The following is a 230,686-nucleotide window of genomic DNA, read 5'->3' as shown; positions in this document are numbered from 1 at the left end:
AACATTAATAAATGATTGAGGAATGTATAGTTGAATATTTTTATATTCATAATAAGGTCTAATATAAGATGATTCAATACCATTAAAATCTTTATTATAGATAAAATCATCAAACATGTAAGAGTCTGTTTTCAGTTTTTGATCTAAAACTTTTCCAACATTATCTTTTAAATCATTATCATATTGAATTTTAAAAGTAATCTTATTGTTATCTAAATTATAAGGATCTAATCATCTAGGGTCATCATCAGAAGTAATTCCTTCTCTTCCAATTCTATGGTTTAGAATTCATCATCCATGATCTTTTTCTAAATTATTTTTATAATAATCAGAATTTATAAAGTTACTATCATCATAAATTCATGCATATTTTGGAATTGGAATATATCCTTGTTCTTTATTAGTTTTTATAAAGAAATGTTGATTTGATGTAGAGATATTTTCGATAGTTTTTTTCTTAGATAATCCATAAAAAGCAGCAGCTTGTTTGTTTGGAATAATTGGAATATTTAAAGTATTAGTTTGTTTATCATAATATTTAAATTTAGTTTTTTGATCAATTACACGAACTATATCTTTATCTTGAGTTCCTAAAAATACTTTTTGAATTTCTAGTAAAGTTGGATAATCAACAAATAGTTTTTCATTAGCACGCTTTTTAAATTCAAATGCAGTTTGATTATCAGCAATTCCAGTGAAAGAAATGTCTATATTTTTATTATTAAATGTAGCATTAGCATCAACTACAGTTGAAGGTGTTTCTTTTTTAGGAATAATTTTGTCAATGTTATATCCAATTGCAAATTGTTCTTTTCTTGAAGGACTTTTTTGTAAGAATGAATTTACATAAGGAGGTAATCCTAATTTAATAGCATCTAAAAGTCTATCTTTTCAATCTCCATTACTTGAAGCACCTTGTCGTCCTAATAAAGCTGTAATAACTTGAGAAGCCATAATAGTTATATTGCTTGTAGTATTTTTAAATGTAATAGATTTATTTAAATCATCTCAATTTTTAGAAGTTTTTTGATTTGCAAATAAGTTATATTTAGAGTTTAAAATTATTCCTAATATTTGATCGATAACTCCAACTGAAAATTGTGAGCCTACAGCGTTGTATAAATTGTTACCAAAAAATTCAGTAAAGATTAAATCAAGTCCTGATGAGATTTGTTTTTCTTGATCATCGTCTTTATTTTCAGTATTTGTTGTTGAATAATTTGTTGTTAATTTATTTGTTGTTAATTTATTTGTTGTTAATTTATTTGTTGTAATTGTTGACTTATCATTTTTAAATTTTTCAATATCAGTTCTAAGCAGTTTTAATAAAGTTCAGTTAAGTTTATTATCACCTGAATAAATATATTTAGAAAATGGTGTAACATCATATGAACTAGATGCATAAAATGATGGATCTGAATAATAATCTAAAACATCTTGACCAATTTTAATACTTTTTATATCTTTATCTAAATGATCTTGACCATGTCAGTAAGCGATAGATTTTTTAGTTAAAGGTGAGTTAGTAACGTCATCTAAAAACTTATACTCATTAGCATATTTAATACTCTTGTAATATGCTTTTTTAGTAGTAAATGCAATCGAAGGAATAGCAAGTCCTGTTGAAATAACAAAAGTTGAAACTCCAACAACTGTAGATAATAAAATAATATTTTTCTTACCTGAACTTGCTAAAGTTAAACTAAATTTAGTTGGGAAGTTAGCTTGTTTAAATCATGAGTTTTTTAATTTGTTAATCAATTTAGATGAAGATCATTTTTGAGTTACTTTTAAAATATCTATAACACTTTGTTTTGTAATTAAATAAGAAGTTAAAAGAGAAACTGCTCCACCAATTAATCCAAAAATAAGTAATGAAATTGTTAATGAAATTGGTTCAATAGTAAATTGGTACAACGGAAGACTGAAGTAATTAATAAATAGGTGAATAAATCCAGATTGAGTAACTAATCCTAAAATTCATCCTAAAGGAACAACTGTTGAAACAATAATTAATGAATAAGATAAATAAGTTACAGATATCATTAATGGTTCTGTTCCTAATGCTTTTAAAATACCAATTTGTTTTGCATTAAAATGAATAGTTTTTCTAATACAGATTATTAAAGCAATCACAGCAATTACTGAAACTATAATCGCTGAAACTAAAGTAATTATTTGATAAGTATGAATAACTTTAGGTTCAATTGTTCAGTTTAATCTTAAATTTGAACCATTAAAATCAGTTAAACTTAATCAAGTATTAAATTCAGTTTCTCCTTTATTTTTTTGAGCAATTACTGAATCATAAATTCTAGTTGAATCATTCATTTGAAGTGCATTAAATAAGTTTTTTGAAGTTTTAATATTAAAATCTTTATTTCTTCTTAAAAAACTCATCTCATAAGCTTTCGAAGTTTCGTTAGATTTTGTTTCAGAAGTACCACTTAATATGTTATGAATTGTGCTTGATCCTGCATAAATCACTGCTCCTAATTTAGATTGAGGAATAGGAAAATCTGGATCAGTTGATGGGAAAAATGAATAAGTATCAGTTGCATATCCAGTAATTGTTACATTAGCTGAATCAACTTTAATTTGATCACCAATTTTATAATTATGTTCTAATGCATATTGTTCTGAGATTAATATTTCTCCATAACGTGGCATTCTAGCACCAGCATTTTTATTTAAAATAGTTAGATTTGTTGTATTTGACTCAGTTCTATTGTTATCTAAAAATACCATTCTAAATCTAGTATTTGAAATATAATCATAAGTAAAAATTTCTCTTCTAAAACTAATATCATAACCACTAGCTAAAGCAGTAAATCTTAAATGAGCTAATCAACAATCATGAATAAAATCAGCATTGTCATAAATTACATTATTGGTTTTAACTGAATCAATTAAATCACCATTAAAAATAGGATTGGTTTTGTGAAAAATTTCAACTTTTGAGTTAATGATTTAGTTTGACCTTTTCTTTAGATAATTTAAATAATGAATAATCATTAATTTTAGATTCTATATTTGTTACAACTGTTTGTTTTTTTGAATCATCTTTTAAAGTATCAGCAATAACTAGATCAGTCATTCCTCTCATACCTAATGTTTTGATTTGTTCATCAATATTAGAATCTTTTGTGATAATTTTGTATTCATTTTCTTTTATAACTGTTTTATCTATTTCAAAATTATTTAAATAATAATCTTTATTTTTATCATTAATAATTCAATTTAAACCTTCAGATGTACCATTAAAATCTTTATCAGTTTCAAATTTATCATCAATATCACTACTAATATTTTTTCCAACTAAGAAATTATAAAAATCATTACCTTTATGTTTTAAATTTTTATTAGATTCAACAACTATAGGGTTAAAAATTTCTAAATATATTTTTTTAGTTATATATTCAATAAGAGTGCGGGTTGCAGCATAAACATAAGAAAATAATTCTTTTTGATCAGGTGAAAAAGTATCGAAAAGATCTTTAACTTTTTTTTGACCTTCAGGTGAAACTAATCAGTTTTTATCAAAAGCATTAACTCCTATTTGTTTAATTTTGCTAACATCTTCATTAAGTGTTTTTTTATCTACTGCATTTAAAATATATTTACCAATAACTGTATCTTTTAAATAATTAACATCTTGATTATTATTTTTTAACTCATTATATTTATCGAAAGCAAATTGAGTAGCATAAAAAGTTAATTGTAAACTTCAAGCTGAGGCATTTGCTTTATTATTATCAAAAACAGTTATATCTTTAAAAAAACTAGCAAATGTCTTATCAGAAAACATTTCAGTCAATAAAGTTTTATTATTCATATTCATACTGTCTTGTAAAGCTTTTTCATTTAAAACAAAATTTAAAAATGAAGTATTTTTATCATTAGTTTTTTTATTGTAATATGAATTATCTGATACTAAATCTAGTAAAGGAAAAACAGATCTATCAGTTGCATCAGTTGCATCATGAGAATTAATATTTATTTGATTAGAGCTTATGTGATCAAATTTTTTAACATTATTAACTATATTATTATATGTATGATTTATACGTGAACTTAAAGTGATTGAAGTTGACAAAATAAAAGACGCTAAAAAAGAAAGCAGTAAAATGATAGTAAATTGTATTCTAAATTTGAATACACCTTTAATTCCCTGCTTTAAAAGTAAGAAAAAATTGGTAATGTTTTTATTCATCTTTTCTCAACCCTTTTTTTAGAAGTTATACCTTACAATAATAACATTTTAAAAGCAAAATATATACAATATAGTTTCAATTAAATTTTGTTAATGTTTAAATTTTTATTATTCTTGTTGTTAGTTAATTATTTATTACTAAACTAGTTTTAGATACATAATATTACAAGTATTGAACTGGTATTTGTGTGTTATAATATGATTTAGATTGAAAATAATTTTACTAATATTTGAGGTGAGAAGCAATGAAAAAACTGATATCAGTTTTAACTACAACAAGTCTTTTAATATCATCAATAAGTACAATATCATGTACATATACAAAAAACTTTGCATACAATGTAACAAATCAAATGAAAATGTATATGAACATTTCATCAATCGCTGCTCAATCTGCAATTTTATCTAGTTCTGATGATCAAGATCAAAGTTTTGGAAATATTAGTACTGATTATTCACTTCAAACATTTGCTCAAACTCAAATTAAAGATCTATTCAAAGGTGAATCATTAAATTTAATGAATAAGTTTGTAATAGATAAAAATCAAAGAAAAGACGATAAATTAACATATGAAAATCAATTTAAATCTATGTTTGGTGATTTATCTAATAAAAAATGAACTGAAACATTACAAAATGTAATGCCACAAAGATCTACTCCAAAAACTCCTAAATTTAACTGAAATAATAATAAAACAAAAACTACAAGTAATAGTTTAATTTCTACATTAACATTAATTTCTGGAGGTTTAGCTATTGCTTCTGATGATATACTTCCTAATCAACAAGGTGTAATAATAGGTAATATTTTAGCAGATAAAAATGGTTTATTAGAATCAACAGCTTTTACTAAAAAAGATGGAAAAACAGTTTTTTCAGATTTAATTAATACATTAAATAAATTTACAGATGAAAGTAAAGAAAATAATAAATTTAATACTTTATATATTGTTTATGAATTGTTAAAACATGCAACAGATAATCCTAGTTGATTAGATAATATAAAAAACGAAACTAAAATATCTGATATTTTAAAAATATCATCTGAAGCTTTTTGAAGTTCAATTTTTATTAAAAAAGAAGAAGGTAAAGATCAATCTGTAGATTGAATAAATGTTGCCAAAAAAGGTATTGATTTATTAAAAGCAGTAGGTGTATATCAAAGAGCAATTGAATTAAAAGAAGAAAAAATAACTGATAAAAATTATGATAAATTTTCTAAAACACAAATTTTTAGCACAACAAAAAATAATATAGAATTTTTAAATGAAATATTAAGTTTAAAAATAGAAGATGTATATAGTGAATTTAATAAAGATATCACTAAAATAAAACAAAACATTAATTCTATTAACATAAAATCAATCTTAAACTTTATAAGAAGTAGATTAACAACAGATGAAAATGGTTATAATCTTCAAAGAATTATTGTTATGTTGTTTGGTTCACCTAATGATGATATAAAACAAGCGCCAATTCTATCAGAATTCTATAAGAAAATTGAAGACATTAAATTGTTCGGTAAATCTAAGTTACCAGAAATTTTAAAACCATTTGTAGATTTTGTCCTACAACAAGAAATCGAAGGAATTATTCCTGCAATTCAAAAAGACTTAGTAGAACAAGGAGAAAACAAAGAATTTAAAAAGGAATACAATAGAATAAATGATTTTGTAAGATTGATTCTTATCTTCTTAGGAATATCAAATACCATACCAAATACTGAAAAAATATTAGCTTTTTTATCTAGCGAAGGATGAAGTGAATTTTTAGAAAATCCTTATATAGCATTATATAAAGGGAAATATTTCTTTAGAGATGTATTTTTCTTAATAAACGAAATAAAAGGTGCGGATTTCATACCTGATGACATATCAGAAAATTTATTAAATATAAAAGCTGCACTAAATCTTAAACTAGATAAAATTATCGATTTTGTATCTAAAAAAATAAATAAAGATAAAGGTATTGATGGACTTCAATACTTATATGGATTAAAAGACAAAACAATTCGCGAAATAATAGATGACATATGTAAACAATTTAAAGTAGATGATAATGATACAAAATATATTCTTAATTTATTAAATATCAATGCTTTAGTTGATAGAATATTTAATTCAAATATAACCTTAACTTTTAAAAATAAAGAACAAAATGGTCAATCATTTAAAACTAATAATTCAGTTTCTACAATTGTTGCATTGCTGGGTTTAACTGAAAATAATTTTGATGAGGTTGAACTAAAAATTGACAATAATGCACTAGCAAATCAAGACGTAAAACAAATTCAAGAAGCAATGAAAAATAAAAAATATGCTTTAGCTGGAACTATAATATTAGGTTTTAATCCTAACCAACCAAATAAATTTGTTGAAAAAACAGTTTTAGAAGCTTTATCTTGATTATTTGGACATCGTGACCAAAAACAAGACTTAGTTACTATAAATACAACTAGAGCTTTAATTAAAGCATACCTTGATTTAGTTAACTGATTTACAAATAAATCAATTGCTGATTATGAAAAAGACAATTTATCAGGTTGGCTTGATCAAAATAAATGAAAAACTAAATTTTTAGATGTTGAAGGAGATATAAATAATTCTTCAGAGATAGTTAAAATAAAATATGAATTATCTTATGGTGATAAAACATATAATATAGAAGTTTCAAATAGTACTAATATCAATGAATCTTGAAAATTTAACAAGATTGAGTTAAAAGGATAAAAGAAAAACTTTCTCATTTGAGAAAGTTTTTTATTTCTTATGTTTCATCTTGTTATATAGTTCATAAACTTTAGCTTCATAAACAGAATTTTTAGGTTCATAAAATCTAATGTCTTTTATTTCATCAGGTAAATATTGTTGTTCAACTCATGAATTGTTGTAATCGTGAGGATATTTATAACCTATTCCATTTCCTAGTTTTTTAGCAGATTTATAATGAGTATCTTTTAAGTGTTTTGGAATATCATGAATTTCACCATTTAAAACCATTTGATGAGCTTTTTTTGTAGCTAAATAAGCTGAATTAGATTTTGGACTTAATGCCATTTCAACAATAGATAATCCTAATATAATAATCCCTTCAGGCATTCCTATTTGTCTAAAAGCAATTGTAGATTGAACAACTCTGCTTGGAATTGTTGGATTTGCCATACCAATATCTTCATAAGCCATAATTACCATTCTTCTCATTAATGTTTCATAATCACCTAATTCAATCAATCTAGAAAAATAATATAAAGAAGCATCAACATCACTTCCTCTAATTGATTTTTGTAAAGCAGATTTTAGATCATGAAATTCATCACCATATGCTGAATCGGAATTTTTAGACATCGTTAATATCATTTTAATTTGTTTGATATCGATAAATTCATCTTGATAAAGAGTTTGAATTAATTCTAAAGAGTTTAAAAAACTTCGAACATCACCAACACAAATTTCACTTAAATAATTTAGTGCTTCATCATTTATATTAACTGATATTTTATTTTCACTAATTAATTGTTTTGCATATTCAAACATTTCTTGAGGTGAAATTGATTTTAATTGTATTAATAAACTTCTACTTCTTAAAGCTGGATTAATTACAAAAAATGGATTTTCTGTTGTTGTAGAAAACACATAAATATTTCCCTTTTCCATGTATTCTAATAAAATATCTTGCTTATCTTTATTCAAACGGTGTATCTCATCAATAATTACAATGAATCTATCTTTTAATAAAGCTTTATCAATAATTTTTACTAATTTTTCTTTTTTATCATAACTAGCATTAAAAAGTTCATATTCAATATTTAAATCATTTGCTAAACTAATTGCAAAACTAGTTTTACCAACTCCACTTGGACCAAAAAAGATTAATGAAGTACAATAATTATTTTTAATCATTTTATTAATTAGTCCGTTTTCTTTTAAAATATGAGATTGGCCTATAATTTCTTTAACACTTTTTGGTCGTAATAAAAATGATAACGGTTTATTCATATTAAATCTCCTAAGTATAATTTAATTTTAAAGTAATAAAAAGGTTGGATAAACCAACCTAATTAATTATTTTTAAAAACAACATCAAATACTTCTTCGTATTTTGAAACTGGAGTTATCTTTAATACGTCTTGTACTTCTTTAGGAACATCATCAAGATCTTTTTGATTTTTAAAAGGAATTATAATGTGTTTTAATCCACTTCTTGATGCTGAAATAGATTTTTCACGTAATCCACCAATTGGCAGAACATTTCCTCTTAATGTAATTTCTCCTGTCATTCCTATTTCTTTTGAAACTGGTTTTTTAGTTAATGCTGAGATTAGAGCAGTAGTTAGTGTAATACCAGCACTTGGTCCATCTTTTGGAACAGCTCCTTCAGGAACGTGGATATGAATATCAACGTCTTTAAATGCATCTTTGTCAATTTCAAATTTTTCATAATTTGATTTAACATAGGTTAATGCAATTGTTGCTGATTCTTTCATAACTTCACCAAGTTTACCAGTTAATGTTAAGTTTCCTTTTCCTGGATAGATACTTACTTCTATTGGTAAAATATCTCCACCAAATTGAGTATATGCTAATCCAGTAACTACTCCAACTTGAGAATCATCTTGTTTTGAAGTGTGTTCAAAAATATGTTTACCTAAATATTCATTAACAACTTTTCTATCAACAACAAGATTTTTAATTTCACCATTTAATAACTTAACGATAAATTTTCTAGCTATTGTTGAAATTCATCTTTCTAATTGTCTTACACCAGCTTCTCTAGTGTAATACTTGATCATTTCATCATAAGCTTCATCAGTGAATTTTAATTCTTCTTCTGTTAATTGATCTTCTTCTAAGATTTTTGGTGTTAGATAGTCTTTTGCAATGTGCATTTTTTCTAATTCAGTATAACTAGATAAATTGATGATTTCCATTCTGTCATATAATGCTTCAGGAATATTTTCTGGATAGTTCGCTGTAGCAATAAACATAACAGTGCTTAAGTCATAAGGTTCTTCAATGTAGTGATCTGAGAATTCTTTATTTTGTTCTGGATCTAAAACCTCTAACATAGCTGAAGCAGGATCTCCTCTTTGATCACTTGCCATTTTATCAATTTCGTCTAATAAGAATAATGGATTTTTCACTTTTGCACGTTTCATTGCTTGAATAACACGACCAGGCATTGAACCTACATAAGTTTTTCTATGTCCTCTAATTTCTGATTCGTCTTTAACTCCACCAAGTGAAACTTTAACAAATTTTTTACCTAAAGCTTCAGCGATTGATTTAGCTAAACTAGTTTTACCAACTCCGGGAGGACCTACTAATGTAATAATAGGACCTTTTAGACTTTTAGTTTTTTGTTTAACAGCTAGATATTCAATAATTCTTTCTTTTACTTTTTTTAATCCGAAATGATGTTTATTTAAAACTTCTTGTGCGTATTTTAAATCATCAATGTCTTCAGATTGTTCTCATCATGGAATTGACATCATTCAGTCAACATAATTTCTTTCAACGTTTACTTCAGCACTACCAGGTTGCATTGTTTCAATTCTTCTAATTGAAGATAAAACTTTTTCTTTAACATTTTCTGGGAATGGTTCAGTTTCTAAACGTTTTTTATATTTATCTAATTGACTTTTATCTGAGTCTTCATCATCTAATTCTTCTTTAATGATTCTCATTTTTTCTCTTAGATAATATTCTTTTTGTTGTTTGTCCATTTTGTCTTTTAATTTTTTATTAATTTCAGTTTCAACTGATAAAGCATCTCCAGTTTGAGATTGAGCTTTACTTCTATCTTTTAATAAGTCTTTTAATAAATTAATTTTTTCTTCTAATGAAATTGATTCTAATAGTTTCATTTTCATTGGTAATGGTATAAATGATGTTTTATCAGCTAAACCATATATTAGATCATTAACACTATTTCAATCATCTTTTTTAATAGCTTCTTCAATTTCACTTACGTTTTTCGAAGTAACTCTAGCTAGTTGTAAAATTAATTCTTTGATTTTATTTTTCTCTTGATCAGTTGTTGGTATTTGATCTTCTAAAACTGTTGCTTCTGCATATAAAATTCCATCTTCTTCAATAAAACTATCAATTTTAACTTTTGAAATAAATTCTAATTCTGTTGATAAAGTACCATCTTTTCATACTTTTTTAACATTAGATTTAGCTAGAGAACCTATTTCAAATAATTTATCTGTAGAAGGATTTTCTTCTAAAGGAACTTTTTGAGAAATAACAATAATTTTATTATCAAAATCTTGTTCAGCTTTTTTGATACTTTCTTTGCTTTTTTCTCTACCAAACTCTACAACTTTTAAGTTTGTAGGAAACAATACGATACCTCTAGTTACAACAACAGGTATTTTGTTCATTTTCATACCCTCACTCCTTTATTAATTTCTCTTTATATATCATATCATAATTCTAGCACTTTATATGCTCAAGTGCTAATTAAAGAAAAAACATCCATTTGGATGCTTCAATATAGTTTTAGGAAATTTTTTGATTATTTTCCATTTTTTTCATATAAAAAGTCATAAACCATTTCATCTTCTACTTGATTTTTGATTGAATCTAATGAAATTGAACCTTTAATTAAGTCTAATTCAACACCATAGTATTTAGCAATTTCTTCAAGTTTGTTGTTAACAATTTCATCAGTTGCTTTGATGTTTTCTTTGTTTTTAACTTCAGAAATGATTAAGTAAGTTTGTAAACGGTTTTTTGCGTCTTTTAATAATTCTTCTTCGATATCTTTATCTGTTAATTTAGTTAATTCTTTGTATTGTTTTAAATTAATTCCTTGTTGAGCGATTTGTTGTTCAAATTCTTTTTTCAATTCTTTTGCTTGTCTTTCGATTGCAGTTTTTGGTAAATCAATTTCTGAGTTTTTGATAATTTCTTCTATAATTTTATCTACAAAAATAGATTTAGCGTTCGCTGTTTTTTGTTTTAAAACATCTGATTTAACTTTTTCTTGTAGTTCTGCAAATGTTTTAATTTCTGGCATGTTTAAGTCTTTAGCTAATTCGTCATCTTTAGCAGGAATTACTTTTTCATTAATTGATTTAATATTTAAAACAAATTTTGCATCTTTATCAGCTAATGCTGGAATGTATTCTTTAGGGAATTTTACATTAATTTCTTGGTTTTCACCAACTGATAATCCGATCATTGAATCTTCAAATCCTGGTACGAATTGATTTGATCCTATTTCTAATTTAAAGTCTTTTGCTTCTCCACCTTCAAATGGTTTGTCATCAACATATCCTTTAAAGTCGAATACTACAACATCACCTTTATCAATTTGTGCATCAGCTGCTTTTGGTTTTTCCATAGCAAATTGTTGACAGTAGCTATCAATTACTTGATCAACTTCTTGATCAGTTACTTCAATACTGTCTTTTTCAACTGTTTCAATTCCAGTGTATGATCCTAATTTGATATCAGGACGTAAGTCGAATACAAAATTAATTACTAATTCTTTTTCACTAACTTTTGCAGGAACTGGTGCAGGAGAATTCATTGGTTCTAATTCTTTTTTTTGTTCTCTAGCAAAATCAAATGCTGATGATAATGATAATTTAAAAGCTTCATTGTAAACTTTTGTAGGAGTTAAGTATGCATTAACTTTTGATTCTGGAGCTTTTCCTTTTCTAAATCCTGGAATTTCTAAATTACTTTTGATTCTGTTGCGAGCTTTTTTTAATAACTCTTCTCATTCTTGACCATCAATTGTAACAACTCATTTACCTTGACCTTGATCAACTAATTTTTCTTCATTAAATTTCATTATTTACTTCCTCTCTTTTTACTTTGCATATGAAATATTAATATTTTTAGGTTTTATTGATATAGCTTGAGAAATTGTTTTATCAATAATTTTAAAAAGTTTGTCTTTATTAATTTTTAAAGTATCTAATGTTTTTTGTACTTTTATAGTTATTAAAATGTATAGTTCATTATCTTGAAAAACGTTTGTCAAAACATTTATATTTTCTGCTTCAACATCAAAATTTAACAAAATAGTGTTTTTTATTAATTTATCCACTACTTTTTGTTCAATTTCTAAGTTTCCTCTTCTATTTTTATCAATAGTTATATACATTTAAATCACCTCTTGATTTGTTAGATTAAGCTCTACCAACATATTTTCCATCATTTGTTGAAATAATAACTTTAGTTTGTTCATTAACAAATAAAGGAACCATAATTTCTAAACCTGTTTCTAGTACAGCTTTTTTTTGAGCTCCACTTGTAGTGTCTCCTTTAACAGCAGCTTCAGCTTCAACAACTGTTAATTCAACTTTATCAGGTAAGTTAATACCTAAAACTTCACCTTCAAATTCAGTCATTTTGATCATTAAACCTTCAACTAAGAAGTTTTTTTCTCATTCTAATCTTGTCATTGGAATTTGAACTTGATCATAAGTTTCAGTGTTCATTAAATATGCATCAACTCCATCGTTGTATAAGTATTGCATATCTTTTCTTTCAATCATTGCTTTGTCAACTTTTTCTCCACCAGTAAAAGTTATGTCAACACGTGATCCTGTTCTTAAGTTTTTAGCTTTAACAGAAACCTTTCCTTGTTGACGTCCTGTTTTAGAAAATGATTGTTCTAAAACTAAATAAATATTACCATCATATAAGAAGGTAGTTCCTGGACGTAAATCATTAACTGACATTTGTACTCTCCTTTTTAATAATAAATTTCTTGCTTAAAAGCAAAATTCTATAATATTATACCACTTAAATCGTAGATATTGACTAGCGTATAATCAATGGTTTTATTCAAAAATATCATTAATTTTTAAATCAGATAAATTATTTAAAAAATATATTGATGCAGGTTGTAATTTCTTACCTTGACGTTGAATTTCTAAAATAGTAATTGCTTTATCTTTAGTTTTAACAACTATTCCTTGTTTATTAATATCAATAATAGTTCCAGGTTTAACACCAATAAATTTATCATCTATTTCAGTTATTTTTGAACTTTTAATTTTATATCTTTGTTCATTAATAGTTGTATAACTAATTGGAGTTGGAGATAGTGATCTAATTAAATTAAAAATGTTAAATGATGTATCATCTCAATTAATTTTTTCTTCTTCTGGAGCAATGTTTCGACAAAATGTAACTTTAGATTCATCTTGTTTGATTGGTTCGTATTTATTATTGTAAATATCAACTAAATATTTTTTAGCCATCTCAGCACCTAAATCAGCCATTTTATCAAATAAACTACCTGAATCATCACTATCTAAAATATCAATAGATTCTTGAACATAATAATCTCCAGCATCCATTTCTCTAACCATTTTCATAATACTCATTCCAGTAGTTTTTTTACCTAATTTAATTGCATATTGAATAGGAGCTCCACCTCTTAGTTCAGGTAATAAACTTCCGTGAAAATTAATAGAATCAAATTTAGCTAATTTTAAAACTTTAGTAGGAATAAATTGACCATAAGCACAAGTAATAAAATAATCGAAATCTAATTCAGCTAATTGTTCATAAGCTTCACCTATTTTTACAGGTTGAATCACTTTGATATTATTATCTAATGCTATTTGTTTAACAGGAGTTGGAACTAATTCTTTTTTTCTTCCTTGAGGTTTATCTGGTTGACTTATAGCTAGAATCACTTCAATTTCTTTGATTTCAGTTAATGCTTTTAAAATAGTGGCTCCAATTTTAGGTGTTCCACAAAATACAGCTTTAATTTTTTTATTTTCCATGCTTTTTCTCTCACTTTCTAGTTATTTCAAAAACTCTTTTTAAAATTACAACCATTGCTAAAGTATCGCGGTTACAATAATTAATCATATCTTGTTTAAATGTTTGATCTCAAAGTTGATCATCAAGTCTATCTTCTAAAAATCTTCTAAACATCTCACTTGCTTTTCCACCATTATTAATAGTTAACATTTTATAAGTAAAATGAGGATCTAAAGCAGGTTGGGTTTTTTTAATTGAAGTTAGTCCATGAAAATTTTTATTAGCTATTAAAAATGAAGGTCTTTGTCCTTTTTTACCTTTAAAAAAGTCAATTAAATCAATTGTATTATTTACAATATACATTAAAGGTAATTCTAATTCAGGAAATAAACAAGCTAAACATTTTAAAACTCTTTGTTCAAAAGATTTATTATAAGCAACATAAACTCCAGGATCATTTTCAAAAATATCTTTTAAAAACTGAATTACAAACATTTTTCTAGGATCTTGTTTTGTATCTGATAAAAATTGATAATGTTTCATTGTTTGTTCATCATTATAATCATAATTATCATCATTAATTATATGAATTGAATATTGAAATGGTGTTTGATGATATGGATTTGTTCTATAAAATCTAGGAACAGCGAACTTAACTGTTTCAAAATCATACATAAAAATAGGATATTTTTCATATTTTTTAATTCTTGTTTTAAAAATCATAATTTTCATCTTTAATCATTAATGATTCATCATTTAAAATTTCTTGTTCATATTTAGCTACTTCAAATATTCTTTCTTGATCTTTATTAAAGAAAGTTTTTGAATCAACTAAGTTATCTATTACAACATCATTTAATGTATTGTAATCTTTAAAATAAGGTGAAGGTAACTCTTTGATTAAAAATGCTCTTTTATCTTTATTTTTACCAGTTAATTGTCATCACCCTTCAATAGTTTGGTCAAAATATTTTAAAACATGTTTACATGATGATTTGTCAGGTATTTGTCAATTAGTTCACACAGCATTTCTTGATCTAGTTTTAGCAACTTGTAAATAACATGATTCGTTGTTAAAAATATTTAAAATATCATTTTCATTTAAACTTAAATACTCTGATATCTTATAAAATAATTCATCTAAATCTATAAAGTTTTTTAAGTTTTGATAGTCTTGAAATAAAGTAGGTCTGTTTTGAGATTCACCAAATGTTAATTCATCTAAACTAACAAGTTTTTCAATATCAAGATCTTCAGTATCATCTAAGTCTTTAAAGTTTAAATTTAAATTATCTATATTTTTAACAATTTGTTTAGCTTGATCAAATGAAATTTCATCACCTGAATATTTATCATCAAGATCAGCTAATTCTTTTTTAAAATCAAAATAATAATTTAAATCTTCAGAGTGTAAATAATCTCTATTTAACTTACAAATTTTTATATTTTCAACAATATAACCGTTTTTTTCTAAAACATAAGCTTGATAAACTAAATCTCAAAAATGTTCTTTTTTAACACTACTTGTTGCTTTAGCTTCTATAATTTCAACACGATTATCACCTAAAAGTTTTAAGATATCACATCTAACTTTTAAATTAAAATTATCATATTCAAATGCAGGTTCATATAAATAAATATATTTATCTTGATACTTTTCTATTAACTCTTTTGTTTCTTTAACTGCTTGTTGGATTTTTGTTATTTCATTAAAACTTTTAGTAAGTTTGTTTGGATGATTTTTTCTTTTTTCTATTTCAAAAAATTCAATAGCTTTTTGACCAAATTCTTTACCATCTTCAATAGCATCACCTTGAAATTCTTCTAAACTAAAACCATCATCACTTAAAATACTTTCTTCTAATTTTTGTTTAATTAATTCTTTTTCTTTATCAGTTTTTAAATCAGAATAAACATAATCTTCAAATAAATTTATATTAGTTGCATTAGAGTTGTAATCATCTTCAGATTCTAAATCGTTATCTAAATTAAAAAAATATTTTTTATTTTTACAAAGTTCTACTGTTGTTTTAAAATTTTGTAAACTATGAAAAACTCAAGCTTGTTTAATACATTGAGTATTAGCTGTTTTAAATGTTTCTTTAGATATATTTGTTTTAAAAATATTTGACATTTTACTACCTATTTTCTACATTCTTTAAATAAAATTATACTTCATTACTAAGCAAATAAAAATTACAATCTTAGATTGTAATTTTAAATTTATTAATTATCTTTAACTCTAGTTGGAACAAATTTATGTTTTGAACGATGCATTCTTCTTTCGTGATTAATATCTAAGTTTTTCTTTTGTTCTTTAGATTTTAGTTTAGCTTCTTTTAATCTTATTTTTTCTTCTTGTTGAAGTTGTTTTGCAGTAGCTTTTTCAGCTAAACGTAATTGTTTTTTTTCTTCTTTTGTAAGTTTAATTTCTTTTTCACCAATTGCAATTCTTCTTTTAGTTTCTTCTAAATCTAATTGAGTATTAACAATTCAGTCTGTTTTATAATCATTTTTATTAATTTTAGTAGTTAAACCTTCAACTTCATAAGCTCTAACTTCAATGATTTCTTGAGTTTTAGGTGAAACTAAATGAACAATAACATCAAAAACATCACGATATTTGTATTCAGCACCTCTTCTAGAATAAACTTTTTCAAATTCTATTCTTAAGTTTTTTCTAGATTCATTAATTGCTATATATTCTTTAATTCTGTCTCTAACTTGTTGATAACGTTTTTCTTTTTCTTTTTTATTAGCTTTTCTTGAAGTTAAAGTACTTCAAACAACAAATCCAATAATAAATACAAATAACGCAACCATCATTATTGTATTTCCTGATCCCATAAGTATTATTCCCTCTTTCAACTAATATATATTATAAATTATTTTTTAATTATTGACTAACTTTATCAATAACTCCTCCACCTAAACAAATGTCATTTAAATAAAACACTGCTTCTTGACCTGGAGTTACTGCTTTTAAAGGAGTTTTAAATGTTATGTGATAATCATTATCTTTAATATGTTTTAATTCAACTTCACTATCAGGCTGACGATATCTAAACTTAGCTGTACATTTAAAATTATTAATATCATCAACATATTTACTTATATCTAGTGTTCAATTTATTTCAGTTACTGTACAACTATTAGATAATAAATAGCTTTCATCACTAAAAGGACAAACATAAATAATTTTTTTATCAATATCTTTTTTAGCTACATAATAAGGTTCTTTCATTCCACCTAAATTTAAACCTTTTCTTTGACCTATTGTATAATACATCACACCAATATGTTTTCCAACAACTTTATTAGTTTTAATATCAACAATATCACCAGGTTGATTAGCTATATAGTTTTGTAAAAAGTTAGTAAATTCTCTTTCACCAATAAAACAAATTCCAGTTGAATCTTTTTTATTAGCTGTAATTAAGTTTTGCTCTGAAGCTATTTTTCTAATTTCAGGTTTTGTTAAGTTATATAAAGGAAATAGCGTTTTTGATAGTTGGTTTTGAGTTAATTGACATAAAAAGTATGTTTGATCTTTATTATCATCAATTGCTTTTATCATTTCATATTGATTAGTTTTTTGATTAAATCTGATTCCTGCATAATGACCCATAGCTATATAATCTGCTTTTAATTCGTTAATTGCGTAATTTAAAAACTTATCAAATTTAATATATTTATTACATAAAATATCTGGATTAGGAGTTCTTCCTTTTTGATACTCACTAATAAAATATTCAAAAACATGTTCTCAATATTCTTGAACAAAATCGATTCTATGTAATTTAATATTTAATTTATTTGCAACTTCTAATGCATCTAAATAATCTTGTTCTTGAGGACAAACACTATCATTAATATTAGTATTTCCTAAAACATCATTATTAGCAGCTGAATCTCAGTTTCTCATAAATAAACCTTCAACTTCATATCCTTGTTGAATTAATAAATATGCAGCAACAGATGAATCAACTCCACCACTTAAACCAACTATAACTTTTTTCATATATCTCCTTTTTTCCTAACTAATATTTTAACTTTTTAAAATAAAAAATAAAACTATTAATTAATAATAGCTTTATTCTTTTAAATTTATTATAGTTCTATTTTCCTGAAACTTTTTTATTTCACATAGGAACTAAACATAAACAAGCAATAATACCTAACACGATCATTAATATGAACATTGTTTGGAATTGAGCCATAGATCCTTTTACATTTTCTCCTGCTTTACCACCTAAAATACCTATACCGATAACAAGTTTTGAAATTATACCATCAGCAACTACATAACTTGTAATTCCCAGTATTCCTGAAGATGTAGAAACTACTCTGTGGTGTGAGAATTCCCCAGATAACATTCCAAAGAATGTTTGAGGGATAAATATAAATCCACCTAAGAACATAGAAAATGCTAATAATGAAATTTTGTCACCTGATTGTCATACTCCAATAATAGCAAAGATTGTAATTGCAATAGATAAAATTACAATAGGTACAAATCTCTTAAATCATTTATTAACTGATAAACCTACAGCAAGAGTTAAAACAACTGCTCCTCAATCCATCATTGAATAAATTAACCCAGCTTCCTTTTTAATATCAAAATTATAAACGTCTTTTAGATATCTTAAAGTAAAATCACTTAGTCCTGCTCTCATTGTATATGTACAAATATTTGCTATAACAAGTAATCAAATTCATTTATTTTTTAATACATATTTAACAAAGAAATAAATAAATGGTTTGTTATCTTCTTCAGTAGGTGTTTTTTCAGTTTTACCTATTAATTTTAAATTATAGTATTTTTCAAGAGATGGTAATCCAACTTGTTCTGGTCTATCTTTTGCGAATATAACAACAAGAACACCAGTAAGAACACTTAATAAACTTGGTAATACGAAATAACCAACCATTCCTAATTTTTCACCAAAAATTGTAAATGATAAAGGAATTATATAAACAGCTAGTGCTCCTCCGACATTATGAGAAATATTTCAAAATATCATTCTATTTCTTCTGCTGTTGTGATTGAATCATTTATATAACAAACGAACTGATGGAGTTGCTCCTAGACTGTGAAGATAACCTCCTAAAACCATTAATATACATGATCCTACAACTGAAGCAGTAATATTAGCTTTAGAACTAAAACAGAATCCTATTAAAAGATTAACAATTCCAGCACCAATTAATCCTAATCCTAATAATCAACGATTTGATTTTGTATCAGAAAGTGGTGAAGTTATAAATTTACATAACCCGTATGCAATAGCAAACACTAATCCTACTAAAGCAAATTGGTCACTAGTTATCATTTTCTCAGTTACAGCAATACTTCCTCAAAAAGTTCATTGTTTTCTTGTAAAATAGAAAACCATATAACCTAAAAAGGTCATAAAAAATGTCATATTTTGATTATATGAAAAATCTCTTCTAATTATGAAATCATAAAGATTTTCTTGAGTGATAGGTTCAGAATGCTTTTCATTTAATCAATTGAACGAATTTTTAAATTTGTTGTTGAACATATTTTTAAACTTGTTCACTATTTATCCTCCTTTTCTAAAATAGCATCTAAATCTTGAACAACTTGATCAGCAATATCAAAACTACTAATTTTAATTCCAGCAGCAGTTTTGTGTCCACCACCACCGTGTTTTTCAGCAACTTGATTAATTTGAATGTTTTGTGAACGTAGTTCAACTCTTATTAATCCGTTTTCATATTCACAGAAGAACGCTCAAATAGGTCTATCTTTAATATTACTTAATAAGTTAACATACTCATAAGCAACATAATCAGTGTCTAAACCAAGTTCTTTTAATTGTGAATAATTTAGATATAAATAACTAACTCCGTTTTTAGTTGATTTATAGTTTGAATAGATATAACTAGTTAATTTTAAATCAGTTTCAGTTTTTTGATACATAGTTTGATATAGTTCACTTAAATCAAAGCCTTGTTCTAATAAGAAACCTGCTAATCTAAATGTTCTTGGTTTTGGATAACGTAACATAAATCTATTAGAATCAGTTACTATTCCGTGATAAATTATTCTCGCAGTCTCAGCATCAATTTTTAATTCTGGATTTTGATAAATAATATCAGCTAACATTTCTGAAGTTGCACAATAATTAGGATCAACTCACATTACATCACCATAAACGTCTCTATTTGGATGATGATCAATTTTAACAATTGTTTTTCCTAAGTGTCAACGTGGTTCATCAATTCTTGGTCTATTGGCAGTATCACCAATAATAACTAAACTATTTTTGAACTCTTCATCGCTAATTTCGTCAAAATCACTACCAATATAGTCTAAGTATTTAGTAGGATTTCCAGCAATTTTTACTGTTTTTTCTGGTCAGTTTAACTTAATAAGATTTCTTAAACCAAATTGAAATCCATAAGCATCTCCATCAGGAGTAACGTGTCTTAAAAGTATAATTGAATCATTTTCTTTAATTAGATCCAATATTTTTTTTACAGCTATTTTATCCATAGATTTTCTCCTTATATTCAATCTTTTTAATGTCAATTAATATTTTTTAGATTCTACATATTAGCTATCCTTTGTTATTATATTTTAAAAAGAAAAACATGTAAACAAAAATTTTGCCTACATGCTTAAAAAAAATAATTACTCAACTATGTTTTTAGGTTCAAAAGTTGAATTTTCAGATAATTCTTGAATTAATTCTTTTTCTTTATTAGATATATTTCTAGGAACAGCGATATTTATTTCAATAAATAAATCTCCTCTTTTATCTCTATTAACTTGTTTATATAAACCTTTATTTGAAATCTTAATTGTTTCTTTTGAACTAATTCCTTTTGGTAATTTAACTTTAACATCACCATCTAAAGTTTGAATAGTAATTTCATTTCCTAAAATAGCATCAATATAAGATACATTTCAAATCATTTTCAGATCATAATCATTTATAATTTCATAAACTTTAGATTCTTTTAATAATAGATCGATATAAACATCTCCATTAGGTCCACCATTTAATGAAGCGTGAGCTTTGTTAGCCATTTTAATTTGTTGACCAGGCATCACACCTTTAGGAATATTAACTTCAATTTTTTGTTTAGCAAAATAATGACCTTTACCGCGACAATCTTTACATTTATTTTTAATGATTTGACCAACACCATCACAATCAGGACAAACTGCACTTTGTTGGAATTGAATCATTCCTAAATTTCTTTGGATATTAACATGACCTGTTCCAAAACATTTACTACATTTAGTGATATCATCTTTTGATTTAGCTCCGGTTGCATCACATGTTTTACAACTAGTTAATAATTGAGCTTCAATAATTTTTTCTGCACCAAATAATAATTCTTTGAAAGTTAAAAAGATATTAATTTTTATACTTTCACCTTTTGTTACTCTTTGAGAATCGGAACGAGAATTTGATCCGAAAAAGTCACCAAATATATCTCCAAAAAATGATGAACCTCCACCTGATGAACGCATTTGACTAAAGATATCTTCAAATCCACCAAAACCACCAAATCCACCAAATCCAGAATTTTGATCAAAAGCAGCATGACCAAATTGATCATATCTAGCACGTTTATCTTTATCAGTTAAAACTTCAGCTGCTTCGTTGATTTCTTTGAATTTTTCTTCAGCATCTGGTGATTTATTTAGATCAGGGTGATATTTTTTGGCAAGCTTACGGTAAGCTTTTTTAATTTCATCTTCACTTGCAGTTTTTGAAACACCTAAAACTTCATAGTAATCTCTTTTTGCCATATTTTCTCTCTTTCTGATTTATGTAATAAAACAAACTAACACTCGTTAGTTTGTCATATTTAAAATTTATAATTATTGATTTTGGTTTGGATCTTGGTTTGGATCTTGACCTTGTTGTTTTGCAAATTCAGCAGCAGCAGCCATTGCTTGTTCTAGTTCAGTCATTTTTTGTTCTAAAGCAGCGTAATCTTCATTTTTCACTAATTCTTTAATTTCAGCAACCATTTTTTCTGATTGTTCTTTTTGTTCAGGTGAAACTTTATCTCCAGCTTCTTTAATTGAACTTTCAATTACATTAATGTAACTTTCTGCTTTGTGTTTTAATTCAATATTTTTCTTTTTAATTTTATCAGTTGTTGCATTTTCTTCAGCTTCTTTTACCATTCTGTTGATTTCTTCATCACTTAAGTTTCCTGAGTTTGAAATTGTAATAGATTTTTCTTCATTTGTTTGTTTATCTTTTGCTGATACACTTACAATACCATTAGCATCTATTTTGAATGTAACTTCAATTTGAGGCACACCTTTTGGAGCTGGTTGAATTCCTGTTAATTGGAATTGTCCTAATGATTTGTTGTCTGCAGCCATTGGTCTTTCACCTTGTAAAATGTTGATATCAACAGCTGGTTGATTATCTACTGCAGTTGAGAAAATTTGTGATTTTTCAGTTGGAATTGTAGTGTTTCGGTCAATTAATTTAGTCATAATTCCACCCATTGTTTCAATACCTAATGATAATGGAGTAACGTCTAATAATAACACATCAGTAACATCACCAGCTAACACAGCTCCTTGAATAGCAGCACCCATTGCAACAACTTCATCTGGATTGATTGTTCTATTTGGTTCTTTGTTTAATAAACTTTTTACTAAATCTTGAACAGCTGGAATTCTTGTTGATCCACCAACTAATAATACTTCATCAATATCTTTAGCAGTTAATTTAGCTTCACGTAAAGCATCTTGAACTGGTTGAGAAGTCATATCAACTAAATGTTTAGTAATTTTGTTAAATTCATTTCTTGTTAAACTTGTTGCAAAAGAAATTGGTCCATTTTCATTCATTGCGATAAATGGTAAGTTAATTTCAACTTCTAATTGACTTGATAAGTTGATTTTTGCTTTTTCAGATTCATCTTTTAATCTTTGACGAGCCATTTTATCATTTGATAAATCAACTGAGTGTTCAGCTTTAATTTTTTCTAATAATCAATTAATAATAGCTTCATCAAAATTATCTCCACCTAGTTTGTTATTTCCACTAGTTGATAAAACTTCAAAAGTACCATCAGCAATTTCTAGAATAGAAACGTCAAATGTTCCTCCTCCTAAGTCATAAACTAAAACTTTTTCTTCTTTATCAGATTTATCTAAACCATAAGCTAAAGCAGCAGCAGTTGGTTCGTTAATAATTCTTTCAACTTCTAATCCTGCAATTTTACCAGCATCTTTAGTAGCTTTACGTTGAGCATCATTAAAGTATGCTGGAACAGTAATAACTGCTTTTGTTACTTTTTGTCCTAGTTTAGATTCAGCATAATTTTTCATATATCTTAAAATTTCAGCTGAAATTTGTTCTGGAGTATAATCTTTATTTTCTAAGTTAATTTTTGAGTTTGTTCCCATTTTTGATTTAACAGATTGAACAACGTTTGGGTTAGTAATAGCTTGACGTTTAGCTGCTCCACCAACAATAATATCTGAGTTTTTAAATGCAACTACACTAGCAGTAGTTCTTTGTCCTTCAGGGTTTTCTAAAATAATAGGTTGTCCACCTTCTAAAACTGAAACAACAGAGTTAGTTGTTCCTAAATCAATACCAATAATTTTTTCTTTTGCCATAATTTTCTTATCTCCTTAATTTATCGAATTTTTAAATTTATTAAATTGTTAAGTTTATTGATTTTTTTAGATTTTTTAATTTATTATTTAGCTACTTTAACAAGTGCGTAACTTAATACTCTATCGTGAATCATATATCCTTCACTTAAAACAGCAACAATTCTATTTGATTCAAATTCAGTATTTTCTACTACTTCAGTTGCTTCTTGTTTTGTTGAATCAAACATTTCACCAACTTGAGTGTTCATTGGTTTAATATAATTTGATTCAAGTGACTGAACTAATTGATTTGAAATCATTTCAAATCCCATAACATATGGTTTAACAGCATCATTATTAATTGGTGAATTAATAACTTTTTTTAATAATTCAATTGGTTGAATCATATCTTTAGCTAATTTTGATGCACCATATTTTTTAATTTCTAATTCTTTTTGGTTATATTTTTTAGTTAGATTTGCAATATCAGCAACATTTAGTTGTTTTGTATAATCTATTTCTTCTTTTAGTTTTTTATTTTCTTCAACTAACTCATCATTTTTAGATTTAATACTTTTGATGTACTCATTAACTTTATCAGCTTGTTCTTTATCTAAAGAATCTAATATTTTTAATATTTCATCTTTTTTAGATTTATGTTTTGCCATAATCCAAATCCTTTCCTTCTAAAATCTCAATGATTAAATTCATCAACCTATTAACTTGAGAATAATCAATTCTTTTTGGTCCTATCAAAGTTAGTACAGTAGAATTTTCTCCTACTTTTAACTCAGTTCCTACCATAGCAATATCATCAATATTTTCATTAATTTCATTACCTATTTTTGTTGAAATTTTATTTAAACTTTTATTTGATTCATATGCTATATCGAATCATTGAAATGGAGTAATCTCTTCCATTAATTTTACAGCTTTTTTTAGTTTTTCAGTATCACTAAATTCAGGATTTTCTAACATATATCTCATTCCGTGAATTTCTTTTTGATCTGTTTTAGAATCTAAAATTGTACTTATAAATGTATTTAAAACATAATCATATTGTTTAATACTTAATGCAAGTTGTTCTTTTAATTTATCAATATGTTCATTTAATTGATCTAAACTAACTTCTAATAAAGAATCTGAAAATAATTTAATAGCAATTTGAAGATCTTCTAAACTAATATCATTTAAATTAAATACTTTATTTTGAACTGATCCATCAGAGAATATAAACACAACATTAGCAATTTGATCTGAAATAATAACTAAATCTATTTTTTTAAGATTGATATCATTAAAGTTAGTTTTTTTAACAACAACAGCAGTCATTTTAGTAATTTCACTAATTATTTCACTAGCATAATTTATAGTTTTATCTACATTATAATTACGAAGTTCAAATATTTGTTGAAGATATTTTTTTAAATCTTTATCTTCATTGTTATTAAATTTCATAATATTATCTACATAAAATCTATAACCTTTAGTAGATGGTGTTCTTCCACTTGAAGTGTGTTGTTTTTCTAAATATCCTAATTCTTCTAAAACAACTGATTCACTTCTAATTGTTGCTGATGAAACTTTAATATCTAATAATTCTAAGATTCTTTTTGATCCAACAGGTTGATTAGTTTTAATGAATTCTTTGACAATCGCTTCTAATATTTTTATTTGTCTTTCTTTTAACATAACTGATCCTAACTAATTTATTTGTTGTTTTTCTAAAACAAATTCATTTTCTTTAACATCAATTGTATATCTTAGATTTTCTTGGATTGTCTGACTGATGATTGCATGAGCTAATAAAGTTTCAACATTTTTTTCTATATATCTTTTAATAGGACGTGCACCAAATTGTCTGTCATAACCTTCTCTTATAATCTTATCTTTAGCAGCTTCAGAGAAATTAATGTAATAGCTTTGATCTTTTATTAATCTTTCTGATAATTCATTTAAAACTTTGTCTACAATTTCACCGATTGTATTTTCTGATAATGCATTGAAAAATATTATATTATCAATTCTATTTAAAAATTCAGGTTTAAAGTTTTTGTTTAATTCATCTTGAATTGTTGTAAATGTTGCAGGTTCTAAATTTGTTGCAGCTAGTATTTGTTCACTACCGATATTTGAAGTCATTACAATAATTGTATTTTTAAAATCAATAGTTTTTCCTAGTGAATCAGTTAATCTTCCATCATCTAAAATTTGAAGTAATATGTTAAATACATCACTATGTGCTTTTTCGATTTCATCAAATAGAATTATTGAATAAGGGTTTCTTCTAACTTGTTCAGTTAATCTTCCACCTTCTTCATAACCAACATAGCCAGGAGGAGCACCGATTAATTTAGCAACTGAATGTTTTTCCATATATTCACTCATATCAAGTCTAATCATTTTCTTAGGTGAGTTGAATAGAATTTCAGCAAGACTTCTCGCAACTTCAGTTTTACCTACTCCAGTTGGTCCTAAAAATAGAAAACTTCCAATTGGTTTTTCAGGATCTTTGATTCCACTTCTACTTCTTATAATCGCATTAGTTACAGCTTTAATAGCTTCATCTTGACCTTTAACTCTGATTTTTAATAATTTATCTAAGTTTAATAGTTTTTCTTTTTCTGATGAAATTAATCTATCAACTGGAATACCTGTTGATTTTGCAACAACTTGAGCAATATCTTTTTCACTTACTTCTTCAGATATTATTCTGTCAGTTGAATCATTTTCATAACTTGATAATTGTTTTTCAAGTGATGGTAGTAGTGAGTATTGAATTTCTCCTGCACGTTGATAATTTCCATCACTTTGAACTCTTTCTAGTTCTTGTTTTAAACTTTCAATAGTTGATTTTAAAGAATTAATTTTATTTAAATATTCTTTTTCTTTTAATCATTTTTCATTTAAAGAGGTTTGTTGTTTTTTAAGAGATTCAAGTTCTTTAATCGCTTCAGCTAATCTTTCTTTTGATTTATCATCTTTTTCTTTTTCTAAAGCAGATTTTTCAATTTCAAGTTGCATAACTTTTCTATTAACTTGATCTAGTTCGGTTGGAACGCTTGCTAGTTCAGTTTTGATTGATGCAGAAGCTTCATCTACTAAATCAATTGCTTTATCTGGTAAGAATCTATCAGTTACATATCTACTTGATAATTTAGCAGCAACAACTAATGCATTATCGTGAATTCTAACTCCATGATATGTTTCAAATCTTTCTTTTAATCCACGTAATATAGAAATTGTTTCATCCACTGTAGGTTCATTTACTAATACTCTTTGAAATCTTCTTTCTAAAGCGGCATCTTTTTCAATATATTCTCTATATTCATTTAAAGTGGTTGCTCCAATTGCTCTTAATTCACCTCTAGCTAGTGCTGGTTTTAATAAGTTAGAAACATCCATTCCACCACCAGATCCAGTTCTTCCAGCTCCAACGATTAAATGCAATTCATCTATAAATAAAATAATTTCACCATTAGATTTTTCAATTTCTTTAACAATAGCTTTAACACGTGATTCATAATCACCCATATACATTGCTCCAGCCATTAAACTTCCCATATCTAATTCTAAGATTCTTTTATTTTTTAATAGATCAGGTACATCTTGTTTTACAATACGTTGAGCTAATCCTTCAACAACAGCAGTTTTACCAACTCCTGGTTCACCGATTAAAACTGGATTGTTTTTTGTTTTACGAGAAAGAATTTGAATAAGTCTTGATATTTCTTCTTCTCGTCCAATAACAGGATCTAATTTTCCGTCCTTAGCATTTTTAGTTAAATCTCTAGTATATTTTTTTAAAGCATCAGTTACAGTTCCTTTTTCTTGAAATTCCATAAAACTACACCCCTTTTTTTAAATACAAATTATTCAACTACAATTATTGTATCACTATTTTTAGCAATTCAACAATGAGAGTGCTAATTTTTAAAAAACTTACGTTTTTGTTTAGAGAAATAAAAAAGTTGAACTTTTAAGTTCAACCTAATTAAGCAAAGAAATCTTGTCTTGCTTGTTGTTTAATTTCACTTGTTGTAGCGAAAGGAATTTTTGTTGTATATCCCAATTTAGCAGCAACCATTTGTTTTGCAGGTCATTCATTAATCGCTCTATTTCATTGATTAATTGAATCGTTATATATATCACGAGTTGCAGTAATTTCTTTTTGTAGATATATATTTTGTTGCATAGCTTCTCTAACTGATTTGTGAGATTGTAATTCAGGATAATTTTCAAATTGAAGCTGTAATCCTCTAATATTATGCTCAACTTCTTGTAAAACTTCAGTTCTTGATTGTTTAGATAAATCAATTCCACTTCTATAAGCAGCAACTGATTTCATAATATCTTTATCTACATCAATTGATTTAGATAATAAACTTGCTAAGTTTTTCATAACCTGAACTCTTTGTTCTAAATAGTTGTCAACTTGTGAAGCATTTGCTTGGATTTTTTGTTCTAATTGTGCTAAATAATTTCTAGCTTTAACTTTTCTATATTGGAAAATTAAACCAGGAATAATTAATATTCATAGTACAATTTCAAATATTTTTGATCCAACCCCAACTGTAATAGGAAGTTGTTTATTGATAACATTAATTTCACGTCCATCTTCAAAAACAGGACCATTAATTTCATCTAATTGATTTGCCATTTGTTTGTCTCCTTTTTAAATATTATACTTTAATCTACAAACTCAACAATTGCTAGATCTGTTGTAATTTGATTTTTGTTTAATTTTGAACCAACATTTTCATATCAATCATCATCGATACTAAATTCTTTGAATGGAGTTATTTTTACTTTACCAAAAGCAGTACATTCAATATATTCTTGTCAAGGAACTGGAACATTATGTAAACTTCCATCTCTTCCTCATACTGGAACAAAATCAACTCTTTCAACTATATCATATCCTTTAGACTCGACACGAGCTATTTGAGTGTCTGGATCAAATGATTTAACGTATAATAATGAATCTGTTTTAGCTTCTTTATGTTTAAATAAAGAGTTGTCTAACATTGATAATTGAGCTTCAATTTCAGGTTTACTTAACACTACTTTTGATGATTCTTTTTTATCTTGACTATCAACATCAATATTATTTAAAGTTGGTATAGCAAAATATGGAGCAAAAATTGAATACATATTTAAGAAATATCATTTATTTGTTTCAAAGAAGTATTTTTTAATTTCATCATAACTATATGATTCAATCATTGGATAAGTATCATTTATTTTAAATTCTATTAATTCATTTGAAGTTATTGAAAGACTCTTGTTTTGTTTGATCATATCGAAATTATCTCCAAAACTAGCTTTATTATCTTCAATTAAACGAACAAGATTTTCTTGAGCAAGTGGGGTGAATAATAAACGGAATTCTCTGTCATCATTTCTATCGAATGCTCCAAAATAAGCTTCAAATTTTGTATTTGTTAATGGAGAAAAGTTAAGGTTTTTCTCAGCATATTTATATAAACTTTTCTCAATTTTTTTAACGTATTTTTCTTTTTCTCTTTGACTTAATTCATTTAACCCAGCAGCCGTTCTTGTAAAGTTTAAGTTAGGTGCAAGATCAACACCAAATGTTAAATATGAAAAATCATATTTAACAGGAAAAGGTTTAACCACACTAGCAACTAAAGTTTGAGTTTTAGTAACTATTTTATCTCCTTGAGTTTCTTGTCAAGAAATAACTAAACTTCCAACGTATTCTTTAGACTCTATTTCAATTTTAGAACTGCTAGATAAAATAAATGGATTGTTATAAACTGATCCTGATTTTAAAGCTGTGCATGATAATTCCTTGTCATAATAATAATTAATAGGTTTGTATTTCTTTTTAAAATTATCTAGACCTTGTTGAGTTAAAAATCTTTTAAATTTAATTAAAGGCATAGTTTCAGAAAAGATTTTTTCTTTAGTACCATGATCAATTAAACTTATAAGATCAAATGTCTGATCATAACCTTTTTTTAATTCTTTTTTAAATGCTTTGTTAGCTTTATCAACAATACTATCAATTTCTTTTCTCTTTTTTCTTGTTCATAAAACTTGTATTAATAGAAATGCTGTTGCAACAATAACAGATACAGTTATACAAATTATTGCAGTTGTTTTTTCAGAGCCTTTCATTTCTTTTGATTGAGTAATAGCATAGATGAAAAATGCAAACGCTAAACTAGAAACTACTATAACTATTATGTTAATTATTGATCATATTTTTACTCTTTTTAAAATTGTATTTGATCTATCTAATTTGTGTTTAGATTCGTTAATTTTTTTAACTTGGCTACGATTTTTGTCAATATTAATTTCTGATTGTTCTGTAAATTCTTGAAAATATTTTTCAATAATTTGTTCATTTTTATGTAAATAACTTTCAAATTCTTGAACCGGATCTAAAATAACATCATTATTCATTTTTGATTTCCTTTCTTAGTTATTTAATATCTTTTCAAGTTCTTTTCCTACTCCATTGTTTTCAACTGTATCACAAACTTGATAAGCTACTTGTTTTAATTTATCAACACCATTAGCTGTTGCATAACCTTTATCAACTCCACTAACCATTTCAATATCATTATGATTATCACCAAAAGTAATTACTTTTTTATAATCTGTGTTAATTAGTTCTGATCATTTTTGTAAACCAGTTAGTTTATTAACACCTTTTTTCATAATGTTAAACATTGTTGGAAGTGATTGAACTAAATCAAATTTATCTAAATATTTGTCAAACAATTTAAGTTTATCTTGAACTTGATCTTCTTTAATTCCAGACATATTAATTATTAATTCAACAACTTTAAATTCTTCTGATCTAATTTTTTCTGATAATTCTAATAATGTATCGAATTTTATAATTGTTCAACGATATTTTTTTCTAATGTTTGACATATATTTTTCTCAAACTTTAATTCTTTTAGATTGATCAGTTCCTAACATCATATTTGGAGCATAACAAGCAACATCAATTTGATTTTCATGACACATTTTAATAATATCTGCTGTTAAACTGCTATCTAAATACTCAGCAAATAAAACTTTGTTAGTGTTTAAATCAGTAATTAAAGCACCATTACAAGCGATAATTGGTAGTTTTACTTTTAATTGTTTTGCTATTTTTTTATTACAAGCATCTAATCGACCAGTACAAAAACTAAATTTATGATTCGTTTTCTTTTGATATTTTTTAATTGATTTAATTGTAGCTTTAGAAATATTTAAATCTTTATCAGCAATAGTTCCATCTAAATCACTTAAAACATAAAAATGATCGTTTTTCATTAATCTTCAATTCCTTTTCATGCATCAGACATAATATAGTCTTTTCCTTTTTGAACTTCATGCTTAACTAAATCTAAGTAATCTCATTGTCTTAAAACTTCATAACTTGCAATACCAACAGTATTTGCTATATTAATACTTCTAGCTTCAGCGATCATCGGAATTCTAAAAGTAGTATCAAAATTATCTTTAATAATTTGTTTTGAAATTCCAGTTGATTCACGACCAAACATTAAAAATACATCATCATTAACTTTTGTAAAATCAAAATCAGAAATTGGTTTTTGACCATATCTTGATAAACAATATAATTTAATATCAGGATTTTTAGTTTTAAAATCTTGTCAGTCATCATATCTGGTGCAATCAACAAATTTAAACTCATTTGCACTTGGACGTGATAAATGTCTTTCATCAAAAATAAATCCTAAAGGTTCGATTATATGTAATTTAGCATTAATAGCAACACAAGTTCTCATAATTGCACCAACATTTTGAGCAATTTCTGGTTCGTATAAAACAATGTTTAATTTTCTTTTATCAGTCATAATTTCTCCTTAATACTTATTTATAAAATCACTAAATTGATTAATAGCTTGTCTTCTTGCTGAGTTTTGATTTTTTTCTTCACTTGTCATTTGTGAATAAGTTTTATTACTATTTTTAGGAATAAATATATAATCATATCCGAACCCGAATTCTGTAATTCTTACATCATTTGAAATATAACCTTCTACAAATCCTTTAAAAACAGCTTGTTTATCATTAACTGCATCATAAAAACCGATTGTAGTTATCATTTTTGCTTTTCTTTGTTCTTGAGTTTTATAATCTTTTAATTTATCTAATAACATATGACAAATTTGACTATATTCAGTTACTGGATAAGCTCATCTTTTTGAATAAATTCCAGGAAAATTATCTAGTATATCAACACATATTCCAGAATCATCACCAATTGCAATTCCATTAATATATTTAGCTAAATCTTTTGCTTTTATTAATGCATTTTGTTCAAATGTAGTTCCATTTTCTTCAATGTCATTATATTCTGGTAAATCTAATAAAGTTTTAACAGTTCAATCTTTTAAAATTGCTTGATATTCTCTTTTTTTATTTTTATTATTTGTTGCAACTCATATTATTTTTTTATCCATAATTCTCCTTGTTTGTAAATTTATACAAATATATTTTAAACAAAAATCACACTTAACTATATAGCTTTTTTAATAACCCACGAAAATTTTTTTACAATTTTTAAGAAAAAAACTTTACAATATTTAAGGAAATTTTTTTACAATATTTCGAAATAATTGACAAAAGTTTAGAAATCATAAAATTTTTAGCTATTGAATAAAAAAGCAAGATGAAATTACTTTTCATTCTTGCTATTTTTTAATTATAAATATTATTTTCTTCTACGTCTTCTTAACGTCGCAAATATTGATCCTGCAGTTCCTGCTCCCCCAACTGTTGCTCCAACAGTTGATCCTGCAACAACTTCTGTTTTTCTAGATTTAATTCCATAAGTAATTGTAAATTTCCCTTGGAATCTACTACTGTCAATAACTTCAACAACTACTGCAGTATCAGATGAGTTTACAACTCTTAAGTTTAGTCGGTTTATTCCAGGTAATTTAGTAGCATTGATAGCGATGAATCTATTAAGTGCTTCATCTTCACTAGAAGAATCTAGTGTTCCAACGTGTGTGTCCATATCAACTTGACTAATATTAGTTTTGATTTGGAATTGAACTTCAATTTTTCCTTGGAATTTATCACTATTTATAACTTCAAGAGTGACTGAATTGTTTGTTGTTTGTACAATACTAAAGTTTTTTGAATCATGTCCAAATAATATATGGTGGTTTAATCTAATAAATTCACTAACAATTTTAGTAGTATCTTTAGAATCGAATGTTCCAGCATCTGTATAACTAGCCATAGTTGAAATTTGTTGTCTAATTGTATAGTTAATTGTGATTTCTCCTTGGAATTCATCACTATTTACGACTCCAATTCTTATTCAATTATTTTGTGTTGACGCTTCAATAATTCTAAAGTTATTTCTATCTAATCCTTTTATTTTTTCTTTGTTCATTTTAATAAATGCTTGAATAATATCTTCTACATTAACTGAATCAAATGCTCCTGCTTTTGTTGGATCAGTAATAACATCTGATATTAATGTTCTAACTGTAAAGTGAATTCTAATTTCACCTTGGAATTTATCACTATTTATAACTTTAACTAGCACTGAGTTGTTAGTTGCATTACCAATAACTTTGAAATCTCCTACTTTTAATCCAGATAGTATTTCTTTGTTATTGTTGATAAATGCTTGAATAATTGCATTTTCTTCATTTGAATTGAATACTCCTGCATTAACTTCAATGTTTTGTACTTCACCAATTTGAGTTCTAATTCTAAAGTTAATTGTAACTTCTCCTTGGTATTTTTGATTTTGACGTCTTACTCTAAGTGTAATTGAGTTATTTGTTGCATCTCCAACAACATCAAAATCATTTATACTTAATGAAGAGTCTTTATCTTTGTTTTTATCTATAAATGCTCGAATAATTTGTTCTACATTAATGGTATTAAATGATCCAGCATCTGTATTTGTTGTGATTTTATCAATTTGAGCTTTGATAGTGAAGTTAATTGTAATTTCACCTTTGTATTTGTCATTATCTTTAACTCTAATTGTCATTGATCTATCTTTTGACTCTGAAACTTCAAATTGGTTTCTATTAAATCCTGCTAATGCAGGGTTTTTTGCAATAAATGCATTAATAATTGCATCATGATCTTTAGAATTGAATATTCCAGCATTTGGATTTTTAACAACGTTTGCGATAAATTGTTTAATTCTAAATTGAATTTCAATTTGACCTTGGAATTTATCGCTATCTTTAACTTCAACAAGTAGTGAATTAGCATTCTCATGTACAAGTTTAAAGTTGTTGAATGTCATTCCAGGTAATCTGTTTCTATTGTTTCTGATGAATGTATTAATAATATCGTCTTTGTCTACGTCATTAAATACTCCAGCATTAACATTAATGCTTTCTACTTGGCCAATTTGTGCTCTAACTATGAAGTGAATTGTAACTTTTCCTTGGAATTTTTCATTGTCATTAGCAACTTTAATTGTGATTGAATTATCTGATTCAGAATCAACTGAAAGATCATTTCTTGTTAATCCATTTAATTGTGGGTTATTTCTAATAAATGCATTGATGATGTCATCATTATTTTTATTATTAAATGATCCAGCATCTTTATTAGTGTTGTTTGAAATATTAATTTTAATTGTGAAGTTAATTTCAATTTGACCTTGGAAATCATCGCTATTTTTAACTCTAATTGTCATTGAATTATTATTTACATTTCCAATAATTTCAAAATTACTTCTTGTTAATCCAGGTAATTTATCTTGGTTATTTTTGATAAATGCATCAATAATTTCATTTGTATTAGCTGAATTAAATGCTCCAGTGTTTGTGTTAGCTTGAATTGTGTTAATTTGAGTTCTAATTGAGTAATTGATTACTGCTTGTCCTTGATAATCTGAATTATTTTCTCTAACTTTAACTGTGATTGAGTTATTGCTTGATTGTTCAACAATTAAATCATCTCTTGTTAATCCAGGGAATTTATCTTGGTTATTTCTAATAAATGCATTGATGATCTCATCAACATTTTTCGCATTAAATGGTCCAGCATTTACATTTACACCATCATTAGAAATAAATTCTTTAACTTTAAAGTTAATTGTAATTTGACCTTGGAATTCATCGCTATCTTTAACTTTAATAGTTAATGAATTATTTGTTGCATCTCCAACAAGATCAAAATTATTTCTAGTTAATCCTGACAATACAGGGTTTTTTGCAATAAATGATTCAATGATTTTATCTAGATCAACAGTATTAAATGATCCAGCGAATCTATTAGCTTGAATTGTGTTAATTTGAGTTCTAACTGAGAAAATAAGTGTAATTATTCCTTGAAATTATCACTATTTATAATTCTAACAACTATTGAATTATTAGTTACATTTCCAATAATTTCAAAATTACTTCTTGTTAATCCAGGTAATTTATCTTGGTTATTTTTGATAAATGCATCAATAATTTCATTTGTATTAGCTGAATTAAATGCTCCAGTGTTTGTGTCAGCATCAACTGAATTAATTTGAGTTCTAATTATAAAGCTAATTCTAATTTCACCTTGGTAGTTATCACTATTTATAACTCTAATAACTAGTGAGTTATCTACTACATCTCCAACAATTTCAAAATTGTTTTTGTTTACTTCATGTAATAGAGAAGAGTTATTATTAACAAATGCTTCAATAATTTTATCTTTATCTAATATATCGAATGATCCAGCATGTGTATTAACATCAACTGAATTAATTTGAGTTCTAACAATAAAGTTAACTCTAACTTCTGATTGGAAGTTGTCATTATTAGTACTGATTAAGAAATAATTGTCTTTTAATTCAATATTTAATTGATCTTTTGCAATTTTATTGTCAACAAAAATTTGTTGGTTTCTTTCTCAGAAAATATCTAAAATTTCTTGTTCGTTTTTGTTATTTACAACAACTTGGTTTAAGTTAAGACCTATATTATTAATATTAGCTCTTGAACCGAAATGAACAACAATTTTTTCACCTAAGTATTTGTCTTGAATTTCTGTATTTACTGATAGAGTTAAGAAATCTTCACCGCTATCTACCATTCTTAAATGATTTCTTTGTAATTCAGGTAATTTATCTTTATTACGTTTTAAGAATTCACTAATAATAGCTTCTATATCTTTAACATTAAAGTTTCCAACGTGAGTTATTAAACCTTGTAATTCGTTAAGATTTAGTTTTGCTCTATATGAAACTTTTATAGAACCAATATATTCACCGTTATTAATACTTATTTCATATGCGTTATTTACTTTTTTGAATGATAATAAGTTTTTGTTTAAATCATTTCTATTTAAAATTTCTTGGTTTTTTTTGATAAATTCTTGTTCGAATAGTGATTGATCATCTCTATCAATAACAATTTCATTAGTGTCAAAAGTTCCTAAAGTATCGATATTTTTTGATAGTGAATAATTAACGTATGTGTAATATGGATATAAACGACCATTAACAAAGTTTTTATTTTCATCTAAAACTCTTACTCAAATTCTACCTTTACTATCAGGTATGGTTGCAATTCCTGTTGTATCAATATTAAATCTTTCTCTAAGTGCTTTTAAGACAGTTGTTTGATCATTATTTTCTAAATATCCAATGTGAGTATTTTCTTTAATAACATTTCTTATACTATCTCTTGATTCAATTTTGAATTCTCCTCAGAATCCTTTATCAGTATATCATCCATCAGATTTAGGGAAAATAGAAACTCTTCTTTCTTTAGCAAATAATTGAATATTTAATGATTCAGGGTTAAGGTTGTAAACTGAACGTAATTTTTCACATATGTCTCTTTCAGTTTCTCAATTAAATTTTGTGTTTTTGATACCAAATATTATTCTTGGTTCTTCATATCAATTGTTGAATGAAACACCATTTGTATCTATTTTCTTAGCGCTACTTGGTTTTATTGCTGGTCTATTAATAATTTCTCAAGCTGGTGTGTTTTTGTCAAATCCTTGATTATTAGATATATAACTATAATATACTGGTCAGTTATGTGCGTTTGATAGATCTTGATTGAATGAGATAGCACCATTAAACATGTTGTTAAAGTTTGTTACTCTTCTTCAAGCTTGTCATCCACCAATAGGTTGGTTAAATGCTTTAGCATCTCTAAACATTTCTCCCATGTTTTCAACTTCTTTAACATTTCAACCTGTAATATCAGCATTAAAGCTTTCTGTGTCTTGGAACATTGCTCCCATGTTTTTTACATTTGAAGTATCTCATCTTAATGCTTTTCCACCGTTGTTAAATTTTTTAGCTCCTTGGAACATTCTTGTCATTAATTTAACATTTTTTGTATTTCAGCTAGATATATCTTGATTGAAGTGTTCACAATGCATAAACATACTTTCTAAGCTAGTAATTTCAATAGGTAAGTAATCTGGAACTACTTCAACATTTTTAGGCATTCTATAAGCTACACATTGTTTTTTGTCATAATCTCAGTAGAATCCTATTCTTTTAATAACTTTAACATCATCATATTCTGCACCATTCATATTTCAAGCAGCTCTTTTTTCATTACCGTCTTTATCAATATAAATAGTTTCTACATTATCTGTAACTTTTGGTTTTCCTCTTCCACCATCTCTACCTGCATAACCATGAAGTTGTTTATCTCAACCATCATTATCAAGAAGATAACCATAGGCTGTTCCTGTAGGTTCTATGTATGTATTCATACTTCTAACAACATCATCTAAAACTAGAGTTCATCGGATTTTGTGATGATAAATTTTTGGAGTATATTGATTAACTTTTAATTCAATTAAATCTCAAATATTACGGAAAGTTCTACTTGTTGATATTGTTTCATCAATTCATAGATTTGGGAAACCATAAAGTTCATAGCACATTATAATTTCTGCAAATATATATTTATTAAGTTTGTAATTTACAACATGAATTTCATTTGTTTTTACATTTCTAATAATTGCTGAAGCTAAGTTAGCATGTTCAATTTTATAATCAGTTTCTTCACTTGATACTAAGTTTTTATTAGTTGAAATAAATTGTTTAATAACCCCTTTATTTATTGCGTTGAACATTTGAGATTTATAAGCATGGAATCTATCGATAAATTTAATTTCTCCTAAATTATTTTTGATTTCACTAATATTTTGTTTTATAACAGTTCCTAAGTCTAATTTAACTATAAATCTGTTGTTTACTTTAATTATGATTTGTTGTTTATTGTTGTTTAGTTCAACCATTTTAACATTATCTTTTTGATTGATAAATTCAAATGTTGAACCTTTAAGTTCGCTATTTTCTTGAGCTTTTAATTTAAGTAATGCTAAAACAGTTTCGTATGTACTATCTTGTAATTGTTTGTTTTTTAAATTGTTGTTTCAGAAATTAATTAAATCTTTTTTTATTTGATTTGAAGCAATACTGTCAACTGATAATGGTAAATTTTCGTTTACTATATTATCAACGTTTTTAAATATAGTTTCTCTTACATTTCTTTGTTCAACTTCTAGATATGATATATCTTGATTAAATTTTTTAGCAAAAGTAAACATGTTTTTTGCATTAACACGGTTGTTTGATAATAATCGTAATCCAACATTTTGATTAAATTCTCTTGCTCCTTCAAACATAGATTCCATATTTGTTACGTTTATTGCAGAGAATTTATCTCCTAGATATGAGTCAAAATTTTCTGCATTGTAGAACATAAAACTCATATCAGTAACTTTTGAAGTATCTCAGTTTAATGCTGTGTTAAAGTTTTGAGCATTATAGAATACTCCACGCATGCTAGTTACATTTGATGTATCTCATTTTTCAATTCCTTCAATATCTACATTTGCGTTGTCTTTGAAAGCATAAGATAAATCAGTAATGTGACTTGGTAAAGTTGATGGAACTTTTTTAATGTGTGATGGAACTTTTTTTAATTTATATCCACCATTAGCACTTTTTTCTCAACCCAATTTAACAATTTGATTACCAAAAATTACGTGACTTTGGTGATCATTAACATTTGCCGCTCTTAATAAACTGCTATCGTTTACATGTTTTAAACTTGCTGACATACCCAAGTTTAAGTGATCGTTATTTAAAGAACCAATGCCTTGATTTGCTGCTGAAACCGCAAGCACTGACTTTAAAATCATTAGTAAATTTGTCATTTTATACTCCCCCTATTTCTCAAAAAATACTAAAACGTACAAGGGAAATAATATCATAATCAAACTACCAATAAAAGGGCGATTTTATCAAAAATAAAAAAAATAAGTAATTTTTCATATATTTTTTTAAAATTTAATTTTCAATAGATTATATATTGAATTTTCTGCCTATTTAAATGACTTATTTACAATAATTTTTGGTGTATAAATTAGAAGATAAACCTCAATTTTAAACTTACTTTTAAATAATTTTAAATCATCTTTATAACTATTAAAAGTTAATTATTCAAAGGTTGATAGTAGTTGTTTTTTACTTTTTTATAATCTTTTAATAAATTATCTCTGATGATTATTGTGGTTCATCACTACCGTGGGTTTTTGAGAAGGAGTGCATATACTCTTGTAGAAAATAAAAAGCAAGATGAAATAATTTTCATTCTTGCTATTTTATTAATTTAATTATTATTTTTTCTACGTCTTCTTAATGTCGCAAATATTGATCCTGCAGTTCCTGCTCCCCCAACTGTTGCTCCAACAGTTGATCCTGCAACAACTTCTGTTTTTCTAGATTTAATTCCATAAGTAATTGTAAATCTTCCTTGGAATCTACTACTGTCAATAACATCAACAACTACTGCAGTATCAGATGAATTTACAACTTTTAAGTTTAGTCGGTTTATTCCAGGTAATTTAGCAGCATTAATAGCAATGAATCTATTAAGTGCTTCATCTTCACTAGAAGAATCTAGTGTTCCAACGTGTGTGTCCATATCAACTTCACTAATATTAGTTTTCATTTGGAATTCAATTACAATTTGTCCTTGGAATTTATCACTTTTTATAACTTCAACAGTAACCGAATTGTTTGTTGTTTGTACAATTCTGAAGTTATTTAGATCATGTCCAAATAATTGATGGTGGTTCAATCTAATAAATTCACTAATAATTTTAGTAGTATCTTTAGAATCAAATGTTCCAACATTTGTAATATTAACTACATCTATAATTTGAGTTCTAATTCTAAAGTTAATTGTGATTTCTCCTTGGAATTCATCACTATTTACAACTCCAATTCTTATTCAAGTATTTTGTGTTTGTGGTGACGCTTCAATAATTCTAAAGTTATTTCTATCTAATCCTTTTATTTTTTGTTTGTTAATTTTAATAAATGCTTGAATAATTTCTTCTACGTTAAATGAATTAAATGCTCCTGCTTCTGTTGGATCAATAATAACATCTGATATTAATGTTCTAACTCTAAAGTGAATTCTAATTTCACCTTGGTATTTATCACTATTTATAACTTTAACTAGCACTGAGTTGTTAGTTGCATTACCGATAACTTTGAAATCTTGTACTTTTAATTCAGATAGTATTTCTTTGTTGTTGTTAATAAATGCTTGAATAATTGCATTTTGTTCATTTGAATTAAATACTCCAGCATTAACCTCAATGTTTTGTACTTCACTAATTTGAGTTCTAATTCTAAAGTTAATTGTAATTTCACCTTGGTATTTTTGGTGATTATGTCTAACTCTTAAAGTTAATGAGTTGTTTGAAGCACTACGTACTATTTCAAAATCATTTCTAGTTAATGAAGGGTCTTTATCTTTGTTTTTATCTATAAATGCTCAAATAATTTGTTCTTGATTAATGGTATTAAATGATCCAGCATCTGTATTTGTTGTGATTTTATCAATTTGAGCTTTGATAGTGAAGTTAATTGTAATTTCACCTTTGTATTTGTCATTATCTTTAACTCTAATTGTCATTGATCTATCTTTTGACTCTGAAACTTCAAATTGGTTTCTATTAAATCCTGCTAATGCAGGGTTTTTGCAATAAATGCATTAATAATTGCATCATGATCTTTAGAATTGAATATTCCAGCATTTGGATTTTTAACAACGTCTGCGATAAATTGTTTAATTCTAAATTGAATTAGAATTTGACCTTGGAATTTATCACTATCTTTAACTTCAACAAATAGTGAATTAACATTCTCATGTACAACTTTAAAGTTGTTCAATGTCATTCCAGGTAATCTGTTTCTATTGTTTCTGATGAATGCATTAATAATATCGTTTTTGTCTACGTCATTAAATACTCCAGCATTAACATTAATGTTTTCTACTTGGCTAATTTGTGCTCTAACTATGAAGTGAATTGTAACTTTTCCTTGGAATTTTTCATTGTCTTTAGCAACTTGAATTGTGATTGAATTATCTGATTGACCAACAACTGAAAGATCATTTCTTGTTAATCCGTTTAATTGTGGGTTTAATCTAATAAATTCGTTGATGATTTCATCATTGTTTTTAATATTAAATGATCCTACATCTTTATTAGTGTTAATTGAAACATTAATTTTAACTGTAAAGTTAATTCTAATTTCACCTTGAATTTATCACTATTTATAACTCTAATTGTCATTGAGTTATTTGATACGTTTCCAACGATTACAAAATTACTTATTGTTAATCCATCTAATTTTTCTTTATTATCTTTGATAAATGCTTCAATAATTACTTCTGTATTAGATGAGTTAAATGCTCCCATGTTTGTATTAACACCAATTGAGTTAATATCTGTTCTAATTGAGTAATTAATTGTTACTTGTCCTTGATAAATTAAATTCTCTTTTCTAACTTCGATTGTGATTGAATTATCTGATTGACCAACAATTCTTAGATCACTTCTTGTTAATCCAGGTAATTTATCTTTGTTGTTTGAAATAAATCTACTAATGATGTCTTCAACGTCTTTTCTATTAAATGCTCCAGCATTTACATTTACACCATCATTAGAAATAAACTCTTTAACATTAAAGTTAATTGTAATTTGTCCTTGGAATTTATCATTATCTTTAACTTCAACAATGATTGAATTGTTTGTTGGATCTCCAATAACTTCAAAATTATCTCTTGTTAATCCAGGTAATTTATCTTTGTTTTTGTCAATAAATGCATTAATAATCGCATCTACATCAACAGTGTTAAATGATCCAGCGAATCTATTAGCTTGAATTGTGTTAATTTGAGTTCTAACTGAGAAGTTAAGTGAAATTGTTCCTTGGAAGTTTGAGCTATTTATAACTTTAACAACTATTGAATTATTTGATATATTTCCAACAACTTCAAAATTATCTCTTGTTAATCCAGGTAATTTATCTTGGTTGTTTCTGATGAATGCATCAATAATTTCGTTTGTATTAGCTGAATTGAATGCTCCAGTTTCTGTATTAGCACCAATTCTGTTAATTTGAGTTCTAATTATAAAGTTAATTGTAATTTCACCTTGGAACTTATCACTTCTTTCAACTCTAATACGTAATGAGTTACCTACTACATCTCCAACAATTACTAAATTATCTTTGTTTATTCCAGGTAATTTAGAAGAGTTAATGTTAACAAATGCTTCAATAATTTTATCTTTATCTAATTCGTCAAATGATCCTGCGTGTGTATTAACACCAAGTCGCATCAATTTGAGTTCTAACACTAAAGTTAGCTCTAACTTCTCCATAGAAGTTATCGTTATTAGTAGTGATTACAAAATGATTGTCTTTTAATTCAATTTTTAATTCATCTTTTTGAATGTTATTGTTTGCAAAAATTTCTTGGTTTCTTTCTCAGAAAATGTCAAATATTTCTTGTTCACTTCTATTATTTACAATAACTTGGTTTAGGTTAAGACCTATATTATTAATATTAGCTCTTGAACCGAAATGAACAACAATTTTTTCACCTAAGTATTTGTCTTGAATTTCTGTATTTACTGATAGAGTTAAGAAATCTTCACCGCTATCTACTAATCTTAAATGATTTCTTTGTAATTCAGGTAATTTATCTTTATTACGTTTTAAGAACTCACTAATAATAGCGTCTATATCTTTAACATTAAAGTTTCCAACATGAGTTACTAAACTTTGTAATTCGTTAAGATTTACTTTTACTCTATATGGAACTTTTATAGAACCAATATATTCACCGTTGTTAATACTTATTTCATATCAATTGTTTAATTGTTTAAATGATAATAAGTTTTTGTTTAAATGATTTCTATTTAAAAGTTCTTGGTTTCTATTGATAAATTCTTGTTCAAATAGTGATTGATCATTTCTATCAATAACAATTTCACTAGTATCAAATTTCCCTAAAGTAGTGATGTGTTTTGTTAATGTAAAATTAATAGTTGTGTGATATCACTGTTCACGACCATTTGCAAAGTTTTCATTTCCAAATAGAACTTCTAATTTAACACGTCCACTATTAAGATCGTCATTATTATATGCAACATGCATTCCTGCTGTATCGATATTAAAACGCTCTGCAACCGCTCTTAAGAAAGGTACTCTCTCTGTGGTATTTATATATCCGATGTGAGTGTTTTCTTTAATAACGTTTCTTATGTTATCTTTTGATTCAATTGTAAAGTCTCCTCATCTTCCTTTTTGACTATATCATCCATTAGATTTAGGAAGAATATTAACTCTAGAAACTTTTCCATTTTCTTTAAATACTTCGATTTCTAATGATTCAGGGTTAAGGTTATAAACTGAACGTAATTTTTCTTTTATTTCTCGTTTTGCTTCTCATTCATGTTTACTTTTAATACCATATATTACTTTTGGTTCGTCGTCTGCATTTGTGAAAGCAACACCGTTTGTATCTATTTGCTTAGCACTACTTGGTTTTACTGGTGGTCTATTTACGATTTCTCAAGATGGTGTGTTTGTGTCAAATCCTTCACTAGCGTGTACTCATTCAGCATAAACAGGTCATTTAATATAATCTGTTAAATTTTGGTTGAATGAGATAGCACCATTTAACATGTTGTTATAGTTTACTACAGTGTTTCGAGGGTTTCATGCACCAATAGCTTGGTTAAATGATTTAGCATCTCTAAACATTTCTCCTAAGTTTGTTACTTTTCCAACATTTCAACTAGTAATATCAGCATTAAAGCTTTCAGCACCTTGGAACATTGCTCCCATGTTTGTTACTTTTGAAGTGTTTCAGTTTAATGCATGTCCACCGTTGTTGAATTTTCTAGCTCATTGGAACATTCTTGTCATTAATTTAACATTTTGTGTATTTCAACTAGATAGATCTTGGTTGAAGTTTACACATCCCATGAACATATTTTCTAAGCTAGTAATTTCAATAGGTAAGTAATCAGGAACTACTTCAACATTTTTAGGCATTCTATAAGCCACACATTGTTCTTTTTCATAATCTCAGTAGAATCCTATTCTTTTAATAACTTTAACATCATCATATTCTGAACCATTCATATCTCCGGCAACTCTTTGTTCATTACCATTTTTATCAATATAAATAGTTTCTAATACTGAAGGGTTAGCTTTGTTTTCATCTATTCTAGTGAATACAGGAATTACTCTAAATATGAATTCTGGAGCATTGCTATGATCAATTTTTAAGTTATAGAATGATCTTCCAGTTCTTAAGTATGATTCATGTTTTACACCATTAGCTCTTACCACATCAACTTTAATGTTGTGATAAATTTTTGGAGTATATTGTTGAATTTTAAGATTCATTAAATCAGCAACATTTTGGAAAGTTCTGTTTGTTGTTATTGATTCATCTACTGCTAATTCTGGGAATCCATAAAAATCATAGAAATGAATAAAACGAGTAAAGAAGAATCTTTCAAGTTTATAATTTACAACATGTATATCGTTTGTTTTTACATTTCTAATAATTGCTGAAGCTAAATCAGAATGTTCAACTTTATAATCAGCAACTTCGTGTGATACTAAGTTTTCATTAGTTGAAATAAATTTATTGATAATATGTTTGTTTAGTGATTCAATTTCTACTTGTTTTGTACCAATTTCATCACCTTTTCCTAGACCTATTTCACCTATGTTATTTTTAACTTCACTAATGTTTTCTTTTATACCTGTTCCTAGATCTAATCTAACTAAGAATCTATCGTTTACTTTAACATCTATTCCTGGATTGTTTTTTAGTTCAACTGTTTTAACATTGTCTTTTTGATTAATTAACTCAATTTTTATACCATTAAGTTTGCTGTATTCTTGAATTTTTAATTTAAGTAATTGTAAAACAGTTTCATAAGTGTTGTTTTGTGTTTGTTTGTTTTTAAAGTTGTTGTTTCAGAAACTAATTAATTCTTTTTTTATTTGATTTGAAACAATACTGTCAACTGATAGTGGTAAGTTTGAGTTTTTTATACTATCAGCATTTTTAAATACAGTTTCTCTTACATTTTTTTGTTCAACTTCTAAGAATGAAATATCTTGGTTAAAGTTCTTAGCAAATTTAAACATATCTTGTGCATTAACACGGTTGTTTGAAAGCAATTTGAATCCAAGTTTTTGGTTAAATTCTCTTGCTCCTTCAAACATAGATTGCATATTAGTTACATTTATTGCAGAGAATTTGTCTCCTAAATGTGAGTTGAAGTTTTCTGCATTGTAAAACATGTAACTCATATCAGTTACTTTTGAAGTATCTCAGTTTAATGCTGAATTAAATTTTTGTGCATTATAAAATACCCCACTCATATTAGTAACTTGTGAAGTGTCTCAATCTCTAATTCCTTCAATATCAGTATTGATATTACCTTTAAAAGCAAAAGATAAATCAGTAATGTGACTTGGTAAAGTTGATGGAACTTTTTTAATGTGTGATGGAATTTGTTTTAATCTGTATCCACCATTAGCACTTTTTTCTCAACCTAATTTAAGTATTTGATTACCAAAAATTATGTGACTTGAATGAGCACTAACACTTGATGCCTGTAATAAATTACTATAATTTGTCTGTTTTAGACTTGTAGGCAACGCTAAGTTTGATTGATCGTTATTTAAAGCAGCAGCACCTTGATTTGCAGCTGAAACTGCAAGCACTGACTTTAAAATCATTAGTAAATTTGTCATTTTTTCCTCCTTTATTTCTATAAACATACTAAAACGTTCAAGAACAATAATAACATAATAGAAAAGTGAAAAAATAACTAACTTCACCAAAAAAAAAAAACTATGCATTTGTACTTTTACAATTAAATAGTGATATAATTTCTCACTTTTTAAAATTTGATATTGACTTTATAGATAAATTCAAGTAAATTTATTAGTTAATACTTACTTTTTTATTGATTAAATTATATATAAAATAAAAAATGCCACTGGCATTTTTTCTATCTATATCTATGATTAATTGGTCTCATTCTTCATTCAATAGCTGCAAATAATGACATTGAAATTGTATATCTTAAACAGTTTCATCCAAATACAGCTAGTGAAGTATATAAGTTTAATTTATCGTAATCTAATTTGTTTTCATCATCATGATCATGACCAGCATGACCTAAGATAAATTGAGTTGTTGAGCTTAAAATTTGACTGTGTTTATGATCGTGAGCATGATCATGAGCAGGAAGTCATCCTGAGTGTGGATTGATTGCTGAAACTTTAGCTTGAATGTATAATGCTAAAACAAATCCTAAAGTAACTATTGTTGCAAAAATAACAATCATAATTGGAATAGGAGTTCAACGTTTAAAGTTTGCTAATTTAATATTTTCATCACGGTGAATTGGTGAATTTCGGAAAATTAAATTAAAAATTATAAATACTAATCAAACTATAATTACATATTCAACTGATTGAATTGGTGGTTGAATTCAACCGTGTTCTCCTCCGTGAATTGCATTATGCATAATTGGAGCAATAAAACCTATTACTGAAGAAAACAACGGTCCTAAAACTGCAATTGAAATCATTACAACTGTAATATCTAAAAATCTTGTTTCAATTCAAACTTGATCTCCATTAACTGGTATATGAATAGATTCAGCTAAAATATCTAATCCACTAACTGCTGCAGTTAAAGCTAAAAATACTCCTGTTAATACTATTTTAAAAATTAAATTCTTTCTAGTAAGTCTAAATACATTTTTTAGTTCAAAATCAGCTGAAGTTACATCATCATGATTTCCATACTCATCAAAGTGATGAATTCCATGATAGTGATCTTTATCTTGATTTTCGTGTTGTTCGTGATAGAAATGATCATCTAATACAGCTTCAGCTTTATTAACTAACTCATCTATTTGTTGATTTTCTGATTTTTTCTGAGCCATAATATCCCTTTCTTTATATCTATATTCTATTTATAAAAATTATAAAATAATTATACACGTTTTTTATAAAAATTATAAATATTTCAAATAAATAAAAATAGATAATGTTTAATTTGTGCATATGACTTATTGTCTAAAATAGTAAACATTCTAACCTCCTTTACCAATTATATGTTTTGGATCCAAAACATATAATTGGTAAGGTATCATTTTGTTTAATATTCCAGAAATAAATAAAAATAGATAATGTTTAAGATATAAATTAATATAAAATTATAAATAGAACTAAACAAGGAGAATATTATATGTCAAAAAATAACGTTATTGATATGGTTGTTGAAATTCCTAAAGGTTCATCAAATAAATATGAAGTTGATGAAAAAACTGGAAGAATTAAATTAGACAGAGTATTATATGGAGCAAACTTCTATCCAGGTGAATATGGAATGATTGAAAACACTTTAGATTGAGATGGAGATCCATTAGATGTTATTAGTTTATGTACTTATCCAACATTACCAGGTGTTGAAGTAAGTGTTAGAATTTTAGGATCAATTAAAATGATTGATGCTGGAGAAATTGATACTAAATTATTTGGTGTATTTAATGATGATCCAAGATTTAAAGAATATCAAACTTTAAATGATGTTCCTAAACATTATCGTGATGAAATTGAAAACTTCTTCTTACAATACAAAGCTTTACAAAATAAAACTGTAAAAATCAATGGATGAGGTAGTTTAGAAGAAGCTTTAGAAGAAGTAAAAGAATGTCAAGAAAGATATGAAGAATACAAAGATCGTTTAGCTAAAGGACAAAAAGATGAAATTTTAGCTGAATGAAAAGAAAAAGGTCTAGGACAAGCTTAATAAAGAATGAGTTTAGTATTATCTAGACTCATTTTTAATTAGTAATGCTAAAAATGATAAATAAAATTATTTATAATAATATATAGTAAGTAGAATTTGGTGAGTAAGATGACTAACTTAAGATGGGATTTATACATCGTTAATCCAATAATTATCATTATAGGTTTAGTTTTAGCACAATTAATATCTCATAAAAATAAAACATCTAGAAAAAAGAGATTGTTTTTTATTGAAATGGGTTTATTTTGAATTGCTATTACTTTTTTAATAAAAATAAATTCAGATGTTTTTAATGCATTAAATGATTCAACTTTATCTTTACCTACTTCAGTTTTAGTATCATTTGCTTTTATTGGAAGTTATATTTTATTTTCAGCATTACTTAATCCAATTGCAGTTAAGTGAACTTTTTGATTAAGACAAAGAAGAATTTGAATATGAATATCTAATGCTGCTTGTTTTTTTGCTACTTTAACAGGTTTTTTAATCTCAACTCCAGATCCTTTAAATGTGATTATTCTTTCTATTTTAGTAGGAGTTGCAATATCATCTAAAACAATTTATTTTTTATTTTGTAACGAACAATATCATGAAAGATTATTTCCAATAATTACTTCAATGAAATGTGGTATGGTAATTACTTTTGCTTCATTTATTGGAACTGAAATTTATTCATTAATCATTGCTAAAACAAACAGTTTTAATGCTTATGGAACAACTTCATTATTTGTAATTGGTTTAATTTGTATAATTTTATCTTTTGCGATTTCATTATTAATAAAAGAAAGAAGACAAAACGTTCATAAACATGATGATGAAATTTTAGAATCAGTTCAAAAAGTAAATAAAAAAGTTATCATTTGGTTAATGGTTATTGGATTTTTAATTGGTATTATTAATGCTTTAATTAAAACTCCTTTATTTGAAATGTATGTTGTAGCAGTCACTAAATTAGAATATCAAGATAATGCAAATGCTTTAATATTTTTAAAAACTTATAATTTATTCTTCCTTTTAGGTCAAATTGTACTAGCTTATATTTTCTACAAATTTATAATTATAAAAATAGGTATTATTAAATCGATTTCACTATTAACTACATTTTTAATGATAGGAGTAGTTTTAATTACTTTTGTTCATAATATTTATTTAATTTTATCTTTAACTTTCTTATTTGGATTAATGTTATTTGTAACTTTTTATATTTGATTTGGAATTGCATTGATGTGAAATTATCGTGTAAGAACATCTCCTATTATAGGAATTTATACAAGTTTAGAAGCAATAGGATTTTTAATTCCTTATATTGTTGTTAATATTTTAAAAACTTATAACATAGGATTATTTGAACTTTTTAAAGATTATGAAAGTATTTTTAAAGCAGATATATCTCAAGGAAAAATACTAAATGAACTTAGAACATTTTTAACACTTATAAATAATGCTTATTATGTTAACTGTTCATTATTATTTGTTTTTATGGGAATCTATTTAGTAATTGTAATTTGAATAGGTCCTAAAATAATTGCTGAATATAATGATTTAGATGGATTTAAAGTTAAACTATTAGCTATTACAAGAAAAAATACTGAATATAAAATGAATACTAGATTGGTAAGAGAATAATATGAAATTATTAAAACATCAAAATTTATTAGATATAGAAACTGAAAATATTAATTTTAAAATAGCTAAAGATTTTATTAATTATTGAAATAATAATCACAAGTTAAATTTAACAAATGATCAAATTGATTTTTTAATTCAAATTATTAAAGCAACAGCTAGTTTAAATAATAGAATCAGTGTTGATCAATCAGATTTATTTAGTATTTTACATACAGATATAAATGATCAATTAAAAACTAGTTTTTATGAATCGATGGATTTTACAATGTTTAGAGAACTTAATTATTATTTAGAAGAAACTAGAACATATAAAGAAAATGTCGAACAATTATACTCAAAAATGCTATTACAAATAATGAAATTGATGATTGTAATAAATTAATAAAATGAATAGATAAAAAGTTGTAGAATTACAAAATTCAATTAATATAGTTTTAAATAATCAAAAATTAAAAGAATCAATTAATTATGATTTATTAACTGAGTTTTATCAAACTCAAATTGATGTAAAAATCAGAAGATTTAGATGATATCAAAACACTTTTATGATTGTTGTTGATTGTTAATGGAGAGTAAATATGACTAATCAAGATTTAGATTTAAACATTATTAAATTAAATAAATTAATTCAAATAGCAAAACAAGTAGTTATAAGTGATCATCAATTAGAAGATATAACAAATTACACTTTTAATCTAATTGATAAATTTTTATTAGAAAATGATCAAATAACTTATTATTTAAATAAAGATTTAAAAAATCAACACCATCAATTAGATATCACTTTTTCTGAAGATCAAAATCAATTAGATGTTAATAAAATTTATCAATTCATTTATTTATTAAAAGTTTATTATCACTTTTATTAGCTAAAGATGCTTTTTGTAATTTAAATATTTTTACTCAAATTAAAGCTAATTTATTATTTTATATAAAACAAAGTTTAGAAAATAATTTGTATGATGCTAAAAGTGATTATTTTGATATTTGAGATAAAGAATATCACCAACAAATAACTATGTTTAATCATTTATATTCAAACTTTAATAAAATGATATTTAACATTTTACATTTAAACTTAAAATATAATTTAAAACCAATTAATAAATTTCAAACTGATTATAATTTTAGTAAAGATTTTGTAAATTTAAGTTATGTCTTTTATAAAACACGTGGAAGTATGAATAGAAGTAATGAGTTTCTTGATCTATTAGATAAATCACAAATTTTTATGCTTTTAGATAAACTTAAAAACAACTTAGATAAATTTTATTCAACTAAACAACAAAGTTTAAACATTAGTATTCAAATACAATCTTTATTTATTATTATATGTAGAGTTATGTTACAAATTGAATTTGATTTTAAAGATAATGATGAAATTAATAGATTAATAGAATTAAATACCAATACTTAATAGGAGGTTTATATGAAACGCTGAGATCAAGTTACTATAGATCAATTTTCAGGACCAATTGAGTTATTATGAACAATGATTAAAGATAAAAAAATCAGTATTGTTAAACTAAGTTTATTAGAAATAGTAGATCAATATTTAGATTATATTAAACAACAAAAAGAATTAGATATTGAAATAGCTAGTGAATATTTAACAATTGCAGCTCAATTAATTGAAATGAAATCACGTAAATTAATACCTATTGTTGATGATGAACAAATTGATCAAGATCATGATTTTGATGATTTAGTTGAACGTATTGAACAATATAATCAAATTAAAATAGCTACTGATTTTTTTATTCAAAGTCAAAATCTATATTTTGAAACATTATCTAAAAAAAGATCAAAACAAAACTTTGCAAAAGAAATTGAATTTCAATCAGATGAACTTTTATTAGATCCATTAGATATTGATTTAGATATGTTTACTGAAATATTTAAATCAGTTATTAGTAAATCAAAATTCAATGAATATAATGAAGATTTTGATTTTGAAAACGAAATTTATCAAACACTAACTACTCAAACAATATCACCTCAACAAATCACAACAACTATTATTAATAAAATGAAAGTTAATAAAATTAAAGAATGAACTTTATTTGAATTGTTAGACGGTATTGGATTAAATACTAAAAATATAGTTGCTTGTTTTTTAGCAGTTTTAGATTTAACAAGATATCAAATAATGAATATAAATCAACGTGATAATAATATTTTTGTAGAGTTTAAAAGAGAAGTTATTGAAGATGAAAGCATTATAAATAGACAATTAGAACAATGAGAAAGTGAGAAGAATAATGAATACTAATATTAAAGCTATTATTGAAGGATTATTATTTATATATGGTGATGATGGAATTTCTTTACTTGAGATTCAAAATGTATTAGACACAATAAAACCAAATGATATTAAACAAGCTATTATTGAATTAAATAAAAAATATCAAGATGATGAGACTTGTGCTTTATCAATTCAAGCATTTGGAAATAATAAATACCGTATGCAAACAAAACCAGAATTACACCAATATTTTGCTAAATTAGAAAAACAAGAAAACAATAGAAAATTATCTCAATCAACAATTGAAGTTTTATCTATTATTGCTTATAAAGGACCGATTTCTAAATCTCAAATTGATTTTTTAAGAAGTAGTGATTCAGCTTATCAAATGTATAAATTAAGAGAAAAGAAATTAATTAGAGTTGCTAAAAAAGACGAAAACACTCGTGCTAATTTATATACTATTACTGATAATTTCTTTAAAATCTTTAATCTACAAGGTGGAATGGAAAGTTTACCAACTATTAGTGATGAAGAAATTGATAAATTAATTGAACAACAAGAAGCTGAACAAAAACAAGAAAATCAACACTTGTTTGATCAAGTCGAAGATTTTGATATTGAAGAGTAAATGATTATAAAATATAATAAATAAATTAATTACTGACAATTCAATGAGCTGAATTATTGGTTTAATAATGGAGGAAATATGAAAGAAAGATTACAAAAAGTAATTGCTTCTAGAGGTTATGCATCAAGACGAGCAGCTGAAAAACTAATAACTCAAGGAAGAGTTAAAGTTGATGGAATTGTTGTAACTGAATTAGGAACTAAAGTTGAACCTAACGCAAAAATAGAAATTAATAATAAAGAAGTTATTTCAGATTCAAATAATCAAAAATACTATTATTTATTTTATAAACCAAGACTTGTTTTAACTACAATGTATGATCCTAAAAAAAGAAAAACAGTTGCTGATTATTTTAAAGACTTAAATCATAGAGTTTATCCAATTGGAAGATTAGATTATGATGTTAGTGGATTGTTAATCATGACTAATGATGGAGAGATGTCTAATTTCATAATGCATCCAAGATATGAATTTTTTAAAACTTATCAAGGAATGTGTTCAGGTCAAGTTTCAAAAAAACAAGTTGCTCAACTAGTTAAAGGAGTAACTATTGATGAAAATTATTTCACTAAAGCAATTGATGCTAAATTATTAAAATACGATAAAGAAAAAAATATTTCTATTGTTGAATTAACAATTGCTGAAGGTAGAAAACATCACGTTAAAAAAATGTTTGAAGCTGGTGAAATGAATTTAGTTAAACTTATGAGAACTAAAATTGAGTTTTTAGAGATCGGTGATCTAAAACCAGGTGAGTATAGAGAGTTGAAACCTAATGAAGTTAAAAAACTTTATGGAGTTTATAAGTCAATTAAACAAAAAGATCGCTAATTAATCTATTACAATATAATTAATAACAACTTAGGAGGAAGACAATGAGAATAGCTATTTTTGGTACAGTTGGTGCTGGTAAATCAACAGTTTCAGCTGAGATTAGTAAAAGATTAGGATATGAAATCTTTCCAGAACCAATTGAAGAAAATCCTTATTTTGATGACTATTATAAAGATCTAAAAGCTACAGTTTTTAAAATGCAAATTTATATGTTAACTGCTAGATCTAAACAACTAAAACAAGCTCATCAATTAAAAGATATAATTTTTGATAGAACTATTTTAGAAGATCCTATCTTTATGAAAGTTAATTATGATTTAGGTAATGTTAATGAAACTGATTATAAAACTTATATCGACTTTTATGACAATGTTGTTTTAGAAAATTTAAAACTTCCAGATGAAAGAGTAAAATTTGATATAGTAATTTATTTAAGAGTTTCAACTGAAACAGCAATCAGAAGAATTGCTCAAAGAGGAAGACCACAAGAGCTTTTAATTGATAATTCTTATTGAGAATTACTAAATAGAGATTATGAAGAATTCTATAATAAAAATATTTATGATTTTCCTTTCTTTGTAGTTGATGCTGATGAAGAAGACATTGATAAAAAAATGGAAATAATCATGGCTAAATTAGAAGAAGTGGAAAAAGAATTAAAAAGTAAAGGAAAATAATAATAATGGGAAGAGCACACGAAGTTAGAGCGGCCTCTATGGCAAAAACAGCTGCTAAAAAATCTGCAGCAAATGGACGTGCAGCAAAAGAAATTTACATGGCTGCAAAACAAGGTGGAACTGATCCTAATTCAAACTTAACATTACGTTCAGTTATTGATAAAGCTAAAGCAAATCAAATTCCAAGAGATGTAATTGAAAGAGCTATTAAAAGAGCAGCTGGTGGAGATGCAGAAAACTATGTTGCAAACAGATATGAAGGAATGGGTCCTGGTAATGTTGCGATTATTGTTGATGCATTAACAAGTAACGTTAACCGTGCTGCAGCTTCAATTAGAGAAGTATTTAATAAAAATAATGGAAATCCTGAAGGAAAAGTAAGTTTTCTATTTGAAGATGCTTCAATCTTTGTATTTAAAAACAGAACTGTTGAAGAAGTATTAGAAGGATTAATGTTAGCTGAAGTTGATGTTAATGATGTTGTAAGCGAAGATGGTGATATTGTTGTTTACGCTCCATTTAAATCATTTGCAAGCGTTAAAAAAGCTTTAGATGAACTAGGTGTTGAAGAATATATTGTTGCTGAAACTAGAATGATTCCAACTGATGAAAGAATTGTTATTAGTGATGAAGAAACTAAAAAACAATTACAAGCACTTTTAGATAAATTAGATGATCTAGAAGACGTTCAAAACGTTTATCATAATGCAGAATTATAATTTCAACCGAGATTAAAACTCGGTTTTTTATTATTTTTAATAGAAATGTTTCTACTTAAACAAATATTATTTTTTAACAGTATAAATGGTTTAAAATTATAAATATAACAGCAGTTTAAAATACAAATATATTTATTAGTAAAGGAGTATGGGTATGCAATATAATTTATTAAATTTAGTATTACTAATAATAAATATATTTTTATTAGGTTCTATATTAATGTTGTATTTATTCTATACAAAAACTTATATAAATCATCAAGTACCTTATATTAATAGTTCTAATAATAACATTACTTCAACTGAAATAAATAACATAATTTTAAATTTTAAAATTATGTTTAATTTAAAAGATTATGAAGTTATTTACGCTGATACTGAAAAGATGATAAAAATTTTTAGAAATGTAAACAAATCTAAAAAACAAATTATTATTAGTAAACGTATTTTTGAATCTACAGGTTATGAAATAGATTATTTAATTTCAAGATTATGAATTTCAGCAAAACAAATCCAAAAAGATAACAAACTTAGTTTTTATAAAACATTAATTTATATAATACCTTACACACTTTTATCATTAATTGCTATTAGTTTTGCATTCTCATTATTTTTATATCTTTACAATCAAATTACAAACGAATTTAATCAAATTCACTCATCAAGTGCAGTTGTATCTAATTCTCAATATACGTTAACTTGATTTTGAATTAATCCTGTATCTGGATATTTATGTTTTGCTTTTATTTTATGTTTATTTATAAATTACTACATATCAATGAAATATAAAAATAGATTAGAAATATATTACAATGAAGAAGTAACTAAATTAGTTAAATCAGCTATAAATGAATATGAATTTGATTTTAAAGCAGCAAGAACTTATGCTCAGTCAATTAAATTAACTTATATTCCAGTTATGAAAATATTTAACTTTTGAAATAATCATTATAAATGAACTGGTCCATTTACTATTGTTTAAAAAAACCTGGTAGTCCAGGTTTTTATTATTCATTTAATAAATCTTTTATTTTTGTAGTTACAATATCAATTGCTACTTCATTTCCTTCTTTATAAGGAATAATTAGATCAGCGTGATCAATTGTAGGTTCAATAAAAATATCGTGCATTGGTTTTACTTCTGTTAAGTATTGGTGAATAACACTTTCAATACTTCTTGCACGTTCTTTTGTATCACGTTCTAATCTTCTAATAAAACGTAAATCATCAGCAGTTTTAATAAATAATTTTATATCACCTAGTTCACGTAATTTTTCAAAGTATAAAGCAAATATACCATCTAAAATAATTACATCACTTGCTTTAATTACTTTTGTTTGATCTGTTCTTGTTGATTTTACAAAATCATAGATTGGAACAGTGATATTTTGTCTTTCTTTTAATTTCATTAAATCTTGCACTAATAAATCAATATCAATTGAGTTGGGGTGATCGAAGTTAATTTGTTTTCTTTTATCAATTGATAGTTCGCTAAAATCTTTATAATAATCATCCATTGAAATGTGAGAAACTGACTTATCTTTTAAAATCTTATTAGCTATTCTATCAGCTACTGTGCTTTTACCACTAGCACTTCCACCTGCAACTAAAATAATACTTACTTTTTTATTTTTGCTCATAAACACTCCTAATTTAAATATTATTGTTATTTTAGCATTGCTCTTTTTTATAATAAAGACTTTATTAAATTAAATTTTAAAAAAAATAGAGCTTAAGTAGCAAAACAAAAAAATGTTTCTACTTATTAACTCTATTTTTTATCTTTTTCGTCTTTTTTATCTTCTTTTTCTTCGTCTTTTTTATCGTGTGAACAATCTTTTGAACAATCTTTATTTTCTAGAATAATTTTAAAGTGAGTAGGTATTGCATATGATATACCAACTAAATATAAAATTATAATTCCTAATCCAGGAGTAAGAGCTTTAAATCCTAGTACTGCAATAAAGAAAGGCACTGCGATGATTAAAAACATTGTAGCTAAAATTAATATTGACATATTTATTATGATTAATAATTTTTCATGTTTTTTAATTTTTTTAGATTTTATAAAAGCTAATAAAAACGGTATTACTAAAGCAAGTCCTGCAAATACAAAACCTGTAACAGCTAATGCATAAGGAGTTGTTTCTTTTCCTAATACATGTAAATGTTGATTATTTCCATAACCAAAAGATTCATTAGCGATTATAACAAGTATAAACATAAAAAATGTTGATAAAAAGTTTAATAGATGTTTCTTTTTCATTTTTTTATCTCCTTTAATATTTATTTTACATTAATAGTTAACTTGTATAAATAGTCAGCAAGTTAGATATCAATTCTAAACGCTTATATTGTATTTTTAACATATAAAAACCTCATTTCTATGTTTTTTACACAGAATTGTGAGGTTAATTTAAACTCTATTTAAAGTGTTTGTTAATTAATAAATGTAATACACCTAACATACCTGCATTGTTTTTATTCATTGCATATTTAATTTGTACTGGATTAATATTATAGAAATTGTAATTTTGTTTAAATCTTTCATTTAACATTCTTAAAATGTTAGGATCACAATTACTAAATCCTCCACCAAGATAAATCACTTCAAGACTCATTGTATAACTTAAAATAGTTAATAGATTAGCTAATTTATCTAAGTATTTGTCTAATTTTTCTTTTATAAAATCATTAGTTTGATATAACTGTCAAATATCAGGATTACTAATTTGTAAAGTTTCTTTTACATTTATATAAAATTTTGATCAAGATAATTCGTTATCAATAGTTTCTTTAGAATTAAATAATCTAATTGCTCCTACTTCTCCAGCAGTTCCATTATTACCTAATAATAGTTGTCCGTTTAATATAATACCAGCACCAACTCCAGTACCTAAAGTTAAAGTAAGAGAGTTTTTATAACTTGTATCAAATACATATTCAGCATAAGCAGCACTGTTTGCATCATTAATAACTTTAACTGGAAGATCAAGATTATTTTCTTTTAAAACTTGTTGAACAAATTTTTCAAATTCAAATCCTGTGTAATTTTTTATAGTTGAATTAGCATATTTAATTGTTCCAAATTCATCAACAACTCCAGCGGTTGCAATAGCAACACCATCAACAAATAAATGATCTTTAATAATGTCTTCTACTTGTTTTGATAATTCTTCTCTTGAAAGTTTTGTTGGAATACTAAATAATTCAACAGGTTCTAAATCAGAATGAAAAACACCATACTTAATAGCTGTACCACCAATATCAATAGCTAAAAACTTTTTATTATTAATATATTTTAAATACCACCTTTGTTATATTATCTTTTGTAAAATTAGGTTATTAATAAATAACACCTTAATATAAATTGTATCTAATTTTATAGACTTTTCAAAAGTAAAAATTTTAAATACTAAACTAAATTTTAAAACTATTTATCTAATCATAAATAAAAAAATCTTTATAAATATATAAAGATTTTTTGTAGTATTAATTCTATTTAAAATGTTTATCAATCAATAAATGTAATACACCTAACATACCTGCATTGTTTTTATTCATTGCATATTTAATTTGTACTGGATTAATATTATAAAAACTATAAGATTGTTTGAATTTCTCGTTTAAGATTTTTAGAATATTGACATTACAATAACTAAATCCTCCACCAATATAAATTACTTCCACACTAAGTGTATAACTTATAATACTTAATAGATTAGCTAATTTATCTAAGTATTTATTTAATTTATATTTTGCAAAATTGTTAGTTTGATAAAGATCTCATATATCCATACTATCAGTTTGTAAAGATATTCTTAGTTTTCTAACAAATTTTGATCAAGATAATTCAGTATCAACTTTTCTTTTAGAATTAAATAATCTAATTGCATTTAATTCTCCAGCAGTTCCATTAACTCCAGTTAAAAGTTGTCCGTTTAATATAATACCAGCACCAACTCCAGTACCTAAAGTTAATGTAACAGAGTTTTTATAATTAGGATCTAAAACATATTCAGCATAAGCAGCACTATTTGCATCATTAATAACTTTAACTGGAATATCAAGATTATATTTGTTTAGAATTTCTTTTACAAAGTTTTTTAATTCAAATGATGAATAATTTCTAATATTTGAATTAGCATATTTAATTGTTCCAAATTCATCAACAACTCCAGCAGTTGCAATAGCAATACCATCAACAAATAAATGTTTTTTAACAATATGTTCTACTTGTTTTACTAATGCATCTTTTCAAGGTCTTGTACGAACAGTAAATAGTTCAATAGGTTCTAAATCACTATTAAAAACACCGTACTTAATAGATGTACCACCTATATCAATAGCTAGAAATTTCTTATTAATCATATAAGATTTTAAATACTACTTTTGTAATTTCTTTTTCGTTTGCTTTTATTTTTGGAGCATGAGCATCTCACGGGAAGAATATAGCAAAACTTTTTGTGTTTTGATAAATAGTTTTTGAAGGTTTAGTTGCATATAAGTAACAATCATCTTTTTGATTATATTCAACTTCTTCATTTAAATCTTCAACAAATCTGTGACCAATATATTCATCACCAACTGCAAGAATATGAAGATCTAAATATTTATCATGAGATTCAAAAACTGCATTTTCTACATCTAAAGCTGTAACATCAAATTTGTTATAAAACAGTGTTTCATCAATTTGATTAATACCGTGTTTTAAATCTTTAATATCGTTGTTTAAAATAAAGTTAATTGCTTTATCAATGTTTTTGTGAATATTTAAATATTTTTTAATATTTGTTACTTTATCATAAATCATATTAACACCTATTTATTTGAACGTTTTGATTTAATTTTATTCAATAGTTCTTTTTTGAATTGTTTTTCGCTTTCTTTAATTTCTTGTCATTCTTTTTCTCCTTCTTCAACCATTTGGTTAAAGTCTTGTTTAGAGAAAGTATGAATTGTTAATCCATCTAATTCATCAATTTTTTTGTTTTTGAATATGAAACTTGATAGATATCCAACTGATAATGAAACTATGAATGCAAGAATAATAAAGTAGAATTGATCAACATTAGTAGCTATTTTTGCTTGACTTAATACAAATGGTACTGCAATAATTATTAATCCACAAATACCACCAATTATTGCTCCAATATTTGAAGTTCTTTTTGTAAATACTCCAAGAATATAAATACAAGTAACAGATACTCCAAATAATCCAATAATACCAGCAAATAGGTTTAAAATATCATCTGCTTTAACAACCATCAATAGAACAGCAACAAGTGTTCCTAAAATACCTATTCCTAAAATGATTCCTTTTGCTCAGTTCATTTTTGTTTTGTCTGACATATCAGGTTTAATTCTAACGATAATATCTTGAACTAAACAAGTTGCAGCTGAGTGAAGTGATGAAGAAACAGTACTCATTGATGCTGAATAAATACCAGCAATAATTAATCCACTAATACCAATTGGTAAAACAGTAACAATAAAGTAAGGGAAAATTTGACCTTCTTGAATACCTAAGTTTTTTGCAATTTCTTTTGGACCAACTAGACCAAGTGTTTGGTTGTAGTATGCATATAACAATGATCCCATTCCATAGAATAAGAAAATAGTTATTAATGATAAAATCGCATTTGTTCAAAGACCTTTTTTAACTTCTTTGAAACTCTTGTTTGATTTATATCTTTGAACAACATCTTGACTTCCGATGTATTGATAGAAAGTGTTAATTAATTGTCCGAAGAATAAAGTTAAAATAAATGGTTTAGCAAAACTTTGTGGAATAATAGCTTCTTTTGGTAATAATTTACCGTTGTTAACAATTATGCTATTTACATCTCCTAAGTTTGGCATTTTAGCTAAAGCAAAGATAATAGCTAAAACAATACCTCCAATTAAAACAACAGCTTGAATAAAGTCAGATCAAATAACTCCACTCAATCCACCTAATACAGTAGATACCACACAAATAATTCCTATGAAAATAGCAATTAGATATGGGTTAAGATTTGTAACAGCTGTTAAAGCAATAGTTGGTAGGTAAATAATTAATCCAACACGCACAATGTGGAATAAAATAAACATCACACTGGCAAATACTCTTAAAAAGTAACTAAAACGTTTTTCTAAGAATCCATATCCTGAAACGTCATTTAATTTTTGGAAGAACGGGATCATGAATCTGATTAATAATGGAGTTGCAATAAAAATTGTTAAATTTCCGAATGCAAATAATCAGTCAGTTGAAAACGCTCTAGCTGGCGTAGCCATATAAGTAATAGCTGATAGTGTTGTAGCATAAATTGAAAAACCAGCTACTCATCCTGGTGTTTTTCCACCAGATTTAAAGTACTCTTCTGTACCTTCTGCTTTTTGTAGTTTAGATTTAAATTTAAAATATAAACCTATACCTAAAGTAAATAGTAAATATATTCCTAATACTAGATAGTCGACTCAATGAAAACTACCCTTATTAGTTGCATTCGCAAGAACAGTCATTTGCTAAAAATCTTTCTTTAATTTCTTTTGCTTTATCAGCATATTTTGAAATTGATTGAGTCATAGGTAATCTACAAAATACTTCATCTAAGTTGTAATGTTGTCTGATGATTTCTTTTAATATAGCGTATAATCCATTTGCTAATACTATATCAATAAAATCATTTACGTCTTTTTGTAAAGCTAATGCTTCTTTGTTTTTATTTTGTTTTACAAGTTCAAAAATTTGTTTAGCTTTTTTAGCGTTAACGTTAAATGTTGAACCAATAAATCCATCAATGTTGTAAATTGATGCAGATAATTGTTGTTCATCAAATCCATAATAAACTAATTTATTAGGGAATTTTGCTTTAATTCTTTCTAAAGTGTATAAGTCAGTTGCAGTGAACTTAACTCCTTCAACACCTTCAATAGCAAATAATTTTTCAAACGCTTCCATTGAGAAATTAACTCCAGATAGAATTGGAATGTAATAAGCAATTAATGGAAGTTTTGTTGCTTTTTTAATTTCTCTATAATAATCAAGAATTTGATCTAAGCTAAATTTGTAGTAGAATGGAGTAACTGCACTAACTGCATCAAATCCTAATTCTTCAGCTAATTTAGCTTGTTCGATTGCTTCATAAACATTTAAAGAACCAACTTGAGCAATTAATGGAACTCTTTTATTTACATGTTTAGCAACGATTTCTAAAATTTCTTTTCTTTCGTTATTTGATAATAAGAATGCTTCTCCTGTTGATCCATTAACATATAATCCATCAACACCAGAAACTTCGATGTTATAATCAATAAACTTTTTTAAGCTCTCTTTATCAATTGAACCATCTTTTTTATATGGTATTAATAAAGCGGCAAAAACACCTTTTAATTTATCCATAGGTATTTTATCCTTTCACATAAATTTTTAAGTGTTTTATTTATAATCATTTGAGATTAATTAATAACACTGAGGGCACATAATTTTATTTTCTTGATGTACCCCTTAATATAAATATTATCAATTTTATTAACTTTTTCAAAATAAGCATATAGAGTTTGAAAAAACATAGAAAAAAACAACAGTTGAAAGTTATTGAAACCGGGACAAAATTATTAGACTAAATAGTTATGTTTATTATACACACCTCATAGTTCTTGAGGTGTTTTTCATTTGAATTTTTTAATATTCTTTCATTGTTATATCACTCAATGAAATTTTTAATACATTCTTTTAGTTCACTAAAAGTCATTTCTTTACTTTCTTTTCAAAGTTATAAAACATTTCTGATTTTAAAATTGAAAAGAAATATTCAGCTTCTCTATTGTCTAGAGAGTTACCTATTCTTGACATTGACACCACTCCACCTCGTTGCTTTATATACTCAAGATATTCATTCGATGAATATGTTACACCATGGTCTGTGTGAATAATAAAGTTTTTAGGAAATTTTGTTTTTCTAATGTGAGTCATAATTAAATTAGTGTCATTATATATGGATAAATTATAACTAACAATTTTCTTTGTTTTGTGATGAATTACGATAGATAAATAAACATGTCTTCCTTCTACATCTATTGGAGCAGGAATGTAACTAACATCACTTGCATAAATATCGTTTTGTAGTCCATTATAATCTCTATTAGCAATATTTGGATAATACACGTTAGTATTTTTTGATTCACGCTTTTTCTTGCACGTTGTTCTTACGTGACAGAAAAGACCTAATTTATTCATTGCTCTTCCTAGTGTTCTAGGGTTAATAATAATGCCATATGTCTTGAAAATATATGCTGATAGCCTTTCTCTACCATATCTTCCGTTTTGTTTTGCAAAAGCTTCTCTAATTATTTCTGCGTGTTCTATAACAGCTTCTTTCTTATCTTTTGATTGTTTCTTGATTTTGTAGTAAAAGTTGATTTAGGTATTCCAAGAATTTTCATTATTTCCTTGTTAGAAATATTTTCTCCAAATTTTTTCTTAATTTTTTCTATCAGTTCATCTAGATTGTCAACCTTATTTTTCTTTAAAATATCTTCTTTAAAAGGTCTGTTATTAACCATTCTAAAACTTCATGATCAATCTCTTTAATCACTTCGTTTCTTTGTTTATCATATTCTTCTTTGTTCTTTCTAGGTCTACCTGATCCTTTACCTTTTTAGGTGCTTTTCCTGTTTGTGATTCTTTTAGTTCCATACCTAAATTATAATCTTTATATTTTCTAGATAAATATCAGAAGGCTTCTTCTGAAAGTAAATAATTTTCAGAATTTCTAATTTTGCTATAAATATAACAAAATTCTTTTTAGTAATATTTTGAGATAAATATTCTTTGTAGTGCTTAAATACTTCTAACCACTCACTTACACTTAGTTGCTTTCCTCTTTTCATAAATACTCCTTTTTTGAAAAAAATAGACCCCCTAGGGGGTCTATCCCTTAGGGAGTCTAATAACTTTGTCCTACTCTCATTTTTCAAAGACTATTTTTCCTTCAACTATTGTTTTTAAAACATTTAAATCTTTATCTAAAACAACTAAATCAGCAAACTTATTAATTTCAATACTTCCTGTATAACTATAAATATTTAATTGCTTAGCAATATTTATTGATGTTGTTTTTATCAACTCATTTAGTGATATATTAGTTATATTTTTAAAGTTTTTAACTACACTATCATATGTTGCAACTGAACCTGCTAATGCATTATTTGATACTAGTCTTGCTTGATTGTTAGCTTTATTAATTTTTAAATTACCTAATTGATAAATTCCATCATCTAAACCTTTAGCATTTATTGAATCAGTTATTAAACAAATGCCATCAGCCAGTTTATGATCATAAACTAGTTTTATAATTTCAGGTTTTAAATGAATTTTATCAGCAATTATTTCACATAAAATATCTTTATGATTCAGAGCGCTTACAGCTAGTCCTGGGTTGTGATGATCAACTGCACTCATCGCATTAAATAAATGAGTTATATGTTTTACTCCTAATTTGTAGTATGGTTCAAATTCATCAGCTTTTATATTAGAGTGACCAGCACTTGGTATTATATTATTTTCTAGTAAATATTTTGTAAACTCACTGTTATCTAGTTCAGGAGCATAAGTAATTATTTTGACATTATTATTTGATATTTCATTTCATTTTTTAACTAGTTCGATATCTGGATTTTTTAATAAATCTTCTTGATGAGCACCTTTTTTAAATTTACTTATAAATGGTCCTTCTAAATGAACTCCAATACATTTAGCTTTTCCATTATTAAGTTTCATAAATTTGCTAAATTCTTTTAAGATAGTTTCAGTTTTTTGATCATCATTAGTAACTGTTGACTGAACATATCTTGTGATTCCTTCTTTAACAATATTATCAGCAAATGTTTTAAATCTGTTTTGATCACCTTGTTCAAAATCAACTCCATAACCTCCATGAGTATGACAATCAATAAAACCGGGTAGTAAAAAATTATTTTCTAAATCAATCGTATCATCTAATTTATAATCTGATCCAATTTCAACTATTTTTTTATCTTTAATAATTACATATCCATTATTAATAATTTCATTTTCTAATACAATTTGAGCGTTTTTTAATATCATAAAATCCTCCGTTATTTTAATTTTATAATAATTAGTTTTAAAACTTAAATTGTTAGTTTTTTAGTTGTTAATTTTAATAAATAATAAAACCTCAATTTAAATTGAGGTTTTTAACTTTTACGATATTAATTACTATTTATTTAATTTGTGATTTACAATGATGTTTTGTGGGTAATTATCTGGGTTGTAATCTTGAATTTTACGTTTTTCAAATAAGTTACCATCTTTAACTTCTTGACCACTTGTTATATGTTTACCATAATCAATATAAACTTGTAATAAATCTCCACCTTCATATGCATGTTTTACAGATTCTGGGTGTTTTGCATAATCTAGCATTGTATATCCATCTCCACCAATTAATAAGAAATCATTAGTTACAATTACATATTCTTGTTCTCTATTAATAGGTTTATTGTTAATTTTTAAGCTAGATTCATCAAGTTCATAAGCTCTATTATTACCATCAGCTTTAGTAATGTTGATGTTTGCTTTAACGTTAGATGAATATTGAGCATATCCTCCAGAAAATACTTTTGATGCACCGTGTTTCATAGCTTCGATTAATGTTGAACCTTTAACTTTAACTGCAGCAATTCTATTTCCAAATGGTGAAACTCCAAGTAAGTGAAGTTTTTTAACATCACCAGCAGCTATATCTTGACGTAATCCTCCACCATTAACTAAACCAATAACATTATCTTCAGAATAATTAACACCATCTTCTTTGTTATTTTTAATAAATTCTCAAGCAATACCATCAGAAGCAAATGCACCTAAGTTTGTTTGACTTACTCTTCCTCTTCAAGCAGTAACATCTCCTGAACTAGTTTGTGTTACTACATTATCTGCATGTTTAAATGCAACAGGAGAATTAAATACAACTACATCATTTTCTTTATTGAATTTCACTTCTAAATCACCAATTAATTCTTGAATTTCAGTAATTGTATTATTTTTACCACCTAAAAGTTCAGTATATTCAATAGTTCTTAGTTCTTGTTTTATATCAACTATTTTTTGCTCTTTAGCATCAACAACAATATCTAATTCACTTAAGTATTTAGTATAAGCTTCAGCTTGTGTTAGATAACTTTTTTTAGCAATTTTACCGTATTCTTCATGAGGAACTAAAGTATGAGAGTGACCATCTAAAATAAGATCAACTTCTTTTGTTTTTGTAGCAAATTCTCTTGCATCTCAGCTAGTATCAGGTCTGTTAACTCCTAAGTGAGTAATTGCAACAATAAAGTTAACACCTTGTTCTTTTAATTCACTAAATGCTTTATTTCCAGCTGTTACAGGATCTTCAAATTTAACATGAACTGAGTTTTTTGGATTTGAAGTATAAGCAGTATCTGGAGTTGTAATTCCTACAATTCCTGCTTTAATTTTTGGAGATATTTCTTTAACAATATATGGAGTAAAGACTTTTTCTCCTTCTTTAGCTAACGCTCCAGTTTTTGTTGTAACTTGTTCTTCAACTGCTCTTTTATTTCAAAATACACTAGCTGATAAAAATGGCATACCTTCTGTTGCTTTTTCAATATCAAACATATGTGGTAATCCTCAATCGAATTCATGATTTCCGATTGCAACTGCATCATATTTCATTTTATGAGCAACTTTAGAAATTGTCATTCCTTTATCTGAATCAGATAGTGGTAATCCTTGAATTAAATCTCCGGCTGATAATAATAAATCTCGATCAAAGTTTTTGTTTAAAATTTCAGCTAATCCTTGCATACCTGAATAATTATTGTGTTTAGATTCATCATATTTTAAACGTCCGTGTTCGTCATTAGTATGAACAATTTTTAATAATTGTTGATTAGAATTTGACTGGCTTTGCTTCAGTTTATTATATTCATCATTAACTTTTTTTCTTAATTCTTGTAAAACTGGAGTTTTTGATTTAACTCAAGCTTCTCTTTCGGTTTTTAGGTTTTGTAATTTAGTTGGATCTTTTTCATTTTCTATTGCTTGTTTTTTAGCTTTTAGAATTTGAATATTTTTTTCAATTTCACTATTGAAGTTATTGTAAACATTTTGATAACGACTTCTAGATACTTGTTCTGGAGTTATCCTACAAGCAATAACAGTTGAAATTGGTAAAGTTGTTACCAATAAACTTGTCATTCCTAATAAAACTTTGTGTGTACTTTTCATCAATTACACTCCTTTCTTAATGCTTCAATATGATTTTATAATTTTAAAAGCTTAATTTTTTGTATCTGAAGAGTATTTATGTATCTAAAAGTATTTAATTAATATAAAAATACATCCATATATCACTAAATATGTAAAACGCTTGAACGAAAAAAAATAGAATAAAAGTAAGTACCACTATGCACTAATGCTTTAGTTGTACTTATTTAAATTCGAAATATATTTTAAATTTATGAAAGGTACAAACAAATGAAAAAATTATTAACAATTTTAGGATCAGTTGCAATGGTTGCTACAACTGGTGCAGTTGCAGTTACATGTAAAACTGAAGCTAAAAAACCAGCTGACAAAATGGATAAAGATGACAAAAAAGACGACACAGCTAGAGATGATAAATCAGATAAAGAAGAGAAAAAAGAAGATGAATCAGAAGGAACTCCTGCACCAAATCCATCAGATAGAAGTGAAACTCCAGCACCCGTTCCACCAAAACCAGAAGGTGAAACTCCAGTGCCACCTGTAGCTCCAGCTCCATCAGCACCCGCAGGTACTCCAGAAGAAACTCCTGCAGGATAATAATCTAGTTTATTAGCTAAAAATAATTAAACAAGTCTTATGACTTGTTTTTTGTTTATGAAACTTAAAAATAAAAAATCTCTTATGATTGAGATTTTTTATTATGTCTATTTAAAACTTACAATAACTTGACCGACAAATTTTGTATTTCTATTTGCAGTTATTTTAGCTGAATGAGCTGTTATTTCTGAAATAGTAACATCACTATCTTGTAGATTAATATTTGGATTTTTCAAATTAATAGCATCTAGTATGCTTTTTATATCGTTTTGTTCAATTTTACCTAAATCAGTATTTTTGATAACTGTTTTTAAATCTAATAAAAATGTACATTTAAATTTAAGTGTTACTTCACCGGCAAATTTATTATTTCTTGGTGTAATAATACATGATCCATCTTGTGGTGATATGGCTCAAAAATTAATATCATTTTTATTTAAATTTTGTGTAGTATTTGGATTTGCTTTTTTAATAGCATCAAAAATAGTATCAACACTAACATCTGATAATTCACCAAGCTCAGTATTAGCAATTATATCTTTTAAATTTTGTTGGAATGTATATGTAATAGTAATTGAACCTCCTTTATACAATAATGAATTTGGTTTAGGACTAATTATTACTGATGAATATGTTTTAGTAAAAAAATCAACATCATCTAAAGTAAGGTAAATATCTGGATTTGCATTATTAATTGCATCAATAATTGTTTGATTATCAGTGTTATATATAATACCTATATCTTTATTTTTGATTACATCACTCAAATCTTGTCTTTCTAGTTTTGTTGAAAACATTAATGCAGATAAACTTTGGATTTGAGATAATGATTGTAAATAAGGGAATTGTTCCTTATATTTTTGTGATAATTTTCATCAATCAGTAAAATCTGTTCTATCAACATAATAGTTGTTAAATAAATCTGTTTGTTCAACAAATCCAGTGACATTTGAATATGTGATTATAGCAAAATCTCTATTATCTTTTGTAAAGTCATATTCATTAGTAACACCAAAACTTATATTGGATCCAAGAAACCATCCATGGTGAGCGCTTCTAACTACATTAGATCAGTTTTTTGGATATGTTGTTGTATATTTATCATCGCGATATCATCAATAAAGAGTAGACATTGCTTTATCAGGACCATCTATATATATTGGTTCACTATTATAAATATTAAAATTGTAAAAAGAAAAGTATTTATATTGTATTTCTTTTCAAGCGTGCATGTCTTTATTTTTCACAACATTTATGAGTTGTCTTTTTAAATTTTCATCACTTAAAAATGTTTTTAATCTATAAACATTATCATAACCATCTTTAGTAAATTTAGAAATATTTTCTATTTTTAATCTACTACCATTAGTATTAAATACATATTTAAGAATATTAAATCATTTATTAACAACTTCTGAGGCAAGTAGATCATCATCAACTACATATTTAATAAAATGAGTTAAACAATCTTGCATAACTTTAGCAGATAGATAAACTATTAATTGATCTTTAACTATTTGTCTATAATAAGCAACTACATCATCATATGCACCTTTATATGAATTTGGATAATCTTGATAACATATATAGTTATTAGTTGAACGTATGAAATCTGTAACGTATTCTATTGATAAAAATGCTATTTTTGATTTATTCTGTTCTAAAAAATCACTAAGTTGGTATCACAAAGTTAATCCACTTCAATCTGAAGTACTTCTTTGTAAATTGTTATAATAGTTTTCTACAGATCTAAGATCTTTTTCAAGTTCGGTTTTTTCTTTTAAATTTTGTTTCAACTTATTATTTGTTTGTTTTAAATTATTTTTATGAACTTGTTGAGTTATTGTTGTTAAATTACTTATTGGTTGACCAGATAAACCTAATGCAGATAACAATAAAAATGTTTTTAACATAATAATCGCCCCTAAAATATGAAAATGTGTTGTTTTATTATTGTTTTAATAGACTTATTTAAATGAATCGTGCTTATTATAATTTGAACAGTTAGTTAAAAAACTGAAAGTAGCAATAAGCCTTTCATATCCTACTAACATAATAAAATCCCCTTTGAAAATTAAAATTATTTTTAACTTATACTTTTATTATAAATCTAGATATGTTGTTGTTTGTTCGTTTAGTGAAACATTTTTCATTTGAGTTTTTGAATATAGTAAAAGACACAAAAAGTGTCTTTTCTATATTAACATTAAACAAAGTGTTACAAATAATTTTGTATTGTTAATTAAATTTTTTTAGATCTTTTAAAACTTTAAATCTAACAGTTGCAGCATCACTAAATTTTTTGCTTTTTGATGTAATAAGAGTTGGAGTATTTTCTGGTGAGATACTTAAAAAATTAATATCATCTAAAGTTAAATTTTGTATCTACATTTGCTTTTTTAATTGTTATTTATCTTGAATTCATAATGTTAATAAACTTTGTCTTGTTCATATAGAATCTACATCCGACCCAAAAGACTTAAGATAGTAACGTGTAAGATCTCCTCGTGAAGTATAATTAATTCTATCTATATAATAGTTATTTCATCCATCTGTATTTTGAACAAATGCAGTTAAGTTATAACTTCCATATAATTTAATAGTTGTTCCATCATCACAAACATAACTTTCTTTTTCATTATCTACAAAACTTAAATTGTAAGTTAAACTATCACCATCATGACCTTCAACAATATTAGTTCAATTACTTGGAAAAGGTAGTGGATCATCTACTCCCGAATAATATCATCAATATACATTATATAAACTTTTGTTAGGGCCAGTAATATTTATTGGTCGACCTTTATAAATATTAAAATTATAAAATGAAAAGTATTTATTATAAATTTGTTTTCATGAATCTAAATCTTGATTTGTTATAACATCAATAATTTTTTGTTTTAATTGGTTATCTTCTAATGCAGATTTTAATTTTCAAACATTACTAAAACCTTCATCTGGAACTTGTCATTTAATATAATCTAAATCAATTGTTCGTTCTCTAGTAAATATAGAATAATTCATTTTAAATCATGTATCAATAATTTCAGATTTTAGTTCAGTATTAATATTTGCATATTGTAATAAATAAGTTAAGCAATCCCCCATTACTTTTCCAGCAACATAAACTTCTAATTGTTCTCTAATTATTTGTTGATAATATGAAATTATACGGTTAAGTGCATCACCTGAACCTCTTTCACTTCAAAAACATAATATATGGTTTAAATGATTGATATTATGCGAATCATAAGAGATGTCTAAAAATTTAATTTTACTTCGATTTTTATTTAAAAAGTCCTTAACTCTATCTAATAAACCAGATGGGGTTCAAGTTGAAACATCTTGAAAAGCATTGTAATAATCTGAGACACTTAAAACATCACGTTCATAATCACTAGTAGTATCTTTTAGCTGTGCATTTTGTTTTAATTGCTTTTTTAAAACTGGTGTTGTTACTGTTGTTAAATTAGTTATTGGTTGACTAGATAATCCTAATGTTGACAATAATAAAAATGTTTTTATCATAATAAGCCCCCTTAATATTAATATGAAAATTTATTAATTGATTTTTTAATTGTTATTTATCTTGAATTCATAATGTTATTAAACTTTGTTTTGATCATATAGCATTTAATTCTGAACCAAAATCAGCTAAATAATAAGGTGAAAGATCTTTTTGTGAAGTGTAATTGATTCTATCTACATAATAGTTATTTCATCCATCTGTATCTTGAACAAAAGCAGTTAAATTATAACTTCCAGATAATTCAATAGATGTTCCATCATCACTAACATAACTTTCTTTTTCATTATCTACAAAAGTTACATTATAAGTTGGACCATCACCATTATGACCTTGAATAACATGAGTTCAGTTGCTTGGGAAAGGTAATGGATTATCTCTAAATGAATAATATCATCAATATGCATCATATAAACTTCTGTTAGGACCGGTAATATTTATTGGATGACTTTTATAAATATTAAAATTATAGAATGAAAAGTATTTATTATAAATTTGTTTTCATGAATCTAAATCTTGATTTGTTATAACATCAATAATTTTTTGTTTTAATAAAGGGTCTTGTAATGGAGTTTTTAATTTTCAAACATTACTTAAATTACTATCTGGTGTTAGTGATTGAATATAATCTAAATCGATTGATTGTTTTTTAGTAAATACAAAATAAGTCATTTCAAATCATTTATCAACAATTTCAGCTTTTAATTTATTATCAACATCTGCATATTGTATTAAATAAGCTAAACAATCTCCCATTACTTTTGCAGCAACATAAACTTCTAATTGTTCTCTAATTATTCGTTGATAATATGAAATTAGTTCGTTAACTGCGTTGTTTGAACCATATTCATTTCGACAACATAATATATGGTTTGAATGATTGATACTATGTGAATCATAAGAAATGTTTAAAAAATTAATTTTACTTTGATATTTATTTAAAAAGCCATAAACTCTATCTAATAAACCTTGTCCAGTTCAAGTTGAAACATCTTGTAAAGCATTATAATAATCTCCGACACTTAAAACATCACTATAATATTCACTATTATTATCTTTTAGTTGTGTAGTTTGTTTTAATTTATTTTTTAAAACTGGTGTTGTTACTGTTGATAAATTAGTTATCGGTTGACTAGATAATCCTAATGCTGATAACAATAAAAATGATTTAAGCATAATAATCGCCCCCAAAATATGAAAATGTGTTTATTTTATTTTGTTTTAATAGACTTATTTAAACGGTCCGTACTCATTGTAGTTTGAGCGGGTAGTTAAAAAACTGAAAGTAGCAATAAACCTTTCATAACGTACTAACATAATAAAATCCCCTTTGAAAATTAAAATTACTTTTAACTTATACTTTTATTATAAAACTAGATATGTTGTTGTTTGTTCATTTAATGAAATATTTTTCAATTAAAGATTTTAACTATGAAAAATTTTTCTCTTACATATTAATTCTAGAATTTTCAAATAAAATAAAAGACACCATAAGTGTCTTTAAATATTAAACCGCTTGATTTGTGTGAGAGATCATTAATTCTTTGATTGATACATCTTGAGGAAGTTGATAAACATATAAAATAGTTTGAGCTATTTGATCTGCTGATAGTCCACCATTAAGTTTATTTTTCTTTTTCATATAGTTTTCTAAAACTTCTTTATTAGTTGTTGTTGATAATAAGTTAGTGTCAACTATTGCTGGTTCAATTAAACAAAATCTAATGTTAGTGTCAGACAATTCTCTTCTTGCTTGTTCAGTAATAGCATTAACTGCAAATTTAGACCCATTATAAACTGCATGATCAACTGAAGTATATCTACCTGACACACTAGAAATATTAATTATAGTTCCGTGATTTTGTTTTCTCATAGTTGATAAAACTGCATCCATTCCATTAATTACACCTTTAATATTAATATCTAAAGTATCATATTTTTCTTGTAAATCTTGATCTGCATATTTATCCATTGGCATAATTCCAGCATTGTTAATCATTAAATCAACTGGACCAAATTTTTCTTCAGCTAATTTAATTGCATTTTTAATTTGATCAATATCTCTAACATCAACACGTGCTGTAATACAATTTTTTAAATTTAAATTATCTAAAATTTCTTTTCTTCTAGCCATAATTAAAACAGGATAACCTTGCTCAGAAAATAATTTAGCACAAGCTAATCCAATACCACTACTTGCTCCAGTAATTGCTACTAATTTTTTCATAATCTAACTCCTTTTAATCAAAATCTATTCCTAATAATTCTTTAGCTTCTTTGATTTTATTTTCTTTTATTAGTTTTTTAATATTTGATGAAGAAATATCATTATCTCTTTTTTCAACAATAACATTATCGATTCCAAATTCAGCAATTAAATAATTAATATCACCTTTAGCTTGTCAACCAAATCTAAAATCTTCACCTTCAACAATTTTGATAACATTTAATTTAGTTTTTAAATCATTTATAAATTGTTCTCTAGTTGTTAAAGTTAATTTTTTATTAACTTTAATATCATAAAAATAATCTAATTCTTTTAAGTTTTTATTTATATAGTTTAGTTTTTGTTCTTTTGTTGCTATTTTTTGATAACTTTTAGATTCAACAAAGTTTTTGATTTTTTTATCAAAACTAATAACGATACTATTTAAATTCTCTTTTTTAGCTATATCGATAACTTGATTAATTATTTTTTGATGATAGATGTGAAAACCATCAAAATTACCAATAGTTATAATTGATTTTTTATTATTTTTAATTGGTTCTATTTTACTAAACGCTTGATTGAAGTATTGCATTAATTATCCAATCCTCCTCTTTTAGTTTTAAAAATATCATCATTTAATCTTTCATAACAACTAATTAAATTATTATCTTTATCACTTATAAAAACTAGATCTGAATTAATATCTAATTTTATTTTTTTACCTTGTTTAACACTTAAAACATCATCATAATTAACTATTTTATAATCAGATAATTTAATAGCATCATACATAGTTGTTAGATTATCTCAATTAATTTGATCGATAGTTTTTGAGCAAGTTATATCAAAAGATCCTGATTTAGTTCTTCTTAATTCTTTTACATAACTAATAGTGTTTAGATCTTTAGCAATATCAACTGCTAAACTTCTTATATAAGTTCCTTTAGAACAATAAACATCTAAAGTTATTTCATGATTTTTACTATCATAATTTAATAGTTTAGTTTCATATATTGTGATTGTTCTTGATTTGATTTCAACTGTTTTGTTTTCTAAAGCATATTCATATAATTTTTTACCATCAACTTTAATAGCTGAATAAATAGGAGGAGTTTGATCATAAGTGTAATTATTGTATTTATTTATAACATTATTTAAAGTAGTTGGATCAATTTCAAAACTAGGTTCGGTTTTAATAATTTCAGTTTCAGCATCATAACTACTAGTTTGAGCAAATAATTTTAAAGTAACAATATATCTTTTATCATTATTTAATAAATAATCACTTATTTTAGTTGCATTATTAACTAAACAAATTACAACTCCAGTTGCTAGTGGATCTAAAGTTCCGCAATGTCCTACTTTTTTAATATTTAGCTTCTTTTTAACTTGTTGAATAAGATTATTAGTGCTTATGCTTTTAGGTTTATCTAATATTAAAATTCCTGATTTTTGATTCATATTTTATTCTTTCTAACTTAAAAAAACCAAGTTTAAACTTGGTAATTTTATTTTTATTTTGAATTTTGTTCAGCTAAAATTTCATTAATGTGATTTGCACGATCTAAACTTTCATCATATTCAAAATTTAAGTTTGGAACACTTCTTCAATCTAGTTTAGAAGCTAAAATCATTCTAATTTCTTTTAATCCTTCTTCAATTTCTTTACCAACATTTTCTTTTGAAATCTCTTCATTAATTGGTAAGAATGAGTAGAAAATTTTAGCATGAGATCCATCAGCTGAAAGTCTTACTTCAGCTACTGAAACTGTATTTAAAACTGGGTTTTGTAATTCTCTTTGTAATATTAAATTTAGCTCTCTTAACATTTGTGATTCTTTTTTCTTTTGAGCTTTTAAGTTTGACATAAATAAACCCTCCAATTTTTGTATATGTTTATTATATCATTATTATTAACTTATAAATTTAATATACTGTGTTGTTTACTAACTAGTTTTAGTTTGTTATACCAAAAATAATGAAGTAATAATTTTAGTTATATTTTCAATTATTTCATAATTTCATTTTTAACAATCAACAATAGCAAGTAAACATTTTTTCATCATATCTGATTTCTTTATGCAAGTGTGCTGGGTACCCCGAAATCCGGACTTTTTTAAGCGGTAACCTGTCTTGTATATTGAACAGGTGTTAGTCCGCTTAGTTTTAAGCTTATTCTTTTATTATTATATCAATAAATATATCAATTTAATTTCTCAATAACTTGATCAATATTTTTGTATTTTCTATTATAAAACATTTCTCTTTTTAATATACTAAAGAAATTTTCTGCAGGTGAATTGTCTAGACAGTTTCCTTTTCTAGACATACTTTGAATAGCACCTGCCTTTTCTAATTTTTCTACAAATGATTTATGTTGGTAATGAATTCCTTGATCGGTATGTATTATAGTTTTACCAGGAATTATCTTGTCTATAAAACTGTCAAGTGCTCTATTTGTCATCTCAACAGTTGGTCTAGTTCCATAACTGTAACCAACAATTTGATTGTTGAATGCATCTTTATATATTTGTAAATATAGCTTATTTTCACCAACCTTTAATTCAGTTAAATCACCAAATATTTTTAGGAATGGTATATCTGCTTTAAAATCCCTTTTTATTACGTTATTAGCAACAGTTCCAACCGTTCCTTTGTAAGAGCTGTATTTTCGTCGTCTAGAAGCGTTATAAATAGAAACTAAGCCATTTTCTTTCATTATTTGTAAAACTTTCTTTTTACTGATTTTGTAACCTAGTAGTTTCAATTGAAGGTGTATACGTTTATGGCCAAAATCACGGTCATTATCGTAGAAAATCTCTTCAATTTTTAAAGTAATTTCCCTGTATTTATCGTTCTTATCGATATTTTGTTCTAGTTTTTGTTTTCATTCATAAAATGTAGATTTTTTAATGTTAGCAATTTCTAATCAATCAGATGTTTTTAAGTTCGGATAGTTCTGCTCTAATTCTAAAATTGATTTTACTTTTTCTTTGTTTTTGAATGAATTAGAGCTCTCAACTTTTTTAAATACATATTCTCAGCTCGAGCCAATTCTAGTTCATGCTGTAATCGCTTATTTTCTTCTAAAAGTTTATCAGTCTGTGTTTCTGATAGTTTCTTTTTGTCTGATGGCATGTTATCAATATATCCTGCATTTCCAATTAATTTAGAAATACCAGCAACACCATGTCTATAATATTTGCTTTCTCACAAAGATATTGTCGATGCGTTCTTTATATTAAAATGTTTTGCTGTTTCTAAAAAACTTAAATTATTTTCATTTTTATATTTTATAACAGCAATTTTAAACTCAGAAGTGTATATAGATTTATTCTTACTCTTCCTAATACCTCTAATACCAAAAGATTCATATTGACATTTCCAATTAACTATCGTGTTAATGTTTATTCCATACTCTCTAGACACTTGAGTAATAGTCTTACCACTTAATAATTCTTTTATGACTCTCTTTTTGATCTCATATAAATACTTCGCCATAAATATAGTACCCCCCTGTCCGGACAGGGGGGTACTATGCAGTGTACTCTCTTACATTCTATTTTTTTTTTTTTTTGCAAGACTTGAATTTATTTGTTGTGTGTGCTATTTACAAAATCATTAAAGATAAATTTAAATTTAAAAGGTTATATTTTTCAATTTCTTTCTAATACATTATTGGTGAGAGAATGGATAAGTTAAAACTATTTAGTATAGATTTTTATCGATATTTAGTCAATAAACATTTCTTTTTAATGTTTTTATTATTATCGTGCTGTTTTTGTTGTAATTTAATTAGTAGTTTTGATTTGAAATATTTAATTTTAACTATTTTATTTTTAAGTATTTCAATTAGTTTAAATTATAAAAATTTTCATTTAATATTAATAATTTTTATAGTGATCTGTTTAGTTTTTTTAGGTTATAAATTATGGTTTAAACATGATGATTTAAGTTTTTTAAATAATAAAGAATTACAAGCTAAAGTTGTAAGTAAACATAATAATTATGCAATTTTAAAATATAAAAATATTAAGTTTTATGTAGCTGATTTTGATAATAAATTTCTTTTAGATCAAAAAATAAATATTATTGGAACATTTAAAAAATTAGAATCAAATACTAATTATTATCAATTTGATTTTTTTGATTATTTAAATAAACAATTTGTAAACCATCAATTAGATAAATATAAAATTAATGATATTTCTAATGGAATTAGATCAAGTGAGTGATTAAGTAAAAATATTTATTCAAATAATTTAGTTAGTATGTTTTTATTAGATAAAAATAATAAATCTTCAGAATTAAATAAAGTTTTATCTGATTTAAACTTAGAATTTTTACTTGTTTTAAGTAGTTTTAATATTCATTTATTTACTAGGTTTTTTACAAATTAAACTATAAGTATAAATGAACTATTAGTTTAAAATATCTTTTTATGTAATTGTATTTTTAATATCTTATTTAACAAATTTTAGTTATGCTTCACTTCGTATTGTTGTTTATTTTTTAGTAAGTGAGTATTTTATTTTTTCAAATAAAAAGTACCATTAATTTTTAAAAGATTTATATGTTTAATAATTTGTTTTTTACTAACACCAAGTTTTTTAACTTCTAGTTCAGTGTTGTTTGTGATTTTAGCTTTTTTATTTGTTTATGAAAATATGTTTAGAAATAAATTTTTAAACTATATAACTAGATCAAGTTTATTTACTTTTTATTTTATTCCACTGCAAATTTATACATTCTACAGTTTTAGTATTGTTACTCAAATTAGTTTAATCTTTTTAAGACCATTATTTGCTTTAATTTATTTTACAATTCCAATTTGGTTATTAATAAATACTAGTTTATTGACTAATAGTTTATATAAAATATTAACTTGAATAAAAGCGATTAATTTTAATATTAATTTAGGTTATTTTAATGTTATGTTTTTATTAGTTGTTTATTTAATTGTTTTAATTGTTATGATGTATGAATTTAGAAATTTTAAAACTTGAATATTATTGTTTTTTGTTTTACTAGTTTGTTATTTAATTAATTGATTGTTAAAACCTGGTGTATTTTTATCAATGTTAAATGTTGGAAATGCAAATACTTTTATTTTTCACGATAAATATAAAAATATTACTATTATTAATGATTGTGGAACTGGTGCTGGATTTTCAAAACAAATACCATATGAATTTTTAAAATATTATGGAATTAATAAAGTTGATTTAATTATCATTTCTCATTATCATGCTGATCATTTTAATGGATTAGAGACTATTCAAAAACATATTAGAGTAGATCAAGTAATTGACTATAATAATTTTGAACACATTAAATCTTTTAAAGGAGTTAATCTTTACTTTTTTTGAAATAATTTAAAATCAGAAAATAATAGATCTTTGGTTCATATTTTAGAATACAGAGACATTAGAATTTTATTTACAGGTGATATTGAAAAAGAAGCCGAACTTAATTTAGTTAATAGTGCATATTTTAGATATGTATTAAGTTTAAAACCCATTGATATATTGCAAGTTGCTCATCACGGATCAAAATCAAGTTCAACAGAAGAATTTATCAAATTAATAAACCCTAAATATGGACTAATTTCAGCTAACTCAAGAACTTATAATTTTCCAAATATAGAAACTTTAACTACATTATTTAAATACAATATTACTTATTTTGAAACTGAAAAAATCGGAAATTGCTTTTTTGATTATAGTTCTTATAGATTTTGATTTAAAAAATAAAAAAGACCACCGAAAGGTGGTCAAATTATTTATCTAATGGATTGAAAAATATTAAGCGCTCATTAAGCGTGATTTTTCTCTAGCAGCCTTGTTATCTTTAAAGATTCCTTTTTTAAGACCTTTATCAACTAGACTAACAGCAGCTTTAACTAATTCTTCTTTATTAGCATCGTTAGCTTTTTTAGCAGCTAAAGCTTTTTTAATAGCAGTTTTGATTTCTGATTTAAAAGCTCTGTTAGCTAATCTTGATTTTTCGTTAGTTAAAACACGTTTTTTCTGAGATTTAATGTTTGCCATTTCTTTTTCAACTCCTTTTATAAAATATATAGATTTTTGAAATACATATACAAGTATAACAAATTTTAAAATAAAGTTAAATATAAAAATAATATATTTTAATCACTTAATTAATTTATTAGATAAATAAATATTAATTATTTGATTATTATAGCAATTAAAATTGTAAAATATATAAATGAATAGAGTGGTTGATATGTATTTTGTTTATTCTGAAGACTTCTTTTTAATGAATCAAAAAATTGATGAAATTATAAAAAAGAATCAAAATAAAGATAATTGTGAAATAAAGACTTTTTCTTTAACTGAAGATGATTTTAATGATATTTATGATAATGTAACTAATTTTAGTTTTTTTAGTGATCAAACAATTATAGTAATTACTGAAGCATATTTTGTAAATGAAAGTAAGACTAGTTTTAATAAAAACTTTTCACTAACTAAACTAACTGAAATGATTAAAAATAAAAATCCAAATAATATAGTTATTTTTGCAATGAATTCTAATAAGTTTTCTAAAAAATTAAAAATAGCTAAATTTATTGAACAACATTGTAATGTGATTTATTTAAAACCTTATGATCAAAATCAAACTATTGAATATATTATTAAATATCTAAATTCTAAAAATAAAAAAATTGATAATAAATTAGCAAATGAAATTTATAATTATTTACCAAATGATCTACAAACTATTACTAATGAATTAAATAAATTAGCTAGTTTAACTTGTCAAATTAATTTAGATATTATAAAAAATGTTTTTGCTAAATATCATCAAGATGATGTGTTTATGTTAGTTGATGCTTTTATAAGCAATGATATTTCTAAATTTATAAAACTTTATAAAGATTATGTTTCGATTAATGATGATATTATTGCTTTAATTAGCCTATTAGAAACTAATTTAACTTTTTATAGAGATGTATTAATTTTAAAACAACAATTTTTATCTCAACAAGAAATATCATCAATGTTAAATTCTCATCCTTATCGTGTGAAACTAGCAATGAATAATAAATATAATATTAAACAACTAAATGATAAAATTAAAATAGTCTATAAAATATTTAAAGGTATTATTTCTTCTGAAATGGATAAAAACATTATTGTAGAATACGAACTTATAAAAAATATGGGAGGATAAAATGCAAGAATTATATTTACAAACTATATATTTAGCTAGAAATATATTAAAAACTGAAAAGTTAAAATATTTTATTTATAAAAATAATGAATTTAAAAATAAATTTTTAACATTAATAAATAATATTTTCACTCTAGAAGCTAATCATGATCAAAATATTGATGGAGAAACTTTTGCAAAACAATTTGCTAAAGCATTTATTTTAATAACAAATCAAAAAGAAAAACAAAGATTTGAAGCATTTGATAATAAGACTGAACAAGATATGTTTTCTGATATTGATGCAATTATTAAATTAATAGTTAAAGAGTTTAAAGTAGCTAAAACTAAATTAGTTGATCAAACTGACAAAATAACTTCTAGTGAAATTCAAAGTTTATCTGTTTTAAATGATGAAACTATTAGTAAATGAGATGAAAGACTTCAACAAGAAGATAAACCAAAACAACAAGAAAATATTAAAAGTGGAACTGAATCTCAATCTGAAAAACAAAATGTTGAAGTTGAACAAAACAATCAAACAGCTCAACAATCAGATATTAATGACATTTTTAAACAATTTAATCCAAATATGTTTGAAAATTTAAAAAATAAAGAACTTCCAGTTCTTCCTATACAAGATCCTAGGTTTTATCCATACAATTCAAAACCTAAGTTTATGCCGATATTTAAAATAATTTTATCTGTTCTTTCTATTATTTCTACTTTATTATTAATTTCAACTTTACTATTTTTATCATTAAGTTTTTTAGATATAAGTTCAAATGAATATGCAGTAAGATTAAAAGCAAATGATTGAACAAATTTTATAGATAGTAGTCAAATTAAACTTTTAAAAAAAATTCCTTTATATGGGTTTAAAAATAGAGGTGTGCCAGGTTCATTAACAATGACACTTCTAAATGTTCTTCCTGCTGTACTAATATATATTCTTCCTGCTGTGTTAATTTGTTCTTACACATTCAAGTCAAATCAAAATAATAGAGAAAAATATAGAATGAGATTAATGCCTGTAATTCTATTTGTAGTTATGTTTGGAGTAGTGACTGGAACATTATATGTATTTATTTCATCAAAAAATATTGAAGCCAGTTGAGGAAAAGACTTACTTGATCAATTAATTACAAATAATAAAGATCAATTTAAAGCTAATTTTAATGACTTCTGAGAACTAGTTACAAAAAATTATGGTTCAAAAATTAATATAGCAACAATTTTATCTCCAATATGTCTTTCTATAACAATATTTACTTTACTTGTTGCTGTTGTGTTATTAATTGTTAATCCAAAAATAGATAAAGAAAGAATTATAAAAGCTAATATAGAACACCAAAAAGCAGTTATGGCAATTATGAACGGTGAATCATATGAAATAGATCTTTCATTATATGATAATGAAGAATTAGAAATTAAACAGCCGAATAAATTTCAGTTATTTATAATGAAAATTAAAAATAAAAAATCAAATAAAAGTAAAAAAGATGAATAAATTTCATCTTTTTTTGTCTAAAAGAGCAATTTTTCAATTTTTTTCCTAATACATTAATGAATAGAAATAAGGAGAAAATTATATGAAAACAATAGATCACTTCCTGAAAAAAGATTTCAAGTATCTAACAGAAACTGAAAAAATTGAGCTCTTTCAAATACTAGAGCCCCCGATAAATTTTGCTATTAAAAAAGCATTGTCAAAGTTTTATAAGGTTCCTCTAGAGTTTCAAGATATGCAAAGTTATGCTTGAATGGCATTTGATGATTTATTAAAAAAGTATCAATCAAAAAACATTAAGAAAAAATTCGTTTCATCAGTAATTGATGCTGTAACGTGAAAATGTACTGATGCTTGTGTTAAGTATATAAATAACAAGCACAAAGTTCTGAATAACAGTCTTTATAAAAATGAAAACACTGATTTAAAAGATGATAACGTTAAAGAAATGAGTTATTCTGAATCTACAATGGGCTGAGAAGATCTTGTAGAAAAATATTTTCAAACAACAGAAGAACCTCTGGCAAGAGACATTTTTTATATGTACGCAAACGAAGTTAGCAAAACACAAATTTGTGAAACATTAGATATATCAAGAAATAAATTTACAAGAATACTTAGAAAAACTATATCAGACTTACAAGAATTAGCAACACCGTTATTATAATTCTACATATTATTAATTATAATAGTATGTAGAGGGTGGATTTTATGAGTTACTATTATAGACACAATTTTTCTTTTAGTTATCATGGATTACAAAGAGCAAAAGAACGTTTAAAACTTAAAGATAAAAAAGATTATGAAGTAAAAGAAATATGTTTAGATCATATTAGAAATTCTACAAAAAGTTTTCATGACAGTAGGTATAATTACATATCAGCTTCAAATACAAATATATATTTTGTAGTTGAAAAAAATAGTAATTTAATAGTTACAGTAACTGAGATTTCTGCTGAAAAACAATGAAAAATGTATGGAGGTAGTTCATGATAATAGGTATATTTGGAAAAATAGGTTCAGGAAAAACTACGATTTCTAATAAATTTATTAACTTTCACCCAGACTTTAAAATAATTAATGCTGATCTTGTAGCTAAAAAATGTTTAGAACAAGAAGAAGTTAAAAATCAATTAAAAAAGATAGATGAAAACATTTTAGATAATGACAATAATATAAATAGAAGGTATCTAAGAGAAAAAATATTTTCAAACAAAGAATTTGGACAAAAAATAGATGATTTATTATGACCAATAATTAGCGATGAAATAAATAAAGAAATTTCTTTTGATCCTGATGCAAATTACATTATTGAAGTAGCATTATTAAATAAATTAAACATTCCTAATATTGATTTTAAAGTTAAAGTAAAATCTAATTTATTTAAAACTGCATATAGAGTCAAAAAAAGAGATGGTGTAAGTCTTTTTAACATTTTTAAAATTTGGTCAAAACAAACTAAATTATTAAAAAAAGCTAAAAGTGATATTACTATCAAATATTTTTATGAACTAGAACTTTATATACAAAAGAATAAAATTATTGTTGATTAAAATTATGAAAGATAAAGTATTTTACAAAAAATCCCTCACTTAATAGTTGTGTGGGATTTTGTTTTATTGGTTAAATTCTTCTAATTCACCATCATTTAATACTTTTGTTATTTTTCCTTTGTACTCAGTTAATTTTTCTTTAGCTATTTTGATTTTTTGAATACTTTCTTCAAAAATTTTCATCGCTTCTTCTAAAGAAATATCATTACTACTTATTTTCTTTGTATCTTCTTGAATTTCTTGCATTAATTCGTCATATGATTTTTGTTCGTTATTCATTTGCAATCACCTCTTCTAAATTTGCTACTAATTTACCATCTATTAAGAAAACTTTTATTTTCTCATTTGTTTTAACGTCCTTATATGAAGTTATTTTGATTCCATTTTCATTTGTAACTATACCATATCCGTTTTCTAAAGGTTTTTTCGGATTTAGTAAGTTTAACTTATTAGCCATTGATTCAAATCTCAATTCTTCAATTTTCATTTTTTGTAAAATTAATGATTTAAAGTTTGAAGTCATGAAATTAAAGTTATTTTTATATTGCTCTAATTTATAAACACTTTTATTTTTCAATACATTAGTAGAATCTATTATTTTAATATTTTGATTATTAAAAGCTATTTGTATATTTTGTATTAATAGTTCTTTTAATTTTAAAATATCTTTATAAGAGTTATTTATTTTGGTTTTTATGCTTTCTGGAATACTATATTCTAATTGTTCTATTAAAATCTCTTTACTTGAAATGGCAAATTCTACTGCTTTATTTTGTTGAGATTTTAAATGTAATAAATCTTTTGATTCTAATTCATATCTGTTTTCAATTTGTAAACGTAGTTTATCTAAATGATATTTCAATTGTTTTTTTAATTCTTGAATATCTCTACTTACCAATTCACCAGCAGCAGTTGGAGTTGCAGCACGTACATCAGCTACATAATCAGCTAGTGTTACATCCGGTTCATGACCTACAGCACTAACAATTGGAATATCACTATCTTTAATTGCTTGAAGTAATTCCATTTCATTAAATGATCAAAGATCTTCATAACTTCCACCACCACGTCCAACAATTAACACATCAAGTTTTGTTGCAAAACTATTTGCTTGTTTTATCTTTTCAGCAACATCATGAGCTGATTGATTTCCTTGAACTTGAGCAGGGAATAAAAATATATTTGTTGAAGGCATTCTTCTATGAATTGTTGTTACTAAATCATGAATTGCAGCACCCGTATCAGCTGTAATTATTCCAACATTTTGAACAATATTTGGAAGTCTTTTTTTAATACTTTGATCAAATCAACCAGCTTGTTTTAGTTTTAAAAATCTTTCTTCATATATTTTTTGAAGTTCACCGATTCCTTCAATTTGAACATCTTTAACTTCAAAATTTACTTTTCCACCAACTACATAATATGTAATTCTTCCTGCACAAGTGATTTGCATACCTTCTTTAGGATTTAATTGAATAAGTTTGTGTGCGTTATTTTTTCATATCATACAACTTATAGTTGCATTTTCATCTTTTATTGAAAAATATACATGACCTGATTTATTTAAGGTTAAATTGCTAATCTCACCTTTAACATATATTAATTTAAAATAATCAATGTTTTCTAAATAGTTTTTTAAATTTTGATTTAACTCTTGGACTGTTAAAACTTTTTGCATATTAATTTTCTTCTATTTTGTCTAAAATGGCATTAACAAATTTAAAGTCAAAATCAGGTACATAAGATTTTGTATATTCAACCATTTCATTAATTGTTACAGCTTTTGGAGTATCAGTGTATTTTATTTCATGAACTCCAACAATTAATATAGATCTAATAACTGATGGGATTCTTTCTCATTTTCATTTTGTAGATAAATGAGGTTTAATTGATTCAATAATATCATCAGTATTAGTTGCTATTTTTTCTATTTCATTATAAACTTCTTGGTCTTTGATATCTTGAGCATCATCTAAAATATCTTGTTTAATATAGTTTAAATTAGCATCTAATAATTGATACTTATAAAATGCTTGAATTAATATTTTTCTTTTTGCAGTAGCACTAATTTTTGATGTCATATTTAATTTTCCTATCCATTATTTTTTTGATCTTTAGTTTTTATTGTAGTTAATGTTTTATCATTTTCAGATTGATCAGATTTTTCATCAAAAACAAAACCATTTAAAATTTCAATATAGTCAATTTGATCTTTTTCTTTAAATAACATTTGTTTTAAGATTTCAAAAACTTTATCTTTTTGTTTTTCTTGTAAGAATTTTAAAATGTGATCTCTTCTTGGTGTGTATGAAAATTCTTTTTTCTCATTATCAAATTTAATTATTCCTGATTCAGAATTTACTAATTTAACTACATCAGATAAGTATGAAGAAATTGATTTTAATAAGCTGTTAAATCTTGATGATTCTTTAATTTCTGTTTCTAATTCTTTAGTAATATCTTCAGATTTTTTTATACCTTTATTTGATAAAAAACCAGTTATTGAAGGTTTATATCTATCAAATATACTAACAATACTTTCACCAAGTCATTTTCGTAATAACGGATCTGTTTCTACATTGTGAAGTTTTAAATTAGAACCTTCTTTAACTTCACCTGTAAATTTTGGTAAAGTTCTTAGATCTAATTTTGCGCTTACTTGTTTTTTATCTTCATCTTTTGTTTTTTCAAATTCAAATTTTATAAATCTAAGATCTGCATCTGAATTTTCTTTAAAATCTTCTTCTGTAATTTTTGAATATCCTAATGGATTAACAATTGAAACTGGAACTTGTTTGTAAAAATTTAATTTAGCATCTTGAAGATCATTTCAACATTCAAACTTATTTTGCATAAAATTATTTGTTGCTAAAGCTTTTAATCTTGATATTGCATATTCTTTATCTTTATTATCTTGATCAACATTTTCATCACCTGAAGAAACAATAGCTTTTAATTCTTCTAAACTTAGAAAAGGTTCAGAAGAACGTCAAATTCTTTCATTTTTAATTGAAGTTAAACCTTCATATTTACTAATAATTACTTGGCTTGTTGGATTACAACTTACAGTTACAATACTAGTAGTTGTTAATAAACCAATAGCACTTAACATACCTAACATTTTTTTCATATCTACACCTCATTTTTTTATTAACTATATAAATTTTAATTTAATTATATTTTATAGTCTATCTGTAAATTTTTTATTAACTAAATCTTCAATTTCAATTTTATATGGAGCGAACTTGTCATCTACATATGGAGTTTCTAAAATTTTTGGAACATTTTTAAAATCTTCATCTCAAACAACATTACATAAAGCGTCAAATCCAATATAACCATATCCAATATTTTCATGTCTATCTTTATGTGATGATAAAGCATTTTTTGAATCATTTAAATGTATACATAAAACTTTTTCTAAACTCATATGTCTAGTTAATTCTTTTTTAACTTGATCTCATTTTTTAATATCATACCCAGCATCATTCATATGACATGTATCAAGACATATTCCGATTTTGTCTGGATTTTTAACGTTTTCAAATATGTATTTAAAATCATCAAATTTATAACAAACTTCAGTACCTTTACCTGACATTGTTTCTAATGCGATTTTAACATTCATTTGATGATCACTTACCATATCTAAAGCTCTTACAATTTGTCTTAAAGAGTTTTGATAACTTCCTGTTGTATAAGATCCTGGATGTAAAACTAAAATATCAATTCCAATTTGTTCACAACGTTGAACTTCTTTGATAAGCATTTCAACACCAAAGTTTCATGTTTTATCATTAACACTATTTGCAATATTAATAATATAAGCCCCATGAACAACTAAATGTTTAGAATTAATATTATTTTTTTTCAATAAATTGTGCATTTGATCAATATTTAATAAATTAGTATCAACTCTATTGCTGTTTTGTGGTGGTCCAGTAAAAATCATAAAAGTATTAGCATTATATGATAGAGCTTCTTCAACACTTCCGATTAGATATTTACCAGCCTTTGTCATTTTAACGTGACTTCCTAAAAGTGGTTTATTCATAATTATCCTCCAATAGCTTTAAGCAAGTAGATCTATCATTTTTTAATAATTCTACAAGTTCATCTAAGCTATTAATCTTTTTGTTTTCTCTAATATATTTTAATATTTCAAAAGTTATTTTTTTAGAATAAATGTCTTTATCAAAATCAAAAATATTAGCTTCGAACACCATTAAATTATTTCTATTAATTCAATTATCTCCCATTCCGTATTTAACAATATGATCATCTATTATACATTTAACTAAATAAACTCCACTTTTTATTTTAAGAGTTGGATTAGTTAAAATATTTGCTGTTGGAAAATTGATCGTTCTTCCTAGTTGATTACATAATGTAACAATTCCTGAAAAAGTATAATTAAATCCTGTAAGTTTTTTAAATTCTTCACTATTAGCTTCAATTAAGAATTTTTTTGATTTAGCTATTAAATCAAGATCATCTTCTATTATAGTATTAGCAAAAACTTCAACTAATTTATCTAATTTTGAAAAACTTTTTAAAGAATAAATTTCAGTTACATTAAATTGATCAACTAGTGATTTAAAATCTTTTTTATCATCTATTTCAACAATCTGATAACCATCATTTTTAAATAAGTTTAATTGGTGATTTGAACAAATATAATCAAAATTATCATTATTTTGAGTATATGTAAAAATAATTAATTCATTTTTATTAAACTTATCTAAGAAATGTTTAGTTAGATATTTAGAATCAGCAAATAAACAAACTTTATTCATATTCTCACCTCATGATATTTTGATTAATAAAAATAAAAAGACTTTTTTTATAAGTCTTTTGTTGTCCTATAAAAATGGTGCCTGATGTGGGAGTTGAACCCACAACCCACTGATTAAGAGTCAGTTGCTCTACCAATTGCGCTAATCAGACATATTTTTATTTTACAACTTTAAAACTGCATATTTTATTTTTTACAATTTTGTTTTAATTATTTAATTTATTGTTAATTATTTTGTCTAAATACATTATTTGTAATTCAATATTTGCTATTTCTACTTTAATTTTAACTAATTGATCAGAATATTTTTCTTGACTAAGTCTATTATGATAAAAACTAAAATAAATAAACATTCCAATAATAGGAACAAATCATCATAATCATAATTTACCTTTAATTTGTTTATTAACTTGTTTTTGTTTTTGATTAAGTTGAACAAGTTGATCATTTAATTGTTCTTTTTCTAAATTTAGTTGCTCTAAATTCATTTGTTTATAATCTTTTTTCATATTTTTTTACCTACATTTTTTTAAATAAATCTTCTTGCAAAAGTATCCATAGTACTTCTTATTGCTTGAAAAGCAGTACTTAACATTAGTCATTCATCAAGAAAATCTAATATATTAATACCCATATTATTAAACTTTTCTATTTCTTGATCTGATAAGTCACCTGCATAATCTATTAATTCTGCTATTTTATCTAAAAAATCTATTTTTTCACTTAAAAAAAATTCATCTAAAAAACCATTCATAGCTCTTACGATCTTATTATTAAAACCTCTTTTTACAAATGAAAACTTAAATTCTTTTAGTATTTTTTTACATTCCAAAACAATATCTTCTAATTTAATAAGTAAAAATGAAACAAACTCTTGAGATATAAGTTCAGTTAAATTTTTATCTGTTTTTATTTCTCCAAATTCTTCACTAAATTTAGCTAAATCTTTTTTTAATCCTAATAAAATTCCAAATTTTAGAGCTGTAGCTTTAAAACATAATGAAATTTCTTCATATTCTTCATAAGGAAAGGCAAATATGTATTTTTTTAAGTCATCTAATATGTTTTCAGCTATTTGAATATCATTATGTTGTCTAACTCGCTTTACTTCTGGATAATATGAACAAATCATATCAAGTTCGTTTTGATACACTTCACATATTAAAGAATCTATTTGTATATAGTCGTATAAATTATTCATTTTTCTTCCTCTATATTTTTTATTGCTATAATTTATTTTATAATTTTATTAGGTTTAATGAAAGGGAAAAGCTATGCATTATTTAGGAATAATTATTGCTAGTATAATTGGTTATTTTATAGGTTCAATTTCTTGATCAATTATTATAGTTAAAAGAGTTGCTCATATTGATATTAGAACAGTAGGATCTAAAAATCCTGGAGCTACAAATACAGTTAGAGTTTTAGGAAAAAGATGAGGATTACTAGTAACTTTTTTAGATGGATCAAAAGTAATTTTAACTGCTATTGTTGGAATTTTATTATCAATGATAAATCATAATTTATTTAGTCAGACTAGTTATTTTATTCCTTGTATTTTTGCTTTAATAGGTCACTGTTATCCTGTTTATTACAAGTTTAAAGGTGGAAAAGCAGTAAGTTGTTTTTTAGGATTATTACTTGTTGTAAATGTTTTATATTTAATTATATTTTTAATAGTTTGATTTATATTTGCAGCTATTTCAAGAAAAGTAAGTGTTGCTTCAATTTGTTCTACATTAACAATTTTAATAGTTATGTGAATGCCTTGATTTAGTGGATTAAATGTCTTTATATGACAATGAAATGGATTAGAATATTTTAAATTAGCTTGAGATAAATATATTTTATTTTCATTATTTAACTCATTTCATTATTGATTAAATAATTCTTGAGCAAGTGGAATGTTAGAAGCAAATATCGTAATTTTAATTTCAGGATTAATTTTAGCTTGAAGACATTTTCCAAATATGAAAAGATTAAAAAACAGAACAGAACCTGATACTTTTCCAAGAAAAGTTAAGAATAAATAATCATAAATCACTTTTGGGTGATTTTTTTGACTAATTAATAAATCATTTTCACTAAATAAAAAATATTTCATATTTACTAAACTATTAGTGATTTAACAAGTAAAAGATTTAATTTAATATAATAAACATGAAGATATATAACTTGACTGACTAATAGAAAGTAGATGTAGGGGTATGAAAAAAGCTATATTAGTCGCAACTTCATGTGCAGGTGTTTTGGGTGGGACACCTTTAATAACACACTCGTCAAGTATATTTAACTCAAATAATAAAATAACTGAAAAATATTGACAAAACGTAAACTTAACTGACTTAAAGAATAGAGAAGATTTTACAAAGTTCTTAAAACACAATCAAATTCTAAGCAAAAAAGATTCTGTTAGAACAAAAGCTGACTATAGTCAACAAAAACAAGATGTTTCATCATTTTTAGATCAAGCTCAAGAAAAATTATCTAAAGATGATCAAAAAAATGCATCTAAGATTCAACAAGCTAAAGAACAATTATCAAATAGTTTAAATAAATCCACAAAACAAGCATTAGATAATAATGTTAATTTTGATAAAAACCAAGCTAAAGTATATTCAGATCTAAAATCAAAAATAGGTCAAGATATTGAAACAGCAATTTCAAAAACTGATGAAATTGACTATATTTTTGGTAAATACTTCACACCAAAAACTGAAGATGCTGATCTAAAAAAAGAAACTGTTTTATATGATCTAAATCTTAGTTATGATGATACTTACAAAGATGCTGTAGAAAAATTACAAGAATATATTAATAAACAAGAACAATCTCAAAATAATAATATTAATGTAAAACTTAGCCTATTAAATCATAGTGACGCAAATAAAAAATTATTCGATGAAAAAGATGACACTTTCTTTGATTTGGCCGTTAATAAAGTAGCTAACCAAATAGGAGTTGTTATAGATTATAATAATCAAACTAAAAAAGCTGCATTCGGTGTAAAACAAATTAAATTAGAAAAAGATAAAAAAACAATTTTTGCTTCTTCGAGTGATAATCTAACATCAAAAACTATGTCAGCTTTATTTGCAGGAGATAAAAAAATTGAAATCGAACAAGATATCGATACTTCTAAATCTTTAGAAGAAGTTTTTGAATCAACTCAAGAAATGGTAACTGAAAGATTTCAAGAAAATAATCAATCAAAAAATGATAATAAGAACCTTTTAAAATCTAGCTCTAAAGTTAATGACACATTTAAAGTAAATTTTGATACATCAAAATTTAAAGACTTAGATTTAAATAAACCAATTTTTGAAAACCATGAGCTAATGGCTTCAGTATTTAATCGTAATCTTGACATTCCTTTAAAGGTGACAAACACAACAACAGGTGAAACATTAACAGTAGGTTCATTTAAACCAAAACTAGAAATGGACGTAGTATCATTCTTTGAATGTATGGATGCTGTTCAAAAAGATAACTCATCAAGTTTACCAATTAAATTTAACTTAAAAGGTGATGATGAAAAATATGGAACTGATACAACAATTGGTCAAGTTGCTAAGTACATGGAAAAAGCAGTTGAAGATTTAGTAGGTAAATATGCATTTATAGTCAAAACCGATGATGGTGTTGATCTAAAAACAAAATTACAAAAACAAATAAATCATGGTAAAAGATTTAGTGATACTGAATTTAAAGCTGAAGGAATTAAACTTGGATACTTAACTAATAGAGGAGCATTCAGAACCGTTGCTGATGGTAATGTTGTTTTAGGTAATGTTAAAGCTTCGCCAACTGTAAAAGCAATCGAACAACTTAAAGATGTATTCACAGATCAATTAAGTAATATTTATGATCCAAAAACAGCATTAATTATCGCTTCAACTACTGAGTTTGGTATTGCAGCTTTAGAAGCTCTTTATCTAGCTACAACATGAGCCGTAACAACTCCAATTGATAAATTTATGGGTGGACTAGTAGGTATTCTATCAGCAGGATTAGGAACATTCTCAACAGTAAGTGCTGTAAACTTTGTAAATTCTATTAATAAAGTTGAAGGTTTAGTTGATAAAGACACTTCTGAGATTAATGACTTTAAAAATTACAAAAGACAAATCTTAAGAGAATTAGCAAATGCTCAATTCTGAGTAACATTATCAAGAGACTTCTTAAGTGGAATGGCCGCTGCTCTAACAGGTGGAGGAGTTATTAATCAAATTTTCAAAAGATATGCAAAACTTCCTTCAGTTGGAGTTGCAATCGAAACTGCTGCTGAAGCCTCAGATAAAGTAGCTCAACTAAGATCATTTGCTTCATTTGTTGCTAAAGTTAACTTAGAGTTATTCGCAGCAAGTTCTATTGCTATTGCAGGAAGAGTTGTAAAAGCAGCAAGTTCATTTAATTCAGCAATTGAAGCAATTCAAAAAGTTAATTTAGAAGAATAAGAAAAAAGAAATCTAATTTAGATTTCTTTTTTATGTTTATAATGCTCTTTTTCTCATAAGTGTTATAAAAGTAGTTAAACTTGCTAAACAAATTAAATAAGATGTTCATAAAAAAGTTTTATTTAACCAATCTATTTTTGTTATTCTAAACACATCATATAAATAATCTAAATACTGAGTTCAATTTAGATTACTTACTACTCCTGAACTAATATTTATAATAAATAAAAGAGCAACCATAGCAATCATAAAACTTATCAAAGCATTCATAATAAGATGAATAATTGGTATTTTTGTAAATATTAATGTATTTAGTAAAAAATATAAGTATGTTATTGCTAGAGTTAAAATCACAGTTAGAATATAAGCAAGAACTGTATAGTTAGATAGAATTTTTTCTGATACATTTTGGTGAATAAATCGTCCAGAATAAAAAAGTATTATCAAATAGTCTAAGTGTAGTAAGATTAATGTTATTCATGAAAGAAAACCATCACTTTCACTTTTAACTATCACTAGAATAATTCCACATATTATTATCAAAGCAAGAATCGATATTAAAAGTAGTCCCATAATATTTATATTATATCTAGATTAACAAGTTTTTAAAATAAACTTAGAACAATAAAAAATTACTCAAATGAGTAATTTTTAGTATTATACTTATAACTTTCTATTCATCACCTGCTATATCTAATGCAAAGTAACCTTGACCGAAGCTGTTAATAGCGTTTCCTCAAGCGATTGTTGCACCTGTAAATATTGTTGCAATTAATTCAACATTATATTTAACTAATCATGATGGATCGGCTTTTTCAGCACCTTCTACAACTTCAGCAGCTTCTCTTAGTTTTGCAAGTTTATCTTTAATTGCAGATCTAAAAGGGTAAACTGCAGCTGTAGAAATTGTCATAACTATTGAAACATATTGCATAACACTTGATCAGTGAGCAACTTCGTCAAGATATTTCATAACTGATGCTTTATAGTTATCGAAATTATCAATTTTTGAAATATCTACACTTTCAGCTTTATTAGCTTCATCTAATGCTTTATTAATTTTGCTCATAGCTATTGCTGATATAACAGTAATAGCTGCTGCCATACAAGTAATAGCAGTTGTAACTGAAGCATCAAATGCATCCATTTCAGATCATTCTGCAATTGTTAATGCACCTTCAGCAATTGTTAATGCAACACCACCAGCAATGAAATATTTTAAAACATCTCTAGTTGCATACAATGAATCAAAGAATTTTGAATATTCTTTTTTAAAGTGCATTGCTTTTTCAACTGTTGGTGAAGGAGTAACACCTTGCAATAAAGCATTTGAATCTGAAATAACTCTATATGCACCTCTTGTTGTTGTATATCCTATTTGAATACCATCATCTTTAAATTGAGTTTTATCAAATGGTGTACTATCATTCATTTGAGCTTGTAATTTTGTATTTAAATCTTTATTTGAATCATGTGTAACTTTAAATGAATAATCTCCAACTAATTGATTTAAAACTTTGTTTCAATAAGTTACCATATTTGCAATTGTAGTATCGGTGTTATATGTTTGTTTTGCACCTAATAAGTTAATTTTTGTAGGTAATGATCCGTCTGGTGATCCTTCAACTGAATCCATACATTCAAAGAATGAAATTAAATCCATTTGTATTTTAGGATTAAATACCCCTTTTGAAACTACTTGATTTGTTTGAGTGTTAATTAATTGAATTGGTAATTCAACTTCTCTGTTAAAGATTTTACTTAATAATTCTTGGTTTTCATACATTGATTTAGTTATATCAAGACCATTAATTGAAGAAGTATCAACTTTAATTTTATAAATTGAACCATCATCATTAACTGATGATAAGTTGTTTCTTACAAGAGAAACTTTTTGTTTAATTCTGTTTGTTATCATATTTGAATATGAATTAAATACATCTTCTAATGAATGAGAAGTATCAATATCGTGTGAAATTTCAACACTATTTTGAGATGAAAACATTGCATCAACAGTTTTAGAAAATACATCACTTGATGATTGAGTTTCACCTAAAACTGATTTTTTAGATGATACAAGGTTAATATTTTTTAATCCAAAAACATCATCACGAGAAGCTCCGTTACTTGAAATTGTAATTTCAATTTGATCAGCAATTTTATTATTTGCTAAATCTAAATATGAATCTTTATTTGAATCAAATAATACTTTATCAGCTAAACTTTGATCTTTTAAAGAAATAGTTATATCAGCTTTTCGTCCTTGAGCTTTTTCATGTTGAATTACATAATCTTGCATTTTTTCTACAGCTGTTTTATAAGTATCATCATAACTTACATTTAAATCATATTGAGTAGAAATTGTATCTGCATTATCATCATCATTCATTGCTACTCTAAAGTATTTTTGAGAAATATAACTAACTTCATCTTTACTGAAAATTGAAGTATCTTCTAATGATTTATTTGTTTTATCTTCTACTTGATTAATTGCTTTATTTATAGTTTTATTAATTGTTAAATTATCACTTGCTGCTTTTAAAGCTGAGTTTGATATTGCTTTTGCAATAGCTTTTTTAGCAGTGTTTTTTGTTCATTTATCTGATGAACTATTAATATTATTACTATTGTTAAAAGTTGTTTTATTTAAAGCGTCCATCACTTGATTTGCACCAGCTTGATAGTCTATTTTTGTTCTAACGTCATCTTTTTTAGCAACGTTGTTGTATTTTATAAATTTAGCAATTTCTGATTTATTTTTCAATTGTGATAGATTTACATTTTGTCAATATTTTTCTTCCATTCTATCTTTTGAATTAAGTATTGATGTAGAATTATTTGCTAGTATTGAACCAGTCATAACTGCTGCACAAGCAGTTGCCCCAACTAGGACTTTTCTCATTTTTAACATAATAATTACCCCACTTTTTATTTGTATAACATACTTAAATTTGTTACTAGTTTTAATAAGATGACGAAAAACTAAATTCTTAAAAGCTTTTAATACCCCAAATAAAGCTACTAATAAATTTAACTACATTATATTAATTGGAAATTTAAGAACATATATCTTTAATTGATTTTTTTAATATATCTTCTTACTTATTACTATACTCTCTATATAGCGGTTGTTGAACCGAAAACTGAACGGTGTTTCATTCTAACTACATACCTATTTTTTAATAATAAAAGCACAACATAAAGTTGTGCTTATTGTATTATTTTGCTTTTTTCATAGCATTCATTGTTTTTCTAATATCAGATTCTGCTGGTTTTCTTCCCATGCTCATATACATTGCTCTAATTTGTTTTTCTGATATAGGAGGATTATTTTTTAATTGTTTTTTAACTAGTGCTCTAGTTATAATGAACCCTAGTATTAAACCACCTATAAGAGAAAGTAGAACTGCAGCTACTATAATACCTGCAAAAGAACCTGTTGAATAAGTTACATTTGCTAATAACATTTTAATTTCCTTTCTATAATTAAACTATTTTAAGTTTTTTAAAATTGATTCAGTAATGTATTCTTTGTTGAATCCAAATTTTGAAATCACTGTACTTGCTGGTGCTGATTCTCCAAATCTATCGATTCCAAAAATCATTCCATTATCACCAACGTATTTGTGTCATGGCATTGAACTAGCCATTTCAATAGCGATTCTAATTGTGTTTTTATCAATTACAGAATCTTTATATTCTTTTGATTGTTTGTCAAATAAATTAGTTGAAGGCATTGATACAACTTTACTTGCTATATTATGTTTTTCTAATTCTTTTTGTACATCTAATGCTAGTGCAACTTCACTACCTGAGGCAATTAAAGTAATTTTTGCATCTTTATTATCACTTATAATGTATGCTCCATGACTTACTTTTTTAAATATGTCACATGATTTATCACTTAATTTGCAGTAAGATATTTGTCTTAAGTTTTGTCTTGTTAAAACAATTGAAGTAGGTGTTTTATCTAAATCGGTTAATGCGATTTTATAAGCAGCTACTGTTTCAGCATAATCTGCAGGTCTAATAACTACATGATTTGGAATTGAACGCAACATTGCTAATTGTTCAATAGGTTCATGAGTAGGACCATCTTCTCCAACTGCGATTGAGTCATGAGTAAATACATATAATTGTTGTAAGTTCATAATTGAAGCCAATCTCATTGCTGGTTTCATGTAATCTGAAAACACAAAGAATCCACTTGCTACAGGTAATAATCCACCGTGAGCTGCAATACCGTTATTAATTGCTCCCATTCCAAATTCTCTTACACCATACATAATATTTCTTCCAGATCTGTTAACAGGACTAAATACTCCATCAGCACCTTTAATTCTTGTTGATGAAGCTAAATCTGCACTTCCACCAATGATCATTTTTTCTTCTTTTGCAATTTGATCAAAAATATTTCCTGAACTTACACGAGTTGCTTCATCTGTTGATGGAATATTATTTAATAATGCTGCAAAATCAAATGTGAATTTTTTATTAATTGCATTTTCAAGTGTTTGAGCTTCGTTTGCATATTCTTTTTTGTATGAATCAAACATTTCGTTTCATTCATCTTCTTTTTGTTTTCCTTTTTCAGCATTAATTTGTCAGTGTTCATATACTGAACTAGGAATTTCAAAATCACCATAATTTCAATCAAATGCTTTTTTAACAGCTTCAATATCATCTCCTAAAGGTGATCCGTGAACTGAATGAGTACCTTGTTTAGTTGCTCCTAAACCGATAATTGTTTTAACTTCAATATAAGTTGGTTTGTCAGATTTTTGTGCTTGTAAAATAGCATTTTCAATTGCTTGTAAATCTTCACCATCTTCAACTTTTAATGTATTTCATCCTGCTGATTCAAAACGTTTTTTAACATCTTCAGTATTAACTTCTTCAACTGATGAATCTAATTGAATATCGTTTGAGTCATGAATTAAAATAATTTTATTTAATTTGTTTTTTCCTGCAAATGAAATTGTTTCGTATGAAACACCTTCTTGTAGATCTCCATCACCACATAAAATATAAGTGTAATGATTAATTAAATCATAATTTGGTTTGTTATAAACTGAAGCTAAATGTGATTCTGCAAGCCCCATACCTACTCCCATACTCATACCTTGTCCTAATGGTCCAGTAGTAACTTCAACTCCACTTGTTAAAGTTGATTCAGGGTGACCTGGAGTTTTACTTTCTCATTGTCTAAATTGTTTTAAATCTTCAATTGATAAATCATATCCTGATAAGTGTAAAGCAGAATATAATAAACCACTACCATGACCAGCAGATAAAATAAATCTATCTCTATTAAATCATTTTGGATTTTTTGGGTTAAAGTTCATAATTTTGTTGAATAAAACATAAACAATACCAGCAGCACCTAAAACAATTCCTGGGTGTCCAGATTTTGCTTTATTAATAGCTTGAACTCCAAGCATACGTAAAGCATTTAAATTATCATTACCTTTATTTATCATTTTTTTGCCTCTCTTAATTTTTTAATTTTTTCAGAAGTTATATCATTGTTATTTTCATCAACTACTTTAATATTAGATAACTGTTGTTTAAAATTTTGTCTAAATAATTCTAAATATCTTTGTTTTAGTAATTCACGAGTTTGAGATTCTTGTTCATTCAAACTACGTTCTTTTTTAATTTTTGCTAATTTATTTATCTCATCAACAACTTGTTGCATTGTTCATTGACTAATATCTCTTGACATAATTTCTTCCTTTATCTATATTATTTTATACTAAATAATTACTTATATTAATGGTTTTCTTAAAGTCACTAAAGTAGATTTTTCATCTCCTGGAATGTTTATTGTAATAGACATGGCTTGTTTTACAACAAAATTAATTCATCCTAATCCAGAAATAGAAATATCAAATTCTTTATTAATATCATTTTTTCTAAAGTCAAATTTATAAGAATAAACTTTTTGACTTGAAATATAAGGAGTAAGTGTTTTTCTATTTTTATTTCAATATCTTTCTACATTATCTGAACTTGTTCTATGAAGGTTAATGTTTTTATTAACATAAATATGAAAATCAGTTTTTGATTCTGATTGATAATCAAATCAAGCTACACCTGCAAAAAATATTGAATTATTAGTATTTAATCTATAAGTGAACTGTTTTAATTCCTTTTTAAAATAACAATATTTTCAAAATCTTTTATTCATTAAATGAGCAATACTGTTTTTTCTACTTACTCCAGCACTATCATAAATAACAGTGTTTTGATCTAGTTTAATAGAAATAAAATCTAAAGTTGTATTGAAATAATTTGAAACAACAATACTTGGAACTAAATTATTCATTTCTAATAATTTGTTAATTAAACTAGATTTTCCAACATTACTTGCACCAATAAAATATTGTTTATATTGATTATTGTTTTTAATTTCATTTAATAATGGTTCAGCTAAATTCATTGTTTTTGCCGATACTAATAAAATATCAAGATCGTTTAAATTTGAATCTTTAAATAGATCTGAAATATAATTTTTAATTTTTGATAATTTAACAGATTTTGGTAATAGATCTATTTTATTTACAACTAATTTAACTTTATGATCTTTGATAATTTCTTCTATGTTTTTAATTCTAGAACCTTCAATATCAAAAACATCTAATACATAATAAAAAATTAAATCTTTTTCACTTTCAACTAAACTTTTAATTTTTTCAATAAACTGATCTGAATCAATTTCATTTGAAACTAATTCATTATAATTTTTAATCTTAAAACATCTTAAACAATAAGCATGATCAGTATTTTCTACATAACCGATTTTAGTTTTATTTTCTTGTTGTAAACTACTTCCACAACCTAAACATTTCTTCATAAAATCACCTTTCTATTAATTGTTTTCTACTTCTTTTTTAATGTATTTATTTTTACTATCACTAAATTTAGAAAAAGCATATAAGAAATCTATCATATATAAAATTTTTAAAACATCATTAAAACAATGTGTTTTAGCTAAACTAACTTTTCTAGTGTAATTTTTAAAATCATCAACATCAATATCTTTTAAACTAAATAACTTCAATGCATTACAACATAAATCATAAATATCATCTTCGTCATTTAAACCTTTATCAGTAAATATTTGTTTTGTATAATCAAAAAACTTTCTTAAACTAGGTAATTGAATAGTGTCTTGACCAATTGAACCTTTATTTAAATTTTTAGGATTATAAAATTGATTATTGTTTTGATCAGTGTTTGAAAAAGATAATTTTTGTAACACTTTATATATATCAAAAGAATTAACTGTATATTGTTTTTTTTGATCATCTAAAATAAATAAATCAGATTTTTTATTTTTTAAAATAGCTTTATTTTGATTAATTCATAATTCAATAATCCTTTTATCATTAGCACTTCCAGCAAAAATAATTGTTCTAATTTTTTTATTAATACACATGTTTAAAAAGCTGTTTTTTAATGAGTTATATTGTTTTTGAAAATTATAATTCGGATCATTATGTTTTCTTTTAATTGTTAAAGATTTTATAGCTTTTCTGTTTACTCTATAATAAATTTCATTCATGTTTTTAGCAAATGAATACTGTAAAATATAGACCAAATCTTTTTGTTGTTCATCATATAAAGATGGAGTTATATTATCAATATTGTGTGATCTGTTGAAAAATTCAGTATCAACAATAATTGCTGGTCATTTAATTTTTTTTAGTTCATTTGATACTTCTTTTTTGTTGATATAAAAATATTGAAAGTCATTTATGAAATATTTATCTTTGTTTGAAGTTATACTATTAAAATTCATGCTCTATCATCTTTTCTATAAATAATGATATCAAAACATTATTGTTTGTTGAATATAAACAATTTAATATAATATAATGTTAATAGAAATTTAAAAGCGAGATATTATATGAAAGAGTTAAAAAAATTTAAAGATTTAGTTTTTTATAGTTTTAAACAAAATTTGCTAGATTCAGTTAAAAAAGAACTTGCTTCATTAAACATTGAAGATTCAGCTCAAGTAGTAAGTTTACCAAATGAAAGTGAAGCTGATATGCAAAACTTTTTACAAATGTTACCAAGCCAAACTAGTATAAATGAAACTATAGATTTAATAACTAACCAAGTTGATGAATGTAATGATTTTGATGATTTAAAATTATATTTTGATAAACGAATTAATGATATTAACAGGTTAAATTCACCTGAAAATTTTGCTCAATTTTTAACTAATATTAGTAATGAAGGATCAAATTTAATTATAAATATTCAATTATCTAATGTTTTTAATACTTATTTACCATTACTTTTGCAATGTGAAGATATTTTAAACAAAATAGGAGAAGATGAACTTTTAACAGATGTTTCATATGAAGATGTTTATTATTTATTAAATTCAATTTTAGAAAAATCTTTAGAAGAATTAACTTCTCAAGTATATGACAACAACAAGTTAGATGAAACATTTAATTCATATTATGAGTTATTAAAAAATACAAAAAGTTGAGATGAAAAATTAGAAATAGCTTCAAAATTTAGTAATCATATATCAAAAGAACAAATTGAATCTTTACAATCAATAAATCAAATTCCATCACCTGATGAAAGCTTTATTAAAAATATTGTAAAAGTAGAAATAATAGTTAAAAAGATAAAATATTTAATAAGTCTTTCAAGTAAAATATGTGATAAACTATCTGAAAATGCAAAGTAAAATGTCTATCAACATTTTACTTTTTTTATATATTCAATTCCTTTTAATGTAATTTCTCTTCCTTTAAAAGTTCTAACAATTAAATTTTGTCTTATTAAAAATGGCTCTATATTATTTGAAATAATAACTGGAGTTGTGTTTAAAATATGAGCGATATTTTCTAGTCCCATTCTTTTATTTTTAGATATCATTTCTAAATATTTAATTTCAGTTGAAGTTAGTCCAAGTTTAAAAACACCTAATTTTTTAAAAACTGAATCGATGTATTTAATATCAACTTGTTTAGGGTTTTCAACAACTATATGATCATGAATTCTTTTAATTAAATTAATTGCTATTCTTGGAGTTTGTCTACAATAACTAGAAATATATAAATAAGTGTTTTTATCTAATTTTAAGTTTAATTTATTGCAATATAGTTCAACAATTTTACCCATATCATCAATACTATATTCACTAAGTGTAAAATTAATTGAAAATCTATTTAATAAAGGTATTGGGATTTTATTAATCTCAGTAGTTGCTGAAATTAGTGTAAATTTAGGTAGATCGATATTTACAACTTTAGAATTGTAATCTTTTCCTATAATAATATTTAATTTATTTTCTTCTAAAACAGGATAAATAATTTCTAACACTTCTTTATTTACAGCATGTATTTCATCAATAAAAACAATTTCTTTTTCTTTAATACTTGTAAGTACTGAAATTATGTCACTACTTTTTTGTAAATTAGGTCCGTTTAATATTCTAATATTAGTTTTTAATTGCTTAGATAATAAATATGCTAAACTAGTTTTTCCATAACCGCTAGGACCATATAAAAATATATGATCAACAACTTTATTTTGTTTTTTAGCTGATTTTAAAAATACTTTTAAATTATCAATTATATGATTTTGACCAATATATTCATCTCAAGTTTCAGGTCTAAACAAGGTTTATCTCCAATAAAACATATTTAGTTAATTGGTCAACACTCATTTTATCATCAGCATTAATAATAACTTTATAAATATCTTTAGTCTTATAACCTAATTTTTCTAAACTAATTAACACTTGGTGTTTTTTATCACTTAATTGATTATTAAATAATGATTTTTGCATACCATTAATAATTAGTTTTGCAGTGTAATTTCCTATACCTTTAATTTTTAAAATTTTATCAGTATTACCTGTTTTGAAAATGTCAATTAATTCTTCATAACTGTATGAATCTAGAATTTTTAAAACTGTTTTTTGACCTATGGTATTTATATTTATTAGTATTTCAAAAAGGTTTCTGTTTTCAACATTTAAAAACCCAAAAGATTTCAATTCATTTTCAATTCATACATTTGATATGTAAAGTTTTATCTCAGTACCTTCTTTTATATCTTTAATATCATTTTTAGAATAAAAGAATTTATAACAAATATTGTTTAACAATAAGTATATATAATCTTGATCTATTTTAATTAATTTTGCTATTATGTATTCTTTCATATTATCACCTATTAATGTATTAGAAAAAAAATAAAAAAAGAGCCCTTTTAGGCTCAAATTAATCTATCACTATTTGAATTTACGGTTTTGTTTTTGTTTGTAAATTCTTTTTTCTTTTTTACTTAAGTGATATTCACGTTTTCTAGCTTCTGCTTTGTTAGAAGAAGCAACTTTTTGGAAGCGTTTTAAAGCTTTTTCAATTGTTTCTCCATCGTGCACGATAACACTTGCCATTAACTTTTCAACTCCAATTCAATACAATTTCTATTGTATAATATTTTGTAATAAAAATAAAGTATTTATCACATTTTTTTACAAGTTTAATTGTTACATTTTTTTAGGAGCTTGGATTCCAATAATATCAAATAAGTTTTCTAAAACTTGTAGTGTTGCTTTTACTAAATTTAATCTTGCTTTTGTTAATTCAAGATTTGATTCATCAATTATTTTTATATCTGAATAATATGAATGGAATTGCTTAGCGATTGATTGAATATAATCACAAATTTGGTGAGGTGCAGTATTTTTAGATGCGATTTTAATAACTTCTTTAAAATTATCTAAAGTTAGTAATAATTCAATTTCTTTATCATTAGTTAATAAGTCTGTTGATTCAAAATTCATATCAATATTTTTTTCTTCAGCTTGACTTAAAACTGAATTACATCTAGCTGTTGCGTATTGAGCATAATAAACTGGGTTTGATGCATTTTTTTGTTGAATTAGATCTAGATCTAAATCCATATGAGAACTTGATGATTTAGAAGCTAACATATATCTTAAAGCATCACGTCCAACCATTTCTTGAAGATCTGCTAATCAAACTGCAGTACCTTTTCTCTTACTCATTTTATATTCTTGACCATCTTTAATTAAACGAACCATTTGAACCATTTCAATATCTAAAATATTTGGATCATATCCTAATAATGCTAAACCAGCACGCATACGTGGAATATAACCGTGGTGATCTCCACCTCAAACGTTAACTAATTTATTAGCATTTGTTCTTTGAATTCTTAAATTATGAGTTGTTAAATCTGGAGTAATGTAAGTATAAGTTCCATCTGATTTAACAATAGGACGATCTTTATCATCACCAAAATCAGTAGTTTTTAATCAAATAGCTCCATCTTTTTTATAAGTAGCATTTTTTTGTTCATATAATTCTAAAACTTTTTCAATTTGATGAGTATCATAAACTTCTTGTTCACTTGAATAATGTTCAATAACTACACCAAAATCTTTTAACTGTTGTTTAATTACATCCATAAAATATGCAACAGATTTTTTTCTAAATAATTCATGAACTTCTCTATCTGAAATGTAAGTATCTGAGAATTGAAGATCTTTGAATTTATCACCATATTGATCAATTATTTCTTTTGCTAAATCATCATACATATCTCCAGCATAAGAATTTTCAGGTTTTTTAGCTTCAATTCCTAAAGCTCATAAATAGTGAACAAAAACAGTAACAGCTAAAATGTTTATTTGATTTCCAGCATCGTTAATGTAGTATTCAGTTTGAACAGTATTTCCTGCTTTTTTTCAAATATTTACTAACACTGATCCAATAACAGCATTTCTAGCGTGACCGATGTGTAAAAATCCAGTTGGGTTTGCCGAAACATACTCAATGTTAAAAATATAGTCTTGTTTTTCTAATTGACCGTAATCTTTTTTTGCTGTTAAGATGTTGTTAATGACTAATGAAAGTAATTCTGGTTTAATTAAAACATTTATAAATCCAGGACCAGCAATTTCAATGCTTTTATATTTATTAGTTTTTTCTAATTCTTGTTTGAATATATTTGCTAGTTCTATAGGTTTTTTACCAACTTGTTTTGATCCAACTAATGCAATAGTTGTTGCTAATAATCCTGCTACTCCATTTTTATTGATTTCAACAATTGGTTCTTTATCTATTTTTAGTTCGTCACAAATATTTTTCAAATCCTGTTTGAACATTTCAATAATTGTTGTCATAGGTTGTCCCCTTTTTAATTACATTGTCATTAATTCTTTTTCTTTTACTTTTGTTAATTCATCTAATTCTTTTACTGATTTATCAGTTAAGTTTTGAATTTGTTTTTCAACATCTGAAATCATATCTTTTGATAATCCTTCAGTTTTGTTAGTTTCAGAAATAGCATCACGTCTAATGTTTCTAATTCTAACTTTGTATCCTTCTAATTCTTTTTGAACTTTTTTAACTAAATCTTTACGAACATCTTCAGTTAATGGTGCGATTGGAATTCTAATTAATTCAGCATCACTAATTGGGTTTAATCCTAAATCAGCTTTATGAATTGCTCCAACAGCTTCTTGAATAATGTTTCTATCATATGGTTTAATTACTATTAAATTTGCTTCTGGAGTTGTAATTTGAGAAATTTGATTTAATGGCATTAATGATCCATAGTAGTTAATCATAACTTTATCTAAAATAGCTCCACTAGCTTTACCAGTTCTGATTTGTTTTAAGTGTTGTTTGTATGCTTCAATTGTACTTTTCATTTCATCTTGAGCGTTTTCTAAAATTAGTTCTATCATATACTTGTTTCCTATTCTATAATTGTTGATTCTAATTTGTTTTGTAATACTTTGACAATGTTGTTTTCTCCTGACATGTCAAATACTTCAATTTTTAATTTAGCATCTTTTGCTAAAGTTGCTGCAGTTAAATCCATTACTCTTAATTGCTTAACTACAAGTTCTTCATGTGTTATTTTATCTATGAATTTAGCATCATCATTTGTTCTAGGATCTTTATCATAAATACCTTTAACACCATTTTTAGCCATTAAAATAGCATCAGCTCCGATTTCATATGCTCTAATTGTTGCATTAGTGTCAGTTGTAAAATAAGCATATCCTGTTCCACCTACAAAAATAGCAATGTAACCTTCATTCATTTTTATTCTTGCTTTTTTAAAGTTGTAATCATCAGTTACAGTTTTGATTGGTAATGATGAATAGATGTTTACTTTATCATATCCTAATGATCTAATAGTACTTTCTAAAGCGATTCCGTTCATCACAGTAGCCATCATTCCCATATAATCAGCATTAATTTGTGGCATACCGATATCTTGACCAAGTTTACCTCTTCAGATATTTCCTCCACCAACAACAATAGCTAGTTTTAATCCATTTCTTGCTAATTCAACTATTTGACTACAAATATTTTCTAAGCATTTTTTATCATAAACTTCACTGTCACCTTTTAAAGCCTCACCACTTAATTTTAAAAGGACAGTTTCATATTTATATTTCATTTTTCACCTCAAAATAATTAAAAAATCATTCTTATTTAATTATATAAAAAATCCTATATTTAATTCTACATAAAAAGAATATCTTTTTTTAATCGTTAGTCTAAGTTATTTAAACTAGTTGATTTATTAGTATAAAAAATAAGAACAGTCACACTAATATAAAAGTGCCATCTTGTTCTTATTTTGTTTTTATATTAATCATTTTCTTTTAAATATTCTAATCCATTTTCATAACTTAACTGGATAGTTTTATATTTTAAATTATTTGTTTTTGCATAATTTAAAGAAAATAATATTCTTTCATTTTCTGATAATTTAAGTTGGGAATTTCTAGCTAATCTTTTTAAATCATCATCAATAAATTTATTATTTAACCTATTGATAATTTCTTTTTTATAATCAATTAAGTTTTTAAGTTCTATGTTAAGTTTATGATTTAAGACCATAATCACTTCATCTAGAAAATCATTTACAAAATCAACAACTTGTTTTATTTGCATAGCTTGATAAACTGTTTTACATTTTTGATAACCTATATTTTTAAATACATATCAACTAATTGAACAGTGAATTGCATTTAACATATATATTTTTTTATCTATTTGATTATCAAAATCATCAACATATTTTAAGTCTTTTAACTTATTAATTTCTTTTGGTCATTGTTTATTATCAACAGCTCATAAATAGTAATCTTCACATTCTAAAAAATCACTGTTGTTGTTTTGAATAGGAATTATTCTATCTACTAGTACATCAACAAAATAAATATTTGAAGTTAAATTATTAAACTTAGTTTTAAATCAAGAACTGACTCTAATTTTGTTTTCACAACACATAATAATAAGTTGTTGTTGATTAGCTGATTTATAATCTATAATTTTTTGTATGTAATCTTTTATATGATCTAAATTATTTACACCTATAGAAATTGTAATCAAATTTATTTCATCTCAAGTGTTTTTATACTTTAAAAAATCAGATAATAAATAGCTTTTGAAATTATTTATTATGTATTGTTTTTGTTCTGAAGTTTTTATTTTAATAACTTTTTGATTATTTAATTGATCTACTACTTTTTTGTTATTATCTACAAAATATATTAAATCTACTTGTTGAGATAAAACACATCCAACTAAACATTTACCAATGTTTCCCGCACCAAAGTGTATTAATTTCATTTTTCTGTTATTTAGTACTTTTTAATCAATTAACATAAACAAAATCTAGTAATTGAATTGTAAGTTGAGCTTTAATTGAATTTATACTTCACAATTCTGATTCGCTAGTTTCAAAGTATAGATATTCATCAAATAACTCAATTAAAGAACTCTCTTTTGGTCCTAATCCGACAATTTTTACTTTTTTATTAAGAGATTCTGCGATTTCTCTTATATATTCGTTTTCTCCTGAAATAGATATTAAAATAACTAGATCATTAGACTTTATTCTATTTAAATAAGTTTTAATAGAAATATAATCAGATTCAGAAATTGCATCTTTACCATATCATCTTAAACGTTGAATAAAGTTTTTAGATACATTATAAGAAAGGTTGAACGCAAATAAATAAATTTTATTAGATTTACAAATAAGTTTATTTACTTCACTTAGTGGTTGATTGTTTAAGTTTTGTTCTTGTTTTTTTAGTGATTCAAATAATATCTCAAAATAATCATTGAAAAATTGAGGTTTATTATCTATTCTTGAACTTATAGGAACAAACTTATTGTCTATTATAATAGATTTTGAAATATCATCTAATCTATACTTTAATTCACTAAAACCTTTTAAATTTAATTTTTCTGCAAATCTTGTAATTTTAGTAGGACTTGTATTACATTCTTGTGAGATTTTTGTTATTGTTAAATTTCTAATATCTTGATAATTTTTTAATAAAAAAGCACCTATATTTTTATAGTCATTGTTGGTTTCACTTTCAGTTAAATCTTTAATCTTTTTTAATAAATTTGTCGACATAATTTCACCTTTTTTGAAATGACTATTAAAAATGATGCTTTTAAAAATTATTCTCTAGTACTAAAATCAATAAATTTTTCTATAGTTGGATTTTTTAATAAATCATCAAATAATACGTCATTCATAGCATTAATTGCAATCTTTTGTAAAATATCAATTTGATCTTGCTCTTTTAATGCTAAACCTATAATTAATTGTACTTCAGAATCATCTCATATTATCGGTTTTTTTAAATGAATTGCTATTATTTTAGATTCTTTAATATATTTCATACCTTCATATGTTCCATGAGGTATAGCTATTTTTGAACCTATATTAAAAGAAGAAAGTTGTTCTCTTTTATCAATAGAATCAATATATTCTTTAGCAACTTTTTGTTCTTTTAGTAGTTTTTTGATTTTATCTAAACACTCTTTTTTAGAACTAAATTCTTGATTTAAGTAGATATTATTTTCTGATATCATTACATCACTTGTCCTCCTGTGATATTTATTGATTGACCTGTGCAATAACTTGCTTTATCAGAAATATAGAATAATAATACATTTAATACATCTTCAAATGAACAACCACGTTTTAATGGAACTTTATCAATGTATAATTGTTTAACTTCAGATTCTTTAATGTTTAATTTTTTAGCATATTGTGGAATTAAACTTTCAAACATTTCAGAATCTAATAAATTTCCTAACATTAAAGAGTTTACTCTAATGTTATGTTCAGCTAAATCTAAAGCAAGACTTTGAGTTAATCCAACTCCTCCGAATTTAGCAGCTGAATATCCTGAGTTATGTTTTGATCCAACTCTACCTGATTTTGAATTTATTTGAATGATTTTTCCATCAGCATTGCTTTTAATCATTATTTTTGAAGCTTCTCTAGCTGTTAAGAAATATCCATCTAAATTTATTTTTACACTTTTAATAAAATCAGCGTATTCAAAATCAGTTATTTTAGATGATTTTGCTCATCCTGCATTGTAAATTAATGTGTCAATAGTTGTATATTTATTTTCAATTTCTTTAAAAACTTTTACAACATCTTGCTCACTTGTTAAATCACATAAATATGTATCAATTGAAGGATTTTCTGCTTTTAATTTGTCTAAATTGTTATTGTCGATATCTAAAACAACCACTTTATATCCATTGCTATGAAGACCTGTTGCTAGATATTTACCTAAACTTTTAGCACCACCTGCTACAATTGCTACTTTTTCCATTATTTTTCTCCTTTTTGCTCAATTAACTTAAATAAATCATCATAAATATTTTTACCAATAAATTGTTGTACTGGATAAATATGTGCACTAGGTGCTTTTTGTTTTGCAAAGTCTTTGAAATTTTGCATTGTAATTACTATATCGTAATCATCTTTTAAATCTTTTACAGCTATATTTGTAACTTCAATTTTATACTCATTACTGTTTATTCATTTTCTAATAAGACCAGCTGCCATTGCACTAGATCCCATTCCAGCTTCGCAAGCTACAACAATTTTTTTAATGTTTGAATTTACTGAATTAATGTTTTGTTCGTTGTTGAAAACAATTCCTTCATCAGTGATTTTGATTTCTTGACCAACATTTTCTGAATTAAGATTTTTTCTATCTTTTAACAATAGTAAAACACTTATTCCAAATGCAACTAAAGTGCCTACAACAAACGCTAATAAGTTAACTAGTATTGCTTGAGTTCCTGGTGATAAAGCGATTAATGCAATTAAACTTCCTGGTGATGGGGTTGCTATTGTTCCACCTCCTAGATATGAAGTTACGAATTGAGCAGAAACTACTCCTAACATAGTTGCAATAACCATTTTAGGTTTTTTAATAATGAATACAAAGTACACTTCATGAATTCCACCGATTGTATGAATTAATGAACTTGCAGATGCATTATATCTATCTTCTTTTTTAGAAAAAATAATATAAGCTATCAATAATCCTAATCCTGGTCCTGGGTTTGGATCATATAAGAAGAAAATACTTCTTGGGTTCGCGATTCCTTGACTTTGTTGTTGAGCTATTTCGTTAATTCCGATTGGTCCTAAAACACCGTGATTTAAGGCATTATTTAAGAAAGAAACTTTAACCGGTTCTGTAAATAATCCTAATAATGGAGCAACTCATTTGTTATCTCCAAATAGTTTGATAATAGTTATCATTGTAAATGTGATACCTCACATTATTCAACCTCAACCTCAGAATGTAGCTAATCCTAATATAATAGCCATTAATGCCATTCCAAAGTTTTTAACCAGCATTTCTAGTCCTGAATTAACTTTATCTAGATAAAGTTTTTCAACTCTTTTTAATATAAGTGCTGATAGTGGCCCTACTATCATCGCACCAATAAATTGGTTTGGAGAAGCAGGGTGTTCAAGTTTTCCATTTACATTTTGGAAAATGTAATTAGCATAAATATAATCAGTTCCAACTATTGTAGAAACAATTATAAATGTAGCTAACATACCTCCTCTTAATCCGTATACTAATCTACCTCCATTAAAAGCGATTAATATCGGTAAAAGTCATTTAATACCAGGTTCAACTAATCTACCTAACATAGGAGCATTAAATCAACCTAATTTTTTATCGTTATTGAAATCATATAAGAACATTGCAGTTCATAGACCTCAGGCTAATAAAATACCTATTGAAGGCATTATCATCCCGGCCATGAATGAACCTGTTTTTTGGATTCTGATTTTAAATTTTTTAGATCATTCACTGTTTGATATTTGAATTTTCTTATCCATTTGTTCATCCTCCTCAAAGATATTTTAATTGTTTGTGTAAAAATTTACAATAACGTGTAAATATTTTTACACTAAATAGTAAATTTTTTCATTTTTAGGTTTTTTGATAAAAAATATTTCATGATTTGAGAGGAAAATGAACATAAAAAAATAGCAACCCGAGGTTACTATTTTCTAATTATTTTAATTATTTTTTTCCTGTTAATTTTTCAAAGTATTTGTTTGCATCATCATTTATGATTTCTACATTCATTTTGCTTGCATTATCTATGATTAACTTTTTAAAACTACAATTTGAAATATATCTTATTCTTTTATAAGTTCTAGAAACTTTGTAATTGATATATAAATTACCATTTGATGGATCGATAATGATTTTAGCAATGTTTTTGTATTCGATCTTTTCACCTAGATATCAAATAGAATCTTCTGTTAATTTGATTGCAATGTTGTGAACAAATATAAATAATACTGCAATTGCACATAATAATAACGAGAATGAAATAACATTTGTAGCTATTAGATACTTGTAAGTTTTTCCAGTTGAATTCATATCAGATGTTTGATATGCAATAGTACCTGTTAAAGCAAACACAAATCCTAAACCTATAATTGAAAATATAGTTATAAGAAAAGTTTTTCTTAATTTGCTAGCTACTGCTTTTTGTTTTACAAAGTTATAAAGATAATAAGTAATAATTGCTGTTATAACTAAACTAAAACAAACTAAGAATATAGAAATAACTGATAAGTATTTTTCGCTGTCAAACATAATTTTTCTCCTAGTTTAATTGAGCTGCAACTTCTTTTGCGAAGTCAACAACAACTTTTTCGATTCCTTCTCCAACTTCGTATCTAATCATTTCAACTAATTCAGTTTTGTTTTTTGATAAGAAATCTCCAACTTTAAAGCTTTCATCAACAACGAATGCTTGGTCTAATAAACTAACTTCAGCTAAACGTTTTGATAATTTTCCGTTTAAAATGTTTTGTAAAACATTTTCTGGTTTACCAGCTAATTTAGGATCTTCTTTAGATTGTTCTTTAATAATGTGGAATTCTGCTTCTTTGAATTCAGCTGGAATTTGAGCCATGTTAATGTATTTTGGAGCCATAGCTGCAACGTGCATTGCAACGTTGTAAGCATCAGCTTGTTCGATGTTTCCGTTAAATACTAATAATGTAGAAACACGTTTGTTTGCGTGGTTGTAAATAGCAATTTTGCTTGAACCTTTTTCAACTAATGAAAATCTTCTTAAAACAATTTTTTCACCAATTGTTGCAGTTGCTGCTACTAAACTTTGTTCAATAGTTTGTCCATCGTTCATAACAACTGCTAATCCTTCTTCAAGTGTTTTAGCATTTGAATTTAATAAAGAATCAGCTATTTGATTAACTAGTGTAGTGAATTTTTCGTTTTTAGCAACAAAGTCAGTTTCTGAGTTGATTTCTAAAATAACTGCTTTGTTATCGTTTTCTTTAGCAAAAGCAACACCTTCAGCGGCAACACGATCAGTTTTTTTAGCTGCTTTAGCTAATCCGTTTTCTCTTAATCAAACAATAGCATCATCAACAACACCATTTGTAGCTTCTAAAGCTTTTTTACAATCCATCATCCCTGCTTGAGTGATTTCACGTAATTCTTTAATTAATTTTGCATCTACTGCCATGTTTTTTCTCCTTTATGTTTATTTAATTATTTTGCTTCTTTTTCAGTTGAAGCTGCTTCAACTTTAACTTCAGCGTTAGCTTCAGCTTTTACTTGTCTTTCAACTCTTGGTTCTCTTTTTGGAGCAACAGTTTTTAATACTGAAGGAGTCATTTTGATTTGTGCTCCTTCTGCGTAAGCTTCAACTAAAGTATTAACGATAATGTTTACTGATTCTTGTAAATCATCGTTTCCTGGAATTGCGATTGTTACCATATCTGGATCTGCGTTTGTGTCACAAATTGCGATAACTGGAATGTTTAATTTTCTTGCTTCGTGAACTGCGATTTCATCACCTTTTGGATCAACAACAACTAATGCAGCTGGTAATTTGTGCATTTGTTTAATTCCACCTAATGCTTTTTCTAATTTAGCTTTTTCTTTTAAGATTTTAATTTGTTCTTTTTTTGGTCTTAAAGCTAAACGTCCTTTTTTCTCTTCTTCTTCAATTTCTCATAAAGCTTTAATTCTGATTAAGATAGTTTTTAAGTTAGTTAAAGTTCCACCTAATCATCTGTTGTTAATGTAGAAGTTTCCACTTCTTAAAGCAGCTTCTTTAACTGCGTTTTTACCTGAACGTTTTGTTCCAACAAATAAAACTTTTTGTTGTTTTGAACCTAAGTTTTCTAATAATTTTTGAGCAACTGCTAATTGACTTACAGTTTTTTCTAAATCAATGATGTGGTTTTTATTTTTTACTCCGTAAATGAATGGAGCCATTTTAGGGTTTCATCTTTTAGTTTGGTGACCATATTGAACACCAGCTGCAGATAATTCTTCTCTTGTAATTTCTTTTGCCATGTTTTTATACCTTTCTTTAATATTTGTTAGTTCTTCAAAATAATTCGAACATTTCCCACTCTTTTTATTAAATTTGAGCACTAGGGAAATGAATCCTTATTTTTGTATTGATTAATTTTAAAAAATATATCAACTATTTAATTCTACCATTTTTTTATGATTTTAAAAATTTAAATTTTAAATAGCAGTTTTTAGTATGAAAAAAGAACCTTACGGTTCTTGTTATTATTCAGTTAATAATACAATTGCTTTTGTATAAATTTCTAACATTTTTTTCAAATCATCAATTAGTACATATTCATTGTATGCATGCATTGTTGATTCTTCAATATCAAATTCAGCTCCAAACGCAACAACATTCGGCATTGATTTAGCATAAGTTCCACCACCAATAGCTAATGGTTTAGATTCTAAATCATCAGTAACTTCTTGATATACTTTCATTATTTTTTTAATTAAATCTGATTCTTTTGGAACATAAACACTATCTTCAATTGTTACAACTTCTGTATAAATATTTAAATTTTCTAAATAATCAGTTAATGTTGGTATAAAGATTTGTTTTGGTTCTGTAAACACTGGAACTCTAAAGTTAAAACTTGCTGTTGAAGTTCCACTTTTAATATTTATTAATCCTAAATTTTGAGTTAATGATCCGGTTTCATCAGTAATATCACCAAACACATTTGATAAACTAAAGTCTAAATGAACATCTTTTGCTAAAAAATCAGTTATAGGGTGATGAACATCATTTTCATACATTGCTTTTGCTAGTCAAGTTGCAGCATTAACTCCAACTCAAGGTAAACTACCATGTCCTGCTTTTCCTTGAACTATTAATTTTTTCTTAACTACTGAGTTAGGTATTTCATTTTCAGTTAATCATTTAGAGATTTCTTCTATTTTAGGACCTTTATAACTAACAGTGTCACAAATTACATTAAATGCCGATCCACCTTTGATTTCAATATCAGTTTTTACTTTAGTTTTGATATTTAAATCTACAATTCATTTTTCAGCATAAACTACAGGAAATTCACCATCAGGAACATAACCAGCATCTCCAACACCATGATCAGCAATATAAGCACGGATTGATTCTCATGTTGTTTCTTCAGTAAGACCGAAAATCATTCTTATTTTGTATTTATCAGACTTATAGTTTTGATCTTTTAAATATTTCAATGCATATAAGTTCATCATAGTAGGTCCTTTATCATCAAATGAACCTCTACCAATTAATTTTCCATCTTCTTCAATTGGTTCGAATGGATTTGTAATTCATTGATCAATATTACCAGGTGGGACAACATCTAAGTGACATAAAATAACAAAAGTTTTTTCACCATCACCATAATCTAAAAATCCATATCTGTTTTGAGGATCTTTAAAAGTTTTAAAACCTAATCTATTAGCTAAATCGATAGTATATTCTAAAACCTCTTTTGTTGCTTTACCATATGGTGCATTTTCTTTAGGTTCTGTTAGAAAAGAAGGTATTGAGATAAGTTTTTTAGTTTCTTGTAAAGCTTCTGGAAAATAATTATTTATTAAATCTTTTTCATCAATTTTCATATGCTTTCTCCTTTTTATATCTCTATATAATTTTTATATCATTTTAACAACTATAATGGAAATTATACTCAAAGATTAGTTTTTGAATTCAACTAAACTAATAATAGTATAACAAGTTAAATAATTAGATATAGAAAATACATTTTAAAAGTTTTACAATAATTTTACCTACAAAGATATGAGAGATTATAGGTGCAAAAAGATATAAATAAGAACTTAGAAGAGAAAAAAGGCAGAAAAAAATGAGCATTACTTGCCTTATTACTACTTTTATTAGGGGGGGACAACAGTTACAACTATAGCTGTTGTTAACCAAAATAAAAATAAGACTAATAAAATAGATATCAGTAATATACAAAATTTAAATCTAAAACTTAAAGGACTTGAAGATAAAAACCCAGATACTATCATAGATGCTTTTTTAAAAAACAATGATATTAAAGATCTTAAAAAAGAAGATCTTCAAGTAAGTGTAAACAATGACAAAGTGACTATAAAAGTTGTTAAATCTGAGATGTATAGTGGTCATGTTGAAGTAAAAGTTTTAACAATAAAAGAAAATATACAAATGGTAAATTCGATTTGAAATGAAGGATTTTCTGGAAAATTAATTCGTCCTATTTATTTTGGAAATTTGGTTAAAGAATTAAATAAAAGATTAAGACAAAAAGATGCAGATGAAGTTTCATTTGAGTTTCCAGCTTTATTAGACACAACCATTGGAAATGATGAAAAGTTTAATGTTAAATATAAAAATGAAACAATCACTCTTCAGTTTGGTGAATTTATGCCACTATCAAAAAAGCTACTTACAATAAAGAAAAAACAATTTGTACTGATATGGGTTGAAAATTTACTGTTTTAACAGATAACAATAAAAGACACTACATTATCAGTCCTCAAACTATGGAAAAAACTGTTAAAGAAGTTCCAACAGAATTACCTTGATTTATTAATGGTCTAGATGAAGTTTTTAAAGGAAATGAAAACAAAGAAATTAAGGGTATTGAAAATTGAGATACTTCAGATTTTGAAGTTCTACGCTTTGTTGTTTTTCAAGACGCAAAAAAATTTGATCAAGATTTATCTAGTTGAAACACTTCAAAAGTAAAAGGTTTATTACATACTTTTTCTAATGCAGAATCATTTAATCAAGACATATCAAATTGAGATACTTCAAATGCAACTAATATGAGTGGTATGTTTAGAGGTGCTAAAAAATTTAATCAAGATTTGAGTAAATGAGATACTTCAAAAGTTACTCAAATGATAGCTACATTTAAAGATGCTGAAAATTTTAATGGAAATATTACAACTTGAGATTTAAGTAGTGTAAATGAAATTGACGGAATGTTTGAAAATGCTAAAAAATTCAACCAAGATATATCAACAAGAGAGATTGAAGTTGATGGTAAAAAATACAAAGCTTGAGATACTTCTAATATAAAATCAATGAATGAAGTGTTTTTAAATGCGACTTCATTCGATCAAAATATATCTAACTGAAATGTTAATAAAGTTAACGAATCTTACAAAGTAGAACGTGATGAGGAAGGTAAGATAACCAGTTCAGAATCAACTTTTGATGATTTTGCAACAGGAAGTAAATTAACTAAAGATAAAATGCCTAATTTTATAAAACCTGAATAACTAAAAATATAATTAAACAAGATACATCATAAATATGAGCAATCTTGTTTTTTTATTTGAATTTTATTCCGTGCATAATAAATTAAGAGTTATAAGACATAATAAATTAAGAGTTATAAAACATAGTTAAAAAATATTAAAATAAATAATAAGATATGTTTAAAAAAATAAAACAAGTTAGGAGAATACAATGAAAAAATTTATATTACCGTTAAAAAATAAATTGTTAATAGCTTCTGGTTTACTGGTTTTACTAGGGGGAGGGACAGCAGGAACAACTGTAGCTATTGTCAACAAAATATCTAAAGAAAAACAAGAAGAAATGTTTAATTCAATTTGAAAAGAAAATTTTTCAAATAAACTAATAGACAAAATATATCACAAAAATCTAATTAATCAGTTGAACAAAGAACTAAAACAACATAAATTAAGCACAGTTTCATTAGTTGATTCAAGTTTATTAGATACAACTTTAGAAGGAAAAACTAATATCAAAGTACTGCGAAATAACAAAGAAGTTGAACTTGAATTGGGAACTTTTCTTTCAAATAATAAGAGTGCAGAATTTAATGAAGATAAAACAATATGTACTGATGTGGGATGACAAGTAGGAACTATCAATAACGCTTTAAATAACACTGAAGAATTTCTAATAGCACTTAATGAAATGCCAAAAACTGTAAAACAAGTTCCTGATAAATTACCATGATTTATTAATACTTTAATGTCAACTTTCAAAGATAATGAAAATGAAAAAATCGAAGGTATTCAAAATTGAGATACTTCAAATATTGTTAATATGTTTTATGTTTTTCAAGGTGCTAAGAAATTTAATCAAAATATAAATCATTGAAATACATCAAATTCAATGATTCTTCAAGGTGTGTTTTGAAATGCTGAATCTTTCAATCAACCTTTAAACGATTGAGATGTTTCAAAAGTAATAAACTTAAATTTACTTTTCTCAGGTGCTAAAAGGTTTAATCAACATTTAGATAAATGAGATACATCAAATGCTTTACAAATGTTGTGAACATTTATGAATGCTGAAGATTTTAATGGAAATATTACAACATGAAATTTAGACAAAGTTGAAGCTATTCAAGAAATGTTTAAAAATTCAAAATCATTTAATCAAGATATCTCAACAAGAGAATTAACAAGACCTGATGGTACTAAGTATAAAGCATGAGATACTTCGAATATAAGTTCAATGATTGGTGTTTTTGAAAATGCAAGTTCATTTGAACATAATATATCAAACTGAAACGTTGATAAAGTTAATAAATCTTACAAAGTAACACGCGATGAACATGGTAAGATAACTGGTAGTACACCAACCTTTAGTAGATTTGCAGACGGAAGCAAATTGACGCCAGATAAAATGCCTAAATTTATAGAGCCTAAATAATAAAACTAGTATAAAACAAGATGTATATCCATCTTGTTTTTTTACTGAAAATACAAAATAAAAAAGCGTTTCATAGAACGCTAATTTTTAATTGTAAATTTATAAATCATTTCGTGTAATCTAGTGTATTCACCATTTTTAACATACAATACACCAGCTATGAAATTTTTAAAACGTCTTTTGTCTTCTAAATCAAGTTTTTTTAAATCTACAAATACAACTTTTTCTTTTAATAATGTATCTGTTATTTTTTGAACTTCAGAAAAACTACCAGGAGCAATTACATTAGTTTTTGATGAAATATTTTGAAAAGAATTTAAATTAGAATTTGATTGATCAATAGATTTGTTTTTATTATCATGATTTTCATTTTCGTGATTTTGAATAGAATCAAAAACTGTAAATTTTAATTGTTGATTTTCATTCGAATTATTATCTGATTCATAGAAATTTTGATCAATTGATGCAGGTGGAAATTCGATATTTGTAGTTACTTCTACTTTCTGATTTTTCTTTTTTTTAAATCACATATTACTCTCCTTATTTTAAGAATGTTGGAAAATCATCTTCATCATCAATTGTTGCAAATGTAGTGCTTTGATCTTCTAAAATTTCATCATATTCTTTTTCTTCGTTTTTATCGATAATAGATTCAATGTTTGTTGATCTGTAATATTCACTTGCTGGTTTTTTAGCAGGTTCTTGTTGTTGGTTAGCTGGATTAAATCCTGTAGCAATAACTGTAACAATAATTTCATCATTTTGAGTTAATTCATCATTAATTGCCATACCAAAAATAATATTTAAATCTTTATTATTAGTTGCTTGAGTAATTACGTCAACTGCATCATAAGCATCATTTAAACTAACTGTGCTTCCACCAGTAATATTAACAATAATATCTTGAGCACCTGAAATTGAAGCTTCTAATAATGAAGAAGACATCGCTTTTTTAGCAGCTTCAGTTGCTTTTTCTTTTCCTGAAGCAATACCAATTCCAAATAATGCATCTCCTTTTTTAGACATAACATTTTTAATGTCTGCAAAATCTAAGTTAATGATTGCTGGAACTGCGATTAGATCGGTAATTGTTTGAACTCCTTGTTTTAAAATTGCATCAGTTTCTTTGAATGAATCTTGAATTGGAATTCCTCCGATGTATTCTAATAATTTATTGTTAGAAATTACAATCATTGAATCAACGTGTTTTTTTAATTCTTGAAGTCCACTTGTTGCATTATTCATACGGTGTCTTCCTTCAAATAAGAACGGTTTTGTTACAACTGCAATAACTAATGAACCTAGTTCTTGAGCGATTCTAGCAATAATAGGAGCAGCACCAGTACCTGTTCCTCCACCCATTCCTGCAGCAACAAAAATAAGGTCAGCACCTTTTAATACTTCTTTAATTTCTTCTTCACTTTCTAAAGCGGCAGCTTTTCCAATTTCTGGATTTCCTCCTGCTCCTAAACCTTTGGTTGTTTGTTCTCCTAAAATAATTTTATTTGGAACTGGAGATGATTGTAAAACTTGTGCATCTGTGTTTGCAACATAAAATTCAACACCTTGAACGTTTTCATTATACATTCTATTTATGGCGTTGTTTCCTCCTCCACCTACTCCAATAACTTTAATTTTTGCAACTTGATTAAATCTGTTTTCCATTTTAAAAACCTTCCTTTTCTTATAGACACAAAAACCATTATCTTTATTTTATTTTATTAAATTTAATTGCTCTTGTTTTTATTTTCAAAATATTTATCTACTATTGTAGTTGTTTGTAAGCTTGTTTCGTCTTCATTTAGGTATAATTCATCAGTATTATTAGCAATATTTCTATTTGCAAAGGTTGCTAGACCTATTAATGAACAAGAATCTCCACCCATAATAAAATCACCTATTCAGTTCTGACCACAAATATAATCTCTATTTGTTAGACATACTAAACTTTTAACTCCAGGGATATTTGAAATTGATCCAAAGTTATAAATATCATATTCTTCTGAAGTTGAATCTATTATAGAATCTTTTATTTCTTGATACATTTCTATAATTTTATCATTTACTATTTCTTTTAATTTATCAGCTGTAACAATATCTAAACTTTTTGTTTTTTTATTTCATCGGCTAAACACTTTAATATTTTTTAAATTGTCAGAACCAAAATCAATATTATTAAAAACATATTTAGAAGCTAAATTTAAATCAATATCCATAAATTGGCTAACTTCATATAATATTTTTTCTACACCAAATGACATTCTAACAATTTTACTTAAAATATTATGTCTAAATAAACCTATTTCAATTTCGTTATATCTTCAATCAACAATGATTTTAAACGGATTTTTCTTATCTAATACCATTTCATGTAAAGCAAAGATTTTAGGTTTTGCTCATAAAACTTTCTTACCAATTTTAGTAAGAGTTTTTTCGTGTGATTCATACAGTGTTTTATCAATTGTAATAATTGAAGAAACTATTGTTATATCTTTTCCATTCATATTTATGTTATCTAAATGGTTAAGATCAACTTTTTTATTATCAATGAATAACTCATATATTTTATTATCTAAAATTTTAATATTTTGAGAAATTTTATTTGGATCATGTAACTTAGCCGATTTTTTCATAATTAGGTTTAATGAAACTGAGTTTTTTAGCTTTGAAGTATCTTGTTGAGTTAAATCACAATGTATATTTTTTCTAATAATTGAAATATGATTAGGTAAGACTAACCCAACATCTCTTAGTTTTAAATTTTTAAATTTTAGTTCAATTATGTTAAAGTTTTGTTCTAAAAATTTACTTACAATATTTGATTCTTTAACAATTCCTTGACTAGTTAAAATTTCAGCTCCATCACCATAATAAGTATTTTCATAAACAACAACAACTTGATTTTTATAAAATCTAATTACTTCAAATTTGATTGAATGATGACGTATTTCAACAATAGGAAATAAACTAGTTTCTCTGTTCATACTAACCTCTTATTTTTTTTCAATTACTCAAAGTTTAGCACTATGACTTCTTTTGTTATTTTCTAATTCTTCATTTGTTGGTTTAATAGGTTTTTTAACAATCAATCTATAATTTGAATCTGATTCAACATGAATAGGTAGACTAGATAATATTTGTTCTTGTTTATAATTTGTAACACTATTAAATGAATTTTTAACTATTTTTTCTTCTAATGAATGAAAAGTTATCACACATATTCTTGCTTTTTTATTTAATAATTCTAATGCTTGAGTGATTGATTCTTGTAAAGCATTTAGCTCGTTATTTACATAAATTCTTAATGCTTGAAATGTTTTTTTAGCAGGGTGTTTTTGTTGTTTTAACACTTTTTGAGGTAGTGCTTTTTTAATAACTTCAACTAATTGTAAAGTTGAATTTATAGGTCTAGAATTAATGATTTGTTTAGCTATTTTTCTAGCATTTGACTCATCACCATATCTAAATAAAATATCAGCAATTTGAGTTTCAGAATAAGTATTTACAATTTCATGAGCTGTTAATTTATTATTTGCTCGATCCATTCTCATATCTAATGGTCCATCAAATCTGTAGCTAAATCCACGTTCAGCTATATCAAATTGAGGCGAAGAAACTCCTAAATCATACAATATGCCATCAACACTAAAGACATTATTTAAAGCTAATTGCACAGAAATATTACTAAAATTAGATTCAATAATTTTAAAATTAGAACTAATTTGTTTTAATTTATCTTCGCTTTTTTCTATTGCTTGTTTGTCTTGATCAAAACAATATAACATTCCTTTATCTGAAAGTTTTTTTAATATCTCACTCGAATGTCCAGCTCTTCCTAAAGTACAATCTACATAAATACCATCAGGTTTAATGTTTAAATATTCTATACTTTCTTTTAATAAAACCGGTATATGTTCTTGCATTAGAAACTGCCTCCTAAAACTTTACTAGTTATTTTGATTATTTCTTAATTTTTATTATACCTAATAACCAGATCTATTATTTATTAATTAACTAAGAGCTTTTTTATAATATTAATATATCACTTAAAAATATAGTTTAAAAGAAAAAAAAGAGATCTAATGATCTCTTAATGTTTTTATTAAGCTGAAACAACTTTAACTTCTTTTTGTTTGTAGAATCCACATTCTCTACATACACGGTGAGGTTTTATCATAGCCCCACAGTTAGTACATGACACGATAGCTGAAGCAACTAAAGCTAGATGACTTCTTCTTTTGTTTTTTGCAGATTTACTTGTCTTTCTAAATGGTACTGCCATGTTATTACACCCCCTTATTAATTATTGTTTTCTTTATCTTTAATAAATTCGTCAAGCTTTTCTCATCTTGGATCAACTTTATTTTGATTTTCAGTTTCGAAATTCTCTTCACTTAATAAAGTTCATCCAAAACCGTCCTTGTTAATTATATCATTAGTTAATGATAAATTGAAAGGTAAATTTATATTTATTTGTTCAATAATGTACTCAAACAAGTCAAATTCATTTTTTAAAATAATGTTATTGGTTGAATCAATATCTTTATCGAAACTATATTCATCATCTCAATCAATATAATCACTATATTTAATTTCTTTTCCAGTTCTTGCATCAATTGCAGTTAGAGTATAGTTAATAACTCCAGTTGCTCTAACAGATTGAATAGATTCAATATAATCTAGATCAATATCAAAGTTAACATAATCAATAGATTTAACTAATGAATTAGTACAAACTACATCAGTTAAGTTATCTAAATCACCTTTTAATTCTTGGTGTTTATTTTTAGATAATTGTTGTTTTGTAAAACTTAATTTCATTATCTTATTGTTATATTTAAATTGTTTAAATTATTAATAATAACTTGAGATTGATCATTGATTTCTTGTTCTGTTAATTGGTGATCTAAACTGTTAAAAGTAATTTGTATAGTTAAAGATTTTTTATTTGATTGTTCTAATTTTTCATCAATATATTGATCAATAACTTCAACATTAGTAATGTAATTTGCACCATCTAATATTTTTTTAATCACATCACTGTATTTAATATCATTATTTAATTCGATAGAAAAATCACGTTTTGAACTTTGGAATTTTGATAATTCTTTAATTTGAATTTGTTTATTTGATACTTGATTTAATTTATCTAAGTTAATTTCGACAACAATTGTTTTATCAATTTTTTTACTTTTTTCTCAACCCAGGTTTAGTCTATAAATAAATCCTAATAGTTGATCATCATATTTAATAGTTGCATTAATAAATGGATGAATTTCATCTATAACATCATTATTAACTTGATAATCTAATTTATTTCAATCTAAATTATAAAGTTTAAAAATAGCTTCTAAAATAGATTTATTGTAGTAAAAATCAGCATTGATTTGATTATTTGATAAATTATCTTGATAAATATTTGAAGTTGTTAAAAAGACTAAATTTCTTTGTTTAAAATTATTAAATGCATAAATATCAGCTATTTCAAATAGTTTTAATTGTTTATTATTATTTACTGAATTATAAATAGCTACATCAATTAGAGATTTGCTTAAATTAGTTCTATAAGTGTCACGTAATTTTGATAAAGGTTTTTCTAAAGTTATTAAATCTTTAATATCAAATAAGTTTCAGTGACTTGTTGATTCAAAGTTTTCTAATGAATAAGTTTTAGTGTTGTTAAATCCTAATCCAATTAAATAATTAATTAATTTATTTTCTAATTTTAAATCAATATTTTTAGCTTTTTGTATAGTTTTAAAATTAATTGGTTGTTCAACGATATTATCATATCCATATAATCTAGCAATTTCTTCACAAATATCATTAACTGAATAAATATCAACTCTATTAACATCAATATCAAAAGTTAAATTATCATCTTCAACAAAAACATTAAAATCTAAAGTTCTAAATAATGATTTAATTTGTTCAACAGTTAAATTTACTCCTAATAGATCATTAATTTTTTGTAATTTAACATCAAATCTAGTATTGTTTGTGAATGTTTTTTTAACTTCAACAACTTGAGTTGCTTTTTGGATTAAGTTGTATTTTTCTAATTCATTTGCAAAAGTTAGATTAGCTAATTCAAATAAGTTAGGATTGATTGGTTTTATATATCTTTGTAGAGCAATTGTTGAAGTGTTTAATATTTTTTGTTGGTTTCTCATAAAAACAGTATCGATATTTAACATTAAAACAATAATATTTTTAGTGTTATTATCAACTCTAAATTTCTCTTCAACTTCTAAACCTATAATATTAACTAATTCATTTTTTAAAGTTAATGCTAAAACTTTACTATTATCTTCTCTAGTGATTTCTTTTAATTCTAAATTGTTATTTTTTAATAATTTATCTTTATCAATAACAATTAAAGATTGAGCAGTTTGAATAGCTGTTTTTAAAGCTAAATTTTCTATAATTGAATCACTAGTTTTAGTGTTATTTAATTTTAATCAAATATCATCTTTTGAATTTAATTTAACTAAATCATTTAATTGGTATTCAGAAAAGGCTATAGTTTTAACTAAGTCTTTAATATCTTCATTAACTTTAATTGTTAATTTTGAATCATTTTTTTCAAAGTTATTAAAGTTGTTATTTAAGTTATTAATTTCTAAATTAAAGTAATTAGCTATTTCTTTTAATAATTGAAAACTAGCTAAACAATCACTTCTATTTAAAGTTAAATCAACTTCTCATATGTAATCATCTAAATTAATAAGTTGTTTTGCTGATTGAGTTAATCTGGAATTTAAATCAATATTATCTAAATTAATGTTGTAAATATTTTTAGATTCAAATTCAGTTAAAGAACTAGTAGGAATTCCAATCTCATTTAATGCACAAACCATTCCTTGAGAAAGATGGCCTCTAATTTCTCTTTCAGTTAATGTTAATCCATTACTAATAGTTGATCCAACTGGAGCTACAATAACGTATTGATCTTTATCAATATTTTCAGCACCACATATGATATCTAATGTTTTGTTTTTGTTGATTTTAATTTTGTTACTTTTTAAATGTGTGTCTGGAACTTTAACTGATTCTTCAACATATCCTACTAATAACTCAGAATTTAGATTATTAAAATCAACAGTTTGTTCAACTTCAAATCCTAAAGAGTTAAGAGCAACACTAATTTGATCATTTGAAATATCATTTAAATTTAAAAATTGTTCTAATCATTTTCTTGTAATAATCACTTTATGTTCCTCCTATTCTGAATAAAATAAAAATTGATCTAAGAATTTAACATTGTTTTCATAAAAATCACGAATATTTGAAATACCGAATTTAAGCATACAAATTCTTTCGATACCTATTCCAAATGCTAATCCTGTTGTAGTTGTAGGATCTAATCCATTTAGTTGCATAACTTGTTGGTTAATCATTCCAGCACCTAAAATTTCAATTCATCCAGAATATTTACAAATTGCACAACCTGTTGATTTACATTTAAAACAACTTATATCAACTTCAACACTAGGCTCGGTGAAAGGGAAATAACTAGGACGCATTCTAATTGTTACTGATTTATCAAACAATCTTTGACACATATATTTTAAAATTCATTTTAAGTTAGCAAAACTAATTTTTTCTCCAACCATAAATCCATCGATTTGCATAAATTGGTGAGAGTGAGTTGCATCATCATCATCACGTCTATAAACATTACCATAACTAATAATTGCTAAGTTTTTATCATCAGTTTTACTTTCTGCAAGTTTAGATAACATTCTAGAAGTCATGTTTGTACAATGAGTTCTTAACACTGTACTTTGATTTAAATAGAAAGTATCTTGCATATCTCTTGCTGGATGACCTAAAGGTAAATTTAATAATTGGAAGTTGTAAAAATCTTCTTCAATTTCAGTACCACTAACCATTTCATAACCAATTTCAGTAAAAATATCACTAATTTCTTCAATAACTATATTTAATGGATGTTTTGTACCGAATTTAAAATTATTAGAATTTAAACTTACATCTATTTTTTCTTTTTCTAATTGTTCTAATAAAGCTGCTTTTTTAAGTTGTTGAGATTTTGTTTCTATTTTAGAAATGATTTCACTTCTAATTTCATTTGCTAGTTTTCCTATTTCTTGTTTTTCTTCTTTACTTATATCTTTAATTGATTTTAAAATTGAATTTAAAGGTGAGTTTTTACCTAAAAATTCTTTTTTTACTTCTTCAATTGATTTTAGATCATTAGCTTGTTCTATTTTTAAGTTGAAATTATTTAAAATTTCTTGAGTTTGTTTTAACACACAATCACACACTTTCTACATAAAGACAATTAGTAATATTTTACTATTTTTTTACTGTTTTTTATATCGTTTTGCTATTGAAGTATTTTTTATATTGTTTTAAGTTCATTTTTAATTCTAATTAATGAGTTTTGTTTTTCTTCTAAATCAATTACATAAGCATCAATTAAAAGTTTAAAAGTATAATCATTTTTTAATTTTTTACTAATAAATTTTAAAATATTAAATAAGTTTTTTTGAAATGAAAGTTCAAGTTTTAAAAATTGATAATCATACATATAATCATGATTATATTGTTTGTTGAATTCAACTCAATTTTCTTTTAATGCATCGCAAAATATTCATTTAATTAAGCTTTCGTTTATAAATTCTTTTAAAGTTGAATAACAATTTAATAAAAATTTATTGTACTGGATTTGACAAAATTGATCATCTTGAGTTTCAGATAAATAAGTTTGACAAGCTTTATTAGTTTTATTAAATAATTCTCTTAATTGATCAATTTTATTTTCAATACTTTCAATCATTAAAAATGAAAATTTTAATTTACTACTAGATTGTAAATAAGTTATAAAATTAGGTTTTGAAATTATGTCTGGATATGGTTCAAAACTTCAATTGATAGATATATTGTTGTATTTAGTTTTAATATTTTTACTAATAAATTTATTACAAAATTCATTTGAAATTTTATTGTAATCTATCATATTAACTCCTTTGTGTTTATAGTTATATTTTAAATTAAAATTAACAAAAAAATATGTCAATTAATGACATACTTTTATTCAGCTTGAGTAGCTTGAGTTAATGGTGTTTTTTTAACTTGTTGGTTTGAGAAGAATCAACCAATAAATAGAATAAATGCAATAATAAAGAATGTTATAAATAAATATTGAACTTCAAATGGTAAGAAAATATAAATATGTCATTTATAACTTACATAGTATAAGAGTGATAATCAAATAGCGTTTGATAACGAATAAGCAAGAATAAATGAAATAAATGCACCTATTACATAACTTCCCATAACAATTCAGTTAACTTCAAAATCTTTATATCCTATAGCTCTTAGTACTAGTATTGTCTTTTTAGATTCTCCAACAACTATATTCATAATTACTACTAAAATAATTACTAATAAGAAAGTAGTTAACACAATAAATATAGCCATGATTCGATGCATAATTTTTAATACTTTTTCAATACCTTGTTTTCCTAAGTTATATGAAAATAATTTAGAATTTAATCTTGAGTTTTTACCAGGTGTTGGGTTTGAAGTATTATAAACATCAATTTGAGTATCGATATTTCTATAAAAACTAATAAAGTCATTAATTTCATCAAACATCGAACTGAATAGTGATAAAAATACTGGTGTTTTATCTTTAATATCTAATGAAATATTTCTTTCTTTATATTTAAATGAGTTGAATGAATCTTCAACATTTTGTAAGTCAAATTCTCCATCCAATAATTTGTGTGTTGATCATAAAGTTGTAAAATGTTTTGGACTATCGGTGTTTTTATCATATAAAGTATCTGTAAACATTTTTGAAGCAAACACTTTGTAATCTAAAACAAGATCAGGAACTTTTGAAAGTGATAAAGTAATTGACTTATTAATACCTACAATATTTAAAACAAATTTTCTAGCGATAGAAGTTTTAGTTTCTAGTTTAATCTTACTATCAATACCATAACCATTAGATTTAGCATAATAATAAGGTACTATTGTGTTAAACATTGGTAATTTTTCTTTCGTTTCAGGGTCAATATATACTAAATTCTGATCTGAAACTTTTTCAAATTGTTCTTCAGTTATACCTTCGAAATTTAAGAACTTTCTAACATCAGCAAATCTATTGTTATTCATTTCAAATAAATTCAATCTTAATAATCCAGGATCTTCAACAAATTTAGCAAATACAGATGATGCTAATAAATCAGTATTTTTGTCATATAATAACTGGTTAAATGTTAACACAGGGTTGTTTGAGTAATTTTCTTTAAGTTTATCAAGAATTAAAGACATAAACATTACGTTTTGACTGGCATTTGATAAGTTATTTGATCCAATCAATGAGTTAACTGAAATAGGAAGAAGTCCTGGTTGTTGTTTAACTAATTCTTGTATTTCTTTTACTAGTGGGTTTGATCCAATAGTTCAATATTTTTGATCATCAGGATCAAATTGTTTTAGTAATTTATCATTTTCATTAACTTCATCTCAGTACTTAGAGATATTTTTTTCTTTATCAGGAATATTTTTATCTATTTTATAATTGTAAAACACTTTAAATAGTGCATAAGTTTGAGCTAATTTGTAAGAAAATGTTTTTGAAATAGAAGATAAGAACAAACTATTATGTTTTTTGTCTTGAATTGATTCTAATCCAACAAAAGTTTTAGACATATTTTCTAAATTAGGTTCATCAAAATTAAAGAATATATTTTTATCGTCCTTAAAGTCTATTAATTTCTCATCGATATTTCCATTTGCTTCAATAAGTCTTAATAATGATTTTCATTTTTCATTATTATTAAATAAATTAAAAGTCGAAAGCACATTTAAGAAGTATTTTTTATTTTTTAAAACTGGATCGTTATCTTTTTCAGAAATAGCTTCTTTTTGATTGTTTTGCAAGAATGGTGATAAACGTTTTTTAGCATATTCTAATGGAAGTAATATAGATAATTTATCTTTTTCTTCACTCTTATAAGTATTATTTAATAATCTAAATAATAACTCAACTCTATATCTTGAATCAGATTGGTCCGTTTGTTCATTTAATCATTGATTAACTGTTTTTTTATCTAAGTCGTGATATTTTAATTGTTCTCGGTTATCAGAATTATTTTTTGAAAAATCATATTTACCATCTTTTGAAGTTATATCAATATCTCTGTTATTTTTTCATGTTCATCTATGATCAACGCTTGATTTTATTTCTGCTAAACCTTGATTAATTGATTGAGTTAAAATAGTTTGAGCTCCAAACAATAATGAATATGATAAAGAAGCAAAAACAAACAAGCATTGAACTATTGTGAATTTACCAATTGAAGTTTTAATAAATGATAATCTCATTCTATAGTTAAATCCGATATTTCTTTTAGAAAGCATGTTAGAGAATCAACCACTTTTAATTCTTCTTTTAATTCTTTTAGCATTATTCATCAATGATAAAACCGGTTCTCTTATATATAAAATAGTTAATGCATAAGATAAGAACAAGAATATCAATGGAATTAATGCAAATAAGTTAAAGAATAAACCTGGTGAAAAATAAACTCTGCTAAAGACAAATGTTACCGAACTTACAAAGTTAGAAGCTAAGTTGTTTTGAATAGGAATTGATAATAGATATCCTAAAAAGATTCCTAAAAAGATTGTTATTCAGGTTTTTAAAGCAAATATTCAAGAAAGTTCTATAACTTTATATCCAAATGATTTAAATATTCCTAACTGTCTTCTAGTTTCATTCATTTCTTTTCTTAAAGCAAAGTTAATAAATATAAAAGCTAGAATTAGAACAGTTACTCCTAAAACCATATAAATAATAACTTGAACTCTAATTGAGTTAATATCTTTTGCAACTCTTGAAAAATTTCATTCAACATAAGGAGGGAAAGATTTATCAAAAAATGCTGTTTTTATTCCTTTGTTTGAATTGCTATTAAAAATAATTTCTTTAAAACATTCTTCAGCAGTTAATGATTTATTGTTATTTAAATTTTTAATTTTAAATAAAACATCATAAGATGAATCCTTTTCTGTTGAAAAGTTTCATCTAGATTCTCTCATTTGATTAATGAAATTATTATTTGCATATCCAATTACAAATGTTGGTTTTTCTTGGAAAAAATCAAAAGCAGAATTTTTAGATGAAATATCATCAAAAGTTGAACCTATACCAACAACTTTAGCTTTTAATGATGTTAAATAAAATGCATCTTTTTTATCGATAAATGGCATCAAAAGATCTGCTTTATTTGAAGAAGGAATTGAAAAAATATCATTTAAATTTATATCATTAGCTTTTGCAAAAGCTGAAGAAATAACTATTTCTGGAGTCAGAACTTTATTATAATCAATATCATGTTCTCATTTCTTAGCAAATGTTGAATGATTATAATTTTTATTATCTAACTGAACTTGGTTAAAATATCGATTTGTTTCTTTAAACTGTTCAATATCAGATGTTAGTTGTAATGTTTTTATTGGTAATAATTGACCAACTTGTTGTTCATTTAAAGTAAAGCTTTTAGTAGTTTGAACTGAATATTTATCAGAATGTTTGCTGATTATTTTATTAATTAAATAAACTCTATCGTCATGATCGTTTACAGATAAAATTTTGTTTTCATACTGTTCAGAAAACATATCAAATGTTGGTAGATATACTTCTTTTTTCTTTTCATTAATATCTTTTGATATTTGTCTAAACTTGTTTTGAATATAATTGAATAATTTAATTATGTCTCTTTTTTTTATTAATTCTCTAATTTCAAGAATATCATTTTTTATCTGATTCTTATCAATTGATTTTATACCGTTCATTAAAAATAAATTGTCAATTTTTGAATAAGCTCTATAAGCTTCAGATATAAGAAAACTTAAATCTTTACTTTCTAGTTTTAAATTATCAACGTTAAAAGAACCTGGCTCTATTTTAGGAATACCATTTTCAAATTCTATATTTAATTTATTAAAAACATTATTTTTAACAAAATTTCTAAGTAACCTTTTTGCAATTTCATTTACTACATTTCTAAGATTAAAATCATTTCTTTCGTTAGCTTTTTCTATAAAAGCCGTACTTTTTAATAAAGCACCACTTCTATATTTTTGTAAATCACTGTTAATCAAATCACTTATATAGTTTGCAATAATTATGTCTTTTTCTGAAGTTAAATCTAAAATATATCTATTATTATCATTTCTTTCAGGTAAATCTTTTTTATCAAAATTTTGCTCAATTTCACTATTAATAGCTTCTATATAACGATCTGATAAAACATTATTAATTTCTTTATCTCTATTTTCTTTTTCAAATTGTTCATTTAAATAAAAATAATTGTAAGTAAATTCAGGACTATAAGTCATATTTTCACTTCTAATTAATGAATTATATGAAATATTAGTTTTTGATAATTGATTTATTTTCGAATTTAATTGTAATGGTGTTGATAACATTCCTAAAATTACAGTTGACAACATTATAATAAAAAACAAAATACCAAAAGTAGTTACGAAATTTTTTTGAAAGAAAGTTTTTAAATAACTTTTTATTATATTTCTCATATTTAAAAACACCTTCTTTCATATCATTCTAATTATAATTTATCACAACTATTTTAAAGATAATTATATTTTATTTTTTTATAAATAACAAAAAAGAACCATAAGGTTCTTAATTAAACTGGCAACTCGCTATCTTCTCGCTAACGCAATATTTTCACCGTAATAGAGCTTAACTTCTGTGTTCGGCATGGTAACAGGTGTGACCTCTATGCTATAACCACCAGATTAGTTTTTTGGATTGTTCTTTGAAAACTGAATACTAGCTTGAAATGTATTGTTATAAATTGCATTTTCTAAAAATTCACTCGATCTATTAGTAATGGTTAGCTTAACGCCTCACAGCGCTTACACATCCATCCTATCAACCATGTGGTCTACATGGGATCTTACATCTTACGAATGGGAAAATTCATCTTAAAGGGGGCTTCTCGCTTAGATGCCTTCAGCGATTATCCTGTCCGCACATAGCTACCCTGCTATGCCACTGGCGTGACAACAGGAGCACCAGGGGTGCGTCCATTCCGGTCCTCTCGTACTAGGAACAGCTCTCTTCAATTTTCCTACGCCCACAACAGATAGGGACCAAACTGTCTCACGACGTTCTGAACCCAGCTCGCGTACCGCTTTAATGGGCGAACAGCCCAACCCTTGGAACCGACTACAGCTCCAGGATGCGATGAGCCGACATCGAGGTGCCAAACCTCCCCGTCGATGTGAACTCTTGGGGGAGATAAGCCTGTTATCCCCGGGGTAACTTTTATCCGTTGAGCGACGGCCCTTCCACTCGGGACCGCCGGATCACTAAGTCCTACTTTCGTATCTGTTCGACTTGTAAGTCTCGCAGTTAAGCATCCTTCTACCTTTGCGCTCTATGTATGATTTCCAACCATACTGAGGATACCTTTGAGCGCCTCCGTTACTTTTTGGGAGGCGACCGCCCCAGTCAAACTACCCACCAGACACTGTCCTTAACCCGGATAACGGGTCGAAGTTAGAAATCCAATGTAACGAGGGTGGTATTCCAAGGTTGACTCCACCAGTACTGGCGTCCTGGTCTCATAGTCTCCCACCTATCCTCTACACGTTACACCAAATTTCAATATCAAGTTATAGTAAAGCTCCACGGGGTCTTTCCGTCTAGTTGCGGGTAACCGGCATCTTCACCGGTACTAAAATTTCACCGAGTCTGCAGCCGAGACAGCGAAGGGATCATTACACCTTTCGTGCGGGTCAGAATTTACCTGACAAGGAATTTCGCTACCTTAGGACCGTTATAGTTACGGCCGCCGTTCACCGGGGCTTCAATTCAAAGCTTCGCTTGCGCTGACTTCTCCTCTTAACCTTCCGGCACTGGGCAGGTGTCACCCCCTATACATCGTCTTGCGACTTAGCAGAGAGCTGTGTTTTTGTTAAACAGTTGCCCCTCCCTCTTCACTGCGGCTCATCAAAGATGAGCACTCCTTCTTCCGAAGTTACGGAGTTATTTTGCAGAGTTCCTTAGCTACAGTTATCTCGCTTGCCTTAGGATTTTCTCCTTGACCACGTGTGTTCGTTCTAGGTACAGGCAGTTAATTATTAATGTTAGAAGCTTTTCTTGGAAGCGTGGAGTCATATACTTCGTTACTAGGCGAACCGTTCACTCCCCATCACACTTCAACGTTAATACAACACGGATTTGCCAATGTTGCCGTCTTTGTGCTTAGCCCGGGACAACCAGCGCCCGGGATATACTATCCTTCTCCGTCACTCCATCACTAATTAACTGGTACAGGAATATCAACCTGTTGTCCATCGACTACGCCTGTCGGCCTCGCCTTAGGTCCTGACTAACCCTGGGTGGACGAACCTTGCCCAGGAAACCTTGGTCAAACGGCATGGAAGATTCTCACTTCCAAACGTTACTCATGCCGGCATAATCACTTCCAAGCGCTCCACCAGTCCTTACGGTCTGACTTCATCGCCCTTGGAACGCTCCCCTACCACTGTACTTGCGTACAATCCGTAGCTTCGGTGGTAAACTTAAGCCCCGGTACATTTTCGGCGCAGAATCACTCGACTAGTGAGCTGTTACGCACTCTTTAAATGATGGCTGCTTCTAAGCCAACATCCTAGCTGTCTGTGCAGTTCCACATCCTTACACACTTAGTTTACACTTAGGGACCTTAGCTGACGATCTGGGCTGTTTCCCTCACGAGCATGGACCTTATCACCCATGTTCTGACTGCTATGCACAAGTTATGGCATTCGGAGTTTAATTCTAATCAGTACCGCTAGGTGCAGCCATCATAGATTCAGTGCTCTACCTCCACAACAATTCACATAACGCTATCCTTAAAGATATATCGGGGAGAACTAGCTATCTCCGGGTTCGATTGGAATTTCACCGCTAGCCACAAGTCATCCAAAGTCTTTTCAACGAATACTGGTTCGGTCCTCCATTAGGTTTTACCCTAACTTCAACCTGCTCATGGCTAGATCACCCGGTTTCGTGTCTACTACTACATACTAAACGCCCTATTAAGGCTCGCTTTCACTACGGCTCCATCTATATCGACTTAACCTCGCATGCAATAGTAACTCGCCGGCTCTTTCTACAAAAAGCACGGTATCACCCATTAACGGGCTCTACCTTCTTGTAAGCATATGGTTTCAGGATCTCTTTCACTCCCCTCTCGGGGTGCTTTTCACCTTTCCCTCACGGTACTGGTTCACTATCGGTAAAATGGTAGTATTTAGGCTTACCAAGTGGTCTTGGCAGATTCCGACAAAATTTCACGTGTTTCGCCGTACTCAGGATACTTTCTCGAGGTCATTGCATTTCGTATACGGGGGTATCACCCTCTATGCCGCTACTTCCCAATAGCTTCTACTATACAATAACTTTGTAACTCTAACAAAAGTCCTACAACCCCGCCCCGTAGAGCGGTTTGGCCTGTTCCGCGTTCGCTCGCCACTACTAACAGAATCATTATTATTTTCTTTTCCTCTAGGTACTAAGATGTTTCAGTTCCCTAGGTTCCCTTCTTATAAGCTATGTATTCACTTATAGATAACATGAGATAAATCATGTTAGGTTTCCCCATTCGGACATTCCGGGATCGCAGCTTACTTCCAGCTCCCCCAGACTTTTCGCAGGTAATCACGTCCTTCTTCGGCTCCATTTTCCAAGGCATTCACCATATGCCCTTACTATTTTTTTAGAAAATCTTTCTAGCAATTTGTAACTCAATTAATTTTAGTTAATTGTTTTGATGTCATTACGAATAATTTCGTAATAATTATCTAATTATATGTTGTTATAATCAGAAAATTGCATTTCATCTAATATTCAGTTTTCAAAGAACAATCATTTTCAGAGATTTATACAATCCCTGAAAACTAAATAGAACTAAAATAGTCAATAATAAATGTTTTATCTCCATAGAAAGGAGGTGATCCATCCGCACGTTCCCGTACGGATACCTTGTTACGACTTCACCCCAATCGCCAGTCCTACCTTGGGAGGCGCTCTCCTTGCGGTTAAGCTACCCACTTCTGGTATTACCAACTCTCGTGGTGTGACGGGCGGTGTGTACAAGACCCGAGAACGTATTCACCGCGACATAGCTGATTCGCGATTACTAGTGATTCCGGCTTCATGAAGTCGAGTTGCAGACTTCAATCCGAACTGAGACTGGCTTTTTGAGATTAGCTCCCCCTCGCGAGATTGCGACTCTTTGTACCAGCCATTGTAGCACGTGTGTAGCCCAGGACATAAGGGGCATGATGATTTGACGTCATCCCCACCTTCCTCTAGCTTACACTAGCAGTCTCGTTAGAGTCCTCAACTTAATGTTAGTAACTAACGACAAGGGTTGCGTTCGTTGCGGGACTTAACCCAACACCTCACGGCACGAACTGACGACAACCATGCACCACCTGTCTCAATGTTAACCTCCACTATATCTCTATAGCTTTGCACTGGATGTCAAGCCCTGGTAAGGTTCTTCGTGTTGCTTCGAATTAAACCACATGCTCCACCACTTGTGCGGGTCCCCGTCAATTCCTTTGAGTTTCACTCTTGCGAGCATACTACTCAGGCGGAGTACTTAATGCGTTAGCTGCGGCGCTGAGATAATCCCAACACCTAGTACTCATCGTTTACGGCGTGGACTACTAGGGTATCTAATCCTATTTGCTCCCCACGCTTTCGTGCCTCAGCGTCAATAACAAGCCAGTAAGCCGCTTTCGCCACAGGTGTTCTTCCATATATCTACGCATTTCACCGCTACACATGGAATTCCGCTTACCTCTCTTGCATTCTAGTAATGCAGTTTTCAAGGCGAACCGGAGTTGAGCTCCGGGCTTTAACCTCAAACTTGCAAAACCGCCTACGCACCCTATACGCCCAATAAATCCGGATAACGCTTGCCACCTATGTATTACCGCGGCTGCTGGCACATAGTTAGCCGTGGCTTTCTGGTAAGGTACCGTCAATATAGAGGCATTTCCTACTCTATTTTTTCTTCCCTTACAACAGAGCTTTACAACCCGAAGGCCGTCATCGCTCACGCGGCATTGCTTCATCAGACTTTCGTCCATTGTGAAAAATTCCCTACTGCTGCCTCCCGTAGGAGTCTGGGCCGTATCTCAGTCCCAATGTGGCCGATCAACCTCTCAGTTCGGCTACGTATCATCGCCTAGGTGAGCCATTACCTCACCTACTAGCTAATACGCCGCATCCCCATCTCATAGTGAACCAAACGGTCCTTTCAATCTTTTCTCATGCGATAATAAGATTCACATGCGGTATTATCTTTCGTTTCCAAAAGTTATCCCCCGCTATGAGGTAGGTTAGATACGTGTTACTCACCCGTTCGCCACTGGGGTGCAAGCACCCCCGTTCGACTTGCATGTATTAGGCATGCCGCCAGCGTTTATCCTGAGCCAGGATCAAACTCTCATTTTAAAATTGTTTTATAAATTAAGTTAGATTCTGACTATTTTATTATTGTTTTAATATAAGTATTTTGTATTACTCAAATTCATCTTTTTGACAAGATTTGTACAATAATTTGTTCTATTTAGTTTTCAAAGATCGTATCGTTTTTTCTTTATCTCTTAACGACAAAAATAAGTATATCTTTATTATTTTATTAATACAAGTGTTTTTTTAAAAAATTTTAAAATTTTTCAAATTATAAAAAAATAAGTCTTCTGAGCACTTCAGAAAGACTTAAATAATATATTAAATATAGCTTAAATACTAATTATTTATAACAATACCTTTATATCTTGTTGAAAATAACAATGTATCAACTATACCTTGAACACCAAATCCAGAATATTTAACTCCTAAGAAAGGAAATACATCAGGACCACGTTGAGATTTACCATTAATATTTACAGTTCCTACTTCAAGTTTATTAGCTATTTTTAAAGCTTTATCTAAATTATTTGAATAAATACTTGCTTGTAGTCCGAAATTAGAGTCATTTGCAACTTTAATCATTTCATCAATTGAATTAATTCTAATAATAGGTAAAACTGGACCAAAAGGTTCTTCTCATGCTAATTTCATATCAGTTGTTACATGATCAACAAGTGTAGGATAGATTAAATTATTTTCTCTTTTATCTCCAGTTATAATTTTTGCACCTTTATTTTTAGCATCATTAATTAAATCTCAAACAAAATCAGCAGACTTATTATCTATTAAGCAAGTAATATCAACGTTATCTTTAGGTAAACCTACAGTTAATTTTTCAATCTTAGTTTTTAAAATATCAATTAATTTATCAGCAATTTCATCTGTTGTAATAACTCTTTTAATTGCTGTACATCTTTGACCAGAATAACTAAAAGCACCTGAAACTATTTCTTTTGCATATTTTTCTAGATCATAATCATCTAAAACAATAGCCGGATCTTTTCCACCTAGTTCTAAAACAACATCTTTTGTTGAACTAATTTCAAGTAATCTTTTACCTACTTCAACACTTCCTGTAAATGAAATAAAATCAGCTAATTTATTTGTAATTATTTCATCACCAATCTCACGACCACGTCCTGTAACGACATTAAAGATTCCTTTAGGTAGATTTGCTTTATATGCTAGTTCACCTAGTTTAGCTCCAATTAAACTTCCTTGAGTGGCGGGTTTAAAAACTAAAGTATTTCCTGTAACTAATGCTGGAATGATTTTTGCTAATGATAAATTGATTGGATAGTTAAAAGGACTAATTGCTACTCCAACTCCTTTTGCAACTCTCATAAATGTACCAATTTTATTTTTAGCGCCATATTTAGCGCCATCAATAATTAAAGTTTTTAATTGTTTAACTTCTATAAAAGTTTGATCTATATATTCAACACTTCTAATTACTTCAGTTAAACATTCTTTATAAGGTTTAGCAATTTCACTCATAATGATTTGAGCTAATTCTTCTTTATTTTCATTAATTAAATCTTTTCATTTATTTAGAATTTCAATTCTTTTATCTAAATCAGTTTCTTCTCATTGTTTTTGAGCTTGTTTAGCACTTTTAAAAGCATTATCTATGTCTTGTTTTGTTAAACTAGGAACAGTTCCAGCAATAGAATTATCAACAGGGTTAATTATTTCTAATTCTTTATTATTTTCAAATAACTCACCATTAATAAGTGTTTTAAATTTATACATAAACATCCTCCGTTCTCTTATATAAAATTATATAAAAAGTTTTGCTTTATATTTCTATATCTATTTATTTAAATAAAAAACAACTCTAATGAGTTGAATTATTTAGCGTTATTAATTTCATACATGATAATTGAACCAGCAACAGCAGCGTTTAAGCTATCTACATCTTCTTGCATTTCAATTTTAACATTAACATCAATTAAGTTTAAAAGTTCAGGACTTATCCCTTTAGATTCATTTCCAATAATTAATGCATATTTATCATCTGAATCGAATTTGATTTTTTGCAATGGTTTTGCATTATGATGAAGTGATGTTCCAACTATAATGTAATTATTTTCATGTAATATGTTAATAACTTTAATTAAGTATTCATTAAATAAATTTACTTTAAATAAGTTACCTTGAGTTGAACGCAACACTTTTTGATTATAAAATCCTGCACTATTTGGTGAAGCTATAATAGTTTTAAAATTAAAACTTGCTGCACTTCTAATTAATGTTCCTAAATTACCCGGATCTTGAACGTGATCTAATAATAAAATATCATTTTCTAAATCAATTATTGGATCTTCATCCATACTACATACTGCAAAAACTTCTTGACTTGTTGTTGTGTCACTAAGTTTTTTAGCTACATTTGATGATATTTCAATTACTTCATCAATATTAGGTATTTCATCTTTTAAAACACTTAATGCTTTTTCTGTTGCTAGTAAAGTTTTGATAATCTTATGATTATAAGCTTCTAAAACCATATGAAAACCTTCAACTATAAATAGTTTTTTACTATTACGGTGTTTAGTGTCTTTAAGTTTTAAAATATCTTTAATTTTTGGATTTGTTGTAGAAGTTATTTTTTCCATAAAGTTTACCTTCTAATAATTATTATCTTGTCTTTTGAAATTAATTTCATTTTTAATATTATAAGCATCCATTATTTCTTTTTGACTGTAATTTTTAACAGAGCAAATATTTAAAAATGAATTTAATAAATCAGCATATGTTGTTTGATTTTTATTATTTATAAAATTAGCTAATTTATTAACTATATTAAAATAAGCATCTATATTGTTTTTAAACATTAAATTTTGATATTCAAATTTATTAAAATCATAATTCATTTGATTTCCGATACTTATTAAAAAGTGAATACAATCAATATATTCATCTAATTGAACTGATAATTCTGCTTCTTTTTTGTTTGATCAGTATTTAAATACTCTCTCTTCATTAGCATATTCACCTAATTCAACTAGAAAAGCAATAATTTTTTTATTCAATATTTCATCATCAACAATAAATTGTTTTTTATTAGAAATATATGAATCTAATTTAGTTTGTTTTTCACTTAATCATAATAATGTTTTATTATCTAACATTTTTCTCCTTTTAATTAATTGTTATCGCGTTCAGCTACTAACATTAACACTCCAGCAATAATACCTAAAAGCAATCCAAACATAATTGATAGAACACTCATAATTACTCTATATTTATATGTTTTTTGTTTTAGTGATTTTAAACCTAATGCAACCAGAATTATATATGGTATAAACGCAACAGAAAAGAATGCAATAATAACTACTGGAAATATTTTAGCTGATGTTAAAGCCGGATCAATATCTGGAGTTGTAGCAAGATCTAACAAGATAGGTATTGTAGTAATAATATAAATTATTCCACCTAGTGATCCAAAGCATCCTAAAATTAAACTAAGCATTACTCCTGTTTTATAAAGATCTGATATTTTTTTTGGTTTTTTAGATTTGAATTGTTCAAACATCATTTGTTCGTTTGTCATTTGTTCGTTTGTCATTTGTTCGTTCATAAGTTATTTCCTTTCTTTTTTTAATGCACATATAATAATATTTTACTTACTAAATGTAAATACATAACATATCTTTAAAAATATTATCTATTTAATTTGCTCTAATTTATAAGTTTCAAAGACATCTCCTTCTTTGATGTCGTTAAAGTTTTTAATAGTTAATCCACCTTCAAATCCTTGTTTTACTTCTTTAGTGTCTTCTTTTGCGTGTTTTAATGAGTTAATTTCTCCATCATAAACAACAACACCATTTCTTAAAACACGAATTTTTGCATTTCTTGGAATAACTCCATCAGTTACATAAAATCCACCAATAGTTCCAATGTCTGAGTGTTTGAATAACGCTCTTACTTCAGCTTGTCCTAACACAACTTCTTTAAATTTAGGATCTAAAATACCTTTAGCAGCATCTTCAAGCTCTTCAATTAATTTATAAATAATATTATGTAATCTAATTTCAATTCCATCTTCTTCAGCTTTTTTTCTAACTGTAGCATCTGGTCTTACGTTAAATCCATAAACGATCGTTAAACCATCTTTAATAGTTGTAGCTAAACTAATATCTGATAATGATATAGCACCAACTGAAGCTCTAACAATATTTATTTTTACTCCTTCAATATTAATTTTTGATAATGAACCTTTTAATGCTTCTACACTTCCTTGAGTGTCAGCTTTTACAATTAAGTTAATTGCTTTTAAATCACCATCATCGATATGTTTTTTAATAGCTTCTAGTCCAAAACTTTGTCTTGATTGTCTTTCTGCGTTTTGTTGTTTTGCAAAATATGCTTCAGCAATTTCACGAGCCATTTTTTCATCTTGTAAAACGATAAATTTATCTCCAGCTTTTGGAACTTGGTTAAGTCCATAAAGCACAACTGGTTTTGAAGGTTCAGCTCTTAATACTTTGTGTTTATATTCATCTTCAATACGTTTAATCGCTCCAAATGTAGCTCCAGCAACAACCATATCTCTCATTTCTAATGTTCCTTGTTGAACTAGAACCGAAGCAACAGGACCTTTTGCTTTGTCTAAGTGAGCTTCTAAAACAACTCCAGAAGCAAATTTGTTAGGGTTAGCTTTTAATCCTTGTAATTCAGCGATTAAAAGAATAGTTTCTTCTAATTTATCTAAATTAATTTTTTGTTTTGCTGAACCTTCAATAAATGGAATATCTCCACCATATTCTTCAGCAACTAAACCATAATTCATTAATTCGATTTTAACTCTATTCGGATCTGCACCTGGCTTATCAATTTTGTTAACAAAAACTACAATAGGAACATTTGCTAATTTAGCGTGGTCGATAGCTTCTTCAGTTTGAGGCATAACTCCATCATCAGCAGCAACAATTAAAACTACAATGTCAGTTGCATTAGCTCCACGACTTCTCATTTCAGTAAATGCTTCGTGTCCTGGAGTATCGATGAATGTAATTTTTTTACCATTTTTTACAGTGATTTGATAAGCACCAATTGCTTGAGTAATTCCTCCAGCTTCAGTATCAACAACATTTGAATTTTTAATTGAATCTAATAATGTTGTTTTACCATGATCAACGTGACCCATAATAGTAACAATTGGAGCTCTTTCTTTTAGATCTTCAGGTTTGTCTTCAACTTCTAATAAAGTTTCTAAAATATTTTCTTTAGTAACTGAAGCTTCTTTTTTAAAGTCAAAACCAAACTCTAAACTTAGTTCTCCCATTTGTTCTTCTGTTAGCATTGCGTTTTGATTTAATAAAATACCTTGATTGAAAAAGTGTTTTAAAATATCAGAAACTGATTTGTTAATTTGACTAGCATAATCAGCTACAGTTAATGTTTCAGTAAAAACAAATACTCCATCAATTAACCCGGTGCTTACTTCTTCTTTTAATTGTTTTTTAATATTTTTGGTATGTTTTTGTGCTTCTTGTTTTTTAATAATTTTATTTTCTTTTTTTGCCATATAAACACATCCTTTCTTGTGAAGTTATAGTGTAGATTTTATTAATTTAATAAAGTTAGGATCTTTTAATCCAACAGCAACTACCATCGGTTTACCACATGCTTTTGATAATTCTTCTTTTGTTATCAAATCAGAAATATATTCAATATTTCTAGAATTACATTTATCTATAAATTTCTTTTTTTGACTTAATCCCATATCTGAAGAAATAATTACAAGTTCAATTTTATTTTCTTTTATTTGATCTAATAATTTAGATCCAGTTGTTAAATTTCTTGATGAATAAGCCATTCCAATTGCATTTAATAATTTATTTTTTTGCATTTATAAATTCTTCTAATTGATCATAGATAACAAGATCAACTTTAGTTCTTAAACTTTTAGAAAGTAAATTTTTTTTCTTTGCAATTTCAACATGACTTAGATCAGATTTAATATAAACACCTCTACCATTAGCTTTTTGAGTAGGATCGATAAATACTTCGTTTTGTTTATTTTTAACTACTCTAATTAAGTCTTTTTTTGGTAGCATTTCAGATGTTACAATTTCTTTTCTTAAACTTTGATGAGAACTATTCATAGTATTTGTCATAATCTTCTATTGTGTCATCTTCATCATCAATATCTTCATCATCAAATTCATTTAATGCTTCGTTAAATGCTTCTAAATTAGCATTAATTTCATCGATATCTGGTTCTTGATCGAAAATTGAATCTTGTTCTTCTTCAACTTGTTCAACTTCTTCAACTTCTTGACTAACAGGTTGAGAAACTGAAATTGATTGCTCAAGATTAATATCATCATTTATAATTTCAGTTTGAATTTCTTCTTCAGCTAATTCTTTTGTAACTTCAGCTTGGAAAGCTTGTAGAGCTTCTAAGTCAATAAAGTCTTCTTTATGATTTTGTTTTTTAGAGATATTATTTGGTTTTGTGTTACTAATTTTGTTGTTTTGAGCTTGTCTTACAACATTTCTTTCTGTTGAGAAAATATTATTTTCAACTTCTTCTTTAGTAATGTTTCCATTTCATAAAATATCAATATTATCATTTAAAGCATTTGATAAAGAATAAATATTAACTTTAGTTTTAACTAAATTAGCAATTAATTTAGCAGCTATTCCTTGTTTTCCAATAGCTAGTGAAAGTTGTTGGTTAGGAACAACTATATCATATTCACCATCTACATTATTTACAGATATTACTTTTACTGGTGACATTGCGTTTATAATAAACGTTTTCATGTCTTCATCTCATTTAACAACATCTATTTTTTCACCTTTTAATTCATCACTTACTTTGTTAATTCTTGATCCACCAACTCCAACAATTGATCCAATTGGTTCAATGTTTTCATTTGTTGAAACAACTGCAACTTTAGCACGTTTTCCAGGTTCACGGCTAACAGCTTTAATTTCAATTATTCCCATTCTAACTTCAGGAACTTCTCTTTCAAGTAATTTAGCTAAAAAGTTAGGACTAGTTCTTGAAACAATTAATTGAGATAAACGACTTTCTTTTTCTACTGTTTCAATATATACATCAATGATTTGATCAATTTCAAAAGTTTCATTATTAATTGATTTATTTTTTCATAAATAAGAAGTAGTTCCTTCGATATCTAAAACATAACTTCCTTCTTTATTCATACCTGTAACTTTTGCTTGAACAATTTCACCTTCTAAACTGATGAATTTTTCATAGATTTTTTCTCTTTCAGCACCACGTATTTTTTGTTGGAAAATTTGACGAACTTGGTTAATTATCATTCTTGAAAATTCTTCATTAAATTCAATAGGTTTTAAAATAACATCACCAATTTTAACATCAGGATTTTTAACTAAAGCTTCATCTAGTGAAACTTCTAATCAATCATCATCAACTTCTTCAACAACTGTTAATTCTTGATACATAGAAATGTTTCCAGTTGTTTGATCAAAATCTACTCTAACAACAGCATCTGTATCAAAGAATTTTTCATAAGCTTTTTGTAATCCTTCTTTAATACCTGAAATGATAACTTCTCTATCTATGTTTTTTTCTTGTTCTATTAATTTTATTGCTTGTAATAATTCATTTCCACTTAACATAATTTCTCCTAAAATTTGATTGCGTATCTTACAAATTTAATATCTTCTCATGATAATTCAATTTTCTTTTTTTGACCTTTTACAAAGAATTCAAATCCAAATTTATTTGAATCAGAATCATATTTAACTAAATGTCCTGAAAACTCTAAAACGTTTTTTTGTTGAGAATTTAATTGAACAAATAGATATTCATTTATTGCTTTTTCTAGTTCTTGACAAGTTCTAATTTCTTTTTCAATTCCAGCACTAGCAACTTCTAATAAATAAGGTTCATCAATTTCGTTTAATTGATCTAAAGCATCCGAAACTACTTCATTAGCTTTAACTATAGTATCAAAATCCAAACCTTTATTAGCTTTTGAAATATCTTGTACTAGAATTTGTAAAACATCACCATCAAATTCACGATGATTGTTTATTTGATAAACTTCTAAATTTAATTTCTCTAATTCTTTATTTACAATTTCTTGAATTTTTGATTTTACAACACTAAATTTTTTCATAGTTCTCCTATAGGTCAATAATAAAACAAAGCAAGGTATTAGACACCTTGCTTACGCTATATATTTATTCTAATACAATATTAATTGTATAGTTTTTTTATGATTTTTCAATAAAAATTAATCTGTAATTTATTTAACAAAAGTAACGAATTCTTTTTCATCAATTCTTATTTTTGCTTTAGGAATGATATTAGGATTAACATAACCTAAAACCATCGCTAAAACCACTTGTTCATCACTAGTTAAGTAATTATTTTCAATTAATATTTCATTTAATTGATTAGCATTAAACCCACCCATAATGCATGAATCAATATTTAAACTAGCGGCAGCCACTGTAGCAACTCCACTTGCAATATGAGCTGTTGTTTTACTTCAATTATCTAATTCATTATATTTTGCTAACATAGTTGTTGAATTAACAACGTTGTTTCTAAATTTTTCAGCGATTTCTTCTTGTTCTTTTGAAAAAATTGAACTTATAGTTTTATCAATAGTATGATTTAAAATTTTATTAGATTTATCTGAAACAAATAAAATACATTTATCAGCATTAATAAAGTTTTTTTGATTATAAAACAATGGAATTAATTGTGATTTTAATTGTGATTCTGAATCAATAACTAATAATCTTAAATTCATTAAATTAAAAGCACTTGGTGTCATTCTAGTTGCTGTTAATATTTCATCTAAATCTTTATCAGATATTTTTTTAGTAGTATCAAAATCTCTCGCACTTTTTCTATTTAACATTAAATCTTTTACACTTATATTTGACATAATTCCACTCCTTTAAAATTCAAATGCTAATTGTTCATCACTTGCTAATGAATTTAGTATACCAAGTTTTTCAAATAATTTAATTTGTGTTTGAGTAACTTGTGTTCTATTTTTTAAATCATTAACACTAGTTATTTTTTTATCGTTTCTAGCACTAATTATTGACATAGCCACAGCTTCACCTAATGAATCAATTATGTTAAATGGTGGTATTAAAACTTTTGAACCATCTTCTAAAGTATCAACAATAAATCTTGTAGCTTGAGATTTTTCAAAATTAATATTAGTAAATTTAATTTTTCTTGCAAACATTTCTAATAATATTTCATTAACTATGTAAAGATCTTCATCTTTTTTAGATACTTTTTCACCATTTTTTAATCTTTGTTCGTGTTGCTTTACTTTTGCAAAAACTGCATCATAACCACCCAAGGCGGTTTCTATATCAAAAGCATCAGCACGCGTTGATAAGAATGTTGCATAATATTCAGCTGGATAATAGATTTTATATCAAGCGATTCTATAAGCCATTAAAACATAAGCAGTCGCGTGAGCTTTAGGGAACATATATTTAATTTTTAAACATGATTCTATATATCAATCTGGCACGTTGTGTTTTTTCATAACATCAACTCATTCTTTTTTTAATCCTTTACCTTTTCTAACCGATTCCATAATCACAAAAGCTAATGAATTATCTAATCCCATACTTAATAAATAAACCATGATATCATCTCTACATCCAATAACTGTTGAAATGTTAGCTTTACCATCTCTAATTAAATCTCTTGCATTTCCTAATCAAACATCAGTACCGTGACTTAATCCTGAAATTTGAACTAAATCAGCAAATGTTTTAGGTTGTGTTTCTCTTAACATACCTCTAACAAATCCTGTTCCAAATTCTGGAATTCCAATAGCTCCTGTAATTTCACCATTTATTTTATCTGAAGTTATTTCTAATTCATCTAAACCTGAAAATAAAGAATAAACTCTTTTATCATCAGTTGGAACAGTAATAGGATCAACACCAGTTAAATCACGCAACATTCTTAAAGCAGTTGGATCAACATGACCTAAAATATCCATTTTTAATAAGTTATCATGAATAGAGTGAAAATCGAAGTGAGTTGTTTTTCAACTTGATCTAGTATCATCAGCTGGATAGTTTACAGGAGTGAAATCTTCAATCTCAAATTCATTAGGTAGAATTATAATTCCACCAGGGTGTTGACCTGTTGTTCTTTTAACTCCTTCAGCTAATTTAGCTAAACGATTAATTTCAACTTTTCTTGGTTGTTCTTGATTTTGTTTTGTTTCTTCATAAAATGCTTTAACATAACCAAAGGCAGTTTTTTCAGCAACTGTTGATATAGTTCCGGCTCTAAAAACATTATCCTCACCAAACATTTTTTTAGTAAAGTTGTGGGCAGTTGGTTGATATTCTCCTGAAAAGTTTAAATCAATATCTGGAACTTTATCTCCATCAAAACCTAAGAAAGTTTCAAAAGGAATATCGTGTCCATCTCCAATTAATTTTTGATTACATTTTGGACATTTTTTTTCAGGTAAATCATAACCACATTTATATTGAGTATCAGTATCAAAATCTGAATACTTACAATTAGTACATCTATAATGAGCTTTTAAAGGATTTACTTCAGTAATTTTAGAAGTAGTTGCTACAAATGAAGAACCAACCGAACCACGTGAACCAACTAAATATCCATCTTCTAATGACTGTTTAACTAATAAATGAGAAATTCAATAAACAATTGCAAATCCGTGTTTAATAATTGAATTTAATTCTTTTTCTAATCTTTTTTCAACTATTTCAGGTAGATTATCTCCATACATTTCTCTTGCTGTTTCATAACATTTATTTTTTAATTTTTCATCAACATTATCAATTTTTGGCGTGAATAATCCGTCTTTAACAGGAGCGATATTTGCATCAATCATATCAGCTATTTTATTTGTGTTTTCAACTACTATTTGATAAACAAATTCATCATCACTTAATCATTTAAACTCATCTAACATTTCTTTTGTAGTTCTTATGTGTTGATCTGGAAAATCTTTAACTCTATTTTTTGAATCAAATAATGGGTGACGTGTTCCACCTAAACCTTTAGAACTAATATAAACTTCTCTAATTTGTTTTAATTCAGGATCTGTATAATGAGCATCACTTGTTGCGACAATAATCTTATTTTCTTGTTTTGCAAATTTAATAATTGTTTTAATAATGTGTTTTAATTGATCTAAATCTAATGAATCATCTTGTAATAAATTTTTATAAACACTAATAGGTTGAATTTCTATATAATCATAAAACTTAATAGCATTATGTAATTCATCAAAAGTATTAGTTCTTGCTAGTTCAAAAATCTCACCATTAACACAACCACTACCAATTAATAAATTATTATTTTTTCTAAATTCTTCTAGATCTTTTTTAATAACTTTAGGTGAAGAAAAGAACGTTTTAGTATGTGATTTTGAAACTAATTTATAGATCTCTTTTAAACCTTTTTGATTTTTAGCTAGAATGTTTAAATGATAACCTGATCTTCCGTGATAGTTTTTATTTAAACTTAATTGTTGCGGATGAATTTTATTTCAATCAGTATCAGTATTAATGTTGTGAGTTTTTCTAACTTCAATAATTAATCTATCATAAACATCAGCTAAAACATCAGCATCATAATCAGCACGGTGAGCAACATCAGCATCATAATCAATACCAAGTTTTTTAGCAATTGTTCCTAATCTGTGATTTTTTAATTCAGCAAACACTACTCTTGAAATTGTCAGTGTATCAATAACTGTATTTGTTAATTTGTCATATCCTAATTTAATTGCACAATTTGATAAAAAGTTAAAGTCGAAATTAGCATTGTGAGCAACTAAAATTCCATCTTTAATAATTTCATAAATTTGAGAAAATGCTTCTTTAATTGAAGGTTTATTTTCTAACATTTCATCAGTAATTCTAGTTAGTTCTTTTGTAAATTGTTTTAATGGTTTTTCAGGTTTAATTAGAATATCACTTCTTTTTCTTTCTCCTGTTTTTAAATCATAAATAACTGCACCAAACTCAATAATTTCATCCATTTCAGGACTCAATCCTGTAGTTTCTAAGTCGAAAAATACCATTTTACTACTTTTTAGATCCTGATCTTTAGCATTTTTAACATATCATAATTTATCAGTATCAACTACTTGAGCTTCTAGTCCATAAATTGCTTTTAATTGATTGTCTTTGTCTCTAGATTTGTTAATAGATTTTATTTCACTATAAATATCTGGAAAGGCTTGAACGTTAATGTGATCAGTAAAAGCTATTGCATTTCAATTTCATTTATTAACTAATTTAAGATATTCTTTTGCATAACTAACCCCATCCATTGTACTCATTTTTGTATGAGTATGTAATTCAACGCGTTTAACAGGTTCATCATCAATTCTAGAATTATTTTCTTTTTCAATTTTTATAAAATTATCTATATAAAAAACTTGTTCTTGATCATATTCTGAATAACTTGTTTTTCCACGTAATGCAACTCAATCAGATACATTAATTTTTGCTTGTTTTAATTCTTTTACATTTTCTTGTAATAGTTCTTCTTCAGTTAGATCATCAAATTCACACGCTTGTTCACTTTTTGAAAAATAAACACATCTAATTGATGATTTGTTATCAGTTATATCAATATAAAAAATCTTTCTTCCAGTTTTTGAAACTTTAAACTCTTTATTCATAACCATTCCATGAATAATGATATTTTGAGCATTTGGTTCTAAATCTAATAATGAATCATAACTAGGTTTATCAAAACTTTGTTTATATTTGTAATTTGAATTGTAAGATGATTTTTTTACAATAGAAGTTTTAGATGAAGTTCTGTTTGTTTTTTGTGTTTGATCAACTTCTTGATTTTTTATTTTTTCTAGTTCTTGTAAAGCTTGTTCTTCTAAAATATCTAATGAAATTTCTTTTACTTTGATTTCAAAATCAATATCTTTAATACCAAATTGATGCAGTTTAGAAACACAATATTTTAATTCAGGATAAATAAAAGATTTGCTTTCATTAGAAGTAGTTGTAAATGTCATTAAATTGTTAGTTTGATCATAATCAAAATTCTTAGTATCAATCATAGATCAATAACTAAGATTTCCTGATTCAGCTTTATAGTTTTTAATAAATTCTAAATAATCAATCAATATTTGTTTATTTAAAGATTCTTTATTAACAACATCAATTATTAATTTGATATTAAACACATCATTATGTTTAAATTTATTTTCTATTTTTTGTAGTAATTCAACTGGTAAAAATTCTTCTATTTGAATATGAAAATAAGCTTTTGTTTTTTTTGTTGATAATCTAGTAGGCTCTACTAAATTTGAGTTATTAAAATACGATAATTCAGATTCTGAAAAATCAATATTTAAAACATCAAAAACTTTTTTGATTTTTTTATCCATACAAAAACTCCATTCTAAAGTTGATTAGCAAATAGACCAATAAAAATTATGAAAAACATTACACAAAATACAAAGTAAAATGAATCTAATCTATCAAGTATTCCACCATGTCCTGGAATTAAATTTGAAAAATCTTTAATATTAATGCTTCTTTTGATTCAACTAAATAATAAGTCACCTAATTGACATAAAATGGAAACTGCCATAGTTATAAAAATATAAGACACAATAACTCAAGATCTTGAAATATTTAACACTTTAAAATATCCATAAAACGGTGCATATTGTTGAGTTGAACTAACAAAATATAAAGTTAAAATTATTGCTAAATTAACTAAAACTGAGCAAATAAATCCAGCAATTGCTCCTTCTCAACTTTTTTTAGGGCTAATAGTTGGTGCTAATTTGTGTTTTCCAAATTTAACTCCAAAAAGATAAGCAAAAGTATCAGTTAAAATAATTGTTAATCAAATTCAAATAATACTTGAAAAACCATAAAGTAAATAACTTGAATATCTATTTTTTGAAAAAATATAAAAACCTAACATATTAAAAGTTTTTAAAGCAAATACCATAATAAAACTTATTAATAATATTTTTGATATTTCTGATTTATTTTTACTAAAACTATTTTTTAATAAAATTCAAACTAAACTAATATAAGAAATTAAAATTACAAAAGGTATTATATTTCAATAATTAACACTTGAAATGAAATTAAAAATATAAGTATGTTTATCTTTATCAGTGAAAGGTAATCATAACAATAAAATTGTAAAAAGTTGAATAAATAATTTTTCTTTAGAAAATTTTATTTCAAAAGATGATAATAACTCATTTGTTGAAAAAAATAGAATAACACTACTAATTAATAGTGAAGTTACATTTAATGCTATTAAACTATTTTCTGATCAATTATTTATAAAACCAATATTATATAAACTTGGAAATATTAAATAAATCATTAAAGCTATAACTAAAAATACAGATGAAATCACTCTCATTTGAAAATTAGTTTTAATTGATTTTTGTTTTAATTGTTGTTCTTTAGAAATTTTATTCATATTATTTTCTCTCTTCTAACTAACTTTTATTTTAACATTTTTTAGTATCTTTTATTTTTTAACTTTTATATTCAAAATTAAAAAATGGTCTTATGACCATTTTAAATTATTTATCTAATTTTATTAATGTTCTTGGTGAACTAGTTAACATTTCACAACCGTCTTTAGTTACTAAAACATCATCTTCAATTCTAACTCCACCTAAACCTGGAATATAAATTCCTGGTTCAACAGTAATTGTCATATTTTCTTGTAAAATTACTTGTCCAGTTGATCCAACTCCTGGTTCTTCATGAATTTCAACACCAATTCCGTGACCTAGTCCATGATCAAAATACTTACCATATCCTTTAGAATCGATAAATTGATGAACTTGACGGTGAATATCACCTGCATTTACTCCAGCTTTAACTAAACTAATTCCTAAAGATTGTGCTTCATAAACAATATCATAAATTTCAGCTAGTTTACTATCAACTTCTCCAATAGCTATAGTTCTTGTTTGATCTGAACAATATCCATTATAAAAACATCCCATATCAATAGTAATTAATTCATTGTTTTGAATAACTTTATCACTTGGAACAGCATGAGGTTTACTTCCATTAACTCCAGAAGCAATAATTGTGTCAAAACTTATTTTATCAGCACCAAATTCTAAGAATTTATCATCAACAAATCTTTGTAATTGTTTTTCAGTCATTCCTGGTTTTACATAATCTAAAATTGCTTGAAATACTTGATCAGTAATATCGCAAGCTTTTTTAATATTAGCTATTTCTCAACTATCTTTAATCATTCTCATTTTTGAACAATCAACAGGAACTAATTCTACATCATTAAAGAATTTATCTCTAAATAATTCATATTGTTTGTAAAAAATTCAATCTGCTTCAAATGCTAATTTTTTAACATTATTATCTTTTAATATTTTATTTAAATCATCTTTTAAGTTACTTGAAAAATGATAAAGTTCTACATCTTTATTAATTATTTTGCTTTCTCTTGCAGCTGTTATATATCTACCATCTAAAAATAAGTGTGATGATTTTTTAGTAATTAATAAATATCCTAGTGATGAATGGAATCTAGAAAATCAATATCTATTTTCTGGTGAATATAATAAAATTGCATCAGCATCATTTTTATTTAATAAATCTACAATGATTTCGTGTTTATTCATATCTATTCTCCTATCATTTAACAATAATTATATATTTATAATTTAAAAAAATAGTCATAAAAGACTATTTTTTTTGTTTATGAAGTTCGTGTTTATTACAATTTGCACAGTATTTAGATACTTCGATTTTTGGTTTTTTCTTATCGTTTTTACCAATGTAGTTTTCGTTTTTGCAAACTGTACAGCGTAAAATATACTTTTCGCGCATTACTATATCCACCTTTCATAAATAAAAAATATCAAGCTATTTTTAAAGTACAATTAATATGATAACATTTTAAAAATAACTTTCAAGATTTTATATTAAATTAACACAGACTATTGTATAAAAATAGTTTTATTTTATTTATTATATAGTAAAATAAATAATGTTATAAAAGAGAGGTATGTAAATGAAAAAAATACTTTCACTATTATCTACTGTTTCAATTATTGCTACATCATCAAGTTTAGTTGTTAGTTGTGGTGCAGCAACAAGAGAATTTAATCAATTTAATAAATATGTAGAAGAATCAAAAAATAAAACTTTAATTGTTTATTTAGGAGCTAAAAACAATAACTCTTCACTTTCTTTTGAAGATGGATTGCAAGAAGTTACAGATTCAAAAAGTTTTCAAGACGCAATAAGTAAAATAAACAACGGATCTGGTCAGTCTACAAATAAATTTATAAGTGCATTTCACAATAACTTAAACTGAGAAGTTACAAAAGGAAATGATGGAAACCCAACTGACAATTTACTTAAAGTTGATGTAAAAAAAGAAAAATCTAAAGATAAAGAAAGCAAAGAAACTAAAGAATATTGAGTTAGAACTACAAAAATTGGTGATAATACTTCAAAACTTTTCCAAAACATGACTAATGAAGTTAAATTTGAAAGTATTATCTATGATAAAATTCAAAATACATGAGATGGTGGAGTTAGAAAAAAAATACTAGATGATTATTTAATACCAAATCTAGCTAAACAAATTTATGGTATTAACAAAGATACTGATAATAAAAACAAAGAGCAAGTAACTAATACTGTTTCAACATTAACAGAAAGTGTTAAAAATCTAGAAGGACCATTATTTATGGTTTTAAGAGATGGAATGTTTTATGGAATGATTAGTGGTTTTGAAGTGTTTACAAATAGAGAAGAAAAAGATAAATCTAAATGTATAGATTCAATCACTAATGATAAAACTGAAAAAGAAGTAAGAGCAAATGTGTTTAATAACTTTATTGGATATTTAAAAGAATCAATAAAAGAATACAATATACAAAGTATTTATAGTGCGGAAAGCAAATCCGATTTAATTAAAAAGACTATTTTTGCTCCAGGTTGACATTATTCTGATACTCAAAGAAACGATGAAAAGAAAAAATAATTAATGAATCTTAAAAGATTCATTTTTTTATATTAATAAAAAAACAAAAATAAAAAAGACATGTGTTACACATGTCTGTTTGTTTTCTAGATGGTCCCCAGAGCCGGACTTGAACCGGCACGGGAGATAAAGCCCGTTGGATTTTAAGTCCAATGCGTCTACCTATTCCGCCACCTGGGGATATATAAATAAGTGGTGACTCGTCGGAGATTCGAACTCCGGACCCACTGGTTAAAAGCCAGTTGCTCTACCGGCTGAGCTAACGAGTCGAGTTGGTTGGGCTAGCAGGATTCGAACCGGCGCATGAGGGAGTCAAAGTCCCTTGCCTTACCGCTTGGCTATAGCCCAAAGAATGGTGGAGGGGGAGGGATTCGAACCCCCGAACCGAAAGGAAGTGGGTTACAGCCACCCGCGTTTGGCCGCTTCGCTACCCCTCCGTTATACTGGTGCTGACTAAAGGACTTGAACCTTCGACCTATTGATTACTAGTCAATTGCTCTACCAGCTGAGCTAAGTCAGCGTTTTTGTACTTCGCCTAACACAAGGACAATATATATTTTATATTTTTCTAATATTAATGCAATAGTTTTTTCGCAAAAAATTTAAAAATTTTATTGGTTTCAAAAATAGTGGAAAAATAATAAAAATATCTAGATAATTCTAGATATTTCTAACTTATTAAATTTTACGGTTGTGCTTTTTTATATAACCTATATATGATGTATCAAAAATCCTCTTAGTGCTAATGAATCTACTTTATATTAGTCCTACGTTTCCCACTTTAAGCATAAAATAACAGTTTAAACTTATAAACCTAAATTTATAAGCCGACTGTTATTTTTTTAAAATCTCTAAAATAGTATGATAAGTATCTCAACTTTCTTTTAACTCATCATTAAACACTTGTATTGTTTCTGTTTTTTGCTTGTTTACAAATACCTCAATTTCTTTAACATCTTTAATAACGTTAATCATTTTATGTTCAGTAATTCTATCTTTACCTTGCAATTCTAATCTAGAATTTAAAAGATAAATTACATAATTTAAGAACACTAAAGATACAAAACATAGACATATATATCCAACAATATGATTTCATGTTGATAAATACATCGGACGAAGTGACAATTTACCTTTTAATGTTTTAAAATTAGATTCAATTTGTCACTGTTTTGAATATAGATTTACAATATCAACTACAGATAAATCGGTTCTATTTGTTTCATAAACATAATAACCATCGTATTTTTCATCTTCATTTATTTTTGCTACATCTAATTCATAAAAAGCACCTTTATTTATAGGTTTGAAAAACTTATATTTTTTTGAACCAGCTAAATTTTCATAAGAAACTAGATTATCTTTGTTCATCTTTTTGACAAAATTTTGAACTAAGATATCTCTATCATTTTTGTCTTTTATTGCACGTTTTTTGCTATAAGTTATTATTTGTTTTCTGAAATGACCGTTTGGTCGTTTTTTGTTGTAAAAAGAAGCTATATCACGAACTTTGTATTTAAAAGATCCATCATTTATGTAATCTTTTTCATCTAAAACGTATTCTTTAAATTGTTTGCTACCAGCTTTCATTCTATAAGAAATTATGTAATTTCAATTTTTAGATTCTAAGAATCTAATGTTTTTGTTAATGCTCATACCTTTATCAGCGATGATAGTTACTGTGTTTATTTCATAAAGGTTCGCAATTTCTAGCATAAAAGGGATAAATGTATTTGAATCAGCACTATTTCCAGGAAAAACTTTGTAATGTAATGGAATTCCATTTTCATCAGTTGCCATTCCTATTACAATTTGATCTTCTTTGAATTTTCCATCTTTTGAATAACCAGGTTTTTAAAACCTTCTCTTGAGAATGTTTCAAAATATGCGGTTGTTGCATCAAATCACAATACATCAATTTTTCTGTTTGTGTTATCGCAAATTTTCTTGTTTAAGTTTTTAAAATCTCATCTTTGTTTTTTGCAATGTAATCTAATGATCTATAAAATGAATTTTTTGAATGAGTATCAATTCTTTCTTTTTTATTGTTTTGTAAGTGTTAAATACGCTAATTGGATTTTTAATTCTTTGATAAATTAACTGCATAATAACATCTTTTAGTGTTGTTGATCTTGTAGTAGTGCAATTATCGAAAATATCGAAATAATCAAAGAGTTTTTCAATAATCTCGTAACCTTTATACCTTTCTATAACCTCTTTTTTCAGCGATTTTTTCTCTTTGAGAATTTCATCTAACTTTGTCTTAGCTTGTTCTTTTGTTCAAGATAGTGGGAAGTTTGCAATAACTGCTTTAATCACACTTAGTGGATCATCGTGATATTCTTTCAATTCATGTAAATAACCATAACCAAATCTGAATTCATACCCCTTGTTATCTCTTCTTGGCACCCCAATTGATAAATATTCACCCTTCTTAACTCTTGCTATTGATGTTCTTCATTGTCTTTTTGTATCTTTTCTTGACTTTTTCATATTTGTATTATATCATATTTAAGCATAAAAGTATAGATATTTATATTTTTTTTATAAAAAAATATAGCTACTAAAAACGTGCTGTTTTTGTAGCTAAGTGGGAAACCTAGGAAAATAGTGGAAAAATAATAAAAATATCTAGATAATTCTAGATATTTCTAACTTATTAAATTTTACGGTTGTGCTTTTTTATATAACCTATATATGATGTATCAAAAATCCTCTTAGTGCTAATGAATCTACTTTATATTAGTTTGATTTTTAAGAAAAGCAGATCAGAGTGCATGTGTTATAAAACTTGTACATGTGAAAAATAAACCATGATAAGGCTGTTTTTATTGTAATATAACCATCAAATAACTAATAATGAGATAAACGATAATTTAATGAATCAATGTGAAAAATTATTTAACTATCTTTTTTTGAATTTGGAAAATAGGTTAAATTTTAAACCTGAAGAAATAGAATTAAAAGCAATTGCTAAGGATATTGTTACAGGTAAGACACCTGCCACTAAAGAAACTGAAAACTTTGCCACAAAAGATATCCCATTTATTACTATTGATGATTTAAAAAAATCGGCATTTATTAATAAAACAAATAGATATATTTCTTATATAGGTGCTAATAAGCAAAAAGAGAAATTTATTCCCCCTTATTCTTTATGCGTTTCATGTATAGCAACGGTGGGTGAGTTGGGGTTTACTACTATGGAATCTCAGACTAATCAACAAATAAATTCAATTGTTTTTGATGATGAAAAATTTAAATTTTACACATATTTTTCATTAAGAAAAATTTTTCAAAACATTAATATTAAAAGCGGTAACATCTTCAGTAATATGAGTAAAAAAGAGTTTTCAGAATTAAAAATAATAAAACCGAATAATCTTTTGTTGGATAAATTTAGCGAAGTAGCTGAATCTATCTTTAAAAAAGTTGAAAACAACCACTTAGAAAATTCTCAGTTAATAGATCTTAAAAATTATCTTTTACCTCTCTTAATGAATGGTCAAATAACTATTGATTAATAAACTAAATTATCGTTTATTACATTATTAGTTATTTGAGGTTATACTAAAATTAATTGAACAGCAACCTCTAGCTGTTCTTTATTTTAGGGAGTCATTTATGAAAAAAACAATTAAAAATATTTTAGTAGAAATGCAAAAGCATTTAAATAACAAACAATTAAAAGAGTTAGAAGAAGTGTTGCATTTAGAGTTACACAAATTAGACCAAAGTAATTTATGTGACGAAGTCCTAAATACTAGTGATTTTGTAAAACTTTTTATAGACGCAAAAAAACTTGAAGGATGTTCAATTAAAACAGCAAACTACTACTTAGCAACTATAGAATCTATGCTTAACCATATAAAAAAGAATGTGAATGAAATTGAAACAAACGATTTAAGACAATACTTATCAAGTTACGAAGAGAAAAAAAATTTAAGTAAGTTGACAATTGATAATATTAGGAGAATATTATCAAGTTTCTTTTCCTGATTAGAGGATGAGAACTATATATTAAAGAATCCTGTAAGAAGGATTAAGAAGATTAAGTCACCAACAGTCATTAAAGAAACATATGCAGATGAGGAATTAGAAATAATGAGAGATAATGTTGAGAATTTGCGTGATTTAGCACTCATCGACATTTTAAGTTCAACAGGGATGAGGGTTGGTGAGCTTGTTAAATTAAATATTGAAGATATTAATTTTCAGGAAAGAGAATGTATAGTAATTGGTAAAGGAAATAAACAAAGAAAGGTTTATTTTGATACTAGAACAAAAATACATTTATGAAATTATATAAATTTTAGAAAAGATAATAACAACGCACTTTTTATATCATTAAAAAAACCATTTCAAAGATTATCGATAAATGGGGTAGAAAGTAGATTAAAACAAATTGGAAAGAAACTGAACATCAAAAAAGTTCATCCACATAAATTTAGACGAACTTTAGCAACTTTAGCAATCGATAAAGGTATGCCTATCGAACAAGTACAAAGATTGCTGGGCCACGAAAAAATAGATACAACTTTAAAATATGCAATGGTAAAAGAAACCAATGTTAAAAATTCACATAAAAAATACATTGGATAGAAAAGGAAAGTATGAAAGAAATTAAACTTAGAGAATTAGTTAAAATAAATATCGGTAAAAGTTATAAACACTTAAAAGAAGGAACACATCCTGTGTATGCTTCTGGAGGTATTATTTCAAATGTAAGTGATTTTTTATTTGATGATGAGAGTGTTTTATTACCAAATGTTTATTCGCCGGAAAATATTATTTATGTAAATAAACCATTTTGGACAATAGACACAATGTTTTGAACCCAAATTAAAAAAGACCTGGTTATTCCAAAATATCTATATTATTATTTAAAATTAATGAATTTTTCTTTTTCTTTAACAGGTTCTATATTACCTAGAGTTACGAGAGAAAAGTACTATGATACAGTTGTTAAACTTCCGGATTTAGAAAGACAACAGAGTGTGTTAAAAATATTAAATCCAATTGATGACAAAATAGAATTGAATAATAAGATAAACGATAATTTAGTTTATTAATCAATAGTTATTTGACCATTCATTAAGAGAGGTAAAAGATAATTTTTAAGATCTATTAACTGAGAATTTTCTAAGTGGTTGTTTTCAACTTTTTAAAGATAGATTCAGCTACTTCGCTAAATTTATCCAACAAAAGATTATTCGGTTTTATTATTTTTAATTCTGAAAACTCTTTTTACTCATATTACTGAAGATGTTACCGCTTTTAATATTAATGTTTTGAAAAATTTTTCTTAATGAAAAATATGTGTAAAATTTAAATTTTTCATCATCAAAAACAATTGAATTTATTTGTTGATTAGTCTGAGATTCCATAGTAGTAAACCCCAACTCACCCACCGTTGCTATACATGAAACGCATAAAGAATAAGGGGAATAAATTTCTCTTTTGCTTATTAGCACCTATATAAGAAATATATCTATTTGTTTTATTAATAAATGCCGATTTTTTAAATCATCAATAGTAATAAATGGGATATCTTTTGTGGCAAAGTTTTCAGTTTCTTTAGTGGCAGGTGTCTTACCTGTAACAATATCCTTAGCAATTGCTTTTAATTCTATTTTTCAGGTTTAAAATTTAACCTATTTTCCAAATTCAAAAAAGATAGTTAAATAATTTTTCACATTGATTCATTAAATTATCGTTTATCTTATTATTGAGATCGATTTTTCTTTGAATTATATTTAGAAATTCTCCGATTTTTAATTGTTCTTCATAAGAATGTATTTCAACAGCTGTATTTAAAAATGTATTTTTGTTGATAGATTTAACTGTACTTCCACCCGAAATACCTCTTAATATTTTTTGTGTTTTGTCTCACTGTAAAAAATATAACAAATACTTATTATCTAAAACAAATTTTTTACCCGTTAAAATTCATAACCTTCTACCAATTGCAACATTATCCTTATCTAACATTGCAACTCTACCAACTGGAGCTTCCTTAGTTAATAATATATCTCCTGGTTTAGGTATTCTTTTTCCTACCATATTTTTATAATCTTCATAAGAAATGTAATAACACTTAGAGTAATCTATAAAATTGTTATGTACAGATAAAGCACTTAATGTTTCTATATTTTTATCATCTGTAATTTCACTACGCCCGCTATAAGTTGCCTTACTAGAGTAATCTATTAATTCATCTAGTATATCTTTAAATTTATACTTTTTCATATTTTAATTTACCTAGCTTTTCTAATATTTCTTTTTCTAACTCATTTGATTCTTTAAAAAACTCTTCTAATTCTTTTCTATACTCATCCATTTGTTTTTCAAATTCTTCTTGCGTTATATTAACATATTCAATTTTAACTTCAAAATATTGACCAGCTGATAACGAATTGTTTTTCTCTTTAATTTCATCATAACTTACGATTGTTGAGAAATTTTCTACTACTTCTCTATTTCTGAAAGTCTTAATAATTAAATCAATATCTTTTTCGTTCAATCTCACTCTTTGATTTTTGCCGTCTTTATATTTTTCACCTAATTTAGATGCATCAATTAAAATCACCTTATCATGCTTTATAGATTTGTCAAAAAATAATACAGATACATTTGTTCCTGTATTAGCAAATACATGGGATGGCATACTTATACAACCGTAAACAATTTTATCTTCAACTATTCTTTCTAGTATTTTCTGTTCAACTCCAGATTTTGATGTAATAAATCCGGTTGGAACTACAATTGCTCCTTTTCCTGTTTCTGATTTCATAGAATTAATAACATGTTGGATAAATAGTGTATATATAGACATTGAGTCCTTTTTCTTTGTAGGAATGTTGGGAACACCAGCTCAAAATCTAGATTTCATATCACTAAGAGAATCTCTTATGTCTGCAAAATCTAAGTTGAATGGTGGATTAGAAACAACAAAATCAAATCTTTTTAAATTACCATCGCTAGATTTATGGTATGGTTCAGTTAATGTATCTCCTACTGCAATGTTTTTAAAAGAAGATACAAGATTATTTAATATTAAATTTAATTTAAGCATTGTACTACTTTTTTGAGAAATATCTTGCGTATAAATAGTAGATTTATCTTCTCCTATTAAATGTGACAATGCTATAACAAGAGTTCCTGTACCAGCTGATGGATCATAACAAGATGCATTTTTTATAGTTTTATCTCCATCAACAAGTAATTCAGAAATAATTCTTGCTATTGATTGTGGGGTGTAATACTCAGCATATTTTCCTCCACTATTAGTATTATAATCTTTCATAAGATACTCAAAAATGGTTGCAAAAAAATCATAAGGTTGATTAAAAGCTTCTTCAAAAGAAAAGCTAACTAATTTATCAATGATTCCTCTTGCGAATTCTGAACGTTTACTTTCATCTAAAACATATTTTGAAATTGGTTCAAAGATATCAATTTGTGTTCCTTTAGTTGTTTCTGTTATATACACTTTTTCATTAAGTCTCGAAAGTTCTAACATTGTTTTATCTAATAATTCATGAAAATTATTTTCATTTTGTTTTTCTCATAACACAGGAATTAAATGTTGAGGTTCAAATATAAAAACATATTCATTTTCAATATTGCTTATAAATTCTTCTTTCTGTTTGTCATCCATTTTTTTATATTCATCTAATCAGTTATTTTGAATTTTTAGATTGTCATCAATTAAATCACTTTTTTTAATATCGTAAGCAAATTTATCATTTAAAAATTTATAAAGAAATATCTGGGTAATTATTTTATATTCATTACCATCATTTCCCATACCTGCTCTACTACACACCGCTTTAAGTGAATCGATCAATTGTTTTGTTTGTTGTTCTAATTTTGTAATCATCATTTATACCTTTCTATTTAGTATGTGCCATTATATATTCTTTTGTTATTGTTTTAGCTATGTGTTTAACTAAATCTTCTGAAATGTTCATTTCTTTTTCTCTAACAATTTTCTTTATTGATATTACTATTGCTTTTTCAACTATATGCTCATTGTCTAAAAAAGAGTTTTTATTTTCAACTTTTTTCTTCAATTCTTCTTTAATAGGATTTAAAATTTCATATAACATCAATTCATCATCTATATATAATTCGTCAACTATATTTAAATTTTGATAATTGTCTTTGTTAGGTTTTGTTAAAATTCTATGTATTTTAACAAAGGTGCTATCCTCATTATATTTTTTTTCTAATAATCCATCTTCTTCTTTTAAAGTTTTTAAATCATCTAGTATAGTATCGAAAAAACTAATTGTCTCTCTTAACTTGGTTTCGTTATCTATTGGTTCAATATTTAAATATTTTATCTTTTCGATCATTTGCTCCGATAAATATTTATATTGAGGCAAATCATTATATTTTTGATATTCTACAAATCTATTGATAACCAAATCACATTTCTTTTTAATGTCATTATCTTCGCTTTCAGCAACAATATCTAATAAACTTTTATTTACTAATTCAAAACTATAAACAACACTAGATAATATATTATTTATTTTAATATCATGAGCAGGTTTATTTATAATGTCATCTTGTGTATTTATAAAATCTATCCTGCTTTCAATTATATTTTTAATTTTTCTTACTCTATTTGGTTCTATAAAGGACAGCACTTTTTTTAATTGCTCATCTTCAACAATTGATGATATGTTAGAAAATTCTTGTAATTTTACTATTGATTTTTTTAAGTCCAACAGTTTACCTTTATCTTTTTGTTCAGTTATTTTATGATCAAATTTTTCTAAGTTATCTAATGGGTAATAAAATAACTTACTTTTTATTTCTTGAACTTCTTTAATAATTTCATCTTTTCTCTTTGCAATATCATCATAAAAGTTTGTTCTAATTCCTAATTCAGGATCATATATATTGAAACTATTTAGTTCTTGTATATATCTGTTATTAGTTTTTTCAAAGTCGTTTTTTATATCCGCAAAATCAACTATAACACCAAATCTGTAATTTTTATAAGGTCTGTTAACCCTAGTTATAGCTTGCAATAAAGAATGATCTTTTATTTGTCTTGCTAAGTACATTTTTTTTAATCGAGGAGCATCGAATCCAGTCAGCAACATATTAAATACTATTAAAATATCTATTTTATTATTGTATTTAAAGTCATTGATTATGTCACTTCTAAATTCTTTGTATTCATCCTTGCTAAGAATTAATCCGACTTTCAAATTAGTTGGTCTATCTTTATTAATAGTTTCATTTAAGTTTGATTGTACCTCGTTAAAATATTTAAAAATTTGCTCAGCTTGTTTAGAAGTTTTACAAACTATCATTCCACCAAGTGTTTCATCTTCATTTTGTACCCTAAATGCTTGGAAATCATTAATGATATACTCAATAAGTTTTTTTACATAATTATTATGTTCGACTATGTGACTAGGTTTAACTGTTTTATCCTTAACTTTAATATCATCATAAATCTTGGTTAACATTTGCTCGTATGTAGTTTTGATATGATCTCTAAAAATCTTTAATGTATATCCATCTTTTATAGATTTATCATAATAATATGTGTGTATATATTCACCAAAAATTTTTCAAGTTTCTTTATCTTTTTTTAATAGTGGCGTTCCTGTTAAAGCAATCTTAATAGCGTTTGGGTCACTTTGTAACAATTTACCAAGAAATGAACCATTTGGTTTATAACTTCTATGTGCTTCATCAACAATAAAAATTCTTTGAGAATTTAAATTATATTTCAAGATTTTATCATCATCTTTTTCGATATCAAATCTATGGATATTAACTACAGTAATTTCTAATTTACCCTCATTATTTTCGATTGCATTTTGTTTTTTAAAATGTTCTTTAAACTCGAGAGTAGGACAAAGTTATTAGACTCCCTAAGGGATAGACCCCCTAGGGGGTCTATTTTTTTCAAAAAAGGAGTATTTATGAAAAGAGGAAAGCAACTAAGTGTAAGTGAGTGGTTAGAAGTATTTAAGCACTACAAAGAATATTTATCTCAAAATATTACTAAAAAGAATTTTGTTATATTTATAGCAAAATTAGAAATTCTGAAAATTATTTACTTTCAGAAGAAGCCTTCTGATATTTATCTAGAAAATATAAAGATTATAATTTAGGTATGGAACTAAAAGAATCACAAACAGGAAAAGCACCTAAAAAGGTAAAGGATCAGGTAGACCTAGAAAGAACAAAGAAGAATATGATAAACAAAGAAACGAAGTGATTAAAGAGATTGATCATGAAGTTTTAGAATGGTTAATAACAGACCTTTTAAAGAAGATATTTTAAAGAAAAATAAGGTTGACAATCTAGATGAACTGATAGAAAAAATTAAGAAAAAATTTGGAGAAAATATTTCTAACAAGGAAATAATGAAAATTCTTGGAATACCTAAATCAACTTTTTACTACAAAATCAAGAAACAATCAAAAGATAAGAAATAAGCTGTTATAGAACACGCAGAAATAATTAGAGAAGCTTTTGCAAAACAAAACGGAAGATATGGTAGAGAAAGGCTATCAGCATATATTTTCAAGACATATGGCATTATTATTAACCCTAGAACACTAGGAAGAGCAATGAATAAATTAGGTCTTTTCTGTCACGTAAGAACAACGTGCAAGAAAAAGCGTGAATCAAAAAATACTAACGTGTATTATCCAAATATTGCTAATAGAGATTATAATGGACTACAAAACGATATTTATGCAAGTGATGTTAGTTACATTCCTGCTCCAATAGATGTAGAAGGAAGACATGTTTATTTATCTATCGTAATTCATCACAAAACAAAGAAAATTGTTAGTTATAATTTATCCATATATAATGACACTAATTTAATTATGACTCACATTAGAAAAACAAAATTTCCTAAAAACTTTATTATTCACACAGACCATGGTGTAACATATTCATCGAATGAATATCTTGAGTATATAAAGCAACGAGGTGGAGTGGTGTCAATGTCAAGAATAGGTAACTCTCTAGACAATAGAGAAGCTGAATATTTCTTTTCAATTTTAAAATCAGAAATGTTTTATAACTTTGAAAAGAAAGTAAAGAAATGACTTTTAGTGAACTAAAAGAATGTATTAAAAATTTCATTGAGTGATATAACAATGAAAGAATATTAAAAAATTCAAATGAAAAACACCTCAAGAACTATGAGGTGTGTATAATAAACATAACTATTTAGTCTAATAATTTTGTCCCGGTTTCCTCACTTTTGTTTTTTATTTTGTTAACTTTTAACCCTCTAGCCTCAAACTCACTTGATGCTTGCTGTAAAAGATCTAATCTATCGACAATAAAATAAAATTTAGTAATTACATTTTGTTTAGCATAATAATCAGTTATAAATTTAGTTAAAAAATATGATAATGCCGTTTTCCCACTTCCTTGAACGTGCCATATAGTTCCTGATTTTATGTTTTGATCTAATTTGTTTTTTAAGGCATAAAGAGCAAATAACTGTGGGTATCTTATTATATGTTTTTCTTTAGTCGTTTTGAAAACTCCATTTTCTTCTTTATCTCTTTTTAAAAAAGCAATACCGTATTTTAAAATATCCAATAATCTTTTTTTACTACATAAAGATGTAATTATTCTATTGGTTCAAGTTAATTTATCTATATTAGTTTGATATTCTAGTTCTTTTTGTAAATCAATTTGATCAAAATCACTCAATATTTTTAGTTCTTCATTTGAGTCAATTTCTTTATATTTAAATTGTTCATAAAAACCCAACTCTTCACCATTTACATAATCTTCTCTAAAACAATTAAAAAATACTTTATTATCAGAGATGGTGCTATAAAATGCACCTTGAGTTGGCTTTATTCCATCATCATATGAATAATCCATATTATTTGAAAATATCATTAGTTGAGTTAAATTTAAAAATCTTCTAAATTTTTTGTTAGGTATTCTGTCTTTCAACATTCTTTTTTGCTCATCAACTAAAGTATCCTTATTATTTGGTTTTTTCAACTCTATCATGACTAAAGGTAAACCATTTATAAATAATGTTATATCCGGTCTAAAACTACCTTTTCCTTTTAAACAACTAAATTCTGCAGTAAAATGAAATGTATTATTTTCAATATTATCAAAATCAATTATTTTTTTTGATGTAGATAACAAACATTCTTCATAAAAACTTTTTCCTAGATCGTCGTTTCTTAATTTATTTTTAATGTTAATTAGTGTATCTTCAATATCTTTTTGTTTACAATTTAGATTTAATTTTTTATATTGACTTTCAAATATCTCTAACAATATGTTTGTTTCATAGTCATAAGTTTTATCTTTTGATAAATAGTTATTACCTAAATACTTATATCCCAAACGCAATAGGTGAACCATTGCGGGAATTTGTACTCTTGTTTTTTCACTAAATTCTTTATAAGACATATTTAAAACCTCGTATCATGTTTATCTATAAACTTTAATAATATTTTATAGAAATTAAAGTTAAAATAAAAATACTTAATTTCATTTTTCTGGAATATCAAACACCACTATTTAAATCATAGATCTCAAATACTTTGGAATTTAATTTTATTTAAGTAATAGTTAAATTAAAATATCTTACTCTAATAAAAAATAGTGCTTTTTTTCTTGCACTATCTTTTCAAATTTTGTTTTGCAATCTTTTTTATAAGTTGGAAATTCTCTAAATATTTGTATCTGATTTAGGTTGGTTAATCATTACGAATACTTGTAATCTTATTTTTATCCAAGCTTATATAAATAGGTGTTAATCCTATTTAGATTTTATCTACTACTTTATTTATTTTAAATCCATTAATTTTATTTTTAACAGTTTCTAAATGAGTGTTAACTATTACTTTTACACTATCTGTTATTTTTTTTGCTTCACTTTTTATGCTTTCGGCTGAATTATTTATTTCATTTACTTTAGTTTGAATATGTTTTAATGAATTGTCTAATAAATTATTTTTAAACTCTTCAAACTCGTCTAAAATATCTTGTTTTTCTTTAAATGATAATTCTTGTTGTAATCTATTTAATTTAAGATCTTTATATTTTAATGCAATAGTTTCTAAAACACCTAACATAGTAATAAAATACATAGGTCTTACTACAAACATATTTTTATAATCACTAACTCTATAAATTAAACTATCATTAGTTTCATATTCTAATTCACTTACTAATAAAGCATAATCTAAATTCTTTTTATTTCTATCATCATCTAGTTTTTTATAATGATCACTGTTTTTCTTTTTGTTTTGTGAATTTAGTTGTTCACTTTTCATCTCACACATTACACTTAATAATAAGTTTTGTTTTTCTTCTTCAGCATAAACTTTAAAGATAAAATCACCTTTAGTCCCTTTTAAATCATCTTCAGTTTTAACTACTTGATTATCTTTTATTAAAGTTGAAGTTTTAAAAGCAAAAGTTGAAATTTCATTAAATTGATTAAAACAATAGTTTTCTAATTCTTCACCTATTAATTTAATGTTTTTAGTTAGTTTTTCTCTTTTAATAATTTCTAAATCTTTAATAAGATTATTAATTTCATTTTGTTTGTTATTAGTTATTTCATTAATTTGATTTTTATAATTTAAATCAATAGTATTTAAACTATTTTCTTTATCTTTTAAACTTTCTCTTAATTTATTAATTTGATTGTTTAGTTCTTCTTTTTGTTTATTTAACTCTTTTTGATAATTATTTTCAGCTTCTAACTTAATAAGTTTTTCTTGATTTTCTAATTGTTTATTTAATGAATCTATATCAGATTCTAGTTTTAATTTATATTTTGTAATTTGTTCAAATTCTTGTTGTTTTTCTTCTAATAATTTAGTTTTTAAATTAGCAAGTTGAGTATTTGTATCTGATTGTCAAATAGCTTTATTATCATTTAATTGTTTTTCAAAATCTAAAACTTGTTTTTCAATTTTTTCACTTAAGTTTTGATTTTCTTGTTTTAATTTAGTATTTTGTTTGAATTGTTCTTCATTTTCTTTATTTAATTGGTTTTTATATTTTTCAAATTCAATATTTGATTCTAATTGTCATTTTTCTTTTTCTTTATTTAATTTTGTTAAATAAAGTTGATCTTTATGATCATCAATTTGTTGTTGAATATTTGATAGATCTATTTGTTCAGCATTTGATAGATCTATGATATCTCCTTTTTTTGCATCTTCTAATAATTCAATAGTATTTTTATCTATAATTTTAAATTTAATATTAGACATATTTTCCTCCACAATTAATTTAATTTTATATTATTATTTGAATTACTTATACTGATTATTAATGCTTATAGTAAATATGAAAAATATTAATTTATTTCTATAGTTTAGGTTTTTTAGATATAGATTATCAACTTTGTACAAACACTCATGTCTCATATGGTTTAGTTTAACACAAGCAATTCGCGTGTATTTCCACACTTTTTGCTCACCTAACTAATGTCTTTTGTTTTATTTTTATATAACTATCCATTTTCCTGCGTTTCCCACTTTAAGCATAAAAATAACAGTTTAAACTTATAAACATGTATCGATATTTTGTTTTCTTATTGGATTTTATTACTTTTTAGTTATTTAAAAATTTCTTCTTTTCTTATTTTTCAAAAGCTATTTTTTATGTATATTAACAAAAAAATATTTACTATATAATAAATATTAGATTAGAAAGAAGGTTTATTTTATGATTAAAAAAATAGGGATTCTTACCTCTGGAGGAGATGCCCCTGCAATGAACTGTGCGATTGCTGGAGTAGTTAAATCTGCTCATGCAAAAGGTATTGAAGTTTATGGTATTAGAGATGGTTATAAAGGTTTATATAATGCTTGATTTGAAAAAATTACAGTAGAACAAACAACTGATATCATGTCAAAAGGTGGAACTATTTTAGGTTCAGCTAGATTTGTTGAATTTAAAGAAGAATCAACAAGAAAAGTTGCAATTGAAAATCTTAAAAAAGAAGGTATCGAAGCTTTAGTTGTTATTGGTGGAGATGGAAGTTACATGGGAGCACAAAGATTAACTGAAATGGGAATTAATTGTGTTGGATTACCAGGAACTATTGATAATGATATTGTTTCAAGTGATTTTACAATTGGATTTGATACAGCTTTAAATACTGTAGTTGAAGCAGTCGATAGAATTAGAGATACAATGCAATCACACAACAGAGCTTGTGTTGTTGAAATTATGGGTAATGGTTGTGGTGATTTAGTTACTTATGCTGCGGTTGGAACTGGAGCTGAAATTGTAAGCCCTGCTGAAGATTTATTATCAATTGAAGAAATGGGTCAAAGAGCTAAAAAATTACGTGAACAAGGAAAAAGAAGTCTTATTATTTTAATTTCTGAAAAATCTTATGATGTTCCATCAAGTGAAATTGCTAAAAGAATTGAACAAATGAGTGGATTTGAAACAAGAGCTACAGTTTTAGGACATATTCAACGTGGTGGAAGACCAACTGCAATGGATAGATATTTAGCATTTACTGGAGCTATGTTTGCTGTTGATCAATTAGTTGAAGGAAAAGGTGGATTATTTATTGGATTAGAAAACAATAAATTAGTAGAAAGAGATATTCAACAAACTTTAAACATGAAACCTATTGATAAAAAACCGTTTATTTCAAAATTAAGAGAAGCTAACGAACAATTTAGTAAATAATTTTTGAAATTAATAGCTTAAGAATTTATAATTTAAATATATATTAATAAGGGGATAAGTAAATGAAAAAAGAACTTTTAGACAAGCAAATCAAGCGAACTAAAATAATTACAACCATTGGTCCTTCTACTCACTCGGTTGAAGCAATTAAAGAATTGTTCGAAAAAGGAATGACAACAATTCGTTTAAACTTCTCTCACGGTGATTATGAAGAACACGGATCAAGAATGGATTTCGTTAAAAAAATTAGAGAAGAAATTCAAAAACCTATTTCTATTTTATTAGATACTAAAGGTCCTGAAATTCGTGTTGGAAAATTTATCAATGGAAAACAACAAGTGTCAAGAGGACAAAAAGTTACAATTTATACAGACAAAGAATCATATCTAAATAAAGAATGTGGTCAAGGAGAAATGACTGTTTCTTATGATATGTCAGTTGATTTAAAAGCTGGAGATGTTGTTTTAATTGATGATGGTAAATTAGAATTAACTATTGATTCAGTAAAAGATCAAGTTATTGAAACTACTGCATTCAATCATCATGAAGTTAAAACAAACAAACGTGTAAACTTACCAGGTGTTGACTTTTCAATGGATTTCTTATCTGAAAAAGATGAAAAAGATATTTTATTTGGATGTGAACAAGGTGTAGATTACATCGCTGCATCATTTGTAAATAGTGCTCAAAACGTTCGTCAAATTCGTGATATCCTAGCAAAAGGAAATAGAACTGATATTCAAGTTATTTCAAAAATTGAATCTCAAGTAGGAATTGATAATATTGATGAAATAATAAAAGAAAGTGATGGAATCATGATCGCTAGAGGGGATTTAGGATTAGAAATTCCTTACTATGATGTTCCATACTGAGAAAAAGTAATTATTAGAAAATGTCGTGAAGCAGGTAAAATTGTAATCGTTGCAACTCAAATGTTAGAAACTATGACAAATAATCCCGCCCCAACTCGTGCTGAAGTAACTGATGTTTACTTTGCAACCGAATTAGGTGCAGATGCTACAATGTTATCAGGTGAATCCGCTAGTGGAGATTTCCCATTCATTACAGTTAAAACAATGGCTACAATTAATAAACGTGCTGAAGTTGAATTCTACAACAAACTTTACTACCAACAACAATTAGATAATGCTATTAAATCAAGTTCAGGATCACGTGCTGATATCGCTTTATCATTAGCTGAAAAATCAAGAGATGGAAATTACCGATACGCTATTGTTCTATCAAGAACAGGTCAATTATTAAAAACAATTTCTAAATTTAGACCTAACTTAGCTATCTTAGGAGTAAGTGCTAACCAAAGAATGTGAACTGCATTTGGTATTTGACACTCAATCTTTATGAATAAAGTAGATTCTATTAATAATTTAGAAAACAACGTTGAAGAATTATCAAAAATCGCTAAATCTTGAGGAGCAGATTCTGGAGAAAAAATTCTTGTTGTAAGAGGAGAATCTATTAAAGAAATCACTGTTGCTTAAAAACAACTCTTATTATAAGTGTAGTAGAAAATTCTGCTACATTTTTATTAATTTTTATAAAATCATTTAATATATTAAAATTAATATATGTTTATCTATATAGTAGAGGTGTATTAATGAATAATCAAAAAATAATAAATATAGCCGTTATTGCTCACGTTGATGCAGGTAAGTCAACATTAGTTGATGCACTATTAAAACAAGGTGGAGCATTCCGTGAAAATCAAGAAGTTGTAGCTCAAGTTATGGATTCAAACGATCAAGAACGTGAAAGAGGAATTACAATTTATTCTAAAAACTGTTCAATTAATTATAAAGATATCAAAATTAATATAGTTGATACTCCAGGACATGCTGACTTTTCAAGTGAAGTTGAACGTATCATGAAAACAGTTGATACAGTTATTCTGTTAGTTGACTCAAGTGAAGGACCAATGCCTCAAACAAGATTTGTTTTACAAAAAGCATTAGAAGTAGGATTAAAACCAATTCTATTTATTAATAAAATTGATAAAAAAGATCAAAGAGCAGAAGAAGTTGTTGAAGAGGTATTAGAACTATTCTTAGAATTAAATGCAACTGATGAACAATTAGATTTCACTACATTATATGGAATAGCAAGAGATGGTATTGCTCAATATTCACTAGAACAATCATCAGAAAATTTAGATCCTTTATTTGAAACTATCATAAATCAAGTAGGAAGTTATCCATTAGAATTAGCTAATAATAATTTAGTAATGCAAGTGTCAACTTTAGCATATGATAGTTTTGTCGGAAGATTAGGAATTGGAAGAATTTTTGAAGGAACAATCAAAGAAAATCAAACTGTAACTATTGTAAAAAATGATGGTTCAATTAAACAAGGTAAAATTGCTAAATTAATGGTATATCAAGGCTTAAGTCGTGTTAATGTAAAACAGGCTAGCGCTGGAGATATTATTACTTTTGCAGGAATTGAAGACATTTCAATTGGAGATACTATTAACGAATTAAATGTAGTAAAACCAATGAAACCAATTGTTATTGAAGAACCAACAATGTCAATGAACTTTTTAGTTAATACTTCACCATTTGCTGGAAAAGCAGGAAAATTTGTAACTTCAAGAAATATTAAAGAACGTTTAGAAAAAGAAACTGAAGTTAACGTTGGATTAAGAATTGAACCTTTAGAAAACTCAACTATCGAAGGATTTAAAGTGTTAGGGCGTGGTGAATTACATATCTCCGTTTTAATTGAAGCAATGAGAAGGGAAGGATTTGAACTTGCAGTAAGTAAACCTGAAGTATTATTCCAAAGAGAGCCAATGACTGGTGAACTATTAGAACCTATGGAAAAAGTTATTATAAATGTGCCTACTGAATATTCAGGAACTGTTATTAATAAATTAAATTTAAGAAAAGGTATCATGATGGATATGGATTCTGATGGGATTAGAGATAAAATAGTTTACTCAGTTCCTTTAAGAGGATTAATTGGATTTAGAAGCGAATTTACAAACGATACTCACGGTGAAGGAATAATGGTTAAAAGTCCTATGGGATTTCAAACTTATAAAGGTGAAATTGCTGGAAGACAAAATGGTGTATTAGTTTCGATGGCTAATGGTAAAAGTTTACCTTATGCTTTAAACAATCTAGAAGAACGTGGAATTTTATTTATAGGACCACAAGTTGATGTTTATGAAGGTATGATCATAGGACAACACTCACGAGATAATGATTTAGATGTTAATCCTACAACAGGTAAAAAATTAACAAATACCAGAGCAAGTGGAAGTGATGATGCAGTTAAATTAACTCCACCTCGAAAATTAACTTTAGAAGAAGCTTTAGAATATATTCAAGCTGATGAATTAGTTGAAATAACACCAACTGATATTAGATTACGTAAGCGCTGATTAACTCAAGTTGAAAGAAAACAACATAGAAATGATAAATACTAAAAAGATTGGAAATTATTTCCAATCTTTTTTTATTTTGTTTCCCACTTTAAGCATAAAAACAACCAGTCATTTTTATATGTATATAAAATCTAATGGTAAGTAGTAATTAATGTGTTTATCATAATCATATAAAGATTTTCCGACAATGAATTTTTGTTCATAACAATCTAATCTATAGTAGAATTTTTTAGAAATATCATTTACATTTTTATTTAACACAAAATTATAACAAAATGTTTTATCTAAATTCATATCTGAAATAATAACTGATGAATCATCAAACTTGCAAGCTTGAATTCTTTTATCTGATGAATAAACTTTCTCTAATTTAGAATCTTTTATCATATAAAGTTCTTTATCTAAAACTATAAAAATTATATTATTATTTATAAATACTTTTTTAATATCAAAATCAAGATTTAAACTATTATGTTTAGTTATTCAATCTTTATAAATTAATTGGTCATTATCATTTGCAAATACTAATTTATTATTAAGTTCACCTAATAATTTAATTTCATTATTTTCTAGCTTGTAATTAAAAGTTTTATTATCAACTAAAGTTGTTATGTATAATTGTTTGTCTATTAAGCTTAAATTTATTATTTGTTGATTAAAGTTATTTAAAAAAGTTAGTTCACTTTCTTTTCTTTCTATAATATTTCCTGACAACGGATTTACTAAAAATTTATTTGTGTGAATGTTTGTTTTTAAATTTTCTAATACTTGTTCATTTTTAATTGAAAATAGGTTATTTTCTACATCAATGACATACATAAAATCACCTAATATATAAAAATTAGTAATTCAATATGTATCTAATAAATTTAATACTTTTGGTTTTATTTTCTTAAACTTAAACATTTTTTACTTTCCTTTTAAATATTATAAAACAAAAGCACCTTGTGGTGCTTTTAGTAAAATTATTTATCTTGAATTGAAGCAATTCCAGGTAATTCTTTACCTTCCATAAATCCTAATGATGCTCCTCCACCAGTAGAGATTCAAGTAAAGTCTTGTTTGAATCCTAATTTAATAGCAGCAGCAGCACTATCTCCACCACCGATTAAAGTGAATGCTCCTTTTTTAGTTTGTTCAGCAACAGCTTTACAAATTGAGTTTGTTCCGTTTTCATAGTTTTTGAATTCAAAAACTCCAAGCGGACCATTTCAAATAATTGTTTTAGCTTCTGAAATTATTTTTTTATAAGATTCAATTGTTTTAGGTCCTACATCCATTCCCATTCAGTCATCTGGAATATTATTTTCAAAGTAAGTTGGTGCAGTGTCAGCAAAGTCAGTGTTACATGCAACATCAATTGGAAGTATGATTTTTCCATTAGCTTTTTCTAAGTATTGTTTAGCTAATTCAACTTTATCATCTTCAACTAATGAAGTTCCGATTGTTCTTCCTAAAGCTTTAAAGAATGTATAACTCATTCCTCCACCAATTAAGATTTTGTCAACTTTTGGTAATAAGTTTTCAATAACTCCTATTTTATCTGAAACTTTAGCTCCACCTAAGATAGCTAAGAATGGTCTTTGAGGACGTTCCATTCCTTCATTTAACATTTCTAATTCTTTTTGAACTAAAAATCCTACAGCTGAAGTTTTAATGTTTGAAGAGATACCAACGTTTGACGCATGTGCACGGTGTGCTGTACCAAATGCATCATTAACAAAAACCTCACCTAAACTAGCTCAGTATTTTCCTAGTTCAACATTATTTTTTGATTCATTTTTGACAACTTCATTATTAACTACATCTTCAAAACGTGTATTTTCAACTAAGACAACTTGTTTTGGTTCTAAACTAGAAACTGCATCTTCTAATTCTTTTCCTCTTGTAACTGGAACAAAAATTACTTCTTGGTTTAATAATTCTGATAGTCTTTGTGCAACTGGTTTTAATGATTTTTTTTCTTTATCTTCTTCTGACTTAATTCTTGATAAATGTGAGAATAAAACAATTTTTGCATTTTGTTCAATTAAGTATTTAATTGTTGGTAACGCAGCTTGGATACGATTATCATCAGTAATTACACCTTTTTCTAGCGGAACGTTAAAATCAACACGAACTAAAACTGTTTTATTGCTTACATCAATATCATGTAATGTTTTTTTGTTGTCGTAATTCATTATTTTATTTTTCTCCTTTTTAACTATTCGTAAAATTGAAATTAAAAGAAGAACTTACATGGTTTTTGAATGCAAGTTCTCCAATTTTGGTTTTTATTATAATCCCATGAAGTAAATTGTAGTTCTTACTAATTGTGAAACATATGAACTTTCGTTGTCATATCATGAACAAACTTTAACCATTTGTCTTCCATCAACTTCCATAATTTTTGTTAATGTTGCATCAAAAATTGAACCATAGTTTGAACCGATACTATCTGATGAAACGATTGGTAAAGTTACATATTTCATTGCTTGAGCTAATTCAGCGTTGTTTTCTAATGCAGTTTTAATTGCATCATTGATTTGCTCAACTGTTAATCCTTGTGTTTTGAATTCAACAGTTAAATCAGTAATTGAACCTGTAATTGTAGGAACACGTAATGCATATCCATCTAATTTTCCTTTTAAGTGTGGTAACACTAAACTAACAGCTCTTGCAGCTCCAGTTGTTGATGGAATAATGTTTCAAGAAGCAGCACGTCCTCTACGTAAATCTTTATGAGGTAAGTCTAATAATCTTTGGTCGTTAGTTACAGCGTGAACTGTAGTCATAAATCCTTTTTCAATTGTAAAAGCGTCATCTAGAACTTTTGCCATTGGTGTTAAACAGTTTGTTGTACATGAGGCTCCAGAAATAATTACATCTTCTGGACTTAAGTCTTTGTGGTTTACACCATAAACGATAGTTTTTAAATCACCTGTTGCTGGTGCTGAAATAACAACTTTTTTAGCTCCAGCTTTAATGTGTGCAGATGCTTTTTCTTTATCTGTGTAGAATCCGGTTGATTCGATAACTAAATCAATACCTAGTTCACCTCAGGGAAGGTTAGCAGCATCTTTTTCAGCAAAGATTTTAACTTCTTTTCCTTTAACGATGATTGAATTATCAGTATATGAAATTTCTCCTTCACAGAATAATCCATGAGCTGTATCGAATTCTAATAAATAAGCTAATGATTTTGTATCTGTGAAGTCATTAATAGCAACGATCTCAACACCTTTTTCAAATAATCTTCTAAATGTTAAACGCCCGATTCTCCCGAATCCGTTAATTGCAACTTTTTTTGACATATTTTTCTCTCCTATCAAGTATAACAAGTTAATTATATTATTTTTTTTGCTTTTTTTAAAGTATTCCAACAATATAACTTGGCAAGAAATTTTATTTCATCAACTTTTATAAAAATACTTCAAATTGTAATAAAAATAAAGTAAAAAAATAACAATAAATTCTTTAAATGATTGCTTCAAAAAGTGTCAACTATATAAAAAAAATAAAACCTAAAATTTAGGTTTTAATTAAGATTACTGAAATTTAAATGTAATAGTTACAGGATCAGAAATATAATCGTATTTTATTTCAATTTTGTATTCTTTATTTGTTTTGAATTCAAAGTTTAATTTGTTGATTTCAACTTGATCAATAGTTTCATTTGTTAATACTTGTTCTACATCATCAATTTTAATTGATTTTAATTCTTTATGAGCAATTGTTCAGTTGAATAATTTATCAAAAACAAATACTGAGTTTGAATCTTTATTAATAGTGCTTTCAACTAATTTAGCTTCACCAAAGTTTGATATTTTAGCAGTTAAGTAATCTGCTCTTTTATCTCAAAGTGGTTGAATAATATGTGGATTATCTCTTTTAGTTGTTGTTATTCTCGCAAAGTTGATATTTCTCATAACAACTTTTTTCTCTCTAGCAACATCAACAACTTTGTTTTCGATGCTTGCTGTATTTCATTTACTTAAATCAGCTCTAAAGCTTAAAGCATTTCTAAACATTGAATCCATGTCTTTTACATTCGAAGTATCTCAACTAGAAATCTTATTATCAGTAAAACTGATAGCTCCATCAAACATTTGTTTCATATCAGTTACTTTAGAAGTATTAAAGTGAGAAACTTGTTGATTGAAATTTGAAGCTTGTCTAAACATATGATTCATTAATGATACATTTTCAGTATTTCAATTTGAAATTGAAGTATTAAATGCTTTTGCTTCTTCGAACATACTACTCATATTTTTTATATTAGAAGTGTCTCAAGCAGTATATTCTTGTTCTCCTTCTTTTTGAACTTTTCTAGTATTTATATCTTGGTTGAATGCTTCAGTTTTTTTGAACATACTTTGAGCGTTTTCTAAACTTTTTGTATTTCAATTAGAAATATTTCCGTTAAATACTTTTGCATCATGGAACATATCTTGCATATTTTTAACGTTAGATACATCTCAAGTATTTAAATCTTGATTGAATTTTTTAGTATGAGCAAATAATAATTCCATGTTTACAATATTTGAAGTCGATCAGTGTTGAATTCCTTCTATATGATCGTTTTCATTATGTTGGAAAGCTGCTTTTAAATTAGTTATTCTTATTGGTAAATTAATAGGAACTTTTTTAATAGTATTAGCAAAATTTTTAACCCTTCATGTATCAGTTGCCTCTTCATAGAAATAACCTATTTGAGTACATTCTACAGGAACCATTTTGCCATCAATTCTTTCATATCTATATTTATGATCTTTTTCACTTTCTTTTTCAAAATCACGAACAAGTCCATAATCAAGCTTAATTTCTTGATCTTTATAAGTAACTATAAATTCTCCATTATTTTTTTGTGATCCATCATCTTGTTTTAGTTTTTCATTAGATTGTTTTGCTTTATCAAAATTAATTTGTCTGAAAATTCTGTCAATCAATTCTTCTTTTAAAGCTGATTCATAAGCATTTTTTACATCTGTAAAAGTTTTTGAAACATCAAAGGTATCTTTGATTCTTCTAACTCAAATATCATTCACTTTAAGAATTGCATATTTTGTAAGTGAAATTTCAACTGTTCCTTCGTATTTTGAGTCTTCATTAGCTGTTAAAGTTACTGTCTCACTTTGTTCATCAATAGATATAAAGATTTTATTAGAATCTAGATTAGAATTTTGACTTGATAATTCATCTAAGAATTTTGTAATTGATTGATTGAAGTTGTTTGTAATTTTCATTTTAGAAATCTTTTCATCTGTTATTACATCTTGTAATCTACCAATTTTTTTGATTTTAATTTTGAAACTAGCTGTTCCAGTATATTTAGAATTATCTTTTGCTTTAATATCAACTTCTTTATTTTCAAATCTAGTTATTTCAATTTGTTGTTTATCAAATTCACTATCTTTAGTTTTTATTAAAGTTTCAACTGCTGATAATGTATGAGTTTGATCTAATTCATCAACTTCTAAAACTTTTTCTACGCTATTAAAAGCCTGATCAACAATTGAACTTAATTGAGGTTTAACAACTGGTGGAATAACATTGATTTGAATAGAAACTTCACCTTGATAATTAGCATTTTCTTCACTAATTTTTATTTTAGCAACGTTGTTTTCAATGCTTATAATTTCATTAAGATTAAGTTGTAGATCTGATCCTATTTTGTTTAATTCTTCACTTATTTTCCTAAGAAACTCTTCTTTACTATTATTTGAAACTTCTACAGGTTGAGTAATTTGATCAAATACTTGTTTAACATCTTGTTTTGAGTGAGTAGTACTATCATCAATTCTAGTTTCACTTTCTTCATTAGTTGGTTCAAAAATTATTTTGTCACCAGAAAATAGTGGGTGATTTTCTCCTGCAGTTACTATCACCTTTTTATCTTCTTTTTTGATGTGAGTTTCAGTAAGTTTTTCAGATTGTGAAGTAAGTTCTAATCTATCATTAAGTATATTTACAATATCATCAACTTTTTTATCACCAATCTTTTCAATAGTAAAGTTTCTTAATTCTAAAACTTCTTGTAGATGGATTTTGTTTGTTGATACTTCAAGATCTATGATTTTAAAGTTTCTGTAATGTGGAATACCTAATTTCTTTGTAAATGAAGTTATTTTTCTAATTTTATCCATAACTTCTTTACCTACTAAACTTGTTAAATTGTCTAAAACATCTTGAGTAGTTTCTGAAGGTATAATAATAGCTTTATGATTGTTTGTAACTATAATATTAACGTTTTGTAATACAGTTTGATACATTTCTTTATCAAGAGCTAATAATGCATTTTTAACATATAATGAACTAGCTCTGTCAACTTTTAATTTATTGTCTTCAAGTTTAATTACTTGATTTAAATCTTTTGAAAAAACATATTTTCTAGTAAAAAATACAGTTGTAGCTGTTGCCGCACTTGCTCCAACTAAAAAACTAGATAAAACAGATAACATTTTTTTCATTTAATACGCCTCGCTTTAATATCTATATTTAAGTTATTTTATATATATTTTTAGATAAGATTTTTTTATATCCTATTTAAGTTTATTTTAAAAATTAGTAAAAAACAAGACTTGATAAAATCACTGGATAAATAAAAAGAAGTGATTACACTTCTTTTAAATATTATTAAACTTTAAATAATTATTTTTCAATCATTGATTCTAAAGTCATTTCACTTGGTACTTCTAAATCCATAATATCTAAAATTGTTGGACTAATTTTAGCAATAGCAGCATCATTTTGTTTTAATTTAATGTTTTTATCAGTAATAATAATTGGAACTGGTGAAGTTGTATGTTTTTTATTAACTCCTCCATTTTCATCAATCATCACTTCGGCATTACCGTGATCAGCAGTAATTACCATAATTCCATTGTGTTTTAGTACAAATTCATCATGAATACGTTTTAATTGATCATCTAATACTTTACATGCAACTCTTGTAGCTAGATTGTTTCCAGTATGACCTACCATATCACAGTTTGCAAAGTTTAAGACAATTAAATCAAATTCATTTTTTTGTATTTCTTCTAATAATTTATCTGTAATTTCAACAGCAGCCATTTCAGGTTTTAAATCATAAGTAGCAACTTTAGGAGAAGTAATTAAATCAATTGATGCATTTTTTAAACTAACTTCTTCAGGTTTTGCTAGTCCGTTTTTGAAATAATCATTTCCACCATCAAAAAAGAAGGTTACGTGAGCAATTTTTTCAGTTTCGGCAATTCTTAATTGTTTTAATCCTAATTTTGAAACTCATTGACCTAAAGTATTTTCTAAAGGTTTTGGTGGATAAGCAATGTGAACTGAAGTTACTGAATCAGAATATTTCATCATTGAAACAAATCTAATATCATTTCCAATAAAGTAAATATCTTTAAACGCTTCATCATTTCAAGCAATGTAGTTTTTATTGGTCATAATTGATGAAATTTGAATAGCACGATCAGGACGGAAGTTAGTCATAATCATTACATCATCTTGTTTTAGATTAGCATCAATAGCTGAAGAATTAAATGCAGGAACAATCATTTCATCATCTTTATTATTTTTATATTGTTCTTGAATATAACTAATTGGATCAGTAAATGAATCAACATATTTTCTAGTTACAATTGCATTATAAGCTTGAGCACTTCTTTCAAATCTTTTATCACGATCCATTGCATAATAACGCCCACTAATTGAACTAATTTGTCCTATGTTATTATTTTGTTTAATAATTTCTAATAATTGTTTTACAAATTGATCGGCTAATTTAGGAGCAGTATCACGTCCATCGGTAATTAAATCAAATTTAATATTTGTAATTCCATAATTGATTGCAGCTTTATAAATAGCAATCATATGATCCATATGAGAGTGAACTCCACCATTTGAAAATAATCCCATTAAGTGTAATGCACTATTTTTAGTTTTAACTTGTTCAAAAGCGTCAATTATTTCTTGATTATTTGCTATTTGATTAGTTTTTACTTCATAGTTTAATTTTGCTAGAGATTCCATATTGATTCTTCCAGCACCTAAATGGATATGTCCTACTTCTGAATTTCCCATTTGTCCTTCAGGTAAACCAACTCATTCTCCTGAAGCGTGAGCTTTAACTCAAGGATATTTTTGTTTCATTTCTTCAACAAATGACATGTGTCCATTTCAAACAGCATTACCCTCACTTGGTTCAGCTATTCCTCAACCATCTAAAATAGTTAATAATACAGGTCTTTTTGTAATCATATTTCTAGTTCTTTCTATTTAAAATATATTGTTCTACAAATTTTTTAACAGCAGCTTCTTCGCTTGTTTTATCAACATAAACTTGAGCTATATCTTTAATCGCTTGAACTGAGTTTTTTAAAGCAACACCAATTCCAACATATTCAATCATCTCATAATCATTCATTCCATCACCCATAGCAGCAATGTTTTCTAAGTTAACATTGAAATGATCTTTAAATCAGTCAACAGCAAATTTCTTATTAACATTTTGTTTGTTAATTTCAATTATTCTGTAATCATTAGTTGATACATTTAATTTAAGTTCATCTTTTAAAGCATCAAAGAACTCTTTATTTGCATTAAATGCTAAAAGTTTGAAAAAGTCATGCTCTTGATTAATATCTTTTAATTCTACAATTTCTCCTTCAAATAAATTACCTTCATATCCATAATCAACTGGATCTTGAGTTCATTTATTTAAAATTGAAGTTTTTAAGTCAGTTGAGTATCCTCAAATTTTGATATCATCTTTTTTAAATCTTTCACTTGCTGCTAAATCATAAACTTTTTTAGCAGTTGCTCAATCTATTGGATTAGAAGCTAAAATTTCATTAGTTACTAAATCATAAATACAAGCACCATTATATCCGGCAATAAATGAATGATTTGAAGTAAATCCATGTTCTACTAGACTATTTTGTTTAGAATTAACCGGTCTTCCTGTGACAAACACAACTTCAACATTATTTTCAATAGTTTTTTTTAAAGGTTCAACATTTTCTTTTATGATAGGACCCATTTTTTTATAACTAGTCCCATCCATATCTAAAATTAGTAATTTAACATCTTTCATATTTTTCTTCCTTTTATTTATTGTAATTTACTAAAGCTAGATAATCATCTGCTAATAATGAAGCTCCACCAACTAAAGCACCATCAATATTTGGCATTTCCATAATTTCTTTTATATTTGAAGGTTTAACACTTCCTCCATATTGAATTGAAATTTGATCTGCTGTATTTTGATCATAAATTTTTGCTAGATTTTCTCTAATTGCTTTACATACTTGTTCAGCATCATCACTAGTTGCAGTTTTACCTGTTCCAATTGCTCAAATTGGTTCATAAGCAATAATTGTTTTAACAGCATCATCACTTGAAATACCATCATAAGCTTTTGAAATTTGATCATTTACAAAACTAATTGTATTTCCTTGTTCTTTAGTTTCTAAAGTTTCTCCACAACAAATAATTGGAGTCATATTATTTGCTAATAATGCTTTACCTTTTTTATTAACTGTTAGATCAGTTTCACCAAACATTTCTCTTCTTTCAGAGTGACCAATAACAACATATTCAACATTTAACTCTTTTAACATTGGTATAGAAATTTCACCAGTGAATGCTCCTTTTTCTTCAAAGTGAACATTTTGTGCAGCGATTTTTACATTTTTAGCATTTTCTACTGCTGTACTTAATAAAGTGAACGGTACAGCTAAACCAGCAACAACACCTGTGCTAGAAGCTAAACTATCAACTGTGTTTAAAAAATCTTTAACACTTTTGATTGATCCATTCATTTTTCAATTTCCAAAAATAACTTTTTTTCTCATATTTTTATACCTTTCAATTCTTGTAAATTTTTAATAATTATATAAATAATATTGTGTTTTATCAAATAATAATATATTGACTAATAAACAATAGATATCAATTAAATTTTAATAAATTTTTTGTGATTTTTTTATAATAAAAAAGTTAGTTTTAAAACTAACTTTAATTCTAATATTCTTATTATTTAATATTTGATTAAAAATAAAATAAAAAGTAGCCTAAGCTACTTAATATCATTCTCTTGAGTGGTGGTTGTGGACGGAATTGAACCGCCGACACGCAGAGCTTCAGTCTGCTGCTCTACCAACTGAGCTACACAACCATAATGGCGACCCCAACGGGACTCGAACCCGTGATCTCCTCCGTGACAGGGAGGCGCGATAACCAACTTCGCTATGGGGCCATTGGTTGCGGGGGCAGGACTCGAACCTGCGACCTTCGGGTTATGAGCCCGACGAGCTGCCAACTGCTCTACCCCGCGACACTATTTTGTTTTCAATAAATGGCGGAAGATGAGGGATTCGAACCCCCGCTCGGGTTTCCCCGACTCTCGGTTTTCAAGACCGATCCCTTCAGCCGGACTTGGGTAATCTTCCGTGTTACCATTTTACCTCATAATCGACCATTTTTATGTTTCAATTATGGTGGACCTTATTGGACTTGAACCAATGACCGTCCGGTTATGAGCCGGATGCTCTAACCAACTGAGCTAAAGGTCCATAATAATGATGGTAGCGGGGGAGAGATTTGAACTCTCGACCTTTCGGGTATGAACCGAACGCTCTAACCAACTGAGCTACCCCGCCAAATATGGTGGACCCTAACGGGATCGAACCGTCGACCCCCTGCGTGCAAGGCAGGTGCTCTCCCAGCTGAGCTAAGGGCCCATATTTAATGGTCGGGAAGACAGGATTCGAACCTGCGACCCTTCGGTCCCAAACCGAATGCTCTACCAAGCTGAGCCACTTCCCGAAATATTGTTATTATGTTTTACGATAATAACAGTTAGCTTTCTAAATGGTGCGCCCGGAGGGACTCGAACCCCCAACCTTTTGATCCGTAGTCAAGCGATCTATCCAATTGATCTACGGGCGCATGTAAAGGTATTTGCTATGTTATTATCTCGTCACTTTCTCAAGTGACTTTTTTATTATAGAATATCAAAACAAAATTTACAACATAAAAATTTAATTTTTTTTATTTTTTTAAAATCTCTCTATTCCAAAATGGAATTTAGAGAGATTTTTGGTTTCATATTGGAGGCAACAGTCGGATTCGAACCGACGATCAGGGTGTTGCAGACCCATGCCTTAGCCACTTGGCTATGTTGCCAAAAATGTTACTTTATAATTATAATAGATTTTTTTATAACTTTAAATAGTTTTAAATAAAAAAACAAGCACAAATGTGCTTGTTTGAAGATATTGTATAATTTATCTTTTTGATTTATCAAACGGAACTCCAACTGCAGCCGGTGCTCTTGATGTTTTACTAAATGCAATCATACCTATAATAGTTAATACGAAAGGTGTAACTTTAAATAATGTTGCCATTCTTTTTATAACATTTTGATCAAATAGTAATGAAATTTGTTGTGCCATCGCAAATATCATTGAAAATATAATAACTCCAATTGATATAAATGGTATTTTTCATTGTCCAAAAATCATAATCGCAATAGCTAAGAATCCATATCCATTTAATGATCCACCAAATGTACCACTACCAACAATTGTTAGAATGAATGCTCCTCCACCAATTCCGGCAAGAAATCCTGAAAACATTACTGCAATATATCTATATTTTGTAACACTAATTCCAGCAGCATCAATTGCATTTGGGTTTTCTCCAACCATTGCATATCTCATACCTTGTTTTGTGTATTTGAAAAATACTAATAATAGAATAGCTACAATAACCGCTACAATCATTCAAACAGGGAATGGTCCAAATCTTAATGTTTTATATCCACTTGCAATAATTTGAGATTGTTTTCCAAAGTAGTTTGATGAAGCTAAGAATATACCTGTTCCTAAAGCTAAAATGTTAATAGCAGTTCCTGAAACAATTTGATTAGATTTCAATGTAATTGAAGGGAATGCGTGTAATAGTGCAAATATTGATGTTATCACTCCTGCAAGTAGCATAACTCAAATTTGAGTGTATTGAGAAGATGCTTCATTTGGGCGAGTATTTACAATGGTTCCTAGTATAGAAACAACCAAAGCACCTACTGTCATCATACCTTCAACAGCAATATTAACTATCCCTGCTTTTTCTGAAACAAGAGCTGATAAGGAAGCGAATAATAATATAGCAATAAATCCAAAAGCTCATTGAGCTGTAACTGAATTTAACATATTACACACCTTCCTTTACTATTTTTTGATTAATTTCAATAACTTTAGAATTCATATTTTCTTTATATGTTCTTTCTAAGTTTATTAATTGATCTAAATCTTGGATTGTTTCATTTGCAGCAGAATTAATAGTTTCTAAGTATTGCTCTTTTTGAGAGTCAACTAGTTCTTTAGCTTTTGTTATAGATTCATTAAAAATCTTAATAGTTTTGTTTTCATCTATTCTAGATTGGATATAATTAATTTCTTTTTGAATATTAATTATTAATTTTAAAGAACTTAAATTAATTCTTATTTTGTCTTTCATATATTCAGCGGCATCATATGAATTAACTACTTGTTGAGTTAAAATTTCATCAATTTTGTTTTTAATTTCTAAAGATTTTGTTAAGACTTCGTTGTTTGTGCTTAAAGCTTCATTAGTAACGTCTTTTACAAGTTGATCTTTAAAGATTGTTTTTAAATCATTTAATAACATAGTTGCTTGTTCAACTTCTTGTTTAGAACGATTCATATCAACTTTTGAATCAAATTCTTGTTTAAATTCTAAAGCTTTTTGTTTTTCTAGTTCAAAACGTTTATTTTCTTCTTCAACTAAACGTTGAGCTTTATCTAAAATTGCTTGTAGTTCAACTTTTTCTTGTTCAACTTTTAGTTTTTGAGCTTTAAACTTATCTTTTCAGTCTTGTGATTCTTGTTTTGCTTTAAAAATAACTTCTTTTTTATCTTGTTTTAATTGAGAAATTAACTCGTTGAATTTTTGTTTGATTTCATCATATTTTACTTTTTTATCTTCAGAAGTTAATTCTTTATTTAATCTCAGAATTTCACGTTGTAATTTAAATTCAGATTTTGCTGATTTAATGTGCTCATTGATATTATCAATAGCTGTTAATTTTTCAGCTTTAATTTGAATTAAATTATCACGGTATTCAAACTCTCAAGTTAATACACTTATTTCAGTTTCTTTGTTCATCTTGATCGCTTGAAGTATTGATTTGTGCTCTGCTTTATTTTTTTCTAATAGGTTTTTATAAGAGTTTAAAATTGAATCTCTAGTTTTTCTTACTTTGTCTTTTTGAGTAGAAAATTCTAAGTTTAAGTTTCTTTGTTTTTTAATAAAGTTAGAAATAATTAAATCTTTTTCTTTTGATAATTCTGTTTTTAATCCACAAACGTTTAGTTCTGTTTTTTCTTCTTTAACATGTTTTTTAACTTCTTCTAATTTGTTTTTACATAAGCTAATTAATGAATTAATTTCTTTTTTCATTACTAACTTAAGATTTTTTCTACCGTTTCATTTTTTAGCAAGTAAAGTAACTTGTTCATTATTAATATCTATATTGTTTTGTTTACAATAAGCTATATATTCTTGTTCAAGTCTTTCTTTGTATTCGCTTGATAAACATAAGAAACGTTTTTTAGATTTTAGTTTTCTAATATGAGCTTTTAGTTTTCTAATAATTTTTAGGTTTATTCCTGAGTTTAATATATAGAATTTATTTTTAATTGCTACTCAAGGTTCAAGTCTAATGAATATTGAAGAAATAGCAGTAAAGTAAATTAATATACCTGAAATTAATGAACTTAATTGAGTTGAAATTAAATATGTTCCAGAAGCTGATGCTGCACCAGTTTTAATAGAAGCTCATAATGAAGCTGTACCAATAATTCCTATAGGGTTATTAAATGCAACTAGTGAAACTGCAATTGCATCAAATCCTAAAGTAGGTAAGGAATCATTTGCAAATGATGTATTTGGTGTAACAGTGAATAATGCAACAAATGCCGCTAATCCAGCAAATGCTCCTGATAATGTTAATGCTCCAACAATTTGTGTTTTAACATTTATTCCAACATATTGTGATCCTGATGGAGATGAACCAACAGCTTTTAACTTAAATCCTAATGTTGTTTTTGAAAATAATACTCAAACAAATATAACACAAATCATTGCAATTATAATAGGAAGTAATCAACGATTGTCTCCTATGTTTAATTGGTTAGAAGGAATTGTTAATGTAACTCCAGGTGTTGTACTCATGAATTTATTTCCAGTAAATTCGAAGAATCATTTTAAAGTAAAGAATGCAGTTCAGTTTAATAAAATAGTTGAAACAACTTCATGTATATTAAATAACGCTTTTAATAAACCCGCTAGAAAAGCTAATATAGAACTAGATACAACACATACTATAAATAATAAGAATATTGTTCCAGAATCTATAGAAGTTATTGTTTTACCTTTTACTAGAACAAGGATTATTGTCGATAAACACGTTGATGTTAATATTTGACCTGATGCACCAATATTAAATACTCCACATCTAAATGCAATAGCCATAGATATAGCGGCAATTATATAAACTGCAGTTCAATTAAGAGTTTGTGATAATAGTCTACTACTAAAACTGAATGTAAATACGTAGTAGAAATACTCAAAAGGATTTACTAATAAACATATTAATAATATAGAAGCTGTTAAAAATCCGGCAATAATCGAGAAAATAGAACCTTTAAAAACTTTTCTTTTTTCTTTTGAGTGATCAGAAGTAAGCACATACCTTGCTTTAGTTGAAAATGTTCATTTTAATCTAGAAAACATTATGCATTTACCTCCATTTTAGTTTTAGTCTTTTTAATTTTATCTAATGTTTGACCTGTCATTAGTAATCCTATTTCTTCTTTTTTAGCCCCTTTTCCAGGAACTTCACCAATAAATCTTCCTTTATTAATAACAACAATTCTATCAGCTAATGCCATCACCTCATTTAGTTCATAAGAGACTAATAAGACACCTTTTCCGCTTTCTTTTTCTTTTAATATTTCAGAGTGAATATATTCAATAGCTCCAACGTCAAGACCACGAGTTGGCTGAACGACAACTAATAAATCATGTTGTTTTCTAATTTCTCTACCAACTATAACTTTTTGTTGATTTCCTCCCGATAATCCTCTTGCGTTCGCTGTTCCACTTCTAGAACCACGAACATCAAAATCGTTTATCACTGATTGAGCATATCTTGAAATAGCATTTCTATTTATAAATCCGAATTTAGAAAATGGTTCTTTATCTAATTCTTGACTTACAACATTTTCTTGTACTGTAAAGTCTAGCAATAGACCGTGTTTATGACGATCTTCAGGAATATGAGCTAATCCCATATCGTATCTTTTTTTAATACTATAGTTAACGATGTTTACACCTTTAAATACTACCCCACCAGATACCGGTTTAGTTAGTCCAGTAATAGCTTCAACTAGTTCTTTTTGACCATTTCCTTCAACTCCGGCAACTGCAACAATTTCACCAGGTTTTACATTTATATTAAAAGTTTCTAATCCAAATACTTTAGGATTCGAATTTTTTTTGACTGTTAAATTTATTACATCAAGAATAGGTTGATCTGATAACGGTTTAGTATACTCATTTTTCACTTCAATTAATTTTCTACCAACCATTGCCTCAGCAATTTCATTACCAGTTACTTTAGAAACATCTAAATCAATTATTTTTCTACCTAATCTAATAACAGTTGCAGTATTTGCTACTTTCTTAATTTCATCCATTTTATGTGAAATGAAGATAATTGTTTTTCCTGATTTTTGAAGATTTTGCATAACCCTTAACAATCCATCAATTTGTTGAGGAGTTAAAACAGCAGTAGGTTCATCAAAAACTAGAATATCAGCTTTTCTATATAAAATTTTTAATATCTCAACACGCTGTTGCATACCAACAGAAATATTTTGAATTTTTGCATCTAGATCTACGTGTAGATCATATTTATCCATAATTTCTATTAACTCTGCGCGCATTTTTGTTTTATTTAAGAAAATTTTATTTTTTGTTTCTTCAACACCTAAAATAATATTTTCAAAAACCGTATTTACTTCAACTAACTTAAAGTGTTGGTGAACCATACCGATACCTAGTTTATTAGCTTTAATTGGGTTTGAAATTATCTCTTCTTTCCCATTAACTTTTATCTTACCCTCTGTTGGCTGATATAAACCAAATAGAATTGACATTAAAGTTGATTTACCAGCACCGTTTTCACCGACGATAGCGTGAATTTCACCTTTTTTAACTCTAATTGTTACATCATCATTTGCAACAATAGCACCATTTAGAAATGTCTTTGTTATATTTTCCATTTCTATGGCATATAAATTTTCATTACTTAATGATTTCATTTACTTTATAGAGTTTCTTTCTTTATTTTTTTTCAATATTAGTTGTGTTTAAAAGGTTTATGTAATCTTTAATTCCCGCAATTCCATCTTCAGAAAGTTTTAATTCAGTTCAGTTTTTACCTTCAGCTAGTATTTTGTTTACTTCATTTACAAAGTGACCTAATGAATTTGAACTTAAATAATCCTTAAATTCGTTTCCAGTTTTTCCTAAAACTTCTTTTAAAATTTCAGATATTTTTTTAGAACTTCCTTTCGCATAATCTATAGATTGAACTGCTAAGTTTGCAGAATTTGTAACATTTCCACCTTTTCCTGCATCTCATTTTTGATCTGCTCTTCTTGATGATGAAATTGATCAATCAGGTTCAATTCCAGATAAGATATGTCCGTCTTTTAGTTCATTTTCATATTTAGTGCTAGTGTATTCTTTATCTCCTACAGTAGCTTTTTGTAGTGATTTTGCTCTTTCTAATGCATAAACAGATGCTGAAATGATGTTTTTCTTAGCACTTGTGATGAATCTCTTGTTTGTTCCTGTTCTTTCTTGACCAATTGAAGTAACTTGATCGGCATCAACACCAATTACATATGGTTTAAATTCACCTGCTAATTCGTATTCTAAGACGTCGTTAGTTTGAGGTCCAGCAACTGGGAATATAATATCTGCTTCATTTTTAAATAATTTAGGCATTACACTTGAACGTGTAGCTTGTCCATGAGCAAAACCACCAGTGAATCAGTCATCATTAGTAAGATTATCAATGCTGTTAACTTCTTGTCTTTGAGCTGTGCTATTTCCATTTCCGTTAGCGAATTCAACTTTTTGTAAAGTATATTCTACTTCTTGCCCTTTAACATCTTTTAATTTAATAGTTTGACCCGCCATCACATTGTTGTATAAATTCATTGCAGCTAGTAAACCTCATAAGAAGTTATCAACAGCATTTTTGTTGCTTAATCCACCAAACATACCAACTGATACATGGTTTTTACTTCTTAATGATCCTTGAACAGGTATTTCTGTTTTTTTACCTTGAGCAGATTTTTCTACAACATCTTTAGCGAAGATACCGCTATTTAAACTTGTCATTTTTGGCAAGTTAGCTCACATTAATGCATCTCATCCCGCATTAAATCCTGCTAATTCTGATTTATAAACTATTGAAATAACTTTTTCACGTCCAGGACCATCATAAGCAAAGTCTAAAAACACAACAGTTTTACCATTCATTATGTCGACTGCTTCTTTAATTGATTCAGCGTGTTTAAATCCTGCTAAAAATAGAGCATCAGCTCCTTTATTAGCAGCTGTGTTATACGCAGTTATAAAGTCATCTTTTGATGCTCCTTCAAGAGCTTCTACATAGTTTCCGTTTGTTTTTTTAGCGTTTTCAAAATCAATTTGACCAAAGTTTTTCTTTTGATCATCTCATTTATTTTCACCAACTGATGAAGCATAATCTAAAGCTCTTGCTTCTTCTTCGTTTGTTATACCAAATTTTTCATGAATATTCATTCCATACTGTAGAATAGCTTCTCATGAACCTTCGTTAAATGAGTGATCTCGGATGTTACCACCATCTGTTATCATCATAACTCTTTGCCCTTTTACCCCTTCGGTAACTCTTGCTCTTCTACATGAAACTGTAGCAGAAATTGGCGCAGCTGTTGCAACTAACGCAGTTAAGGCTGTTAAAAGTTTTTTCATATATAATATTTTCCTTTCGTTTGTTAGATAGTCTCTAATTTGATTATATAAAACTATATAAAAATCAAAAAGATACACCACTCTCAATTTAATTGTACTTGAATATAATAAAAGAGTTTAGAACTTTAACCTTTATATAACATAAAAGATTAAATAAATAACAAAAAAACACCCTTACAGGTGTTGTTTTTTCAAAATGGTGCTGACTATAGGAGTCGAACCTACGACCTACTGATTACAAGTCAGTTGCTCTACCAACTGAGCTAAGTCAGCAAAATAAAAAAATGGTGGAGTGTATAGGACTTGAACCTATGACCGCCTGCTTGTAAGGCAGGAGCTCTCCCAGCTGAGCTAACACTCCAAAAATATGGTAGCCTGTACGGGGTTCGAACCCGTGTGTCCACGGATGAAAACCGTGTGTGTTAACCGCTTCACCAACAGGCCAGATAATGGCGGCTTTTACAGGACTTGAACCTGTGACAAACCGGTTAACAGCCGGTTGCTCTACCAACTGAGCTAAAAAGCCATAATCTTTATTTTTGGTTAGCGTCTTATCTAAGACAATAAAAATAATAACATTAGAAAATTTAACTTGCAAGTGTTTTTTTAAATTTTTTTTAAATTTTTTTTATTTTTTAAAAATCAATAATATTTAAATAAACAATAGTTGATTTATAAATTTAGTTTTATTAGTTTCAATTGTTATTTTTATGCTTAAAGTTGGAAACAAACAAGAAAAAAAGCGATAACAATCGCTTTTTTATACTTATTAAGTACTAATCTTTTTCTTTTAATCTTTTTTCTGCTTTTTCTTTAACTTTGTTATAAAGTTCTTCAAATTCAGGATCTTTTTTAAAGATTGCTACTAATTTTTCTTCAGATATTTCTTGGTTTTTAACTAATTTGTATGTTTTTTCAACTTGTTTTAATTTTTCAATTTTTTTTGCTTCATTAATTTCATCAACTTTATTATCAGCTATTTGTTGTTCTACAGTTTGATTATTTTTAGTAAATAACATATAAATAGCTCCAACCATACACACAACAGACATAAATGAAAGTATTATTATAGTTACTTTTAAAAAACCAGTTTGATAATAAGAACTAATAACTGATAATACTAAAATAACTAAACAAATTAAAAATATATAATTTCCTAAAACAAATAAACTTATTCCTGATGCTAAATTTAAATGAATATTAGTTGTATTTTCAACTAATGATCCAACAACCATTCCAACTATTCCAAAAATAAACATCAAACTAGATAAAAACATACTTACACCTGCTGATATTTGAATAATAAGATTGCTTATTTTAAAAGTTTGATCGTATTGGTTGTTTTGATCATTTTTAAATAGTTCTTTAATTTTTTCTATTTTTTCTTTCATATTATTTTTATTCTCCTTCATGTCTTTTGTATAGTTTTAATGTATTTTCTAAAAGTGTTACAACTGTCATTGGACCTACTCCTCCAGGAACTGGAGTTATATAACTTGTTAAATCTTTTACATTTTCAAAATCAACATCACCAACTAGTTTGTTAGTAGCTGTATCTCTTATAATACCTACATCAACAACAACTGCATCTTGTTTTATCATATCTTTTTTAATAATAAATTTTTGACCAGTTGCTGAAATTACGATATCTGAATTTTTAGTATATTTTGTAATATCAACAGTATTTTTATTACACATAGTAACTGTAGCACCCATATTAGATAACATAATAGCTAAAGGTTTTCCTACGATATTTGAAGTTCCTACCATTGTAATATCTTTATGTTTTATTTCTATATCATAAGCTTTTAATAAATTGATTACACCAAGTGGAGTGCACGGATAGATTGTGTCATAATTTTGAAGCATTTTACCTTGATTCATATAATGAAAACCATCAACATCTTTACTTACATCAATTGCTTGAAGATAACTTTCTTCATCAAATCAATCAGGTAGTGGTAATTGTAGTAAAACTCCATCAACAGTTGGATCATTATTTAGTTTATCAATAATTTTATATAACTCTTGTTTAGAAATATTAGCATCTAATTTTAAAGTTTCTGAATCAATTCCAACTAGTCTACAAGCTCTAGTTTTATGAGAAACATAAACTTTTGATGATTCATCATCTCCAACTAAAATAACTACTAATTTAGGTACTCTTTTATTATTAATAATTAATTTATTAATTTCTTCTTTTAATAATTCTCTTCTTTGTTCTGCAACTTTCTTACCATCTAAAATGATCATAAAAACACCTATCCTATAGTTACATCTTCATCTAAAAATTTCAATGCTTTTTGTCTTGCTGGTTTTAAAAATACTAATAAAGTATTAGATACTCCTAATTGTCCTATAAACATTACTAAAATTATTAATATCTTAGTAGTTGCACCTAATTTGTACATATCATGATGAGTTAAAGGACTTAATCCAACCGTACCAAAAGCACTACATATTAATAATAAAATTTCACTAATTGTACCTTTATCATTTGTACCTAAAAATACTTTATTAGAATCTATATAAATTGTAAATACTGAAATGAAAATTAAGAACGTAGAAATGAAAAATGTTGCATGACTTCTTCTAACTGTTGCTTCTGGAATTGTCTTTTTAAATGCACTAGTATAATTTCTATTTTTAATAATTGATAAAGTTGATAATAAAAGAATTGCAAAAGTTGTTGTTCTGATTCCTCCTGCAGTTGAACTTGGAGCTGATCCAATAAACATTAATACAGATAAAATGAATTTTGAACTTGGATTAAAATTAGACATATTAATAGTTGAAAATCCCGCATTACGAGAAGCAGTTGTATTAAATAAAACATCCATAAACACTTCATTAAATGGCTTAATAGTTTTATTTAAATTACTATCGACATTATTAAAAATTAATGAATTATCATAATTAGAATATTCAGTTGATAAGACTAGTAAAGGACCGAATATAAATAATGTTAAATAAACTCAAAAACTTAATTTAGTAAATAAACTAAATTTAACTTTTTGACCTGTTTTTCTTGCTTGTATTTTTCTTTTAATATCATGAAATGTTGGATAACCTAATCCACCAATAATTCACTCTAACATGAAAATAATTTGAATAGAATAAACTTTATGATCAATTGTGTTATAAGGTTGAAGTGAGTTAGGTGAAATAATATCAAAACCTGCATTGTTTACTGCACTTGTTGAATGAAACACAGCAAATCATAATGATCTTCAAAAATCATGAAATGGAGAAACTGTTTCAAGATTTACGCCATTATTTGACATTGCAGGTTCGTTGAAAAAGAATAAGAAAAATAATATAAATGCTGAAAATATTTGCACAATAGTTAATCAAATAAAACCATCTTTAATTAATTGAATAGTTGAACTTGTAATTGTACTTCCTCTTTCTGATTGAGCAACCATAGTATCAGAAATAGATATTTTTTTATTTATAAGTAAAAATAAAACTATTTTAAAAGTTAAAACCCCAATACCGCCAAATTCAATTAAAATTAGTAAAATAAATTGCCCTCAAAAAGTATAAGAATGTGAAACATCAATCACAGTTAATCCAGTATCACTAAAACCACTTGAAGCAGTAAATAATCCTGTTAAATAATCTCAATTATATTTACTATCTGCTTGACTAGTTAGTGCAAAACCAGGAATAGAAAGTAAAAATCCACCAATTAAAACAACACAAAGATAAATTAAAAAGATCTTTCCAGAAGTTTTAGAAAGTGGTCACGACTCTTTAAACTTTATAAAAAAATTATGTTTATTTGATTTAATTCTTTTAAAAAAAGATTTTTTAGAGTTGCTTGATTTATTTAGTTTTGCTTCTTTTTGATTGTTATCTTTTTTAAACATAAACTCATCTCTTTTGTAACTATTTTTTTATCTTTTCAATGATATTATTATATCACTATAAAAGAATGTATAATTTAAATAGTTAAAGAGGTATGAAACATGGCAGGAAAACAAAGCTTTGCATTTATTGGTATTTCTAATTTTGCACTATCTATGATTTCATCATTAGTTGAAAAACGTCAATCAGTAAAAGTATTTGATTTTGATGAACATAAAATGAATTTATATCTTTCTGAATTTAGCACAGTTGATTCGGCTGTTATAAACTCAACAAATAAAAAAGCCTTAGAAAAAGAAGGAATTCAGTCTTATGATGCAGTAATTGTATCCATTGGAGATGTTGAAGATTCACTAGCAACTGTTTTAAACTTAATAGATTTAGAATGTAAAAAAATCATAGTAAGAGCAAGAGATGAAAACCAAAAAAGAATTTTATTAGCTCTAGGATTAAGTGAAAATCAAATTGTTATTCCAGATAAAGTTGCAGGAAAAATTACAGCAACTAGAATTCTATTTAACATTGATTTTGATCTTGATGTTCAAACTATCGATAATGAATTTGTTTCATCAACTCTTGAAGTATCTAACCCTGATATTTTTGATAAAACAATTCAAGAAATCGGACTATCAGCTAATAAAGACTTTAATATTATTCAAATTAAACATAAAGGAAAAATTATCTTACCTGATGATTACACTGAATTAAGAGAAGGTGACTTATTATTAGTATTTGCTAAAAATACAATCATTAATATGTTAGCTAAAAAAGTTCAAGGTGAAGATGACGAAGATGAAGTATAATTGATAAACAAAAAAACTTCTGTTACTAACGAGAGTAGGACAAAGTTATTAGACTCCCTAAGGGATAGACCCCCTAGGGGGTCTATTTTTTTCAAAAAAGGAGTATTTATGAAAAGAGGAAAGCAACTAAGTGTAAGTGAGTGGTTAGAAGTATTTAAGCACTACAAAGAATATTTATCTCAAAATATTACTAAAAAGAATTTTGTTATATTTATAGCAAAATTAGAAATTCTGAAAATTATTTACTTTCAGAAGAAGCCTTCTGATATTTATCTAGAAAATATAAAGATTATAATTTAGGTATGGAACTAAAAGAATCACAAACAGGAAAAGCACCTAAAAAGGTAAAGGATCAGGTAGACCTAGAAAGAACAAAGAAGAATATGATAAACAAAGAAACGAAGTGATTAAAGAGATTGATCGCGAAGTTTTAGAATGGTTAATAACAGACCTTTTAAAGAAGATATTTTAAAGAAAAATAAGGTTGACAATCTAGATGAACTGATAGAAAAAATTAAGAAAAATTTGGAGAAAATATTTCTAACAAGGAAATAATGAAAATTCTTGGAATACCTAAATCAACTTTTTACTACAAAATCAAGAAACAATCAAAAGATAAGAAAGAAGCTGTTATAGAACACGCAGAAATAATTAGAGAAGCTTTTGCAAAACAAAACGGAAGATATGGTAGAGAAAGGCTATCAGCATATATTTTCAAGACATATGGCATTATTATTAACCCTAGAACACTAGGAAGAGCAATGAATAAATTAGGTCTTTTCTGTCACGTAAGAACAACGTGCAAGAAAAAGCGTGAATCAAAAAATACTAACGTGTATTATCCAAATATTGCTAATAGAGATTATAATGGACTACAAAACGATATTTATGCAAGTGATGTTAGTTACATTCCTGCTCCAATAGATGTAGAAGGAAGACATGTTTATTTATCTATCGTAATTCATCACAAAACAAAGAAAATTGTTAGTTATAATTTATCCATATATAATGACACTAATTTAATTATGACTCACATTAGAAAAACAAAATTTCCTAAAAACTTTATTATTCACACAGACCATGGTGTAACATATTCATCGAATGAATATCTTGAGTATATAAAGCAACGAGGTGGAGTGGTGTCAATGTCAAGAATAGGTAACTCTCTAGACAATAGAGAAGCTGAATATTTCTTTTCAATTTTAAAATCAGAAATGTTTTATAACTTTGAAAAGAAAGTAAAGAAATGACTTTTAGTGAACTAAAAGAATGTATTAAAAATTTCATTGAGTGATATAACAATGAAAGAATATTAAAAAATTCAAATGAAAAACACCTCAAGAACTATGAGGTGTGTATAATAAACATAACTATTTAGTCTAATAATTTTGTCCCGGTTTCAACAGAAGTTTTTATTTTATATAAGTTCTTTAATAGTATCTATAATAATGCTGTTTGCTAAATCAGGGTTAACATTACCGTTACTAATTTTCATTAATTGTCCCATTATTGTTTTGATAACTCTTTCTGGACGTGATTCATATTGAGTTAATAATTCTTTATTTTGTTCAAAAATAGGTTTTAACATTTCTTTAATTTGGTTAGGATCAGAAATTAGTTTTAAGCCTAATCTATCAATTATTTGTTCAACTGTTTCTTTGTCTGATTCAAAAATAATAGGCATAATCACTTTGGTTTGTTTTGATGAAATAATTCCATTATCAATCATATTAATAACTGTTGCTAAACTTTCTGGTGTTAGTTTAGTTTGATTAATAGTAATATTTTCTAGATTTAGTTTTGATTGAACTTCTGAAATTAACATTTTAGAAACTTTAACATAATTATTTGTTAACTTAATTGTTTTTTCAAAAAACTCAGTCATTTCTAAACTAGTTAAAATAATGTTTGTATCATCTAAGCTTAAACCTAGATCATTAACATATCTTAAACGTTTTTGATCTGCTAATTCAGGTGAATTTTGAATTACTTTTTCAATTCATTTTTCATCTAATTGAATTGGTAAAATGTTAGGTTCTCTAAAGTAACGATAGTCTAATGCATCGCTTTTACTTCTCATTAAAACAGTTGAATTAGTTTGATCATCAAATCTTCTTGTTTCTTGTTCAACAATTTTATTTGATAGAATAATTTCTTTTTGTCTATTTAATTCAAATTCAATAGCTTTTCTAATGTTTGAAATTGAGTTTAAGTTTTTAATTTCTACTTTATTTGAAAATGATTTAGAACCTAATGGTCTGATTGAAATATTTAAATCAGTCCTTAATGATCCTTCATTCATTTTTACATCACTTACATTTAAAAATAATAACACTTCTCTTAATTTTTCAACATAAGCACAAGCTTCATCAGCACTTCTCATAACCGGTTTAGTTACTATTTCAATTAACCCTACTCCAGCACGGTTGTAATCTATATAAGTTAAATCATCTTTATGAACTTGTTTTGCAGTGTCTTCTTCAATATGTAAACGTTCAATTTCAATTACTTTTTTACTATTATCTGGTAAAGTTATTTCTAATTTACCGTCTGTTCCTATTGGATGAAATTGTTGAGTGATTTGAAATCCTTTAGTTAAATCAGGATAAAAATAGTTTTTTCTATCAAATCTTAATAGATTATCAATTTTCATATCTAATGCATTACATGCTAATAACGCTAATTCAACACCTTTTTTATTAACAGTTGGCAAACTTCCTGGATAAGCCATATCAACTTCATTAACTTGAGTATTTGGTTTCATACCAAAAGTAACAGGAGCAGCAGAAAACATTTTTGTATTTGTTTTTAATTCAACGTGATTTTCAATACCAATAATAAGTTCAAAATTGTTCATCTTAGTCCTCCACTATTTGGTTTTTAATACCGATAATGTTTTCTAGTGTTTTTGCTGCTTGTAAAGTTAATAGATCTGATTTTACTTTAGTTGTTAAGTTAATACCAATTGGCATTTCATCATATTCGAAAAATGGAATTGTAATTGATGGAGCTCCTGAAAAGTTTGCAAGCATTAAAACATCATCTAAAAATTCGTTTTCTTGTGAATTTTCATCAATTTCTTGAGCACCATCAATTAATGGAGCAATAGATCTTGAAGGTGGTAATAATAAAATATCAATTTCATTAAACATTTCATCAACCGCTTGATTAATTAGTGTTCTAACTTTTTTAGCTTTATCTAGATATTTAATTTGGTTTTCACGTTTTAAGTTTAATGAACCAATTAAGAAACGTCTTTTTACAACGGAACCAAATTTTTGACTTCTTGTTTTAGTCATAACTTCAGTGTAATCTTTACCATCCACTCTGCTTCCAAATTTAATTCCATCTAAATTAGCATTAGTTGAAACTGCTTCACTAAATGAAATCATCATATAAACAGGTGATAATGCATCTAATAAATCTTGTCTAAAATCAATTGCTTTAACAGTATATCCTTGATCTTCTAATTTTTTAAAAAGTTCTAAATATTTTTCTTTATGATCATCATCTAAAGCATCAATTACATTAGTTATATAACCAAAAGTTTTTGTTTTATCAAAAGAATCAATTTGTTTATAAAAATCAGATGATTCAATTTTAGTTGATGTAAAGTCTTTAACATCATATGCGAAACTAGCATCACATAAAACTGCCATATCATCAACATTTCTAGTAAAGAATCCTGCTGTATCTAAACTTGGAGCGTAAGGTAATAATCCATATCTTGAAATTGCTCCATATGTTGGTTTGAACCCAACAATACCATTATAACTTGCAGGCTTTCTAATTGAATCTCCAGTATCAGATGCTGTTGCAAATGGAATAATTCCTTTAGCAACTAAATAAGCAGATCCTGAACTTGATCCTCCAACTAATCGACGTTTATCTCTTGGATTAACTATTTTTCCATTACATGAATAAAGACCAGTTCCTCCCATTCCTAATTCATCTAAAGCAGTTTTTCCTAATAATACAGCTTTATTTTGATCTAATTTTTCAATTAAAGTTGCTGAAAAAGGTGGAATGTATCCTTCTAAAATATTTGATGATGAAGTAGTAGGAATATCTTTAGTTGAAAAATTATCTTTTGATAAGTATGGAATACCACATAAAATGTTATCTACATCAAAATTAGCATCAATTTGTTTAGCTTGTTCTAAAGCTTGAGTTTCAGCTATGTAATTAATAGCATTTGAGTCTAATTCATTTTTTAATTCTCTTATAACTTTTTTAGCTAAATCTGTTGCAGTTGTTCTTTTATTAACTAAATCATCATGTAATTCTAATATACTTTTAGATTTATAATCCATCTTAATTAACCACCTTTGCTATAGTTACACATTCATCTTTACTAGTAGGAGCATTTTTTAAAATGCATTCTTGATCAATAACTTCTGAGTTGTTATCTTCTCTTAAAAAATTATGAATATCTTTTAAAGGATAAAATGTTGGTTCTACATTTGTTGTGTCAATACTTGTTACTTTTTTAAGTTTTTCTAAAATTGATTCTTCAACAGATAATATATAGTCTAATTCTTGATCATTTGCTTCTAACATAATATCTTTAGCAAGCGATTTTAAATAATTTATATCTATAACATCTTTCATTATTATTCACTCTCATTTCCTATTAGTTTATAAAACTCATCTTCATTTATAACTTTAACATTTAAACTATTAGCTTTTTCTAGTTTAGATCCTGCATTTTCACCAGCTAGTAAATAATCTGTTTTACTTGTAACTGATGAAGTAGTTTTTCCTAAATTTTTTTCTATTAATTCTTTAAAGTATTCTCTATTTTTAGATAAAGTTCCTGTTATAACAAATGTTTTATCAGCTATTTTTGATTCTTGATTAGTTTGTGAATCTAAATAAGCAAATCTAATTCCAATCGATTTAAGTTCTTCTATTAATTTTATATTTTCATCAATCTTAAATCAATCAACTACAGATTGAGCCATTACTTCACCAATTGAATCAATATTAGTTAATTGTTCTAAACTAGCGTTTTTTAAATTATCAATATTTTTAAAATTTTGAGCTAATACTTTAGCATTTTTTTGACCTATATGTCTTATACCTAATCCAAATAAGATTTTATCAAAAGATGAGCTTTTAGATAATTCAATAGAGTTAATTAAATTATCATATTTTTTTTGACCAAATCCTTCTATTTGTAAAATTTCATCTTTATAGTTTTTTAAATTATAAATATCTAAGATATTTGAAAGTATCTTATTATCAAATAAAGTTTCAATTAATTGATCACCTAATCCTACAATGTTTGTTGCGTTTCGGCTTACAAAGTGTTGTAAACATCTAACAATTTGTCTAGGACAAGAAGTATTAATACAGAATTGATCAACTTCATCAGTATTTTTTTCTAATAAACTATCACAATCAGGACAACGATCATCAATTATTCATTTATCTAAATTATAAAAATTATCATCTTTAACTGCTTCTAAAACTTCAGGAATAATATCTCCTGCTTTTTTTATTTTTACATAACAATTAACTCTTAAATCTTTTGACTTAATAAATTCAGCATTATGTAAAGTTGCAGCACTTACAACTGTTCCCATTATTTGAACTGGTTCAAGTTTAGCATTATAAGTAATTTTTCCTGTTCGACCAACCGTTGGGAAAATATCTAATAGTTTAGTTGTTTTTACTTCTGCTGGAAATTTATATGCTATTGCTCATTTAGGGGCTTTTACTGTATATCCTACTTTAGCTTGTAATTTTTTATCATTTAATTTAAAAACAATTCCATCAATTTGATAATCTAAATCATCTTTTAGTTCAGTATATTTTTCAATATAATTTTTAACTTGATCTAGATTAGTACACAACATTGGTTCACTATTTGTTTTAAAGCCTAATTCTTTTAATTTTTCAATTGATTCAGCTTGAGTTAAATCATCTGAATCATCAGCTAAATAATAGTATAAAAATGCATCAAGATTTCTTTTAGCAACAATTGATGAATCTAGCTGTCTTAAAGTTCCAGCTGCTGCATTTCTAGGATTTGCAAATAATTGTTCACCTTTTAATAATCTTTCGTTATTAATTTTTTCAAATTCTTTTTTAGATAAAAAAACTTCTCCTCTAACTTCAACTCTAGTTTTTTTACTAATTTTTAAAGGTATTGATTTGATAGTTTTTACATTAACCGTTACATCTTCACCAACAACACCATCTCCACGTGTTGCTGCTGTTGTTAAAATTCCATTTTCATAAATTAGTGAAATTGATAAACCATCTATTTTTAATTCAGCAAAATATTGATTATCAATTGTATTTGTAACTTTACTTATTTGATTATTAAAATCTTTAAATTCTTCAAAACTAAAAACATTACCTAAACTTAGCATAGGAGTTTTATGATTAACTTTTTCAAAACCTTGAATAATAGTTCCACCAACTTTTTGAGTAGGTGAATCTGGTGTAATAAATTCAGGATTTTGTTTTTCTAGATCGATCAATTCGTTTAAAACAAGATCATATTCACTATCATCAACTGAAGGATTATCTAAAACATAATACTCATAAGATCACTTTTCGATCTTTTCTTTTAATTGATTAATTTTTATTAATATCTCTTGTTTATTCATATCTATTCTCCAAAATCGTGTTCAATATCTTTATCTTGATCTAAATCTAGATCGGTATTTTTTAAAGTATAAATTTTAGGTTTTTCTTTATGTTTTAAATATTTAAATTCTTTTTGATCAATCACACTATCTTCATCATAATCATTAAATCCTGACATAAATTTAACTAATAATTGTTGTTGTTCTAACATTTTACCTGTATCAATTCCTTCGGCAATAAAACGTTTAATTTTATTATCATATTGTTGTTTTTTAACTATTTGTTTAATAATTGGTAAACCTAAAAATATACCTATTCCAACTGAAGGTCTTATAATAATAGGAAGTAAAATTGCTACAATAAATCCCATTGTTAATGTTATTGAGAATACTTTAAATAAATCAGGTAATAATACATTTGTCCCTTTTATAGGTATGATTGAAGCTACTAAAAAGATAGTTGTAAATCATGAACTAATCACTCCAACAAATAAGTAAATAAAGTTTTGTAAAATAGAACTAAACTTAGCAATATATACTAATTTATCTCATGTAAAGATTCATAAATATAAATAAGCAATTGTTATAAATAATGATTTAAAAGTATAAAACACAATTAAAATTGTTGATATTTTCTTTTGATCATCAACTAAAACTTTAGCCACAACTAAAACTATTAGATATGAAATTACTAAATAAAGTCCTGCAATAATATTAATAGATTTTGCAATCACTTTATTCATACCTTTTGCTTGAATTAAAGAAAACTTACCATCTAAAATAATAATTAAACTTGTTGAAAGTGCATACATTAATGAGAATGTAAATCTTGAAAAAACAAACTCAATTGCTTGGTTATTAATTTTACTATTATCTCTAATAATTGATGAAAATAAACCTGAAACAACATAAGGAGTTAACATACCAATTGTTGCAAAACTTAATACTGCTACAACATAAGTATAAAGTTCATAATTAATATATGATTTCCAATCTAATCGACCATTTTTAATAATAATACTTAAAAAGTATTCTCTAAAAGAAGTAATTAAAGTAGACATAATAATTCTAATATTCACACCAACTACCATATAAAGAGATAGTAAAGATGTAACTTCCAGTGCTGATGAACCTAATGCTAAGAATAAAATTAAAATATCAGCATTTCTTAGTATTGAAAATCCTATTTCAGATCAGAAGATTTTAGATGATCTTCTAGCTAAATGAGAGTTGTTAAAATCACGATAAAATTTCAATCAAGGGTATTTAATTTTCACATATTGTTTTATTAAAAATCCTCTAACAAATGGATATAGTAAAAAGATTAAAAAGATATAAACAGGTGAATAATTATCTCTAATAGTTAAATAACTATTTAAACATATAAAAAATAATCCAAATACTAAAATATCAGAAAACAGTATAGCTAAACGTCTGCTTCCATTTCTTTGATCAGCTCTTAAAATATTTTCATAAACACCAAATAATCCAGTTGATAATGTTTGTTTAAATCCGAAAATGAAAAATATTAAACTTAATTCTCAAAAATTTAAACTAGTTGCATTACCTGATGGAGAAGTGAAATTTAATGATCAATTAGCAGGTTTGTTGTTAATAATTGATGGAGCTAATGCAATTTCTAAAGGATATAAAATAGATAAAAGAAGAACTAATGTAAAACCCGTGATAATGTTGTTATTATATTTTCTTTTAGCTGTTGAAAAGACTTCGTTTGCTGAAATTCAATCACCTTCTGAAATTGGTCTCATCAGCATCACAATAGTTGCTATAGCTAATGATCCTTCAGCTGAACCAGCAATTAATGATAAAGACATACTAATTCTAATATACCCGTTTATTTCAGGACCAAAAGTTTTTAGAATTCAAAATATCATTAAGAATTGAATCAACATATTTGTAAGAGAAATAATAACCCCGATAAGGGCACTAAAAACTCCATATTTAGCTGATGTCTTCACTTTTACATCTCCTTTAATTAGCTCATTTAGGAATAAATTCTATTATTTTTTCATTTAAATAATCTAATGGTTTTTCTAAATTATGAAAAACTAATTTGCTTGCAGATAAATAAATTATTTTTTCATCGTTAATTTTTCTACCACCATATCTAAAGTCATTTAAAATTGGATTTTTTAAATAACTTAACATAGATCTTATTTGGTGTTTTCTTCCTGTTATTAATTTTACTAAAATTAAATTCTTTTTAATCATATTAAACTCAGTTTTACAATACTTATAGTTATCTATCATTTCAGTTGAAAAGATTGATTTCTTTATTTCTGAATCATAATTTATTCAACCTTCTAATACAACTGTGTTATCTAATGTTCAATCATTTGAAGTTAAAGCGAGATAATATTTTTCTATTTTGTCTTTATTTTGTATTGCATTCATCAATATTTCTGATGACTGTTTGTTTTTTGCATATATTACAAGACCTGAAGTTAATTTATCTAATCGATGAACGTGAGAAATTACAAATGAATTTTCATTTAAAGGATCGTATTGATTTTTATCTACTAAATAAGATTTAATCATATCATCTAAACAAATATTGTATGTAGAATGCATTTCTAAATTAGCATCTTTATTAACAATGATTAAATTATCATCTTCATAACAAATATCTAATTTAACATCTTTTATGTAATTAAAATTATCTCTAATCACAGGTTTATTTGAATCATAAACTTCAACAATATCATTTGATTTTAAAATAAAATGTTTATCTTTAATTCTTTTTGAATTAACCTTAATATCACCTTTTCTTAATCATTTATAAATAACAGAAATTGGTGTTGTTGAATATGTCTTTTTTAGAAATTTAAATAATGTTTGATTTTCATCATTTTTATTAATACAAAATTTTGTCATAATTCTCCTAAATTAATTAGTTGATATTGTTATTGTGAAAGAAATTAAATTATAAGTTGAGTGAATTAATCATGAATAAGTAATATTACCACGTGTAAAATCAAAAGCTAAACTTAAAAATAAACCACCTAAAAGATATGGAGTAATATTTCAAATATCACCTGATCCAACGTGCATAATTCCAAAAAATAACGTAGAAATTATAATTGATAATCATCTAGATCCGACTGCTGTAAATATCGCATTTCTTGCAATAATTTCTTCAAATAATGGTGCTACAAATACTGTAAAAACTAGTAAAAGAATTATATAAAATATTTTTGTTTGTTTATTTTTTAATGGTTCAATTAGATTTTGTTGATTTTCAGATTGACCTAATCCTAGTTTATTAGCTATAATCCCATATAATACATTTCCTAATAAAAACATTATTAAAGTAAAAACAACAACTACAATAATTAATTGTTTTTTATTTTCTTTTAATGTTTGTTTTACTCTTTGTTTTAAATCATCTATTTTTAAAAATGCATAAATTATTAAAACAATTTCAGCAATTAGTTGAATAAATGTTTGAAACACACTTCCTCATGCTGTTATTTTTTTATTTTCTTTATCAAATAAACCAGGAATTATTTGAGCACATATTGATGAAAAAATTCCCATAATTAAAAATGCAATAGGATAAATAAATAATATACCTACTCCTGATTTAAAAAATGATATTGGGTGTAATTTTCAAAAAATAAGTCCACCTATAGTTGAAAAAAATATACTTGAAACACTAATAATTAATTGAATTTGTTCTTCGTTAATGTTTAGTTGATTTTTAAAGACATTTAAAAATATTAGTGTGATTAAAGGCAGAACTACTATTGATAATAAAACTATAATTCCTTCAACTTTAGCATTATATCTGTAAAAATCAAAACCATATTTTTCATCAACATTTGTAGATTTTAATTGGAAATTGTTGATTTTTTTGAACACTTTTTTACTCTCCTTTAAATAAATAAAACAACCTAATGGTTGCTTTAAAATTAATTAAATTATCCTTCAATTAAACCTGATTCAACCATTGCTTTTTTAACTGCTTCAATTGCAGCAGCAGCATCAGATCCATCAGCTTCAATAGTTACTTCTGTACCAGTTTTAATAGCCATAGCCATTATATTCATAATTGATTTTAAGTTACCTTTTTTTTCACCAGTAATAATTGTTATACTTGAGATGAATTTTGATGCTTCTTTTGCTAGCACAGAAGCTGGTCTTGCATGTAAACCTACTTTATCTGTAATAACAGCTGTAAATTTCGCCATTATTTATCTTCCTCCTAAAATTTTATATAACATATTTATTATACATTTTTAACAAGTTTATATCAAATAAATTAAAAATCGATTGAAAATAAAAAGGTGCTTAGACACCTTTTTTAAATATTATTTTAAGTCTTTGATTTTTGTGATTTCTTCGTTGTATTCTGCTAATGTTTTTTCAACTTTTTCTTTGTATTCTTTTTTAGCTTGTTGGTATCTTCCGAAAACATCCTCATCAGATCTTAGTCAATGAATAAGGTTCCCTGCTAAAGTATCATTAACTAATTCTTCTGCTTCTTCTTCAGCTTTCGCTTCTAATGCATCATTAATGATTCGAATGTTTTCTTGAATAGATTTTTCAACAGCATTAGTCAAGTCTTGTTTATTAATAATTTGATCAATTTCAACTTCTATTTTTTGGTTCATTCACTCTTTATTAAAATCTAAATTAATTGTTGATGAACCTTCTATTTTATCGAATTGGGCTTCATCACTTTCGACTCCAATATTAAATCTTTCTAAAATTACCTTTTCTCAAAGTTCTGATTCATTTATGTTTTCTTCATTTTTACTTAATAAATCTTCAATTATAGAATTAACGTTATTTGTAATTTCATCAATATCTTTAGGCTTTGATGTTGATAATGCAACTACATTAAATATTTCATCACATTTTTTAGCGAAATCATCATTAGCTTTTTTAATAGCATCTTGAAGTTTTTTAACAACAACCTCTTGTTTAGACATATTTTCTTGTTCTTCTTTACTTGGTTTTTGTTGACATGCTACAACAACAGCACCTGTTGTAGCAACCATTCCAATCATCCCGAAAATTGATAGTAATTTTTTCATTTTATTTGTACCTTTCAAAGTATATTCTCGATTTTAAATTTTGCACACATTTGATTTTACTTTTTTTTTTTTTTTAAGTCAAGTGTTAAGTTGCATGAAAGGTAGCATTTACAATAACTTATCGAACAAATTAACAACCGAAACACATTCACAATGCAAAATCAAGAGTTTTTTTTTTTTTTTTGCAATACTTAGATTGATTGTTTAGAAAGGAGTAACATATGTCAAAACTGTTAAAATTTATTAACGGTCTAAGTTTAGCTGCTTCAGCAGGGGCTATTGGTGTTTCTGGTGTAACATTAGCTAAATATAACCAAGTTGGTGAAAAAGGGCCTAGAGGAGATAAAGGACCTAGAGGTGACAAAGGACCTAATGGTGATCCAGCACCCGCTGCATAATAACAACTACTTATAAAAATAAAATAATAACTCTAATTCTATAACTAACGTTATGGATTAGAGTTTTTTGTTCTTTAAAAATGTAATTTATAAAACTTTACAAAAATAAAAACTTCTACATGTTCGTTAAAACTAACAAACATATAAAAGTTATAGTAATTATAATTTGGTTAATGCAGGATTATTTGCTGCAACACTTGTAGTTCCATGAGTTTTATTTTCAAAAGCTATTTGAAGTTGATTTCCAATTATATTTGTAATAATACCTTTACCAAATAAAATATGATTAACCATATCTCCAACTTTAAAATCAACAAATTGTGTTGGATTGATTATTGGTGAAATTCTTTTTGAGTAAAAATCTTGTTTTTGATAATTTAAACTATTTATAAATTGTGATTCAAACTCATAATGATCTTTATTTAATTCATAAATAAACTTACTTGGTAGTAATTCAGATTTCATAATATAAGAATATTCACCTTTAACATAAGTAATAAATAATTGTTCTTCAGCTCTTGTTAAAGCAACATAAAAAGTTCGTCTTTCTTCTTCTAATTCTGATTGAATATTATTTGAAAGTTTTGAAGGAAGAACTCCTTGATTAATACCTACAACAAATACAACTTTATTCTCTAAACCTTTAGCAGCATGCACTGTCAGTAAATAAACTTTATCTTCAACTACTTGTTGATCAGCATCTCCTGTAAGTGATTCTTCTTGTAAAAAAGCAATCAATTTATTTTCTTCTAAATAATATTCATAATCAAAATCTTGTTCAAAATTCCTTAATTGATCATATAAAGCATTAATGTTTGCGATATTATCTTCATCTTTTAATACTTTTAATTTTTCTTCATATCCAGTTTTACTTAATAAATATCTTAAAATTTGTTCAACTGATTCATTTTTTAAAAACATTTCATTTGCAGATTTTAAAGTTTCAGATAACGAATCTAATTGTTTTGTAATTAAGTGTAAATCAGTTTTATCATCATTTACTAATAAATCATAAATAGAGATATTTTTTTCTTCACATAAATCAACGATCTTTTTAATTGTTACTGATCCAACTTTAGGAATTAATCCTAAAACTCTTTCACTTGAAATATTGTCTTTAATAGAAATCATTTTTAAAAATGCCATAGCATCTTTAATTACTTTTCTTTCTCTAAACTTAATTCCTCCAATTAATTGGAAAGGTATTTTTTGATTGTAAAATTCTTTTTCAAATTCTTGAGATCAAGCATTAATTCTATATAAAACAAAAAAGTCTTTATATCTATATCCTTGTTTAACTAATTCTTTTATTTGTTTTGCAACATATCTTGCTTCATCTTCACGAGATTGAGCTTCTTTTACAATAACTTTTTTTCCTGAATTATTATTTGTAAAAACTTCTTTTTTCTCTCTATTTTTATTATTTTTAATTAAAGCATTTGAAATATTTACTATTTGTTGAGTTGAACGATAGTTTTGGTTAAGTTTTATAGTTATTGCATTAGCATAAGTTTTTGAAAAGTTTAAAATAATATCAACTTTTGCACCACGTCATGAATATATTGTTTGATCAGGATCTCCAACAACAGTTAAATGATTAGTATCTTTTGTTAAAAATTTAATTAATTCAAATTGAATCTCATTAGTATCTTGAAACTCATCAACCATTACATAATCATATGCATTTCTTCACTTTTGTAAAATTTCAGGATTTTGTTTAAATAATTTGTAAACATAAATTTGTAGATCATCAAAATCTAAACTATTAGATTCTTTTAACTTTTGTTCATATAATTTATAAACTACAGCGAAATTTCTTTCCATGGGATTAAAAGCATTTTCCATCGCTTCATTAGGAGGGTATAAATTTTCTTTTCATTCTTTAATTTTATATAAAATCTTTTTATCAAAAATCTTTTTTTGTTCTTCAGTTAATACTAAATTCGATTCTTTAACAGATTTTTTAATAATAGTTCTTTGATCATCTGAATCAATAATTGAAAAGTTTTTTTCTAATCCTATATTAGATCCATCACTTCTTAAAACTCTACAACATCAAGAGTGAAAAGTTGAAATGAAAGGAGATTTTGAATTATCTTGAACAATATTTAAAACTCTTTCTTTCATTTCATTAGCTGCTTTATTTGTAAAAGTAACTGCTAAAATTCTCGAAGCTTTAATATTTGCTTTTTCAATTAAATAAGCAACTTTTGCAGTAATTACTCTAGTTTTACCACTACCAGCTGCAGCAATAATTCTAACCGGTTTATCAGTAGTTATTACAGCTGATAATTGTTGAGGATTTAAAGAATCTAATATATTATTTATGCTCATCTTTTTTCTCACTTTCTATTAGTTTAGTTTCATTTTGATTTTCTAATTTTAATGTTTTGATGTCTTGTTTTTTTAAGTTAATAGATTTATTGTAATTAATTTCTTCTTCATTTTGAATTTCATCTATAAAATCAATATCAAAATTACCCGGTTGATCAGATAATGAAACGTGTTTTTCATCTCTTGTTAAGATTTTATTAAAATCATGTTTTTGTATTTTTACTTGTTGTTTTTTATCAACTACAACAAGGTGTAATTTTATATCTATATTTGCTTGATGAAGTTTTTGAAACTTAATTGAAATCATAATAACTAATCATCAAAAGAAAACAATAATTAAACCAAATTGATAAATTATAGCTGATATAAAAATTCTAAATCTATTATCATTATTAATATTTACAGGAAGAATTAAAGCAAATATAGTAGTTGATATCATTCCAATTAAAAATGGAGCAAATATAAAAACTAATTCTCTTAAAAAGATATCTTTAAAAGTTATTGGTTTTTTATCTAAACTAATTAATTGTAGTTTAAATATTTTTTTAGATAATGATTGACCTTTTAAAATTCAAGTTAAAACTACAAAATATAAAAACATTCATATTATAGAAATTAAATATCTTGTTAATAAAATCACAACATCTCCTGGTTGTGATTTTCACAAAAGATCTATTAAAATCATAGGAATTGATCCTATTATCAAATCAAAAAGTCTAGCAAAAAGAAGTTTTCAAACACTAGCTAGACTAAATTGATTATCATTCAATTTTTTATTTTTATCAGTGTATTCAACTAATGAATAATTTTTATTTTCCATATTTGTTAATTATCTTATTTTACTTAATTCCGAATCAATGTATTCATTGAATTTGTGAACTCTTTCTGTGAATATTGGATCTGGATTTTGTAAAAATATTTTATTAACTCTAATAAATTTATCAATCTTATCTTTTTTAGCTTTTCACTTACATTTATTTAAAACATTTCTATATAAAACATCATCATCGAATAAGTTAACTAAATTTATGAAGTTATAACATAATTCATAATAATAAGCATAATGTAATTCATCAGCTATTTGTTTATATTCACCTATTGATCTGAAATAATTCATAATATGTGGTCATTGGTTAATAATATCAAATGCTGAATATCTCATAACTGATACTTTATGTTTAGTTAATATTTTATCTGTTGCAAAAAATGTTTTAGAATGTTTTAAAAATTCAAATGTAAATAAACTATCAAAACGAACTTTTGGTCTAAAATTAATTTTATTTTCTTTACATATTTGTGTTTTAAAAGCTTTAGAATAAATAATTCTTCTTATGTAAGCAAAAACTTCTTTTTCGTTTTCAAGATCATATACTCTATTTGTTTGTAGTAATGTTTTAACTGAAGTTTGTTCTAATAAACCATAATATTCTAGATCAAATTGAATCATATCTGGATTGTGATCGTTTGAAATTTTTTCTATTTCATCAACGAAATTTTCAAAAATATGATCTCCTTCTTTAACAAAAACCATATATTTTCCACTAGCTAAAAGTTTTGAAATATTTCAATGTTGAGCAGTGTCTTGAACTTTACTGTTTTCACTTATAATAATATTTTTGTTTTGTTCAAATAACTCATTTATATATTCTTTTTTTTCAGCATCTACTTTTGAATCAAATAAAATAATAATCTCAAAAGATTTGTTTTTTTGATTAAGTATAGAATCTACTGTTTTTTTTAATCTTTCTAAATCAGATTGTGAGCTTATAACAAATGATACTTGCATTTTTTTAACACCAACCTTTTATATTCAATATATATATTTTACACCATTATTAATAGCAATTATATTAGTTTATCCTTATATCTAGCATTATTAATTTTTAATATTATCTTACTTTTTATAATTGTTAATTTTAAAAAATAGACCTATAAGGTCTATTGTTTGATAAGTATAATATTTTTTTATATTATCTTCTTTAAAGTTTAATTTTAATATATTAATTATTGCAAGTGTTTTCTAATTGCTTCAGGTAGTTTATCTCCTCTGAATTCTTCGTGACCGAAATGATTAAAATGTTCAAATTTTTCAGGATCTTTTATTTTTACATCTCAACTTGATATATTTTGATTGAATTCGAAAGCACCTTGGAACATTCCACTCATATCATTCACATTAGATACATCTCAAGTATTTAATGGTTGGTTGAAATTTCAACAATTTCTGAACATTCCACTCATATTAGTTACGTTTGAAGTGTTGAAGTTTATGGGTTGATTGAAGTCTCTAGCACCATTAAACATATCGCTCATATTAGTTACGTTTGAAGTGTTGAAGTTTATGGGTTGATTGAAATTTTTGGCTTCACTAAACATTTCACTCATATCAGTTACGTTTGAAGTGTTGAAGTTTATGGGTTGGTTGAAGTTTCTAGCATAACCAAACATAAAACTCATATTAGTTACGTTTGAAGTGTTGAACTTATTTCCGAGTTGCTGGTTGAAATTTCTAGCAAAGGAAAACATCGAACTCATATTAGTTACATTTGAGGTATCTCAACTTTCTAATCCTGAAATTGTTGCGTTTATATTACTTGTGAATGCAGATTGTAAACTATTTATAAATGTAGGTAGTATTGGAACAACCTTATTTGTATTTACATCAATTCGTTCTATTTGTCACTCACCTTTTATATTTTTAAAGAATCCAATTCTTTTCAATTCTTTTTTATCAGATGTGTAAGTAGCTTTTAAACCGAACTCAAAATTAATTGTTCCAATAAAACTTTTGTTTTTATTTTCTTTTCCTGTAATTCTTACGTCTTTACCATTAACTTCTATGTTTAAATCATTTGAGTTTAAGTTTCAACTGTTTTTATTATTTATTTCTTTTAATATGTTATTTGGATCATTGCTAGATAACACATCTAAATAGCTGTTAATTCGTCTTGATAAGCTTAGTTTTGCTTCTATTGAACCTCTAAATTTACCATTACCATTAACAGCAATTGTCGCAACATCATCATTTACTACAACTTCTAATTGATTTTTAGTAATCTTTACATTTTCTTGTTCAAATAAAGTTTTATTTAACTCAAAAAATCTATTTAAAACACTTTGTTTGTCATTGTTTTTAAGATTGGTTATATTTTTTACAATATTTTTAATTGCATTAAATTGTTGTATAACTGAATAATTAATTTCAACAGTACCTTGGAATGAATTGTTGTTGTCTTTAACTTTGATTTTTAAAACGTTGTTTTCATTACTTAAAACATCAAAACTTGCAACAGTAAATCCAGAAAGTTTGTCTTTGTTATTGTTAATAAATTTTTCAATGATTGGATTTTGTTCAGTTGAATTAAATGCTCCAGCATTAGTGTTTAATCCTAAACTTGCTATATCAGTTTTAACTGAATATGAAATTTCAACTGTACCTTGGAATGAATTGTTGTTGTCTTTAACTTTGATTTTTAATTTTCTATTTTCATTTGAAACAACATCAAAACTATTTCTGTTTAATCCAGTTAGTTTATCTTTGTTTTTTGCAATAAATGCGTTAATGATTGCAGTATCTTCATTTGAATTAAATGCTCCAGCATTTTTATCTAGTTGTAAAGTTGCAATATCAGTTTTAACTGAATAATTAATTTCAACAGTACCTTGGAATGAATTGTTGTTGTCTTTAACTTTGATTTTTAAAACGTTGTTTTCATTACTTAAAACATCAAAACTTGCAACAGTAAATCCAGAAAGTTTGTCTTTGTTATTGTTAATAAATTTTTCAATAATAGCGTTTGGTTCATCTGAATCAAATGCTCCTACATTTTTATTTAATTCTAAACTTGCTATATCTCTTTTATTAAACTTAATTTCTATCGATCCTATAACACTTTTGCTTTCCTTTTTAGCAGTAATGGTTACACTAGGAACGTTTCTATTGAATTGCATTACAACATCATTAAGCTCAATATCTATATGAGATTCTTTTGTTTTTAAAGTCTTACGCAAGTTGTTTATATGGTTTAAGATTTCTTGTTGATCTTCAGTATATAAAAGTGATACTGTACGCATACTTATAGGAATTTCATTGTCAAGATTAATAATTCTTTGCTCTAATTTTCTTTTATTATGCAGCACTCCTAAAACTGCACCACCCGCTGAAAATGAAACAACTATTAACCCTGCAATAACGCTTAAAATTTTAATTTTACTTGTTTTTTTAGAATTTTTCATACTTCTATTTTACTTTTTTTTTTTTTTTGGCAAGTAGGTCTTTAGACAGAGTGCATTTTATCTTTTATTTTCCAATATTTTTTTAATTTAACTAAATAAAAAATGATTCATAAGAATCATTTCTATTATTAGAATAATAAGTTTCTTGGAGTTCTTGGAAATGCAATAACATCTCTAATGTTTGATGCACCTGTAATGTACATAATTAATCTTTCAAATCCTAATCCAAATCCAGCTGATTTGTAGTATCCATATTGTCTTAAATTGTTGTATCATTCTAATTGATCAACATCAACGTTCATTTCTTTACATCTTTGAACTAATTTTTCAAAGTTGTCCTCACGTTGACTTCCTCCAACTAATTCACCAATTCCAGGAACTAGTAAATCAACTGCAGCAACTGTTTTACCATCGTCATTTTGTTTCATGTAAAACGCTTTAATATCTTTTGGATAGTTTGTAACAAATGTTGGTGCTTTATTAACTTGTTCACAAATAAATCTTTCGTGTTCTGTTCCTAAATCTAGTCCAAATTCAATGTTTGATTCTTCGAATTTGTGTCCGTTTGCTACAGCTTGTTTTAGAATTTCAATAGCTTCTGAGTATGTTGTAACTTTGAATTCAGAATTTCTAACACTATTTAATTTGTCGATTAATCCTTGTTCTAAGTTTTTGTCACAGAATTCTAATTCTTCTGAGTTTTTTTCAAATACATAGTTAATTACATATTTAACCATATCTTGAATTAAAGCAATATTATCTTTTAAATCAGCAAATGCTACTTCAGGTTCAATCATTCAAAATTCAGCAGCGTGTTTTGCTGTGTTTGAGTTTTCAGCTCTAAATGTTGGTCCAAATGTATAAACTTTTCTAAATGCTTGAGCAAAAGCTTCAGCATGTAATTGTCCTGAAACTGTTAAACTAGCTTTTTTACCAAAGAAATCTTGTTCATAATTTCCATCTTCACGAGTTGTTACTAAGAATGCTTCTCCAGCTCCTTCTGCATCATTTCCTGTAATTATCGGAGAATGTACTAAAACGAAGTTTTTATCATTAAAGAATTTATTAATCGCAAAAGCAGCAGTTGAACGAATTCTAAAAATTGCATTAAATGTTTTTGTTTTTGCTCTTAAGTGTGCAATTTCACGTAAAAATTCTGTTGAGTGTTCTTTTTTTTGTAATGGATAATCTTCAATTGCTTGATCTAATAATTCAATTGATTTAGCTTGAATTTCAAAAGCTTGTTGATTATTTGGTGTTAAGATTAATTTTCCTGTAACTTCTACAATTGAACTAACTCTAGCATTTTGAGCATCTTCATATCCTTTAATTTCAGGTTTGTAAACAACTTGAACATCATTTAATGTTGTTCCATCATTTAAAACCATAAATGAAACAGCTTTTCCTTGTCTGTTTGATCTAACTCTAGCTAAAACACTTACTTTGGTGTCAGCTAATTTTTCATATTGTTGAAATAGTTCTTTTAATTCCATAAATTTAGTCCTCCAATATATATTTTTTGATAAATTTACCAACACCACCATTTAGATTAGTATCAGTAATGTATTTTGCTTTATGTTTAATTTCATCAACTGCATTACCAACAGCAACACAATTAGGAATTTTTTCAAACATACTTATATCGTTTATATTATCACCAAAAATAGCGATTTCGTCTTTTTTTATGTTTAAAATTTCAGCCATTTTTTCAATCGCATTTCCTTTAGTAGCTGTTATGTTAGTAAATTCATAAACTGGCATACTTTCAATATCACTTTTCATAAATGTTAGATATTGATTCATATTTTCTTGAACAAATCAACTTTGTAATTCTTGTTCTTTTTCTTGTTCAACAAAACTCATAATTTGTACAACATTTTTAAAATCAAAATCTGTGTTTGTTGAACAAATTGTTTTGTTAAATCTTTCAAATCAATTTCTTTTGTTCATACTTTCAACTGTAAAAGAGATATTATTTCAATAAACATCATTAATAGTGGCTGTAAAAATAACAGCACAAACATTTAAATCAGTTAATTTTTTAACAACTTTATTTACAATATCACTTGGAATTGAATTTATATAGATTGGATCGAATTCACTTACTTTTGAAATAAGTGATCCATTAGATAAAACAAATAAATCGACATGATCTGCTACATTGAATAAATCTGCTTTTGATTTTGCTGATATGTAAGGTTGACCAGTTGCTATAGTTGTATAAACACCTTTTTGATTAGCTTGTTTGAAAACTTCAACATCAAGATCGTTTGCTAGTTTTCCGTGCTCTAAAACTGTTCCATCTAAATCAGTTACAATTAACTTAATATTTTTTAATGACATATAACACCTCATATTATTCTTCTTTAAAATAGAAAGTTGATATTTCTAAACTTTCATTAAAATTATTTTCAATAATTTTATCAACAATACCTAATTTTTCTAATGCTTTTTTAGTGACATCATCATCATTTATAATTTTGTTTTCAAATTTTAATCATCTATAAACTGTTTGATTGTAATGTTCTTTTAATGAAGTACAATGTCCAGAAAAGTTATAAATTAAAAGTTCATCATTTTTTATAGTTCTAGATCTATTAATAAATAATCTTGTTGTATCACTTGATGAAGTGTATCGATCATTATTACCATGAATAAATAAAATAGGAATTTGAGCAGGTTTAACATTTTCTTTTTCATATTTATCAAAAATGTTCATCTCTGTTCAATCATATAAAGTTGCTTTTTCTTGTGATTTTAAAATGTCAGAAATTATTTTATTGTCCATTTTTTTATTGAAAAATCTTTTAATTCTTGATCTATAAATTTTAGATAATAATGTTTCAATTGAACCATAAGCTGATTCACTAATTGCAAATTTAACTTTATGTTTTTTTAAGAATTCTTGTTGAGTAACTGTTAAATAATTAATTATATAAGCTCCCATACTCATACCTAATAACCCTATAGTTTGAGGTTTTTCATTATCAGTTAAATATTTAATTGCCGCAACTAAGTCTTTACTTTCTAATAATCCTAAAGTTATAAGATCAGTTGAATCAGATTCACCATGATTTCTAAAGTCAAAAACTAAAATATTATACCCAAGTTCAATAAAAGGTTTAGCTCAATATAAACTTCAATATTTATGTCCTGTAAATCAATGACAACTTATAATTCATTTTTTAGAATTAGGATCAGTTATATATTTTAATCCACTAATTACAACACCATCTTCAGTTTCAAATCTAATTGGAGCAATATTATCATCAATTTCAAAAGTTAATTGAGGTTTTTTAAAATACAGTTTCATGATTTTATTCATTTTACTAATTTCAGGGTTCATGTAAATGTATTTTCTTTTTTTATTTTTTCTAAAAAATACTGATTTTTCTAATAAAGTATAAAACTCAATAAAAGATTTATCTAAAGCTTTAAAATTTTTATCTCCTGCTTTTCTTAGTATTTTTCTTCTTTCTTTACTTTTCATATATTCACCTACTTACTAGTTAAAGTTAATATGTAATTAATTTTGTTTATTAGTTAATTTTTCATAAGCTAATTTAGCCATCATTGCAGCATTATCTGTACAATAACTCATCTTAGGAACAAAAGTGTTTTTTATATTATATTTTTCTCCTAGTTCTAAAATTATTTTTCTAACTTGACTATTAGCACTAACTCCACCAGCTACAGTTAATGTTTTAGGTTTAAATTCAATAATAGCTTTTTCAAGTTTTTTTTCTATAATACTTGTTGCTGCGTGTTGAAAGCTTGCTGCAAAATCTTCTAAATTTATTTTTTCATTTCTTTGATTTAAATTATGAATTAAATTTATACATGCTGTTTTTAATCCTGAATAAGAAAAGTCATATGAATTATCGTTTTTAGCTATTGGTAAGACATAAGCATTTTTATTTCCTTTCATAGCTAATTTATCTAACACCGGACCACCTGGATAAGATAATCCTAATACTCTAGCCACTTTATCATAACACTCACCAATTGCATCATCAGAAGTAGATCCTATTATTTGAAAATCAAATGGAGAATTAACTAATTCAATTTGAGTGTGACCTCCTGAAACTACCATTGCTAGTACTGGATAAACAAATTCATGTTCAATACTTGCTCCATAAATATGACCTTGAATATGATCTAAAGCTAATATTGGTTTATTAATATATAAACTAATTGTTTCAGCTACTAATTTTCCAATAATTAAAGATCCAATTAATCCAGGTTTTTGTGTGTATGCTACATAATCAATTTCATCTATATTTATATTTGTTTCTTTAATCGCTGCTTGTAATACTCAATTTAAATTTTGAACATGTAATCTTGCAGCTAATTCTGGAACAACACCACCAAATTCTTGATGATTTTTAATTTGAGATGAAATAATATTTGTTAGTATTTTTCCATTATCAATAATTGATATAGAAAATTCATCACAACTTGATTCAATAGCTAAAATTTTCATAAAACTCTCCTTTATTTTTTTAGTACATATTAATATAATCATAAATAATTTTATTTCATCTTTATATATAGTAAATAGAAAAGATTTAATTTTAAAATATAAAAACTCACAAATATATTTGTGAGTTTAAAGATTATTTAATATTAATGTTTATATAAAATTATTAATCTAAGTTATTAACTTTTCTAATATCAAATGAAGCAGTTTTATTATCTCTTAGTCTATAAACTAAGTTAGGGTTACCATAAGCTTTAGTTTTTTCGAAATTAACCATACTTAAACCACCAACATATAATGGTATTTCATCTTTTATTGTTATAGGTTTATTAGTAGTTTTATCTTTGATTTCTTCTCCAGTAATTGGATCAACTTCATTGACAACTAATAATTGTGGTGATAGGTGAAGACCTATGTTACCTAATGTGTCTCAAACTTCTTTTTCACCAATAACAGTACCACTTTCATCTTTTATTTCTTTTTTTGAGTTATATCTATCTATATCCCTTTGACTTAATGCAACTGATTGTGTTTTTGTAGAAAAGTAGTTTTCTGATAAATAATTTTCTCTTCTTGTATATAGATTTACGTGAGCATGACTCATTCAACCACCATTTGAAGCGTTGTCTCCTAAATAACCTATAATTGTATTTTTAGTAACTGTAACAGGATTTTTTGGAGTTACACCTTTTGCTACTTTTATAACTCTACCTCCCGATAGATTAGCAGATTCAGTGGCCAAGCCAAATCGTTCATTATTTAGTGTTTTTGCTGCATCTAAATGTAAAAATGACATATAAATGTTATTGTTATTTCCGTTTAGCTGGGTTTCGATTTCTTTTGGAGATCAATCTAAATTTTTAACCGGAATTTCAGCAACTAACACTGTTCCTACTCCAGAGAATGGCTTATTACTAGTTAATTCATATGCAGCTATAATTTTACCATCATAAGGCATCAATACAGCTTGATGATCGTTTGCTAAGTAGTCTTCACCAATATGCATATAAATTGGAGTCTTAATTTTTTCACCATAGAATCCTCTTGATGAAGCGTAACCTCCTGAAAACAACTCAGAATTAAATTGTCTAAAGAAATCTTTATTAACTGATTTTAAGTTTTCTTGTGTTAACATTTCTGTTGCAAAATTTGGAGCATTAATATTTCGTTTTACAAAATCTTCTTCATATAAATTTGCATATTTTTTAACACCGATTGTTTTATTTAAAGTGATTTGTTTATTTTCTTTTGTTAATATCTCTAAAACGAGGTTAGCATTTCTAAAGTTAGTACCTTTATTTATTTTTGCTATATTTACTTTTTCAAATTTATTTTTATCGAAATTAATATATAAATGATCTTTAGAAATTTCAAAAAAATCAGTATTTAATTCACCAAATTTAATAGTGTTAACTTTTATTATTTCATTTAGCTTTAAATCATTTCAAAACTTATCATTTTGATCAAATTTAAATTTAATAAATGATGTAACTCCAGTTTCTGCGTTTGGTTTGTTATTTTCTACATCTCTAACAGCCAATCTAACTTTTAATAGTCCTTCATTCAATTCTAATTCAGAATCTAAAAAGTCTACATCAAAAATCGTTGCTTTAAATTCGATATTGTTATTTTTAAATTCTGTTTTAAGTTTTTCAAATTCTTCAATTTTGATCTTAAAGATTGATTCTAACTGTTTAGAACTTAATTCATGAATACCTCATTCGTTAATAGAGTTTTTAATTTCTTCAGATATAGTAGAGTTTATTTCTACACTAAACTTAGTGTCATCTAATTTTTTTAATTTTTCATAAATAGGTTTTATGTTATCAAGCTTGATTCTTTCTGTTTTGCTTACTTTAACATTTTTTAGCCTAAAATTAATTATTTGTTCAGAAAATAATCCATCAGAAAATGGTGCATAAATTGCTCTTTTGTGACTTTCTAAATCTCTTCTTACTTTTATAGGGAACACCACATCAAAGTTATTAGAAAAATCTCTAGTTATATTTGTATAGTCTACTTGGAATGTTAATCCTTTTAAATAGTTATCTGACAGATTGAATTTTTCTTTAACAATTTGCTTAAATTTGTTTTCATCAAATTTTATATATTTAGCAGCATAGTTGTTTTTCATGATATTTCCAAATTCAACTGTTTGCCCACTAGCTTTAGGGTCTGTGAATTTTACTAATTCTTCACTATGATCATGCTTTTCAAAATATTTGTTGATTTCAGATAAAATATTAATCTGATTTAATTGTTCTGCTTCAGTCAATGAGTTTTTAAATGTTGGTCCATAACAAGAAACAACAGCTAAAGCAGAAGGTATTATAACCGTACTAGATAGTAGTGGTAAAAATAACTTTTTTAATAACTTCATATCTATAATACCTTTCTATGCAAGTGAAATAACGACTCCTGTTTGCATTTTAATTAATATACATATAAATCCTATTACTATAGGAATAGTTATAGAAAAAATAACTACTAATAATAGTTTTAATAATTCTGTTAAAAAACCTTTTAACTCTTGTTTTTTAACTTCTTTGTCTAATAAAGCAAAGTTAACTGTTTTAAAAACAATATCTAATATTGGGAAAAATAAGTGGAATGAAAAGTATTCCAAAAATGATGATATGAATAAAATTACTCATATAACAAATAACTCAATTAAAAGAATTCCAAACATATCAATTCTATAAATACCGTGATCAATCATTGAAATTAAAGGCATTACAATAATTAAAGAAGTTATGAAAATAAATTCTTTAATACTGAATCCTAATGTTGATAATTCACTTTTTGTTTGAAAAAATGACTTGATTGTAGTTTGTTGTAATAATTCATAATCAACTTTATTTGCATAAGTTCTTTTTATGGCGTAAAAGAATCCTAAGAATGCAACAAAACCTAAAATTCCTCCAATTAATTGTCCAGCAAATATATAAGGAATACCTTTAGTTAACATACTACCTGTAAGTCCTGTTAGATCTTGTCCTGATTTTCCAAATCCTATAAGTATTGATTTAAATAAAACAATCATAGGATTTAAAAATGGTGCAATAGCAGTTTTCGAAATAATACTTGCAAATGCATAAGGCAAGAAAAAAGCTAATGCCGTTGACATTGTAAAACATACAGATAAAAATAGTTTATTATTTTGTTTTTTTAAAATTATTGATAGTAATTTAAATGTAAATACGAAAAACACCAATAAAAATACCCCAATAATTTCAAAAGTAAAAACTGTGCCGTTAAAATAAGTTCTTAAGGCCTCTCCTGGTGTATTTTTTAAGTTCAATATATCACCCCTATTTTAATTCATATAAATTAATTTTTTATTAAATAAGGGTCGACAAAAAATTATTTCATAAAAAGTATTTAGCCACGCATGCATTATCATGATCTGCTAATAGGTATAATCTCAGCCTTTTACAGCACCCTTATTTCTTTAATATTATAACAACTGTTTAGAATTACTATCCCTATTTTTAAAATAGTTCAAATATTACTAAAATAGTATATTTTTTACATCTTTTAACCTAAAAATAAAATAACAAAAAGTGCAATAAAATTGCACTTTTGTTTTCTTAAATTTTACATGCATCACATTCGTAGTTTTCACTATCTTCTAAAACATCTTGACGAATTCGTACATAATAAATTGATGCACAACCTTGTTTAAATGCATTAACATAAGCACGGTTTAGATCTCTTGTTGTTGCTTTATCAGTCATAAATAATGTTAATGATATTGCTTGATCAACGTGTTGTTGAGCAGCTGCTACAACATTAATAATTGGGTCTGGTCCCATTTCATATGCTCCAATTGCATAATAAGCCATATTATCAAAATTAATTTCATATGCAGGAACATAAACTCTACCTAGTTTTCCTTCTTTTCTAACTTCAACAGTTGAAACAACAGGTTGAAGTGATGGAGTACATGAACTTAGATAACTAATTGATCCAGTAGGAGCAACTGCCATTAAGTGAGAGTTTGCTAGTCCAGTTTGTTTAATTTTTTCTACTAATTCAATTCATTGTTGTTGAGTAGGAATTTCTACATCATATTTACTGAATAATTCTTTAACTTTTGCAGTTGCTGGAGTTCATTTGTTAGGATCGCATTTTGTATATTTATCAAATCAAGAACCATCTGCAAATCTTGATTCATCAAATGAACTAAATTTTCCAAATTCTTCAGCTAATTTGTTTGATGCTTTAAACGCATTATAAGCAACTGTGTAGAAGAACATATTAGTAAAATCAACTGCTTCAGGTGAATTATACATAACTGAGTTTGTAGCTAAAAATCCATGTAAGTTCATAGCTCCTAATCCAACAGCATGATTATTAGCATTACCGTTTTTAATTGATGGGGCACAATCTAGATCAGAATTTCTTGAAACAACATCTAATGCAGTAATTGCAGTGTGAACTGATTCACCAAATTCTCTTCCAGATTTCATCATTTTATCAATATTTAAACTTCCTAAATTACAACAAATATCTTCACCAGTTTTTGTAAATGATAGATCTTGGCTGTATTCACTTGCTGTACTTACTTGAACAATTTCACTACATAAGTTACTCATAATAATCCTTCCTTTTTTATCATGAGCATTTCTTCTGTTTACTGTATCTTCAAATAAAATATATGGATATCCACTTTCAAAATGTAATTCAGCAATAGTTAAGAATAATTTTCTTGCACTAATAAAAGTTTTTTTAATGCTTGGATTTTCTAACATTTCATAGTATTTTTCAGTAATTGAAATATCAGATAATGGCTTACCATAAACTTTTTGAACATCATAAGGACTAAATAAAGCCATGTCTTTATTTTCTCTAGCTAATTCAAAAGTAATATCTGGAATAACTACTCCTAAAGATAAAGATTTAATTCTGATTTTTTCATCAGCATTTTCTCTTTTAGTATCTAAAAATGAAATGATGTCTGGGTGGTGTGCTGAAATATAAACCGCTCCAGCTCCCTGACGTTGTCCTAATTGATCTGCATAAGTAAATGAATCTTCTAAAATTTTCATTACAGGAATTGGTCCACTACTTAATCCATCAATATTTTTAATAGGTGATCCAGTTTCACGTAAGTTTGTTAAACAAATTGCAACTCCTCCACCTCTTTTTGAAAGTTGAAGTGATGTTGAAATAGTTCTACAAATTGATTCCATGTTATCTTCACATCTTAATAAGTAACATGAAACATATTCTCCTCTGTGTTTTTTACCTGCATTTAAAAATGTTGGAGTTGCTGGTTGGAAACGTCCTAACATAATATTTTTTAAAATACTTTTTGCTTTGTCATAATTACCATTTCCTAAAAATAGTGCGTTCATTAAAACACGATCAGTGTATGATTCTAAGTATTTTTCACTATCAAAAGTTTTTAAAGCATATGCATTAAAGAATTTTAATGCACCCATAAAACTTGGAAATGAATGATTGAATGATTTAGCATATTCATCTAACTCTTCAATTTGTTTAAAATCATATTTATCTATTATTTCTTTATCGTAATAATTATTTTCAACTAAATATCCTATTCTTTGTCTTAAATTATCAAACTTGATCATTCTTGGTTCGATATGATTTTCAATATATGATTTTGCAGCTTCTACATCTAATTTAAAGTTATCTTGACCTGGAGAAAACAATTTAGATCTAGCATTTAATTTAATATAGTCATCATTAGTATTATCTAAGATATGTAGGTCTTTATTATCTTTCATTATTTCCATCCTCTCAGAATTTATTTAATATTTTTGTAATTTCACTTACATCATGTTGTGTTCCTAATAATTCAAATTGATATAAAAATGGAACGTTTAATTTTTTTGAAATAATTGGTCCTGCAATACCAAAAGTATCTCCAAAATTACTATTTCCTGAAGCAATAACTCCTCGACAGTATTTTCTATTTTCAGGATTATTTAAAAATTTAATAACTTGTTTTGGAACTGCCCCTTCTAAATGTTCTCCTCCACCACTATATGTTGGTGTACATAAAACATAATCTTTATCAACAGAAATAGCTTGTTCTATTTCATATGGGATTCTTGCATTATCAATACCTAATTTTTGTATAAATCTATGAGTATTATTTGATATTGATGAAAAATAAACAACGAATGGTGCTCCTTTTGGTTTAATGACATCACTAGCACTAACTTTTTTTACATTTTCATGCATAACACTATCCCCCTAAATATATCTAAAATTCTCAGTCTTCATCTTCAGTTTCAACAGAAACTCCCATAACATATGATGATCCGTTTCCTGAGAAGAAATCATGGTTTTCATCAGCTCTAGCTGATAATTGGTTAAAGATTTCAGGTTCGATTCTTGTTTCTTCTTCACTAAATGGTGAATCGTATCCTAAGTTTTGTAAGAATTTTCCTGCGTTGTAAACACTAAATCTAATAGCATCTTCAACTATACCAAATCCATCATATAATTCTTTTAAATATTCAGTTTCTAAATCAATTAATTCATATAGTAAATCAAAAACGAATTTTTTCATTTCTTCTTGTTTTTCAGGTGATAATTTAGCAACCTTTTTCTGATATTTATAACCACTGTAGTAATTATGAATAACTTTATCTCTTAAAATTAATCTAACAATATCAGAAGTGTTTGGTAATTTACCTCTAGCTGATAAATAGAATGGTAAGTAGAATCCTCCATATAACAAGAATCCTGGCATTAAAGCAGCGGCAACTTTAGATTTTAATGGATCATTTCCAGCATAATATGGAATTAAAGCTTTTGCTCTTTTTTGTAGTGATTCAGTTTTAACTACTCATTCATGAGCTTCTTCAATTTGTTCGCTTGAACATAATGTTGAAAATATTGTTCCATAACTTCTTGCGTGAACTGCAACCATAAAAGCAAAGTTAGCATAAATTACTTGTTCGTGATCTGTTAATGAATTATCAATTTGTGTAACATCTCCAACTGTTGCTTGAACTGTATCTAATAAAGTTAGCCCTGTAAATGTTCTAGTAATTAATTGTTGTCATTCAGGAGTCAATCCTCTTCATGAACTTAAATCATTTGAAACTGGAATTTTTTCTGGTAATCAGAAGTTTTGTGTAATTCTATTTCAAACTTCTAAGTCTTTTTCATCATTAATTACATTTCAGTTTACAGATCTTAAGTTGCCTTTAAAGCCTTGTTGAATAAATTCGGTCGGACTTACTGATTCGTTATAGTATTTTTGTTCTTTTGACATAAATATCATCTTCCCCTAAACTATGTTATTTTTTAAGTAGTCTTTCTTTATTATAATTTCTTTAAAATAGAAAACTTAAAAATGTAATGAAAAATTTTTCATTAAAATTAAAACTTTTTATATAAAAAATAATTAGTTGAAAGATATTTATTTTATTTATTTTTATGTTATATATAAGAAATTATTTATTTTTAAAACTATTAATTAAACAAAAAAAGAACTCTATAAAGAGTTCAAATTCAGTTCTATTTATCATTACGCCAGGTCATAAATTCGTAGGCAGGGCCGGTAAGAACTAAAACCACCAATATAGTAAATAAAATATTTACATTATTAATCTATCACAAAAAATTATTATAAAGAATGTTTTTTAATAAACTCTTTAACTTTAATATGATATTGATCAGCATAATCTGCAATAACTCTAACATGTTCACTATTTTCAGGAGTTCAAATTTCAGTTATATCTTTATTTGATTTTTCATACATTTCAACACTCATTAAATAATTAATAAAAGTATCACCTTTAGAATGAATATAAAATATTGGAGTTGTAACTTGATTCATATTTTTTAATAAATCATATTGTTTAATATCTTTATTTACATGTTTATTAAATTTTGATCCAACAAATAAACTAGTTTGTCATCATTTTTTTTCTAATCTAGTTGACATATATCATCTAAATTGACGAACTAAATTTGAAAAACCACAATCAGCAACAATTCAATTAATATCTTTTTTATGTTTTCCAATTTGAGCGTATAAAACCGAAGTTGATGCTCCCATACTATTTCCAATTAACCCTATATGAGTAGCTTTATTTTGTTTTAAAAATTCAATAACAGTATCTAGCATTTCTATTGTACTAAATCCAACATCAGTATTTTTACCATAACTTCGACCATGAGCAAATTGATCAAAAGTTAAAATATTATAACCATCATTTAAAAAATGTTGAACAAGTCTTAAAGCTAAATATTTATTTTCAGTTCAACCGTGTAATCCGATTACTCATTTTTTAGAATTTTTATTTTCTATTTTTAAACAACTAATATTACCTTTATCATTAGATAATTCAAACTCTTTAATTTGATCTTTATCAATTAAAAAATCTTTAATATTTTTATCTTTAAGATCTCAAACATGTTCATTATATGTATTAGTAAAATCATCAAATCTTTTATATGTTAAACAAAAATGAATGAATCTTTTAATATATTTATTTTGTTTTGTAATTTGAAATATATAAATAAAAATAAAATAAAATGCTATTTTAAAAAAATTATTTTTATTAACTGAACAAACTTTATTTTTCATTTGTCCTCCTTAATTAATGTTGATATTAAAAAGAGTTTAAAACTCTTAAATTTATTTTAAATTTTTAATAACTATTTTGTTAATATTTTTCCTAAACTATGAAATTTTGTTTCATATTCAGTTGCAATATTATCTTTTATCATTTCTTGATCTTTATATAAATCATTAGTTTTATAAATAATTTCTCACTTATTAGTTTGACTTAATTGTTCTAAACTAAATTCATATAATAAATCATTATCACTTTTAAATTCTAAAATCCCATCTTTTTTAAGTATTTTAGAATATCGATCTAAAAATGTAATAAATGTTAAACGCTTTTTAGCGTGTCTTTTTTTAGGTCATGGATCTGAAAAGTTTAAATAAATTTTTGAAATAGAATTTTCATCAAACATTTCAGTTAAATCTTCAGCAAAATCATTAAAATATTTTAAATTATTCATTTGTTGATTATTTTGTTCAAAAACTTTTAAACTCTTTTTTAAAGCTACTCCAACAACTGTTGTTTCTTTTTCCATACCAATAAAATTAATATCACTATTTTTTAAAGCTAAAGTAGTTATAAATTGACCTTTACCACATCCTATTTCAAGATGAACATCATTATTGTTATTAAATTCTTTATTTAAATCTAAACGATTTGGTTTATTAAAATGTATTAGATTATTTTTGTGAATTTCTAAAAAATCTTTTGTTCACGGTTTATTTCTTAAACGCATATTTTCTCCTTACTAGTTTATATAAATAATATACCAACACCTAAAAATATAACAACAGTAATAATATCAACAACTATAGTTAATAATGGAAGTGAAACTGATGAAGAATCTTTACCTAATTTATTTATGATTAAAGGTAATATTAAAGCTAAAATATTTGAAATTAAAATAGTAATAAAAATTCCAACACTAGCTATTATGATACTTTTTCAAATATAAATATTACTAAAATCAGCTTTATATTCAATTAAATAAATACATATCATTCTTAAAAAGTTAATGATAACAAGAATTATTGCGAGCATTATTGAAACAAGTATTTCTTTAAAAAAGATTGTTTTAATTTCTTTTTTATGTAATTGTTGTAAACTAATAGCTCGTCCTGTTATTAATAAAGTTTGATTAGCTGAACAAGCAACTACTCCTGAAATTATTAATGTTAAAGGAACTAACATTAATAGTAATTGACTGTTAGCTGTAGGATTATATTTATTAAATACGACAATCATTAAAATATTTGTAATAAAGCCTAGTACTAGCATTATTAGTAAAGATAAACTTCTTGATCTAAACATTTGTCAAATTGAAGTTTCAAAATAATTTGTTTCTGTTGTTTTAATACCGCTATATTTATGAATGTCTTCATTAGTTTCTTCAATCAAGACATCAATCACATCATCAACTGTAATAATACCTACTAAAATATTGTTATCATCAACTACTGGTAAAGTATTAATATCATATTTTTTAAACATAATAGCAGCTTCTTCTTGAGATTGATTAGAATTAATTGAAATTATTTTTCTATTCATAAATTCACCAATTTTAGTATTATTATCATTTAAAATTAGATCTTTAACTTCAATACTTCCGATCAATTGACCGATTTTATTAACAACAAATACATCATCAATTTCATCATATTCTTCGTGATTTTTTTTAATTTCATTTATTGTTTTAGATACAGTTTTAGTTTCTCTAACTGATAGAAAATCAACACTCATAATACTTCCAGCAGTATAGTCATCATATTTTAAAATATTTAATAATTCTTTTCTTTGTTCAATTGAAGCAGCATCAAATACTTTTCTAACAATTTCAGTTTCCATATCTTCAATAGCATCAATAATATCATCTGAATAAAGTTCATTAACTAGTTTTTTTAACTTAGTTATATTTAAATTTTTTAATATATATTCTCTTAAGTCATAAGATAAATAATTAAATATTTCACTTGATTGTGATACTTTAATTTTTTTAAAAATTTCAAATGCTATTTTTTCTTGAATATGATTTAAAACTTCTGCAAAATCTGCAGGTTGTGTCTCTTCAGCAAGATTAATAATATCTTGAGTTTTTTTATTATTGTAAAGATTAATTATTTGTTGTTCTAAATACGTGTGATCTATCATTTTTAACTCCTATGATTTGTTTAAAATATTTTTACTCTATTAAGTTATTAGAATTATTTTATCAAATTTGCTCAATTTACATTGTTTAAGTAAATTCAATGGTCTTGTTTTATTTTTTATTTTCCATAAATCATTTATAAACTTGAGGAATAAAATATAAACTTCCACAAATTAAAATATTCTTATTATTATTTTTTAAAAATGTCACTCAATCATAAATTTTATTTTTGTGATTAAGATTATTTATATCTCAAGCTTTAATATGATCAAAACTAGCTATATAAACTTCATCAAAATTGCTTTCTAATAACTCTAATGAAGTTTTATGATCTTTTAAAAAACTTGTTGCATATAAAACTATAAAATCTTTATTAAGTTGTTTTGTTGCTGTTATTAACCTATTTATTGCATCAACATTATGAGCACCATCAATTATAAAATAAGGATCAGTTTGTAAAATACTAAATCTTCCTAAAGGTTTATCTAATTTAAAGATACTATCATCATAAATTTCAAATTGTTCTAAAACTTTTTTAGCTAAACCTTTATTTGCTTTTTGATAATCTATTTGATCATCAATTTTATCAGCAAAAATAACTTCTACATTTTTATTAATTAATTTATCTAAAATAATATATTTATATTTTAAATTATCATCACTAACAATTAGTTTAGTGTTAGGTTTTGCTATGTTTATTTTTTGAAAAATAATATCATCAATACTATTACCTAAATAATCAGTGTGATCAATTGAAACAGAACTAAAAGCTGTAAGTATTTGATTAGACATGTAATTAGTTGTATCATAATACCCACCAATACCAGCTTCACAAACTACAATATCAACCTGATTATCAACAAAATATAAAATCATAATTAGTGTTCACATTTCAAAAAAGTTTAACTGATATTTATACATATAAACTTCGGCTTTTTTAATATATTTTTTTAAATCATCATCACTAATTGGAGTGTTATTAATTTGAATTCTTTCATTATGAAACATAAAAGCAGGAGAAATAAATAAGCCTACTTTTTTATATTTTTGTTTTAGACCTTGTGATATATAAAATGAGGTTGATCCTTTACCGTTAGTTCCAACAACATTAATAGTTGGTAGTTTTGATTCGATATTATTTAATTCTCTTAAAACTTCTTTAAAAACACTTATTTTTTTATCTCTAGTTAATCATTCAAATAAAAATTCATCAACTGAAATCATTATAAATATCCTTTCAAGTATTTAGCTGTATATGACTTTTCTGATTGAACTACTTGTTCAGGAGTACCGAAAGCAACAACTTGTCCACCATATTGTCCACCATCAGGACCTAGATCGATAATATGATCTGAAACTTTAATAAAATCTAAATTATGTTCAATACATAAAACAGTATTACCTAAATCAACTAATTTATTTAAAACTTCAATTAATCTTTTTACATCATCAATATGTAAACCTGTAGTCGGTTCATCTAATAAAAACATAGTATTTCCTGTTTGTTTTTTTAATAAATGCGTTGATAGTTTAATTCTTTGAGATTCTCCACCTGAAAGTGTTGTTGCGTTTTGACCTAGCTTAATATAACCTAATCCAACATCTAAAATTGT

179 protein-coding genes, 20 tRNA genes, 3 rRNA genes and 8 pseudogenes (2 of these 210 cut by a window edge) are annotated in these 230,686 nt (G+C 26.1%); 36 read left to right on the top strand and 174 right to left on the bottom strand.

The window, feature by feature from the left end; genetic code table 4:
- Positions 1-4,213: pseudogene (locus NX779_RS01760) on the bottom strand (ABC transporter permease); it reaches 1,254 nt to the left of the window's first position.
- 245 nt (positions 4,214-4,458) lie between these two features.
- Between NX779_RS01760 and NX779_RS01750 the strand changes: the two are divergent.
- Positions 4,459-6,942 (top strand): MOLPALP family lipoprotein, encoded by a 2,484-nt coding sequence (locus NX779_RS01750; protein WP_259430485.1) that lies wholly within the window; start codon positions 4,459-4,461, stop codon positions 6,940-6,942.
- 30 nt (positions 6,943-6,972) lie between these two features.
- Here NX779_RS01750 and NX779_RS01745 read toward each other — a convergent pair whose 3' ends face one another.
- The 29 genes from NX779_RS01745 to NX779_RS01605 form a co-directional block, all read right to left on the bottom strand.
- Positions 6,973-8,208: a replication-associated recombination protein A gene (locus NX779_RS01745; protein ID WP_259430484.1), complete on the bottom strand. Its 1,236-nt coding sequence runs from the start codon at positions 8,206-8,208 to the stop codon at positions 6,973-6,975.
- Positions 8,209-8,270: 62 nt separating this feature from the next.
- Entirely contained in the window at positions 8,271-10,604 is a 2,334-nt protein-coding gene (gene lon / locus NX779_RS01740; protein WP_259430483.1) for an endopeptidase La, read from the bottom strand.
- A 128-nt stretch (positions 10,605-10,732) separates the two neighbouring features.
- Positions 10,733-12,019 carry a trigger factor gene (gene tig, locus NX779_RS01735; RefSeq protein WP_259430482.1) on the bottom strand — a complete coding sequence of 429 codons (1,287 nt, stop codon included), beginning with the start codon at positions 12,017-12,019 and terminating at the stop codon, positions 10,733-10,735.
- Positions 12,020-12,037: 18 nt separating this feature from the next.
- Positions 12,038-12,334 carry an MMB_0454 family protein gene (locus NX779_RS01730; protein ID WP_259430481.1) on the bottom strand — a complete coding sequence of 99 codons (297 nt, stop codon included), beginning with the start codon at positions 12,332-12,334 and terminating at the stop codon, positions 12,038-12,040.
- Positions 12,335-12,359: 25 nt separating this feature from the next.
- The gene (gene efp, locus NX779_RS01725) at positions 12,360-12,914 is read right to left on the bottom strand and encodes an elongation factor P (protein WP_259430480.1); all 555 of its coding nucleotides are present in this window, start codon (positions 12,912-12,914) and stop codon (positions 12,360-12,362) included.
- Positions 12,915-13,016: 102 nt separating this feature from the next.
- Positions 13,017-13,973: a methionyl-tRNA formyltransferase gene (gene fmt / locus NX779_RS01720; RefSeq protein ID WP_259430479.1), complete on the bottom strand. Its 957-nt coding sequence runs from the start codon at positions 13,971-13,973 to the stop codon at positions 13,017-13,019.
- Positions 13,963-14,676 (bottom strand): DUF2779 domain-containing protein, encoded by a 714-nt coding sequence (locus NX779_RS01715; protein WP_259430478.1) that lies wholly within the window; start codon positions 14,674-14,676, stop codon positions 13,963-13,965. Before NX779_RS01715 ends, fmt begins: the two co-directional genes overlap by 11 nt.
- Positions 14,666-16,087, bottom strand: coding sequence for a hypothetical protein (locus NX779_RS01710; protein WP_259430477.1), 1,422 nt, complete (start codon positions 16,085-16,087; stop codon positions 14,666-14,668). The genes NX779_RS01715 and NX779_RS01710 overlap by 11 nt, the downstream gene beginning before the upstream one ends.
- Before the next feature lie 92 nt (positions 16,088-16,179).
- Positions 16,180-16,800, bottom strand: coding sequence for a hypothetical protein (locus tag NX779_RS01705; RefSeq protein ID WP_259430476.1), 621 nt, complete (start codon positions 16,798-16,800; stop codon positions 16,180-16,182).
- A 49-nt stretch (positions 16,801-16,849) separates the two neighbouring features.
- Complete coding sequence (gene mnmA / locus NX779_RS01700) at positions 16,850-17,974, bottom strand: tRNA 2-thiouridine(34) synthase MnmA (protein WP_259430475.1); 1,125 nt, start codon at positions 17,972-17,974, stop codon at positions 16,850-16,852.
- A gap of 97 nt (positions 17,975-18,071) precedes the next feature.
- A complete protein-coding gene (locus NX779_RS01695; protein ID WP_259430474.1) occupies positions 18,072-19,517 on the bottom strand; it encodes an MFS transporter in 1,446 nt (481 codons plus the stop codon).
- Complete coding sequence (locus NX779_RS01690; protein WP_259430473.1) at positions 19,517-20,476, bottom strand: DHH family phosphoesterase; 960 nt, start codon at positions 20,474-20,476, stop codon at positions 19,517-19,519. Before NX779_RS01690 ends, NX779_RS01695 begins: the two co-directional genes overlap by 1 nt.
- A gap of 138 nt (positions 20,477-20,614) precedes the next feature.
- Complete coding sequence (dnaJ, locus tag NX779_RS01685; RefSeq protein WP_259430472.1) at positions 20,615-21,745, bottom strand: molecular chaperone DnaJ; 1,131 nt, start codon at positions 21,743-21,745, stop codon at positions 20,615-20,617.
- A 72-nt stretch (positions 21,746-21,817) separates the two neighbouring features.
- Complete coding sequence (gene dnaK / locus NX779_RS01680; RefSeq protein WP_259430471.1) at positions 21,818-23,587, bottom strand: molecular chaperone DnaK; 1,770 nt, start codon at positions 23,585-23,587, stop codon at positions 21,818-21,820.
- A gap of 83 nt (positions 23,588-23,670) precedes the next feature.
- The gene (locus tag NX779_RS01675; RefSeq protein ID WP_259430470.1) at positions 23,671-24,234 is read right to left on the bottom strand and encodes a nucleotide exchange factor GrpE; all 564 of its coding nucleotides are present in this window, start codon (positions 24,232-24,234) and stop codon (positions 23,671-23,673) included.
- The gene (hrcA, locus tag NX779_RS01670) at positions 24,221-25,258 is read right to left on the bottom strand and encodes a heat-inducible transcriptional repressor HrcA (protein ID WP_259430469.1); all 1,038 of its coding nucleotides are present in this window, start codon (positions 25,256-25,258) and stop codon (positions 24,221-24,223) included. Before hrcA ends, NX779_RS01675 begins: the two co-directional genes overlap by 14 nt.
- Before the next feature lie 12 nt (positions 25,259-25,270).
- Positions 25,271-27,409 carry an ATP-dependent Clp protease ATP-binding subunit gene (locus NX779_RS01665; protein WP_259430468.1) on the bottom strand — a complete coding sequence of 713 codons (2,139 nt, stop codon included), beginning with the start codon at positions 27,407-27,409 and terminating at the stop codon, positions 25,271-25,273.
- A 151-nt stretch (positions 27,410-27,560) separates the two neighbouring features.
- Entirely contained in the window at positions 27,561-28,226 is a 666-nt protein-coding gene (locus NX779_RS01660) for a LemA family protein (RefSeq protein WP_259430467.1), read from the bottom strand.
- A 29-nt stretch (positions 28,227-28,255) separates the two neighbouring features.
- Complete coding sequence (locus NX779_RS01655; protein ID WP_259430466.1) at positions 28,256-29,998, bottom strand: MAG1210 family protein; 1,743 nt, start codon at positions 29,996-29,998, stop codon at positions 28,256-28,258.
- A gap of 15 nt (positions 29,999-30,013) precedes the next feature.
- Positions 30,014-30,865, bottom strand: coding sequence for an HAD family hydrolase (locus NX779_RS01650; protein WP_259430465.1), 852 nt, complete (start codon positions 30,863-30,865; stop codon positions 30,014-30,016).
- Positions 30,865-31,413 (bottom strand): tRNA (cytidine(34)-2'-O)-methyltransferase, encoded by a 549-nt coding sequence (locus NX779_RS01645; RefSeq protein ID WP_259430464.1) that lies wholly within the window; start codon positions 31,411-31,413, stop codon positions 30,865-30,867. The genes NX779_RS01650 and NX779_RS01645 overlap by 1 nt, the downstream gene beginning before the upstream one ends.
- Positions 31,414-31,422: 9 nt before the next feature.
- Positions 31,423-32,022, bottom strand: coding sequence for an RdgB/HAM1 family non-canonical purine NTP pyrophosphatase (rdgB, locus tag NX779_RS01640; protein ID WP_259430463.1), 600 nt, complete (start codon positions 32,020-32,022; stop codon positions 31,423-31,425).
- Between the two features lie 251 nt (positions 32,023-32,273).
- Positions 32,274-34,748: a hypothetical protein gene (locus NX779_RS01635; protein ID WP_259430462.1), complete on the bottom strand. Its 2,475-nt coding sequence runs from the start codon at positions 34,746-34,748 to the stop codon at positions 32,274-32,276.
- 122 nt (positions 34,749-34,870) lie between these two features.
- On the bottom strand, positions 34,871-38,719 hold the full coding sequence (locus NX779_RS01630) for a BspA family leucine-rich repeat surface protein (protein ID WP_259430461.1): 3,849 nt from the start codon (positions 38,717-38,719) through the stop codon (positions 34,871-34,873).
- A 455-nt stretch (positions 38,720-39,174) separates the two neighbouring features.
- Entirely contained in the window at positions 39,175-40,491 is a 1,317-nt protein-coding gene (locus tag NX779_RS01625; protein WP_259430460.1) for a hypothetical protein, read from the bottom strand.
- Between the two features lie 50 nt (positions 40,492-40,541).
- Positions 40,542-40,754 (bottom strand): hypothetical protein, encoded by a 213-nt coding sequence (locus NX779_RS01620; RefSeq protein ID WP_259430459.1) that lies wholly within the window; start codon positions 40,752-40,754, stop codon positions 40,542-40,544.
- A 299-nt stretch (positions 40,755-41,053) separates the two neighbouring features.
- The gene (locus tag NX779_RS01615; RefSeq protein ID WP_259430458.1) at positions 41,054-42,202 is read right to left on the bottom strand and encodes a hypothetical protein; all 1,149 of its coding nucleotides are present in this window, start codon (positions 42,200-42,202) and stop codon (positions 41,054-41,056) included.
- Positions 42,186-45,650: a BspA family leucine-rich repeat surface protein gene (locus tag NX779_RS01610; protein ID WP_259430457.1), complete on the bottom strand. Its 3,465-nt coding sequence runs from the start codon at positions 45,648-45,650 to the stop codon at positions 42,186-42,188. The genes NX779_RS01615 and NX779_RS01610 overlap by 17 nt, the downstream gene beginning before the upstream one ends.
- Positions 45,651-45,910: 260 nt before the next feature.
- Complete coding sequence (locus NX779_RS01605) at positions 45,911-46,855, bottom strand: ECF transporter S component (RefSeq protein WP_259430456.1); 945 nt, start codon at positions 46,853-46,855, stop codon at positions 45,911-45,913.
- A 305-nt stretch (positions 46,856-47,160) separates the two neighbouring features.
- Here NX779_RS01605 and NX779_RS01600 point away from each other — a divergent pair, with 305 nt between their 5' ends.
- The 11 genes from NX779_RS01600 (at position 47,161) to NX779_RS01550 (ending at position 55,441) form a co-directional block, all read left to right on the top strand.
- Positions 47,161-47,724, top strand: a complete 564-nt coding sequence (locus NX779_RS01600; protein ID WP_004427103.1) for an inorganic diphosphatase — start codon at positions 47,161-47,163, stop codon at positions 47,722-47,724.
- A gap of 108 nt (positions 47,725-47,832) precedes the next feature.
- A complete protein-coding gene (locus tag NX779_RS01595; protein WP_259430455.1) occupies positions 47,833-49,350 on the top strand; it encodes an MFS cation transporter in 1,518 nt (505 codons plus the stop codon).
- Between the two features lies 1 nt (position 49,351).
- Positions 49,352-49,735: a hypothetical protein gene (locus NX779_RS01590; protein ID WP_259430454.1), complete on the top strand. Its 384-nt coding sequence runs from the start codon at positions 49,352-49,354 to the stop codon at positions 49,733-49,735.
- 196 nt (positions 49,736-49,931) lie between these two features.
- Positions 49,932-50,222 (top strand): hypothetical protein, encoded by a 291-nt coding sequence (locus NX779_RS01585; protein WP_259430453.1) that lies wholly within the window; start codon positions 49,932-49,934, stop codon positions 50,220-50,222.
- A gap of 86 nt (positions 50,223-50,308) precedes the next feature.
- The gene (locus tag NX779_RS01580) at positions 50,309-50,770 is read left to right on the top strand and encodes a hypothetical protein (protein WP_259430452.1); all 462 of its coding nucleotides are present in this window, start codon (positions 50,309-50,311) and stop codon (positions 50,768-50,770) included.
- Positions 50,771-50,782: 12 nt separating this feature from the next.
- A complete protein-coding gene (locus tag NX779_RS01575) occupies positions 50,783-51,625 on the top strand; it encodes a segregation and condensation protein A (protein WP_259430451.1) in 843 nt (280 codons plus the stop codon).
- Complete coding sequence (gene scpB, locus NX779_RS01570; RefSeq protein WP_259430450.1) at positions 51,615-52,229, top strand: SMC-Scp complex subunit ScpB; 615 nt, start codon at positions 51,615-51,617, stop codon at positions 52,227-52,229. Before NX779_RS01575 ends, scpB begins: the two co-directional genes overlap by 11 nt.
- Positions 52,230-52,307: 78 nt before the next feature.
- Positions 52,308-53,060 (top strand): pseudouridine synthase, encoded by a 753-nt coding sequence (locus NX779_RS01565; RefSeq protein WP_004427112.1) that lies wholly within the window; start codon positions 52,308-52,310, stop codon positions 53,058-53,060.
- A gap of 44 nt (positions 53,061-53,104) precedes the next feature.
- Positions 53,105-53,740, top strand: a complete 636-nt coding sequence (locus tag NX779_RS01560) for a deoxynucleoside kinase (RefSeq protein WP_259430449.1) — start codon at positions 53,105-53,107, stop codon at positions 53,738-53,740.
- 5 nt (positions 53,741-53,745) lie between these two features.
- Positions 53,746-54,459, top strand: a complete 714-nt coding sequence (locus tag NX779_RS01555) for a YebC/PmpR family DNA-binding transcriptional regulator (RefSeq protein WP_259430448.1) — start codon at positions 53,746-53,748, stop codon at positions 54,457-54,459.
- 154 nt (positions 54,460-54,613) lie between these two features.
- The gene (locus tag NX779_RS01550) at positions 54,614-55,441 is read left to right on the top strand and encodes a hypothetical protein (RefSeq protein WP_259430447.1); all 828 of its coding nucleotides are present in this window, start codon (positions 54,614-54,616) and stop codon (positions 55,439-55,441) included.
- A 25-nt stretch (positions 55,442-55,466) separates the two neighbouring features.
- Here NX779_RS01550 and udk read toward each other — a convergent pair whose 3' ends face one another.
- The 11 genes and pseudogenes from udk to NX779_RS01500 all read right to left on the bottom strand — a co-directional run bounded on the left by udk (position 55,467) and on the right by NX779_RS01500 (position 66,721).
- Positions 55,467-56,099: a uridine kinase gene (udk, locus tag NX779_RS01545; protein ID WP_259430446.1), complete on the bottom strand. Its 633-nt coding sequence runs from the start codon at positions 56,097-56,099 to the stop codon at positions 55,467-55,469.
- A gap of 131 nt (positions 56,100-56,230) precedes the next feature.
- Positions 56,231-56,725, bottom strand: a complete 495-nt coding sequence (locus tag NX779_RS01540; RefSeq protein ID WP_259430445.1) for a hypothetical protein — start codon at positions 56,723-56,725, stop codon at positions 56,231-56,233.
- 157 nt (positions 56,726-56,882) lie between these two features.
- Positions 56,883-57,080, bottom strand: coding sequence for a hypothetical protein (locus NX779_RS04520; RefSeq protein ID WP_375162444.1), 198 nt, complete (start codon positions 57,078-57,080; stop codon positions 56,883-56,885).
- Positions 57,081-57,278: 198 nt separating this feature from the next.
- Positions 57,279-57,725, bottom strand: a pseudogene (locus tag NX779_RS04515) (ROK family protein); the annotation flags it as partial.
- Between the two features lie 232 nt (positions 57,726-57,957).
- On the bottom strand, positions 57,958-58,830 hold the full coding sequence (locus NX779_RS01530) for an ROK family protein (protein ID WP_259430444.1): 873 nt from the start codon (positions 58,828-58,830) through the stop codon (positions 57,958-57,960).
- Entirely contained in the window at positions 58,823-59,272 is a 450-nt protein-coding gene (locus tag NX779_RS01525; RefSeq protein WP_259430443.1) for a NanQ anomerase/TabA/YiaL family protein, read from the bottom strand. Before NX779_RS01525 ends, NX779_RS01530 begins: the two co-directional genes overlap by 8 nt.
- 8 nt (positions 59,273-59,280) lie before the next feature.
- Positions 59,281-60,966: a sodium:solute symporter family protein gene (locus tag NX779_RS01520; protein WP_259430442.1), complete on the bottom strand. Its 1,686-nt coding sequence runs from the start codon at positions 60,964-60,966 to the stop codon at positions 59,281-59,283.
- Positions 60,941-61,846 carry an N-acetylneuraminate lyase gene (locus tag NX779_RS01515; RefSeq protein WP_259430441.1) on the bottom strand — a complete coding sequence of 302 codons (906 nt, stop codon included), beginning with the start codon at positions 61,844-61,846 and terminating at the stop codon, positions 60,941-60,943. Before NX779_RS01515 ends, NX779_RS01520 begins: the two co-directional genes overlap by 26 nt.
- A gap of 215 nt (positions 61,847-62,061) precedes the next feature.
- Positions 62,062-63,336: pseudogene (locus NX779_RS01510) on the bottom strand (IS3 family transposase).
- A gap of 70 nt (positions 63,337-63,406) precedes the next feature.
- The gene (nagA, locus tag NX779_RS01505) at positions 63,407-64,552 is read right to left on the bottom strand and encodes an N-acetylglucosamine-6-phosphate deacetylase (protein ID WP_259430440.1); all 1,146 of its coding nucleotides are present in this window, start codon (positions 64,550-64,552) and stop codon (positions 63,407-63,409) included.
- A gap of 132 nt (positions 64,553-64,684) precedes the next feature.
- A complete protein-coding gene (locus NX779_RS01500) occupies positions 64,685-66,721 on the bottom strand; it encodes a bifunctional metallophosphatase/5'-nucleotidase (RefSeq protein ID WP_259430439.1) in 2,037 nt (678 codons plus the stop codon).
- Between the two features lie 249 nt (positions 66,722-66,970).
- Between NX779_RS01500 and NX779_RS01495 the strand changes: the two genes are divergently transcribed.
- On the top strand, positions 66,971-67,297 hold the full coding sequence (locus tag NX779_RS01495; protein WP_259430438.1) for a lipoprotein: 327 nt from the start codon (positions 66,971-66,973) through the stop codon (positions 67,295-67,297).
- A 107-nt stretch (positions 67,298-67,404) separates the two neighbouring features.
- Here the strand turns inward: NX779_RS01495 and NX779_RS01490 are convergent, their stop codons facing one another.
- The 8 genes from NX779_RS01490 to NX779_RS01455 form a co-directional block, all read right to left on the bottom strand.
- Positions 67,405-69,210 carry a hypothetical protein gene (locus NX779_RS01490; protein ID WP_259430437.1) on the bottom strand — a complete coding sequence of 602 codons (1,806 nt, stop codon included), beginning with the start codon at positions 69,208-69,210 and terminating at the stop codon, positions 67,405-67,407.
- A gap of 493 nt (positions 69,211-69,703) precedes the next feature.
- Entirely contained in the window at positions 69,704-70,825 is a 1,122-nt protein-coding gene (locus tag NX779_RS01485) for a hypothetical protein (protein WP_259430436.1), read from the bottom strand.
- Positions 70,826-70,877: 52 nt separating this feature from the next.
- A complete protein-coding gene (locus NX779_RS01480) occupies positions 70,878-71,999 on the bottom strand; it encodes a hypothetical protein (protein WP_259430435.1) in 1,122 nt (373 codons plus the stop codon).
- 331 nt (positions 72,000-72,330) lie between these two features.
- Positions 72,331-73,050 carry an SDR family oxidoreductase gene (locus tag NX779_RS01475; RefSeq protein ID WP_259430434.1) on the bottom strand — a complete coding sequence of 240 codons (720 nt, stop codon included), beginning with the start codon at positions 73,048-73,050 and terminating at the stop codon, positions 72,331-72,333.
- Positions 73,051-73,063: 13 nt separating this feature from the next.
- A complete protein-coding gene (locus tag NX779_RS01470; protein ID WP_259430433.1) occupies positions 73,064-73,624 on the bottom strand; it encodes an FAD synthetase family protein in 561 nt (186 codons plus the stop codon).
- Positions 73,624-74,493, bottom strand: coding sequence for a tRNA pseudouridine(55) synthase TruB (truB, locus tag NX779_RS01465; RefSeq protein ID WP_259430432.1), 870 nt, complete (start codon positions 74,491-74,493; stop codon positions 73,624-73,626). The genes NX779_RS01470 and truB overlap by 1 nt, the downstream gene beginning before the upstream one ends.
- Positions 74,494-74,546: 53 nt before the next feature.
- Positions 74,547-74,900 (bottom strand): 30S ribosome-binding factor RbfA, encoded by a 354-nt coding sequence (gene rbfA, locus NX779_RS01460; RefSeq protein WP_004427559.1) that lies wholly within the window; start codon positions 74,898-74,900, stop codon positions 74,547-74,549.
- A 248-nt stretch (positions 74,901-75,148) separates the two neighbouring features.
- Positions 75,149-76,533 (bottom strand): IS3 family transposase gene (locus NX779_RS01455; protein WP_259430431.1). Its coding sequence is split into 2 segments (ribosomal slippage): positions 75,149-76,062 and positions 76,062-76,533, totalling 1,386 coding nucleotides; the frame shifts between segments, so codons are not numbered across the junction.
- Positions 76,534-76,721: 188 nt separating this feature from the next.
- Here NX779_RS01455 and NX779_RS04510 point away from each other — a divergent pair.
- Positions 76,722-78,785 (top strand): annotated as a pseudogene (locus NX779_RS04510) (ComEC/Rec2 family competence protein).
- A gap of 51 nt (positions 78,786-78,836) precedes the next feature.
- Here NX779_RS04510 and rpsT read toward each other — a convergent pair.
- Entirely contained in the window at positions 78,837-79,082 is a 246-nt protein-coding gene (gene rpsT / locus NX779_RS01440; RefSeq protein ID WP_004427565.1) for a 30S ribosomal protein S20, read from the bottom strand.
- Positions 79,083-79,278: 196 nt separating this feature from the next.
- Between rpsT and holA the strand changes: the two genes are divergently transcribed.
- The 5 genes from holA (at position 79,279) to coaE (ending at position 83,271) form a co-directional block, all read left to right on the top strand.
- Positions 79,279-80,229, top strand: a complete 951-nt coding sequence (gene holA, locus NX779_RS01435) for a DNA polymerase III subunit delta (RefSeq protein WP_310795082.1) — start codon at positions 79,279-79,281, stop codon at positions 80,227-80,229.
- Between the two features lies 1 nt (position 80,230).
- On the top strand, positions 80,231-81,718 hold the full coding sequence (locus NX779_RS01430) for a hypothetical protein (RefSeq protein ID WP_259430427.1): 1,488 nt from the start codon (positions 80,231-80,233) through the stop codon (positions 81,716-81,718).
- Positions 81,719-81,800: 82 nt separating this feature from the next.
- The gene (locus tag NX779_RS01425) at positions 81,801-82,385 is read left to right on the top strand and encodes a sigma-70 family RNA polymerase sigma factor (RefSeq protein ID WP_259430426.1); all 585 of its coding nucleotides are present in this window, start codon (positions 81,801-81,803) and stop codon (positions 82,383-82,385) included.
- A 44-nt stretch (positions 82,386-82,429) separates the two neighbouring features.
- Positions 82,430-82,714: a hypothetical protein gene (locus tag NX779_RS01420; protein WP_259430425.1), complete on the top strand. Its 285-nt coding sequence runs from the start codon at positions 82,430-82,432 to the stop codon at positions 82,712-82,714.
- Positions 82,708-83,271 (top strand): dephospho-CoA kinase, encoded by a 564-nt coding sequence (gene coaE / locus NX779_RS01415; RefSeq protein ID WP_259430424.1) that lies wholly within the window; start codon positions 82,708-82,710, stop codon positions 83,269-83,271. Before NX779_RS01420 ends, coaE begins: the two co-directional genes overlap by 7 nt.
- Before the next feature lie 63 nt (positions 83,272-83,334).
- Here the strand turns inward: coaE and xseB are convergent, their stop codons facing one another.
- The 9 genes from xseB to NX779_RS01370 form a co-directional block, all read right to left on the bottom strand.
- Positions 83,335-83,550 carry an exodeoxyribonuclease VII small subunit gene (gene xseB, locus NX779_RS01410; protein WP_004427571.1) on the bottom strand — a complete coding sequence of 72 codons (216 nt, stop codon included), beginning with the start codon at positions 83,548-83,550 and terminating at the stop codon, positions 83,335-83,337.
- On the bottom strand, positions 83,543-84,949 hold the full coding sequence (gene xseA, locus NX779_RS01405) for an exodeoxyribonuclease VII large subunit (RefSeq protein WP_259430423.1): 1,407 nt from the start codon (positions 84,947-84,949) through the stop codon (positions 83,543-83,545). The genes xseB and xseA overlap by 8 nt, the downstream gene beginning before the upstream one ends.
- Position 84,950: 1 nt before the next feature.
- The gene (nusB, locus tag NX779_RS01400; protein ID WP_259430422.1) at positions 84,951-85,352 is read right to left on the bottom strand and encodes a transcription antitermination factor NusB; all 402 of its coding nucleotides are present in this window, start codon (positions 85,350-85,352) and stop codon (positions 84,951-84,953) included.
- 11 nt (positions 85,353-85,363) lie between these two features.
- Entirely contained in the window at positions 85,364-86,401 is a 1,038-nt protein-coding gene (locus NX779_RS01395; RefSeq protein WP_259430421.1) for a Vmc-like lipoprotein signal peptide domain-containing protein, read from the bottom strand.
- Between the two features lie 51 nt (positions 86,402-86,452).
- Positions 86,453-87,325, bottom strand: a complete 873-nt coding sequence (locus NX779_RS01390) for a deoxyribonuclease IV (RefSeq protein ID WP_259430420.1) — start codon at positions 87,323-87,325, stop codon at positions 86,453-86,455.
- Complete coding sequence (locus NX779_RS01385) at positions 87,318-88,067, bottom strand: riboflavin kinase (protein WP_259430419.1); 750 nt, start codon at positions 88,065-88,067, stop codon at positions 87,318-87,320. Before NX779_RS01385 ends, NX779_RS01390 begins: the two co-directional genes overlap by 8 nt.
- Positions 88,068-88,142: 75 nt before the next feature.
- A tRNA-Lys gene (locus tag NX779_RS01380) sits at positions 88,143-88,218 on the bottom strand.
- Positions 88,219-88,272: 54 nt separating this feature from the next.
- Positions 88,273-88,575: a hypothetical protein gene (locus tag NX779_RS01375; protein WP_259430418.1), complete on the bottom strand. Its 303-nt coding sequence runs from the start codon at positions 88,573-88,575 to the stop codon at positions 88,273-88,275.
- 20 nt (positions 88,576-88,595) lie between these two features.
- Positions 88,596-89,267, bottom strand: coding sequence for a hypothetical protein (locus tag NX779_RS01370; protein ID WP_259430417.1), 672 nt, complete (start codon positions 89,265-89,267; stop codon positions 88,596-88,598).
- A gap of 73 nt (positions 89,268-89,340) precedes the next feature.
- Here NX779_RS01370 and plsY point away from each other — a divergent pair, with 73 nt between their 5' ends.
- Complete coding sequence (gene plsY / locus NX779_RS01365; protein ID WP_259430416.1) at positions 89,341-90,099, top strand: glycerol-3-phosphate 1-O-acyltransferase PlsY; 759 nt, start codon at positions 89,341-89,343, stop codon at positions 90,097-90,099.
- A gap of 174 nt (positions 90,100-90,273) precedes the next feature.
- The gene (locus tag NX779_RS01360; RefSeq protein WP_259430415.1) at positions 90,274-92,523 is read left to right on the top strand and encodes a preprotein translocase subunit SecA; all 2,250 of its coding nucleotides are present in this window, start codon (positions 90,274-90,276) and stop codon (positions 92,521-92,523) included.
- A 36-nt stretch (positions 92,524-92,559) separates the two neighbouring features.
- Here NX779_RS01360 and NX779_RS01355 read toward each other — a convergent pair whose 3' ends face one another.
- The 7 genes from NX779_RS01355 to NX779_RS01325 form a co-directional block, all read right to left on the bottom strand.
- Positions 92,560-93,039, bottom strand: a complete 480-nt coding sequence (locus NX779_RS01355) for a hypothetical protein (RefSeq protein WP_259430414.1) — start codon at positions 93,037-93,039, stop codon at positions 92,560-92,562.
- A gap of 157 nt (positions 93,040-93,196) precedes the next feature.
- Positions 93,197-95,434 carry a hypothetical protein gene (locus NX779_RS01350; RefSeq protein ID WP_259430413.1) on the bottom strand — a complete coding sequence of 746 codons (2,238 nt, stop codon included), beginning with the start codon at positions 95,432-95,434 and terminating at the stop codon, positions 93,197-93,199.
- 307 nt (positions 95,435-95,741) lie between these two features.
- On the bottom strand, positions 95,742-95,987 hold the full coding sequence (locus tag NX779_RS01345) for a YneF family protein (RefSeq protein ID WP_259430572.1): 246 nt from the start codon (positions 95,985-95,987) through the stop codon (positions 95,742-95,744).
- A 27-nt stretch (positions 95,988-96,014) separates the two neighbouring features.
- Entirely contained in the window at positions 96,015-98,003 is a 1,989-nt protein-coding gene (tkt, locus tag NX779_RS01340; RefSeq protein ID WP_259430412.1) for a transketolase, read from the bottom strand.
- Positions 97,997-98,248: a DUF896 domain-containing protein gene (locus NX779_RS01335; protein ID WP_259430411.1), complete on the bottom strand. Its 252-nt coding sequence runs from the start codon at positions 98,246-98,248 to the stop codon at positions 97,997-97,999. Before NX779_RS01335 ends, tkt begins: the two co-directional genes overlap by 7 nt.
- Positions 98,249-98,290: 42 nt before the next feature.
- Positions 98,291-99,379: a ribosome biogenesis GTPase YqeH gene (gene yqeH, locus NX779_RS01330; RefSeq protein WP_259430410.1), complete on the bottom strand. Its 1,089-nt coding sequence runs from the start codon at positions 99,377-99,379 to the stop codon at positions 98,291-98,293.
- A 15-nt stretch (positions 99,380-99,394) separates the two neighbouring features.
- A complete protein-coding gene (locus NX779_RS01325; protein WP_259430409.1) occupies positions 99,395-100,327 on the bottom strand; it encodes a hypothetical protein in 933 nt (310 codons plus the stop codon).
- A 108-nt stretch (positions 100,328-100,435) separates the two neighbouring features.
- Between NX779_RS01325 and NX779_RS01320 the strand changes: the two genes are divergently transcribed.
- Positions 100,436-101,239, top strand: a complete 804-nt coding sequence (locus NX779_RS01320) for a hypothetical protein (protein WP_259430408.1) — start codon at positions 100,436-100,438, stop codon at positions 101,237-101,239.
- A 5-nt stretch (positions 101,240-101,244) separates the two neighbouring features.
- Here the strand turns inward: NX779_RS01320 and ruvB are convergent, their stop codons facing one another.
- From ruvB to NX779_RS01245, 15 genes are all read right to left on the bottom strand, one after another.
- Positions 101,245-102,177 carry a Holliday junction branch migration DNA helicase RuvB gene (ruvB, locus tag NX779_RS01315; protein WP_259430407.1) on the bottom strand — a complete coding sequence of 311 codons (933 nt, stop codon included), beginning with the start codon at positions 102,175-102,177 and terminating at the stop codon, positions 101,245-101,247.
- Complete coding sequence (gene ruvA, locus NX779_RS01310) at positions 102,170-102,724, bottom strand: Holliday junction branch migration protein RuvA (RefSeq protein WP_259430406.1); 555 nt, start codon at positions 102,722-102,724, stop codon at positions 102,170-102,172. The genes ruvB and ruvA overlap by 8 nt, the downstream gene beginning before the upstream one ends.
- Before the next feature lie 69 nt (positions 102,725-102,793).
- The gene (gene rpsU, locus NX779_RS01305) at positions 102,794-102,958 is read right to left on the bottom strand and encodes a 30S ribosomal protein S21 (RefSeq protein WP_004427726.1); all 165 of its coding nucleotides are present in this window, start codon (positions 102,956-102,958) and stop codon (positions 102,794-102,796) included.
- Positions 102,959-103,051: 93 nt separating this feature from the next.
- Positions 103,052-104,713, bottom strand: a complete 1,662-nt coding sequence (argS, locus tag NX779_RS01300) for an arginine--tRNA ligase (protein ID WP_259430405.1) — start codon at positions 104,711-104,713, stop codon at positions 103,052-103,054.
- Positions 104,714-104,731: 18 nt separating this feature from the next.
- The gene (gene frr, locus NX779_RS01295) at positions 104,732-105,280 is read right to left on the bottom strand and encodes a ribosome recycling factor (RefSeq protein ID WP_259430404.1); all 549 of its coding nucleotides are present in this window, start codon (positions 105,278-105,280) and stop codon (positions 104,732-104,734) included.
- 11 nt (positions 105,281-105,291) lie between these two features.
- Positions 105,292-106,005 carry a UMP kinase gene (pyrH, locus tag NX779_RS01290; protein WP_259430403.1) on the bottom strand — a complete coding sequence of 238 codons (714 nt, stop codon included), beginning with the start codon at positions 106,003-106,005 and terminating at the stop codon, positions 105,292-105,294.
- 194 nt (positions 106,006-106,199) lie between these two features.
- Positions 106,200-107,186 carry a mannitol dehydrogenase family protein gene (locus NX779_RS01285; RefSeq protein WP_259430402.1) on the bottom strand — a complete coding sequence of 329 codons (987 nt, stop codon included), beginning with the start codon at positions 107,184-107,186 and terminating at the stop codon, positions 106,200-106,202.
- 7 nt (positions 107,187-107,193) lie between these two features.
- Entirely contained in the window at positions 107,194-107,985 is a 792-nt protein-coding gene (locus NX779_RS01280; RefSeq protein WP_259430401.1) for a MurR/RpiR family transcriptional regulator, read from the bottom strand.
- Between the two features lie 47 nt (positions 107,986-108,032).
- Positions 108,033-108,449, bottom strand: a complete 417-nt coding sequence (locus NX779_RS01275) for a PTS mannitol transporter subunit IIA (protein ID WP_259430400.1) — start codon at positions 108,447-108,449, stop codon at positions 108,033-108,035.
- Positions 108,449-109,207, bottom strand: a complete 759-nt coding sequence (gene srlD, locus NX779_RS01270; protein ID WP_259430399.1) for a sorbitol-6-phosphate dehydrogenase — start codon at positions 109,205-109,207, stop codon at positions 108,449-108,451. Before srlD ends, NX779_RS01275 begins: the two co-directional genes overlap by 1 nt.
- A complete protein-coding gene (locus NX779_RS01265; RefSeq protein WP_259430398.1) occupies positions 109,207-110,745 on the bottom strand; it encodes a PTS transporter subunit EIIC in 1,539 nt (512 codons plus the stop codon). The genes srlD and NX779_RS01265 overlap by 1 nt, the downstream gene beginning before the upstream one ends.
- A 187-nt stretch (positions 110,746-110,932) precedes the next feature.
- Positions 110,933-111,517, bottom strand: coding sequence for a hypothetical protein (locus NX779_RS01260; RefSeq protein ID WP_259430397.1), 585 nt, complete (start codon positions 111,515-111,517; stop codon positions 110,933-110,935).
- 10 nt (positions 111,518-111,527) lie between these two features.
- A complete protein-coding gene (tsf, locus tag NX779_RS01255) occupies positions 111,528-112,415 on the bottom strand; it encodes a translation elongation factor Ts (protein WP_259430396.1) in 888 nt (295 codons plus the stop codon).
- A 26-nt stretch (positions 112,416-112,441) separates the two neighbouring features.
- Complete coding sequence (rpsB, locus tag NX779_RS01250) at positions 112,442-113,254, bottom strand: 30S ribosomal protein S2 (protein WP_259430571.1); 813 nt, start codon at positions 113,252-113,254, stop codon at positions 112,442-112,444.
- Between the two features lie 225 nt (positions 113,255-113,479).
- Positions 113,480-114,829: a M20 family metallopeptidase gene (locus NX779_RS01245; protein WP_259430395.1), complete on the bottom strand. Its 1,350-nt coding sequence runs from the start codon at positions 114,827-114,829 to the stop codon at positions 113,480-113,482.
- 487 nt (positions 114,830-115,316) lie between these two features.
- On the opposite strand from NX779_RS01245, the gene NX779_RS01240 reads away from it, so the two are divergent.
- From NX779_RS01240 to NX779_RS01230, 3 genes are all read left to right on the top strand, one after another.
- Positions 115,317-115,694: a hypothetical protein gene (locus NX779_RS01240; RefSeq protein ID WP_259430394.1), complete on the top strand. Its 378-nt coding sequence runs from the start codon at positions 115,317-115,319 to the stop codon at positions 115,692-115,694.
- Positions 115,670-116,479, top strand: a complete 810-nt coding sequence (locus NX779_RS01235; protein ID WP_259430393.1) for a BspA family leucine-rich repeat surface protein — start codon at positions 115,670-115,672, stop codon at positions 116,477-116,479. The genes NX779_RS01240 and NX779_RS01235 overlap by 25 nt, the downstream gene beginning before the upstream one ends.
- A gap of 190 nt (positions 116,480-116,669) precedes the next feature.
- Positions 116,670-117,890, top strand: coding sequence for a BspA family leucine-rich repeat surface protein (locus NX779_RS01230; protein ID WP_259430392.1), 1,221 nt, complete (start codon positions 116,670-116,672; stop codon positions 117,888-117,890).
- An 80-nt stretch (positions 117,891-117,970) separates the two neighbouring features.
- On the opposite strand, the gene NX779_RS01225 is transcribed toward NX779_RS01230, so the two are convergent.
- From NX779_RS01225 to rpmG, 27 genes are all read right to left on the bottom strand, one after another.
- The gene (locus NX779_RS01225; protein ID WP_259430391.1) at positions 117,971-118,420 is read right to left on the bottom strand and encodes a cell division protein SepF; all 450 of its coding nucleotides are present in this window, start codon (positions 118,418-118,420) and stop codon (positions 117,971-117,973) included.
- Positions 118,421-118,430: 10 nt separating this feature from the next.
- Positions 118,431-119,555, bottom strand: a complete 1,125-nt coding sequence (gene ftsZ / locus NX779_RS01220) for a cell division protein FtsZ (protein WP_259430390.1) — start codon at positions 119,553-119,555, stop codon at positions 118,431-118,433.
- Between the two features lie 62 nt (positions 119,556-119,617).
- Positions 119,618-120,874 (bottom strand): hypothetical protein, encoded by a 1,257-nt coding sequence (locus tag NX779_RS01215; protein ID WP_259430389.1) that lies wholly within the window; start codon positions 120,872-120,874, stop codon positions 119,618-119,620.
- Positions 120,875-120,883: 9 nt separating this feature from the next.
- Complete coding sequence (rsmH, locus tag NX779_RS01210; protein ID WP_259430388.1) at positions 120,884-121,813, bottom strand: 16S rRNA (cytosine(1402)-N(4))-methyltransferase RsmH; 930 nt, start codon at positions 121,811-121,813, stop codon at positions 120,884-120,886.
- A gap of 179 nt (positions 121,814-121,992) precedes the next feature.
- Complete coding sequence (gene rpmF / locus NX779_RS01205) at positions 121,993-122,172, bottom strand: 50S ribosomal protein L32 (protein ID WP_004427809.1); 180 nt, start codon at positions 122,170-122,172, stop codon at positions 121,993-121,995.
- Positions 122,173-122,189: 17 nt separating this feature from the next.
- Positions 122,190-122,711 carry a YceD family protein gene (locus tag NX779_RS01200; RefSeq protein WP_259430387.1) on the bottom strand — a complete coding sequence of 174 codons (522 nt, stop codon included), beginning with the start codon at positions 122,709-122,711 and terminating at the stop codon, positions 122,190-122,192.
- Entirely contained in the window at positions 122,711-125,101 is a 2,391-nt protein-coding gene (pheT, locus tag NX779_RS01195; protein WP_259430386.1) for a phenylalanine--tRNA ligase subunit beta, read from the bottom strand. Before pheT ends, NX779_RS01200 begins: the two co-directional genes overlap by 1 nt.
- Positions 125,102-125,113: 12 nt before the next feature.
- Complete coding sequence (gene pheS, locus NX779_RS01190) at positions 125,114-126,166, bottom strand: phenylalanine--tRNA ligase subunit alpha (protein ID WP_259430385.1); 1,053 nt, start codon at positions 126,164-126,166, stop codon at positions 125,114-125,116.
- A gap of 89 nt (positions 126,167-126,255) precedes the next feature.
- On the bottom strand, positions 126,256-126,873 hold the full coding sequence (locus tag NX779_RS01185; RefSeq protein ID WP_259430384.1) for a hypothetical protein: 618 nt from the start codon (positions 126,871-126,873) through the stop codon (positions 126,256-126,258).
- A 74-nt stretch (positions 126,874-126,947) separates the two neighbouring features.
- Positions 126,948-131,471 carry an ABC transporter permease gene (locus NX779_RS01180; protein WP_259430383.1) on the bottom strand — a complete coding sequence of 1,508 codons (4,524 nt, stop codon included), beginning with the start codon at positions 131,469-131,471 and terminating at the stop codon, positions 126,948-126,950.
- A gap of 116 nt (positions 131,472-131,587) precedes the next feature.
- Positions 131,588-131,696 (bottom strand): 5S ribosomal RNA (rrf, locus tag NX779_RS01175).
- 67 nt (positions 131,697-131,763) lie between these two features.
- A 23S ribosomal RNA gene (locus NX779_RS01170) occupies positions 131,764-134,671 on the bottom strand.
- A 224-nt stretch (positions 134,672-134,895) separates the two neighbouring features.
- Positions 134,896-136,419: ribosomal RNA gene (locus NX779_RS01165) — 16S ribosomal RNA — on the bottom strand.
- Together the 16S, 23S and 5S rRNA genes form the textbook arrangement of a ribosomal RNA operon.
- A gap of 297 nt (positions 136,420-136,716) precedes the next feature.
- Positions 136,717-138,132: an NADP-dependent glyceraldehyde-3-phosphate dehydrogenase gene (locus NX779_RS01160; protein ID WP_259430382.1), complete on the bottom strand. Its 1,416-nt coding sequence runs from the start codon at positions 138,130-138,132 to the stop codon at positions 136,717-136,719.
- Positions 138,133-138,230: 98 nt separating this feature from the next.
- Entirely contained in the window at positions 138,231-138,998 is a 768-nt protein-coding gene (locus NX779_RS01155) for a TrmH family RNA methyltransferase (protein WP_259430381.1), read from the bottom strand.
- A gap of 12 nt (positions 138,999-139,010) precedes the next feature.
- On the bottom strand, positions 139,011-139,514 hold the full coding sequence (locus tag NX779_RS01150; protein ID WP_259430380.1) for a dUTP diphosphatase: 504 nt from the start codon (positions 139,512-139,514) through the stop codon (positions 139,011-139,013).
- A gap of 14 nt (positions 139,515-139,528) precedes the next feature.
- On the bottom strand, positions 139,529-139,963 hold the full coding sequence (locus NX779_RS01145; protein WP_259430379.1) for a hypothetical protein: 435 nt from the start codon (positions 139,961-139,963) through the stop codon (positions 139,529-139,531).
- 87 nt (positions 139,964-140,050) lie between these two features.
- Positions 140,051-141,916: a translation initiation factor IF-2 gene (gene infB / locus NX779_RS01140; protein WP_259430378.1), complete on the bottom strand. Its 1,866-nt coding sequence runs from the start codon at positions 141,914-141,916 to the stop codon at positions 140,051-140,053.
- Between the two features lie 24 nt (positions 141,917-141,940).
- Positions 141,941-142,240 carry a L7Ae/L30e/S12e/Gadd45 family ribosomal protein gene (locus tag NX779_RS01135; RefSeq protein WP_004427881.1) on the bottom strand — a complete coding sequence of 100 codons (300 nt, stop codon included), beginning with the start codon at positions 142,238-142,240 and terminating at the stop codon, positions 141,941-141,943.
- Complete coding sequence (gene rnpM, locus NX779_RS01130; RefSeq protein ID WP_370873693.1) at positions 142,227-142,508, bottom strand: RNase P modulator RnpM; 282 nt, start codon at positions 142,506-142,508, stop codon at positions 142,227-142,229. The genes NX779_RS01135 and rnpM overlap by 14 nt, the downstream gene beginning before the upstream one ends.
- Positions 142,489-144,006 (bottom strand): transcription termination factor NusA, encoded by a 1,518-nt coding sequence (nusA, locus tag NX779_RS01125; protein WP_259430377.1) that lies wholly within the window; start codon positions 144,004-144,006, stop codon positions 142,489-142,491. The genes rnpM and nusA overlap by 20 nt, the downstream gene beginning before the upstream one ends.
- A gap of 8 nt (positions 144,007-144,014) precedes the next feature.
- Entirely contained in the window at positions 144,015-144,509 is a 495-nt protein-coding gene (gene rimP, locus NX779_RS01120; RefSeq protein WP_042733176.1) for a ribosome maturation factor RimP, read from the bottom strand.
- Positions 144,510-144,638: 129 nt separating this feature from the next.
- Positions 144,639-145,289 (bottom strand): NAD(P)H-dependent oxidoreductase, encoded by a 651-nt coding sequence (locus NX779_RS01115; RefSeq protein ID WP_259430376.1) that lies wholly within the window; start codon positions 145,287-145,289, stop codon positions 144,639-144,641.
- 12 nt (positions 145,290-145,301) lie between these two features.
- Entirely contained in the window at positions 145,302-149,783 is a 4,482-nt protein-coding gene (locus NX779_RS01110; protein ID WP_259430375.1) for a PolC-type DNA polymerase III, read from the bottom strand.
- 14 nt (positions 149,784-149,797) lie between these two features.
- Complete coding sequence (locus NX779_RS01105) at positions 149,798-150,847, bottom strand: phosphatidate cytidylyltransferase (protein ID WP_259430374.1); 1,050 nt, start codon at positions 150,845-150,847, stop codon at positions 149,798-149,800.
- A gap of 106 nt (positions 150,848-150,953) precedes the next feature.
- Positions 150,954-152,030, bottom strand: coding sequence for a M24 family metallopeptidase (locus tag NX779_RS01100; RefSeq protein WP_259430373.1), 1,077 nt, complete (start codon positions 152,028-152,030; stop codon positions 150,954-150,956).
- 64 nt (positions 152,031-152,094) lie between these two features.
- On the bottom strand, positions 152,095-152,238 hold the full coding sequence (gene rpmG / locus NX779_RS01095; RefSeq protein WP_259430372.1) for a 50S ribosomal protein L33: 144 nt from the start codon (positions 152,236-152,238) through the stop codon (positions 152,095-152,097).
- Between the two features lie 184 nt (positions 152,239-152,422).
- On the opposite strand from rpmG, the gene NX779_RS01090 reads away from it, so the two are divergent.
- Positions 152,423-153,403 (top strand): lipoprotein, encoded by a 981-nt coding sequence (locus NX779_RS01090; RefSeq protein ID WP_259430371.1) that lies wholly within the window; start codon positions 152,423-152,425, stop codon positions 153,401-153,403.
- Between the two features lie 91 nt (positions 153,404-153,494).
- On the opposite strand, the gene NX779_RS01085 is transcribed toward NX779_RS01090, so the two are convergent.
- The 6 genes and pseudogenes from NX779_RS01085 to NX779_RS01060 form a co-directional block, all read right to left on the bottom strand.
- Positions 153,495-153,583: transfer RNA gene (locus NX779_RS01085), tRNA-Leu, on the bottom strand.
- Between the two features lie 13 nt (positions 153,584-153,596).
- Positions 153,597-153,672 (bottom strand) — tRNA-Lys (locus NX779_RS01080).
- A 4-nt stretch (positions 153,673-153,676) separates the two neighbouring features.
- A tRNA-Gln gene (locus NX779_RS01075) sits at positions 153,677-153,751 on the bottom strand.
- A gap of 5 nt (positions 153,752-153,756) precedes the next feature.
- A tRNA-Tyr gene (locus NX779_RS01070) sits at positions 153,757-153,840 on the bottom strand.
- Positions 153,841-153,847: 7 nt separating this feature from the next.
- Positions 153,848-153,923, bottom strand: a tRNA-Thr gene (locus NX779_RS01065).
- 314 nt (positions 153,924-154,237) lie between these two features.
- Positions 154,238-155,896: pseudogene (locus tag NX779_RS01060) on the bottom strand (IS1634 family transposase).
- A 386-nt stretch (positions 155,897-156,282) separates the two neighbouring features.
- Here NX779_RS01060 and NX779_RS01055 point away from each other — a divergent pair.
- From NX779_RS01055 to NX779_RS01045, 3 genes are all read left to right on the top strand, one after another.
- Positions 156,283-156,927, top strand: coding sequence for a restriction endonuclease subunit S (locus NX779_RS01055; protein WP_259430370.1), 645 nt, complete (start codon positions 156,283-156,285; stop codon positions 156,925-156,927).
- A gap of 100 nt (positions 156,928-157,027) precedes the next feature.
- The gene (xerA, locus tag NX779_RS01050) at positions 157,028-158,005 is read left to right on the top strand and encodes a site-specific tyrosine recombinase/integron integrase (protein WP_259430369.1); all 978 of its coding nucleotides are present in this window, start codon (positions 157,028-157,030) and stop codon (positions 158,003-158,005) included.
- A gap of 11 nt (positions 158,006-158,016) precedes the next feature.
- Positions 158,017-158,475, top strand: coding sequence for a restriction endonuclease subunit S (locus NX779_RS01045; RefSeq protein WP_259430368.1), 459 nt, complete (start codon positions 158,017-158,019; stop codon positions 158,473-158,475).
- Positions 158,476-159,052: 577 nt separating this feature from the next.
- Here the strand turns inward: NX779_RS01045 and NX779_RS01040 are convergent.
- The 3 genes and pseudogenes from NX779_RS01040 to NX779_RS01030 all read right to left on the bottom strand — a co-directional run.
- A complete protein-coding gene (locus tag NX779_RS01040) occupies positions 159,053-159,652 on the bottom strand; it encodes a restriction endonuclease subunit S (RefSeq protein ID WP_259430367.1) in 600 nt (199 codons plus the stop codon).
- The gene (locus NX779_RS01035) at positions 159,639-161,288 is read right to left on the bottom strand and encodes an N-6 DNA methylase (protein ID WP_259430366.1); all 1,650 of its coding nucleotides are present in this window, start codon (positions 161,286-161,288) and stop codon (positions 159,639-159,641) included. The genes NX779_RS01040 and NX779_RS01035 overlap by 14 nt, the downstream gene beginning before the upstream one ends.
- Before the next feature lie 10 nt (positions 161,289-161,298).
- Positions 161,299-163,248, bottom strand: a pseudogene (locus tag NX779_RS01030) (type I restriction enzyme subunit R domain-containing protein); the annotation flags it as partial.
- A gap of 108 nt (positions 163,249-163,356) precedes the next feature.
- Here NX779_RS01030 and NX779_RS01025 point away from each other — a divergent pair.
- Positions 163,357-164,632: pseudogene (locus NX779_RS01025) on the top strand (IS3 family transposase).
- On the opposite strand, the gene NX779_RS01020 reads toward NX779_RS01025, so the two are convergent.
- Entirely contained in the window at positions 164,624-165,844 is a 1,221-nt protein-coding gene (locus NX779_RS01020) for a type I restriction endonuclease (protein ID WP_259430365.1), read from the bottom strand. The pseudogene NX779_RS01025 and the gene NX779_RS01020 overlap by 9 nt on opposite strands.
- A gap of 356 nt (positions 165,845-166,200) precedes the next feature.
- Complete coding sequence (locus NX779_RS01015) at positions 166,201-167,664, bottom strand: DUF2130 domain-containing protein (protein WP_259430364.1); 1,464 nt, start codon at positions 167,662-167,664, stop codon at positions 166,201-166,203.
- Positions 167,665-168,121: 457 nt separating this feature from the next.
- On the opposite strand from NX779_RS01015, the gene pfkA reads away from it, so the two are divergent.
- From pfkA to typA, 3 genes are all read left to right on the top strand, one after another.
- On the top strand, positions 168,122-169,102 hold the full coding sequence (pfkA, locus tag NX779_RS01010) for a 6-phosphofructokinase (RefSeq protein WP_259430363.1): 981 nt from the start codon (positions 168,122-168,124) through the stop codon (positions 169,100-169,102).
- A 62-nt stretch (positions 169,103-169,164) separates the two neighbouring features.
- On the top strand, positions 169,165-170,601 hold the full coding sequence (gene pyk, locus NX779_RS01005) for a pyruvate kinase (RefSeq protein WP_259430362.1): 1,437 nt from the start codon (positions 169,165-169,167) through the stop codon (positions 170,599-170,601).
- Positions 170,602-170,717: 116 nt separating this feature from the next.
- Entirely contained in the window at positions 170,718-172,547 is a 1,830-nt protein-coding gene (typA, locus tag NX779_RS01000) for a translational GTPase TypA (RefSeq protein ID WP_259430361.1), read from the top strand.
- A gap of 72 nt (positions 172,548-172,619) precedes the next feature.
- Here typA and NX779_RS00995 read toward each other — a convergent pair whose 3' ends face one another.
- The 28 genes from NX779_RS00995 to NX779_RS00860 form a co-directional block, all read right to left on the bottom strand.
- Complete coding sequence (locus NX779_RS00995; RefSeq protein ID WP_259430360.1) at positions 172,620-173,411, bottom strand: hypothetical protein; 792 nt, start codon at positions 173,409-173,411, stop codon at positions 172,620-172,622.
- Between the two features lie 59 nt (positions 173,412-173,470).
- Positions 173,471-174,685 (bottom strand): phosphoglycerate kinase, encoded by a 1,215-nt coding sequence (locus NX779_RS00990; RefSeq protein WP_259430359.1) that lies wholly within the window; start codon positions 174,683-174,685, stop codon positions 173,471-173,473.
- A 96-nt stretch (positions 174,686-174,781) separates the two neighbouring features.
- Complete coding sequence (gene gap / locus NX779_RS00985; RefSeq protein WP_259430358.1) at positions 174,782-175,798, bottom strand: type I glyceraldehyde-3-phosphate dehydrogenase; 1,017 nt, start codon at positions 175,796-175,798, stop codon at positions 174,782-174,784.
- A 234-nt stretch (positions 175,799-176,032) separates the two neighbouring features.
- Positions 176,033-178,954 (bottom strand): BspA family leucine-rich repeat surface protein, encoded by a 2,922-nt coding sequence (locus NX779_RS00980; protein WP_259430357.1) that lies wholly within the window; start codon positions 178,952-178,954, stop codon positions 176,033-176,035.
- Between the two features lie 181 nt (positions 178,955-179,135).
- Positions 179,136-180,728: a 2,3-bisphosphoglycerate-independent phosphoglycerate mutase gene (gene gpmI, locus NX779_RS00975; RefSeq protein ID WP_259430356.1), complete on the bottom strand. Its 1,593-nt coding sequence runs from the start codon at positions 180,726-180,728 to the stop codon at positions 179,136-179,138.
- A 4-nt stretch (positions 180,729-180,732) separates the two neighbouring features.
- Positions 180,733-181,563 carry an HAD-IIB family hydrolase gene (locus NX779_RS00970; protein WP_259430355.1) on the bottom strand — a complete coding sequence of 277 codons (831 nt, stop codon included), beginning with the start codon at positions 181,561-181,563 and terminating at the stop codon, positions 180,733-180,735.
- Positions 181,564-181,576: 13 nt separating this feature from the next.
- Positions 181,577-182,323: a triose-phosphate isomerase gene (tpiA, locus tag NX779_RS00965; protein WP_259430354.1), complete on the bottom strand. Its 747-nt coding sequence runs from the start codon at positions 182,321-182,323 to the stop codon at positions 181,577-181,579.
- 247 nt (positions 182,324-182,570) lie between these two features.
- A tRNA-Phe gene (locus tag NX779_RS00960) sits at positions 182,571-182,646 on the bottom strand.
- Positions 182,647-182,650: 4 nt separating this feature from the next.
- Positions 182,651-182,727, bottom strand: a tRNA-Asp gene (locus tag NX779_RS00955).
- A 2-nt stretch (positions 182,728-182,729) separates the two neighbouring features.
- Positions 182,730-182,805: transfer RNA gene (locus NX779_RS00950), tRNA-Met, on the bottom strand.
- A 22-nt stretch (positions 182,806-182,827) separates the two neighbouring features.
- Positions 182,828-182,920, bottom strand: a tRNA-Ser gene (locus NX779_RS00945).
- Positions 182,921-182,966: 46 nt separating this feature from the next.
- A tRNA-Ile gene (locus tag NX779_RS00940) sits at positions 182,967-183,043 on the bottom strand.
- Positions 183,044-183,053: 10 nt separating this feature from the next.
- Positions 183,054-183,130 (bottom strand) — tRNA-Met (locus NX779_RS00935).
- Between the two features lie 5 nt (positions 183,131-183,135).
- A tRNA-Ala gene (locus NX779_RS00930) sits at positions 183,136-183,211 on the bottom strand.
- A gap of 8 nt (positions 183,212-183,219) precedes the next feature.
- Positions 183,220-183,296, bottom strand: a tRNA-Pro gene (locus NX779_RS00925).
- Between the two features lie 46 nt (positions 183,297-183,342).
- Positions 183,343-183,419 (bottom strand) — tRNA-Arg (locus NX779_RS00920).
- A gap of 162 nt (positions 183,420-183,581) precedes the next feature.
- A tRNA-Cys gene (locus NX779_RS00915) sits at positions 183,582-183,656 on the bottom strand.
- Between the two features lie 101 nt (positions 183,657-183,757).
- Positions 183,758-184,684: an ABC transporter permease gene (locus NX779_RS00910; RefSeq protein ID WP_259430353.1), complete on the bottom strand. Its 927-nt coding sequence runs from the start codon at positions 184,682-184,684 to the stop codon at positions 183,758-183,760.
- A gap of 1 nt (position 184,685) precedes the next feature.
- Positions 184,686-187,289, bottom strand: a complete 2,604-nt coding sequence (locus NX779_RS00905; RefSeq protein ID WP_259430352.1) for an ABC transporter permease subunit — start codon at positions 187,287-187,289, stop codon at positions 184,686-184,688.
- A complete protein-coding gene (locus NX779_RS00900; RefSeq protein ID WP_259430351.1) occupies positions 187,289-188,881 on the bottom strand; it encodes an ABC transporter ATP-binding protein in 1,593 nt (530 codons plus the stop codon). The genes NX779_RS00905 and NX779_RS00900 overlap by 1 nt, the downstream gene beginning before the upstream one ends.
- A 22-nt stretch (positions 188,882-188,903) precedes the next feature.
- Positions 188,904-190,589 (bottom strand): BMP family ABC transporter substrate-binding protein, encoded by a 1,686-nt coding sequence (locus tag NX779_RS00895; protein ID WP_259430350.1) that lies wholly within the window; start codon positions 190,587-190,589, stop codon positions 188,904-188,906.
- A 197-nt stretch (positions 190,590-190,786) separates the two neighbouring features.
- A tRNA-Thr gene (locus NX779_RS00890) sits at positions 190,787-190,862 on the bottom strand.
- 12 nt (positions 190,863-190,874) lie between these two features.
- Positions 190,875-190,950 (bottom strand) — tRNA-Val (locus NX779_RS00885).
- Between the two features lie 7 nt (positions 190,951-190,957).
- A tRNA-Glu gene (locus NX779_RS00880) sits at positions 190,958-191,033 on the bottom strand.
- Positions 191,034-191,039: 6 nt separating this feature from the next.
- Positions 191,040-191,115, bottom strand: a tRNA-Asn gene (locus NX779_RS00875).
- A 250-nt stretch (positions 191,116-191,365) separates the two neighbouring features.
- A complete protein-coding gene (locus NX779_RS00870; RefSeq protein WP_259430349.1) occupies positions 191,366-191,980 on the bottom strand; it encodes a hypothetical protein in 615 nt (204 codons plus the stop codon).
- A gap of 7 nt (positions 191,981-191,987) precedes the next feature.
- Complete coding sequence (locus NX779_RS00865) at positions 191,988-192,842, bottom strand: bifunctional 5,10-methylenetetrahydrofolate dehydrogenase/5,10-methenyltetrahydrofolate cyclohydrolase (protein ID WP_259430348.1); 855 nt, start codon at positions 192,840-192,842, stop codon at positions 191,988-191,990.
- A gap of 8 nt (positions 192,843-192,850) precedes the next feature.
- Entirely contained in the window at positions 192,851-194,461 is a 1,611-nt protein-coding gene (locus tag NX779_RS00860) for a TrkH family potassium uptake protein (RefSeq protein ID WP_259430347.1), read from the bottom strand.
- A 99-nt stretch (positions 194,462-194,560) separates the two neighbouring features.
- Between NX779_RS00860 and NX779_RS00855 the strand changes: the two genes are divergently transcribed.
- The gene (locus NX779_RS00855) at positions 194,561-195,262 is read left to right on the top strand and encodes a potassium channel family protein (RefSeq protein ID WP_004427909.1); all 702 of its coding nucleotides are present in this window, start codon (positions 194,561-194,563) and stop codon (positions 195,260-195,262) included.
- A gap of 108 nt (positions 195,263-195,370) precedes the next feature.
- Positions 195,371-196,645 (top strand): annotated as a pseudogene (locus NX779_RS00850) (IS3 family transposase).
- Positions 196,646-196,679: 34 nt separating this feature from the next.
- Here NX779_RS00850 and gatB read toward each other — a convergent pair.
- From gatB to NX779_RS00805, 9 genes are all read right to left on the bottom strand, one after another.
- A complete protein-coding gene (gene gatB, locus NX779_RS00845) occupies positions 196,680-198,119 on the bottom strand; it encodes an Asp-tRNA(Asn)/Glu-tRNA(Gln) amidotransferase subunit GatB (protein ID WP_259430346.1) in 1,440 nt (479 codons plus the stop codon).
- A 1-nt stretch (position 198,120) separates the two neighbouring features.
- Positions 198,121-199,575 (bottom strand): amidase family protein, encoded by a 1,455-nt coding sequence (locus NX779_RS00840; RefSeq protein ID WP_259430345.1) that lies wholly within the window; start codon positions 199,573-199,575, stop codon positions 198,121-198,123.
- Position 199,576: 1 nt separating this feature from the next.
- Positions 199,577-199,873, bottom strand: coding sequence for an Asp-tRNA(Asn)/Glu-tRNA(Gln) amidotransferase subunit GatC (locus tag NX779_RS00835; protein WP_259430344.1), 297 nt, complete (start codon positions 199,871-199,873; stop codon positions 199,577-199,579).
- Between the two features lie 2 nt (positions 199,874-199,875).
- On the bottom strand, positions 199,876-201,882 hold the full coding sequence (gene ligA / locus NX779_RS00830) for an NAD-dependent DNA ligase LigA (RefSeq protein WP_259430343.1): 2,007 nt from the start codon (positions 201,880-201,882) through the stop codon (positions 199,876-199,878).
- Between the two features lie 2 nt (positions 201,883-201,884).
- Positions 201,885-203,840, bottom strand: coding sequence for a hypothetical protein (locus NX779_RS00825; protein WP_259430342.1), 1,956 nt, complete (start codon positions 203,838-203,840; stop codon positions 201,885-201,887).
- 13 nt (positions 203,841-203,853) lie between these two features.
- Positions 203,854-204,756 carry an RluA family pseudouridine synthase gene (locus NX779_RS00820; RefSeq protein ID WP_259430341.1) on the bottom strand — a complete coding sequence of 301 codons (903 nt, stop codon included), beginning with the start codon at positions 204,754-204,756 and terminating at the stop codon, positions 203,854-203,856.
- 12 nt (positions 204,757-204,768) lie between these two features.
- Entirely contained in the window at positions 204,769-205,743 is a 975-nt protein-coding gene (locus NX779_RS00815) for a CPBP family intramembrane glutamic endopeptidase (RefSeq protein ID WP_259430340.1), read from the bottom strand.
- Between the two features lie 59 nt (positions 205,744-205,802).
- Positions 205,803-206,072, bottom strand: coding sequence for an HPr family phosphocarrier protein (locus tag NX779_RS00810; protein WP_259430339.1), 270 nt, complete (start codon positions 206,070-206,072; stop codon positions 205,803-205,805).
- 120 nt (positions 206,073-206,192) lie between these two features.
- Positions 206,193-206,921: a lipoprotein gene (locus NX779_RS00805; RefSeq protein ID WP_259430338.1), complete on the bottom strand. Its 729-nt coding sequence runs from the start codon at positions 206,919-206,921 to the stop codon at positions 206,193-206,195.
- Between the two features lie 221 nt (positions 206,922-207,142).
- Between NX779_RS00805 and NX779_RS00800 the strand changes: the two genes are divergently transcribed.
- Entirely contained in the window at positions 207,143-207,319 is a 177-nt protein-coding gene (locus NX779_RS00800; RefSeq protein WP_259430337.1) for a hypothetical protein, read from the top strand.
- Positions 207,320-207,478: 159 nt separating this feature from the next.
- Here the strand turns inward: NX779_RS00800 and NX779_RS00795 are convergent, their stop codons facing one another.
- The 18 genes from NX779_RS00795 to uvrA all read right to left on the bottom strand — a co-directional run.
- Positions 207,479-209,653: an ATP-dependent helicase gene (locus tag NX779_RS00795; RefSeq protein WP_259430336.1), complete on the bottom strand. Its 2,175-nt coding sequence runs from the start codon at positions 209,651-209,653 to the stop codon at positions 207,479-207,481.
- Positions 209,640-210,473 (bottom strand): RDD family protein, encoded by an 834-nt coding sequence (locus NX779_RS00790; protein WP_259430335.1) that lies wholly within the window; start codon positions 210,471-210,473, stop codon positions 209,640-209,642. The genes NX779_RS00795 and NX779_RS00790 overlap by 14 nt, the downstream gene beginning before the upstream one ends.
- A gap of 9 nt (positions 210,474-210,482) precedes the next feature.
- On the bottom strand, positions 210,483-211,439 hold the full coding sequence (locus NX779_RS00785) for a glycosyltransferase (RefSeq protein ID WP_259430334.1): 957 nt from the start codon (positions 211,437-211,439) through the stop codon (positions 210,483-210,485).
- 218 nt (positions 211,440-211,657) lie between these two features.
- Positions 211,658-213,889 carry a BspA family leucine-rich repeat surface protein gene (locus tag NX779_RS00780; RefSeq protein WP_259430333.1) on the bottom strand — a complete coding sequence of 744 codons (2,232 nt, stop codon included), beginning with the start codon at positions 213,887-213,889 and terminating at the stop codon, positions 211,658-211,660.
- A 128-nt stretch (positions 213,890-214,017) separates the two neighbouring features.
- The gene (gene asnS / locus NX779_RS00775; protein ID WP_259430332.1) at positions 214,018-215,382 is read right to left on the bottom strand and encodes an asparagine--tRNA ligase; all 1,365 of its coding nucleotides are present in this window, start codon (positions 215,380-215,382) and stop codon (positions 214,018-214,020) included.
- Between the two features lie 4 nt (positions 215,383-215,386).
- The gene (locus NX779_RS00770; protein WP_259430331.1) at positions 215,387-216,232 is read right to left on the bottom strand and encodes an HAD family hydrolase; all 846 of its coding nucleotides are present in this window, start codon (positions 216,230-216,232) and stop codon (positions 215,387-215,389) included.
- Between the two features lie 13 nt (positions 216,233-216,245).
- Positions 216,246-217,379 (bottom strand): alpha/beta hydrolase, encoded by a 1,134-nt coding sequence (locus NX779_RS00765; protein WP_259430330.1) that lies wholly within the window; start codon positions 217,377-217,379, stop codon positions 216,246-216,248.
- A gap of 36 nt (positions 217,380-217,415) precedes the next feature.
- The gene (gene tsaD, locus NX779_RS00760) at positions 217,416-218,372 is read right to left on the bottom strand and encodes a tRNA (adenosine(37)-N6)-threonylcarbamoyltransferase complex transferase subunit TsaD (protein WP_259430329.1); all 957 of its coding nucleotides are present in this window, start codon (positions 218,370-218,372) and stop codon (positions 217,416-217,418) included.
- A gap of 163 nt (positions 218,373-218,535) precedes the next feature.
- Positions 218,536-220,749 carry an MSC_0775 family lipoprotein gene (locus NX779_RS00755; protein WP_259430328.1) on the bottom strand — a complete coding sequence of 738 codons (2,214 nt, stop codon included), beginning with the start codon at positions 220,747-220,749 and terminating at the stop codon, positions 218,536-218,538.
- Between the two features lie 15 nt (positions 220,750-220,764).
- Positions 220,765-221,664, bottom strand: coding sequence for an MAG4940 family membrane protein (locus NX779_RS00750; protein WP_375162445.1), 900 nt, complete (start codon positions 221,662-221,664; stop codon positions 220,765-220,767).
- A 295-nt stretch (positions 221,665-221,959) separates the two neighbouring features.
- On the bottom strand, positions 221,960-224,122 hold the full coding sequence (gene nrdE / locus NX779_RS00745) for a class 1b ribonucleoside-diphosphate reductase subunit alpha (protein ID WP_259430326.1): 2,163 nt from the start codon (positions 224,120-224,122) through the stop codon (positions 221,960-221,962).
- Positions 224,112-224,582, bottom strand: a complete 471-nt coding sequence (nrdI, locus tag NX779_RS00740) for a class Ib ribonucleoside-diphosphate reductase assembly flavoprotein NrdI (RefSeq protein WP_004428007.1) — start codon at positions 224,580-224,582, stop codon at positions 224,112-224,114. Before nrdI ends, nrdE begins: the two co-directional genes overlap by 11 nt.
- Positions 224,583-224,604: 22 nt before the next feature.
- Positions 224,605-225,624 (bottom strand): class 1b ribonucleoside-diphosphate reductase subunit beta, encoded by a 1,020-nt coding sequence (gene nrdF, locus NX779_RS00735; RefSeq protein ID WP_259430325.1) that lies wholly within the window; start codon positions 225,622-225,624, stop codon positions 224,605-224,607.
- Positions 225,625-225,978: 354 nt separating this feature from the next.
- Complete coding sequence (locus NX779_RS00730) at positions 225,979-226,944, bottom strand: alpha/beta hydrolase (protein WP_259430324.1); 966 nt, start codon at positions 226,942-226,944, stop codon at positions 225,979-225,981.
- A 71-nt stretch (positions 226,945-227,015) separates the two neighbouring features.
- Positions 227,016-227,663: a tRNA (guanosine(46)-N7)-methyltransferase TrmB gene (gene trmB, locus NX779_RS00725; protein ID WP_259430323.1), complete on the bottom strand. Its 648-nt coding sequence runs from the start codon at positions 227,661-227,663 to the stop codon at positions 227,016-227,018.
- Positions 227,664-227,680: 17 nt separating this feature from the next.
- Positions 227,681-229,075: a magnesium transporter gene (mgtE, locus tag NX779_RS00720; protein ID WP_259430322.1), complete on the bottom strand. Its 1,395-nt coding sequence runs from the start codon at positions 229,073-229,075 to the stop codon at positions 227,681-227,683.
- Positions 229,076-229,184: 109 nt separating this feature from the next.
- The gene (locus NX779_RS00715) at positions 229,185-230,297 is read right to left on the bottom strand and encodes a bifunctional folylpolyglutamate synthase/dihydrofolate synthase (RefSeq protein WP_259430321.1); all 1,113 of its coding nucleotides are present in this window, start codon (positions 230,295-230,297) and stop codon (positions 229,185-229,187) included.
- Positions 230,297-230,686, bottom strand: partial view of an excinuclease ABC subunit UvrA gene (uvrA, locus tag NX779_RS00710; protein ID WP_310795081.1) — the 3' portion only. The gene runs 2,445 nt beyond the window's last position; the window shows 390 of its 2,835 coding nt (coding positions 2,446-2,835); its start codon lies off the right edge, out of view — the gene reads right to left on this strand; it ends in the stop codon at positions 230,297-230,299. The genes NX779_RS00715 and uvrA overlap by 1 nt, the downstream gene beginning before the upstream one ends.

Origin of the sequence: Mycoplasma cottewii (assembly GCF_024918975.1) — a bacterium.
GTDB lineage: Bacteria > Bacillota_I > Bacilli_A > Mycoplasmatales > Mycoplasmataceae > Mycoplasma > Mycoplasma cottewii.
The sequence above is the reverse complement of the archived record's forward strand: the minus strand, read 5'-3'. Positions and strand labels throughout refer to the sequence as shown.